201 protein-coding genes, 7 tRNA genes and 4 pseudogenes (2 of these 212 only partly in view) are annotated in these 230,686 nt (G+C 41.0%); 77 read left to right on the forward strand and 135 right to left on the reverse strand.

All coding sequences use genetic code 11. The features are described from left to right. The 10 genes from oadA to alaS all read right to left on the reverse strand — a co-directional run. Positions 1-667: the beginning of a sodium-extruding oxaloacetate decarboxylase subunit alpha gene (gene oadA, locus ACRWQL_RS04995; protein WP_434952648.1), read on the reverse strand. Its footprint begins 1,115 nt before the window's first position; 667 of the gene's 1,782 nt are visible here — the first part of the coding sequence; the start codon lies at positions 665-667; its stop codon lies beyond the left edge, outside the window. A 20-nt stretch (positions 668-687) separates the two neighbouring features. Further along, positions 688-921, reverse strand: coding sequence for an OadG family transporter subunit (locus ACRWQL_RS05000; RefSeq protein WP_226410644.1), 234 nt, complete (start codon positions 919-921; stop codon positions 688-690). A 661-nt stretch (positions 922-1,582) separates the two neighbouring features. After that, positions 1,583-1,659, reverse strand: a tRNA-Arg gene (locus tag ACRWQL_RS05005). Between the two features lie 74 nt (positions 1,660-1,733). Next, positions 1,734-1,825: transfer RNA gene (locus tag ACRWQL_RS05010), tRNA-Ser, on the reverse strand. An 8-nt stretch (positions 1,826-1,833) separates the two neighbouring features. Then, positions 1,834-1,910, reverse strand: a tRNA-Arg gene (locus tag ACRWQL_RS05015). A 32-nt stretch (positions 1,911-1,942) separates the two neighbouring features. Continuing rightward, positions 1,943-2,019: transfer RNA gene (locus tag ACRWQL_RS05020), tRNA-Arg, on the reverse strand. A gap of 23 nt (positions 2,020-2,042) precedes the next feature. Beyond that, positions 2,043-2,119 (reverse strand) — tRNA-Arg (locus ACRWQL_RS05025). A gap of 23 nt (positions 2,120-2,142) precedes the next feature. Further along, a tRNA-Ser gene (locus ACRWQL_RS05030) sits at positions 2,143-2,234 on the reverse strand. Positions 2,235-2,512: 278 nt separating this feature from the next. Beyond that, on the reverse strand, positions 2,513-2,707 hold the full coding sequence (gene csrA / locus ACRWQL_RS05035; RefSeq protein ID WP_434928607.1) for a carbon storage regulator CsrA: 195 nt from the start codon (positions 2,705-2,707) through the stop codon (positions 2,513-2,515). Positions 2,708-3,109: 402 nt separating this feature from the next. Beyond that, on the reverse strand, positions 3,110-5,734 hold the full coding sequence (gene alaS / locus ACRWQL_RS05040) for an alanine--tRNA ligase (RefSeq protein WP_434952649.1): 2,625 nt from the start codon (positions 5,732-5,734) through the stop codon (positions 3,110-3,112). Positions 5,735-6,067: 333 nt separating this feature from the next. Between alaS and ACRWQL_RS05045 the strand changes: the two genes are divergently transcribed. Continuing rightward, positions 6,068-6,463 carry a DUF2391 family protein gene (locus ACRWQL_RS05045; RefSeq protein WP_226410647.1) on the forward strand — a complete coding sequence of 132 codons (396 nt, stop codon included), beginning with the start codon at positions 6,068-6,070 and terminating at the stop codon, positions 6,461-6,463. Between the two features lie 310 nt (positions 6,464-6,773). On the opposite strand, the gene recA is transcribed toward ACRWQL_RS05045, so the two are convergent. Then, positions 6,774-7,835 (reverse strand): recombinase RecA, encoded by a 1,062-nt coding sequence (gene recA, locus ACRWQL_RS05050; protein ID WP_434928605.1) that lies wholly within the window; start codon positions 7,833-7,835, stop codon positions 6,774-6,776. A gap of 327 nt (positions 7,836-8,162) precedes the next feature. On the opposite strand from recA, the gene mutS reads away from it, so the two are divergent. After that, positions 8,163-10,745 carry a DNA mismatch repair protein MutS gene (mutS, locus tag ACRWQL_RS05055; protein WP_434952650.1) on the forward strand — a complete coding sequence of 861 codons (2,583 nt, stop codon included), beginning with the start codon at positions 8,163-8,165 and terminating at the stop codon, positions 10,743-10,745. Positions 10,746-10,808: 63 nt separating this feature from the next. On the opposite strand, the gene rpoS is transcribed toward mutS, so the two are convergent. From rpoS to rlmD, 13 genes are all read right to left on the reverse strand, one after another. After that, positions 10,809-11,777, reverse strand: coding sequence for an RNA polymerase sigma factor RpoS (gene rpoS / locus ACRWQL_RS05060; RefSeq protein ID WP_434928603.1), 969 nt, complete (start codon positions 11,775-11,777; stop codon positions 10,809-10,811). Between the two features lie 77 nt (positions 11,778-11,854). After that, the gene (locus ACRWQL_RS05065; protein ID WP_434952651.1) at positions 11,855-12,778 is read right to left on the reverse strand and encodes a peptidoglycan DD-metalloendopeptidase family protein; all 924 of its coding nucleotides are present in this window, start codon (positions 12,776-12,778) and stop codon (positions 11,855-11,857) included. A 39-nt stretch (positions 12,779-12,817) separates the two neighbouring features. Further along, a complete protein-coding gene (locus tag ACRWQL_RS05070) occupies positions 12,818-13,453 on the reverse strand; it encodes a protein-L-isoaspartate(D-aspartate) O-methyltransferase (protein ID WP_434928601.1) in 636 nt (211 codons plus the stop codon). Continuing rightward, complete coding sequence (gene surE / locus ACRWQL_RS05075) at positions 13,450-14,199, reverse strand: 5'/3'-nucleotidase SurE (protein ID WP_434953336.1); 750 nt, start codon at positions 14,197-14,199, stop codon at positions 13,450-13,452. The genes ACRWQL_RS05070 and surE overlap by 4 nt, the downstream gene beginning before the upstream one ends. 31 nt (positions 14,200-14,230) lie before the next feature. Beyond that, a complete protein-coding gene (gene truD / locus ACRWQL_RS05080; protein WP_434953337.1) occupies positions 14,231-15,298 on the reverse strand; it encodes a tRNA pseudouridine(13) synthase TruD in 1,068 nt (355 codons plus the stop codon). Positions 15,299-15,312: 14 nt separating this feature from the next. Continuing rightward, on the reverse strand, positions 15,313-15,792 hold the full coding sequence (gene ispF, locus ACRWQL_RS05085; RefSeq protein ID WP_434940306.1) for a 2-C-methyl-D-erythritol 2,4-cyclodiphosphate synthase: 480 nt from the start codon (positions 15,790-15,792) through the stop codon (positions 15,313-15,315). A 13-nt stretch (positions 15,793-15,805) separates the two neighbouring features. Beyond that, a complete protein-coding gene (gene ispD, locus ACRWQL_RS05090) occupies positions 15,806-16,507 on the reverse strand; it encodes a 2-C-methyl-D-erythritol 4-phosphate cytidylyltransferase (RefSeq protein WP_434952652.1) in 702 nt (233 codons plus the stop codon). 4 nt (positions 16,508-16,511) lie between these two features. Then, positions 16,512-16,814: a cell division protein FtsB gene (gene ftsB, locus ACRWQL_RS05095; RefSeq protein WP_434928598.1), complete on the reverse strand. Its 303-nt coding sequence runs from the start codon at positions 16,812-16,814 to the stop codon at positions 16,512-16,514. Between the two features lie 95 nt (positions 16,815-16,909). After that, the gene (gene eno, locus ACRWQL_RS05100) at positions 16,910-18,211 is read right to left on the reverse strand and encodes a phosphopyruvate hydratase (protein ID WP_226410656.1); all 1,302 of its coding nucleotides are present in this window, start codon (positions 18,209-18,211) and stop codon (positions 16,910-16,912) included. A 266-nt stretch (positions 18,212-18,477) separates the two neighbouring features. Beyond that, positions 18,478-20,115 carry a CTP synthase gene (locus ACRWQL_RS05105; protein WP_434952653.1) on the reverse strand — a complete coding sequence of 546 codons (1,638 nt, stop codon included), beginning with the start codon at positions 20,113-20,115 and terminating at the stop codon, positions 18,478-18,480. Positions 20,116-20,277: 162 nt separating this feature from the next. Beyond that, positions 20,278-21,102 carry a nucleoside triphosphate pyrophosphohydrolase gene (mazG, locus tag ACRWQL_RS05110; protein WP_434952654.1) on the reverse strand — a complete coding sequence of 275 codons (825 nt, stop codon included), beginning with the start codon at positions 21,100-21,102 and terminating at the stop codon, positions 20,278-20,280. Positions 21,103-21,277: 175 nt separating this feature from the next. Beyond that, complete coding sequence (gene relA, locus ACRWQL_RS05115; RefSeq protein ID WP_434952655.1) at positions 21,278-23,482, reverse strand: GTP diphosphokinase; 2,205 nt, start codon at positions 23,480-23,482, stop codon at positions 21,278-21,280. Between the two features lie 288 nt (positions 23,483-23,770). Beyond that, positions 23,771-25,153: a 23S rRNA (uracil(1939)-C(5))-methyltransferase RlmD gene (gene rlmD / locus ACRWQL_RS05120; protein ID WP_434928594.1), complete on the reverse strand. Its 1,383-nt coding sequence runs from the start codon at positions 25,151-25,153 to the stop codon at positions 23,771-23,773. 101 nt (positions 25,154-25,254) lie between these two features. On the opposite strand from rlmD, the gene barA reads away from it, so the two are divergent. The 5 genes from barA to ACRWQL_RS05145 all read left to right on the forward strand — a co-directional run bounded on the left by barA (position 25,255) and on the right by ACRWQL_RS05145 (position 32,940). Beyond that, positions 25,255-28,125 carry a two-component sensor histidine kinase BarA gene (barA, locus tag ACRWQL_RS05125; protein WP_434940302.1) on the forward strand — a complete coding sequence of 957 codons (2,871 nt, stop codon included), beginning with the start codon at positions 25,255-25,257 and terminating at the stop codon, positions 28,123-28,125. Then, positions 28,115-28,711 (forward strand): YjaG family protein, encoded by a 597-nt coding sequence (locus tag ACRWQL_RS05130; RefSeq protein ID WP_434940301.1) that lies wholly within the window; start codon positions 28,115-28,117, stop codon positions 28,709-28,711. The genes barA and ACRWQL_RS05130 overlap by 11 nt, the downstream gene beginning before the upstream one ends. A 206-nt stretch (positions 28,712-28,917) precedes the next feature. After that, positions 28,918-29,886 carry an AEC family transporter gene (locus tag ACRWQL_RS05135; RefSeq protein WP_434952656.1) on the forward strand — a complete coding sequence of 323 codons (969 nt, stop codon included), beginning with the start codon at positions 28,918-28,920 and terminating at the stop codon, positions 29,884-29,886. Positions 29,887-30,014: 128 nt separating this feature from the next. Further along, positions 30,015-31,673, forward strand: coding sequence for a DNA repair protein RecN (gene recN, locus ACRWQL_RS05140; RefSeq protein ID WP_434930257.1), 1,659 nt, complete (start codon positions 30,015-30,017; stop codon positions 31,671-31,673). A 97-nt stretch (positions 31,674-31,770) separates the two neighbouring features. Further along, complete coding sequence (locus ACRWQL_RS05145) at positions 31,771-32,940, forward strand: hypothetical protein (protein WP_434952657.1); 1,170 nt, start codon at positions 31,771-31,773, stop codon at positions 32,938-32,940. A gap of 7 nt (positions 32,941-32,947) precedes the next feature. Here ACRWQL_RS05145 and ACRWQL_RS05150 read toward each other — a convergent pair whose 3' ends face one another. From ACRWQL_RS05150 to glyA, 9 genes and pseudogenes are all read right to left on the reverse strand, one after another. Next, the gene (locus ACRWQL_RS05150) at positions 32,948-33,442 is read right to left on the reverse strand and encodes a phosphatidylglycerophosphatase A family protein (RefSeq protein ID WP_434940297.1); all 495 of its coding nucleotides are present in this window, start codon (positions 33,440-33,442) and stop codon (positions 32,948-32,950) included. Next, positions 33,442-34,397, reverse strand: a pseudogene (thiL, locus tag ACRWQL_RS05155) (thiamine-phosphate kinase). Before thiL ends, ACRWQL_RS05150 begins: the two are co-directional and overlap by 1 nt. Positions 34,398-34,483: 86 nt before the next feature. Then, positions 34,484-34,888, reverse strand: coding sequence for a transcription antitermination factor NusB (nusB, locus tag ACRWQL_RS05160; protein ID WP_226410668.1), 405 nt, complete (start codon positions 34,886-34,888; stop codon positions 34,484-34,486). Positions 34,889-34,899: 11 nt separating this feature from the next. Further along, complete coding sequence (ribH, locus tag ACRWQL_RS05165; RefSeq protein WP_226410669.1) at positions 34,900-35,379, reverse strand: 6,7-dimethyl-8-ribityllumazine synthase; 480 nt, start codon at positions 35,377-35,379, stop codon at positions 34,900-34,902. A gap of 122 nt (positions 35,380-35,501) precedes the next feature. Next, complete coding sequence (ribBA, locus tag ACRWQL_RS05170; protein WP_226410670.1) at positions 35,502-36,605, reverse strand: bifunctional 3,4-dihydroxy-2-butanone-4-phosphate synthase/GTP cyclohydrolase II; 1,104 nt, start codon at positions 36,603-36,605, stop codon at positions 35,502-35,504. A gap of 146 nt (positions 36,606-36,751) precedes the next feature. Continuing rightward, on the reverse strand, positions 36,752-37,408 hold the full coding sequence (locus ACRWQL_RS05175) for a riboflavin synthase (RefSeq protein ID WP_434952658.1): 657 nt from the start codon (positions 37,406-37,408) through the stop codon (positions 36,752-36,754). A 57-nt stretch (positions 37,409-37,465) separates the two neighbouring features. Then, positions 37,466-38,602, reverse strand: coding sequence for a bifunctional diaminohydroxyphosphoribosylaminopyrimidine deaminase/5-amino-6-(5-phosphoribosylamino)uracil reductase RibD (gene ribD, locus ACRWQL_RS05180; RefSeq protein WP_434952659.1), 1,137 nt, complete (start codon positions 38,600-38,602; stop codon positions 37,466-37,468). 28 nt (positions 38,603-38,630) lie between these two features. Beyond that, positions 38,631-39,080: a transcriptional regulator NrdR gene (nrdR, locus tag ACRWQL_RS05185; RefSeq protein ID WP_188840605.1), complete on the reverse strand. Its 450-nt coding sequence runs from the start codon at positions 39,078-39,080 to the stop codon at positions 38,631-38,633. Between the two features lie 127 nt (positions 39,081-39,207). Beyond that, positions 39,208-40,461 (reverse strand): serine hydroxymethyltransferase, encoded by a 1,254-nt coding sequence (glyA, locus tag ACRWQL_RS05190; protein ID WP_434952660.1) that lies wholly within the window; start codon positions 40,459-40,461, stop codon positions 39,208-39,210. Between the two features lie 432 nt (positions 40,462-40,893). Here glyA and ettA point away from each other — a divergent pair, with 432 nt between their 5' ends. The 3 genes from ettA (at position 40,894) to ACRWQL_RS05205 (ending at position 44,804) form a co-directional block, all read left to right on the forward strand. Beyond that, positions 40,894-42,561: an energy-dependent translational throttle protein EttA gene (ettA, locus tag ACRWQL_RS05195; RefSeq protein WP_434952661.1), complete on the forward strand. Its 1,668-nt coding sequence runs from the start codon at positions 40,894-40,896 to the stop codon at positions 42,559-42,561. Between the two features lie 249 nt (positions 42,562-42,810). Beyond that, entirely contained in the window at positions 42,811-44,025 is a 1,215-nt protein-coding gene (locus tag ACRWQL_RS05200) for a hypothetical protein (protein WP_434952662.1), read from the forward strand. Positions 44,026-44,330: 305 nt separating this feature from the next. Then, positions 44,331-44,804, forward strand: coding sequence for an NYN domain-containing protein (locus ACRWQL_RS05205; protein ID WP_226410678.1), 474 nt, complete (start codon positions 44,331-44,333; stop codon positions 44,802-44,804). 22 nt (positions 44,805-44,826) lie between these two features. Here ACRWQL_RS05205 and ACRWQL_RS05210 read toward each other — a convergent pair whose 3' ends face one another. Then, positions 44,827-45,252, reverse strand: coding sequence for an OsmC family protein (locus tag ACRWQL_RS05210; RefSeq protein ID WP_434930262.1), 426 nt, complete (start codon positions 45,250-45,252; stop codon positions 44,827-44,829). 230 nt (positions 45,253-45,482) lie between these two features. On the opposite strand from ACRWQL_RS05210, the gene ACRWQL_RS05215 reads away from it, so the two are divergent. Next, positions 45,483-45,923 (forward strand): thioesterase family protein, encoded by a 441-nt coding sequence (locus tag ACRWQL_RS05215; RefSeq protein WP_434928582.1) that lies wholly within the window; start codon positions 45,483-45,485, stop codon positions 45,921-45,923. Between the two features lie 108 nt (positions 45,924-46,031). Here the strand turns inward: ACRWQL_RS05215 and ACRWQL_RS05220 are convergent, their stop codons facing one another. Beyond that, entirely contained in the window at positions 46,032-47,534 is a 1,503-nt protein-coding gene (locus ACRWQL_RS05220; RefSeq protein ID WP_434952663.1) for a putative bifunctional diguanylate cyclase/phosphodiesterase, read from the reverse strand. 65 nt (positions 47,535-47,599) lie between these two features. Beyond that, positions 47,600-48,442: an HDOD domain-containing protein gene (locus ACRWQL_RS05225; RefSeq protein WP_434928580.1), complete on the reverse strand. Its 843-nt coding sequence runs from the start codon at positions 48,440-48,442 to the stop codon at positions 47,600-47,602. Between the two features lie 284 nt (positions 48,443-48,726). Here ACRWQL_RS05225 and yegQ point away from each other — a divergent pair, with 284 nt between their 5' ends. Further along, a complete protein-coding gene (yegQ, locus tag ACRWQL_RS05230) occupies positions 48,727-50,115 on the forward strand; it encodes a tRNA 5-hydroxyuridine modification protein YegQ (RefSeq protein ID WP_434928579.1) in 1,389 nt (462 codons plus the stop codon). A gap of 19 nt (positions 50,116-50,134) precedes the next feature. After that, entirely contained in the window at positions 50,135-50,392 is a 258-nt protein-coding gene (locus tag ACRWQL_RS05235) for a YfhL family 4Fe-4S dicluster ferredoxin (protein ID WP_434952664.1), read from the forward strand. Between the two features lie 82 nt (positions 50,393-50,474). Here ACRWQL_RS05235 and ACRWQL_RS05240 read toward each other — a convergent pair whose 3' ends face one another. From ACRWQL_RS05240 to ubiT, 3 genes are all read right to left on the reverse strand, one after another. Then, complete coding sequence (locus ACRWQL_RS05240; protein ID WP_434952665.1) at positions 50,475-51,410, reverse strand: PA2778 family cysteine peptidase; 936 nt, start codon at positions 51,408-51,410, stop codon at positions 50,475-50,477. 87 nt (positions 51,411-51,497) lie between these two features. Beyond that, a complete protein-coding gene (locus tag ACRWQL_RS05245) occupies positions 51,498-51,878 on the reverse strand; it encodes a PA2779 family protein (protein ID WP_434928577.1) in 381 nt (126 codons plus the stop codon). 428 nt (positions 51,879-52,306) lie between these two features. Continuing rightward, complete coding sequence (ubiT, locus tag ACRWQL_RS05250; protein ID WP_434952666.1) at positions 52,307-52,834, reverse strand: ubiquinone anaerobic biosynthesis accessory factor UbiT; 528 nt, start codon at positions 52,832-52,834, stop codon at positions 52,307-52,309. A gap of 149 nt (positions 52,835-52,983) precedes the next feature. On the opposite strand from ubiT, the gene ubiU reads away from it, so the two are divergent. Together ubiU and ACRWQL_RS05260 are read left to right on the forward strand one after the other, a co-directional pair. Then, positions 52,984-53,997, forward strand: a complete 1,014-nt coding sequence (gene ubiU / locus ACRWQL_RS05255; RefSeq protein ID WP_434952667.1) for a ubiquinone anaerobic biosynthesis protein UbiU — start codon at positions 52,984-52,986, stop codon at positions 53,995-53,997. 11 nt (positions 53,998-54,008) lie between these two features. After that, the gene (locus ACRWQL_RS05260; protein ID WP_434952668.1) at positions 54,009-54,896 is read left to right on the forward strand and encodes a U32 family peptidase; all 888 of its coding nucleotides are present in this window, start codon (positions 54,009-54,011) and stop codon (positions 54,894-54,896) included. Positions 54,897-54,909: 13 nt separating this feature from the next. Here the strand turns inward: ACRWQL_RS05260 and ACRWQL_RS05265 are convergent, their stop codons facing one another. Then, the gene (locus ACRWQL_RS05265; RefSeq protein ID WP_434952669.1) at positions 54,910-55,605 is read right to left on the reverse strand and encodes a hypothetical protein; all 696 of its coding nucleotides are present in this window, start codon (positions 55,603-55,605) and stop codon (positions 54,910-54,912) included. 480 nt (positions 55,606-56,085) lie between these two features. On the opposite strand from ACRWQL_RS05265, the gene ACRWQL_RS05270 reads away from it, so the two are divergent. Then, positions 56,086-57,447 (forward strand): YjiH family protein, encoded by a 1,362-nt coding sequence (locus tag ACRWQL_RS05270; protein WP_434952670.1) that lies wholly within the window; start codon positions 56,086-56,088, stop codon positions 57,445-57,447. A gap of 94 nt (positions 57,448-57,541) precedes the next feature. Here the strand turns inward: ACRWQL_RS05270 and ACRWQL_RS05275 are convergent, their stop codons facing one another. From ACRWQL_RS05275 to rpoE, 12 genes are all read right to left on the reverse strand, one after another. Beyond that, positions 57,542-58,066, reverse strand: coding sequence for a DUF962 domain-containing protein (locus ACRWQL_RS05275; RefSeq protein WP_434940283.1), 525 nt, complete (start codon positions 58,064-58,066; stop codon positions 57,542-57,544). A 130-nt stretch (positions 58,067-58,196) separates the two neighbouring features. After that, positions 58,197-58,577 (reverse strand): holo-ACP synthase, encoded by a 381-nt coding sequence (gene acpS, locus ACRWQL_RS05280; protein WP_434952671.1) that lies wholly within the window; start codon positions 58,575-58,577, stop codon positions 58,197-58,199. Then, positions 58,577-59,314, reverse strand: coding sequence for a pyridoxine 5'-phosphate synthase (gene pdxJ / locus ACRWQL_RS05285; protein ID WP_434952672.1), 738 nt, complete (start codon positions 59,312-59,314; stop codon positions 58,577-58,579). Before pdxJ ends, acpS begins: the two co-directional genes overlap by 1 nt. 98 nt (positions 59,315-59,412) lie before the next feature. After that, on the reverse strand, positions 59,413-60,120 hold the full coding sequence (recO, locus tag ACRWQL_RS05290) for a DNA repair protein RecO (protein WP_434953338.1): 708 nt from the start codon (positions 60,118-60,120) through the stop codon (positions 59,413-59,415). Between the two features lie 42 nt (positions 60,121-60,162). Beyond that, complete coding sequence (era, locus tag ACRWQL_RS05295) at positions 60,163-61,176, reverse strand: GTPase Era (RefSeq protein WP_434952673.1); 1,014 nt, start codon at positions 61,174-61,176, stop codon at positions 60,163-60,165. Then, the gene (gene rnc / locus ACRWQL_RS05300; RefSeq protein ID WP_434928568.1) at positions 61,173-61,853 is read right to left on the reverse strand and encodes a ribonuclease III; all 681 of its coding nucleotides are present in this window, start codon (positions 61,851-61,853) and stop codon (positions 61,173-61,175) included. Before rnc ends, era begins: the two co-directional genes overlap by 4 nt. Then, complete coding sequence (gene lepB / locus ACRWQL_RS05305; protein ID WP_434952674.1) at positions 61,853-62,767, reverse strand: signal peptidase I; 915 nt, start codon at positions 62,765-62,767, stop codon at positions 61,853-61,855. Before lepB ends, rnc begins: the two co-directional genes overlap by 1 nt. A gap of 175 nt (positions 62,768-62,942) precedes the next feature. Next, positions 62,943-64,733 (reverse strand): translation elongation factor 4, encoded by a 1,791-nt coding sequence (lepA, locus tag ACRWQL_RS05310; protein ID WP_434952675.1) that lies wholly within the window; start codon positions 64,731-64,733, stop codon positions 62,943-62,945. Positions 64,734-64,881: 148 nt separating this feature from the next. Next, entirely contained in the window at positions 64,882-65,346 is a 465-nt protein-coding gene (locus tag ACRWQL_RS05315; RefSeq protein WP_434953339.1) for a SoxR reducing system RseC family protein, read from the reverse strand. 100 nt (positions 65,347-65,446) lie between these two features. Then, positions 65,447-66,376, reverse strand: a complete 930-nt coding sequence (locus tag ACRWQL_RS05320) for a MucB/RseB C-terminal domain-containing protein (RefSeq protein WP_434952676.1) — start codon at positions 66,374-66,376, stop codon at positions 65,447-65,449. A gap of 63 nt (positions 66,377-66,439) precedes the next feature. Next, positions 66,440-67,033, reverse strand: coding sequence for a sigma-E factor negative regulatory protein (locus tag ACRWQL_RS05325; RefSeq protein ID WP_434952677.1), 594 nt, complete (start codon positions 67,031-67,033; stop codon positions 66,440-66,442). A 29-nt stretch (positions 67,034-67,062) separates the two neighbouring features. Next, the gene (gene rpoE / locus ACRWQL_RS05330) at positions 67,063-67,641 is read right to left on the reverse strand and encodes an RNA polymerase sigma factor RpoE (RefSeq protein WP_434952678.1); all 579 of its coding nucleotides are present in this window, start codon (positions 67,639-67,641) and stop codon (positions 67,063-67,065) included. Between the two features lie 241 nt (positions 67,642-67,882). Between rpoE and nadB the strand changes: the two genes are divergently transcribed. Then, on the forward strand, positions 67,883-69,490 hold the full coding sequence (nadB, locus tag ACRWQL_RS05335; protein ID WP_434952679.1) for an L-aspartate oxidase: 1,608 nt from the start codon (positions 67,883-67,885) through the stop codon (positions 69,488-69,490). Between the two features lie 66 nt (positions 69,491-69,556). On the opposite strand, the gene ACRWQL_RS05340 is transcribed toward nadB, so the two are convergent. The 5 genes from ACRWQL_RS05340 to nhaA all read right to left on the reverse strand — a co-directional run bounded on the left by ACRWQL_RS05340 (position 69,557) and on the right by nhaA (position 72,943). After that, positions 69,557-70,006 (reverse strand): protein YgfX, encoded by a 450-nt coding sequence (locus tag ACRWQL_RS05340; protein WP_434952680.1) that lies wholly within the window; start codon positions 70,004-70,006, stop codon positions 69,557-69,559. Continuing rightward, positions 69,987-70,235, reverse strand: a complete 249-nt coding sequence (locus tag ACRWQL_RS05345; protein WP_434928561.1) for a succinate dehydrogenase assembly factor 2 — start codon at positions 70,233-70,235, stop codon at positions 69,987-69,989. The genes ACRWQL_RS05340 and ACRWQL_RS05345 overlap by 20 nt, the downstream gene beginning before the upstream one ends. A gap of 40 nt (positions 70,236-70,275) precedes the next feature. Further along, the gene (gene nhaR, locus ACRWQL_RS05350) at positions 70,276-71,208 is read right to left on the reverse strand and encodes a transcriptional activator NhaR (protein WP_434928560.1); all 933 of its coding nucleotides are present in this window, start codon (positions 71,206-71,208) and stop codon (positions 70,276-70,278) included. Positions 71,209-71,381: 173 nt separating this feature from the next. Continuing rightward, complete coding sequence (locus ACRWQL_RS05355) at positions 71,382-71,771, reverse strand: hypothetical protein (RefSeq protein WP_434952681.1); 390 nt, start codon at positions 71,769-71,771, stop codon at positions 71,382-71,384. After that, entirely contained in the window at positions 71,771-72,943 is a 1,173-nt protein-coding gene (gene nhaA / locus ACRWQL_RS05360; protein WP_434952682.1) for a Na+/H+ antiporter NhaA, read from the reverse strand. Before nhaA ends, ACRWQL_RS05355 begins: the two co-directional genes overlap by 1 nt. A gap of 344 nt (positions 72,944-73,287) precedes the next feature. Between nhaA and ACRWQL_RS05365 the strand changes: the two genes are divergently transcribed. Next, complete coding sequence (locus tag ACRWQL_RS05365; protein ID WP_434952683.1) at positions 73,288-74,139, forward strand: thymidylate synthase; 852 nt, start codon at positions 73,288-73,290, stop codon at positions 74,137-74,139. Between the two features lie 380 nt (positions 74,140-74,519). Here ACRWQL_RS05365 and ACRWQL_RS05370 read toward each other — a convergent pair whose 3' ends face one another. The 7 genes from ACRWQL_RS05370 to rppH form a co-directional block, all read right to left on the reverse strand. Then, positions 74,520-74,870 (reverse strand): cupredoxin domain-containing protein, encoded by a 351-nt coding sequence (locus tag ACRWQL_RS05370; RefSeq protein ID WP_434952684.1) that lies wholly within the window; start codon positions 74,868-74,870, stop codon positions 74,520-74,522. A gap of 10 nt (positions 74,871-74,880) precedes the next feature. After that, positions 74,881-77,127, reverse strand: coding sequence for a heavy metal translocating P-type ATPase (locus ACRWQL_RS05375; protein WP_434952685.1), 2,247 nt, complete (start codon positions 77,125-77,127; stop codon positions 74,881-74,883). After that, positions 77,127-77,348, reverse strand: a complete 222-nt coding sequence (locus tag ACRWQL_RS05380) for a hypothetical protein (protein ID WP_434952686.1) — start codon at positions 77,346-77,348, stop codon at positions 77,127-77,129. Before ACRWQL_RS05380 ends, ACRWQL_RS05375 begins: the two co-directional genes overlap by 1 nt. After that, complete coding sequence (locus ACRWQL_RS05385) at positions 77,348-77,596, reverse strand: MerR family transcriptional regulator (protein ID WP_434952687.1); 249 nt, start codon at positions 77,594-77,596, stop codon at positions 77,348-77,350. Before ACRWQL_RS05385 ends, ACRWQL_RS05380 begins: the two co-directional genes overlap by 1 nt. Positions 77,597-78,152: 556 nt before the next feature. Then, on the reverse strand, positions 78,153-78,953 hold the full coding sequence (locus tag ACRWQL_RS05390; RefSeq protein WP_434952688.1) for a sulfite exporter TauE/SafE family protein: 801 nt from the start codon (positions 78,951-78,953) through the stop codon (positions 78,153-78,155). Positions 78,954-78,982: 29 nt separating this feature from the next. Then, a complete protein-coding gene (gene ptsP / locus ACRWQL_RS05395; RefSeq protein WP_434952689.1) occupies positions 78,983-81,217 on the reverse strand; it encodes a phosphoenolpyruvate--protein phosphotransferase in 2,235 nt (744 codons plus the stop codon). A 25-nt stretch (positions 81,218-81,242) separates the two neighbouring features. Continuing rightward, positions 81,243-81,767, reverse strand: coding sequence for an RNA pyrophosphohydrolase (gene rppH, locus ACRWQL_RS05400; protein ID WP_226410719.1), 525 nt, complete (start codon positions 81,765-81,767; stop codon positions 81,243-81,245). A gap of 823 nt (positions 81,768-82,590) precedes the next feature. Between rppH and mutH the strand changes: the two genes are divergently transcribed. Both mutH and ACRWQL_RS05410 read left to right on the forward strand, forming a co-directional pair. Then, the gene (gene mutH, locus ACRWQL_RS05405) at positions 82,591-83,259 is read left to right on the forward strand and encodes a DNA mismatch repair endonuclease MutH (protein ID WP_434952690.1); all 669 of its coding nucleotides are present in this window, start codon (positions 82,591-82,593) and stop codon (positions 83,257-83,259) included. A gap of 237 nt (positions 83,260-83,496) precedes the next feature. Beyond that, positions 83,497-84,516 (forward strand): adenylate/guanylate cyclase domain-containing protein, encoded by a 1,020-nt coding sequence (locus ACRWQL_RS05410; protein WP_434952691.1) that lies wholly within the window; start codon positions 83,497-83,499, stop codon positions 84,514-84,516. A gap of 106 nt (positions 84,517-84,622) precedes the next feature. On the opposite strand, the gene oxyR is transcribed toward ACRWQL_RS05410, so the two are convergent. Then, positions 84,623-85,543, reverse strand: coding sequence for a hydrogen peroxide-inducible genes transcriptional activator OxyR (gene oxyR, locus ACRWQL_RS05415; RefSeq protein ID WP_434928551.1), 921 nt, complete (start codon positions 85,541-85,543; stop codon positions 84,623-84,625). 165 nt (positions 85,544-85,708) lie between these two features. Then, entirely contained in the window at positions 85,709-86,074 is a 366-nt protein-coding gene (locus tag ACRWQL_RS05420) for an Hpt domain-containing protein (RefSeq protein WP_434928550.1), read from the reverse strand. A gap of 885 nt (positions 86,075-86,959) precedes the next feature. Between ACRWQL_RS05420 and gltB the strand changes: the two genes are divergently transcribed. The 8 genes from gltB (at position 86,960) to ACRWQL_RS05460 (ending at position 97,823) form a co-directional block, all read left to right on the forward strand. Next, entirely contained in the window at positions 86,960-91,408 is a 4,449-nt protein-coding gene (gene gltB / locus ACRWQL_RS05425) for a glutamate synthase large subunit (protein ID WP_434952692.1), read from the forward strand. 5 nt (positions 91,409-91,413) lie between these two features. Next, positions 91,414-92,820: an FAD-dependent oxidoreductase gene (locus tag ACRWQL_RS05430; protein ID WP_434952693.1), complete on the forward strand. Its 1,407-nt coding sequence runs from the start codon at positions 91,414-91,416 to the stop codon at positions 92,818-92,820. 215 nt (positions 92,821-93,035) lie between these two features. After that, positions 93,036-94,334 carry an amidohydrolase family protein gene (locus tag ACRWQL_RS05435; protein WP_434940268.1) on the forward strand — a complete coding sequence of 433 codons (1,299 nt, stop codon included), beginning with the start codon at positions 93,036-93,038 and terminating at the stop codon, positions 94,332-94,334. Between the two features lie 162 nt (positions 94,335-94,496). Next, positions 94,497-95,189: a 5'-methylthioadenosine/adenosylhomocysteine nucleosidase gene (locus ACRWQL_RS05440; RefSeq protein ID WP_226410728.1), complete on the forward strand. Its 693-nt coding sequence runs from the start codon at positions 94,497-94,499 to the stop codon at positions 95,187-95,189. Positions 95,190-95,240: 51 nt separating this feature from the next. Continuing rightward, positions 95,241-96,263 carry a cobalamin biosynthesis protein gene (locus ACRWQL_RS05445; protein ID WP_434952694.1) on the forward strand — a complete coding sequence of 341 codons (1,023 nt, stop codon included), beginning with the start codon at positions 95,241-95,243 and terminating at the stop codon, positions 96,261-96,263. 69 nt (positions 96,264-96,332) lie between these two features. Further along, entirely contained in the window at positions 96,333-96,722 is a 390-nt protein-coding gene (locus ACRWQL_RS05450; RefSeq protein ID WP_434928546.1) for a DUF2721 domain-containing protein, read from the forward strand. Continuing rightward, the gene (locus ACRWQL_RS05455; protein WP_226410731.1) at positions 96,719-97,345 is read left to right on the forward strand and encodes a trimeric intracellular cation channel family protein; all 627 of its coding nucleotides are present in this window, start codon (positions 96,719-96,721) and stop codon (positions 97,343-97,345) included. Before ACRWQL_RS05450 ends, ACRWQL_RS05455 begins: the two co-directional genes overlap by 4 nt. A gap of 67 nt (positions 97,346-97,412) precedes the next feature. Next, positions 97,413-97,823: a nuclear transport factor 2 family protein gene (locus tag ACRWQL_RS05460; protein ID WP_226416005.1), complete on the forward strand. Its 411-nt coding sequence runs from the start codon at positions 97,413-97,415 to the stop codon at positions 97,821-97,823. A 90-nt stretch (positions 97,824-97,913) separates the two neighbouring features. Here the strand turns inward: ACRWQL_RS05460 and tyrS are convergent, their stop codons facing one another. Then, the gene (tyrS, locus tag ACRWQL_RS05465) at positions 97,914-99,110 is read right to left on the reverse strand and encodes a tyrosine--tRNA ligase (RefSeq protein WP_226410732.1); all 1,197 of its coding nucleotides are present in this window, start codon (positions 99,108-99,110) and stop codon (positions 97,914-97,916) included. Positions 99,111-99,244: 134 nt separating this feature from the next. Here tyrS and ACRWQL_RS05470 point away from each other — a divergent pair, with 134 nt between their 5' ends. The 4 genes from ACRWQL_RS05470 (at position 99,245) to ACRWQL_RS05485 (ending at position 103,126) form a co-directional block, all read left to right on the forward strand. After that, positions 99,245-100,717, forward strand: a complete 1,473-nt coding sequence (locus ACRWQL_RS05470) for a peptidoglycan DD-metalloendopeptidase family protein (RefSeq protein ID WP_434928545.1) — start codon at positions 99,245-99,247, stop codon at positions 100,715-100,717. 102 nt (positions 100,718-100,819) lie between these two features. Then, on the forward strand, positions 100,820-101,932 hold the full coding sequence (locus ACRWQL_RS05475; RefSeq protein WP_434952695.1) for an anhydro-N-acetylmuramic acid kinase: 1,113 nt from the start codon (positions 100,820-100,822) through the stop codon (positions 101,930-101,932). Positions 101,933-102,204: 272 nt separating this feature from the next. Beyond that, positions 102,205-102,591, forward strand: coding sequence for a DUF2750 domain-containing protein (locus tag ACRWQL_RS05480; RefSeq protein WP_235086055.1), 387 nt, complete (start codon positions 102,205-102,207; stop codon positions 102,589-102,591). Positions 102,592-102,595: 4 nt separating this feature from the next. Next, positions 102,596-103,126 (forward strand): hypothetical protein, encoded by a 531-nt coding sequence (locus ACRWQL_RS05485; protein ID WP_434952696.1) that lies wholly within the window; start codon positions 102,596-102,598, stop codon positions 103,124-103,126. A gap of 105 nt (positions 103,127-103,231) precedes the next feature. Here ACRWQL_RS05485 and erpA read toward each other — a convergent pair whose 3' ends face one another. Beyond that, complete coding sequence (gene erpA, locus ACRWQL_RS05490) at positions 103,232-103,582, reverse strand: iron-sulfur cluster insertion protein ErpA (protein WP_226410737.1); 351 nt, start codon at positions 103,580-103,582, stop codon at positions 103,232-103,234. A 94-nt stretch (positions 103,583-103,676) separates the two neighbouring features. After that, positions 103,677-104,399, reverse strand: a complete 723-nt coding sequence (locus ACRWQL_RS05495) for a DUF6776 family protein (RefSeq protein WP_434928542.1) — start codon at positions 104,397-104,399, stop codon at positions 103,677-103,679. Positions 104,400-104,462: 63 nt separating this feature from the next. Between ACRWQL_RS05495 and ACRWQL_RS05500 the strand changes: the two genes are divergently transcribed. The 5 genes from ACRWQL_RS05500 to nhaD all read left to right on the forward strand — a co-directional run bounded on the left by ACRWQL_RS05500 (position 104,463) and on the right by nhaD (position 111,331). Beyond that, positions 104,463-106,187: a chloride channel protein gene (locus tag ACRWQL_RS05500; protein WP_434952697.1), complete on the forward strand. Its 1,725-nt coding sequence runs from the start codon at positions 104,463-104,465 to the stop codon at positions 106,185-106,187. A 9-nt stretch (positions 106,188-106,196) separates the two neighbouring features. Continuing rightward, complete coding sequence (locus tag ACRWQL_RS05505) at positions 106,197-107,306, forward strand: glucosaminidase domain-containing protein (RefSeq protein ID WP_434952698.1); 1,110 nt, start codon at positions 106,197-106,199, stop codon at positions 107,304-107,306. 121 nt (positions 107,307-107,427) lie between these two features. Further along, entirely contained in the window at positions 107,428-108,447 is a 1,020-nt protein-coding gene (locus tag ACRWQL_RS05510) for an aspartate carbamoyltransferase (protein ID WP_226410741.1), read from the forward strand. A 27-nt stretch (positions 108,448-108,474) separates the two neighbouring features. Beyond that, positions 108,475-109,761 carry a glutamate-1-semialdehyde 2,1-aminomutase gene (gene hemL, locus ACRWQL_RS05515; RefSeq protein ID WP_434952699.1) on the forward strand — a complete coding sequence of 429 codons (1,287 nt, stop codon included), beginning with the start codon at positions 108,475-108,477 and terminating at the stop codon, positions 109,759-109,761. Positions 109,762-110,083: 322 nt separating this feature from the next. Beyond that, positions 110,084-111,331: a sodium:proton antiporter NhaD gene (nhaD, locus tag ACRWQL_RS05520; RefSeq protein ID WP_434952700.1), complete on the forward strand. Its 1,248-nt coding sequence runs from the start codon at positions 110,084-110,086 to the stop codon at positions 111,329-111,331. A gap of 82 nt (positions 111,332-111,413) precedes the next feature. On the opposite strand, the gene ACRWQL_RS05525 is transcribed toward nhaD, so the two are convergent. Together ACRWQL_RS05525 and ACRWQL_RS05530 are read right to left on the reverse strand one after the other, a co-directional pair. Beyond that, entirely contained in the window at positions 111,414-112,508 is a 1,095-nt protein-coding gene (locus ACRWQL_RS05525; RefSeq protein ID WP_434952701.1) for a general secretion pathway protein GspB, read from the reverse strand. Next, complete coding sequence (locus ACRWQL_RS05530; RefSeq protein WP_434952702.1) at positions 112,508-114,178, reverse strand: AAA family ATPase; 1,671 nt, start codon at positions 114,176-114,178, stop codon at positions 112,508-112,510. The genes ACRWQL_RS05525 and ACRWQL_RS05530 overlap by 1 nt, the downstream gene beginning before the upstream one ends. A 128-nt stretch (positions 114,179-114,306) precedes the next feature. Here ACRWQL_RS05530 and ACRWQL_RS05535 point away from each other — a divergent pair, with 128 nt between their 5' ends. Next, a complete protein-coding gene (locus tag ACRWQL_RS05535; RefSeq protein WP_434952703.1) occupies positions 114,307-115,533 on the forward strand; it encodes a multifunctional CCA addition/repair protein in 1,227 nt (408 codons plus the stop codon). Between the two features lie 279 nt (positions 115,534-115,812). Continuing rightward, on the forward strand, positions 115,813-116,079 hold the full coding sequence (locus tag ACRWQL_RS05540; protein ID WP_124017059.1) for an Lpp/OprI family alanine-zipper lipoprotein: 267 nt from the start codon (positions 115,813-115,815) through the stop codon (positions 116,077-116,079). A gap of 480 nt (positions 116,080-116,559) precedes the next feature. On the opposite strand, the gene ACRWQL_RS05545 is transcribed toward ACRWQL_RS05540, so the two are convergent. The 4 genes and pseudogenes from ACRWQL_RS05545 to folB all read right to left on the reverse strand — a co-directional run bounded on the left by ACRWQL_RS05545 (position 116,560) and on the right by folB (position 119,334). Then, on the reverse strand, positions 116,560-117,402 hold the full coding sequence (locus tag ACRWQL_RS05545; protein ID WP_434952704.1) for a putative RNA methyltransferase: 843 nt from the start codon (positions 117,400-117,402) through the stop codon (positions 116,560-116,562). Between the two features lie 93 nt (positions 117,403-117,495). Next, positions 117,496-118,296 carry an undecaprenyl-diphosphate phosphatase gene (locus ACRWQL_RS05550; protein WP_434952705.1) on the reverse strand — a complete coding sequence of 267 codons (801 nt, stop codon included), beginning with the start codon at positions 118,294-118,296 and terminating at the stop codon, positions 117,496-117,498. Between the two features lie 121 nt (positions 118,297-118,417). Next, a complete protein-coding gene (folK, locus tag ACRWQL_RS05555) occupies positions 118,418-118,930 on the reverse strand; it encodes a 2-amino-4-hydroxy-6-hydroxymethyldihydropteridine diphosphokinase (protein WP_434928533.1) in 513 nt (170 codons plus the stop codon). Positions 118,931-118,981: 51 nt separating this feature from the next. Next, positions 118,982-119,334 (reverse strand): annotated as a pseudogene (folB, locus tag ACRWQL_RS05560) (dihydroneopterin aldolase). 241 nt (positions 119,335-119,575) lie between these two features. On the opposite strand from folB, the gene plsY reads away from it, so the two are divergent. After that, complete coding sequence (gene plsY, locus ACRWQL_RS05565; protein WP_226410751.1) at positions 119,576-120,187, forward strand: glycerol-3-phosphate 1-O-acyltransferase PlsY; 612 nt, start codon at positions 119,576-119,578, stop codon at positions 120,185-120,187. A 58-nt stretch (positions 120,188-120,245) separates the two neighbouring features. Here the strand turns inward: plsY and tsaD are convergent, their stop codons facing one another. Beyond that, entirely contained in the window at positions 120,246-121,259 is a 1,014-nt protein-coding gene (gene tsaD / locus ACRWQL_RS05570; RefSeq protein ID WP_434928532.1) for a tRNA (adenosine(37)-N6)-threonylcarbamoyltransferase complex transferase subunit TsaD, read from the reverse strand. 312 nt (positions 121,260-121,571) lie between these two features. On the opposite strand from tsaD, the gene rpsU reads away from it, so the two are divergent. The 7 genes from rpsU to ACRWQL_RS05605 all read left to right on the forward strand — a co-directional run bounded on the left by rpsU (position 121,572) and on the right by ACRWQL_RS05605 (position 129,972). Further along, positions 121,572-121,787, forward strand: coding sequence for a 30S ribosomal protein S21 (gene rpsU, locus ACRWQL_RS05575; RefSeq protein WP_006080725.1), 216 nt, complete (start codon positions 121,572-121,574; stop codon positions 121,785-121,787). Positions 121,788-121,794: 7 nt separating this feature from the next. Further along, positions 121,795-122,238: a GatB/YqeY domain-containing protein gene (locus ACRWQL_RS05580; RefSeq protein ID WP_226410753.1), complete on the forward strand. Its 444-nt coding sequence runs from the start codon at positions 121,795-121,797 to the stop codon at positions 122,236-122,238. 90 nt (positions 122,239-122,328) lie between these two features. After that, on the forward strand, positions 122,329-124,053 hold the full coding sequence (gene dnaG / locus ACRWQL_RS05585) for a DNA primase (protein ID WP_434952706.1): 1,725 nt from the start codon (positions 122,329-122,331) through the stop codon (positions 124,051-124,053). Between the two features lie 147 nt (positions 124,054-124,200). Further along, complete coding sequence (locus tag ACRWQL_RS05590) at positions 124,201-125,205, forward strand: RNA polymerase sigma factor region1.1 domain-containing protein (protein ID WP_434952707.1); 1,005 nt, start codon at positions 124,201-124,203, stop codon at positions 125,203-125,205. Beyond that, on the forward strand, positions 125,135-126,040 hold the full coding sequence (gene rpoD, locus ACRWQL_RS05595) for an RNA polymerase sigma factor RpoD (protein ID WP_434952708.1): 906 nt from the start codon (positions 125,135-125,137) through the stop codon (positions 126,038-126,040). The genes ACRWQL_RS05590 and rpoD overlap by 71 nt, the downstream gene beginning before the upstream one ends. Before the next feature lie 184 nt (positions 126,041-126,224). Further along, positions 126,225-126,301, forward strand: a tRNA-Ile gene (locus ACRWQL_RS05600). A gap of 779 nt (positions 126,302-127,080) precedes the next feature. Next, the gene (locus ACRWQL_RS05605; protein WP_434952709.1) at positions 127,081-129,972 is read left to right on the forward strand and encodes a bifunctional diguanylate cyclase/phosphodiesterase; all 2,892 of its coding nucleotides are present in this window, start codon (positions 127,081-127,083) and stop codon (positions 129,970-129,972) included. 68 nt (positions 129,973-130,040) lie between these two features. On the opposite strand, the gene ACRWQL_RS05610 is transcribed toward ACRWQL_RS05605, so the two are convergent. The 15 genes from ACRWQL_RS05610 to ACRWQL_RS05680 form a co-directional block, all read right to left on the reverse strand. Further along, a protein-coding gene (locus ACRWQL_RS05610; protein WP_434938222.1) for an IS3-like element ISShfr4 family transposase occupies positions 130,041-131,269 on the reverse strand; the annotation gives its coding sequence in 2 pieces (ribosomal slippage) (positions 130,041-130,918 and positions 130,918-131,269; 1,230 coding nt in all). A gap of 107 nt (positions 131,270-131,376) precedes the next feature. Continuing rightward, entirely contained in the window at positions 131,377-132,099 is a 723-nt protein-coding gene (locus tag ACRWQL_RS05615; RefSeq protein ID WP_434952710.1) for a DUF599 domain-containing protein, read from the reverse strand. 102 nt (positions 132,100-132,201) lie between these two features. Then, a complete protein-coding gene (locus tag ACRWQL_RS05620) occupies positions 132,202-132,864 on the reverse strand; it encodes an RluA family pseudouridine synthase (protein WP_434952711.1) in 663 nt (220 codons plus the stop codon). An 82-nt stretch (positions 132,865-132,946) separates the two neighbouring features. Next, positions 132,947-135,064, reverse strand: coding sequence for a methyl-accepting chemotaxis protein (locus ACRWQL_RS05625; RefSeq protein ID WP_434952712.1), 2,118 nt, complete (start codon positions 135,062-135,064; stop codon positions 132,947-132,949). Between the two features lie 186 nt (positions 135,065-135,250). Then, positions 135,251-136,528 carry a 4-aminobutyrate--2-oxoglutarate transaminase gene (gene gabT / locus ACRWQL_RS05630; protein WP_434952713.1) on the reverse strand — a complete coding sequence of 426 codons (1,278 nt, stop codon included), beginning with the start codon at positions 136,526-136,528 and terminating at the stop codon, positions 135,251-135,253. A gap of 11 nt (positions 136,529-136,539) precedes the next feature. After that, the gene (gene gabD / locus ACRWQL_RS05635) at positions 136,540-137,988 is read right to left on the reverse strand and encodes an NADP-dependent succinate-semialdehyde dehydrogenase (protein ID WP_434952714.1); all 1,449 of its coding nucleotides are present in this window, start codon (positions 137,986-137,988) and stop codon (positions 136,540-136,542) included. Positions 137,989-138,017: 29 nt separating this feature from the next. Beyond that, the gene (locus ACRWQL_RS05640) at positions 138,018-139,304 is read right to left on the reverse strand and encodes an NAD(P)/FAD-dependent oxidoreductase (protein ID WP_434928524.1); all 1,287 of its coding nucleotides are present in this window, start codon (positions 139,302-139,304) and stop codon (positions 138,018-138,020) included. A 417-nt stretch (positions 139,305-139,721) separates the two neighbouring features. Next, on the reverse strand, positions 139,722-140,540 hold the full coding sequence (locus ACRWQL_RS05645) for an ABC transporter permease subunit (RefSeq protein WP_434928523.1): 819 nt from the start codon (positions 140,538-140,540) through the stop codon (positions 139,722-139,724). After that, positions 140,537-141,433, reverse strand: a complete 897-nt coding sequence (locus ACRWQL_RS05650) for an ABC transporter permease subunit (RefSeq protein WP_404830062.1) — start codon at positions 141,431-141,433, stop codon at positions 140,537-140,539. Before ACRWQL_RS05650 ends, ACRWQL_RS05645 begins: the two co-directional genes overlap by 4 nt. Then, positions 141,433-142,569: a polyamine ABC transporter ATP-binding protein gene (gene potA, locus ACRWQL_RS05655; RefSeq protein WP_434928521.1), complete on the reverse strand. Its 1,137-nt coding sequence runs from the start codon at positions 142,567-142,569 to the stop codon at positions 141,433-141,435. Before potA ends, ACRWQL_RS05650 begins: the two co-directional genes overlap by 1 nt. Positions 142,570-142,705: 136 nt before the next feature. After that, a complete protein-coding gene (locus ACRWQL_RS05660) occupies positions 142,706-143,806 on the reverse strand; it encodes a polyamine ABC transporter substrate-binding protein (RefSeq protein ID WP_434928520.1) in 1,101 nt (366 codons plus the stop codon). A 291-nt stretch (positions 143,807-144,097) separates the two neighbouring features. Next, positions 144,098-145,468 carry an aspartate aminotransferase family protein gene (locus ACRWQL_RS05665; protein ID WP_434952715.1) on the reverse strand — a complete coding sequence of 457 codons (1,371 nt, stop codon included), beginning with the start codon at positions 145,466-145,468 and terminating at the stop codon, positions 144,098-144,100. Between the two features lie 187 nt (positions 145,469-145,655). Further along, positions 145,656-147,011, reverse strand: coding sequence for a glutamine synthetase family protein (locus ACRWQL_RS05670; protein ID WP_226410773.1), 1,356 nt, complete (start codon positions 147,009-147,011; stop codon positions 145,656-145,658). Positions 147,012-147,014: 3 nt separating this feature from the next. Next, a complete protein-coding gene (locus ACRWQL_RS05675; RefSeq protein WP_434940245.1) occupies positions 147,015-147,779 on the reverse strand; it encodes a gamma-glutamyl-gamma-aminobutyrate hydrolase family protein in 765 nt (254 codons plus the stop codon). Between the two features lie 460 nt (positions 147,780-148,239). After that, entirely contained in the window at positions 148,240-148,788 is a 549-nt protein-coding gene (locus ACRWQL_RS05680; RefSeq protein ID WP_434928516.1) for a cupin domain-containing protein, read from the reverse strand. A 209-nt stretch (positions 148,789-148,997) separates the two neighbouring features. On the opposite strand from ACRWQL_RS05680, the pseudogene ACRWQL_RS05685 reads away from it, so the two are divergent. Continuing rightward, positions 148,998-150,304: pseudogene (locus ACRWQL_RS05685) on the forward strand (NAD(P)/FAD-dependent oxidoreductase). A 57-nt stretch (positions 150,305-150,361) separates the two neighbouring features. On the opposite strand, the gene ACRWQL_RS05690 reads toward ACRWQL_RS05685, so the two are convergent. The 4 genes from ACRWQL_RS05690 to ACRWQL_RS05705 form a co-directional block, all read right to left on the reverse strand. After that, complete coding sequence (locus ACRWQL_RS05690; RefSeq protein ID WP_434952716.1) at positions 150,362-151,075, reverse strand: ZIP family metal transporter; 714 nt, start codon at positions 151,073-151,075, stop codon at positions 150,362-150,364. 56 nt (positions 151,076-151,131) lie between these two features. Next, a complete protein-coding gene (locus ACRWQL_RS05695) occupies positions 151,132-151,980 on the reverse strand; it encodes a sulfurtransferase (protein WP_434952717.1) in 849 nt (282 codons plus the stop codon). Then, the gene (locus ACRWQL_RS05700) at positions 151,973-152,422 is read right to left on the reverse strand and encodes a VanZ family protein (RefSeq protein WP_434928512.1); all 450 of its coding nucleotides are present in this window, start codon (positions 152,420-152,422) and stop codon (positions 151,973-151,975) included. The genes ACRWQL_RS05695 and ACRWQL_RS05700 overlap by 8 nt, the downstream gene beginning before the upstream one ends. Before the next feature lie 130 nt (positions 152,423-152,552). Then, positions 152,553-154,049, reverse strand: coding sequence for an aldehyde dehydrogenase (locus ACRWQL_RS05705; RefSeq protein ID WP_434940241.1), 1,497 nt, complete (start codon positions 154,047-154,049; stop codon positions 152,553-152,555). A gap of 292 nt (positions 154,050-154,341) precedes the next feature. Between ACRWQL_RS05705 and ACRWQL_RS05710 the strand changes: the two genes are divergently transcribed. From ACRWQL_RS05710 to ACRWQL_RS05725, 4 genes are all read left to right on the forward strand, one after another. After that, complete coding sequence (locus ACRWQL_RS05710; protein WP_434930310.1) at positions 154,342-155,691, forward strand: aspartate aminotransferase family protein; 1,350 nt, start codon at positions 154,342-154,344, stop codon at positions 155,689-155,691. 103 nt (positions 155,692-155,794) lie between these two features. After that, a complete protein-coding gene (locus ACRWQL_RS05715) occupies positions 155,795-157,291 on the forward strand; it encodes a CoA-acylating methylmalonate-semialdehyde dehydrogenase (protein ID WP_434952718.1) in 1,497 nt (498 codons plus the stop codon). A gap of 16 nt (positions 157,292-157,307) precedes the next feature. Then, positions 157,308-157,673 (forward strand): cupin domain-containing protein, encoded by a 366-nt coding sequence (locus tag ACRWQL_RS05720; RefSeq protein ID WP_434940239.1) that lies wholly within the window; start codon positions 157,308-157,310, stop codon positions 157,671-157,673. A 232-nt stretch (positions 157,674-157,905) separates the two neighbouring features. Further along, positions 157,906-158,628 (forward strand): TorF family putative porin, encoded by a 723-nt coding sequence (locus ACRWQL_RS05725; RefSeq protein ID WP_434952719.1) that lies wholly within the window; start codon positions 157,906-157,908, stop codon positions 158,626-158,628. 82 nt (positions 158,629-158,710) lie between these two features. Here the strand turns inward: ACRWQL_RS05725 and ACRWQL_RS05730 are convergent, their stop codons facing one another. The 7 genes from ACRWQL_RS05730 to ACRWQL_RS05760 form a co-directional block, all read right to left on the reverse strand. Continuing rightward, positions 158,711-160,009, reverse strand: coding sequence for a glutamate-5-semialdehyde dehydrogenase (locus ACRWQL_RS05730; protein WP_434952720.1), 1,299 nt, complete (start codon positions 160,007-160,009; stop codon positions 158,711-158,713). Continuing rightward, the gene (gene proB / locus ACRWQL_RS05735) at positions 159,999-161,129 is read right to left on the reverse strand and encodes a glutamate 5-kinase (protein WP_434952721.1); all 1,131 of its coding nucleotides are present in this window, start codon (positions 161,127-161,129) and stop codon (positions 159,999-160,001) included. The genes ACRWQL_RS05730 and proB overlap by 11 nt, the downstream gene beginning before the upstream one ends. A gap of 180 nt (positions 161,130-161,309) precedes the next feature. Next, complete coding sequence (locus tag ACRWQL_RS05740) at positions 161,310-162,599, reverse strand: NCS2 family permease (protein WP_434952722.1); 1,290 nt, start codon at positions 162,597-162,599, stop codon at positions 161,310-161,312. Between the two features lie 963 nt (positions 162,600-163,562). After that, a complete protein-coding gene (locus tag ACRWQL_RS05745; RefSeq protein WP_434952723.1) occupies positions 163,563-164,186 on the reverse strand; it encodes a hypothetical protein in 624 nt (207 codons plus the stop codon). After that, complete coding sequence (locus ACRWQL_RS05750) at positions 164,183-164,857, reverse strand: DUF6610 family protein (RefSeq protein ID WP_434952724.1); 675 nt, start codon at positions 164,855-164,857, stop codon at positions 164,183-164,185. The genes ACRWQL_RS05745 and ACRWQL_RS05750 overlap by 4 nt, the downstream gene beginning before the upstream one ends. An 866-nt stretch (positions 164,858-165,723) precedes the next feature. Beyond that, complete coding sequence (locus ACRWQL_RS05755) at positions 165,724-167,580, reverse strand: PIN-like domain-containing protein (RefSeq protein ID WP_434952725.1); 1,857 nt, start codon at positions 167,578-167,580, stop codon at positions 165,724-165,726. Positions 167,581-169,613: 2,033 nt separating this feature from the next. Continuing rightward, positions 169,614-171,143 (reverse strand): M17 family metallopeptidase, encoded by a 1,530-nt coding sequence (locus ACRWQL_RS05760; RefSeq protein ID WP_434952726.1) that lies wholly within the window; start codon positions 171,141-171,143, stop codon positions 169,614-169,616. 206 nt (positions 171,144-171,349) lie between these two features. On the opposite strand from ACRWQL_RS05760, the gene ACRWQL_RS05765 reads away from it, so the two are divergent. Then, on the forward strand, positions 171,350-172,810 hold the full coding sequence (locus ACRWQL_RS05765; RefSeq protein WP_434928498.1) for an aminoacyl-histidine dipeptidase: 1,461 nt from the start codon (positions 171,350-171,352) through the stop codon (positions 172,808-172,810). 58 nt (positions 172,811-172,868) lie between these two features. On the opposite strand, the gene dinB is transcribed toward ACRWQL_RS05765, so the two are convergent. Then, positions 172,869-173,942 carry a DNA polymerase IV gene (dinB, locus tag ACRWQL_RS05770; protein ID WP_434952727.1) on the reverse strand — a complete coding sequence of 358 codons (1,074 nt, stop codon included), beginning with the start codon at positions 173,940-173,942 and terminating at the stop codon, positions 172,869-172,871. Positions 173,943-174,132: 190 nt separating this feature from the next. Here dinB and ACRWQL_RS05775 point away from each other — a divergent pair, with 190 nt between their 5' ends. After that, positions 174,133-174,759: an FMN-binding negative transcriptional regulator gene (locus ACRWQL_RS05775; RefSeq protein WP_434952728.1), complete on the forward strand. Its 627-nt coding sequence runs from the start codon at positions 174,133-174,135 to the stop codon at positions 174,757-174,759. 56 nt (positions 174,760-174,815) lie between these two features. On the opposite strand, the gene ACRWQL_RS05780 is transcribed toward ACRWQL_RS05775, so the two are convergent. The 4 genes from ACRWQL_RS05780 to bfr (ACRWQL_RS05795) form a co-directional block, all read right to left on the reverse strand. Continuing rightward, complete coding sequence (locus ACRWQL_RS05780; protein WP_434952729.1) at positions 174,816-175,220, reverse strand: GFA family protein; 405 nt, start codon at positions 175,218-175,220, stop codon at positions 174,816-174,818. 131 nt (positions 175,221-175,351) lie between these two features. Then, complete coding sequence (locus ACRWQL_RS05785) at positions 175,352-175,663, reverse strand: Fis family transcriptional regulator (RefSeq protein WP_434930321.1); 312 nt, start codon at positions 175,661-175,663, stop codon at positions 175,352-175,354. A gap of 176 nt (positions 175,664-175,839) precedes the next feature. Continuing rightward, positions 175,840-176,307: a bacterioferritin gene (gene bfr / locus ACRWQL_RS05790; RefSeq protein ID WP_434952730.1), complete on the reverse strand. Its 468-nt coding sequence runs from the start codon at positions 176,305-176,307 to the stop codon at positions 175,840-175,842. Between the two features lie 12 nt (positions 176,308-176,319). Continuing rightward, positions 176,320-176,790 (reverse strand): bacterioferritin, encoded by a 471-nt coding sequence (gene bfr / locus ACRWQL_RS05795; RefSeq protein ID WP_434930323.1) that lies wholly within the window; start codon positions 176,788-176,790, stop codon positions 176,320-176,322. A 242-nt stretch (positions 176,791-177,032) separates the two neighbouring features. On the opposite strand from bfr (ACRWQL_RS05795), the gene ACRWQL_RS05800 reads away from it, so the two are divergent. After that, a protein-coding gene (locus tag ACRWQL_RS05800; protein ID WP_434938222.1) for an IS3-like element ISShfr4 family transposase occupies positions 177,033-178,261 on the forward strand; the annotation gives its coding sequence in 2 pieces (ribosomal slippage) (positions 177,033-177,384 and positions 177,384-178,261; 1,230 coding nt in all). 43 nt (positions 178,262-178,304) lie between these two features. Here ACRWQL_RS05800 and carB read toward each other — a convergent pair. From carB to dnaK, 8 genes are all read right to left on the reverse strand, one after another. Continuing rightward, positions 178,305-181,526 carry a carbamoyl-phosphate synthase large subunit gene (carB, locus tag ACRWQL_RS05805; protein WP_434930324.1) on the reverse strand — a complete coding sequence of 1,074 codons (3,222 nt, stop codon included), beginning with the start codon at positions 181,524-181,526 and terminating at the stop codon, positions 178,305-178,307. Positions 181,527-181,549: 23 nt separating this feature from the next. Beyond that, on the reverse strand, positions 181,550-182,707 hold the full coding sequence (gene carA / locus ACRWQL_RS05810) for a glutamine-hydrolyzing carbamoyl-phosphate synthase small subunit (RefSeq protein ID WP_434928950.1): 1,158 nt from the start codon (positions 182,705-182,707) through the stop codon (positions 181,550-181,552). 174 nt (positions 182,708-182,881) lie between these two features. After that, complete coding sequence (dapB, locus tag ACRWQL_RS05815) at positions 182,882-183,697, reverse strand: 4-hydroxy-tetrahydrodipicolinate reductase (RefSeq protein WP_434928491.1); 816 nt, start codon at positions 183,695-183,697, stop codon at positions 182,882-182,884. Between the two features lie 112 nt (positions 183,698-183,809). Next, a complete protein-coding gene (locus ACRWQL_RS05820; protein WP_226410806.1) occupies positions 183,810-184,427 on the reverse strand; it encodes an FKBP-type peptidyl-prolyl cis-trans isomerase in 618 nt (205 codons plus the stop codon). An 89-nt stretch (positions 184,428-184,516) separates the two neighbouring features. Next, the gene (locus ACRWQL_RS05825) at positions 184,517-185,323 is read right to left on the reverse strand and encodes a M48 family metallopeptidase (RefSeq protein WP_434952731.1); all 807 of its coding nucleotides are present in this window, start codon (positions 185,321-185,323) and stop codon (positions 184,517-184,519) included. A 185-nt stretch (positions 185,324-185,508) separates the two neighbouring features. After that, a complete protein-coding gene (locus tag ACRWQL_RS05830; RefSeq protein WP_434952732.1) occupies positions 185,509-186,768 on the reverse strand; it encodes a DEAD/DEAH box helicase in 1,260 nt (419 codons plus the stop codon). A gap of 179 nt (positions 186,769-186,947) precedes the next feature. Next, on the reverse strand, positions 186,948-188,078 hold the full coding sequence (gene dnaJ, locus ACRWQL_RS05835; RefSeq protein WP_434928489.1) for a molecular chaperone DnaJ: 1,131 nt from the start codon (positions 188,076-188,078) through the stop codon (positions 186,948-186,950). A 124-nt stretch (positions 188,079-188,202) separates the two neighbouring features. Next, complete coding sequence (dnaK, locus tag ACRWQL_RS05840) at positions 188,203-190,122, reverse strand: molecular chaperone DnaK (RefSeq protein ID WP_434928488.1); 1,920 nt, start codon at positions 190,120-190,122, stop codon at positions 188,203-188,205. 602 nt (positions 190,123-190,724) lie between these two features. Between dnaK and ACRWQL_RS05845 the strand changes: the two genes are divergently transcribed. After that, a complete protein-coding gene (locus ACRWQL_RS05845; protein ID WP_434952733.1) occupies positions 190,725-191,039 on the forward strand; it encodes a hypothetical protein in 315 nt (104 codons plus the stop codon). Positions 191,040-191,123: 84 nt separating this feature from the next. Here the strand turns inward: ACRWQL_RS05845 and ACRWQL_RS05850 are convergent, their stop codons facing one another. After that, positions 191,124-191,294, reverse strand: a complete 171-nt coding sequence (locus ACRWQL_RS05850) for a hypothetical protein (RefSeq protein WP_434928486.1) — start codon at positions 191,292-191,294, stop codon at positions 191,124-191,126. 259 nt (positions 191,295-191,553) lie between these two features. Between ACRWQL_RS05850 and ACRWQL_RS05855 the strand changes: the two genes are divergently transcribed. Further along, positions 191,554-191,898 (forward strand): DUF3634 family protein, encoded by a 345-nt coding sequence (locus ACRWQL_RS05855; protein WP_434952734.1) that lies wholly within the window; start codon positions 191,554-191,556, stop codon positions 191,896-191,898. 146 nt (positions 191,899-192,044) lie between these two features. Here ACRWQL_RS05855 and ACRWQL_RS05860 read toward each other — a convergent pair whose 3' ends face one another. From ACRWQL_RS05860 to ACRWQL_RS05905, 10 genes are all read right to left on the reverse strand, one after another. Beyond that, a complete protein-coding gene (locus tag ACRWQL_RS05860; protein WP_434928485.1) occupies positions 192,045-192,629 on the reverse strand; it encodes a DUF3833 domain-containing protein in 585 nt (194 codons plus the stop codon). Next, positions 192,626-193,276, reverse strand: coding sequence for a chalcone isomerase family protein (locus ACRWQL_RS05865; protein ID WP_434952735.1), 651 nt, complete (start codon positions 193,274-193,276; stop codon positions 192,626-192,628). The genes ACRWQL_RS05860 and ACRWQL_RS05865 overlap by 4 nt, the downstream gene beginning before the upstream one ends. Before the next feature lie 32 nt (positions 193,277-193,308). After that, on the reverse strand, positions 193,309-193,860 hold the full coding sequence (locus ACRWQL_RS05870) for a DUF2878 domain-containing protein (RefSeq protein WP_434952736.1): 552 nt from the start codon (positions 193,858-193,860) through the stop codon (positions 193,309-193,311). Between the two features lie 55 nt (positions 193,861-193,915). Continuing rightward, positions 193,916-195,154 (reverse strand): class I SAM-dependent methyltransferase, encoded by a 1,239-nt coding sequence (locus tag ACRWQL_RS05875; RefSeq protein WP_434930333.1) that lies wholly within the window; start codon positions 195,152-195,154, stop codon positions 193,916-193,918. Between the two features lie 102 nt (positions 195,155-195,256). Next, positions 195,257-196,075, reverse strand: coding sequence for a DUF1365 domain-containing protein (locus tag ACRWQL_RS05880; RefSeq protein WP_434930334.1), 819 nt, complete (start codon positions 196,073-196,075; stop codon positions 195,257-195,259). After that, complete coding sequence (locus ACRWQL_RS05885) at positions 196,072-197,340, reverse strand: NAD(P)/FAD-dependent oxidoreductase (RefSeq protein ID WP_434928480.1); 1,269 nt, start codon at positions 197,338-197,340, stop codon at positions 196,072-196,074. Before ACRWQL_RS05885 ends, ACRWQL_RS05880 begins: the two co-directional genes overlap by 4 nt. Positions 197,341-197,406: 66 nt before the next feature. Continuing rightward, complete coding sequence (locus tag ACRWQL_RS05890) at positions 197,407-198,174, reverse strand: SDR family NAD(P)-dependent oxidoreductase (protein WP_434928479.1); 768 nt, start codon at positions 198,172-198,174, stop codon at positions 197,407-197,409. A 4-nt stretch (positions 198,175-198,178) separates the two neighbouring features. Beyond that, positions 198,179-198,652 carry a nuclear transport factor 2 family protein gene (locus tag ACRWQL_RS05895; protein ID WP_226410821.1) on the reverse strand — a complete coding sequence of 158 codons (474 nt, stop codon included), beginning with the start codon at positions 198,650-198,652 and terminating at the stop codon, positions 198,179-198,181. 223 nt (positions 198,653-198,875) lie between these two features. Then, positions 198,876-200,270 (reverse strand): ammonia-forming cytochrome c nitrite reductase subunit c552, encoded by a 1,395-nt coding sequence (locus ACRWQL_RS05900; protein WP_434952737.1) that lies wholly within the window; start codon positions 200,268-200,270, stop codon positions 198,876-198,878. Positions 200,271-200,293: 23 nt separating this feature from the next. Next, entirely contained in the window at positions 200,294-201,505 is a 1,212-nt protein-coding gene (locus ACRWQL_RS05905; protein WP_434952738.1) for an NnrS family protein, read from the reverse strand. Positions 201,506-201,974: 469 nt separating this feature from the next. Between ACRWQL_RS05905 and ACRWQL_RS05910 the strand changes: the two genes are divergently transcribed. Continuing rightward, on the forward strand, positions 201,975-202,676 hold the full coding sequence (locus ACRWQL_RS05910; RefSeq protein ID WP_434952739.1) for a haloacid dehalogenase type II: 702 nt from the start codon (positions 201,975-201,977) through the stop codon (positions 202,674-202,676). Positions 202,677-202,975: 299 nt separating this feature from the next. Here the strand turns inward: ACRWQL_RS05910 and phrB are convergent, their stop codons facing one another. From phrB to ACRWQL_RS05925, 3 genes are all read right to left on the reverse strand, one after another. Then, positions 202,976-204,445, reverse strand: coding sequence for a deoxyribodipyrimidine photo-lyase (gene phrB / locus ACRWQL_RS05915; RefSeq protein ID WP_434952740.1), 1,470 nt, complete (start codon positions 204,443-204,445; stop codon positions 202,976-202,978). 42 nt (positions 204,446-204,487) lie between these two features. Continuing rightward, complete coding sequence (locus ACRWQL_RS05920) at positions 204,488-205,450, reverse strand: YbgA family protein (protein WP_434928474.1); 963 nt, start codon at positions 205,448-205,450, stop codon at positions 204,488-204,490. A 111-nt stretch (positions 205,451-205,561) separates the two neighbouring features. After that, positions 205,562-206,485 (reverse strand): DUF368 domain-containing protein, encoded by a 924-nt coding sequence (locus ACRWQL_RS05925; RefSeq protein ID WP_434952741.1) that lies wholly within the window; start codon positions 206,483-206,485, stop codon positions 205,562-205,564. Between the two features lie 138 nt (positions 206,486-206,623). Between ACRWQL_RS05925 and ACRWQL_RS05930 the strand changes: the two genes are divergently transcribed. From ACRWQL_RS05930 to ACRWQL_RS05955, 6 genes are all read left to right on the forward strand, one after another. Beyond that, positions 206,624-207,103, forward strand: a complete 480-nt coding sequence (locus tag ACRWQL_RS05930) for a hotdog fold domain-containing protein (protein ID WP_434928472.1) — start codon at positions 206,624-206,626, stop codon at positions 207,101-207,103. An 85-nt stretch (positions 207,104-207,188) separates the two neighbouring features. Then, on the forward strand, positions 207,189-208,409 hold the full coding sequence (locus tag ACRWQL_RS05935) for a DUF418 domain-containing protein (RefSeq protein WP_434952742.1): 1,221 nt from the start codon (positions 207,189-207,191) through the stop codon (positions 208,407-208,409). 57 nt (positions 208,410-208,466) lie between these two features. Next, complete coding sequence (locus tag ACRWQL_RS05940) at positions 208,467-209,123, forward strand: YceI family protein (protein ID WP_434952743.1); 657 nt, start codon at positions 208,467-208,469, stop codon at positions 209,121-209,123. Further along, positions 209,120-209,503 carry a DUF1294 domain-containing protein gene (locus tag ACRWQL_RS05945; RefSeq protein ID WP_434940200.1) on the forward strand — a complete coding sequence of 128 codons (384 nt, stop codon included), beginning with the start codon at positions 209,120-209,122 and terminating at the stop codon, positions 209,501-209,503. Before ACRWQL_RS05940 ends, ACRWQL_RS05945 begins: the two co-directional genes overlap by 4 nt. 110 nt (positions 209,504-209,613) lie before the next feature. Beyond that, positions 209,614-210,084 carry an FKBP-type peptidyl-prolyl cis-trans isomerase gene (locus tag ACRWQL_RS05950; RefSeq protein ID WP_434952744.1) on the forward strand — a complete coding sequence of 157 codons (471 nt, stop codon included), beginning with the start codon at positions 209,614-209,616 and terminating at the stop codon, positions 210,082-210,084. A 501-nt stretch (positions 210,085-210,585) separates the two neighbouring features. After that, positions 210,586-211,578, forward strand: coding sequence for a catalase family peroxidase (locus ACRWQL_RS05955; RefSeq protein WP_434952745.1), 993 nt, complete (start codon positions 210,586-210,588; stop codon positions 211,576-211,578). A gap of 118 nt (positions 211,579-211,696) precedes the next feature. On the opposite strand, the gene ACRWQL_RS05960 is transcribed toward ACRWQL_RS05955, so the two are convergent. Further along, on the reverse strand, positions 211,697-212,917 hold the full coding sequence (locus tag ACRWQL_RS05960) for a M24 family metallopeptidase (RefSeq protein WP_434952746.1): 1,221 nt from the start codon (positions 212,915-212,917) through the stop codon (positions 211,697-211,699). A gap of 201 nt (positions 212,918-213,118) precedes the next feature. On the opposite strand from ACRWQL_RS05960, the gene ACRWQL_RS05965 reads away from it, so the two are divergent. Beyond that, positions 213,119-214,912 carry an aminopeptidase P family protein gene (locus ACRWQL_RS05965; RefSeq protein ID WP_434952747.1) on the forward strand — a complete coding sequence of 598 codons (1,794 nt, stop codon included), beginning with the start codon at positions 213,119-213,121 and terminating at the stop codon, positions 214,910-214,912. Positions 214,913-215,187: 275 nt separating this feature from the next. Next, on the forward strand, positions 215,188-216,489 hold the full coding sequence (locus tag ACRWQL_RS05970; protein ID WP_226410836.1) for a DEAD/DEAH box helicase: 1,302 nt from the start codon (positions 215,188-215,190) through the stop codon (positions 216,487-216,489). Between the two features lie 120 nt (positions 216,490-216,609). On the opposite strand, the gene ACRWQL_RS05975 is transcribed toward ACRWQL_RS05970, so the two are convergent. Further along, positions 216,610-216,999 carry a nuclear transport factor 2 family protein gene (locus tag ACRWQL_RS05975; protein ID WP_434952748.1) on the reverse strand — a complete coding sequence of 130 codons (390 nt, stop codon included), beginning with the start codon at positions 216,997-216,999 and terminating at the stop codon, positions 216,610-216,612. 36 nt (positions 217,000-217,035) lie between these two features. Continuing rightward, a complete protein-coding gene (locus tag ACRWQL_RS05980; RefSeq protein WP_434952749.1) occupies positions 217,036-217,254 on the reverse strand; it encodes a DUF6500 family protein in 219 nt (72 codons plus the stop codon). 101 nt (positions 217,255-217,355) lie between these two features. Here ACRWQL_RS05980 and ACRWQL_RS05985 point away from each other — a divergent pair, with 101 nt between their 5' ends. From ACRWQL_RS05985 to ACRWQL_RS06005, 5 genes are all read left to right on the forward strand, one after another. Beyond that, positions 217,356-217,985 (forward strand): peroxiredoxin-like family protein, encoded by a 630-nt coding sequence (locus ACRWQL_RS05985; RefSeq protein WP_434952750.1) that lies wholly within the window; start codon positions 217,356-217,358, stop codon positions 217,983-217,985. A 142-nt stretch (positions 217,986-218,127) separates the two neighbouring features. Further along, positions 218,128-220,173 carry a sensor histidine kinase gene (locus tag ACRWQL_RS05990; protein ID WP_434952751.1) on the forward strand — a complete coding sequence of 682 codons (2,046 nt, stop codon included), beginning with the start codon at positions 218,128-218,130 and terminating at the stop codon, positions 220,171-220,173. Further along, positions 220,173-222,482, forward strand: a complete 2,310-nt coding sequence (locus ACRWQL_RS05995) for a bifunctional diguanylate cyclase/phosphodiesterase (RefSeq protein ID WP_434952752.1) — start codon at positions 220,173-220,175, stop codon at positions 222,480-222,482. Before ACRWQL_RS05990 ends, ACRWQL_RS05995 begins: the two co-directional genes overlap by 1 nt. Before the next feature lie 97 nt (positions 222,483-222,579). Then, positions 222,580-223,212: a DUF2913 family protein gene (locus ACRWQL_RS06000; protein WP_434952753.1), complete on the forward strand. Its 633-nt coding sequence runs from the start codon at positions 222,580-222,582 to the stop codon at positions 223,210-223,212. 143 nt (positions 223,213-223,355) lie between these two features. After that, positions 223,356-224,039, forward strand: a complete 684-nt coding sequence (locus ACRWQL_RS06005) for a substrate-binding periplasmic protein (protein ID WP_434953340.1) — start codon at positions 223,356-223,358, stop codon at positions 224,037-224,039. 16 nt (positions 224,040-224,055) lie between these two features. Here ACRWQL_RS06005 and ACRWQL_RS06010 read toward each other — a convergent pair whose 3' ends face one another. Beyond that, positions 224,056-224,628: a DsrE family protein gene (locus tag ACRWQL_RS06010; protein ID WP_434952754.1), complete on the reverse strand. Its 573-nt coding sequence runs from the start codon at positions 224,626-224,628 to the stop codon at positions 224,056-224,058. Between the two features lie 84 nt (positions 224,629-224,712). Between ACRWQL_RS06010 and ACRWQL_RS06015 the strand changes: the two genes are divergently transcribed. From ACRWQL_RS06015 to ACRWQL_RS06035, 5 genes and pseudogenes are all read left to right on the forward strand, one after another. After that, entirely contained in the window at positions 224,713-225,213 is a 501-nt protein-coding gene (locus ACRWQL_RS06015; RefSeq protein WP_434952755.1) for a GNAT family N-acetyltransferase, read from the forward strand. After that, positions 225,214-225,561: pseudogene (locus tag ACRWQL_RS06020) on the forward strand (DMT family protein). 17 nt (positions 225,562-225,578) lie between these two features. Next, entirely contained in the window at positions 225,579-225,830 is a 252-nt protein-coding gene (locus ACRWQL_RS06025) for a DUF2960 domain-containing protein (RefSeq protein WP_226410845.1), read from the forward strand. A gap of 14 nt (positions 225,831-225,844) precedes the next feature. Then, positions 225,845-226,354: an RDD family protein gene (locus tag ACRWQL_RS06030; protein ID WP_434928458.1), complete on the forward strand. Its 510-nt coding sequence runs from the start codon at positions 225,845-225,847 to the stop codon at positions 226,352-226,354. 132 nt (positions 226,355-226,486) lie between these two features. Then, on the forward strand, positions 226,487-227,182 hold the full coding sequence (locus ACRWQL_RS06035) for an aspartate/glutamate racemase family protein (RefSeq protein WP_434952756.1): 696 nt from the start codon (positions 226,487-226,489) through the stop codon (positions 227,180-227,182). A 114-nt stretch (positions 227,183-227,296) separates the two neighbouring features. Here the strand turns inward: ACRWQL_RS06035 and lptG are convergent, their stop codons facing one another. Both lptG and lptF read right to left on the reverse strand, forming a co-directional pair. Then, positions 227,297-228,355 (reverse strand): LPS export ABC transporter permease LptG, encoded by a 1,059-nt coding sequence (lptG, locus tag ACRWQL_RS06040; RefSeq protein ID WP_434952757.1) that lies wholly within the window; start codon positions 228,353-228,355, stop codon positions 227,297-227,299. Beyond that, complete coding sequence (lptF, locus tag ACRWQL_RS06045) at positions 228,352-229,467, reverse strand: LPS export ABC transporter permease LptF (protein ID WP_434952758.1); 1,116 nt, start codon at positions 229,465-229,467, stop codon at positions 228,352-228,354. Before lptF ends, lptG begins: the two co-directional genes overlap by 4 nt. A gap of 273 nt (positions 229,468-229,740) precedes the next feature. On the opposite strand from lptF, the gene pepA reads away from it, so the two are divergent. Beyond that, positions 229,741-230,686, forward strand: the 5' portion of a protein-coding gene (gene pepA, locus ACRWQL_RS06050; RefSeq protein ID WP_434952759.1) for a leucyl aminopeptidase. Its footprint extends 563 nt past the window's final position; only the first 946 of its 1,509 coding nucleotides appear in the window; the start codon lies at positions 229,741-229,743; its stop codon lies off the right edge, out of view.

Genomic DNA, 230,686 nt, shown 5'->3' on the forward strand with positions numbered 1-230,686 from the left:
CCGCCTCGATGGCCTTTTGGTATGTCGCTGTGCTAAGACCTGTTGTCGCATGACAATGCATCGATACCATTAAGTCAGTTTGCGACTTTAAGCGGCTAATTAAATCATAAGCTTGCATCGGCTTAAGTAAGCCAGCCATATCTTTAATACATAATGAATCCGCGCCCATGTCTTCTAAGCGCTTAGCCATATCAACCCAGGTATCAAGGGTATGTACTGGGCTAGTGGTGAATGAAATCGTCCCCTGCGCGTGGCCACCTACATTTTTAACCGCTTTAACTGCCGTTTCTAAGTTACGCACATCATTCATGGCATCAAAAATACGGAATACATCTACACCATTGGTGTGAGCACGCTCAACAAAACGGGTAACAACGTCATCAGCATAATGACGATACCCTAATAAATTTTGTCCACGTAACAACATTTGCTGTGGCGTGTTTGGCATGGCCTTTTTGAGTTCACGAATGCGATCCCACGGGTCTTCGCCTAAATAGCGAATACATGAATCGAAAGTAGCGCCACCCCATGATTCTAATGACCAATAACCCACTTTATCCAGCAAAGGAGCAATGGGTAACATGTCATCAATACGTAAGCGTGTTGCAAGTAGAGATTGGTGGGCGTCGCGCAGGACGACATCGGTGAGTAATAACGGCTTGCTCATAAAAGCTCCCAAAATAAATCTTACGCGCGATATTGATGAATCGCAGAAGTAATAGCGGCGACTAACTTAGGATTTAATCCTGTCGTTGATCCTGTGTTGATCTTTGGCTCTGGTGTTGGCTCAATAGGAACTGGACTGTATTTAGCCACTATTCCAATACCAACAATTAAAATACTCAAGAAAATGAACACTAAGCCCATTCCCATCACCATAATGCCAAGCGCATCAACTAATTGTTGGCTGATCGATGCCATAGTCCCTCACTGTAATAAATACGACAAATGTGTTCCATTGGGTAACATGCCAAGCTTTGACATGCGTATTAAGGCATGATGACTCGCGGCCTCGTTATTTAGCATTCTTTTATTCAAAACCATTTTCAGAATAAATATTCAATTAATACTTGACCAGCTAATCGAGCCAACTTTAACAGAAACTGAATTCATATCCATTTTAACGACTTCATATGTTACAAAATATACACAAATTATAACAAAATCACTATCCAACTGTAAAATGGTCTTACCATAAATAATTACCAAAAATAGAAACAAATAAGAATTTGATAATAAAAGCAGCCGTTAACTAAGGATTACACAATAAAGCTCACTTCCCCTCTGACACATAAGGGTGTTAAATTATTGTTAACCAAACTAAACAGGCAACCACCAACGATTTACCGCCACTTATTTCCTCCAATCTTGAACGTTGAATAAAAATTTACTAAACATAAAAATAAAGTCACTACTTTGTGATGGAGTTCATTATTTCTAGTGATCAAAGATGATAAGTAGATTGAAAGATCACCAGAATGTCTATCGAAGATGAATATGGATGATTAAACGCAGCTAAATGGAATGATTAGAAATCGAAGGCAAAAAAAAACCTGCTAATTAATAGCAGGTTTTTTTAATGTGGTGCGCGTGGGAGGAGTCGAACCTCCGACCGCCTGGTTCGTAGCCAGGTACTCTATCCAGCTGAGCTACACGCGCAAAATCTTACTTATTACTTAATGCCATCATTACATCATATTAAAGTGCAGTGCACTATAACATCAATGAATGAATGGCGGAGAAGGAGGGATTCGAACCCTCGATGGGAGTTAAAGCCCATACTCCCTTAGCAGGGGAGCGCCTTCGGCCACTCGGCCACCTCTCCGTCAAATATGGTGCGCGTGGGAGGAGTCGAACCTCCGACCGCCTGGTTCGTAGCCAGGTACTCTATCCAGCTGAGCTACACGCGCAAATTTGTTCTATACAGTCTTTCTACTTTGAATGGTGCGGATGGAAGGAGTCGAACCTTCGACCGCCTGGTTCGTAGCCAGGTACTCTATCCAGCTGAGCTACATCCGCATTCAAAATCACAACAATAGAAATGGTGCGGATGGAAGGAGTCGAACCTTCGACCGCCTGGTTCGTAGCCAGGTACTCTATCCAGCTGAGCTACATCCGCATCGATTTAACTATTGTAAGAAATGGCGGAGAAGGAGGGATTCGAACCCTCGATGGGAGTTAAAGCCCATACTCCCTTAGCAGGGGAGCGCCTTCGGCCACTCGGCCACCTCTCCGTTTTCTTGGCGCACATATTACTGTTTGCCGAAAATAAGTCAAACCCTTTTTCCAAACCGCTAACCATTTGAACTGTTTTTAAGCACATTGAGGGGTTTAACAGCAAATAAGACTCCAAATGCTCTACTTATTAAGTGAATAAATAATATTAGCTAAATAAAATACTTTCTCACCTATTACAATATTTGCAGTCAAGCTAAACAAAACTTTACCGCGTTTAAAAACAAAAAAGTCAGCAAATGCTGACTTAGTCGTTTCAATATCTAACAAAAACTGCTTAGAAGTTACCGCCATCAGATGAGTCTGACTTTTCAGATTGGATCCGTTGGTAAATCTCTTCACGGTGAACAGATACTTCTTTGGGTGCATTGACACCAATACGTACTTGGTTACCCTTGACACCTAATACTGTGACAGTGACTTCATCACCAATCATCAATGTTTCGCCTACACGACGAGTCAAAATTAGCATATTGGTTACTCCTTTAGTTCACACTGCATAACACGCTTTGTCCGTAATATGCGTTATTATAGGGTTTGCTCAGTAAAAGTCATAGTAACTTCAAATACAAAGTTTGACTATTAAGCACATATAATTCAAAAATTAACAAATGATCTAACACCAACATAAAAATGCATCGACATTAGATCATACAAAATGACAATTACGATAAATAGTTAACAAACCCGTTATGCACGACATATTAAACCATTTTCGAACCAACTTAAGTGTTAAGTTAACCGCGCTGTGATAGTGACCAGCAGCAAAACTGTGTTAACTATGCCAAAAGTGTCAATGACACTCAAGCCTTAAAGTGTAATAACCCTGCTTTAAGACTTGATTTAAGTATTATTTTTCGTTCACGGCGATTGTTTAGCCTAAGCGTTCAGTCAACCAAGGTAATACTAAAGCTAATGCGGCATCTAAGTTCTCAGGCTGAGTACCACCCGCTTGTGCCATGTCAGGGCGTCCACCGCCTTTACCGCCGACTTGCTGAGCAATCATGGCCACCAACTCACCGGCTTTAACTTGCTTGGTTAGATCATTACTGACACCGGCAATCAAATTAACTTTACCTTCTGTGGCAACACCTAATACGATAACGGCAGACTTTAACTTTTGCTTAAGCTCATCTTGCAAACCACGTAGTGATCCAGCATCAACACCTTCAAGCTTTTTCACTAGGACTTTAATACCATTTATCTCAATAGCATCACCCGCTAAATCAGCACTTGCTGCAGCAGCAAGTTTATCTTTCAGTTGCGATAAATCTTTTTCAAGCTGTTTCACTTTATCTAGCTGCGCTTTTAATTTAGTGATAACAGAAGCACTGTCTGACTTAAGTAACGCTGCGGCTTCTTCTAACTGGGCTTGTTGATCTGCCACATAGGCCATTGCTGCAGCGCCAGTAACAGCTTCAATACGACGCACACCTGCAGCAATACCGCTCTCGGAGGTTAATTTAAATAAGCCAATGTCACCCGTGCGACTAACGTGCGTACCGCCACATAACTCAATAGAGAAGTCACCCATGGTAACAACACGCACTTGTGCATCATACTTCTCGCCAAATAACGCCATTGCGCCTTTTTCTTTGGCTTCATCGATACCCATTTCTTGGGTATTTAATTGATGATTTAGACGAATTTGAGTATTAACTAACTCCTCAATCTCTTTAATTTCAGCCGGCTTGACACCTTCAAAATGTGAGAAGTCAAAACGTAGACGCTCAGGATTAACTAAGGAGCCTTTTTGAGTCACATGACTGCCTAATACTTGACGAAGTGCAGCATGAAGTAAGTGAGTCACTGAATGGTTAAGTTCAGTGCTTTGACGCAGTTTTTTATCCACTAATGCGGTTAACTTAGCGCCTACTTTTATACTGCCTTGAGTCAGTTTTCCCTGATGACCCGTTGCCTGGCCAAATTTCTGCGTATCAAGCACCTCAAAGCTAACGCCTTGTGCGTTTAGCAGACCTCGGTCACCGACTTGTCCGCCAGATTCTGCGTAGAAAGGTGTGTTATCGAGTACCAGCACAGCTTCCTGACCCGCTGTCACTTCAGTCACTTCGTTGCCATCAACATACAAAGCAACTACGGTCGCATCACCGGTTAAGCCTTGATAACCACAAAATGCGGTTTGCTTATCAATAATCAATTGCTTGTTGTAATCAGTACCAAAGTTACCAGCAGCTTGCGCACGGCTTCGTTGCTCAGCCATTGCCGCTTCAAAACCAACTTCATCGACAGTAATGTCACGCTCACGGCACACGTCTGCGGTCAAATCCACAGGGAAGCCGTAGGTATCGTAAAGTTTAAATGCGGTGTCACCATCAAGCACCTTGCCAGATAAGCTATTAAGCGCGTTATCAAGCAGCCCCAAACCACGCTCTAACGTGCGGGCAAATTGCTCTTCTTCAGCTTTTAAGGCTTTTTCAACAATCGCTTGCATTGCAGCTAGGCCTTTAGCTGCATCACCCATAACGTTGATTAAGGTAGGTACAAGCTTATAGAAAAACGCATCCGTAGCGCCAAGCTTATTACCATGACGTACTGCGCGGCGAATAATACGACGCAGTACATAACCACGGCCTTCATTAGAAGGTAAAACACCATCCGCAATCAGGAAAGAGCAAGAACGAATATGATCAGCTATTACGCGTAATGATTTATTTTCTAAATCAGTAACGTTAATTATTTCAGCTGTTTTAGCAATAAGTTGCTTAAAGATATCAATTTCATAATTTGAATGTACTCCCTGCATGATAGCTGCAATACGCTCAATTCCCATGCCGGTATCTACCGACGGCTTAGGCAAAGGTAACATCTCACCGTCTGCTTGACGGTTATATTGCATAAATACGATGTTCCAAATCTCGATAAAACGATCGCCATCTTCTTCAGGTGAACCAGGACGTCCTCCCCAAATATGATCGCCATGGTCATAGAAAATTTCAGAACATGGACCACAAGGACCGGTATCACCCATTTGCCAGAAATTATCTGACGCATAAGCCCCACCTTTGTTATCGCCGATGCGGATAATATTCTCAGCAGCTACGCCAATTTTGTTGTTCCACAGTTCAAACGCTTCATCATCGGTTTCATAAATGGTCACGCATAAACGATCTTTTGGTAGTTTCAATGTTTCAGTTAAAAAGGTCCACGCAAAACGGATCGCTTCTTCTTTGAAGTAATCACCAAAACTAAAATTACCTAGCATTTCAAAAAAAGTATGGTGACGTGCGGTATAACCCACGTTATCTAAATCATTATGCTTACCACCGGCTCGAACACAGCGCTGTGATGTCGTCGCACGAGTGTAGCTGCGTTTATCCATCCCCAAGAACACATCTTTAAATTGGTTCATGCCGGCATTGGTAAATAGCAGTGTTGGGTCGTTAGTTGGAACCAGCGAACTACTGTCTAAAACTTGATGTCCGTTATCTTCAAAGTACTTTAAAAAAGCACTTCTTAACTCTGCAGTGGTCTGAAACATGGATGCGTCCTGATATAGAGAATACAAAAGTGTCTAGCTTGCTATACAAGCCAGTAAATGAGGGCATTATATACTGAATTTACGCAAAAATGCGAGATGAGTAAGGCGATTATCATCTGAACAATATTCGATTAGCTTATCGCAAAATATGAGTGCTGTGGCATAAGATTAACAATCTTCTCAATTAGCTTTCAATCTGAATATAGGTGCGTAAACACTCGCTTTAAGGTAATTTGTAGTTAAACAGTCCTTCATATATTACAGCTAGTATTACATCTAGGCTTTAACTTAGGGTTTGTTATGCAAACCAGAATGTTTTAAAAAGGAAAAGTAATGAAGTTTAGCTTTAATGGCGAAGATGCCAGCCAAATTTTTGTCGGCGCATTTGCGCTTGCGGTCCCGATTTCGTTTTCAGAGGAAGCGTGGCGATTAGGTGAAACCCTCCCTTTTTTCAATTTATTAATGCTTTTTTTATTATCGGTTATTTTTCTAGGGCTATATACCTATCAAAGTGTCTTTCAAAATAATATTAGCTCAAGAAAATTAGTGTTTATTTTCCGTATTGTTATCGCTTATCTAATGACAGCATTAGTGGTTGCATTAGTGCTATTTTGTTTAGACAAATTACCCTTTTGGGTAGACCCATTAACATCGTTAAAACGGATAATAGTCATTACTATGCCGGCATCGATGGGCGCCATTGTGGTGGACAGTTTTGATAAAGAATAATGTTATATCGGATGAACTAGAGGCTATTTTATTTGGTTTGTTATTGTTCTGTGGCTAGCGTATCAATCTACTAAAAGAATAAAATTTCAATTGATTTAGTTAGTTATCTAGTTATCTAGTTACTAGTTATCTAGTTATCTAGTTATCTAGTTATCTAGTTATCTAGTTATCTAGTTAGTGGCGGGTAAGTCTAGTCAGTATAGCAAGGATAACAACAGAGTGTTTTTTAACTGAAGCATAAAAAAGTCGCGATACGTAAAATACGCACCGCGACTTAAATCGACACATTAATTGCTAGGATAAATCTTATTTAGAAAACTTCACCGGTTTCTAAATCAATATTTTCATCTGTAGATGATGCTGCTGCGGTACCTGTTCCAGAACCAAGCAACATTTCACGTAATGTCTTATCAATCTCTTGTGCAATCGCTGGATTTTCGGTTAAGAATTTACCGGCATTAGCACGGCCTTGACCAATTTTTTCGCCTTTATAACTGTACCAAGCACCCGCTTTATCAACAAGCTTATGTGCAACACCTAAGTCCACGAGTTCACCAGTACGGTTAATACCTTGACCGTAAAGGATTTGGAATTCAGCTTGCTTAAATGGTGCTGCAATTTTGTTTTTAACCACTTTAACACGGGTTTCGTTACCGACGACTTCATCACCATCTTTAATCGCGCCAGTGCGGCGAATATCTAAACGAACTGAAGCATAAAACTTAAGTGCATTACCACCGGTTGTCGTTTCAGGGCTACCAAACATTACCCCAATTTTCATACGAATTTGGTTAATAAAAATAAGCAAAGTATTTGATTGCTTAAGGTTACCTGCAAGTTTACGCATAGCTTGGCTCATCATACGTGCCGCTAAGCCCATATGCGAATCACCAATTTCACCTTCAATTTCAGCTTTTGGTGTTAACGCAGCAACAGAATCGACAACAATAACGTCTACCGCACCTGAGCGAGTTAAAGCATCACATATTTCTAATGCTTGTTCACCTGTATCTGGTTGTGAACATAATAAGTTATCAATATCTACGCCTAGTTTTTTAGCATAGATAGGATCAAGTGCATGCTCAGCATCAATAAAGGCACATGTTTTACCTTCACGTTGTGCTGCGGCAATAACTTCTAAGGTTAGTGTTGTTTTACCTGATGATTCTGGGCCGTAAATTTCAACAATACGTCCCATTGGTAGTCCACCTGCGCCCAACGCGATGTCCAATGAAAGTGAGCCGGTAGAAATAGTTTCTACATCCATGGTACGGTCTTCGCCCAACTTCATGATAGAGCCTTTACCGAATTGCTTTTCAATTTGGCTTAACACTGCGGCAAGTGCTTTCTCTTTATTTGGATCAACCTTCATTTTCAAACCCTTCCAGGCAATAACTTTGTTCACAATTAATGGTAAAATTGCTGTGTATAATTTAGTTTGTAAGTGTCGTTAATATCGTCACTCATCTCAATATGTTGTTCAGTATACTGTATAGTCATACAGTATCAAGCCCTGAGGTTACTTTTTTTTATTTATTAATAAAATCATAAATTTAGTAATTTCACGTCAATATAATGAATTTGTATTTCTCCAACAGGGGCAAATTTTGTTAAGATTAGCCGCTATAAAAATCCCATGCTAATTCCCCGAATGCTTAATGAATTACCACAGATGAACAAAAAGAGTATTACACAGCCCATGACTGAAATTGTTAGCTTAGATTTAGAAAAACATACTCCGATGATGCGTCAATATTTGACAATGAAAGCCGCTCATCCTGACATGCTGTTGTTCTATAGAATGGGGGATTTCTATGAGCTATTTTATGATGATGCTAAAAAAGCCTCTGAAATGCTTGGTATTTCATTAACTGCACGGGGTAAAAGCGGTGGTGACCCGATCCCAATGGCTGGCCTGCCTTACCATGCGGTAGAGGGCTATTTGGCTAAGTTAGTACAAATAGGTCAATCGGTCGCGATATGTGAGCAGATTGGCGATCCCGTGACTTCAAAGGGTCCAGTTGATCGCCAAGTTGTCCGTATCGTCACCCCGGGAACATTGACAGATGAAGCCTTATTACAAGAGCGTCAGGATAATTTATTAGCCGCGCTTTACGAGGGTAAAGTCGGTTACGGCTTTGCCACATTAGATATCTCTTCTGGCCGTTTTGTTATTTCAGAATTAGATTCAAGAGAAGCACTAGAAGCAGAGATCCAACGTACACGACCAGCGGAATTACTTTACAGTGAAGACTTCACTGACATGATACTCATCAATCACTTAAAAGGAATTCGCCGTAGACCTGAATGGGAGTTTGATTACGACACTTGTGTCAATTTATTATTAACTCAATTTGGCACGAAAGACTTGCATGGCTTTGGCATCAACGATGCTCGTTTAGCACTACAAGCGGCCGGCTGTTTGATGCAATATGTTAAAGACACTCAAAAAACAGCATTGCCACATATCAACTCTATTGTACGTTTTAATCAAGCTGACTCGATTATTTTAGATGCTGCCACCAGACGAAACCTAGAGCTAACCCAGAATCTTTCAGGCGGACGTGAAAACACGCTTTCATGGGTATTAGATAATACGGCAACCCCCATGGGGAGTCGCATGCTACAACGTTGGATCCACCAACCACTGCGCGATCGTAAACTGATAACCCAACGCCATAATGCGGTGCAAGAATTGATCGAACAGGATTTGTACCCTGTTTTACATGAACAACTGAAATCGCTTGGTGATATAGAACGAATAATGGCACGTTTGGCATTAAGAAGTGCCCGCCCACGTGACTTTGCTCGACTTAAACAAGCATTAGGCTTATTGCCAGAAATTAAACACACACTGCAAATCTGCCAACAGCCACAGATGACTAATTTGGCTACCCTATTAGGTGAGTTTCCAAATGAACATGATTTACTGACACGGGCAATTATTGATAACCCACCGGTATTAATCCGGGATGGCGGCGTAATCAAAGATGGTTATAACACTGAGTTAGACGAATGGCGTAGATTAAGTGAAGGAGCCACTGATTACCTGGCTGAAATGGAAGCACGCGAGAAACAGCAAACTGGTATAAATACTTTGAAGGTGGGTTATAACCGCGTTCATGGCTATTACATTGAAGTGAGTCGACTACAAGCAGATCGTGTTCCGATTCATTATCAACGCCGACAAACATTAAAAGGTACAGAGCGTTACATCACCCCCGAGCTTAAAGAACACGAAGAGAAAGTACTTTCAAGCCAAGGTAAAGCGCTAGCATTAGAAAAACGTCTTTGGGAAGAGCTGTTTGACCTACTGCTACCTAAACTTCATGAGCTACAACAATTTGCCAACGCGGCTGCCGAACTTGATGTAATCAGTAACTTTGCAGAACGAGCTGAAACCTTATCCTATCATTGCCCTACAATGACCAATGATATTGGAATTACTATTGAAGCAGGACGCCATCCTGTGGTCGAAAAGGTCAGTCAAAAACCCTTTATTGCCAACCCTGTAAATCTATCACCTGCGCGAAAAATGCTGATTGTGACCGGACCTAACATGGGCGGTAAATCAACCTATATGCGTCAAGTCGCGCTAATCACCTTGATGGCTCATATCGGTTGTTTTGTGCCAGCACAAAGTGCAAAAGTTGGTCATATAGATCGTATTTTCACCCGTATTGGTGCCTCTGATGACCTAGCATCAGGGCGGTCAACCTTTATGGTTGAAATGACCGAAACGGCTAATATTCTTCATAATGCCAGCAAGCAAAGTTTAGTATTAATGGATGAAATTGGTCGGGGGACATCGACTTATGATGGTTTATCTCTAGCCTGGTCAGCTGCTGAATATCTTGCCCAAAAAGTGGGGGCTCTGACCTTATTTGCAACTCATTATTTTGAGCTTACACAATTGCCAGAATTAATCGATGGCGTGGTTAATGTCCATTTGGATGCCATTGAACATCAAGATACGATCGCCTTTATGCATGCTGTACAAGATGGTGCAGCGAGTAAAAGTTACGGTCTGCAGGTTGCAGCTTTAGCAGGTATTCCTCAGCAGGTGATCAGTGCTGCTAAACATAAACTGCATCAATTAGAAAGTCGCGATGATAAAACGGATATTAATCTTAATACATCGGCACAAATGAGCTTAAGTATGCCACAAATTGATTACTCCCCTCTGGCTGAGAAGTTAGCATTTATTAATCCAGACGAGTTAACCCCCAAACAAGCGCTAGATTATTTATATCAATTAAAGCAATTAGCTAAGTCTATATAAAACTAAAACGCCATATGAAATGTCATATGGCGTTTTGAGATATTATCACTCTCTGCAAACAAATTAATCTTGAAAAAGCGCTTCAACTGACAGGCCTTGCTGACCTAATATATCTTTGAGACGTTTTAATGCTTCAACTTGAATTTGGCGCACTCTTTCCCGGGTTAAGCCAATTTCAGCACCGACATTTTCAAGCGTTGATGGCTCGTAGCCTAATAAACCAAATCGACGGGCAAGTACTTCACGCTGTTTGGTATTTAATTCGTTTAACCAACCCACTATAGAATTAGATAAATCTTCATCTTGAACGCGGTGATCAGGTCCTACTGAGTCATCATCGGCAATCACATCGAGTAAGGCACTATCATTGTCACCACCAATGGGCATATCTACTGAGGTGATACGCTCATTGAGCTTAAGCATTCTGCTTACATCACCGGTAGAGACATCTAATTTTTCAGCGATTTCTTCAGCGGTTGGCTCATGATCTAATTTTTGCGCAAGTTGTCTAGCGGTACGAAGGTAAACATTTAATTCTTTTACAACATGAATAGGTAAGCGAATAGTGCGCGTTTGATTCATGATGGCACGCTCGATGGTCTGACGGATCCACCAAGTCGCATAAGTTGAAAAACGGAAACCTCGTTCAGGATCAAATTTTTCAACCGCTCGGATCAGTCCTAGGTTACCTTCTTCAATCAGGTCAAGTAAGGCTAAACCGCGATTATTATATCTTCGGGCGATTTTAACGACGAGACGAAGATTACTTTCGATCATTCGGTTACGAGATTTTGCGCAACCCTTGAGGGCTTTACGTGAAAAGAAGACTTCTTCCTCTGCGGTAAGCAGTGGCGAAAAACCAATTTCACCTAAATATAATTGAGTGGCATCTAAATTTTTGTGTAAGTCATCTTGGACTTTTTCTTCAATGTCTAATTGTTGAACTAACGTATCAGTAGTTACAACGTCTTGTGGTTCTTTAGCTTGATCAACAGATTGTTCTGCTATGGCAGTACTTTTTTTCTGGCTCATAATTGCTCTCCCAAACCTTAATTGTGATGTTTAAAATCTACACTTGATCATCCTCCGTTATTAATGTGACTAAACAATTACTGCTTAGGTAGATATCGTAATGGGTTTACTGACTTACCATGATGGCGAATTTCAAAATGTAGCATCACTTGGTTTGCCCCGGTACTGCCCATTTTTGCAACTGTTTGGCCTGCGCTAACATATTGCTTTTCTTTAACCAGAATCCTGTCGGCGTGTGCATAGGCACTTAGATATTCATCGTTATGTTTGATAATCACTAAGTTTCCGTATCCACGTAACGCATCTCCTGCGTAAACGACTCTCCCATCTGCCGCAGCTTGTATAATATCGCCACGGTTTCCTGCAATCTTTATTCCTTGATTGCCTTGCTCGCTAGAAGAGAAATAACCTACTATTTTTCCTTTTACGGGCCAGTACCACTTCTGCACCTTACTGGGTAAATCTGCTATCAGTGAACTTTCAGTTTGGTTAATTTTATGTTGGGTAGTTGTTACAGAATACGCAGGCTTAGCTTTGTGATCAAGATCTTTTTTCACTGTTGTTACATTTACTATTTGGCTAGGCTCTATGCGGGTTTGCTGTCTATCTAAATTAGAATCTTTACTCAAATTCGGACCTGAGTAAGGTAATGTTGCAGCCTGAGATGTTACAACTGATGTATTATAGTTATTATTTTTTGCCGTACTATTTACTGACAAATTCGTTAATTCAATCTTCTGGCCTGGGTAAATAGTATAAGGCATCTTAAGATTGTTCAGTCTTGCGACTTCGGTGAAATTACGCCCAGCACCCCAAGAAATAGAGTAAAGAGTGTCACCTTTTTTAACTATATAGGCAGAATTGGCCAATGAACCGCGATCATATTTGGGGTTATAAGTATTAGATGAAATATTTTCAACTGGTGCAGGCTGACTCGCCTGAAAGCTACATCCAGATACAATTATCGATAATACGAAAAGTCGAAGCAAAAGCGAACACATCAAATACAATCCTTTAAGCTGAATAGCACGAAGATAAACTTATGCTAGATCGCCATTAACTAATGGCACAAATTTGACCGCTTCAATCACTTGAGATGTAAATTCATCCCCAAGGCGGGTTATTTTCAGCAATTGTTGGGTATCGTCACCAACAGGAATAATTAATACTCCTCCTTCTGCAAGTTGCTCTAATAACGCTTGCGGCACACTCGCGGCGGCGGCAGTCACCATAATGCCATTAAATGGACCGCGATTACTCCATCCTTTCCAACCATCACCATACTTAAAAGAAACGTTATGAAGATCTAACTTTTTTAATCTTTGCCTTGCTTGAATTTGCAAAGACTTAATACGTTCTATAGTGCAAAGCTCTGGCACTAACTGCGCTAACACCGCGGCTTGATAACCTGAGCCTGTGCCGATCTCTAACACTCGTTGTGGTTTGGTCTGCAATAATAGCTCGGTCATTCTTGCGACAATATAAGGCTGTGATATTGTTTGGCCTTGCCCGATAGGTAAAGCGGTATTCTCATAAGCTTTATGCGCAAGTGCGTTATCAAGAAATAATTCTCGTGGTGTATTGGCTACAGCATCAAGTATTGCTGGTGACTTAATCCCCGACTCAGCCAGTTTTTTAGCTAAATTTACTGCTCGCGCAGATGAAACTCCTGTCATATTTTCGTTACCCAGTCAGCTAACTTTGTTAATTGATTATAAGCCGTTAAATCAACAGTCAATGGCGTGATCGAAACGTATCCATCGGCAACAGCACCAAAATCGGTTCCCTCACCAGAATCTTGCTCAGCGCCGACTGGGCCAAGCCAATATATATCCTTGCCTGCAGGGTCTTGGGTTTTAACCATTCCTTCGGCTTTATGGCGGGCGCCAAGTCGGGTGACTTTAATGCCCTTAATTTGCTCAAGCGGTAAATCAGGTACATTTACATTTAAAATTTGATTCGATTCAATAGGATGCGTGAGTAAATTTTTAACTATTCTGGTAGCATAATCAGCAGCGCTTTGATAATGCTGCAAATTTTTACCTACTAATGAAATCGCAATTGCAGGTAGTCCTAAAAAACGGCCTTCCATCGCCGCTGCAACGGTGCCTGAATATAAAGTATCATCTCCCATATTCGCACCGGCATTAATGCCCGATACGACAATATCAGGTTCAACTTTGCATAATTGCCTAATGGCTAAATGGACACAATCAGTTGGTGTACCATTAACTGAAACATACCCATTAACTAACTCATTTATTCTTAATGGGTTAGTTAAGGTTAACGAGTTACTTGCACCGGAACAATTTCTGTCGGGAGCCACAGTTAACACCTTTGCGAACGCGTTAAGCGCATCACTTAATGCAATTATTCCAGGTGCATTAACACCATCGTCGTTACTGACAAGAATATTGATCATTTGAGTTGATTCATCCATTTAGTCATTAAGCTTACGAGATGGCTTGCGCTTGCTGATCTGCAACCATGTTTTTCCACTGTTCATCTTTGATATCTTGGTAGTCGACTAACTCACGTAATACCGATGTAGCGTAGCTTCCGGCAGGTAACATAAACTCAATAGTGCAAACATCACCATCAACCCGTAATTTCATTGCCTGCGGCTTTAATAATAACAAGCGCCGCTCTTGACTAAGCCCTGCATTTTCAAGCCCGTGCAAATCATCTTCAAACTCTGCTATCGCAGCCGCTTCCATGGTAGCAGCTTCAGTCAAAGCAAGTGGTTGCCCTCGTCCCCATAATGGGACTGAAAAACCAATATCCTCTTCCTCTAAACGTTTCAGTAGTAATTCATCCCACTGCTCGGCGACAAAATAACTCTTGCTGCCCGCTAACATGACGCAATCTCCAGCTAAAGGCTTGAGCAGATGATGCTGAAGACGGTAAGAGGCAACCTGATTAAATATGTATGATCGCACCGCAGATAAGTACATGCTTTTCTTCGATCTATCGTGCACTTTACGCGCACCCGACAGCATTTGCCTACCTTGCTCTAAATTTTTACCATTGTGACCAAAGCGTTGCTCACCAAAATAATTAGGCACTCCAAGGGCTGCAATTTGATTAAACCTTTGTTGCAGGGCGTCGATGTTAGTCACATTACGCAGCGTTAGGGTAAAACGATTACCCAGTAGGGCACCAATACGCAGTTTTTTACCGTGACGCGCACTGGATAAAATAGTCAGTTGATCACTGTTAAGCTGTTGCCAATCGGGTGTTTCTTTTCCAGGAATACGAATACCAAACCACTGTTCAGTTTGGGCATTTTTGTCTTTTTGACCCGCATAAGTCACTTCTTTTGGATGAACTTTAGCAAATTTCGCCAGCACTTCAGCCACATGCCCAGTATTGAGGCCATCTTTGCGAATATGCAGCATATGGTGCTCACCCTCACCAGTAGGTGAAAAAGGGAGAATCTCCTCTACGATGAAATCACTATTATGAGTACGTAAGTCAGCGGTACTGGTTGGTTTTCCATATAAATAATACAGATCAGTTATCATTTTTATTATTCCTATTTCTGTATCATTAATACAACAGATTCAACAGCTATGCCTTCTTTACGTCCAGTAAAACCTAACTTTTCTGTGGTAGTTGCTTTGACGTTAATATCGTCGATGGGTGTTTGTAAATCGAGTGCTAAACACTGTCGAATAGCTTCGACATGAGGCGCCATTTTCGGGGCCTGTGCAATCACAGTCACGTCCAAGTTACCGATTTTGTAACCCTTTTTCAACGCTAACTCATAACAATGACGAAGCAATACACGGCTATCGGCACCTGCATACTCGGCATCGGTATCGGGAAAGTGTTTGCCTATATCACCCAATGCCATCGCCCCTAAAATAGCATCACTGACAGCATGTAAAATTACATCGCCATCTGAATGTGCAATAAGACCTGTTTCATATGGCACAATCACACCACCAAGAATAAGTGGCTTATCTGCACCAAATTTATGCACATCAAAACCATGACCAATACGCATTTTCATTTTGTTATCCTGTCTATTCTGATATTGATTGCTGCTGCAGAAAAAGTTGAGCCAGCTGTAAATCATCGGGATGAGTAATTTTGATATTATCAAATCGTCCCGGTACTAAACCCGGCCAAATACCAGCCCATTCCATGGCACTGGCTTCATCTGTAATTGTGGCTTTAGCCTGCAATGCGTGCTTAAGGTTTTGTTTTAAGGTTAATACTGGAAACAACTGCGGTGTTAATGCATGCCATAATTGAACCCTGTCGACAGTGTGTTGAATAGTGCCATCAGCATTTGAGCGCTTCATCGTATCTCTTACCGGCGCGGCTAAAATTGCCCCTTGCGGGAACTCATCTATAGCATTAATTAGCTTATCAATATCTTTGTGAGTGATACACGGCCTTGCAGCATCGTGGACTAATGCCCATGCATCAACATCCGCTTCCTCAAGTGCGGCTAATACCGAATCAGCACGCTCTCCGCCGCCAAGCACTTGCACCAACTTAGGATCTAATGCTTGGGGTAAACTTGCGAAAAAAGTGTCTTGAGGATGTAAAGCGACAATCACTGTATCAATGGCTGGATGAGATAATAAGCGCGTTAAAGTGTGCGCCAAAATGGTTTGATCACCTAAGGTTAAATATTGCTTAGGAATATCTGCCCCCATGCGGCTGCCGATACCAGCAGCAGGTACAATTGCTACAATATGAGTAATAGGAGTTGTCATGAAATTATTGACCCAAACTATTTCGATCGCGTAATTCAGCAGCAACTACGCGATAAAAAGTTTCACCTTCTTTTACAAGGCCTAATTCGTTACGAGCGCGTTCTTCAATCGCTTCAGTGCCACTTTTAAGATCGATAATTTCCGCTTTAAGAATTTGATTTCGAGCAATCAACTTGGCGTTGCTATCTTGTTGTGCTTGAATTTGTGTTTGAAGCAGAAAATATTCAGATAAGTTATTCTCGCCCATCCATAATCTTAATTGGAGCAGCGCTAACAAAGCCGTTAGTGCGAATAAAAGTTTCTTCATGGTAGCTAAGCAAATTATCCGAAATGATGAATAAGCTTATGATACAACAAAAAAGGCCACCGAGTGGTGGCCTTTTTAATCAACAAAGCAAAATATTAACCTTGGCCTTTAACTTCTTTAAGACCGTTATAAGGTGCTTTTGAACCTAGCGCTTCTTCGATACGCAGTAATTGGTTATATTTGGCAACACGATCACTACGGCTTAGAGAACCTGTTTTGATTTGTCCAGCGGCGGTGCCCACAGCAAGATCGGCAATTGTTGAATCTTCTGTCTCGCCACTGCGGTGAGAGATAACAACAGTAAAACCAGCATCTTTAGCCATTTTGATTGCAGCTAACGTCTCAGTCAAAGAACCAATTTGGTTAAACTTGATCAAGATTGAGTTAGCAATACCATTGTCGATACCGCGCTTAAGGATCTTAGTATTGGTGACGAATAAATCGTCACCCACTAATTGGATTTTATCGCCCATTAATTTAGTTTGGTGAGCAAAGCCTTCCCAGTCAGACTCGTCTAAACCATCTTCAATAGATACGATTGGGTAACGTTCAGTAAGGCCTTGTAAGAAGAAGTTAAATTCTTCAGAAGTAAATTTCTTACCTTCACCTTTAAGATCGTAAATATTGGCTTCTTTGTCGTAAAACTCAGATGCCGCACAATCCATCGCTAAAGTGATATCTTTACCTAACTCATAACCTGCGTTGGCAACCGCTTCTTTGATTGCAACAAGGGCTGCTTCATTTGACTCAAGGTTTGGTGCAAAACCACCTTCATCACCTACCGCAGTTGAGTGACCAGCCGCTTTTAATACTTTAGCTAGGCTGTGGAATACTTCTGCGCCCATACGTAAACCTTCACGGAAGGTCGCAGCGCCAACGGGCTGGATCATAAACTCTTGGATATCAACACTATTATCAGCATGTTCGCCACCATTGATGATGTTCATCATAGGCAGTGGCATAGAATAAACACCTGGAGTACCGTTTAAATCAGCAATGTGAGCATATAAAGGAACACCTTTAGCTGCAGCGGCTGCTTTTGCGATTGCTAAAGAAACAGCTAAAATAGCGTTTGCGCCAAATTTTGCTTTATTTTCAGTACCATCTAAGTCAATCATAATTTGGTCAAGCTGTGCTTGAGCTAATGCATCTTTGCCTTTAAGTGCTTGTGCAATTGGACCATTAACAGCAGCAACTGCTTTTAATACACCTTTGCCTAAGTAACGAGATTTGTCACCGTCACGCAGTTCTAATGCTTCACGGCTACCCGTAGAGGCACCAGATGGCGCAGCGGCCATACCAATAAAACCGCCTTCTAAATGCACTTCGGCTTCAACAGTTGGGTTACCGCGTGAATCCATGATTTCGCGACCGATGACGTTAATAATGTTAGCCATAATTCCCTCGTAAATAATGTCAGTAATACTGAAAGTTTTAAATAAAATAAAAAATTAACACCAATAAAAACCCAGTTAAGCTTCAATTAACAACTTATTATTGGTATTAACTTTCAATTTGGTAATTTAAATCCGTGAACACTAGGATAAATCTAATTCGGTTCAGCGGCAACTATCAATTTAGTCACAAGTCGATCTAGCGCATATTGTGTGTAAATAAATAGTATAAAAAAAGCCGCTGATTTAATGTCAGCGGCTTATAGATATTAGTTTAAATCTTTTTTCTGATAAGCAAACGAAGCAGCAATAAAGCCTTCAAATAATGGATGCCCATCACGAGGTGTTGAGGTAAATTCAGGATGGAATTGACCAGCAACAAACCAAGGATGATCTGGTAATTCAATCATTTCAACTAACTTACGGTCAGAAGACAGTCCACTAAATACTAAACCTGCTGTCTCTAAACGCTCAACGTAATTGTTATTCACTTCATAACGATGACGATGACGTTCTACACAAGAAACACCTTTGTAGGCTTCGGCAGCTTTCGATCCTTCAAGTAAATGACAAAGTTGTGCACCTAAACGCATGGTGCCGCCTAAATCAGATTCTTCATGACGTTGCTCTACATCACCGTCTTCATTGATCCATTCGGTAATTAAACCAACAACAGGATAAGGTGTATTCTTGTTGAACTCAGTCGAATGTGCATCAGCAAGATTAGCCACATTGCGGGCAAATTCAATTAACGCAACTTGCATGCCTAAACAAATACCAAAATAAGGTAGATTATTTTCACGTGCATACTGCGCCGCTAAAATTTTACCTTCAATACCACGTTCACCAAATCCACCAGGAACAAGAATACCATCTAAGCCTTGTAGTACTTCAGTGCCTTTAGCTTCAACGGTTTGTGAATCAATATACTTAATATTGACGCAAACACGCGTTTTAAGACCGGCATGCTTAAGTGCTTCATTAACAGACTTATAAGCATCAGGTAATTCAGTGTACTTACCAACCATACCAATAGTTACTTCACCATTTGGATTAGCTTCTTGGTAAATAACGTTTTCCCACTCAGATAAATCAGCATCAGCACATTCAATATTGAAACGTTTTATCACAATATCATCTAAGCCTTGTGAACGTAACAGTGCTGGAATTTTGTAAATACTATCAACGTCTTTTAATGAAATAACCGCACGTTCTTCCACATTACAGAATAACGAAATTTTCGCTTTTTCGTTGGCAGGTACAGCACGATCGCCACGACAAATAAGTACGTCAGGGGCAATACCAATTGAGCGTAATTCTTTAACAGAATGCTGAGTTGGCTTAGTTTTAATTTCACCTGCAGCGCCTAAGAATGGCACTAAGGTTAAATGGATAAATAAGGTACGCTCACGTCCAAGTTCTGCACCTAATTGACGGATAGACTCAAGAAACGGTAATGATTCGATATCACCTACTGTGCCGCCAATTTCAACAATCGCAACATCATGACCTTCGCCACCAGCAATCACTTTTTCTTTAATCGCATTAGTAATATGAGGAATAACCTGAATGGTTGCCCCTAAATAATCACCACGGCGCTCTTTGCGAAGTACTTCTTCGTAAATACTGCCAGTGGTGAAGTTATTACGACGATTCATTTTTGTACGAATGAAGCGTTCATAATGACCTAAGTCTAAGTCAGTTTCCGCACCATCTTCAGTCACGAACACTTCACCGTGCTGAGTCGGGCTCATTGTACCCGGATCAACGTTGATGTATGGGTCCAGTTTCATAATGGTTACACTGAGGCCGCGGGCCTCTAAAATTGCCGCTAATGATGCTGCTGCAATGCCTTTACCTAGTGATGAAACAACGCCACCAGTAACGAAGATATACCTTGTAGTCATGCTGAACCTGAGAAAATGTGTTGGAAAAAATACGTGCTTGTAAGAAAGCACTAGGACGGGGAGACATTGTACCAAAGCAAGGACGATTCGACAAATCAAAACAGTGATCATTTAGACGATAAACACTCAGGCTGTTGATTAGCCTGAGTGAAAAATAAAGAATTAACGCTTTTCTTGCTGCTTTACTTGATTCCAGTACAAATCTAGTTGCTCAAGGCTATGGGCATCAAATTTTTTCCCGCTTTGTAGTACACAATCTTCAACTCCCCGAAAACGACGCTCAAATTTGCTATTGGCTTGTCTTAGCGCTTGTTCAGGATCAACATTTAAATGACGTGCTAAATTGACTACCGCAAATAATAAATCACCGACCTCATCCAGCACTCTGGGCTGATAGCGCTCAGGATCGGTATCAAGTAATTTAGCTTCAACTAACACTTCATCTATTTCTTCGTATATCTTTGCCACAACAGGGGGAAGTTCGGGCCAGTCAAAACCGACTTCAGCCACCCTTTGTTGAATTTTTGCTGCTCGTTTTAATGCAGGAAAAGCATGAGGAATATCATCTAATAACGACAATTGCTGTTTATCGGCGCGCTCTTGCGCTTTAATCGCTTCCCAGCTGTGTTTCACTTGAGTCGCTGTTTGCACTGCTGAGGTGTCTTTATTACTGAAAATATGTGGATGTCTGCGAACGAGTTTAGTGTAGATTCGGTCGATTACGGTCGCAAAGTCAAACCTACCTTGCTCGGTAGCAAGTTGGCAATAAAACACCACCTGAAACAATAAATCGCCCAACTCATCGGGTAATTCATCCCATGCGGTTCGCTCAATGGCATCTGCAACTTCATAGGCTTCTTCTAAGGTAAAAGGCACTATAGTGTGAAAGTCTTGCGCTAAGTCCCAAGGGCAACCCGTTTTAGGATCGCGCAGTTTTTTCATTATATTAAGTAAGGGTTGAATATCCACTTGAGGTGTTACATCCATTCTGGTTTCACTCACTTATAAAAATTTTCATCGACTCTATTAAGGCAATCACGTTTTTATCAAATAGAAAGTCTACTTACAACCAAAGCGATCTACGCTTGAAACAAACAACGGATTCAAAATCCGTTGTTTCTATCAGTCAATGTTAATACTCAGGAGATAGCAAAAGACTAGCTTATAAGCGTCTTGATTCTATCACACCCTCGACTTGAGACAGTTTAGACTGCACCCGCGACAAGTCATCAACATTATAAAGCTCTAACTCCAGCTCAACTGTTGCGGTTTGCGTTTTCACATCAGAGGTTGAACTCATCGCCATTACGTTAGATTTTTCAGCGGCGAGCACTGCTGTTAAATCCCGTAACAATCCACTGCGATCATGGGCAACCACTTTAACCCGGATACGATAACCGCCTGAGTAGTTCTCGCCCCAAACCACATCAACACTGCGCTCAGGGTGAACACGCATTAATTCTTTCACTTGTTCGCAATCACTGCGGTGAACAGAAATACCGCGGCCCATGGTGATATAACCAAAAATTTCATCGCCAGGAACAGGCTGGCAACAACGGGCGATATGGCTAAGTAAATTGCCGACCCCATTCACCTCAACTTGTCCTTTACCCACTTTTTTAGGGCGATGAATTGCTTTCTTTAAAATGTCCTCAACAATCTCTTCTTCAGAATTAGGCTCTTTACGCAGCCTAGTGTCAATATAGTTAACCACCTGGTTTAGGCGTAGATCGCCTCCACCAATTGCCGCTAGCATGTCATCCATGCCATTGAGATTAAAGCGTTCAACGGCAATGTTTGCATCTTTTAGTTTATACCCTGCACGATGCAACTCGGTTTCCAGCATTTCCTTACCTGCGGCAATATTTTTGTCACGGTCTTGCTGTTTAAACCAGTGCTGAATTTTCGAACGTGAACGTGAAGATTTGATATAACCTAAATTAAGGTTAAGCCAATCACGTTTAGGGTTAGCTATTTTAGAAGTAATAATTTCAATGCGTTCACCGGTTTCAACCTGGTAAGTAAAGGGTACAATTCTGCCATCTACTTTAGCACCAATGCATCGGTGGCCTACTTGAGAGTGAATATAATAGGCAAAATCTAAAACTGTTGAACCCAATGGAAGATCTACCACTTCACCACTTGGTGTAAACACATAAACGCGGTCTTCAAAGACTTGGCTTCGAACCTCATCAACTAAATTGCCGCTTTCAGCTACATCTTCCTGCCATTGCAGAATTTTACGCAGCCAATTAATTTTTTCTTCATAGCCAGTTTGTTTGGTATTGCCTGCACCTTCTTTATATTTCCAATGCGCCGCTACACCGAGCTCAGAGTCTTGGTGCATTGCTTCTGTACGAATTTGAATCTCAACCGTTTTACCCTCAGGCCCAACGACTACTGTGTGGATTGATTGGTAGCCATTAGGTTTTGGGTTGGCCACATAGTCATCAAATTCTCGCGGGATGTGGTGCCATAAATCATGCACTACGCCTAAGGCGCCATAGCAATCTTGCAATCGATCGGTGACAATACGAACCGCACGCACATCAAATAGCTCATCAAACTTAAGGTCTTTACCCTTCATTTTTCGCCAAATGCTGTAGATATGTTTGGGCCTGCCATAAACTTTGGCTCGAATGTGGTCATCATCTAGACGTTTTTGCAGTTGGGTAACAAAAATATCGATATAGACCTCACGGTCCATTCGTTTTCCGTCAAGTTGCTTAGCGATATCTTTATAGACCGTTGGGTGCAGATAGCGGAACGAAATATCTTCAAGCTCCCATTTTAGCTGGCCAATACCTAGACGGTTAGCCAATGGAGCGTAAATATCGGCAATTTCTCGGGCAAGTAATACGCGGGTTTCTTCATCTGCATTTTTTACCGCTCGCAGTAAACAGACGCGCTCGGCAAGTTTTATCACCACAGCGCGCACATCTTCGACCATAGCTAACAACATTTTACGAATGTTATCTATTTGAGGTTCAGCACTACGACCATTAGACACTTTTAATGCGCCAATGGCATTCATGGTCACAACACTGGCAACTAATTTAGCTAAAGGTGGGCCATAGGACTCAACAATTTGTTCTTCATTGATGCTGTTAGCGTCTAAAAGGACAAACAATAATGCTGCCTGAAGCGTTTCTAAGTCCATATTGAGTGGCGCTAGAATTTCAATCATTTCACGCGCGCGAGCAAGTAATTGTGTGTGTGCCAATTTATCTTTAATAGGCAGCGCTTCAATGTTCTTGAGCATGTCCAGGAGAGTTTGTGCGTCGTTAACATCTTCGATGTAGCGAGCAACCCAGTCTTCAAGATTGAAATCGTCTGTATTAAAATGCGCTTCGCGAACTGAAACCATGTTTTATCCTTACCCATTGGTGCTTATATTCGCAACAATGTTATGTACTTTTTTGCCAAACGGACTATAAAATGAACAAAGCGTAATGTGAAATTAGAAAAATATCAAACACCTCGCAAAATTCAACTCACCTTGGTAATAGTCCCAAATTTTATAAAGTCTATATTGAGCGTATCGCTGCTATTTATCAATTCAATAAAATGTAAATGACTATGTTTACTCATTATTTAGCGTTACTCAGCTTTATATCAATATAGATAACTGTCCTACTCCCTAGTAAAGTTGGCTTTACTCGACATTTAATTCAAATAGTGCCATAGCTTCAATATGATGAGTTTGCGGGAACATGTCGACCATCCCTAATTGTTGCAGTTGATACCCTTGTTCAATCAGCACTTTACTGTCACGGGCTAAACTTGCTGGATTACACGAAACATACACTACCTTTTTAGGGCGCATTTTTTTAAGCCATTGCAAGCTTTCAAACGCGCCAGCTCGAGCAGGGTCGAGTAATAGCTTGTCAATTTTACCCAACCACTTTTCATGGGTCAGATCTGCACTTAAATCTGCATGATGAAAAGAGAGATTATCTAGCTGATTCAATGCCGCATTATCTTTCGCTTGTTGTACCATTTCAGGCACACCCTCCACCCCAATCACTTTCGATGCGCTTAACGCCAAAGGAAGAGAAAAGTTACCCACACCGCAAAATAAATCTAATATGCGCTCATCTTTTTGTGGATCTAACCAAGTAATCGCTTGCTGTACCATGGCATGATTTATTTCACCATTAACTTGCACAAAATTGCCAGGGGTAAACTCACAGCGCAATGGCTGCTCTGTGTCTGCACTTCCAGCTAAAGGGTAGTAAGGCAAAGTCACTTGTGCGTTAGCCTCATCGACTTTGGGATGCAATTGAGTTAATTGGTTGTCATTATCTTGAGTCAATAAACAGATTTGATGCTTTGCAGCAAACTCAGTTAACCAACGAATATCGGATGCAGGTAACACCTTAGTGACGCGCAGCACCGCAAACAAGCCATTTTCAGCGATACTTAATTCTAAGTGACCTAGACTAGCTTTGGATTTTAATTGGTTTAAATTCACCGCAAACGGGGTGATCAAATCAGATAAGGGTTTAGCCAACACGTTACATTGGGTGATAGAAACAATGTTACTGGATGCTGATTGACGAAAACCTAGTTGCAAATGATTGGTTTTTTTGTCAAAAACAGCAGCCAAACGCGCTCTTCGTCGATAGTGCCACGCATCGCCTGTTATTGCGGGTGCTATAATGTCCGGCTCTAAGGTGTTATTACCCAATTTGGTCATTAGCTCAGTTAATGCCTGCTGTTTAAACTCACGCTGGGCATCTACATCTAAATGTTGTAAATCACAGCCACCACATTGCACATAATGGGGACAAAGAGGTTCGCGCCTTGCGGCACTCGCTTTATCAATTTTTATCAATTTAGCTTTAGCATAACTTTTCTTTTGCTCTGTCAGCTGCACTGTGACTTTTTCATTAGGAAGTGCTCCCGCAACAAACACGACTTTGCCCTGATATTGTGCCATTCCGGCACCCAAATGATCCAATTGGGTAATATCAAGGCTAAGCTTTGCTGATAATTGCTTAGATTTGTTCGGTTTAGCTTTAAAAAATTGTGCCATTTCGGCCTCTAAAAGTGAATAAAACACTAGTCAAGAGTGCGCGCTTTCTGGCAGTCTAGACTGAATATCAATAAATTATTGCAGGAACCTCGACCAAGACCATGAAAAGTACCGAAAATATGACTAAATATAGCCTTCGTTCGTGGGTACTGGTACTGGCATTGGCTCCTACCATTGTGGTGGGTATTCTACTTGGAAGTTACTTCACCATAAACCGCTTTTATGAACTTGAAGACACACTCATGGCAAAAGGCAGTAATATTATCGAGCCATTAGCCATAGCCAGTGAGTTTGGTATTGTCACCGAAGACAGAGAATCAACAAAGAAACTGCTTTCAGCAACACAAATGAAAAATGCCTCATTAATACTTTCCATCGCGATTTTCGATAGCCAAAATCAACTATTTGTTACCTCTCATTATCATAAAGACTTCGAGGTCATGCGCACCCAGCAGCCATTGTCTGAGTTAGATGCGACTGAGTTTAATACCTTGGAAGATATTTTAGTCATTCGTAGCCCTATTGTTTCCAATACGCATTTTAATCCACTGACTTTTATTAATAAGCAATCAAATAAAGATCCGCTTGACTCCCTTAATCAACAAAATACGGTTCATAGCCAAAGTATGGCAAAACCTATATACAACAGTAAGCAAGAACAAGTTATTGGCTATATCGCGATATTAATCAATAAAGAAAATGCTCTATTAGAGCAACACAGGGCCGCCATTGCCGCGTTTATTATTGTGTTAATCGGGGTTCAGTTTAACCTATTCTTTACCTTTCGCTTAGTTAAACACGTCAATCATCCCATTACCGAAATGGTCAGGGTTGTGGCAAAAATTCGCGAAGGAAAACTTGATACTCGCTTAGATGGTAATTTGATTGGTGAATTAGACTTACTTAAACGAGGCATTAATGCCATGGCGGGCTCCTTGTCTGAATATCATGACGAGATGCAACAAAATATTGATCAAGCAACTTCAGATTTACGGGAAACCTTAGAGCAAATTGAAATTCAAAACGTTGAACTAGATTTAGCTAAAAAACGTGCACTAGAAGCCAGTCGAATTAAATCTGAGTTTTTAGCCAATATGTCACACGAGCTACGCACCCCGCTCAATGGCGTAATAGGATTTTCAAGACAGTTAATTAAAACTCCGCTTCATTCGAGCCAACTCGATTACATTAAAACAATTGAGCGAAGCGCCAGTAATTTATTAGGGATCATTAATGACATCCTTGATTTCTCTAAACTTGAAGCGGGTAAAATGGTGTTTGAAAAAATGCCTTTTGCATTACGTGAAACCTTAGCTGACACCTTAAGTCTTATCGCCGGTAGCGCAAGGGAAAAAGGCTTAGAACTTATTATTGATATTGATTCTAATGTACCGGAAAGTGTTAGCGGCGATGCAATGCGAGTGAATCAAATTATTACCAACCTGGTCGGCAATGCAATCAAATTTACTGATCAAGGTAGTGTAATACTAAAAATTACCCTTGTTGGTAATAATGAAGATACTGTGACGCTGCGATGTGAAGTCATCGATACAGGTATTGGCATTAATGAAGGCCAGCAGGAATATCTATTCCAAGCTTTTGGCCAAGCAGATTCATCGATATCTCGCCGCTTTGGCGGAACAGGATTAGGTCTAGTGATAACCAAACGCCTCATTAACCAAATGGGCGGTCAAATCGGATTCACCTCAAGCCCAGATAAAGGCTCAAATTTCTGGTTTATTTTACCCCTTAGCACAAGCCAATTTGACATAGGTGAAGTATTACCAATGGATGTACTGCAGGGTAAATCTATCCTGTTATTTGAACCAAGAGAGCTGACACGTGACACCTTGAATAGGCGCCTAGAATCGTGGCATTTAAAACTGACCAGCGTGGGACAATTAGATCATCTCAATACAACCCTTGAACAAAAAAATATCCATTTTGATTATATCTTAACAAGCTGTCATGGTTTTGATAGTCCTGAGCACATTAGCTCACAATTACAGGTCATGAAAAATCATACTCAATGTCTGATTTTACTGCATGATTGCATAGACCAAGACATCATTAATCAGCATTTAAAACCCAACAGCGACTTACTCCTGAACGTTCCAATCAATGATATGGAATTAGCAAGGCATTTAATTTACCCGCCGACCCCTAAAGCATTACAACAGTTATTGCCTATCGCACCTGGCACTAATATCGAACGTTTGAATGTATCTGTGTTAGCTGTAGATGATAATATTGCCAACTTGAAGCTTATTGATACTTTATTACAAGAATTAGTTGTTAACGTCACCACAGCTAAAAATGGTCAAGAAGCCATTAAACTGGCGAGGAGTAAAAGCTTTGAATTAATCTTTATGGATATTCAGATGCCGGGAATGGATGGCATTACCGCAACCAAACGCATACGTCATGAATCAATGAACCGCCACACGCCAATAATTGCAGTCACAGCCCATGCGATTGCAGAAGAAAGAGAAAATATTTTAGCTGCGGGTATGGATGCCTTTTTGCCCAAACCCATAGATGAATCATCGTTAAGAAAAGTGATTAATCGTTGGGTAGCCAAACCTAAATTTACCCATTTTGAGCTTCATACCCTTAATTGGGAGTTGTGCTTAAGCCAAGCAAGCCAAAAACCAGACTTAGCACTTGAAATGCTTCAGATGCTGGTAGACTCAATTCCCAGCACAATCGCAACAATTGAGTTGGCACTGCAACAGCAGGATCAAGCACAGATGCTACAGGCAGTCCATAAACTGCATGGGGCAAGCTGCTATTGTGGCGTACCGACAACCCAGAAGCTTTGCCAAGAAATAGAATCTGCTTTAAAGCACAAAACCTCGACCAGTGAGCTAGAACCGGAAATACTTGAGTTACTTGATGAGCTAACTAAGGTAGAATCAGCGGCAACTCAAGTATTAGAACAGTTATCGATGGACATCACGCATGACTCATAAACCTGGATTTTTTCAACGTTTAAAAGCGTTATCTTTACCTCAAAAACAATTATTTGCTATCGCTTTATGCCAGCGTATGCTACCTAATTACCAGCTATTTTCTGAGGTATGCGAGTTCGGCCAACCAGCTGTCTTATCAACAGCTCTAGACTTACTATGGCAAAGCCAGTACGACAAGAAAAACAAATACAATGTAGATGTTCACTTACAAAAATTAGAAGAAAACACCCCTGACCCAAGCGATTTTGAAGCTTATGGTGTTTATCCGGCTATGGATGCTGTGGTAGCAATCTCAACCTTAATGAGTGCTATTGCGGATAAAATTGAAGATGACATAATCAATATCAGCAAACTTTCTTCCAGCACTGTGGCTAACTATATTGAAGCCCTTAGTGATGAGAACTTAATGGATGAAGCATTAGATGATTATGTTTTTGCCCATCCTGTGATGCTAGAAGAAAAAGGGCTACAAAATATGCTGTTAGATATTATTGAAGCAAATCCAGATATTCATCCAGACTTAGTTAAAGGCTTACGTAAAGATATTATCGAAGCTGGTGCATCTAATATTGGCATTAGTCTGTAGTACTAACCTACTATCACTAAAAAATATTCAAAAGCCTGATATTATTCAGGCTTTTATCGCACTATCTTCAGTAAATTTAAGCTCTTCAGTAACATTAAACCTAAAACTGAATAAATAAACACGTGTTTAACTTTAGCCTAATTGCATCCTCTTATTAAAACAAAGTAAAGTAGACTTACTATTATTTTGTTAAGGAATTGCGAGGGATGTCCAGTATTCTTACCCCGCTGATCGCTGTGTTTATTATTATGTTACTCGGCGGTATTGTTCAAAAATTAAGATTTCTACCAGCAGATACCAATCTAATCCTCAATCAATTTGTTTACTACATTGCCTTTCCAGCAATTTTATTGATTGTGCTCGCTGAAACGCGCATTGAAGATATTATTCAGTGGGGATTTATAGGTGGATTTAGCCTGGCGATGATCATCACCTACGCACTCGTGATAGTCGTATCCTTATGGCGCAAACCTAAGCAGCAAGCTATTGCAGCTATGCGCGCATTAAATGCCACCTTTGGCAATACAGCATTCATTGGTATTCCATTACTAAGCCTGTTATTTCCTGGTAACAAAATCGCATTAGTCGCGGCAGCCATCGCCAGCCTGCTGTCGGTATTTATGTTTGCCTTTGCACTAGTCTCTATCGAACTTGCCAGCCGCGACAAACAGTCCGCAGATCATGCTATCGTCATTATGGCTAATGCATTATATAAAAATCCGATAGTGCTAGGCAGCATGATAGGTATAAGCTTATCGGCATTGCATATCACCTTACCCGAAAGCCTATCATTGGTGCTGCACCAAATAGGTAGTACCTCTAGCCCTTGCGCACTATTTGCCATAGGAATGGTACTTGCTAAAGCGTTTCAGCATCAATCTTTGTCAAAGCTATTCAGCCTTAGCCTGATTGCAGAAATAAGTTTAATCAACTTACTCAAATTAATAATTCAACCTTTTATTGCCTTTGGATTACTGAAACTCTTTAGCGTAGAACATGAACTACTGACTATGGGAGTCCTGTTAGCCGCCTTGCCAACGGCAGCAAGCGTCTATTTATTGGCCGAACGATACCAAATAAATGCTAATAGCAGCGCACAAGGTATTCTATATGGCACATTAATGACCTTTGTTAGCTTACCTATAATAGAAACTCTATTAAAATCTTATGGTTAATTAACACACTCAGATAGTCTAACAAATAACCAAAGATAATTTTCTGGCTACTACTTTACTGTATAAAAAATCAGTATATACTGTTTATCAATACAGTGGTTTGATAGTTTCATTGATAGGAATTCATTATGCTTTGCCAACTCAGCATCAACAATTTTGCTATTGTACGTTTTTTAGAATTAGATTTTAAAGCCGGTATGACCACCATAACGGGTGAGACAGGTGCAGGTAAATCTATTGCTATTGATGCGCTTGGTTTATGTTTAGGTAACCGCAGTGATGCCAATACGGTGAGACCTGGAGCTAATAAAACCGAAGTCAGTGCCCGCTTCACATTGCATGATGTGCCGCAAGCTAAGCGCTGGTTAGAAGATAATGACCTAGATAATGAAGATGACTGCATTTTACGCCGCACCATTAACAGTGATGGTCGCTCACGAGCTTATATCAATGGCAACCCAGTACCTATTGCCCAACTTAAAAGCATAGGCCAATTACTCATTGGTATTCATGGTCAGCATGCTCACCACGCAATGCTAAAAAGTGAGCATCAACTTACCCTACTAGACAGCTACGCCAACCATAAGCTGTTAATTGACACTGTACATGCCAGCTATCAACGTAATAAGCAGATCGAAAATGAGCTTAAAATGCTCGAACATGCGCAACATGAGCGTATATCCCGCAAACAGTTACTCCAATATCAAGTTGAAGAACTAGATGAATTTAATTTAGCTGACGGTGAATTTGTTGAAATAGAACAAGAACATAAACGCCTTGCTAATGGTACTGAACTGATTGAAACCTGTCAGGCCAGTTTAGATCTACTGACCGAAGGTGAAGAATTCAACATAGAATCACTGCTAAATAAAGTGATCCATTTAGCAGATAATTTACAAAGCGTGGATGAAAAGTTAGCCCCTGTAGCCAGTATGCTTAATGAAGCATTAATTCAGATACAAGAAAGCACAGTTGAAATTGAAGACTATCTTAGCCGTTTAGAATTAGACCCTGAACACTTTACCTATTTAGAGAAGCGTTTAACCACTGCAATGCAACTTTCACGCAAGCATCATGTGAGTGCTGAAGACTTATCAGCTCATCATGCACAGCTAAAAGCTGAGCTGGTTGGGTTGTCTGATGATGAAACTAAATTAGATGAGATTAAACAGGCGTTAGCTTTCAGCCGTGAGGCCTATTTAACCCATGCCCAAAAGCTCAGTCAAAGCCGGGCTCGCTATGCTAAAGAGTTAGATAAATTAGTCACTCGTTCAATCCATGAATTAAACATGCCAAAAGGCCAATTTAATATTGCGGTAAACTTTAACCCTGAAATGAGTAACAGTTTGGGTTGTGACCAAGTGGAGTTTTTAGTTAGCACCAATCCAGGACAGCCATTACAACCGATTGCTAAAGTGGCCTCTGGGGGCGAGCTATCGCGCATAGGCTTAGGTATACAAGTTATTACCGCTAAAAAAGTCTCTACCCCAACATTAATATTTGACGAGGTAGATGTGGGTATTTCAGGACCTACTGCAGCAGTGGTTGGCCGAATGTTAAGAAGTTTAGGGGATTCAACACAAGTCTTTTGTGTTACCCATTTACCGCAAGTGGCTGGTAATGGTCATCAACATATGTTTGTCAACAAGTTCAACAAAGGTGGGCAAACTGAAACGACAATGCAAAATTTAGATAAAGAGCAGCGCATAAACGAATTAGCCCGTTTATTAGGTGGCGATATTATCACTGAAAACACCCTAGCGAATGCCAGAGAACTGTTGCAATAAAGAGTTAAATACCACTAATATGGGCTTTCCCTAAATTCACTATAATGATCAACGAAATAGGGCCTGAATTAAAAGTATAATAAAATCAAGGGTAAGAATGCTTAAGTCAATACTTAAAATAGCCGTCTATAGTATAGCTTCAATCATATTTTTGCTGGCTCTTATCTTTGCTGTTTTAGTTTATATTAATATTGAAGACCGCTACTTGTCGGTGAATACTCAACAATTGGAAAAGTGGGCTCAACTTGAAACGGTTAATGAAAGTCAGAACGCTTTTGTATTAGCGCAGCAGATAGTAGGTACACAGCAAGCCCCTTTAATCCTTCCTTTGTCAGATATGCAGCACTTATTGCTGCAACAATATCAACAAACCTGCCATAAAGAATTAATTGAAAATTGTCATAATTTTATAGCGGGTAACTTAGTAGATATTAAGTTTATGCTGACAAGTCATGTTGATTTAATTAATCAATATCAACAGATTATTACGTTGCCTTTGTGGCATGAAAGTCTAGATAACTCAGCAGATAGACCACAAATTAATTTCACTAACTTATCTAATATTCAGATGCTTGCTGAGCTAAATGCATTATTGAGTTCACGCACTGGCAGCCCTAGTTTTATTAATGACTTTATTGATGCTGATTATCGATTTTGGAACAATATTTTTCATTCATCAAGCGACCTTGCAACCTTCTCTTTAGCGGGCAGTAAAATGCAAAAAAACCTAGCCTGGGGAGTGAAAATACTTGCTGCAGAAGCACCTCTTAATGGCACTTACCCTGCAGCGTGGAAACTTAGCAGTAAACTGTCAGAGGAAAGTATTCAAAGAGTATTTGCAGCAGAATATCTATTTGTAAAAGCTGTGATGATTGAAATGCTGAGTAATACCTACCCTTTATCTGATATTAACTATTATCAACAATGGCTTATTAGCCTTTTTTTCAAGTTAAATGACAGCCTTAACATGAATGCCGAAAGGGTCATGAATCAATACCAACAAGTCATCAAAAATCAATTAAGTAAAGCTATGGTGAGAGATTCAATGGCTGAATTAAAAGCAAAGGATGAGCAGAACGAGCAGAGTTTTGCGTATTGTGACTATGACTCAACGATAGAAAAAATTTGGGCGATGAAATATAATCCAATAGGTAAAGTGATCAGCTGTTTAAACACGGATATGGTTAAATACTTTGAGCAATCGGAGAAAATAACACAATTACAAAAACAATCAATACAACTTAGAAAAGAGAGCAAAAAACGTTAAAGTTGTATTATCCGAAAAAATAAGCACATGCCTGCAAACACATAAATGCAAAAACACCTGCTAAAACATCATCAATCATAATGCCAAAGCCACCATGTACTTTGGCATCTAACCACCTGATTGGCCAGGGTTTGAGGATGTCAAAGAACCGGAAAAAACCAAAACCGACTAATAACCATATCCATCCTGCTGGAGCTGCAATTAACGTGATAAGTAAACCTGCCACTTCATCCCACACAATAGCTCCATGATCATGCACTTGCATATCACTTGCTGCCTTATCGCAAATATAAAAACCCACCAGCACGATTAATAGCGTCAAAGCTAAATATATTGGCAGACTTAAGTGACTCATTAATAGATATAAAGGTATGGCTGCAATAGTGCCGAAGGTGCCAGGGGCTTTAGCCGCTAAGCCGCTGCCAAAACCCAGAGCAAGGAAGTGAATAGGATTAGATAGACGTAAACGTTTCACCGCCGGGTCTTGAGAGAATAACTTCATTAAAAATGCTCGAAACCTTTAAACTCTGGCATGAAGGGCTGGCCGTCTAAAGTGAATTTGACTTTATCACCAGAACAAATCTGACCAACGTTAACAAACTTCACCCCCGAATGAATTAAGGCGGTATCTATTGCGCCACGCTGTGACTCGGGTACGGTGAATAATAGCTCATAATCTTCCCCCCAGTTAGAGCATAGGCTAGAGCTTGTTCAGCTGTCACGCTGTTTTTTAGTGAGCTAGACAATGGAATTGCATTAGCATTAATAGTCGCACCTACATTAGATGCTTTAAGAATATGGGACAGATCTGAGACTAAACCGTCAGATAAATCAATCGCACTAGATGCAAGACCACGTAACGCTTGTCCTGCTAGCACCCTTGGGGTGGGATAATAATGTCGGTTCAGTAAATATTCTTTATACTCTGGCTTAACCGCTTGCACTCCCCGCAGCATATCGAGTCCAAGGGCTGAATCCCCTAAAGTTCCGGTCACATATATCCAGTCACCGACTTTTGCACCGCTGCGCTTTAACGATTTACCTTTGGGAATTTGCCCATTAATGGTCAGATTTATACAGCGGGGTCCTCGAGTGGTATCGCCCCCCACTAAAGCAACACTATAGTAGTCTGCGATTTCAAATAATCCATTACTAAAATCAGCAAGCCATTGGGTATCGACCTCAGGTAAAGATAGCGCTAATGTCATCCAGGCAGGCTCAGCTCCCATGGCAGCTAAATCAGACAAATTCACTGCCAGTGATTTATAGCCAAGAGCATGTGCTGGCATATCAGCAAAAAAATGCACCCCTTCAACTAAGGTATCGCATGAAATAGCAACCACCTTACCTTCGGCGGGCTGTACCAAAGCACAATCATCGCCAATGCCTAAGATGACATCACGACGCTTTTGTCCACGGTTTTTAAAAAATTGTTCAATAAGTTGGAATTCTTTCACGCTAGCACTGGTCGGAAAACCCGCCCACCTTATTTTTAAGCATGTTAATACAAAAAAAACGGTATCCGAAGATACCGTTTCTAGGATTACTTATTTCTAACGATTTTATCTAACAAACCGTTGACGAACTTGTGACTATCATCAGCTCCAAAAGCTTTAGCAAGTTCGATACCTTCATTGATGGCAACCTTAAAAGGGACATCTTTTTTGAAGGTCAGCTCAAATGTTGCTAAACGTACTATGGCTTTTTCAACCGGTGATACTTCACTAAAATCACGGTCTAAGTGTGGTTTTAGTAATTCATCTATCTGAGCGACTTTAGCTGTAACGCCCGCTAAAAGCTCACGAAAATAAGCAACATCAACACCGTCTAAACTTTGTTCGGTTAAAAACTCATGTTCAACATCAGCAACATTGTTGTCTGTTAGCTGCCATGAATAAATAGCTTGAACGGCTAAACGGCGTGCCTTGCGGCGCTCTGAAGGCTTCATTAAATTTCCTACTATACCAACTGTTTTTCTAACTCTTGAAGCACGTTAACCATTTCAAGCAAGCTTAATGCAGCTTCGCCGCCTTTATTGCCCGCTTTTGTACCTGAGCGCTCAATGGCTTGCTCAATGGTATCAGTTGTTAACACACCAAAAGAAACGGGGATGTCGTACTCTAATGCTACTTGAGCAAGTCCCTTATTACATTCACCGGCAACCATATCAAAATGAGGTGTTCCACCGCGGATCACAGCACCAAGTGAGATAATGCCATCAAACTTTCCACTTGCAGCAACTCGACGAGCAGCTAGTGGTAATTCTACGGCGCCAGGTACGCGCACAACAGTAATGTTTTCATCTGGAACCTGGCCAAAACGTTTTAAAGTATCTAGTGCGCCACTTAGCAGACTTTCAACAACAAAGCTATTGAAACGCGATACTACGATCGCCACTTTTGCATTTTTCGCTTCGATATTACCTTGAACTATGTTCATTTTTATCTTACCTAATTTAGCTAAAGCACCCAGCCTGGGCGAAAGAGGCGGTATGATAACACAGCCGACCACTCTGAGCGCAATGCAATTATTGAAAATTTTAAATTGAATTTATTAACAATTTATTCCGAAATATATTCAGTTACTTCCAAGCCGAAACCCGACAAAGAATGATACTGCTTAGGCGAACTCAACAAGCGCATACTGGTGACACCAAGGCTTGATAAAATTTGTGACCCGACTCCAACACGACGTGACGTACCTTGCCACGGAGCCGGGGCCATTGCTTGACCATTATCCTCAGCTTCAAATGACTTCACTTTAGCAAGCATGCTGCTGGTGTGTTCTTGATTTCCAAGTAACACTAATACACCACCTTGCTCGGCGATTCGCGCCATCGCTTTTTCAAGCGGCCAGCTGCGTTTTTGATCGCGTTCTGAATGCAATAAATCATTGAAAGTATTTTGTAAATGGACACGTACGAGTGTGTTATCACCCACATTGCCTTTGATCAAAGCATAATGGAGTTGGTTATCGATAGTGTCTCTAAATGTCACCATGTCGAACTCGCCAAAACGAGTCGGTAATTTACATTTTGCTTCACGTACAACGGTGGTTTCTTTGTTATTACGATACTCAATTAAATCGGCAATTGTGCCAATTTTAATACCGTGCTTCTCACTAAATACTTCTAAATCAGGACAGCGAGCCATAGTGCCGTCTTCATTCAAAATTTCAACAATAACACCTGACGGCTCAAACCCGGCAAGACGGGCTAAATCACAACCCGCTTCAGTATGACCTGCGCGGATCAATACGCCACCATCCTGTGCCATCAAAGGAAATATATGCCCTGGTTGAACTAAATCTGATGCTTTGGCGTTTTTGGCCACAGCAGCTTTTACAGTTACCGCTCTGTCGTGGGCAGAAATCCCTGTGGTAACACCTTCAGCCGCTTCAATAGATACGGTAAAATTAGTTGAGAATTGAGCGTTATTGTTGGTCACCATTAAAGGCAAATTTAGCTGCTGACAGCGTGCTTTTGTCATTGTTTGACAAATTAGGCCACGGCCGAAAGTGGCCATGAAATTGATGGCTTCAGGCGTGACACAATCGGCTGCCATGATCAGATCGCCTTCATTTTCACGGTCTTCGTCATCCATTAAGATAACCATTTTACCGAGACGAATGTCTTCGATGATTTCTTCTATACTGTGTAAAGCCATGTAGGGACCTTTATTTGTTATTTAGGGTGATTATTTATGCTCAGCTCAATATATTCAAAGCAAAAACATGAGTCAAAATACTGTTCTATAAAGCGTAGAATAGGTTCTTATAAAGCTCAAAGCACTTTCTGATAAAATTCAACGGACTATTTCATATAGCCAGCATTGGCTAACATGGACAGAGTGACACCTGATTTAGGTTGCTGATCATCCTGCGGCTGCATTAATCGTTCAAGATATCGGGCAATTAAGTCCACTTCAATATTTACGTTAGCGCCTGCTTTTAATTCGGTTAAGGTCGTTTCGCTTGCCGTGTGCGGCACAATAGTAAGTCTAAATTGATGACCTTTAACCTCATTTACGGTCAAGCTCACACCATCTATGGTAATTGAACCTTTGTGGGCAATGTATTTAGCTAAATCAGCAGGAGCTGACAACCAAAACTCAATCGCTTGTCCGCGATACTGACGCCCATCAACTTTAGCGATACCGTCAACATGGCCGCTGACCATATGGCCACCTAAACGCGTTGTTGCTGTCACTGCCTTTTCTAAGTTAACTTTCTGGCCAACCTGGTAATGTGCAAATCCTGTTAAAGTAACCGTTTCAGCAGAAACATCGGCAACATAGCCATCAGCTAAACATTGTACTACGGTCAAACAGACGCCGTTTGTGGCAATGCTGTCGCCTAATTTTACATCGGATAAATCGAGTTTACCGCTAGCCACAGTTAACCGAATATCGTTACCTTTGCGCTCAATTTTGCGCAAGGTGCCTAGGGCTTCAATAATGCCTGTAAACATAGAGAGTCACTTTTCCTATTTCTGCCCAACAGAATTGAACATTAATGATGAGATATTTTAGCTTAAACCAAATACAAATCGTGTGTCTTGGCCGACATTTCGTTGATCTTTTAATACTATTTTAGGTATTTGATCCATTGATTGATAATCAGTTAAGGTCAGCATGTTGCGGCCTTCACTGCCTAATAACTTAGGCGCTTGGTATAAAACCAGTTCATCGACCAGATTATGCTCAATAAAACTGCCAGAAAGTGTCGCACCCGCCTCAACCATCACTGAGTTACAACTTTCGCCCAAATATTTCAACAAGATATTAAGACACACACGCCCTGCACTATTTGCTTTTACCTGCAGCAAACTAACATGGTTAGGAAAAAGTGCTTGTACAGCATCAGAGTAGCCACAGGTTGAAACTAATAGAATCGGTGTTTCAATACTGAAAAGCATAAAATCTGCGGTTAATCGGGCTTGGGAATCTAACACGACTCTTAATGGCTGCTGTAGAGATGTGGGTGAAAGCGAACTTTTCAAGCTGCCAAGTTCTTCATAACGCACATTTAAGCTAGGATCATCTGCAATAATAGTTTCAACGCCCGTGATTAACGCGCAATGGCGGGCACGCATTCGTTGCACATCTTGTCTTGCTGCGGGACCGGTAATCCATTTAGAAACACCATTAGACAAGGCAGTTTTGCCATCTAAACTGGCGGCAACTTTTACCGTAACCCAAGGCAAACCGGTTTTCATCCGCTTCATAAACCCTAGGTTTAACGTCAAAGCTTCAGCGGCTAATAAACCAACCTCAACTTGAATACCTGCATCTTGCAACATGGCAATACCGTTATCGGCTACTTGAGGGTTAGCGTCTTTCACTGCAATAACGACTCTAGCAACCTGGGCATTAATTAACCCTAAGGCGCAGGGCGGAGTACGTCCATAATGACTACAAGGCTCTAAAGTCACATAGGCTGTAGCGCCAACGGTAGAATGTCCTTGTTTAGCGGCATCAGCCAATGCATTGACCTCAGCATGTCCTTGACCCGCAACTTGATGATAACCTTCACCAATAATAATTGAGTCTTGGACAAGTACGCAGCCAACAGATGGATTGGGGCGCGTAGTATAAAGACCTTTTCGCGCCAGCTGGATCGCACGACCCATCATTTGGGTATCAAATACACTAAAGCTAGTCATAAAAAGTTACTCAAGTCCTAGGGGAAGTTTATTTTTGCAATTTAGCAATCGCTTCGCCAAATTGTGACACATCTTCAAAAGCACGATAAACAGAGGCAAATCGAATATAGGCGACTTTATCTAGGCTCATTAATTGATCCATCATTAAATTACCTATCATCTCAGAATCAATTTCACGCTCACCTGTCGCGCGTAATGTGGACTTAATTTTAGTAATTGCTTGTTCGATTTCATCCATAGATACTGGACGTTTTTCCACCGCACGTAACATACCACCGCGAAGTTTTTCTTCATCAAAAGGTTGGCGGCTGCCATCGCGTTTTATCACCCTAGGCATGACTAGCTCTGCACCTTCAAAGGTTGTAAAACGTTCATGGCATTCAGTGCATTCACGGCGACGGCGAACTTGGTGGCCATCTGCCACTAAACGTGAATCGATAACTTTAGTATCAGTCGCGCTACAAAATGGACAATGCATTGAACCTCCGAAAATAAAATGGCCACTAAAATTAGTGGCCATTAAAGTTTATCCTATTTACTCATCAAGGTTAAGCTAACCTTTAGGGATAGCATTAGTGATGAAAGGATATTCCGTGCAGCAGGAATTATCCGTAAACAGGGAACTTAGCGCATAAGGCCAACACTTGACCTTTTACGCTATCAATCACAGCTTGGTTTTGTGCGTCATCTAAAATGTCACAAATCCAACCCGTTAATTGCTTCGCTTCAGCTTCTTTAAAGCCACGGCGAGTAATAGCAGGGGTACCAATACGAACACCTGAAGTGACAAATGGTGAACGTGGATCATCAGGTACTGAGTTTTTATTAACCGTGATATTGGCACTACCTAACGCTGCATCAGCTTCTTTACCGGTTAAATCGCGACCGATTAAATCAACAAGCATTAAGTGGTTTTCAGTACCGCCAGACACAATTTTGTATCCGCGCGCTAAAAATACTTCAACCATTGCTTTAGCGTTTTTAACAACTTGTTGTTGGTAAACTTTGAACTCAGGCTCTAGTGCTTCTTTAAACGCAACCGCTTTACCTGCAATAACATGCATTAATGGGCCGCCTTGGCCACCAGGAAACACTGCAGAGTTTAATTTTTTGTATAAGTCTTCATCATTAGCTGCAGAAATAATGATACCGCCACGTGGGCCAGCTAATGTTTTATGCGTTGTAGAAGTAACAACATGTGCATGAGGTACTGGAGTTGGATAAACACCTGCAGCAATAAGGCCCGCAACGTGCGCCATATCCACAAAAAAGTATGCGCCAATTTTATCCGCTATTTCACGCATTCTGGCCCAGTCAACAATACCAGAATAAGCAGAGAAGCCACCAATCATCATCTTGGGTTTATGCTCTACCGCTAAACGTTCCATTTCGTCATAATCGATTTTGCCCGACTCATCAATACCATAAGGAATGATGTTATATAATTTACCGGAAAAGTTAACTGGTGAACCGTGGGTTAAATGACCGCCGTGAGCTAAATTCATACCAAGTACAGTGTCGCCAGGCTTCAACAACGCCATAAATACTGCACTGTTTGCTTGTGATCCTGAATGCGGTTGTACGTTGGCGTATGTTGCGCCAAATAACTCTTTAGCACGTTCAATGGCTAAGGTTTCAACAACATCAACATACTCACAACCACCGTAGTAACGCTTACCTGGATAGCCTTCAGCATACTTATTGGTTAACTGTGAACCTTGAGCTTCCATAACACGTGGACTGGTATAGTTTTCAGATGCTATTAACTCGATGTGCTCTTCTTGGCGACAAGTTTCATCTTCAATGGCTTTAAATAATTCTGGATCGTAATCCGCTATATTCATCGCTTTCTTAAGCATGGTAACTCCAACGGTAGGTTTTATATTAGTAGGGTTGCGCGGTATTCTACTCTGCAAATGCAAACAATCCCAGCCTTTACAGTATGAATTTAGTTACTAAACAACAATAGAAAATCTCATGCGAAATTAAAAATCACCTTAATTTACAATCGGTAACTTTTTCCACCTAGGCAATTTAAACATTTTTTTAAGCTGCAAAATGCGTAAAACAGTCACCAAAAACACTGTTCTATTTTTACGACTCTAAATGCTTATATTTAGCAGGTAAACATAACTGTAAGTTCAGCTTGCTGATTAGACTAAATTCTAGCAAATCCGAGTTAACGCGTCACAAGATATAAAAATCGACTTATAACAATCAAAATCAGATTTAAGTTCGATTAAGATTCCATTAGAATCATCCTATCCTGTGTTAATCAATGTTGGAAGCTCATGGCTCAATTTGTATATAGCATGCTAAGAGTGGGCAAAATTGTCCCACCTAAAAAGCAGATTTTAAAAGACATCTCTTTAAGTTTTTTCCCTGGCGCGAAAATCGGCGTATTAGGTTTAAACGGTTCAGGTAAATCAACACTGCTGCGCATTATGGCTGGTCTTGATACTGAAATTGAAGGTGAAGCTCGCCCTATGCCTGGCCTTAAAATTGGTTACTTGCCACAGGAACCCAGGCTTAATGAAGCGCAAACCGTGCGCGAAGCGATTGAAGAAGCGGTCGGCGAAGCTAAGAATGCCATTAAACGCCTCGATGAAGTCTATGCTCTTTACGCTGAGCCAGATGCAGACTTTGACGCCCTAGCCAAAGAGCAAGGCGAGCTTGAAGCCATCATACAGGCCCAAGATGCTCACAATTTAGATCATATCCTAGACAGAGCCGCCGATGCGCTGCGTCTTCCTGAGTGGGATGCCAAAATCGGCGTGCTGTCTGGGGGTGAACGTCGCCGCGTGGCTCTTTGTCGCCTATTACTTGAAAAGCCTGAAATGCTATTGCTCGACGAACCAACCAACCACTTGGACGCCGAATCTGTGGCTTGGCTTGAGCATTTCTTGCAGGAATATTCCGGCACTGTGGTGGCCATTACCCACGATAGATACTTCCTCGACAACGCAGCTGGCTGGATTTTAGAGCTTGATCGCGGCGAAGGTATTCCATGGGAAGGTAACTACTCATCTTGGCTTGAACAAAAAGATGATCGCCTAAAACAAGAATCAGCCACTGAAAGCGCCCGTCAAAAGACCATCGCCAAGGAATTGGAATGGGTACGCCAAGGCGCTAAAGGCCGTCAATCTAAAGGCAAGGCCCGTATGGCGCGCTTTGAAGAATTGAACACCAACGATTATCAGAAACGCAACGAGACCAATGAGCTCTTCATTCCGCCAGGGCCACGTTTAGGTGACAAGGTAATTGAAATCACTAACCTAACCAAATCTTATGGCGATCGGGTATTAATTGATGATTTAACCTTCACAGTACCAAAAGGCGCCATCGTCGGCATTATCGGTGCTAACGGCGCGGGTAAATCGACCTTATTTAGAATGATTTCAGGCGATGAGCAGCCAGACAGCGGCAGCATCTCAGTGGGCGAGTCAGTACAAATTGCCTCGGTAGAACAGTTCCGCGACTCAATGAACGACAAAAACACCGTTTGGCAGGAAATCTCTGGCGGCCAAGACATAATGCGCATCAACAACATGGAAATCCCAAGCCGTGCCTATGTGGGCAGGTTTAACTTCCGTGGCGGCGATCAGCAAAAAATCATCGGCACCTTATCCGGTGGTGAGCGTAACCGCGTCCACTTAGCCAAGCTATTACAAGCAGGCGGCAACGTGCTGTTACTCGATGAACCCACCAACGACTTGGACGTTGAAACCTTGCGCGCACTGGAAGAAGCCTTACTTGAGTTCCCAGGGTGCGCTATGGTGATATCGCACGATCGTTGGTTCCTCGACCGTATCGCCACCCATATCTTAGATTATCGCGACGAAGGCAAAGTGAACTTCTATGAAGGCAATTTCACCGAGTACACCACTTGGCTGAAAAGCACTTATGGTGCTGATATTGTTGAGCCGCATCGCTTAAAATACAAGCGAATGACAAAATAAAATAACGTTATTAACAAAAGGGGCTTCGGCCCCTGTTTTATTATTGTTTAATATTTGTGAGATAAAACACAACGCGTTACGTCAATTTTTTGTCATTTATACTCAATCCTTGCCATAATCTGTTTGTAAACCCCTAACAAGTTAAGTATTATCACTTATTAATGGATTATTTTGTGCGTTGCTGATTTTTGTTAACAATTTCATTTTGCAGCGATTGTATAAGCTAATAGTTATTCAACGGAGATATCAGTGAGATACGGTTCAATTAGCCTTGCGTTATTGTGCTTATTTGCGAGCAACTCTTTTGCTGCATTAGAAGTCATCAACCCAGAAGAAGAAAGACGTCTAACTCAAATTGAAGATCAATTCGATATTGATGCGCTATTAATTTCAGTTAATAACAAATTTACCCAACATAATAAGAAAGCCTTCGATATCGAAGAGTTAGTTGAAAAAATTGAAAGTGAAAAACTATCGTATGATATGTTAATTACTGATTTACCTAAAAAAATTATTGCTAAAGATAATTTACCTCAAGTCTATAAGCAGATTGAATCAACAGTAAATAAGATTGATGAGCTTGAAACTCGCTCAGTTCAAGAGTCAGCAGCGTTAGAAGCTGAGAACACTGAAATTTTGGCAGAATACAACGCGATTAATAGTAAGCGTACTGAACAAAGTAAACAGTTATTTAAGCTAAAAACCGATATCACTAATCGCTTGATTGGCGATTTATCAAAATCAAGCAGCAGCCTACCGGTTAATATTAACGGTTCGACTGAGTGTTCTAAGTACCAGTCTATTACTGAATGTTTGAAAGAGTCTAAAAGCTTTATTCTAACTAACACTCGTAATGAGTCACCATTTTTGAACGATAAAAGTGTGCTGTTGTCGTACGAAGTAGTCGATGCCAACATGAACATGAATGGCAACTTAAACTATAAAGTCGCGATGAAATTTAAACCATCATATAACAACAAAATTGACCAGTTGCTCAATGAACGATTAGGCTTAAGCTCAGCCATGATCACTCTGGTTAGTAATGTGCCTGCCGATTGGTTTGTTAATGGTGTAAAAATTGGTACTGGTAAAGAACTCTTCCATGAAATTCCATTAGGTAAGCATGGTATTTTGGCTTCATACCAATCAAAAGATAAATCAAGTGTTGAGAATATTGAAGGCAACGGCGTATTTAATTACACCTTTGACTCATCAGGTTCAACCCTAAGAAAAACTAATAACACTGAATCTCCTCGGGTTGCCGCTGAATCGCCTAAAGGTGAGATCAAGCAAAAACCAAAAGCTAAATACACTTTAATGGCAGATCAAACAAGCATTAAAGAAACCAAAGAACCAGAAGCGAAAAAGTCACTGTCTGATCGAGGTTATGAGTATTTTATGGGTGTCACCCCCTCAAATAAAAAGCAAAATTTTGAATTTACCAATGAACCGGTAGAAAAATAATTTACTCTATATTAGCTTAACGCTTAACCAAGCCATGCCACAGTGCATGGCTTTTTTATTACGCTATTTTATCCACGTATCAAAATATCCCTTACCTGGGCAATACACTGACGACTTGCTGCACCAATCGTGATTATGGCTTGTCTTGGTGGCAGTTAGTTACTGTTGTGGCCAAACAATTAGAAGAGACGATTGAAAAACGTCAGGCAAAGCTTACATAATGCTTAAGTTTAATAGTGCTTGGCTTAATATGGTAGCATGCACTATTAATGCTTTATTAAACTCATGTATCAAAAGGTTGATTAATGTATAAAATTGCTGTGTTTGTTGATGTTCAAAATGTTTATTACACCTGTAAACAAGCTTTTGATCGCAGCTTTAACTACCGTGAGTTATACAAACAATTAGCTGACAGGGGCGAGATTACCCATGCAATTGCTTATGCAATTGCGCCAAATGATGATGGTCAGGTCAAGTTTCAAGATGCGCTAAAATACATCGGCTTTACGGTTAAAACAAAACCCTACATACAACGCAGTGATGGCTCAGCCAAAGGTGATTGGGATGTAGGGATTACCATTGATATGCTTGAACTGTCCGCCGACGTTAATGAAGTTATTTTACTGTCAGGGGACGGTGATTTTGACTTACTGATTAAAGCGATTAACCGAAAATATGACTGTTTAACCCATGTGATCAGTGTGCCACGGTTAACGGCAAAGTCGCTCACAGATCAATGTCAGCAGCATACCCCAATAGATTTTACACTGCTGCGATAATCGGCAAGTTATTCAAAGCTCTTTATTTAGCACTATGGCTGACTAAAGTAGGGTTGAGTAAATTATCGTGTACCGGACAGCGATGACATACTTCATCAAGAAATGCCTGTTTTTGTTGTTCATCTAAATCTGCATCAATCGTCGCAATTAAATCAATCTGCTTAAAGCCAATTGGGTCATCCGTTGGCTGTCCTGATAATCCTGCAGTATTTACCACAGCTTTAACTTGCATATCAAACTGACGAATATGGACTTTTTTATCACGCGCAACCATTTTGGCAATGGCAGAAATACATCCCGCAAGTGAAAATAAAAACGTTTCTAATGGGTTTGCCCCTTCATTACCCGCTGTGGGTTGATCTATGATCAATGTGTGCTCACGAATTTGGGCAGTCACTTTCCAACCTTCACCCATAGTGGTGTTTACTTCAATAATTTTGTCCGCCATAGAGCACCATCCATTTCAACAATATTAAATTTACATTAGAAAAATCTTATGGATTTAATTATACCTTTGATTTTTGCATAATGGCAATGGTTACTAAAAATACCATTATTCTATGTTTAATATATTCACTGAAAAGTTGTTCAAAATCCTCTACACTGCCATCGTTTCATTTCGACTTACACGCTAATAATGCACCGTTTTATACAAACGATAAAACAGTTAGGAAAATTATGAACAAACCTGCTAATCACAACTCGCTCATTTGGAGTGATACCGCTCACTTTGCCGTACAAATTTATTATGAAGACACTGATTTTTCAGGCGTGGTTTATCATCCTAATTTTTTAAAGTACTTTGAACGTGCCCGTGAACACGTTATTGGGGCGAGTGTATTGCAACAACTTTGGAATGAACAAGGTTTGGGTTTTGCTGTATATAAAAGCGATATGATTTGTCATGACGGGGTCGAATTTGCGGATATTATTGATGTTAGAACTCAATTTTGCTTTGAAAGTAAATATCGCACTATATGGAAGCAAGAGATATGGCGCCCTAATGCCAATAAAGCAGCGGTGACCGCTAATATTGAAATGGTTTGTATGAATAAAAACCGACAACTCGCACCGATGACATCTGACTTAATTGCCTTGCTTAATAAGACTATGCCTTAATACTATTAAGGCCTGTTTAATCGGTAATAGTTTTATTAAGGTTATCAGGGTAATGAGTCATATTAACGCTATATAACTTTAGCGAGTGACAATAAGTACCATCACTAATTATAAATAAGCCTGAAATTGGGATAGCTTTGGGTAAGCAAAGGCAAACTCAGTGGCATCACAAGGCTTAGAAAAGTAATCTCCTTGAATACGGTCAACACCAAACTCAGTTAACGTTTGTAAAATACTGAGCGTTTCAACGCCTTCAACTGTTACTTCAAATCCCAGTTCCTTAGCCAGCGCGATGGTCATTTTTACAATACTTTGCGCTTGTTTTTCATCTTGAAAACCTTCCAAAAACGCCTTATCTATTTTGACTTCATTGACCGGTAAATGGCGTAAATAAGCCAGCGAAGAATGACCTGTTCCAAAATCATCAATAGCCACTTTCATGCCTATTGCCTGTAAAGCCTCTACCGTACTGATTACGTGCTCAACAGATTCCATCAAGGTGCTTTCGGTTATTTCAATCATCAAGCATTCAGCCGGAACTAAATAACGTTGCAGTGTGGAGGTAATATTATTAACCAAGTGCTCATTGTGTAAATCTGCACTGGATAAATTAATCGCCACTTTGACATTAATCCCCTGCTCTCGCCACTTAGCCTGCTGAGATACCACTTGCTCTAATACCCAATCGCTGATCATTCCGATCATACCGGTTTTCTCAGCTAAAGGAATAAACTCATTGGGTGAAACATCGCCCAAACCTTCATGATGCCAACGAATAAGAGCCTCAACTTCAACACACTTACCGGCCTTAATATCTAACTTCGGCTGATAAACCATAAACAGTTTATTTTGCCGTAAATTTTTGGGCAAACTATTTATAATCAATAACTCACGATACTGTTTCTTATCGTCATCTTTATCGTAGTAAGCGATATGATTACGGTGCAGCTTAGATTTTTTTAACGCTAAATCTAATCGACGCAGCATAATGCTCACATCGCCATGATGTTCCGCTACAGCTAGTACCCCTAACTGAACTGTAACACTGATCGGTTGTTTTTCTATTTCGAATGGCTGTTGCAACAGCAGCTTTATTTCAATTAAATATTCATCGCTTACGCTATTGGGGAAAAATAACAAAAATTCGTTGCCATTCATCCGAGCAATAAACTGAGCTTTTTCCGGTAGACCCTCAACACGATGAGCAAAGGCCTTCAACAAAGAGTCACCAAAAACAAAACCGAATAAGTCGTTTACAAAGCGAAACTGTTTAATATCAATTAGCACAATCATGCCTTGTTTTATCGGCATACGACTCAGCATTTTGCGCTTAAAACCGACTCGATTTGATAAACCGGTGAGCTTGTCGCGTTCAACGTTAAAAGGAATGGATTTCTGTAAATTGGTTAACACAGTAATAAGTGGAGTGAACGCTTTGGGAGCAAGGCCAAAATCAACGGGAGAAATCATTTGTAGCTGGCGTTCTAACGTGTATGTCAGATGGCGTAAATATCGTTTTATACGCCAACAATAAATGCCACCAACAGCCAGGATAATGGCGAGTAAGGTAGCAAACATGAGCACACTAAATAGATATACTGTCTGAGTCATTAAATTGTTTTATTCACGTTATACCAGCACAAATAATTATTATCATCCGCAATTGTTAGTATTAATTATTCATAACTTTCTTTAATTGAATGATATAGATCAGTAAACACATCACTGCCTAAATCCTCTGGCGTTACCGGTAATCCTCGATCAGCGAAAACACTGAGACGCTGCTCTAACTCTTCACCCGCACGCAACTCTCCGGTATAAAAAGCGGCTGAGCGAATAAAGTCTAAATAGGTGACGCGCTCTGGCAAATAATGTAAATCAGCCCATCGTTCAACCACTTCAGTCACTTCAGGGGCAAAGTCCCAACTTTTCAATACAGCTCGACCTATAGGTCCTTGCATTTTACGTACTAAGCCGCGTAGCTGATCGATACTGGCAAATAACTCTGGGTGTAGTTCTGCTTCAGACAATATCGGTAATGCACCAATATTATGTACCAATCCCGCTAAGGTAAGGGTTTCGCGGTCTAATTTTTTACTTGGATTACGCTTATTATAAATCTCTAACATTGCACAAGCCGCTGCTGTCACTTCAATAGATGTTTTCCATACTTCATCCATGACTTCCCAGACCATTTCATTAGTCGAGATAAATAGCTGCTCCATTGCAACAGAAGTCGTAATTGATTTGATTTGAATTAAGCCGATACGGTTTACCGCTGCAGTTATATTCTCGGCTTTGTTGCCTCTTGAATATAATGCGCTATTAGCCACTTTAATGATCCGGGCAGAAATAGCCGCATCTTGGCCAATAATATCACCCACTTGTTTCAAACTAGAGTCAGCACGGGAAACCACTTCTTGAACTCTCATGGCCACTTCAGGCAATGTTGGAAGTACTAATGAGTCGTCTTTTAGTTTTTTTAATAAGCTGACTAGTAGTTGATGTTCAGTAGACATATTGTCTCCATCAAAAAAAGAAAATCGTTAAGAATAGAATTGTATACCGAATACAGGCTAATGTGCGAGTTAAGCTAATCAAAATCATTACAATGTTAAAACTTTACTAACAAAATTATATTACCACCTCAGCACAAGTTTAATATACATCTATATCACTGTTGGTAAGCTTAAAAGGAGAGTTACCTCACATAACAGAGGGCTATGTTTGCTCCACGGTTATATCTTAAGTACGATCCTGCCCCCGCGATTGGTGCGTTTTTAAAGCTAGATTGAGAGTAATTATGTTTAAACCAGAGCTATTGTCTCCTGCCGGTACCCTTAAAAATATGCGTTATGCCTTTGCTTATGGTGCAGACGCTGTATACGCTGGCCAGCCTCGCTATAGTTTACGGGTTAGAAATAATGACTTTAAGATGGAAAACCTAGCCTGTGGTATTCAAGAGGCACATTCTTTAGGTAAAAAACTTTATGTTGTGAGTAACATTGCGCCCCACAATGCCAAATTAAAAACCTATCTAAAAGATATGGAACCTGTGGTTGCGATGAAGCCCGATGCGCTGATCATGTCTGACCCCGGACTAATCATGATGGTACGTGAAGCATTTCCTGAACAAGTGGTTCACCTTTCAGTACAAGCTAATGCGATTAACTGGGCATCGGTTAAATTTTGGCAACAACAAGGCATTAAACGAGTCATTTTATCCCGAGAATTGTCACTTGATGAAATAGAAGAAATTCGTCAACGTTGCCCTGATATTGAGCTTGAAGTGTTTGTTCACGGTGCATTATGTATGGCTTATTCTGGTCGCTGTTTATTATCTGGTTATATTAATAAGCGCGATCCGAATCAAGGTACTTGCACTAATAGTTGCCGCTGGAAGTATGATGCCCATGAAGCCAAGCAAGATGACAATGGTGACATCATAGCACTGCAATCAAGCCCTTCAATTTATAATCCAAGGGATGCACAAATTACAGTACCTACCTTAGGTGCAGGTGCACCTACCGATAAAATGTTCTTACTCGAAGAGCCCGGTCGTCCAGGTGAACTCATGCCTGCCTTTGAAGATGAACACGGCACCTATATTATGAATTCAAAAGACTTGCGTGCGATTCAGCATGTCGACCGATTGACTAAAATGGGCATTAACTCATTAAAAATTGAAGGTCGAACTAAGTCTTTCTATTATGTGGCTCGCACTGCACAGTTATACCGTCAGGCAATTGAAGATGCCGCTGCGGGTAAGGACTTTAACCGAACACTTATGCATAATTTAGAAGGCTTAGCTCATCGAGGCTATACTGAAGGCTTCCTTCGCCGCCATGTGCATGACGAATACCAAAATTATGAACATGGTTATTCTGTTAGTGACACTCAACAATTTGTGGGCGAGTTTACCGGTAAACGAAATGCCGATGGCCTGGCCGAAATTGATGTTAAAAATAAGTTCTCCGTTGGTGATAGTGTAGAAATTATGACACCACAGGGTAATATGAACCTAACCATTAACCATCTTGTTAACCGTAAGGGTGAACAAGTTGAAGCTGGGTTAGGTTCTGGGCACTTTGTATTCCTAAAACTACCACCAGAAGTCAGTACTGATAAAGCAATTTTAATGCGTAACTTGCCACAAGGTCAGGATACTCGTAATCCTCATCAACAAGGTTAAACTATTATAAGGTTAAACTATGGCTCTACTCATCGACGATAGCTGTATTAACTGCGACATGTGTGAACCTGAATGCCCAAATTCAGCTATTACTATGGGCGAAGAAGTCTATGAAATCGATCCTGAACTGTGCACCGAATGCGTAGGTCATTATGATAAACCGACTTGTATTTCTGTGTGTCCTATTGATTGTATCGCCATTGATCCAGACTATAAGGAGTCTCAAGATGAGCTCCTTATTAAATATGCCGAACTTACAGGGCCACACGCAAATTAATCGCTACAAAAGCCTATTTAAGTCAATAGACTAGACTTCAACTAAACGCCTAAATACTCAATAGCTGAAGGTAGAGATTGGCTTAATTACTGAAACAAACAGAATTATCAGGCATTTTTTCGATCTCTTTTTGGCTACTTTGAATATTGCTATCAGCCGGTTGCAGTCTAAGTGCTTTTTCAATCATTTCCATTGCTCGCGGTTTACAGCCTGACAAAGACAAACTATAGGCATAGTTATTTAAATAGGCAGCCTGTTGCTCAGAGTGTTGTTCAGCCAGTTGCTCAGTATAAATGAGTCCCTGCTTATACCAAAAATCAGCCTTGACGTTATCAATGGCTAAATAATAGTTTCCGAGTAAAAAGTAGCTTAGCCAGTAATCTGGCCATTGTCGGGTGGCATTTTCTAAAGCTTCAATCGCGTAAGTGCTTTTACCAATACTAAATAGATCTTGAGCTGCACTGGCATAAACGAACGGATCAAAATGTAAACTTGCGGTATCAGTTGGCACTGCCGCCAGCAACCAATACTGGCCTCGCTTCCAGGTTTGTTCAAATACTTTAAATTCGGCTATTCGGTCTTTATTGGTACCTGAATGCAAGACCACATGCTGCTTATCTAGGTCATAGCCTGTAACCACTGCGTAGTGCCACATGGGATACCATGCTGTGGATAAATTTTGTAATACAATAACTGGAATATTTTCACTCACCAAAGAAAGTAGTTGTGTCAGACTACCAGACTCAGCATAAGCAAGCAGCCCCTGTTGACGTGTTGCAGCAACCATTTCAATTTGTAAACTGCCCTCTAAATCTGGAATAAAAAGTGCTGGTGCAATTTGCTGTGGCGTTTTAGTCACTCCATAAAAATTAAATACTTCCGATAGCGTCGTGGGACCGCAAAAATAATCCTCTTGAGGATAAAAAGGCACGTCGGCTATTTGATATTTAAGAGGGATATTAGGGGGATTTGCTAACAATTGCGATGTTTGAGGTGTAACCGATGAACAGCCACTCATAAATAAACAAAAGCCAATCAACAGAATGGCTTTTTTGAATATGCTATATTTCAAAATACAAGTAGCACTGATATTTGAAGAATCGATTTAGTTTATTGGCCGAATGAAGGAAAATACGTCGGTAACACCCACCAAATCGAGTACCACTAATACCACTAATACAGTGACGACCACCCCAACGATGCCACCTGCTGCTGCAGGCATATCATTCATTTGGGTATTCAATTGATTTAATTCCTGGTCCGTCATACTGGCGATACGGATTTCTGCATCTTCAATACTAACACCAAGAGCCACCAGTTTATCTTGAACTTCAACGTTGTTAAGCATTTCAATAACTTGTTGCTTATTATAAATACTTTGTTGCTGGACTATAACCTGTTCTGAGGAAATAACACCTGCATAAGTACTAGTAATACACACTAAATAAGTTAATATTACTGAGGCAACGACTAGAATTTTTCTCATTATATTTCCTTTAGTTGAACGAATTTATATACCTAGTAAAGAGTAAAGTGAATACTAAGTAATAACAAGCTGTATCGAGCTTAGGCACAGAATTGTAGTGGCCAATCTAAAACGCACCAACACTTTAATATCAATATTTTATCTAACATTACAGCCTTACTGTGCAATATTTTACATTCAAGCACACTGATAATAGTCTACGATCTACATCCCTTGAGTAAAACCTTGATGTTTTGCGTCGGAAAATCAAAGTCCGTTAGCCCTTCTTTGGCTTATTTTTATACCGTGACTATTGCCTATCTAACACACCATTAATTTAAGTTCTTATCAGAAATAGCTATTACAGGCTTCAGTAAAATGCCTATACTTATTTAATAACACAGAAAAGCTGTGATCAAAACGAATTCAGATTCTGGGCCTGACTTAAATTAAGCAATTTTCACTATAGCAGCTTTGGCCTGCAACGTTTCTAAACTGAATAATAACTTGCCAATTGCTACGCCTATGGGTTTAGGTAAGGTATCGAGTTCTATAGACAAAAGCAGATTTTTAGCCTCTAAACCCAGCTCAGTATCCCCTTCAATCAATAGTTTACGTTGAAAAAAAAGGCTATCGGGATCTTCTTTACCTGAGGCAATTAACAGCAGTTCAGGCATATTTCCGCTGAAGGTCACATCTGTTTGGTTTAATTCTCTCACGACCACCTTAGGCTGGATTACTTGGCTTATGCTTATCGCAAAATCTAGACCAATATCAAGCACTTTTATACCAAGCCATTTACCTGCAATAAAATCCATCTCACCTGCTGAAAGTTGTTTTTCGAGGGCTAAATTGATCAATTTAGTTATCACCTCCCGCTTGAAGCTCTTGGGTAAAATAGCTAAAGAATGACGCGTCATTACAGGTGCTGAAGTTAGTATTTTTTTAGATAGGGATTGCTGTAGTCCATTTAACATGAAGCTCTCCTACAGGGAATGGGTAATAATTCAAACCAGTTTACCCAGATTTTATGCTTAGAAACCTGTTCCAAATCAAACCTTGTTAACTCAATCGCTTTTACACTCAACGCCCTATCGACAATAACAACAAAACTGCGAGAAAGATCATGGAACTTTTATGTCCTGCGGGTAACCTTGCCGCCTTAAAAGCGGCATTTAATGCTGGCGCAGATGCCGTTTACCTTGGATTAAAAGATGACACCAATGCTCGATCATTTGCTGGACTTAATTTTTCAGCGGAGCAAATAAAACAAGCGAGTCAATTGGCTAAACAACAAAATAGAAAACTTTTCCTGACGCTAAACACCTTTGCAAAACCTGGGCATGAAGGACGTTGGAAACAAGCCATCGATCTCGCCGCGGATTTAAATCTGGATGCGGTAATTTGCGCCGATATTTCATTACTCGAATATGCCCATCACCATTACCCTGGTCTACCCTTGCATTTATCTGTGCAAGCCAGCGCGACCAATGTTGCCGCGCTTTCTTTTTACAAAAAGCAATTCAACATTGAACGTGCAGTTTTACCTCGAGTACTGTCCATGAAGCAAGTTAGAGAGTTAGCTAAGGTCAGCCCGGTTGATTTAGAAGTATTTGCCTTTGGCAGCCTTTGTATTATGGCCGAAGGTCGCTGCCAGTTATCCAGCTATGTGACAGGCCAGTCGCCCAATACCGGCGGTTCTTGCTCACCAGCTAGTCATGTTCGCTGGCAAGATTCTGGCACCGACAAATTAACCCGCTTAAATGAGGTGCTGATTGACAAAGCCAGTCAAGATGAACAATTAGGGTATCCGGTGGTGTGCAAGGGGCGTTACCAAATAGATAGCGAAATGACAGCTGAATATATGCTGGAGTCACCGACTAGCTTAAATACCATCGGCCTTATTCCTGAGCTTGCCAAAGCAGGTATTAGCTCACTTAAAATTGAAGGGCGTCAACGTAGCCCAGCTTATGTCACCCAAGTCACTCAAGTGTGGCGCCAGGCAATTGATGCCTACTTTCAATCACCAGAACTCTTTAACGAAAAACTTAAAAATCAACATCAATGGCATTCAGCACTCGATAAAGTGTCAGAAGGCCAAGTCACCACTTTGGGTGCATATGAACGCCAATGGCAATAGGGACTAATGACATGAAACTTTCTCTCGGGCCCCTGACATATTGCTGGAATAAAACCAGCATATTTGAGTATTACCAAGCGATTGCTGACACCAACATAGATACCGTTTATTTAGGCGAGGTCATTTGCAGTCGCCGTCGTGAAATGAAATATAAAGATTACCTTGAATTGGCTCATATGCTGGCGGCTAAAGGAAAAAAAGTGATTTTAACCACCATGACCTTAATTGAGTCGCACTCAGAAATTAATGAGCTTAAACGCATTATAGATAATGGTGAGTTTGTTATTGAAGCCAATGACATGGCGGCTGTTAACCTTGCTTCAGAAGCGAATATACCTTTTATCTGCGGCCCATCATTGAACCTCTATAATCGAGGTTGTCTTGATATCATGCAAAAATTAGGCATGACAAGATTTGTGATGCCCTACGAGCTGTCCCGAAAATGGCTCGAGCAAGTATTAGCACAAAATACAACACCATTCGAAACTGAAGTTTTAGGTTATGGCTACATGCCATTAGCACACTCTGCCCGTTGCTTTACTGCCAAGCATCATCAAAAACCTAAACTCGATTGCCAGATTGTTTGTCTGCAATATCCCAAAGGGCTATTGACCCAAACCCAAGAGTCACAACCTCTACTGAGATTAAACGGTATCCAAACTCAATCGGCAGCAAAGGTTAATCTCATTAATCAGATCCCTTCAATGTCTAAAATCGGCGTCGATTATTGGCGATTATCACCAACTGGACTGGAGGACATAGGATTAATTAATCAAATAGCATCCAGCCAGCACAGTGAATTGATAGCGATAACACCATCACATTCAGCGATAGAGTGTAATGGATACTGGTTTGGTGAAGCGGGGATGCAAATAAATCAAAGTACTAATGCACTATAACCTTTAAAAGCCACTATGTTTTAACAGATTTATTTAACCAAGGCAGCAGTGATAACACCCAACAAACCAATGTAATATCACTGCACCATTGAATGAATGCCTGCCACCAAAGCTCGGGGGTGGGAGATAACGTTGCAGATGCTGCGATAATATCCACGAAAGTCGTCACCTGAGTTGGAGTCGAAATAACATTTGCATAGGGGAGAATAAACGCACTGAAATTAAGTAGTAAGCAAATAGAAGCAAGCAGAGATGCAATCTTAACTCGCTGCCAGCCCATATCAATCGCATAAAGGATAAAAGTCGCACTAGCGACAGTTGAAAATATCATTAAGTAGCTTAGGCCATGAATATGTAAATGATAAACATTTAATGGAAATAGGCCTGTGATTGCCAAAGCAAGAAAACTAGCAGCGAAACTCAACCAAAAAGGATATTTCAGCCAACCTTTGGTCACTTGCAAAGCAAACAAGCAGGCTAATGCGATACTCAGGCTACCAAAAAATATTCCCCCATTCAAAAGCAGTGCAAATTCAGAATGACCATAATGCCCCAGTTCACTCACACTGCTTTGCAGTAGCAAGAAACCTGCAAATCTATCGCGCGAGATCTCTAAGGTGCTGGCGATCACCAAGCCTAACAGTAGCCCAAAACATCCTAATAAATTAAAACGTACAGCCAACTGGACAATTTTGTGTTGATTTGTCATAACACCATTTACTGTTAAACGCATGCACATGCAGTTTAAATGACATTGAATTATAAAACTGAGTGCTAAACAGCAAAACTATTGTTTAATTATCGCGCTTTTAGATAAAAACTCTATAATTTAGTAGTATTTTTATTGGCATATTGGCGTTACAGATGTGTGAATATGTACCTACAGAGTCAATTTAAGACAACTCTGATACCTAAAACAGAATAAAAGTAAAAAAACACCAGACCTCATTAACAAGTGTAACCTTCTGATTACATTTATTTTAAGTACATAAAAGCTTTTTTAAGATACAATATAAATAATCAAAAATAAGTGCTAACTATTCGTTTAATTGAATCATTTTACTTAAACTTGAATAGACGGTAACCTTGCGGCAAAAATAACTATCATAAATACTTTTAGCCATACTCTTATTGGCAGGACTTGGTAATTTATTGACTGCCTCAAGTAGGTAGATTTAAGGTATTAGACGTGAACCAACAGAAACCAATACATAATCTCAAGACAATATTAACTTTTATCATACCGTCTCTGATCGGTTTGTTACTTTTTATTGCCCCTATTAGCACAGACAACGGCTTAACCATACCTATTGCTATCGTTTCTAAAGCGTTACAGTCCGCAATGGGAAATACGATTCAACTGATTGTCACTGGTATTGTAATTTTTATGGCCTTTATTTCTGTTCTGGCCAGATTAATCAAACCTAAGTTTGTCAGACAAAGTCATTTTTTACATGCCTTGCTTAATGTGTCACTGTTTTGGTTACTAATGCGAGTACTAGGTGCCGTATTTATTGGCTTAACGTGCTTTGAAGTTGGCCCTGAAGCTATTATTTCAGGTAATACTGGTAGTCTAGTGTATAACGACTTACTGCCTGTGCTTTTTTCAGTATTTGTATTTGCAGGTATGCTATTACCCCTACTACTGAATTTTGGATTGCTTGAATTTTTTGGCACTATGCTAACAAAAGTTATGCGGCCAATATTTAACTTACCCGGACGCAGTGCCGTTGATTGTATCGCCTCTTGGTTAGGTGACGGTAGTGTCGGGATTTTAATGACGTCTAAGCAGTATGAAACACGCTTTTATACGCAACGAGAAGCAGCGGTTATTGGTACCACGTTTTCTGCAGTATCAATTACATTTAGCTTAGTGGTAATTTCACAGGTTAAATTAGAGCACTTATTTGTACCATTTTACCTGACTGTCTGTTTAGCTGGCATAGTCGCTGCAATCATAGTGCCTAAGTTGCCCCCGCTTTCTTGGAAGAAAGATAACTATATCGATGACACTCCCCGCCACCCAGATGATGAGATGATCCCAAAAGGTCATGGAGTATTTTCTTGGGGTTACCATCAAGCATTAGAACGCGCATCACAAGTCACTAGTGTTAAACAAGTGATATTAGATGGGATTAAAAATGTCGTCGATATGATTTTTGGCATAATACCTGTGGTGATGGCCATTGGCACAATGGCGTTAATACTGGCAGAGTACACTCCCATATTTGATTATTTAGGCATGCCTTTCATCCCTTTATTGGAACTATTACAAATCCCCGATGCTGCCCTGGCCTCTAAAACGATTGTTGTCGGTTTTGCTGATATGTTTATTCCTTCAATTTTAGCCAGCTCAATTGAGTCGGACCTGACGCGTTTTGTGATTGCTGCTTTATCGGTGACCCAATTAATTTATATGAGCGAAGTCGGTGCTCTGCTTATTGGCAGTAAAATTCCAGTTAACTTTTTAGAACTGTTCGTCATCTTCATTTTACGTACAGTTGTGACCTTACCTATTATTGCGTTAATGGGACATATCATTCTGTCTTAAGTGATTACTCAGACTCAACTAATAAAAAAGCCGTCATCAGACGGCTTTTTTATTTTATAATCAGCTAACTTGAGGTTTATGTTTAGCGTTAAGCCTAAACAGCCCGCTTAGCGGCTTCAATTGCTCGACGTTTATCTCTGGCAATAGGTGTTATTTCTGCATCTAATTGTTTTTCCCAGCCAAACATAAAATACAGTTCAGCCATTAAAAAAAATGGCCCAATAAGTAACTGATTTAAATCATCCATAAAAGCAGGTTTAGCTTTTTCATATTTATGACCAATAAATTGAATCACCCAACCAATCACAAATATGGATATGGCTAATACAAAAGGATGGGCGGTATGTACTGCCATTTCAGAGGTAATTAACACAGGGACGATAAATAACGTTAGCCCTATAGCAAGCCTAACATGCAGCTTGAAGTAATAACCAAGCACAATCAACATCACTATCATTGCCGCACTGAATTCGAAGTCACCGTATTGAAAGCGTAATGTTCCAAACATTAAAAATGCTGACCAAATGATCATTGGCACTCCAAAAAAATGGGTTTTAATATTTTTCGGGTTCAAATGAACACTTTTATAGGTGGAAAGTTGTTCTACTGCTGATTTCATTTTGAGTCTCTATTTTGAGTTATTATCTTATTAATTTAACGTATGAAATCTAATTTGCAAAGCCATTAAAAAAGGCGCCAATGCGCCTTAATAATATGAAGGGTAAGATAAATCTAAAATGGATACCCAATCAACTCTCTAACACCACAGTTGCCACCGCATAATGTTGTTCATCAGCAATAGTAATAAAGCCATGACGCCCCTTTAATTGCTCAAGTCGTGCTTTTGCTCCCAGGGTAAAAGTGACGATGGGCGCACCATTGGCATCATTAGCAATGTGAATATGTTGAAATGACACCCCACGCCCAATGCCTGTTCCTAATGCTTTAGCGGCGGCTTCTTTTGCGGCAAAACGTTTTGCCAGAAATCGCTCTGGTATTTTTGATGCGGCATAAAGTGCAAATTCTGCATCTGTCAGCACACGCTTGGCCAATTTGTCACCAAGTCGATCACGTTGATCACGTATGCGCGCAATTTCAACAATATCAGTACCTATGCCGACAATCGCCATTACTCGCCTCTACGACCTTCAAGCATTAATTGCTTCATATCACGTACCGCTTTATCTAAACCATCAATGGCCGCACGCGCAATAACAGCATGGCCAATATTTAACTCATATAACTCTGGGATTGCAGCTATAGGTTTAACATTATGATAGTGCAAACCATGACCTGCATTAACGACTAAGCCTTTACTGTGCGCATAGGTAGCCATTTCTGCAATGCGTTTTAACTCTTGAGCTTGTGCTGCATCAGTATGTGCGTCTGCATAACAACCTGTGTGAATTTCAATATAAGGTGCACCAGATGCGACAGCTGCATCTATTTGAGCTTTATCGGCATCGATGAATAATGACACTTTAATGCCTTCTGCAGCTAAACGAGTCACCGCTGCAGTAATTTTATCTAACTGGCCAGCCACATCTAAACCGCCTTCAGTGGTTAACTCTTCACGCTTTTCTGGCACTAAACAAGCGTAAGCAGGCTTGACTTCACAGGCGATAGCAATCATCTCTTCCGTGACCGCAAATTCAAAGTTCATCCGTGTTTTAAGGGTCTTTGCTAATAAGTAAACATCACGGTCTTGAATGTGGCGACGGTCTTCACGTAAATGAATCGTTATACCATCGGCACCGGCATGCTCAGCAACTGCAGCAGCATGAACAGGATCAGGATAATGGGTGCCACGAGCCTGACGTAGGGTGGCGATATGATCGATATTAATACCTAAAAAAATGGCGCTCACGGTAGGTTCCTTATCATGATGATAATAAAATTATTGTCTGGCTATTGTACTGATAATGGTGAGTTAATTCGAGATTATTATCCGCATTATTGTACTCGCTAGGGCTTAACGAATAATTGACGACTCAACAATGGTTTATTGCCTAATAGTGGCGTGAGTAAAAAACGCATCAAACCTTTGGCACTATTGAGGTGCTCTGCTGATAACTGCTCATTTTGCAGCTCAATTAACATAGCACCCGGCACTACACTTCGACTGTGATTAAATGTACCTGCACTATGTTGTAGCACTGGAATAAAACCACAATCAGTTTCTAATCGATACGCACTAGTCGCTTCAATTGTATTACCGTCAACATCATATTGCAGCGAAGGTAATGCACCGAGCTCAAGCAATAGTGCTTTTTCAAAAAAACGTAAATGGCTGGAGCAAAATGACTCGGCTAGGGATATTAAACTGCGATGATAAGCTATAAATAAGGGTTCGGCCTGATGCTCAACGGTTAACAGACGCACCAATAATTCATTCAAATAAAAGCCTGAATATAGACTATTACCACTGAGCGGAATAGCAGGTGCGGCGGCTTCAATGTGAGTCACGGTTTTTAAAGAAAGATTTTTAGCTTCTGATTGGGCACTAAATTGAATAATAAGTGGCTGAAACGGTTGCAGTATTGATTTAATTGAACGTTTACCACTGCCAGTACGGGCAATGGCATCAACACGTCCGACACCGTCAATCAGTAAGTTAACAATAACACTGGACTCGCGATAAGCCCTGTGATGTAGCACATAGCCACGTTTCATCGTGGCCATGTTCGTATGTTTAGAGTGACAAAAACAAACGGTTTAATCGTCGCCATAACCTAAACTACGCAGTGCGCGTTCATCGTCAGCCCAGCCAGATTTAACTTTGACCCAAACTTCAAGAAACACTTTATTATCAAACAAGGTTTCCATGTCTAAACGTGCCTGGGTGGCAATGGTGCGAATTCGTTCACCTTTATTACCAATCACCATGCGTTTTTGACCATCACGTTCAACTAAAATAAGCGCATTAATCTGGTAAACACCGTTTTCCATCATCTTAAATTGCTCAATTTCGACGGTACAATCATATGGCAATTCATCACCTAAAAAGCGCATTAGCTTTTCACGTACAATTTCAGATGCCATGAAACGCTGTGATCGATCTGTCACATAATCTTCAGGGAAGTAAAATGGCGCTGTAGGTAATGAAACCTGTGCCAGTTCCAATATACGTTGAACATTGGTGCCTTTATTGGCAGAGATTGGCAATATATCATCAAAATCAAACTTCTTACCTAACTCTTCTAAATAAGGAAATAACGATTCCTTATCTTTAATGTTATCCACTTTATTGATAGCCAGAACAATTTTACGACCATCATTGTGATGCTTAATTTTTTGCAGCACCATTTCATCATCAGCAGTCCATATCATGGCATCAACAACGAATATAACCATGCATACATCCGCTAATGAACTTGCTGCGGCACGGTTCATTAAACGATTAATAGCACGCTTTTCTTCAATATGCAGACCTGGCGTATCGATAAAGACTATTTGTTTTGGGCCATCGCTGTGGATCCCCATAATACGATGACGGGTCGTTTGGGGTTTTTTAGACGTAATGCTGACCTTTTGGCCTAGCAATTTGTTCAACAGAGTCGACTTGCCCACATTAGGGCGACCAACAATGGCAACCATGCCGCAGTAAGTCACATCATATTGAGCAGTGGCTTGTGGTGCTGCAAGGTTCATCCTTGACAATAATTCATTTAAGCTTGGCTCTGGTGCAACCTCAGCTTGTTGACTTGGCAAGTCGGTTTTTTTGGTCATTTATTCAGTAACTCCAACACCTGAGCAGCCGCTAGCTGTTCAGCTTTTCTTCTTGAACTTGCCACGCCAGTAACGACATTAGCTAAGTCTGTAATACGACATTCAACCGTAAAGGTTTGATCGTGGGCTTCACCTTCTACTTTGACAACTTGGTAGTCAGGTAAAGGCTTTTTAAAACCTTGAAGATGTTCTTGTAAAATCGTTTTAGGATCTTTTTGATTGATACCTGGCTTAATATTGACTAAGCGCTGTTTATACCAGTTCAGTAATAAACTGCGGCATGCATCTATGTTTGCATCAAGATACACCGCACCAATAATGGCTTCAACGGCATCAGCCAGAATAGACTCTCGACGAAAACCGCCACTTTTAAGTTCCCCAGGCCCTAGAAACAAATAATCACCGAGCTTAAATTCTTGCGCAATAATGGTTAAAGTATCACCTTTTACCAGGGTGGCGCGCATGCGACTTAAATCGCCTTCAGTCGCTTTTGGAAACTGGTGATATAAGGCATCAGATATAATAATCGATAAAATCGAATCACCTAAAAACTCTAAGCGTTCATTATGCTTATTCGCTGCGCTGCGATGGGTTAACGCTTGAGTTAATAAGTTAATATCGTTAAATTCATAACCTATAGTACGGCACAATCTAGGCAGGTTTTTAATCGGTTCCATTACTTTATTCCGCCTGTGCGCTCAAAACGGACACCACTGGGTACCCATGTTGGTAACAATCCACTAGCGTCACGGTCAAATTCAAAACTGATCCAAATTGCCACGGCTTTACCGACTAGATTTTCTTCAGGGACAAAACCCCAAAAGCGACTGTCGGTACTGTTATCACGGTTATCACCCATAGCAAAATATTGCCCTTCTGGCACAATAAACTCACCTATTTGAGTACCTGACTGCTGATAAAAATGTTGTCTGAAATCAGGACGAGAAGGATTAACTAAAATGTCGTGTTCAAGCCCATCTGTCGTTTCTTTGTAACGGATTAATGGAACACCTTCATGGGTAAACTCGCCACGATTAACTTCCACATGTGCAATACTGACAGGATCAGGACAAACGTTATCGCTGCTACATTTGGGCTGAATAGTTAATTGCTTATTAGTGTAAGTCACTTTATCGCCAGGTAAGCCCACCACACGTTTAATATAGTCAATTTTTGGGTTTTCAGGATATTTGAACACAAATACATCACCACGCTCAGGCTCACCAGTTTCAATCAGCTTAGTGCGCCATACAGGGTCGCGTAATCCATAGCTGAACTTTTCAACTAAAATAAAATCCCCCACCAGCAATGTTGGCATCATAGAGCCCGATGGGATTTGAAAGGGTTCGTAGATAAATGAGCGCAGGATCATCACAAACGCAATAACAGGAAAAATTGAATGCGCTGTTTCAACCACCACAGGCTCACGAATAATTTTATCAATTGCTTCTTCACTAAGCTGTTGTGAACCAGACTGGGCTAAGGCGAGCTTTTCTTTGCGTTTAGGCGCAAAAAATAGCACATCAATCAGCCAAATCAGACCACTGATAAGGGTGACTAGCACGAGAATGGTAGAAAAATAAGCTGCCATTATTGGTAGAACTCCTAAAATAAGTCTTACACTTTGAACGTCATTATCAACACAAACAGTGTAAGCCATTATTAACGGCTAAATACTGAAATCATTTTGCAGATAAATTAGATTTATTATAACGATAACGCCGCTTAATGCGGCGTTATCTTTGAAGCTTTTGGGTTAATTATGATTAATCATTTAACTTCAATACTGCTAAAAATGCCTCTTGTGGCACCTCAACATTACCCACTTGCTTCATACGTTTTTTACCTTCTTTCTGCTTGTTTAGTAGCTTCTTCTTACGCGATACGTCACCACCGTAACACTTAGCGGTAACGTCTTTACGTAAGGCTTTAATGGTTGAACGCGCAACAATTTGGCTACCTATAGCGGCTTGAATGGCAATATCAAACATCTGTCTTGGAATAAGCTCTTTCATCTTTTCAACCAATGCAAGGCCACGATGACGAATGTTTGTGCGGTGAATAATCATCGCTAATGCATCAACACGATCGCCATTGATTAAAATATCAAGACGGACCATGTCAGCAGGGTCAAAACGAATAAAGTTATATTCAAGTGATGCATAACCACGGCTAGTAGACTTCAAGCGGTCAAAGAAATCCATTACCACTTCTGCCATTGGCAAATGATAAGTCACAGCAACTTGATTACCGTGATAGACCATATTGGTTTGCATACCGCGCTTATCAATACATAAGGTAATAACGTTACCTAAGTATTCTTTTGGCACTAAAATATTAGCTTCAACAATCGGTTCACGGATTTCGGTCACATTATTAAGTGGTGGCAGATCCGATGGATTATCTACATAGATAACTTCACCGCTGGTCATTTCAACTTCATACACTACGGTTGGCGCTGTGGTGATCAAGTCAAGATTGTATTCACGTTCTAAACGCTCTTGAACAATCTCCATGTGCAACAAACCAAGATAACCAATACGGAAACCAAACCCAAGTGCACCAGAGGTTTCTGGTTCAAAAAACAGTGATGCATCGTTTAACGATAGCTTATTTAATGCTTCACGGAAGTTTTCATATTCATCTGTCGAAATAGGGAAAACACCGGCATAAACCTGTGGTTTTACTTTCTTGAATCCAGGTAATGGCAATTCAGCGCCATGCTTAGCATGTGTTAGCGTATCCCCTACCGGTGCGCCATGAATCTCTTTAATACCAGAGATAACATAGCCTACTTCACCAGCTTTCAATTCTGCAGTATCTTTCTCTTTCGGCGTAAAAATACCCACGCGATCGGCGTTGTAATTTATGCCTGTAGACATAACCTTAAACTTATCGCCTTTCTTTAATACACCGTGTTTAATGCGTACTAATGACACAACACCTAAGTAAGCATCGAACCAAGAATCAATAATAAGAGCCTGTAAAGGTCCATCGATATTACCTTGCGGTGGTGGAATTTTGGCAATAATCTCTTCAAGTACATCTTGAATACCTACACCGGTTTTTGCTGAACAGCGCACAGCATCCATGGCATCAATACCAACGATATCTTCGATTTCTGCCGCCACTCTATCTGGCTCAGCTTGTGGTAAATCAATTTTGTTCAATACAGGTACAACGTCTAGATTCATCTCTAAGGCGGTGTAACAGTTTGCTAATGTTTGCGCTTCAACACCTTGGCCGGCATCAACCACTAATAGCGCACCTTCACAAGCGGCAAGCGATCGAGATACTTCGTATGAAAAGTCAACGTGACCAGGGGTATCAATAAAGTTTAACTGATAAGTATTACCGTCTTTGGCTGTATAGTCCAAGGTAACGCTTTGGGCTTTAATGGTAATGCCACGCTCACGTTCAATGTCCATTGAATCAAGAACCTGAGCAGCCATTTCGCGGTCACTTAAGCCGCCACAAACCTGGATAAGACGATCAGATAAGGTGGATTTGCCATGGTCGATATGGGCAATAATTGAAAAGTTTCTAATGTGTTTCATTATGAGGCAATGACTACTACTAAAAAAGGTGAAAAATATGGTGTCAAATTGTACCTGATTAGGGTAGTAATACCAATCAGATTAATCATTGATGTTTAAATGAAGGTAGAAATAGCGCTAATTGATATGACGCTGCAAGCATAAACCATCAAACTTGACGGAATAAACCCACTTGCTGGCCTAAATTACTGATAATCACAGGTTGAGCATCGGTTTCAATTCTATGGGCAAAATATTTACCGACTCGCCAACTTAATGCGCTACCAATTAATGCCATCAACATGGCACTGATATTGGTATCAAGTGCCAGACCTAGTCCTAATAGATGACCAAAAGTGGCAAAGGTAAATAGTCCCAACAAAGGGAGAAGATACACTAGTGCTGCCGCTTTAATAATTACACTTTCTGGTAAGCCAAGTTTGAGCATATCGCCTTGTTGATAGGACTTATCACTGGCAATAGCAAAACGTTGAGTTTTAACAGAAAAGGCTTTAGCTACCGCAGATGTGCCACAGTTTTCACTGCTACTACAATGATTACATGCGCTTTTTAATTCAACCTCAACCATAACCCAACCAGGTTGATATTCAACCACACGTGCGAGTTCCTCCATTAAGCCACTAGACTCTAGCTGGCCATTTTGAGGTGTTTTAGATTGAAACTTAGAAGCGTCTGACATAGTCATTAATATCTATTTAATAAGGTTTAATCGCTTATTTTAGCGCTAAACTTCTGGCAATGCGCTCTAAAGTTGCACTGGGCACTTTTCCGATTGCGACTACTTCAGCATTGCCCACTTTTTCAACCACCATAGATAACCCATTGCGGGTGACGAGTTCATCTGGCATTGGCCCTTCTGTCGCACGTGCAACATAAACTGAGATATTAGCCAAGCCATCAGAAAGTGAAATATATTCTACAGGCTCATGAATACCGATAAGGCGGTGATTATCACTTACCACCATATTGAAGCCTTCGGGTAACCAGGTAAACTGCCAATCCTGCGCATCTTTACGATCGCCTTGGTTAATCACTTCTGGCCATTCATGTTTACTGGCCTCGACGAGAATGCTTGGAGACTCAATAAATTCAACAAGCTCAATAACCATAGTCTGTTCAAGCAATTGTTTATCTAGATTTAATGTGTCATATCGCAACGGTAAATATGTTTCCATATCAACCCAAATCTGTGCGTCATAACGATGTTCATCCTTAGAAATAAATCGGATCATTTGTCCTGCTCGACCTGCTATGCGGCTTCGACCTCCCAAAACAAACTGATATCCCTGTTCTAACTTTGTGATATTACCAGAAAGTGCAGCAGGCCAGACTCCCTGTATAAGGTTAGAAGTAACGCTATAGGGCGGTTGGTCATGTTCTAAAAAGGTCACTTTGTTGCCGACTTTAACGGCATTTTTGGGCGGGCCATTTAGATACTCTACGTAAGAAATATGCTGTTCACCGACAAGACCTTGAACAAAAACTAAAGGACGTACGTGATCGGCTTGAACTTGAATGATAGAGGCTTTGAATTGTTTCTCGCTAAGAGCTTGACTCATATTAGTCAGCCATTCTTTAGCAGACAACTCTTCAGCATGGCTAAGGGGAGAAAGTATTAACAGTGCTAGCAGGATAATGCGCAAGCTAACTCCTAAAAGGTAAAACAGCAATGGCCAATTAAACCATTGCTGTAGGAAGAATAAAAGTTATTGGTTTACATCAGCAGTGTTAGCTTTTTGCGCTTCAACACTCGGATTTAAACGTTGTTGTAGCATGTGATCTTGAATGTAGGCGTTAACTCTTCGACGCTGCTCAAGCACTTGCTCATTACTGTAACCTTGTTGGTTAGCCACTGGACCGGTTTGCAAACTTACCGGTGACATGGTTCCCACTAAAGGACGAGTATTAAATACAGGTAGCGGTGATTCTGGATCTTGGTTATAAGATTGCACACCAACAATTGCCACAAGCGCTACACTGGCTGCTATTGCATACTGGCCAAACTGTTTGAATAACGAAACCACGTTTGAAGGTTTATTTGCCGTTACCACTGCACCTTGTTCAGACTGACTCGCCTTAGGCGCCATTATTGTAGGCTCTAGTGCGATAGCCGCTGCAATGCTTGCTGTAATATCTAAGTCAATGGCCGCAGGTAATTCACCGCGCATCGTATCACCAATCATGTGATAACGTTGCCATTCTTGATGAGATTCAACATCAGATGCTAGTTGGGCCAATGTTTTATCATCAACTTCACCGTCTACCGCTGCAGATACCCATTCTTGACTTGATTTAACCATTTGTCACCTATCTTAATAAATAGAGGTTGTTACTTTTCCAGTAGAGGCTGGAGCTGTTTATCGATTGCTTCACGGGCGCGAAATATTCGCGATCTTACTGTGCCGACCGGGCAATCCATGATATTAGCTATATCTTCGTAACTCATACCATCAAGTTCACGTAACGATATCGCCATCTTTAATTCTTCAGGCAATGTGTCGAGGGTATCAAAGATCACTTTACTCATTTGATCTTTCATTAATAACCGCTCTGGCGAAGCAAATTCTTTTAAAGCATCACTGCCTTCATAGTATTCAGCTTCTTCAATATCAACATCACTTCCAGGGGCTTTACGACCTTGTGATGTGAGATGATTTTTTGCCGTATTAACTGCAATTCGGTACAACCAAGTATAAAAAGCACTATCACCACGAAAATTTGCAAGTGCACGATAAGCTTTAATAAAAGCCTCTTGTGTTACATCCTGCACATCCGCTTGATTTCGAACATATCGTCCGATCAGGCTCATCACTTTGTTCTGGTATTTCATTACCAACAGGTTAAAAGCGTTTTTATCGCCTTGCTGTACACGCTCAACTAATTGTTGATCACTATATTGTCCACTCATCCGAGCCGACTACTCCTAAATCTGTATAACTGATATTCAGTCGCTCGAATCCTGTTCATATAAGTAGACAGAGCATTTTGATAAAAGTTCGATAAAATATAAAAAAAATTCATTTTGCTGGCTCTATGCCACATAAATACTAAATAAACGCGTCTAGCATGCACAAAATATCGGCTTAATGTACCCAAGTATGGTGTTTTGATTTACCATTACTGAACCATTTCTCGACCCATGATACCCGATGACACAAGCAGTTGAATACCAATCTGACATTTTGGTTATAGGTAGCGGTGCTGCAGGGCTTACTTTAGCATTGCATTTAGCAGAAAAATCGTCAGTTATTTTACTTTCTAAAGGTCCTTTAGCCGAAGGCTCAACCTTGTATGCACAAGGTGGAATTGCGTCGGTTTTTGATGAAGATGACACCATTGAATCTCACGTTAGCGATACCCTAATTGCTGGTGCCGGATTATGTGATGAAGCGGTGGTAAAATTTACCGCTGAAAATGCTAAAGCTTCAATGCAATGGTTAATAGATTGCGGCGTTGCTTTTGATAAAGAAGAAACGTTAGGCAATCAAAAAGATGCCCCCTATCATTTAACTCGTGAAGGTGGGCATAGCCATCGTCGTATCTTACATGCTGCAGATGCAACAGGCAAAGCAGTGCAAACCACATTACAAGAACGCGCCTTAAACCACCCTAACATTAGAGTATTAGAACGGTATAATGCGATCGATTTAATTACGTCTCGCAAGCTAAATCGTCCAGGAAACAGAGTGTTAGGCGCTTATGTGTGGAACCGAGATAGAGAACACGTCGAAACTATCACAGCCAAGTTTGTTGCACTTGCCACCGGTGGTAGTTCAAAAGTATATCAATACACTTCTAATCCTGATATTGCCAGTGGCGATGGTATTGCCATGGCCTGGCGTGCAGGTTGCCGTGTCGCCAATATGGAGTTTAATCAATTCCATCCAACGTGTTTATACCATGCTGAAGCTAAGAACTTTTTGCTCACAGAAGCACTGCGTGGTGAAGGCGCTTACTTAAGGCGTCCAGATGGTAGTCGTTTTATGCCTGAATTTGATGAACGAGCAGAATTGGCGCCAAGGGATATTGTTGCTCGCGCCATCGATTATGAAATGAAACGCTTGGGCTCAGATTGTGTCTATTTAGATATTAGCCATAAGCCAGCTGATTTTATTATCAAGCATTTTCCAACCATCTATCAACGTTGTTTAGAATTAGGTATCGATATTACCAAAACCGCAATTCCGGCTGTACCGGCGGCACATTATACTTGTGGTGGCGTAATGACAGACTTGCATGGACAAACAGATTTAAACGGCTTATATGCAGTCGGGGAAGTTGCATATACAGGACTTCATGGTGCTAATCGTCTTGCGAGTAACTCACTACTTGAATGCCTAGTGTTTGCCCGTGCAGCATCGCAAGATATTGAAAGCCAATTGCAAAAAATTAAAATGCCAGAAAATGTACCGGTGTGGGATGAAAGTAAAGTCAGTAACTCTGATGAAGAAGTCGTCATTGCACACAACTGGCATGAATTAAGGCTTTTTATGTGGGATTATGTCGGCATTGTCAGAACCGATAAACGCTTAGAGCGAGCAATGCGTCGTTGTATGATGTTACAACAAGAAATTCAAGAATATTATTCAAACTTTCGTGTTAGTAATAACTTACTGGAGCTACGTAACCTTGTGCAAGTTGCAGAGCTGATTATTCGTTGCGCTATGGAACGTAAAGAAAGTCGCGGGCTTCACTATAATCTTGATTACCCTGAGTTGCTTGATAATCCTCAACCGACTATTTTGCAGCCAAATTGATAGATTAAATGCTTAACTACTCGCTGTGGATGACTAAACCCGTATAGCAAGCCGTTAAACGGCTTGCTATACGTGGCTACTTTGATTGACAAGGCGACACAAGGTTCTGTATTGAGAGTCATCTAGCATGTCTGCCCAAACACAGCATATTTGACGCGACTCGTCTTCAAACTCTAGATAAAGTAAGCAAAATAACGGGCAAATAAACGCCGCTTTACCAAAAGTAAATGATTGACCATTTACTAAGCGCCCACCTAATTCCCCATCAATTATTATCTGACACTGCCATTTTCTTAATACCAATAGCTGCCAAGCAAAAACCACAGGCACAAGCAGTATCAATATATAGAAAAAGCTATTAAATAAAATTGAGTCCATTTGTGGCCAGGCAATAAAGCTTGTCATGACAACAGCAAAAATTATCCAGTAGCATAAGTACTGATTAAACGACGCACTCAACACAAACAAGCTTGTGTGAGTGCTATTTGAGGCTTGTTTACGGTGCTGGACGTCCACGAACTTTTACGACCATGGCTGCAAGCAAAGTATCTGGACATTGCTCATGCCCCATAAACCAGGCAAATAATTCTGGATCCTCGCACTCTAGCAGACGAATAAAAGTTTGCTTATCTTCATCGGACATATCTTGATATTGTGCCTCAACAAACGGCTGAAGCAATACATCAAGCTCTAACATTCCGCGGCGACAAGCCCAGCGGACTCTGGCAATATTCATTAATTCCAACGCAATACTCCTGCGAAAATTTAGGTTAACCTCATTGAGGTTAGTCCACTAATCCTATGCGATTATCAAAATCTTGTACTTGCTGATCCAATCCTAAAAATAAATCGGTAAAATCAGTTTCAAGCAAGCTTTTCACTGCCGGATGTTGGATCATCCGTTCAGCAAACATGACATGATATTCTTCTTTAATATCGGTGGTTTCGCCTAACAAAACCATTCCTTGCGAAAGTATATCATGACGATAAATAGACGGGGCGACAAAAATACCTCGTTTAAAATATCCAAATGCTTTCATCATAGCTGCATCATCAAACTCGCCTAAAATACTGACATTAAGGTTTTTTTCAGCAAACCAGCGATGCAACTGCTGCCCAAGTGATGTTCGGATCCCAGGAATTAGCAACTTTTCCTGCTCTAAACACGCAGGGAATTCAGCATCAATAGGATGCGCACAAAAAAAGCTTACCCCACATTCACCTAATTTTTTAGATAAAATATCAGTGTACTTCAATGCCCCACCAGCACAATCTGACAGTATCATATCTAGCTGATGTTCACGTAATCTAGCGATAAGGCTTTCATGAGTCGACTCATAACACGCAAGATGTATCGAACCATCATGTGGAATAACAGTTAATAGCACCCTGCTCACCAGCGCTTTGGACAAAGCATCAGCAATTCCGACTTCAAATAGTACAGAGGAGTCTTTTTGATAGTTAAGCAAATCAAGCATTTCATTACTTAAATTAAACATTTTATCGGCATAACGATAAACGACTTCACCGAGTTCAGTAGCCTCTAAATTGCGCCCAACTCGCTTAAACAGTGCGCCCTTCAACCTTCCCTCTAGTAAACGCATTTGGCCAGTGATAGTTTGAGGCGCTAAACACAATGCTTCAGCAGCTTTAACAACTGAACCTTTTCGTTTAACCATCCAAAAATAGTAAAGATGATTATAATTAAGATGTTGCATAGAGTCAGCCTTTTAAAAAATACATCTTTTTCAATGAAGGTATAAACACCTTCAACATTACAAACAGTTTAATTTCACTTAATGTGACAGTCACTGAGTCAGTTCCTGTGAAACAAAAATCGCCCACATAAGTGAGCGATTTTCTATATAGGAGCACAGTAAAAGTGAAGTCGTTATTGACTACGACAATCCATCAGTGAATTAATCACAGTTTCAAGATCATCACTGTTGCTAACGTTACCCATAGAAACTTGCTCAGTTAATGCATCAACAATATCTGAACTATCAGGAATATGGCTGACACAGTATTTTGCGTTTGCTTTTTGATAACGTTTGCCAGCACGGTATTTAAGTGCACGCGACTCATAACCCCCGTCAGCATTAACCTTCTTTGCAGGCACATTTTTACGGTACATCAAAGCACCATCTACCACACCTTCAAGATAACTGTTACAGCTTGGACTGTCAGAGTCGGTTAAACAGACATCAAATGAATTAGCAAAAGCTGGGGTGGTAAACACTCCAATAGTGACTGTAAAAGCGATAACGGATAGTAATTTCATTATTTTGCTCCTTTCTTAGGTAACACTTTGTCCAACCAGAAATAGCCGATTAATGCTGCAAGTAAAGATCCGGTTAAAATACCAAGTCTTGCAAAATCACCAAATGCTGCTGGAGAGTTTTCAAAGGCAAGTGAAGCAATAAAGACTGACATAGTAAAACCAACACCACACATTGCAGCAACAGGCGCTATTTGTCCCCAGCCTATCCCTGGTGGCAATTCAGCCCACTTTAGCTTCACGGCTAAATAACTAAACAATAGCACACCAATTGGCTTACCCAATACTAGACCTAAAATAATACCAATCGTTATTGGTTCAGCAAATGAGCCTAACGTCATATTAGCAAGCGATAACCCAGCATTTGCAAAAGCAAATACGGGCAGGATTAGGAATGTGCTCCAAGGATGTAAACCATGTTCTAAATGCTCAGAGGGTGAAGTACCATCTTTAGCCCTTAATGGAATACAGAATGCAATAATTACCCCGGCAAGCGTCGCATGTACTCCCGATTTTAGAACCGCTACCCATAATATAAAACCAAGCAATCCATAAGGCGCTAATGAGGTGACCCCTTTACGATTAAGCGCAATCATTAACACAATTGCGATAGCCGCAATGATCAAGCTCAACATCGACAAGTCTGTACTGTAAAATAATGCAATAATAACGATAACACCAAGGTCATCGATAATCGCCAAAGCCAATAGAAAAACTTTAAGTGAAACAGGTACTCGGCTACCCAATAGGGCCATAATACCTAAAGCGAAAGCAATGTCAGTTGCTGCTGGAATAGCCCAGCCGACTTGAGTAGCAGGATCTGAATAGTTAAACATCAGATAAAATAATGCCGGAAATACCATCCCCCCGATTGCACCAAAAGTGGGTAAAGACGCTTTAGCAACAGTTGATAACGCGCCTTCCAGTAATTCACGTTTAACTTCTAAGCCGATTAACAAAAAGAACAATGCCATCAAGCCATCATTAATCCATAATAATAATGGCTTATTAATATCCAGTGAACCGACACGAACCTGAACGCCTGTATTTAAGAAGCCTTCATAAAAACCCGACAGTGGTGAATTTGCTAAAATCATGGCCAAGGCAACGGAGATCATCAGAATAATCCCCCCTGCTGACTCTTGGCTCAAGAAGTTTTTAAGTGCTCTTTCCATATGTAACTCCTAAAAATCGATGCTTTGAGTCTATACTAAATGAATAACATAAATATAATCGAATGTTTCGAGCTAATACCTCGAAAAAACCGAGTTGGCTTAATAATACATCATAATTTTTATATTAAGCCGCATTAATGGGTCTTAAACACTACAATAGCCTGTTTATTCTTATTAACACCACTAGCTTTATGATTTACTTATTAATAAAGTTCAATCGCTTTATCTTGCCTGAATTACTGTGCATATTTCAACCGTTCCAATTAACTGCATTAAGTTATTTATGCTCAAACAACTCATAGGTATAATCTAAACCTATAGCACATTAAAAAATCAGGGATATCATGAGACAATATTTGGATCTTTGCCAACGTATCGTAGACGAAGGCACTTGGGTTAATAATGAAAGAACCAACAAACGCTGTTTAACCGTTATTAATGCCGACCTGAGTTATGATGTTGCCAATAATCAATTCCCGCTTGTTACCACTCGGAAAAGTTTTTGGAAGTCGGCCATAGCTGAAATTATCGGCTATATGCGCGGTTATCAAAATGCCGCTGACTTTCGTGCGTTGGGCACAAAAACCTGGGACGCTAATGCAAACTTAAATGAAGCATGGCTTAACAACCCTAATCGTAAAGGCGAAGATGACTTAGGGTTAATTTATGGCGCTTTAGGCAGAGCATTTCCAAAACCGAATGGCGGTCATGTTGATTTATTGCAAGGTATTGTCGATGATCTTTCAAAAGGTATAGATAATCGAGGCGAAATATTAACTTTCCTGCACCCTGGCGCATTTGATCTAGGCTGCTTACGCCCTTGTATGTACGAGCATCACTTTTCATTATTGGGTGACACTCTGTATTTAAACAGCACTCAGCGTAGCTGTGATGTGCCGCTTGGCTTAAACTTCAATATGGTTCAGGTCTATGTATTATTAGCATTAATGGCGCAAATAACCGGTAAAAAACCCGGTATGGCTTACCATAAAATTGTTAATGCTCATATTTATGAAGACCAATTAGCCCCCATGCGCGATATCCAACTGAAGCGTGAACCTTTAGCTGTGCCCAAATTGATTATTAACCCAGACATAAAAAGCCTCAAAGACATTGAAACCTGGGTAACCTTAGAGGATTTTAAGGTAGAAGGATATGAGCATCACGATGCTATTCAATACCCGTTTGCGGTGTAATTAAGTCGTAAATCAGTAGATTCAACTTAGGGCTGTGAATAAAGCTCCTCGTTACGATAACAGCTTTCAACTGAGAAAGTTGTCATTGTAATGGGGCTGGTAGCAGTTGAATGGAAAATTGACTGAGTGTATTTTTACTATGATGATTTTAAAGTGTATTAATCCTGAAAAGTCATCCCCAGAATAGCTACCGATTTCAATTATTAACTTTCAAGTAGATTGATGTGAAGTCTCACCAGTTTGTATTTTTCATCGCGTATATTGCTTAAGGCTTTGGCTTAATACGACATTTTCCTGATATATCACGACTATCCTCTTTTTCTTATATGGGCTTTGTCCACTCTCATGGTTTAACTCTGATTGTTTAACTCTCATAATACTTACTCAACAATCAACATGCCTTTATACATTTGCATCTGACAATGAAATGGATATTCGCCCTTTTCCAGTGCTGGTAATGCTATCGTCGTGGGTTTATCCAGCGCTAAATCCTGGCTAATCTCTAAGTCGGGTAGCAAGACGGTGGCTGAACATCCGGATTTATCTTGGCGTAAAAAGGTTATTTCTGTAGGTGTATTAGCCGCTATCTTAATTCGTGCTGGCTTATACACTCCGTCTTTAACCAGTATCGATGTGCTAGCGTCAACCTTAGTTTCATTTGATGGTTTATATAACCAAAACCACCAAATAATAAAACCGATTAATGCGATACACAGTAAATTGATTAACATCTTGAGCCTCCTAGTGTTCTTTAGCTTTAAACAAACGTAAGCGGTTAGCGTTACTCACGACTGTCAGTGATGAAAAGGCCATCGCCGCGCCGGCAATCACTGGGTTTAGCAAAATACCAAACACTGGATAAAGCACACCTGCCGCGAGGGGAATACCCGCGACGTTATAAATAAATGCGCCAAACAAGTTTTGTTTAATGTTGCGCAGCGTTGCTTTACTAATGGCTATCGCATCGGCTAAACCATGAAGCGAGCCGCGCATTAAGGTAATATCAGCGCTTTCTATCGCAACATCTGTGCCCGTTCCAATAGCAAAGCCGACATCAGCTAAGGCTAACGCTGGAGCGTCATTAATGCCATCACCGGTCATACCAACCACTTCATTTTGTTGCTGAAGTTCAGCGACTTTTTTGGCTTTATCTTCTGGCATTACTTCGGCGAAAAAGTCATCAATACCGACTTTTTTAGCCACAGCGGCCGCGGTCGCGCTATTATCTCCGGTTAACATAATCACTTTGATGCCACTGTCTTTGAGTCTCGCAATCGCTTCGATGGAATCAGACTTTATCGGATCTGATACAGCAATAATGGCCAACAACTGCCCTGCAAGTGCCAAATACATCGGTGTTTTAGCCTCTTCCGCTAATACCTGGGCTTTAGCTTCATGGAGACCAATATCAATGTGTTTGTCTTGCATTAATTTGAGATTACCAAACAATAATGTTTGTCCATCAACCTGCGCCTCTACACCTTTGCCAGAAATGGCAGTAAAGTGGTCAGTATTGATCGCATCAATACCTCTAGCACGCGCGCTTTCAACAATGGCTTGGGCTAATGGGTGTTCTGAGTGACTTTCAATCCCAGCAGATAAAGCAAGGACCTGCTCTTCACTGTCGGCATTAACCAAAATAATATCGGTAACTTGCGGTTTACCTTCGGTAATGGTGCCGGTTTTATCTAAAATCATGGCGGTGATTTTAGACGCAGTTTGCAATGCTTCACCGTTACGAATTAGCACACCCGACTCAGCCGCCTTACCCACACCGACCATGACCGACATTGGTGTGGCCAGTCCTAGCGCACAAGGGCAAGCGATAATTAATACTGTTGTTGCAGACACGATGGCAAATACGCTCGATGGTTCAGGACCAAAGTTAAACCACACCATGGCACTGACAATAGCGATGATCATAATGGCTGGCACAAAGTAAGCGGCTATGACATCAGCTAAACGACCGATCGGCGGCTTAGAGTTTTGCGCCCGTTTGACCATACTAATAATGCGCGCCAGTGCGGTATCTTTACCAACACGAGTAGCTTTAAATATGATTGATCCAGACTTATTCAAAGTACCGGTTACAACGTTGTCATCAACAGCTTTTTCAACCGGCATTGGCTCCCCGGTCAACATTGACTCATCAATGGTACTTTTACCTTCAATAACGACCCCATCGACTGGGATTTTTTCGCCAGGACGAACTCTTACGTGATCGTTAAGTAATACATGAGCAATATCGATGTCGACATCTTTTCCATCACGGATAACTCGAGCCGTTTTAGCTTGCAGGCCAATAAGACGCTTAATGGCTTCAGAGGTCTTACCGCGCGCTTTCACTTCTAGTGCTAAACCAAGATTAATTAACCCAATAATCATGGCGGTCGCTTCAAAGTAAACATGCCTTGCCATCTCAGGAAACCACTGCGGAAATGCCACAATTAACATCGAATATATCCAAGCCGTTCCTGTTCCTAAGGCGATGAGGGTATCCATATTGGCGTTATGGTTTAAAAAAGATTTCCAAGCACCAATATAAAAATGCCTACCTGATATCAGCATAATGGCAAGAGTAACTGCACCAACCAGTCCCCACACCACTTGCTCTGATAGGCTTGACACCGTCATTTCGCCAATAAAAAGTCCATAAATCATCAACGGAATACCGACTGATAAGGCGATAATGGTATGGCGTAATAGACTTTTATAATGCTGTAAATCAGCCTGCTCTTTTTCGTTCATGGCATCTTCTGCCGACTCAGCTTGGATTTGAGTGGCGTTATAACCGGCACTTTCTACCGCTTTTATAATCAACTCGGCAGCAACTTTACCCTTAACCAGTACCGTTCTGTCGGCAAAGTTCATCTCGGCCGAATCAACGCCTTGCACGCTGTTAATCGCTTTTTCAATTTTGCCCACACAACTCGCGCAGCCTGCTCCGAGGATATTGAGCTGCATAGTTGAGTGTGTTGTGTTCTCCATTACTTAATCTCCCTTAACATCAATTTGATATTGTCATGTTGAGCAACGCTTGATTTAGGGCTGTCAATTTGATTTGTACCTTCAATCAAGTTACAAACCATGTTTCCTGTCAACAAGTTATCTGCCATGGTTGACCATTGCTCAACGGCTTGTGAAAGCCTTGCTCTTAGTTTGACCATTTCATTAAATTGCTGCTGTGTTTCATCCAGCTTTTGTTTCACTAATGCCCGCACAAGATGACAGGCACTTTCACCGTGGTCGGTCTTAAAAAAATCACTTTAATTTCATCGACTGAAAAATCAAGCTTACGAGCGCTTAAGATAAATTGCATACGCGACTTATCCTCACCGTTATAAATTTTATAACCATTAACGGGCGATTTATTGGGATTAAGCAGTCCAATACGTGTGTAAAAGCGCACTGTGTCGGCGGTGATACTTAATTCATTAGCAAGTTGATTCACTTTCATATTGCCTCCCAAAGCTAGCATTAAACATTACACTAACTTGACTATAAACCTATGTGTTACACACAGGTCAAGCAAGGTTTGAATATTAAAATAATAGAGCGCATTTGAGCGTCCTATTATTAGAAGGTGGCTGCGGCATCATTTTAGTATGTTGTTTCATGATGATAGCCATTAACTCTTGATGATTAACTAACTTGACGGCTTCACCTTTAATAGTGGCGCTTCTAATGTTATAAACGGTGATTTTTTGAAAAAAGGTAGATGATTATGGGCCTGACATGACCATTGCAGTAGACATTGCTATTGAGGAAGATATCCTCAGTTGTGAAGATTTAAGCATTTTATTAGACAAAGCGAAGCTAGAGATAAAGAACTGCCCTACTAGTGATAATATTATCGCTATATTTAACAAAACCTCTTGCATACATTTCGTCCACTCAAATCAACATAACGACGGTAGCAAAGTCGTGTTAAACAAACGGCTAATTACATCGCAGTTAATTGAAAGTATAAAATTCCCTTTGATTAATATATGAATATCTGTGGACTAGTCTCATTAGCTAAAAATCAATTTCAAACCTACTACCAACAAAAGACCTGCAAAGGCCTTTTTTAGTATTGGCGTAGGTAAGGTGCTAGCTGCTTTGACGCCAACAGGGGCAAAAATCATTGAGCTAATGATAATACCGAATAATGCTGGTAGATAAATGTAACCTAAGGTACCAGAGGGCAAATCAGGCGCATCAAAACCTGCAATGACATATCCCGTCGTTCCAGCGATAGCAATTAAAAAACCGCTTGCCGAGGAGAAACCTACCGCTTGTTTCATTTGTAAACCGCAAACGGTTAAAAAGGGGACTAATAATACCCCGCCACCAATTCCCATCATACCTGCGACTAATGCGATTAAAATAGACACAATAAACAACACCCATGAAGGAGGTAGCTTACCTTCGCCTTTTGACTTAAAGGGAAATGCCATTTGAATGGCCATCAATATCACAAAAATCGCAAAAGCTTGCTGTAGCTGATCCGATGGGATCATTTCTGACACAAAACCCGCTGACAATGCCCCTAGAACAATACCAGGGAATATTGGTTTAAATAACGCCCAAGGAATGTTACCTCGTTTATGGTGTGCGGTTGCTGAAGATAAAGAGGTTAAAATAATGGTGCTCAATGACGTTGCAATAGCGACATGAGTTAATAAAGAAGAGTTAATGCCTACCCAAGGCAGAATATACAATAATGCGGGTACGATAATCAGCCCACCGCCAATACCTAATAATCCAGCCAAAAAACCTACAATTGCCCCTAATCCAAGACATATTGAAAAAACCAGTAACAAATTTTCCAAGGTATTCCCTTAACATTGATAAATATAAACTAGTGTAAAATATCTTCTAACTGATGTTGTTGAGTAAATTCAAACAGCACTTGTTTCACTTGGGCGGCATTAGAAACAGATAAACAAATTGTCAGTACTTGGTTTAATTGGGAGTGCGATACTCGTCGAAGAAGATAATTAATTCGCGCTAAACTCGCCTGGTTCATACTGAGCTTGGTGTATCCCATAGCCACTAATAAAAGCGCACCATAGGGTTCACCCGCAAGCTCACCACAAACACTAACATCTAAATCATGCAGTAGGCACTCATCCAATGCGCGCTTTAGCGCCCTTAAAATACTGGGATGATAGCTATCAAACAATGAGCTTACATTAGGATTATTACGATCTACAGCCAACAAGTATTGAGTTAAATCATTACTACCTACAGAGACAAAATCAACTCGCTTAGCCACATCATCTAATTGATACAGCAATGCAGGCACCTCAAGCATTACACCAATTTTTGGTCGTGTCAGCATACTATTCAATTCAATATTTAACTCATCATAAGCCTGATCAAGATATTCTATAGTTTGATCTATTTCATCTAGGTTACTGACCATAGGCAATAGAATTTGTAACTGTTTACCTTTACCACCCGCTTGTAACATCGCTCTTAATTGCATTAAAAACAACTCAGGATGATCAAGCGACAGCCTAATTCCTCGCCAACCTAAAAAGGGATTGTCTTCTTTAATGGGGAAATACGGTAAGGGTTTATCTCCACCAACATCAAGTGTACGCATTACAACAGGACGATCACCCGCTGCATTTAATACCCTTTGATAGACTTTAATCTGCTCTGCTTCGCTAGGGAATCGTTGATGCAACATAAAGGGAATTTCGGTGCGGTATAAGCCTATGCCATCGGCTCCATCAGCAATATCAGACTCAATCCCACTCAATAGACCCGCATTCAAATATAAATGAATACGTTTGCCATCAAGTGTCTTTGCAGGCAAAGACAGCTCGGCAGAGAAGCGTTTTTGTTTTTCAGCATCGACTCTTATAAGTGCTTGATATTCGGCCACCACTGCGGGTGATGGCGACACCAGTAACTGGCCTCGGTTGGCGTTTAGGACCAATAGCTTATTATCTATATTGGTCTCTAATACCTGCTCAACACCAACCAATGCAGGCACACCTAGAGCTCTTGCAAGGATTGCTGCGTGGGCATTAACACCACCCAGTTTAGTCACAATACCGGCTAACTTATGCCGTGGAAATTCTGCCAACATAGTCGCATCGACTTCTTTAGCAACCAGAATGACCGGTGTTTCAGGTTCAAACTCTAACCTATCGGGCTCAATTAACTGACGCAGCACCTTTTGACCGAGCTCGCGAATATCACTAGCTCGTTCTTTAAGGTAGGGATCATCCATTGCCAAGAATTGATCAATATATCGGATAGATACTCGACTTACTGCAGATTCAGCTCGCCAACCTGCGGCAACTTCTCGAATATATTCCCCCCCAAGACTACTGTCATCGAGCAACAGTTTAAAAGCGGAAAAAATAGAGGCCACATCTTCTGCTTTATCACGTTCAAATCGCTGTGAAATAGCACTTAACATATCTTTGCTGCGACTAATGGCTAATTTAACCCGAGTGGTTTCATGCTCTATGCTTTCACATGCTAAATCAGCTTGTTCTAGGGAAATAACCCCCCCGAGTACCAATCCCTTAGCGATTGCAATGCCACTTGATGCTGTGGTGCCATTAAAGACCACTTGGTCTTGCACATTAGTAATAGCCGCTTTATTTTTTAAACTGCGGATCACTACGGCTAATTGCGCCGCTAATGTCATTAAAAAGGCTTCTTCACCCTCGCTAAACTGGCGAGGATTGGGTTGCTGAACCACAATGACACCTACCACCATTTTTTGATAAATGATCGGTACAGCAAGAAAAGCGCGATACTCTTCTTCTTCAACCTCAGGGAATAATTTAAAGCGCGGGTGAATTCTTGCATCAGCTAAATTAACCGCTTCTTCGCGTTCAGCAGCTAATCCGACTAACCCTTCTGTTAATGGCATTCGAACATGGCCAACAGCAGATTGATGCAATCCTTCTGTAGCAGAAAGCACCAGCTGCTGGTGCTCAAGAAGATAAATAGAACAACACTGAGTGGCCATAGCATGCTTAGTTTGCACAACCAATAGCGATAATGCCGCTGTTAATGTGTTAGCAGCGGCAACGGCCTGTGTAATATCCCTAAGTGTATTTAACACTTTATTTATCCTTTAATGATGGCCCTTAATTTCGGTTGCGGCCTCTTCGCCTATTGTGATGAATCTCTCTGGTTTGCAAAGCTAGCGTGATTATTGCAAATTCCTTCATCACCTTCCGGTATACGTCTCGCTTAAAAGACACCACTTGCCTAACAGGATACCAATAACTCACCCAGCGCCAATCATCAAACTCAGGATGGCCTGAAGAATTCAAGTTAATGGTATTGTCATGACCTTTTAGTTGTAGCAAAAACCATTTCTGTTTTTGTCCGATACACACAGGTTTACTATCTTGTCGAATTAGCCGCTTCGGTAAACGATAACGTAACCAAGAGCGAGAAGTAGTCAAAATTTGAACATGTTCAGGTAATAAACCCACTTCTTCATATAATTCGCGATACATGGCTTGTTCGGCTGTTTCGCCTTCATCAAGCCCACCCTGTGGAAATTGCCAAGAATGCTGACCAAATCGTCGCGCCCACATAACTTGACCAGACTGATTACAGATAATGATGCCCACATTTGCGCGAAAGCCGTCGCTATCAATCACATGGACTCCAATTTCACAAAAATTTTCATTGATGTGATTGTTTCACAAAGCTTGCTTATCAGCAAACCCCTATTTGCAGCATCCTATGGGATAATTATAGCTTTTATGCATTCTTATCAACAACTAAATGTTCTCAACAGACTCGTTATCCACAAAATCTGTGGATATGTCTGTTTGAAACTTGCGTAAACTTAATAATTTGATTAAAAAACCACTTGTTACAAAGTGTTTTTAAATTTAACCAACAAACATTAAATACATTAAAAACAATAGATTGAACAACAAAAAAGACTATTTTACATTAACGAAATAAAAAGAGGTTACTTTTTAATCACCACCAAAGTTATACCAAGACACTAGAGCTATAACTAAAACTTATTCACAAATGACAACTGATTTTTTGAAATAAAATGCCTTTTTTGGCCATAAAAGTCATTGACTCACACTTTTACATCGGTTAAAGACAACAACTTTAGCATGTTATGCAACAAATCTGTGGATAACTATGTGGGAAAGACTAGGGATAAAAGCGTGTAACTTTTTTAAAGTCGAATTACTCCATAAATTAAAATGCGTTAAATTGCTTTATTTCATCAACTTAAATGACTTTCTGGCGGATAAATAACACCACCCAAAATAAACGACTATTATTTAACCAACCCGTTATTGTTCCATTAAAATCTACAATAACATCGCTATATTCATCAGAGTTATTTCATCAAACTGTTGAAGGGTATTTCTCAATTGTTCAACACAAACGGTTGCACTAGAGGCTAATATTGATAATCTACTGCCATAACTCAACATGATCAGCTTAAATGTTATGCCAAAACCATCACCACAAAGTCTGACAGAACTTATGCAAAGGGCCCAAGAAATGGCCGGTGTGTCTCTAGCTGACATAGCATTGGAAAATGGGATTAACGTGCCTCAAGACCTAAAACGGGATAAAGGTTGGGTAGGACAATTAATAGAAATGGAACTTGGTGCCTTAGCCGGTTCAAAACCTGAACCTGACTTCATCCATTTAGGAGTAGAGCTAAAAACAATTCCAATTGATCACAAAGGTAAACCACTGGAAACTACCTACGTTACCGTTGCCCCCTTGACTGACATTCATGGCCTCACTTGGGAACAAAGTGTGGTGTTTCACAAGCTTCAATCTGTCCTTTGGGTTCCCATCGAAGGAGAACGCCATATTCCGGTTGGGCAAAGGCGGGTTGGTACTCCGCTACTCTGGTCGCCATCAACATCAGAAATGGCCTTACTAAAGCAAGATTGGGAGGAAATCATGGAAAAAATTGCTCTGGGGCAAGTCGAAAAAATTACCGCTCGCCATGGTGAAGTGTTGCAATTACGACCTAAAGCTGCAAACAGTCAAACATTAACCGAAAGTATTGGTCCAGATGGGGCTATTCAATTATCCAATCCACGTGGATTTTATTTGAAAATATCCTTCACCCAACAAATTCTTGAGAATGCATTTTTGTAAAAATATATTAATAAACTTTAGCAAACACTAATAAACCTCCTATTAATCATTATTAAGCTAAAAAAAACATTTTCTGTCACTCTATTGATCTAGATCACAAATACGACTAACACAAGTAGGGGTTTTTCGTTAAACTGCCGCTCTATTTGATGCTCATCTCGGATCTGATTTTTACTCTTGAAAGCCAAAAAACAACTTAAAAAACTCATCTTTGCCATTTTAGCTTGGTGCTTTGCCATGGCTGCATTTGTGTTTTTCCGATATGCACAAACGCCTGAGCTGCCACAATGGGCTATTGGCAATGGTGATCTTGCGACTCTAGCTATCTTTATGGGCTGTGTTTTTGGATGCTTACATTGGATGTCAAATCTAATAGCCGACTTTAGTGCAATTAGTCGTTTACCTTATATTTTCTCGGTTATTTTTAAGGGCTTATTTCTATTATTAGGTGCGACCACTATTGCCTATGTGACCCAATACTTAAACATGTGGGCTATTGAAAATCATATGGTTACCTTAAGACAAATGCTGACCGCGCATGTTCTTTACAGCCCTTCTTTTCAAGCATTAGTGGTTTATTTAGTCGTTGTGAGGGTTGGGTTGGCCTTTATAGAACAAATGGCCTTACTGGTTGGTCCAAGGGTGTTATTGAATATTGGTCTTGGTAAATATCATAGGCCCCGCTATGAACAACGCCTATTTCTATTTCTTGATATGGCTTCGTCGACCTCACATGCTGAAGCACTGGGTGACTATCGATTCTCACGCTTGATCCAGGACAGTTTTAGTTTATTAGCTGATACTGTGATCAAAAATGATGCAGAAATCTATCGATATATGGGTGATGCAGTGCTGATTTACTGGCCACTTGAAGAAGGCATAAAAGAAGATCGTTGTTTAAATATTTACTTTGAGTTTTGCACTGAATTGCAATGGCAAAGAAAGTATTTTGAGCAACAATATGGTTTTGTGCCTAAATTCAAAGCTGCGGCCCATTGTGGTCAAGTTGTCGCTGCGGTTGTAGGCGTACACAAACAAGAGATTAGTTTCTTTAGTGATGTGTTAAACACACTGGCAAGACTGCAAGATCAATGTAACCCATTAGGACAAAGAATGCTGCTGTCAGGAGATGTTGCCCATCGCCTAGAGCAGCAGGACAGCCTCTATCAACTTAAAGATTTGGGTTTAGTCCCACTTAAAGGCAAACAACACCCTATTGAAGTCTATGCTGTCAGTACCAAACAAAAATCTATATGACTTGAAACTGTGCACAAAAAACTGTGTACAAAGTCATTGTTGAACTCTGAATAACTAAGGACGGCATAGCCAACTGGTGTTTATATCACTACGTTAAATAACAATATTAAGATTTACTCATCGCTTGGGGCATTAATTTTTGCTGCATGGCCAAACCTAAGGTTCTAAAGGTACTTATGCGGCTGGTTGTTTGACGCCATACTAGACCAATTTCACGATATGGGGCATCACCTGGTGGGTCAATCACCTTAAGTTCAGTATCGTTTAAAATCCCCGCATCAATAGCCATCTGAGGTAAAAAGGTTGTCCCCAGCTTACTGTCCACCATCTGCACTAACGTGTGTAGACTAGTCGCGGCAAAAGGATTGATTTTTGCACTATTACCTAACTGGCAAGCGGTAATAGCATGACCCGTAATACAGTGTTCAGCTTGCAGTAAAAAAATACTTTCATCAGGCATCAATTGGTAATCAATTGGCTGCACCACATCATATGAGAGCTCTCGGTGCATCACCATTTTAAATGGATCGATACCCACTTTCATACTATGAAACCCACTCGTATCCACAGGCAATGCTAGAATCAATAAATCCAATTCTCCCTTAGCTAGCGCGTCTAATAAACGTTCAGTGGTATCTTCTTTCAATAATAGTGACAGCTGTGGATAGTCCTTTTGACAGAGTTTAACGACTCTGCTCAACAAGAATGGCGCGATGGTAGGAATACAGCCCAAACGTATTTCCCCTGTCATCGGGGCGCCTTGGTTTTTAACCAATTCAACCAGGTCATCTACATCGGTCAGAATATTGCGAGCTCGCTCAACAACTTCTTCACCAATAGCGGTGAACATAAAAGATTTATGATCACGTTCAATCAATTGATAACCAAGCTGTTCTTCTAAATTCTGAATACCACTAGACAGTGTCGACTGGCTGACAAAACATATTTTAGCTGCACGATTAAAATTTTGCTCTTGATGTAAGTTAGTCAGGTAATAAAGATTTTTTAAACTCGGAAGACTTTTCATATAATCGATTATATCAAAGGATAGTAATTTGAATAATGAATTAACAACGGCAGAAAAACAAGGTTATCATGATGAACTAGGACACAAAGTTTAAAAAAATCGAAAAAAATACCCCTAAAATGAGGGGTATTTTTCAACAGCGTTCAACAAAAGACTAGAATGGGTTTAAGCTTTAGCTTGTAAAAATAACTTAAGTTGCTGTAAATCGCTTTCAGCATGATCAACTATTTCAGCTAACCAAGTTTTGTGTTCATCTGCCCACTTAGCTTCTTCGCCATGCTGTAGCAGCTGAGCAAACTGTTGAATACGCTTTAAACCAACAGAACCCGCTGCACCTTTAAACTTATGCGCTTCAGAACACAAGGCCTCTTTATCACCGTCATCGTTAGCTTTAATCAAACAACCAAGATACTCAGGCATCAATTGTTCGAACAACACAACACTTTTCAATAATGTACCAGCACCGATTGCACTGATGTATTGCTCAAGCGTGTTCAAATCCAAAATTGCATCTAACGGCGTTACGGACATTTAGGGCACCTCTAATTAATTTAAAATTCTAAGTCTAAGCCTATAAAATTAGCTTTATAATACCCCGTCCTTGCCCCTATGCAAGCTTTGCTAGATGTAAGCCTCTCAAACCTGCTAAGTGCAACATTTTGATAACAATTAAATAAACAACCTTATCCCATGCTTAAAAAAACATCTTAACAATTCGCACTATAATCTAGGTTTAAGATGATGAAAATTGAACAGCGTAATAGCAGCGAAACAAACTTAATATAGTCTGATAATAGCTTTCACGCCTTTTATTACTGAGTTATACGGTCCATTTTATCTCATTAACTAGCGGCATTAACTCGACCTTCAAATAACATAGAGCTAAGCATCTAATTAAGCTATTTTAGAAACAAAACAGCTCGAGGTATTAAAGTAAATCAAACAGTTGTTTTAGATTTGAATCAAAGAAAACCAACACAACCACTGATAAAATCGAGGTCATATCGCCTTTGGGTTAATGTTTTAAACAAAATCAGCATATTTTAAATTACTAAAAGTGAATATTTAGTCAAAAAACCAATTGGTGGCCATTGAGACTGTATTTGAAATAAAATTCACTATTTTTATTTCAAAAACAATTCAAGGCAGTTGTTACTAAAAAGTTATTAAATATAAACAGACATTCTAAAATTCTTTTTATTCATAAGGTTATACAGAAAATAACACAGTTTACGTTAACGTAAACCTGATGCAATATTACAGTTATTTAGTAATAAAATTTCACAACCATGCAATAATTGCGTTTGACCTTTGTACAAACTCAGTTTAATTTGAGAGGTTCGGGTGCATATCTATGGAATTTCTTCACATTTACCCCGAGTCGTATCTAGTTAGAGGTTTTAGGGGGTTTTTTGTATGAGCTTATATCATCCCAGTTTCGAGCGGGACAATTGCGGGTTTGGATTGATTGCGCAAATGGATGGCGACGCCAGCCATAGAATCGTGCGCACTGCAATTCATGGACTCGATCGCATGAAACATCGTGGTGGTATTGCAGCCGATGGACGTACAGGTGATGGCTGTGGTCTATTAATGCAAATGCCAACCGAATTTTTTGAAGCAATAGCAGCTGAAAATGACTGGCACTTAAGCCGTAAGTTTGCTGTGGGCATGTTTTTTCTAAGTCAAGATCAGCAAAAAGCTGACGAAGCTAAGTTTATTTTAGAAAAAGAATTACAACGAGAAACATTAAGTGTTGCCGGCTGGCGTAAAGTGCCTGTGAATCCAGATGTACTGGGCGAAATTGGTCGCAACAGTTTACCGCAAATTTACCAGGTACTAATAAATGCACCTGTAGGTTGGCGTGAAAAAGATTTAGAACGCCGCTTGTATATGGCGCGTCGTCGTCTTGAACAACAAATTACCAATGACGATGATTTTTATGTTGCCAGTTTATCGGGTCAAGTCATTGTCTACAAAGGCTTGATGATGCCTGCTGATTTACCGTCATTTTATAGCGATCTTGCCGACATCAGATTAAAAAGCGCGATTTGTTTATTTCACCAGCGCTTTTCAACTAACACCTCGCCTAAGTGGCCTTTAGCACAACCGTTTCGTTATTTAGCCCACAATGGTGAAATTAATACCATTACTGGTAACCGCCAATGGGCCCGTGCACGTGCTTATAAGTTTAATTCACCTTTGTTGCCTGATTTACAACAAGCGGCTCCCTTTGTGAATGAAACCGGTTCTGATTCATCCTCTTTAGATAACATGCTAGAAATGTTGTTATCTGGCGGAATGGATTTATACCGCGCAATGCGTTTGCTTATTCCACCAGCATGGCAGTCAAATCCAGAAATGGATGATGAATTAAAAGCATTTTATGACTTTAACTCTATGCACATGGAGCCATGGGATGGCCCTGCGGGTATCGTAATGACCAATGGTCGTTATGCGGCTTGTGCAGTTGACCGTAATGGCCTACGCCCTTCTCGTTACGTCATCACTAAAGACCGTATTCTTACCTTAGCCTCTGAAGTGGGCATTTGGGATTATGCTGCTGATGAAGTGATTGAAAAAGGCCGTGTAGGCCCAGGTGAATTGCTGGTGCTTGATACCTTAAATGGCCGTTTACATCAGTCATTTGAAATTGATAACGATTTAAAACGTCGCCACCCATACAAAGAATGGATGGCTAAAAACAGTCAAACTCTGATACCTGCTGAAAGCATCGACCCATCAAAACAAGGCTCAAGCCGTTTTGATGCCAAAACCTTATTGCAATATCAAAAGCAATTTGGTTTTACCCGTGAAGAACTTGAACAAGTGATATGGGTATTAGCCAGCAAAGGCGAAGAAGCTATCGGTTCAATGGGTGATGATACTCCCATGGCTGTGTTGTCGAAAAAATCACGATCATTGTATGATTATTTCCGTCAAAAGTTTGCCCAGGTCACTAACCCACCGATTGATCCATTGCGTGAAAAACACGTTATGTCGCTCGCCACTTGTGTCGGACGTGAACAAAATTTATTCAGCGAAACCACAGGTAATGCTTACCGTGTGATGTTTAACTCGCCCATTTTATTGTTTAGCGATTTTAATCAACTATTGGGATTAGACAGTACTAACTATCGTGCCAATACCGTTGATTTAAACTACGATGCCCATGAAACGCTCAAACAAGCTATTCATCGTATTACCGATGAAGCTGAGCGTTTTGCACGCAGTGGCACCACCTTGTTGATTTTATCTGATCGCGCTGTCGATAAAAACGCCCAGGTGATCCCTGCAGCAATGGCTGTTGGCGCAGTACAGACCCGTTTAGTCGACAAAAGTTTACGTTGTGACACCAACATTATTGTTGAAACGGCGTCAACACGTGATCCGCATCATTTTGCAGTATTAATTGGTTTTGGTGCCACGGCAATTTATCCATACCTAGCCTATGAATCCATTGCGGCGATGGCTAAAAAACACGCCATTGAAGATGTGACGTCCTTAATGCTTAACTTCCGTTATGGCATTGAAAAGGGCCTGCGTAAGATCATGTCAAAAATGGGCATCAGTACTGTGGGCTCTTATCGTTGTAGTCAACAATTTGAAGCCGTCGGTCTAGCCAGTGATGTGATTGAATTATGCTTTAAAGGCGTGATCAGTCGTATTGAAGGGGCAAGTTTTAGCCATATTGCTGACGATCAAAAAGTACTTCATACCGCGGCATATCGTGCGCATGTCCCCTTGCCACAAGGTGGTTTACTTAAGTATGTCGAGGGTGGCGAATACCACAGCTTCAACCCTGATGTGGTAAACAGCTTACAGGCATCTTTGAAAAATAAAGATTATCCTGCATACAAACAATTTGCCCGATTAGTAGATGAACGTCCTATTGCGACTCTACGTGATTTGATTGGCGTGAAAGGCTCACTAGCCGCAATTGAGTTAGACAAAGTAGAAGATGCAAGTCATTTATTTAGCCGCTTTGATAGCGCGGCTATGAGTATCGGTGCGCTAAGCCCTGAAGCTCATGAAGCGCTTGCTGTGGCAATGAACCGTTTAGGCGGTCGCTCTAACTCTGGTGAAGGTGGTGAAGATGCACGTCGCTTTAACACTGAACGTAACTCTGCCATTAAGCAAGTTGCCTCTGGTCGATTTGGTGTCACCGCGCATTACCTGGTTAACGCAGATGTATTGCAAATCAAGGTTGCTCAAGGGGCAAAACCGGGTGAAGGCGGTCAATTACCGGGCCATAAAGTCAGTGTTGAAATTGCCGGATTACGCCATGCTCGTCCTGGTGTCACGCTTATTTCCCCACCACCACACCATGATATCTACTCAATTGAAGATTTAGCCCAGCTGATTTTTGATTTAAAACAAATTAACCCTACCGCTTTGGTCTCAGTAAAGTTAGTTTCTGAGCCTGGTGTTGGCACCATTGCAACCGGTGTGGCTAAAGCCTATGCCGATATGATCACCATTTCAGGCTATGACGGCGGCACAGGCGCAAGCCCGATAACATCAGTGAAGTATGCCGGTTCTCCATGGGAATTAGGCCTAGCTGAGGTTCAACAGTCGTTAGTTGAAAATGGCCTACGCCATAAAATTCGTTTACAAGTTGATGGTGGCCTAAAAACCGGTACCGATGTCATTAAAGCTGCACTTTTAGGTGCTGAAAGTTTCGGTTTTGGTACCGTGCCTATGATCGCATTAGGCTGTAAATACTTGCGTATTTGTCATCTTAATAACTGTGCCACAGGCATAGCAACTCAGGACAAGAACTTACGTGATAACCATTATCATGGGTTACCTGAACGTGTTATGACTTACTTTGAATTTGTTGCCGAAGAAGTACGAGAGTGGATGGCCGCACTGGGTGTCAGTCAATTTGAAGACTTAGTGGGTCGTAGCGAATGGTTATATGCCCTTGAAGGCCAGACAGCTAAACAGCAAGGTCTAGATTTATCACCCATTCTGTATAAACCTGTCGTGCCAAGCACTTCATCACTCACGTGGAAAGAAATTAATCCGCCGCTAGATATTGGTCAACTTAACCAGACTCTGCTAGCTGATTGCAAAAAAGCCGTTGATGAAGGTGATAGCTATGCCTATCAATATGCCATTAATAACACCGACCGCTCTGTGGGTGCTGCACTGTCGGGTTACATTGCCAAGTTACATGGTGTAGCAGGCACTAAAGAGCCAATATCATTGGGCTTTACTGGCAGCGCAGGTCAAAGCTTTGGGGTATGGAATAGCCCAGGGTTAAACTTGAAACTGTGTGGCGATGCCAATGATTACGTTGGTAAAGGTATGTCGGGTGGCAAGATTGTTATTCACCCGCCGATAGGTAGTCCGTTCCAAAGTGAACGAAGTGCCATTATTGGCAACACCTGTTTATATGGTGCAACTGGCGGTAAATTATTTGCCGCAGGCCAAGCGGGCGAGCGATTTGCAGTACGTAACTCTGGCGCCATTGCGGTTATAGAAGGCTTAGGTGATAACGGCTGTGAATATATGACCGGCGGTATTGTTGTCGTATTGGGTAAAACCGGGGTGAACTTCGGCGCTGGTATGACTGGTGGCTTTGCTTATGTATTTGATCAATTCGGCCGCTTCAACCGCCGTGTCAATACTGAGTTAGTCGATACCTTGAAAGTTGAATCAACCATTCATCGCCAGCACTTAAGAGGCTTAATCGAAACTCATGTTGCCGAAACAGGCAGTGAGCATGCCCATTTGATTTTAAGTGATTTTGACAATTGGATAGACTGCTTTGTCATGGTTAAACCTAAAAATGTTGCCGTTGCTGATCTATTAAAAATCGAGCAAAAAAGCCCTGAATTAGCTGTTAAGGCGGGATAATAAACATGAGTAATGATTTTCAATTTATCGAAGTGGGTCGTATTGACCCAACCAAGCACGCGGCAGAAAAACGTGCGACTCAGTTTATTGAGATTTATCAGCCGTTCACCCAGCCAGAAGTCAGTGCTCAAGCCGATCGCTGCTTAGACTGTGGTAATCCATATTGTGAATGGAAATGCCCGCTGCATAACTACATCCCTAACTGGATTGAGCTAGCCAAACAAGGACGCATAATGGAAGCGGCAGATTTGGTGCATGAAACCAACACGCTACCTGAAGTTTGTGGCCGAGTGTGTCCACAGGACCGCTTATGTGAAGGTGCATGTACCTTAAATGATGACTTTGGTGCAGTCACTATAGGCAGCGTAGAAAAATACATTACCGATACCGCGATAGCCCAAGGCTGGCGTCCAGACTTATCCAATGTAACCCCGCGTAAAGAGCGCGTGGCAATTATTGGAGCCGGCCCTGCTGGTCTTGGTTGTGCTGACATTCTTGCCCGTAACGGTGTACAAGCGGTAGTTTATGACAAATACCCTCAAATTGGTGGTTTACTAACCTATGGTATTCCATCATTTAAGTTAGATAAAACAGTTATGGCCACCCGTCGCTCTGTAATGGAAGGTATGGGTATTCAATTTAAATTGAATACCACTATTGGCAAAGATATCAGTTTTCAAAGTTTATTAGACCAATACGATGCGGTCTTCTTAGGCATGGGAACTTACACGGCAATGCCAGCTAAGTTACCTAATGAAGATGCACAGGGTGTATTGCAAGCTTTGCCTTATCTGATTGGCAACACTCACAAAGTGATGGGCACAAATGACAACAGCACGCCTTATATTAGCCTAGAAGGCAAAAATGTGGTTGTACTAGGCGGTGGTGACACTGCCATGGATTGTGTTCGAACAGCGATTAGACAAGGCGCCAAAAGCGTCACCTGTGCTTATCGTCGTGATGAGGCCAACATGCCAGGGTCTGCACGTGAAGTTCAAAATGCCCGCGAAGAAGGCGTTAAATTCCTTTTTAATCGCCAACCGGTTGCTGTTACAGCTGATAATGGCGTGGTAGTGGGTATTGAATGCGTTGAAACCCAAATGGGTGACGCGGATGCCTCTGGACGTCGTCGTGCAGAAGTGATTGCCGGCAGCGAGCAAGTACTAGAAGCTGATGCGGTTATTGTGGCGTTTGGTTTCCAGGCCAGCCCTGCGGCTTGGTTTGATGATTTTGGAATCGAAACCAATGAATGGGGATTAGTTAAAGCGAAAAAATCTGATGCCAATCCATTCCAAACCACTAACCCAAAAGTGTTCGCTGGTGGCGACATGGTCAGAGGGTCCGACTTAGTGGTTACCGCTATTGCCGAAGGGCGTGATGCTGCATTAGGCATTTTAAACTTTATTGACTAAACAAAAGAGTTTACTTGTGAATTTGCACACCTTCTGGTGTGCTTTTTTTTGTCTATTGATAACTCATCTCCTTTTTTGGAAATCATAAAATCGACAAACCCTGTTACAAACTCACCTACCAACCAGCTACTTATTGATAACAACCCTTCTTAAACATAGCGTATGATAAATTCCAATCCTTTGAATCTCATATAACAATAAAGGAGCCATATCTAATGGCCTTACTAAAATCGACTTCACTTAAATCAACCATAAATAACGCCCTACTTCTCGCTTTAGGTTTATCTGTTTCAAGTGCTGTTTTAGCACAGGATACGCTTATTATTGCCGATGCCTATGTTGATGTAGCCAAAGGTAAAACTGTTAAAGATGTGGCGATTATTGTCACTGACAATCAAATCAGTAAAGTCACTAAACAAGCTGATATCACCAATCAGCAGGATTACACCGTCATTGATTTAAGCGGTAAAACCTTAGTGCCAGGGGTAATGGACATGCATGTGCATTTATCTGGTGATGCTGATGATAACTTTCTCGAAGCTCAAAATGATTCCGTGCCCCGTCAAACAGTAAAAGCAGTTAAAAATGCCCAAAAAACCTTGATGGCAGGCTTTACCACTGTGCGAGACTTAGGTGCTTCGGGTTACTCAGTCATTGCTACACGTGACGGTATTAACGCCGGCGATATTATCGGACCGCGCATTTGGGCGGTAGGTCACGCCATTAGCGTGACCGGAGGCCATTGCGACGACAACTTTTCTGCCCCAGAAAAACAGTCAAAAGCACAGGGCGTAGCCGATGGTCCATGGGCCGTGCGTGCAAAAGTGCGCGAAAACATCAAGTACGGCGCTAATGCAATTAAAATATGTGCCACTGGCGGCGTATTCTCAAAAGGGACACAAGTCGGTATTCAGCAATTAAGCGATGAAGAAATTAAAGCCGCTGTGGATGAAGCCCATATGCAAGGCATGGTCATTGCAGCACACGCCCATGGAACGAGTGGCATCAAAGCGTCGATCAAAGCGGGAATTGATAGTATTGAGCATTGCAGCTTTATGGATGCTGAAGCGATTAAGATGGCTATTGATGCTGGAACTTACTTATCCTGCGATATTTACAATACCGAGTATACCTTAGCATTTGGTGAGGCTAATGGTGTACCAGAAGCGAATATCAATAAAGAAAAGCAGGTTTCACAAGCGCAGCGTGACAGTTTCAGAAAAGCCGTCAAAGCCGGCGCTAAAATGGTATTTGGCTCTGATGCAGCCATTTATCCCCATGGTGATAATGGCAAACAGTTTTCGCGTATGGTGACGTTTGGTATGACGCCCATCCAAGCATTGCAAGCCGCGACCATCAATAGTGCCGCGTTATTAAAACAACAAAACTTGGGTCAAATTAAAGCAGGCTTTTTAGCCGATATTATTGCGGTTGATGGTGATCCCCTTGAAAACATCAGCCTGATGGAAAACGTCAGCTTTGTGATGAAAGACGGTATTGTTTATAAAAAATAGTTCGGGGATAGCTGGCTGTATCAACAACCAGACAAACTGTGGCTATAGCCGCAGTTTGTCGTTTTATCGTTTTATATTAGATTGAGTTTTTCACAAAGCACACTTCTGCATGGTATATTATTGGCCTAATAAATTTGCATAAAACTGTTTAAGGTCACCCCCATGAAAATCGGTATTATCGGCGCTATGGAGCCCGAAGTCGTTCATCTTGTCCAAGCTATTCATTCTCCTGTGCATACCACCATTGCCGGTATTGAGTTTATAAGTGGTAAAATTGCAGATAAAGACGTGGTTGTTACCCGCTCAGGCATTGGCAAAGTAGCCGCAAGTATTGCGACAACGTTACTGATTGAAAAATTTTCAGTCAGTCATGTAGTTAACACCGGCTCTGCGGGCGGATTTGTTGATGACTTAGCCATTGGTGATATTGTTATATCATCTGAAGTGCGTCACCACGATGTTGATGTCACCGCATTTGGTTATGAAATTGGCCAAATGGCACAGCAACCTGCGGCATTCATTCCAAATGCTGAATTAGTCAAAGCGGCACAACAAGCGGTTTCATCTCTCGGTGAAGTTAAGGCTATTGAAGGGTTAATTTGTACTGGCGACAGCTTTATTTGCGATCCAGAGCGCACTAAAATCATGCGTGCTAACTTCCCAACAATGGCAGCATGTGAAATGGAAGGCGCTGCTATTGCACAGGTTTGTCACCAATTTAACACCCCGTTTGTGATCATTCGCTCACTGTCTGACAATGCTAATAATGACTCACCTGTCGATTTTGACTCGTACATCATTAAAGCAGGCCATCATTCGGCTATGATGGTCATGGCACTGCTGCAACAATTGTAATGTCACAACAAGGTTAACCCTTAACGGTATGAGTTTGCGAAGGATACCAATATGAGCAATCTACTTTTGCAAAATGAGCTCATACAAGGCTGCTTAGTGCTTATAGCGGCCATTGCAGCGGCGCAACTTGCGCCACTGCCCAAACACTGGCAACCCTTATTATGGTTTAGGTTATTAGCGACTCAATTAGCGGCAAAGGTGAATCACCCAAACCGTTCGATATCGCAGCAAATGACGGCGGGAATATTAGCGACTTTATTGCTGGTCATTCCCATCACAACGATCGCAGCCTTTTTTCTTGAGCTTGCAGCCTATGGTTGGTTTTTTGATTTTCTGCTATTGTATGTTTGCATCAGCGATTACCAATTTACTCATCAAGCAAAGCGCATTCAAACAGCGCTTGAAAAAAATAACAATGCCTCCGCCAAAGTCATACTAGCGCCATGGGTCAGTCAAAGTACCCAACGGCTATCCAGCATGGGGTTATGTAAAACCACTATTGAAAAAACACTGAGTGCGCCTATTTATGGCAGTATTGCCAGTGTGATATTTTTTGCTATAGGTGGCTCAACTATGGTTATCGCTGCGCATCTACTTAAACAATTAGAGCTGTGCTGGCCCCCCTACCAACCTAAGTTTATTAACTTTTCTAGTTTTGTCGGCCAATTTAATCGGCTATTGTTTTTTATCCCAAGATTATTGTGGCAATTTTCATTAGCCATACAGTTTGGTCAGCTCGGCGCTAAAAGCATTGCTATTACCGACAAGGTCACTCAAGGGCTAAATAATGATTTCAGTGTGATACACCTAGGTGCTAATTTACTGAAAGTTGAGCTTGGCGGACCGCAACAATTTATAATACAGCCATCGGCTTCTAAAACACTCAGTTATACAAAAGGGGTTGCTGTTGAAAACGCTTTTGAAAAAGTGAATTTAACCAAAATTTTAGCAGGACCTTTACCTCAATATCAGCATATTCATATTGCGATCAAAGCGGCTCAAAATGGTAAGTTTTTCTTTTTAGCATTAGCTATTTTATTGCCTTTGTTATGGGCATTACTGCAAAATATGTAAATCGTTAGCCAAAAGCGGTATCATCCGCAGCTGCTTGTTTTATATATCCTCGTTTATAGGAAAGTGACCTTGTTCGATAATTTACATGTTTCATTAACGACTCCGGCCTTATTGTTTCCGGCAATTTCGTTACTTTTACTGGCGTATACCAATCGTTTTTTTGCACTAGCGGCGCTTATCCGTCAGCTAAGCGAACGAGGTAAACCTGTCAATGACGAACAAATCAAAAACCTCAAACAGCGTATTAATCTGATCCGTAAAATGCAAGAAGCGGGGGTCAGCAGTTTTGCTTTGTGCGTCTTATGCATGATTTTTTTGTATACCGGATTTAATCAAATCGGCTCAGTTATTTTCGGATTAAGCCTACTCTTGTTACTTTACTCGTTGATTTTATCAGTGATTGAAATTCGTATTTCGGTTGATGCACTTAACATTCACTTAAAAGAGTTAAGTAAATGATCCAGTGGATTTACTTTTTTGATCTCTGCGGGACAGCAGTATTTGCCCTATCTGGGGCCTTAGCTGCAGGCAAGCATCGTATGGATCCTTTCGGCGTAACGGTACTAGCCTCAGTAACCGCAATTGGCGGCGGCAGTATACGTGACGCATTATTGGGTTCTACACCGGTTTTTTGGATTACCGATCCCAATTACATCATAGTGATTTTAGCCACTGTTGTTGCTTGTTTGATTTTGGTCCGCAAACCCCATAAATTACCCAACATTACGCTACCTGTTGCTGATGCCCTAGGCTTAGCACTTTTTACCGTTATTGGTGCTCAAAAAGCTCTATTACTGGGTCATTCAGGCATGATTGCAGTAGTAATGGGATTAATAACTGGCGTTGGTGGTGGCATTATTCGTGATGTACTATGTCGACAAGTTCCCATGGTATTACGGACAGAAATTTATGCTACCGCCTCTATTATTGGCGGGATCTGTTATACCTTGAGCTTACTGTCAGGAATAGATAGTATGACCTCGATGTTTTTAGCCATGGCTAGCACGCTTATCATTAGATTAAGTGCAATCCGCTGGCATCTTTCCTTACCAGCATTCGATTTAAAAACAAAGAGACCTTGATGTGCGTTTAATTAGCCTACTATTTTGCTTGTTATTGAGTGTTCAAACTCATGCGAATATTGGTGATATGCCAGCAGAGCAACAGCTTGCAATTCAATATATTGAAGCCTATACCGACCACGACTTTAGAACGTTAAAACAGTTTTATACCCGTGAGAGCGTATTTTTTGATAAAACCGCTGGGGTAGAATATAAAGGCGAGCGCCAGATTATTGCTTTTCTAACCCGCGCCCATGAAGGTGTACTTGAATACCGACTTAATATCGAGCATATGTTTAACAATGGTGCCATTGTGGTCATCATCGGCAGCTATAGCTTACGTGGTCCAGGGGATCAGTATGGCAAACCAGATAAAATTATTGATATAGCGGTTCCGGGGGTTACTACCCTAAAGTTTGATATGAAAACCCAACGCTTAATAGAACATATGGATCTGATGGATTATCAAACAATGGCCGATCAACTGGAATCTCAATAAACAATTCGCCTTAACCTTAAATTCAGACAATAAAAAAGGCTCCAAAGAGCCTTTTTGTTGTCTACACTGTCGCATTTAATACAGTGGTGTTTAATTAAGCACGACTTTAGCAAACTTGCGTTTACCGACCTGAACTACGGCTTCAAAACCTGCGTTAAACACTTGACGACTATCTTCTACTTTCTCACCATCAAATTTCACCGCACCTTGTTTTATCATCCGCATACCATCAGAGGTTGAGCCAACTAGACCTGCATCTTTAAGTAAGTTAGCAATCGCTAACCCCTCGCCAGCAGCAAGTGTTACTGTTTCAATATCTTCAGGAATCGCACCTTTTTGGAAGCGATTAATAAACTCTTGGTGGGCAGCTTCTGCTGCTGCTTCATCATGAAAACGTGCAATGATTTCTTTGGCTAAGGTAATTTTAATATCACGCGGATTTGTGCCATTTTCCATATCAAGCTTGAAGCCTGCTATTTCTTCTAGCGGGCGGAAAGACAGTAATTCAAAATAACGCCACATCAAGTCATCTGAAATAGACATAATTTTGCCAAACATTTCGTTTGCAGGCTCACTGACGCCAATATAGTTGTGGGCTGATTTAGACATTTTCTTTACACCGTCTAAACCTTCAAGCAGAGGCATCATAATCACAGTTTGTGGTTTTTGACCTTCTGCTTTTTGTAATTCACGTCCCATAAGTAGGTTAAACTTTTGGTCGGTGCCACCTAGCTCAACATCGGCTTGCAATGCTACTGAATCGTAACCTTGCAATAGTGGGTACATAAATTCGTGGATCGCAATAGACTGTCCTGACGCATAACGTTTTTTAAAGTCATCACGTTCCATCATACGCGCTACCGTTTGCTGTGAAGCTAAACGGATCATTCCAGCAGCGCCTAATGGTTCTAACCAACTAGAATTGAACTCAATACGTGTTTTAGCCGGATCTAAAATCTTATAAACTTGCTCTTTATAGGTTTCAGCATTAGCAAGCACTTGCTCACGTGTTAGCGGCGGACGAGTGCTATTTTTGCCACTCGGGTCGCCAACCATGCCGGTAAAGTCACCAATTAAGAAAATGACTTCATGACCAAGCTCTTGGAAGGTACGCATTTTATTTAAAATGACAGTATGCCCTAGATGGATATCTGGCGCGGTTGGATCTGCGCCTAACTTAATCCTAAGTGGTCGTCCTTCTTTAAGTTTTTCAATGAGATCAGCCTCAAGTAAAATTTCATCCGTACCACGTTTGATCTCTGCCAACACTTGATCTAATTCAGCCATCTCTACTGCAACTCCTAGAGCGTAATCATTAACAAATAAAAATAAAGAGGACTATGTTACTTGTTAGCCACAGCAAATGAAAGAGTGTACACTTAGCCAATAACAACAAGAGTGAGAAATTGGTAACTGAGTCAATGGCAAAGCTGATTACATTATTTAAGTTGCTGCCTAAAGCACACCAAATAGCCTTAGCTACATTAGCTATATTTACTTCTATGATTTTGGTATTTCCATCAGAGGATGCACAAGCTTCTAAGCAGACATCATCAGATGAATTATCATTGCTAACAACCGACTCAGGTTCATCGGTGCCATTAGCTTTTAGAAACCCTAGCGCACCAAAAGTAGCAGATAAAAATAACCCACCATTATCAGCCCCAACAGCAGATGATGAAATTTTTGCTGCACATTTAAATACCCTGTCACCAGACTCAGAAGCAGACCAGGTGATTGACAATTTAGCTAGTGAGTTAGAAACCCAAAAGCAGGCAATTCAACAAGCCAATGAAGCGGCTGATCCTAATGCTCTGTATGCTGAATATTATGAAGTGGCAAAAGGCGATACATTAGGGGGGTTATTTAACCGTGCAGGCCTAACGGCTAAAGATGTTTACGACATCACTAGTTTACCTATCGCGAAAAAGAATTTACTTAAAATTATTCCAGGTGAAGAAATTGCTATCAGCAAGAATGCCCAGGGTGAATTAGCCGAGCTAAGTTACCGCATGGATAAAATATCGACCTTGGTAATTTCTAAAGCAAACGATAAATATCAAGAAGTGGTGAATAAGAAAAAATTAGAAACACGCCAATCATTTATTACTGCCAAAATTAAAAGCAATTTCTGGACAGCTGCTGCTGATGCAGGTTTGTCAGCAAATCATATTATGCAATTGGCTAACATCTTAGGCTGGGACATAGATTTTGCGTTAGATATTCGTAAAAACGACCATTTCTCACTTATTTTTGAACAAGAATATGCCGACGGCCAGTTTATTCGTACTGGCAACATTCTTGCGGTAGAGTTTGTAAACCAAGGCGAGCGCTATACCGCCATTCGCTATAAAGATGGCCAATATTACTCGGAAAACGGCAACAGTATGCGTAAACCATTTTTACGCTCACCCGTTGATTTTAAATACGTTAGCTCTAACTTTAACCCAAGACGACTGCATCCTGTAACAGGTCAAATAAAAGCCCACCGTGGTGTAGATTATGTTGCGGCTATTGGCACCCCAATTAAAGCTGCGGGGCGCGGTAAAGTGGTTGAGGCGGGTTATAATCAATTTAATGGTAACTATGTGTTCATTAAGCACAATGATACCTATACCACTAAGTATCTGCATTTAAATGCTCGTAAAGTTAAACGTGGCGATATGGTAAAACAAAGCCAAGTAATTGGAACTCTAGGACGCACAGGTCGCGTGACTGGCGCGCATTTACACTACGAGTTTATCGTCAACGGTGTACATAGAAACCCTAGAACAATTAATCTACCCAAGTCTGAACCCATTGAGCGCAGTGAAAGAGGCAAGTTTGCAAATGTAAGCAAGCTATTAATGGCTCAACTAAAATCACACCAAACACAAATGGTTGCCAGTAACTAACGCACTCAATAATCAGCTTTCAATTTATTAACCAATATAAGCGTTAACGACTAACCTTATATTGGTTAAGCATCACTTTTACCTCAATTAAGGAAATTTTTCATGTCTGAGCCAGAATATTATATTGGTCTTATGTCCGGTACGAGCATGGATGGTGTTGATGCAGTATTAGTTGATTTTAGTCACGGTTATCCGCAACTTGTTAGTGCTCATACTGAAGAAATTCCGGGACATTTACTCAGAGGTCTACAACGTCTTTGCCAACCCTCAACCGATGAAATCAACCGCTTAGGTCGGTTAGATCGCAGTATGGGTTTGTTATTCGCAAAAGCTGTTAATCAGCTACTAACCCATGCCAGTGTTAGTCCGAGCCAGGTTATCGCGATTGGCTCACATGGCCAAACGGTCAGACACATGCCTAATTTAGAAATGGGTTTTACCTTACAAATAGGTGACCCCAATACTATCGCCGTAGAGACGGGTATTGATGTTATTGCTGACTTTCGCCGCAAAGATATTGCATTAGGCGGTCAAGGCGCACCTCTGGTTCCGGCCTTTCATCAACAAATTTTTGCCAAACCTGATACCCGACGAGTCATTTTAAATATTGGCGGTATTGCCAATATCACCTACCTTCCGGGTGATTCTAATAAAGTTATCGGTTTTGACACTGGTCCTGGTAATAATCTGATTGATGCTTTTATCCAACAAGTCCAAGAACTCCCTTTTGATAAGGATGGTGAGTGGGCAGATTCAGGTAACTCAAACCCTGACCTATTAAAACAGCTTTTGTCTCATTCTTATTTTTCGTTAGCTTACCCTAAAAGTACTGGGCGCGAACTTTTCAACCAAGCTTGGCTTGAACAGCAGTTATCCGAATTTAGTCATTTAGACCAAGAAGACATTCAATCTACATTGCTTGATTTAACTTGCCAGAGCATAGCAAACGACGTTAATAAGCTGAGTGCCACAGGCGAGCTTTATGTTTGCGGCGGCGGCGCACTTAACAAAGCACTAATGCGTCGACTCGCCTTATTAGTACCTGGCTATAAGGTGGCTACCACAACAGACATAGGTATTGACCCTAAATGGGTTGAAGGATTTGCCTTTGCCTGGCTTGCCATGCGCTATCACCGTCAATTACCGGCTAATTTACCTGCAGTCACAGGTGCCAGTAGAGAAGCAGTGTTGGGCGGACGATACTCAGCAAAATAATGTGTCGTAATGTCTGTTTGATCTCACATGCTTAATTCAAAGTGGGTTATTTGAAATTGCATACCATCAATACTGTTTAAACAGACCAGATTTAGGCTAGTTTTACCCCATCACATTAATCATTTTGTGTTCAACGTTCAATTCATAAAAGTCCGCATAACTGCGGACTTTTCTTTTTCAAATAATCCTGTCAGTGGTATCATGCGCCAATATTTAGTTTTTAATCGGCATACGCATAACTGTATTGCTGATTGCTGCCATATGAGAATCGCATGAGTATTAAACAAAAAAGTGTTGCCGAATTACTACAACTAACGCCTGAAGGCCGTTATGACTATATGATTGAGCAAGTCAAAAGTCACAAAATGATTTGGTCTTTGCAAGATAGTGATGGTTGCGTCATGCTAACCACTGAAGATGAAGACTGTATTCCGATGTGGCCATCAGAAGAAACGGCTGCACTGTGGGCAGTTGATGACTGGAAAGATTGCGAGCCATTAGCCATTCCCCTTGATGAATTTCAAGAGCGCTGGGTTAGCGGCATGGAAGATGATGATTTATTTATTGCAGTATTCCCAGTACAAGAAGATCTAGGTGTCGTTGTGCCACCTTTTGAAGTAGATCAACGCTTAACCTCTAAAGACACCACAAAGCATTAACCTTATGAATAATCCAATGGATGCTAAAGCCAAATTAATCAACGAGACAGCTGATGATATATCTTCGAAGGTTGATATAGAACAAGCCAAGGTTGATGAAAAGAGCAAACCTGATGTCATAAAACCTAAGTTGCCAAAGCGTTTAACGGCATTAATGTTGGTTTACACTTTGGCATCCATTAGCGGTTTAATGGCTGCGGGTTCTGTTTCAGAGTTAAGTGCCATGCTATGCCTGTTAACATTACTAATGGTTGTGGCGGTATTTGGTCGTCAAAAAGCAGCCCTGTATATGTTAAGAGGTTACAGCGTTTTGCAATTAGCATTTTACAGTTTTTTACCCGTACTCATGTATGACCCTGATAATTTAGTAGCCGGGCCAACAACAATGGACTTTGGGTTATTTCAAGCGGTAGTATCTGACTGGGTCATTTTTAGTGCGTTGATTATAATAGGTATAACACAGGTTTGGATTAGCTTTAATGCTAAGGTTAAGGCGTGGTTTAAACCACGGCAGAATATGAATATCATGAGTTAGTTCCAATAAGTAAATCCTAAGCACAAAAAAAGCCGTCTGATGACGGCTTTTTGTTTTCGTGCTAAGTATCAATCAATAAGATTGGCTTATACCGAGAAGATTGGCTTATACCGAGAAGCTTGCGCCACAACCACAGGTTGTTGTGGCATTTGGATTCTTAACAAAGAAGCGTGAACCTTCTAAACCTGATGTGTAATCCACTTCACCACCCATAAGATACTGCAAGCTCATTGGATCAACCACTAGCTGTACGCCTTGCTTTTCAATAGTGAAGTCACCTTCGTTTACTTTCTCATCAAAAGTAAATCCATACTGAAAACCTGAACAACCACCGCCGGTAACATAAACTCGCAGTTTTAATTCAGGGTTCTGTTCTTCTTCTAACAGCCCTTTTACCTTGCTCGCCGCCGCATCGGTAAATTGTATCGGCATTGCTGCATCAGTTTGTTCAGTCATTATTACCTCTTACTTCAATTTTCTGCTGCGAATTATCTAATACCTGACTGTTTTGTTCAAGTATTACCCGCGCTTCTTTTTTACAGCCTGTAACTTAAGTACCTGTTGAAACGATATCTTCAATATTATATACCTGCTCAACCACCCCGCCTTTAATACCACGGGCGGGCTTAACCTTCACTTTTATTCTAACACGCTGCAGGGTAAAGCCGTCCGGCAAAGTAACATCGACATCCATTATATGGAAATATTTAAAGTCGATATTATATTTTTTACCTGTCAATTTAGTTAAATTCAACTCAGATACTTGATTGTTTTGCACACCAATAAAATCAGCATCAATTGCCGCGGTTAAATTAGCTTGGCGTTTTTGTTGTTGAGTTAGAATAACTTTAAGCTGCTGTTGCTCTGGTAAGATACCGCGGTTAAGCTCTACCCCATGAATTAAAACACCTTCAACCTCAGCATCTGGCACCATTAAGCTACGATAAAACGACAGCTCTTTTTCAAGACTTTTTTGATGAATTAATTGATCGCTAAACATTTTCTGCAAGTTTTTATTGGCTTCTTGTTCTATAGTTAGCGCAAGGTTACGACTGGCGAGCGCTTTGGCTTGCAGATCAAGTTCGAGTATAAGCTTACGTTTACCACTTTCACTATTAGGTGCAGCTTCAGGTGCAAATGACAACCATATTTGATGACATAGTGCACCAGTGATAAATGCAATGAGCACTAATGTAATTAAATAAGTGCTTGAAGCGCGCTTTTTACGCTCAATTACTTTTAACTTATCCAATAAACGATGATAATTTAGCATTAGGTAACAAGCCCTTAATAAAATACAATGTCCAAGTTAACACAGGGAAGCAAGAGCATCACAGTGCAACTTAAACTCAACAAAGCTGCCATTATTCACGCCAAGAGGGCAACACGCAAATATCTGAATAATGAATTTCGCGATAAATTATCACAGGCGAAGATCAGTGTTCAATTATGTGCATTAGCATTACTGTTTGCGATTATTGCATCCAGTGTGATTATTCTATTCCGTTTACTGCTAGTTTGGGCAGATATTTACAGTCATACCGACGCCACCCACTTAAATAATATCCTTGTAGACTGGCGTACCTACCTGCCTTTAATTGGCGCCTTGCTCATTTGGTTATTATCGCTATTGGGCTCTAAGCGCTATCGCCGTATGGGCATAGCTTATGTGTTACATAGATTCAAAATGCATTACGGTAAAGTGCCACTTCAATCTGCTGCTGGACAATTTTTTCAAGCATTAATTGCACTCGTCACTAACTTCTCAGTCGGTCGTGAAGGCCCTGCGATTCATTTAGGTGCTGTGAGTGCCAGTGTAATGGCCGAGAAATTTAAATTACCTGACAACAGTGTCCGTATTATGTGTGCAAGTGGTATTGCAGCAGGAATAGCCGCCACCTTCAACGCCCCATTAGCCGCAGTGCTTTTCGTATTTGAAGTGATTGTCAGAGAATATAAAATACATTACTTTTTCCCGATTATGTTGTCAGCCATTTGCGGTGCGGTATCAAGCCAAATTGTATTTGGTAATGTGCACGAATATGACCTGATTAACGTTATTCGTATTCCACTAGACCATTACCCTATTTTATTACTGGGCGGTTTGGGCCTAGGTTGCACCGCCGCACTGTTCAACCACACTTTATTAAAAGTCACTGCCACGGGCCAACATTGGCCATTAATATATCGGTTACTCATTGCGGGAACGGTTACTACCATCATTGGCATATTATTGCCCCAAGCACTCGGTTCAGGCGATTTAGCGATACACGAAGCCATTAGCGAATCACCTAGCTTATGGTTTTTAATCGCCTTATTGTTAGGCAAAATGTTAGCGACAATTGCCGCCATTGGTTTAGGCGTACCTGGAGGATTAATTGGCCCCTTATATGGTATAGGGGCTTTGGTTGGCGCTATTTTAGCCTTAATCAGCAGTGCTCTATTTCCATCTATTGCGCCCTATGTAGGTCTTTATACCGTAATAGGCATGACGGCTATGATGGGAGTATGTTTAAGTGCGCCACTTGCTGCATTAGTTGCTTTACTTGAGTTAACCAATGATGCCTCCATTATTTTACCGGCAATGTTTGTCACAATCCCCGCTTTTTTAGTTGCTTATCAAGGATTCAATACTAGCTCTATTTTTATTAAACAACTTGAAATAATGGGATTAGATTATAAAGTCGCGCCGATGAATCAGGGGCTGCAGATAAAAGGTGTGCGGGTATTGATGAATAGGCGTTTCGTTGTAGTCAATGACGATAACGAATTATTACTTGAAGTATTAAAACGCGCCGAAGGTCGACCTGTGTTAGTCCGTAATGCAGAAGGCCAAATTGAAATGTTACGCTTAGAAATTCAGTCATTTGAGGATGCAACCACCCTATCCCGCCACCCAATGGTTGGCTTACCTGACTCAGCTACACTGAATGAAGCTTATGAAGCATTAGCGGCTAAACGCACTGGAGAAGTGTATATTTACCGTAACAGCCCTAATAATGTCATTGGCGTGATCAGCTGGGCAAACTTACTCCAAGAAATACGCTCTGGACAAGAATAGGTAAAATATATGAAGATAATAAGCAAAAGAGTATTGGCGTTTGTGTGCTTATTGGCCCTATTTATAGCAATTTATGTTGCCATAATATCAGCAAAAAATACCACTTCAAAAAACGATACACACGAGTCAGCTAAGCATATAGCAACCGTGGCAATAGAAATCGAAGCTAGCAATAATGATCAAACTTCCTCATTGGATATTCAGGTTGCACCTTTAACCGAGTTTACTGATAACTTACCCGATCAACTGCAAAATAGTTTTGCGTTAATCTCAGATAATCGCCCCACAAAAAAACCTAAAAAAGTGCTGGTATATTCTCTAGACAACATCAAAAATTTATTTGATTCGATTAACTATAACTCAAAAAGTTGGCAGCAAGGTAATCGCGAAGTTCCTCGTTTGACCTTCGAAACCGTCACTGAAAAATGGCAGCAAAACGCCCATAACATTCCGGTTGATGAAAAGAAAATGATTTTCTTCCGCCTAATGGCACCCCTCATTTTACTCAGTAATGAAAAAATGTTGCTAGAACGGCGATATATTGAAATTAGCGCTAACGATGACGACACAGTATTGAAGTTAGCTCAAAAATATAAAGTCATCGACTCAACCGCATTAGAGAGCAAGACAACTCTAACCGATGAACAAAAAGCGACTCTACTTAATAGAGTTGATATTGTGCCGCCTTCGTTAGTCTTAGCACAGGCAGCGGAAGAAAGTGGCTGGGCAACCTCACGTTTTACCGTTGAAGGTAACGCTTTTTTTGGCCAATGGGACTTTAGCGGTAACGGTATGATGCCTAAACAGCAACGCACAGAATTAGGTAATTACGGTATCGCGCGTTTTGATTCGCCACTTGAATCCGTTATAGGTTATTTAATCAATATCAACACCCATGATGCCTATCAAGAACTGCGTAATTTACGCGCTAAATTTCGGCAAAACAATCAACCCATTACCGGTCTTGAACTTGCTGGTACATTAGATAAGTATTCTGAACGTGGTCATGCTTATATTGACGGTCTGCGCAACATGATTAGCTACAACCAATTAGAACAAGTAGATGAGGCCTATTTATCTGACGATGATCCCATTCATTTGATGACAGGTAATCCGTAAGCTAGTTTATCTGTACAAAATAGTCTGCTACAATTTCGTCTCAGCCCCCCTACATAACTTGGGTAGATTAACTGCTTCCAAAAGTCAGTGATTTACCCCCTAAACATTGGAAATTAGGCTGATGACTCAGTTCGAAGGTTCGCATATCCTTTCCGTAAACCAGTTAAATCTGGATTCAATTGCCACTATTTTTGATGTTGCTAATAAAATGACCCCCTATGCTTTGCGTGAAAAACGCACCAAAGTATTAGAAGGCGCGATTCTGGGTAACTTATTTTTTGAACCCAGCACTCGAACCCGTGTCAGCTTTGGTTGTGCATTTAACTTACTAGGCGGACATGTACGTGAAACAACAGGAATGGCGTCTTCCTCACTATCTAAAGGTGAATCCTTGTATGACACTGCTCGCGTGTTATCGACCTATTCTGATGTGATCGCCATGCGCCACCCAGATGCCTACTCAGTAAAAGAGTTTGCTGAAGGCAGTCGAGTACCGGTAATTAACGGGGGTGACGGACCAAATGAGCACCCGACACAGGCATTACTGGATTTATTTACCATTAAAAAAGAACTCAGCCATTCAGGCATGGGCATTGATGGTATGCATATAGCTATGGTCGGTGATTTAAAATACGGCCGTACAGTGCACTCGTTATCACGTTTGCTTTGCATGTATAAGAACATTCAGTTCACATTAATTTCACCCACTGAATTAGCAATGCCTGATTATGTGATCACTGACATTGAAAATGCTGGCCATAAGATCAAAATAACCGAACAACTTGAAGGTAATTTACATCAGGCGGATATTCTTTATTTAACCCGAATTCAAGAAGAGCGCTTCCCTTCGCAGGAAGAAGCCAACAAGTATCGGGGTAAATTCCGTTTAAATCACAATATTTACACCCAACATTGCAAGTCAAACACAGTGATCATGCATCCTTTGCCACGCGACTCTCGTGAACAGGCAAATGAACTCGACAATGATTTAAATAGTCATCCTAGTTTGGCTATTTTTCGTCAAGCCGATAATGGCCTGTTGATCCGCATGGCATTGTTTGCACTAACCTTGGGTGTTGAAAATCAACTCGAAAAATATGAGTGTCCAGTTAACTGGTATTCACGTAAAGCTGATCGTTAATCAGCGGCAATAAATTAAGGATTAAAGATGACCCGTTCCGAAACACTATTTGAACAGGCTAAAAAAACCATTCCAGGCGGCGTAAATTCGCCAGTTCGCGCATTTAACGGCGTTGGTGGTTCACCATTATTTATCGAAAAAGCCGACGGTGCTTATATCTATGATGCCGATGGTAAAAAATATATCGATTATGTCGGGTCATGGGGACCGATGATTTTAGGCCATAATCATCCTAAAATTCGCCAAGCGGTACTCGATGCTGTTGAAAATGGTTTATCTTTTGGTGCACCAACAGAGCTTGAAGTTAAAATGGCTGAAAAAGTCATTTCAATGGTGCCATCAATAGAACAAGTTCGTATGGTCAGTTCTGGTACTGAAGCCACCATGAGTGCAATTCGTTTAGCCCGTGGTTTTACTAACCGTGACAACATTTTAAAATTTGAAGGCTGTTACCACGGTCATGCTGACTGCTTATTAGTAAAAGCTGGTTCTGGTGCATTAACGTTAGGACAACCAAGTTCTCCTGGTATTCCAGAAGATTTTGCTAAACACACCTTAACTGCAACCTATAACGACCTTGATTCTGTGCGCGCTATATTTGAACAGAATCCTGAAAGTATCGCTTGTATCATCCTTGAGCCTGTTGCCGGCAACATGAACTGTATTCCACCAGTGGAAGGATTTTTACAAGGTTTACGTACAATTTGTGATGAATTTGGTGCGTTACTTATTATTGATGAAGTCATGACAGGTTTCCGCGTCTCTATGAGCGGTGCACAGGGTCATTACGGCGTAACGCCAGACTTAACCACACTAGGTAAAGTCATTGGCGGCGGCATGCCTGTAGGCGCATTTGGTGGCCGTAAAGATATCATGCAGTTCATTGCTCCAACCGGCCCTGTCTATCAAGCTGGTACCTTGTCTGGTAACCCTATTGCAATGTCAGCAGGTTTAGCCCAAATGGATGCATTATGTGAGCCCGGTTTATACCAAGCGCTTGCAGATAAAACTAAACGCGTGGCAGAGGGCTTCAAAGCTGCTGCAGACAAGCATGGTATTCCATTAAATATTACTTATGTGGGCGGCATGTTTGGTTTCTTCTTCACTGAAGATAAAACGCCAATGACCTCATTTGCCCAAGTGACAAAATGCAACATGGAGCACTTCCGTCATTTTTATCATGCGATGTTAGATGAAGGTATTTATTTGGCGCCAAGTGCTTATGAAGCAGGCTTCATGTCAATGGCCCATGGTGATGCTGAAATTAAATATACTCTAGCAGCCGTTGACCGTATTTTTGCGGCAATGAAATAAATCGGCCTTATCGTTTAAGTCTATTTTAGCTTAGACAAACTGTTGATAACAAAAATAGGATAAATAACTCAGTTGTTTATCCTATTTTTATTTGTATTAACAAATTCCTACTTATCTTCTCTGTAATCATTTTTTATCCACTACTTTGGTCGATTATTAACAAAATAACTGTGATCTCAGTTGCGAAATCCGCTGTTGTGTGATTTGATCGCCCCGCCATACGGGAAGCTTAATTTAACCTTAAAATGGGGTTGAGTTAGGTTAGCAAAAATTCACGGTAATGATGTTGATTACCTACAACACAAAAGTTGGAATTGCAGTCATGCTACACACATTTCTTATCTCACTTGCGGTACTTGCATTGTTAAGTATCGTGCTTGAAGAAGTTACCCATATCAATAAAGCCAAGACAACCTTGTTTTTAGGCTGTATTTCCTGGATAACCTTATTTATTGCAGCTCAGACCCCTGAGAAAACAGCTATTATCTCAACAGAATTAAATGAAAACATATTAGAAATTGCCACCTTATGGCTCTTTTTAATGTCAACAATGACTTTTGTGGCCTATCTGAATGCCAAAGGCATGATCCAAATGGTAGTGCAAAAAATATTCCCGCAGCAGGTTTCTGTTCGAGTACTAATGGTACAAGTGGGTTTTTTCTCACTCATACTCTCAACATTTTGTGACAACGTCACCGCGACCTTAGTGTCATTAGGCTTATTAACCACCTTTAACTTAGACAGCCAAATGCGTCGTCGTATGGCGGTGTTAATTATTTTTGCGGTTAACTCAGGTGGTGTGGCACTTATTACGGGCGATGTAACTACCTTGATGATTTTCCTCGCTGGTAAAGTGCATATTTCAGAGCTGCTAGTGCTGTTAATTCCTGCTTCTGTAAGCGTATTGCTCTTGGCGGTATTATTCTCTTTAAAAGCAGAAGGCTCTGTTAGCACCACACCCGTCACACAAACATACCAAACCATTGACATTATCATAGGGTTAATCTTTTTAACCACAATCGTGCTTACTATGGTGTTAAACGTGTTATTTGGCATTCCGCCGGTACTGACTTTCTTAGCTGGTTTATCTGTGATGTTTTTAGTGGGCCGCAGCAGCAAATCTAAAGATGAAGAAGTACAGATTTTAGAATACATTCGTCAAGTCGAATTTGATACTCTGTTATTCTTCCTTGGTATTTTATTACTGGTCGGTATGCTTAAAGAAATTGGTACATTACAATTATTGACTGAAGTCTATTCAATGTATGACCCCAATATTTCTAACTTCTTTGCCGGTGTAGGTTCTGCAATATTAGATAACGTACCGTTAACGGCTGCTTTACTAAAAGCGGATCCTATTTTAACAACCTCACAGTGGCTAGGGTTAACCTACTCAGTTGGTGTGGGCGGATCGTTATTAGTGATAGGTTCGGCGTCGGGTATCATTGCGATGAGTAAAGTAAAAGAACTGACTTTTGTCAGCTACTTGAAATACGTCCCAGCATTATTCCTTTGCTATTGTATCGGATATTCCCTGACATTATTTTTAGCTAATCATCTGCATGGCTAATATTAGGTGCAGTCAGTTTTAATTAACTTACTTCTCAATAAAAAAGGCGCTCTAAGCGCCTTTTTTATTGTGACATAACGACTTATATCGCCGGCACTTTAAACTCATTTCCGTTAATGTCTAAGATAATATCCCTTGGACGAATTTCAATAATTGTTAATTTTCCTTGGATCATGTCACCCTGTTGTAACTCTTTTCCATCAACATTTAACCAACGATTATTAGGGTCGCTTGAATACACATGAGCAACAATATTAAATTCAGGCACGCTAAGCTGAACACTGGCTGGCAGATCACCGTATTTCGGAATACCTTGTGGCTTGGTGTGAGGAATTGGGTCTAATTTGGCTTCAGTAACATCTTTGTTTGCTGATTGCTCATACTCAACATCTTTCAATGCCGCCGCAAAAGCATTTGCTAGATTACTGTCACGATTAGCATCACGGCTGGCATCGCGACTACTCTCAGATTGACGCACCGATTTAAAATCCACTTCATTGGCAGCCATATTAACTTGTAACTTCAACGCTTCTAATTCTTTTAATCCGCGCTGATTAGCATTAGCCCCTAAAATAATTGGCTCAATCTCTTCAATATCATTGTTTTGAATCACATTAGACTGCTGATAAGCCTGCTGTAATTGTTGATCGTACTGCTGACTAAGTTGTTGTAATTGAGTTAACGACAACTGCTTATCATCCATATTAGTCCCTTGCTGGGAGCTATCATTAAATGAGTTAGTTGATGCTTGATACATCAAGCTAGGTTGCGAGTCTTCAATTGCTACAGCTGCCAATAGAGGCTTAGCCATAGGTAATGCGACCTTACCCGCTAAACTAAACTCTTCACTAACATTGGCCTCGGGCATCACTTCCAAAGCTTGTGACACAACAACTTGCGGAGCGGATTTTTGTTGCGCAGTAGCAGGCCGAATAGCGGCTTGTTGAGTGTTCTCGCTAACTATTTGAGGCCGCTTATGAGATGCATCCAACAAAGTATCTAACGCCCACGCGCCTACAATTGCCGATGACACAGCGACTCCAAGAAGAGTTAACTTCATAATCATTGGTCGCTTGGGTTTAACCGATGGCAAAACCGGACGCGGTGTCATTATCGCGTCATGCACACCCGTAGATTGTTGTTTTTGCTTACTTACAGCATCTAATAGTATTGACATTATCGGCGCTCCGCCGCGGTCAATCTTGGTCCAGTTTGGCTTAAATATAAGTTAAGTTGGACTAATGTTTGACTACCGGCTATGCCATCGGACTTTAAACCATGCAAACGTTGAAACGACATTAAGTGCTGCTCAAGCTGACTATCAAACTGATTGATTAAACGTGCAGGGCGCTGTTCAATCATCGCCAAGCTATTTTCTAACCACTGCACTTGCGCTATGGGTGAGCTTTGACCTATTTCTCTTGGCATCGCTTGCTCCGACTGCCACAGTATTTCAAACGTGCCACTAAAGTGGCGATCAAACCAATCCTTACCAACCCAAAACTGTTGCTCGCCCAATTGCAGTAAAATTTGCTCATATTGGCGCTCAACAATCACGCCATAAAAAGGCGTGATTTTTGAATCTTGCAAATAAACGACCGCAGGATAATTAAGACGCATAATGCTATTCCAATTACCTTGTTGCTGGTAACACGTTAATCCTTGTTGCAGCGCAGCCTGACACGGCGATAATTCACTGATAGGCTGCATACCCCATAAACCAAATAATGCCGCAAACGCCACATCAATATTTTGGCTTTGCATCATAGCTTGCTGCATCACCCGTTGTTCTGCATTCAATGCACCGGTATTGGCTGACACAACTGGAGGCGATACTTGTGCAGTCTCTGAAGTCGGTAATTCAGCCAATGCCTGCTGAGCTTGGTTTTGAAGTGCGGGCGTATTAACCGCTGAGGTTGTCACCTCTGAGGCAACACTTATATCTTGACTACTTTTATTAAATAGATAAAAAGCCCCCGCAAAAGACACTAATGCAGCTGCTGCAATTACACCATACCAAAGCTTATTATGACTTTCTTCTATATCACCTAAAACTTCCTTAGCGGCTTGATCAACCATTTTATGATCAATTGGCACTTTTGATTGGCCGTAACCCGCCATTAATGCCCTTTCACACAACAGGTTAGTTAAGCGTGGAATACCACCACTATAGTGATGTAATCTTCGGATAGATTTAGCGGTAAACAAAGGCTCATGTCGTCCAGCCACTTGTAAACGATGCTGAATATAAAGAGCTAACTCAGCCCCATCTAAGGGCAAAAGATGGTAGCGAGCGGTGATCCGCTGTGCCAGTTGGCGTAAGTCTTGGCGTTTCAGTAATTGTTGTAATTCAGGCTGGCCAATCAAAATAACCTGTAATAATTTTTTGGTATCGGTTTCAAGGTTAGTCAGTAATCTGAGCTGCTCTAATACCTCAGAACGTAAATGCTGTGCTTCATCAATAATCAATACTGTATTGCGGCCATTTTTATGATTATTCAATAAATACTGACTTAATAAATCAGTCAGTTTTTTTATACTCGGATTATCAGCATAGGTAATTCCCAGTTCATCACATAAAGTCGCTAATAACTCTTGCTCAGTTAACGAAGGATTAAGAATAAAAGCGGTATCGGTATTATCAGGTATTTGTTGTAATAAACACCTTGATACCGTGGTTTTTCCGGTACCTACCTCACCTGTTAACAATACAAAACCACCGGTTTCGCCTAAGCCGTAAGTTAAGTGAACCAAAGCCTCACGATGACGATCACTTAAGAACATGTAATGCGGATTAGGAGCAATGGAAAATGGATTATCATTTAATCCATAAAAAGCTTTATACATACTACTTAGCACCCTTAACAAAAACTGACGGCTCAAGTTAATGCTTGCGAGGGAGCTTGTCAAAAGTTAGCCGCAAAAATCTAACTCTGGTAAGCTTTAACCCATCAATTAGTTAAAAGTGATGTCAAATGAAGATCTTTTTAGTCGGTGGCGCTGTGCGCGATAAATTACTTGGCCTTGCCATCAAAGATAAGGACTTTGTGGTGGTTGGCAGTCATATTGACGAAATGCGGGCACAAGGTTATCAACAAGTCGGTAAAGACTTCCCGGTTTTTTTGCACCCTAAAACCCAACAAGAATATGCCCTTGCCAGAACAGAACGCAAAACGGGTACTGGTTATCAAGGTTTTAGCTGCGATACTTCTAACGATGTGACATTAGAACAGGATTTGCTTCGTAGAGATTTAACCATTAATGCCATTGCAGAAGATACGTCAGGCCAATTATTTGACCCTTATGGCGGAGTGAATGACATTAAGCATAGATTACTGCGTCATGTGTCGGATGCGTTTATTGAGGACCCGCTAAGAGTATTGCGAGTAGCACGTTTTGCAGCACGCTTTCATCACCTTGGTTTTACTATTGCCCCAGAAACCAAAACCTTAATGCAGCACATTTCAGACTCAGGCGAACTAGCACATTTAACGCCTGAGCGCGTGTGGCAAGAAATAGATAAAGTACTTAGTGGCGATAACCCAGAAATATTTTTCAAAACATTACGCGACTGCGGCGCCCTAAAAGTTATTTTACCTGAAATTGATATTTTGTTTGGCATCCCACAACCAGAGAAGTGGCACCCTGAAATTGATACCGGTATTCACACTTTAATGGTACTGGAGCAAGCTAGCTTGCTGACAACCGACAAAGCGGTTCGATTTGCGGCATTAACCCATGATGTAGGTAAAGCTGTTAGCCCAAAAGAAACCTTGCCCAAACATCATGGCCATGGTCAAAAAGGTGTGCCTATTATCAAACGACTATGTCAACGTTTGCGCGTGCCAAATGAGCATTGTGATTTAGCCATGCTAGTCAGCGACCAGCATCAAAATATTCACAATGCAGCAGAATTACGCGCCGAAACCATTATCAAAGTATTCGATAAAGCCGACTTCTGGCGTAAACCACACAGATTAAAGCAGCTTTTGCTTTGCTGTTACGCTGATATGCGCGGCAGGACTGGTTTTGAACATGCAGATTATCCCCAACAGCACTATCTAGCCGCATGCTTTAAAGTGGCCAGTAATATTGATGTACAACAGATTATATCTGCAGGATTTACCGGCGCCGAAATTAAACAACAGTTACAACTTAAGCGGATTGAGGTAATCAGTGAGTTTAAGCAAGCTCAAACCTGAAGAATCGACATATAATGCTTATAAAAAACAATAACAAAAATAGGATAAAGCTGTTTTTATTACAGCATTTTTAGGATATTTCACTATTGACATCGATAATGTACACGAAAATACCTAATAAACACCTAAATACTTGCATTTTTCATTTATTTAGCTACTTTAGAGGAACATTTTTCTTTTTGCCTCTAGCATAAAATAAAATGTGTGACATAATTACGCCGCTGCAAAGGCATAGGCTTTTGCGCCCAAACTACAACCTATATTTTAAAGGATTTACCCATGAACAAGAAAGTACTGATGATTGCTGGTGTTGCTATGACTGCTTTACTAGGTGGCTGTGCTAACACTACTGCTTTAGAAGAAAGCGTTGCAAACTTAGGTAACAAAGTTGATCAACTATCTGCAGAAGTTGGTTCTTTAAAGTCTGAGCAAAGCAAATTATCTGCTGATGTTAAAGGCGCTAAAGCTGCATCTATGGACGCTCAAGCTGAAGCTAAACGTGCTAATGACCGTTTAGACAACATGGCTTCTTCTTACAAAAAGTAAGAATTGCTATACAGAATTAGCTTATATACATAGGTTGATTATTAGGGCTTGAATGTAGTTCAACTGTTATCCAGTATGAACCAACTTCAAGCCTTAATTGTTTCTGCTGTTTAGAAGGACATAGATTTTAGAAGGACTTAGATTTTAGAAGGACTTAGATTTTAGAAGGACTTAGATTTTAGAAGAATTTAGACTTTAGAAGATTTAGATTTTAGAACGCTTAGGCTTTAGAAAACTTAGATATTATAAGGTATAGATTTAGGCGAAATTGTCAGCTCATACTAAACAAGACCCTATCAGCGATAGTAGTTTTACCTATTTAACTCTCTCCCTATTTTCTCTTACGTCATTTGTAACACAATATCCATTAACACCAAGCCTCACTTAACAGCGAACTAGCAGAACAGTGTTCACTTTTTATCAAGAGCAAACACTTAGAAAAAGTCCCGTTACAGCCAGCCCGTAAACATGATTAGCACCCTAGATCTTTTTTAGCACTATTACTTCAAACTCACATTTTAAACCACTGATTGGTGATGACTTAATTTGGTGGCGAATTTCATCATTAGCTCGCCAAGCAAACAATGAACTATCTAATAAATTAACTGCTTGTTCACCTGTAACATCAATTTCAAAAGAGACTTGTTGCAGTGACTCAATGAGCAAACGTTTAGGGATATTAAGTTGTGATGGCTTCTCGACTAAATCTGGATAAACATGTTGTTTAATTTGCCATAAATGCTGGTTACTGGGCTGTACTAACACTATACGACCCGCATCTTTTAATACCCGAAGGCATTCTTGCCCTTTGATAGGTGCATCAAATAAGGTCACCACGTCCATACTTTGATTGGTAAATGGCAGCACCTTGGTAGAGCAGAAAATCAAGCTTGCTGGCGTGTGACCTTTTGACGCTGCAAATAACGCATTCTCGGCGTCTGACACGCCCCAAACTGACATAGGTTTGGTTATCCCATGTGTCATTAAATATTGATGTATTTGCGTTAAATAAAACCCATCACCGCATTGATAATCAAGCCAATTGATTTCATTTTCAACCGTTGCTGTTAACGCCAACATTTGTTGTTGCAACGCATCCACTAAAGGCTGAAATACCCCACTTTGTAATAAAAATTGGCGCGCGCGCATTTGTTGACGAGAAATAGAAGATTGCGGTGTTTTCGCCTTCACTTTAACTAAAGGGTAGTAGCCCTGCTCAAGGCGATCGAAATGATGTTTAGCTTCGCAATAAAAGCCTTTAGAAGCTTCATGTTGATGCAATGGTTGAGAACAGGTCGGGCAAACTAAAGGTAGGGTCATCATATTTTAAATAAACTTTTAATGGGGAAGATAAAAACTAGCAATAAAAAACGGGTAAATTTACCCGTTTAGTTCATTATTCACTAACATAATCAGCTAAAGGTACAATAGACCAAGCAGTATGCTACCTAATATTAGTCGGTAAATCACAAAAGGGGTCATACCGATTTGACTAATATACTTTAAAAAGTAGTGAATACAGACATAAGCTGCAGCAAATGATACCACCAGGCCTAAAATTAGTGCTTGATAGTCAATTGGTAGCGGGCTTTGGGCAAGATCTTTAATGACTAAAATAGCTGCGCCGCAGCTAACCGGTATCGACATTAAAAATGAAAAACGCGCCGCGGCTTCACGGGTCAGCCCTAGCATTAGCGCCGCTGTCATCGTCGCACCAGAGCGAGATGTACCAGGTATTAATGCCATCGCTTGCGCAATACCAATTAATAACGCTTTTTTCCAACCCATTTGAAATTCATTCAATTGTGCCTTTGACATGCGATCTGCAACCCATAATAACAGCCCAAAAAAGATGGTCGTTATTGCAATAACGAGCGTATTGCGTAAGTGTGTTTCAATAAAATCTTTTGCTAAAAAACCCACTATGACCGCAGGAATTGTGGCTAACACAATCCACCAGGATAATTTACTTTCCTGGGTTTGAGTCTTTGTCACCAAACTCTTGGTCCACGCCTGTGTAAGCGACACAATTTCAAGACGAAAGTAAATAATTACAGCAAAGAGTGAACCGGTGTTAACCGCCACATCAAAAGAGAGACCTTGATCTTCCCATCCAAATAATTGGGCAGGAAGAATTAAATGTCCCGAACTTGATATAGGTAAAAACTCAGTTAACCCTTGAATTAAAGCTAAAAATATAACTTGTAGCGATTCCATACTTGTCCTTGTTTAGATTACATTTTTGTATTTTACTAATATTTACATACGCTTAAAAACTTTACATATACTTAAATTACGGCAGTAATTGAACAGCCATCATGTGCACATAGACTCAGGCTTAAGCAATTTTATGGTGTAACTGGGCTGGGAAAACAAAATTAACAGGCCATAACTGTTGTTGCTGTTTGTCATACTGCTGCCAAAGCGTTTCATACGAAAGACCCACTGTAGGATGTAAAACATTAGGTGCTAACTCCGCCAATGGCCAAAGTACAAAAGCATTAAATAAAATTTCACCACGGGGTAACTCAACGGGCTGAACAGTCACTTTGTCGTCATAGAGTAACAAATCAATGTCTAAACTACGCGGGCTAAACTTTTTCTCACTGCGAATACGACCATTGGTTTGCTCAATCATCTTAAACACAGCCACAACTTCTGCAATAGACATATCAGTGTCTGCACTGGCGACCATATTTAAAAAGTTAGTCCCTTTAAAACCCACAGACTCACTTTCATACACTCGTGATAAAGATAGTTGGCCAAAATGCTGTTGTAAATCTAACAGACCAGCTTTAAGGTGTTGTTCAGGTTCAATATTTGTTCCTAAACTGATATAAATCTTCGCCATTAAGTTTATTCGTCCACGCTATGTTAAAAAGTGACTCGTCATGAGCTAAAATTAAATGCTGCCACGCTCAATGACAACACCAACAGAATCGGCATGTTGCACTGCGCCAGGCTTCATAACCACAACCTTGACCCAAGGTACGTTAAATTCACTCAGTAAACACTGGGCAATCATCTCCGCAACGGTTTCAATTAACTCAATAGGTTTTTCAATGATCAGCGCAGTTAAACGATTTGAAACGGTTTCATAACACAAGGCGTGTTGATAATTGTCACTGGCCGCAGCTAAACGATTGTCCCAAGCCATATCTAAGTCAATCAATAGGGTTTGATGGATCTTTTTTCCCATTCATAAATCCCTATCACAGTATCAATTTTTAACTGCCTAATAAGCACTTTATCCATCTGAAGCTCCATAAAATAGCCTTAAGAGACCTTGTTCAAAATTAATTCCAGATAAACAGTGATATTCTCACCATCTGGTCTTTTGCCAGCACGCTTAAAGCAGTAGGATAAGCAAATACAAAAACAAAGGTAACGAATTTAATTCATACCACGGACCGTTTTTGATTTTTGCAAAATTATTTGCAACAGCGCATTAAAAAATTATGCGCGATAATACCCTAAGACGAGTAAGGAAACCAATTTGAACACCATAGCTTTGACCATTTTGATGATAATAATCGCTTATTTAGCGGGTTCTATCTCGAGTGCGATACTGGTTTGTAAAATGAGAGGTTTACCTGATCCGAGAGAGCAAGGTTCTGGCAACCCTGGCGCTACAAATGTGTTACGCATTGGTGGGGCAAGTTCTGCAATATTAGTGTTATTTTTCGATATGCTTAAAGGCGCTATCCCATCTTATTTAAGTTACCTAATGGGATTAGATGCAGCCTCTCTAGGCTTTATTGCCGTAGCAGCATGCTTAGGTCATATCTACCCTATCTTTTTTCAATTTAAAGGCGGTAAAGGTGTTGCTACAGCCTTTGGTGCAATGGCCCCCATTGGTCATGATCTTGCTCTGTGTTTAGTCGCGACATGGATAGTATTGGTTATTATTACCCGTTATTCATCTGTATCGGCCATGGCAGCAGCTTTACTGGCACCGGTTTACACTTGGCTATTAGACGAGCGTTTTGTACTTCCTGTGGCAATGTTATCAACACTGATATTAATTCGACATAAAGATAATATTGAGCGTTTACGTATTGGTGAAGAAAGTAAGCTCACCCGTAAAAGAAGCAATAAAAAAGCTTAACGGTTTAAAACACGCTAAGCTTTTCTGATAACATAAACAATACAAGATTACCCGTAGATTACACCGCAGGTAAGGTATCAAGCGGCCAACGAGGTACACCTTTAACCGCTAAATCTTCAATTTGGCCCGCTTTTAAGCGCTGCATTCCGGCGTAGGCAATCATGGCACCATTATCAGTACAAAACTCGCCACGAGGGTAATATACCTTTCCGCCCATATCCTGCATCATTTTCGCTAATGACTCCCTTAGGCGCGTATTAGCGCTCACACCGCCAGCAATGACTAATCGTTGATAACCGGTCAGTTTTAATGCACGTTTACATTTAATAGCCAGCGTATCAACCACAGCCTCTTCAAATGCTCTAGCGATATTGGCATGTGTTTGTTCATCACTTGGCTCAGCAGCAATGGTATTAGCCGCAAAAGTTTTTAGGCCAGAAAAACTGAAATCAAGCCCGGGGCGATCGGTCATTGGACGTGGGAAACGATAACCCACATCGAGCCCTTTAGCGGCTAATTTAGCTAAACGCGGCCCACCTGGATAATCCAAACCTAATAACTTTGCCGTTTTATCAAATGCTTCACCAGCTGCATCATCAACAGACTCACCCAACACTTGGTATTGGCCAATTCCTTCAACCTGCACCAGCATTGAATGTCCCCCCGACACCAGCAAAGCCACAAACGGAAACTCGGGAGCATCATCCTCTAGCATAGGAGCAAGTAAATGCCCTTCCATATGATGAACACCAACCGCGGGTTTATCCCAGGCATAAGCCAGCGAACGCCCAACACAAGCACCCACTAACAAAGCACCAATTAGGCCAGGTCCTTTAGTAAAAGCAACCCCATCAATATCATTAACAGACGAGTTAGCTTCAGCTAAAGCTTGCTTAATTAACGGAACGATTTTACGCACATGGTCACGAGACGCCAATTCGGGGACAACGCCACCATAGTCTGCATGAAGCTTTACTTGGCTATACAATACGTGAGAAAGTAACCCTTGCTGATCATCATAAATCGCGATGCCAGTCTCATCACATGATGTTTCAATACCAATAATGCGCATAATGTCTCGTTTTCAATAAAGTAAGGCGGCCAATTCTAGCGCTTGAAGCGATTTTTCTCCAGATAAAATCTGTATCGTCTTTAGTGGTATACGCGCCGATCATTTTTGATCGCCGATCTAATGACAAAAACAACTAGTTATTGTCATTAGGCCCGATGATGTGCAGACAATCAGAACAAGGGGTTTACAAAGACCCTTGCCTCGGTGTAAAATTCCGCACCATTTTAATTAGCCTTTGGCTATTTAAAAGTTTAAGTTAAAAAACTAAAACATTTAATATCCAACTCAACTACACCTAAGGGGTGATGGCGTATGCCAATTATTAAAGTACGTGAAAACGAACCATTCGACGTAGCTCTACGTCGTTTCAAGCGCTCTTGTGAAAAAGCTGGTATCTTAGCGGATGTGCGTGCTCGTGAATTCTACGAGAAGCCAACTACTGCTCGTAAGCGTGCAAAAGCTGCTGCAGTTAAACGTCTAGCTAAAAAGCTTTCTCGCGAAAACGCACGTCGCGTACGTTTATATTAATCTCATTATGAGCCTAATCGATCAGCTAAAAGAGCAGATGAAAGATGCTATGCGTGCCAAAGAAAAGGTGCGCTTAGGTACTATTCGTATGGCACTCGCTGCCATCAAACAAGTTGAAGTGGATACCCGCGAAACCTTGAATGATGAACAGGTGATAGCTATCTTAACCAAAATGGTCAAGCAACGTCGTGATTCAATGTCTCAATATGAAGCAGCGAATCGCCCAGAGCTTGCACAAGTAGAAGCGGATGAAATTCAAGTAATTGAAACTTTCTTACCCACACCATTAACTGAAACGGAAATTGCGGCGATTATCGACGCAACTATCGTAAAAGTAGGTGCTACTAACATGGCGGATATGGGCAAAGTAATGGGAGCATTAAAATCTGAAGTTCAGGGCCGTGCTGATATGAGTGCCATAGGTGCTTTAATCCGTACAAAATTGAAGTAATCAGGGGTTAATGTTGAATAAGCCGTGCACCTGCACGGCTTGTTTGTTTACATCAATTGATAAAGTGACTTCGAGAAAATATAGCAATCAATGGCGATCCCCCGTGATTTTATCAATGAACTTATTGCTCGAACAGATATTGTCGATCTGATCGATCGAAAAGTACCATTGAAAAAAGCTGGTAAAAACCATTCAGCTTGTTGTCCTTTTCATAGTGAGAAATCACCGTCTTTTACTGTCAGCAGAGATAAACAGTTTTACCATTGTTTTGGTTGCGGTGCCCATGGCAATGCAATTGATTTTATAATGGAATATGACCGCTTAGAATTTGTTGATGCTATTGAAGAACTAGCGGGTCAACTCGGATTAGATGTTCCACAGGAAAATGGCAATGCAAAACGCCAGGATCATGGACTCAGTCGAGATTTATATCAGTTAATGGAAGAAGCAAGCTTGTTCTACCAAAGCCAACTGAGACAGCATCAAGACAAACAAAAAGTATTAGACTACCTTGATTTTAGAGGGCTTTCTGAAGATGTTATTAAACACTTCGGCATTGGCTTTGCCCCTGACGGCTGGGACGGATTATTAAGCCGCTACCGTCAAAATCAAACATCACTGGATAAACTACTTACTGCTGGCATGTTAATAGAAAATGACAGCGGTAAACGATATGACCGTTTTCGCGACAGGTTAATGTTCCCCATTCGCGATAGACGTGGCCGAGTTATCGGCTTTGGTGGAAGAGTTTTAGGTGAAGGTACCCCTAAATACTTGAATTCTCCAGAAACGCCCATATTTCATAAGGGTAATGAACTTTACGGTTTATACGAATTAAAGCAACGACACCGCGATCCACAGCAAATATTAATTGTTGAAGGTTACATGGACGTAGTGGCACTAGCACAATTTGAAGTTGATTATGCCGTCGCCTCACTCGGCACCTCAACCACAGCTGAACAATTTCAGCTTTTGGTCCGTAGTGCTAAAGAAGTCATCTGTTGTTATGACGGTGATAAAGCTGGTAAAGCTGCAGCATGGCGAGCATTAGAAACTGCTCTACCAATACTAAAGCCTGGTAACCAAGTACGGTTTATGTTTTTACCTGAAGGCGAAGATCCTGATTCGTTAATCAGAAAAATTGGTAGAGATAATTTCGAAGCTAAATATGAACAAAGTAGTACATTAGAAGAATTTCTATTTAATAATTTATCTATAATGCATGGAAATGATGAAGGTGCATTAATTAATGATGCGATTTCCTACATTGAAAAAGTACAAGATAGTGTTTTACAGAATATATTATTAAAAAACTTAGCTTATAAAATGAAAAAAAACAATATTTTAGAGTTAAGAAGAGATTTAAAAATTAATGTAGTTAAGGATAATATTAATGTAAAAGGGTTACAAGGTCGCGGTACACCTCTGAGGTTAGCCATCGCTTTGTTAATACAAAAACCCAGTTTAGGTTTTGGACTAGCACCACAGCCTGCATTAAACAAAATTCAAATGGCTGGCATTGAATTGCTTAACCATTTGCTTGAAATAACTCGAACTCAGCAATTTAATAGCGCACAACTACTTGAAATACATAGAGAGCATCAGCATAAGAGCACTCTGATTAAGTTGGCCCAATGGGATCATCAAGTGGCGGATGAAAATGTGCTGACCGAGTTTAAACAAACCCTGATATGGTTGACTAACCAATATATAGAACAACGCTATCAGGAACTTAGTCTAAAACAAACTTTAACAAAAGCTGAGAAAGTACAGCTAAGTAAGCTGATTTCAATAATGAAAGGTGTTGAGAAGTAACCCTAAAGTAAACAAACTTTAGCGGTTAAAACCACACCATGGACTAGCTAAGATGAGTCCACGCAGCTATAATTGACGATTTGCGCGACACTAAGCTAGGCTAAGTGTCCCGTCGTTATTTCAGTTCCCCAAACTTGGATGATATCTATGGATCACACTCCGCAGTCGCAACTTAAACTGTTGCTCGCTAAAGGTAAAGAGCAAGGTTATTTAACCTATGCAGAAGTGAACGACCACTTACCTGCAGACATGGTCGATTCCGATCAGATTGAAGATATTATCCAGATGATAAATGACATGGGTATTCGAGTGTTTGAAGAAGCACCGGACGCCGATGACATGATGATGTCGGAAGACAACACAGACGAAGATGCAGCGGAAGAAGCCGCGGCCGCTTTAGCCACAGTTGAAAGTGAATTAGGCCGTACAACCGACCCTGTGCGCATGTACATGCGCGAAATGGGTACAGTTGAGCTTTTAACTCGCGAAGGCGAAATTGTAATTGCAAAGCGTATTGAAGAAGGTATTAATACCGTTCAATGCTCTGTAAGTGAATACCCACAAGCTATTGCAATGATCTTAGAGCAATTCGACCAGTATGAAGCTGACGAAATTCGCTTGTCTGATATTATCTCTGGATTTGTAAACCCTGACGATGACGATGTCGCCCCTACCGCCACTAACATTGGTTCTGAAGTCCCTGATAGTGATGATGACGATGATGACGATGATGACGATAGCGACGACGATGAAGATGAAGAAGAAGGTCCAAAAGGCCCGGACCCTGAAGAAGCAAAAGAAAAATTCACTCAATTACGCGAAGCTTATGAAAAAAGCCTAGCCATTATTGCTGAAAAAGGGCGTGATCACCCTGAAGCCATTGGTTCACTCTTTGTCATCGGTGAGCTATTTAAAGAATTCCGCCTAGTACCTAAGCAGTTTGATCGCTTAGTAAAAAGCATGCGCACCATGATGGATCGCGTACGTATTCAAGAACGTCTAATTCTTAAACTTGTTGTTGAACAAGCTAAGATGCCGAAAAAGAACTTTGTTAAGGCCTTCACAGGTAAAGAAACCAATCTTGATTGGTTTATCAAAAGAAGTCGGCAGCAGCAAGCCATACGCAGAAGGTTTACGTATGGTAGAAGATGATGTTAATCGTTGTGTTCATAAACTTGACGTCATTGAAAAAGAAACAGACTTAACTATTGCTGGTATTAAAGATATCAACCGTCGTATGTCAATCGGTGAAGCGAAAGCCCGCCGAGCGAAAAAAGAAATGGTTGAGGCTAACTTACGTCTGGTTATCTCTATTGCTAAAAAGTATACCAACCGTGGTTTACAATTCTTGGACTTGATCCAGGAAGGTAATATCGGCTTGATGAAAGCGGTTGATAAATTTGAATATCGTCGTGGTTATAAGTTCTCAACTTATGCAACCTGGTGGATCCGTCAGGCGATTACTCGTTCAATTGCTGACCAAGCGCGTACTATTCGTATTCCAGTACACATGATTGAAACGATCAACAAGCTAAACCGTATTTCACGTCAAATGCTTCAAGAAATGGGCCGCGAGCCGTCTCCTGAAGAATTAGCTGAACGTATGATGATGCCTGAAGATAAGATCCGTAAGGTACTGAAAATCGCTAAAGAGCCAATCTCAATGGAAACCCCAATCGGTGACGATGAAGATTCGCATTTAGGTGATTTTATCGAGGATACTACCCTCGAATTACCTTTAGACTCTGCGACTAGCGAAAGTCTGAAAAACGCAACCCACGAAGTGTTAGCTGGCTTAACAGCCCGTGAAGCAAAAGTACTGCGTATGCGTTTTGGTATCGACATGAATACCGACCACACGTTAGAAGAAGTGGGCAAGCAGTTTGATGTAACGCGTGAGCGTATTCGTCAAATTGAAGCGAAAGCGTTACGTAAATTACGCCACCCTTCTCGCTCAGAAATCTTAAAGTCATTCCTAGACGAGTAATTGTCAGAAATAATTTAGAAAAAACCTGCTTCGGCAGGTTTTTTTATCTGTCAAATCAGTCATATTGATTAACAGATAACCAATTAGAACAAGATATTATAATTCAATGCAGATCACGGGTGACAAGCAAGAATAAACTTCGTATAATTCCCCCCGCTTTCGATAGTGACGACTATCTTAAGTCGGCCCCTTAGCTCAGTTGGTTAGAGCATACGACTCATAATCGTCAGGTCCCCAGTTCGAGTCTGGGAGGGGCCACCAATTCAGATAAGACCCATGAAGAAATTCATGGGTCTTTTTCGTTTAAGGGCCGGTCCATATCCGGTAATACTACTAGCTGATTAATCTCAGCGAAGTATTAGCAAGAATTAACCCACAAAATTGCCATATGAATTATAGTCAGGACATTACTACTCATGCCCATCTATAAAATCATATAAAAACAACTAGTTAATTATCAAGCATGAGCTAGAGTGAGTCAGTCTGACATACTCAAAATAATGTTAGCCTGGTATCTATAATTTTCAGCTAAAGGCCTTATCAGAGATAATCAGAATGTAATATGATGTCCTTGTCGTCGAAACTAGCCTAGATTAAAAGACACACAGAAACGTGACAAAAACAGCAAAATAATTATTCCTATCTGATCGAGCTCTTGATGATAATTTGATCGACACTCACTTAGATCTTGCAACCGATACCAAGCATCAAAGGCAACTCAAAGTTGCTTTAATACCTGTTAAATCCAATGTCTCAATATGTCCACCTCATTAGATGAAACAATAACCAGGTCAATAGATCCCTCCTTAAGTCTCAATATAGTGTTCAGCAATAATCGATCAAATTTGACCATTTAGCCTGAGATCCGGCTTGTTGCTTTTCTATTGTGAGGGTCTATCGAGCGAAAAGGTTATTGCAAAATTAAAAAAACAAAAAACCACCTTATTGGATCTTAATTAGCGATTAAGAGTATGATTTAACGATAAATAAATACTATTATTTAATTGTTAATTGTTAGAACTAGATCCTATACTGGTTGAATGATGAAAATACATACGAATTATCAACGACCAATAAAGTCTGCCTTGTGGGTAGTGCTTTGCTTTGCCCTTATTCTGGTAATCAATTGGTTATTGGCCCCTATTCCATTTTTGGCAACTATTGCCAATTACATACCACTACACACTTTTTTAGAATTATTGTCTATCATCGTCTCTGCAATGATTTTTGGTATTTTTTGGGCCAATATACCTAACAATAAAAACAGTCGAAATCATCTTATTCTGGCTTGCTCCTTCCTCGGTGTAGCGATTCTGGATTTATTACATGTACTCTCATTTCCTGGAATGCCAGACCTCATTACCCCAAGTAGTCCAGAGAAAACGATAAACTTTTGGTTAATGGCCCGCTACCTATCGGCCTTGAGTTTAATTGTAGTTTCCATGTTTTCCTGGCGTACCCTTGCCACACGACTTATGCACTGGATAATATTGACTATAGTTTTGCTATTGGTCAGCATACTCATCACCATTGGCCTATTTTATCCTTCATTGCTCCCAAATACCTTTGTTGAAGGCCAAGGGTTAACCTCATTTAAAATTATCAGCGAATATTTTTCAGCCGCTGTTTACTTACTTGTTTCAATTAAACTTTTTCATTCAATGCGTAAGCAACAGTCCTATGATGTAGTGAATTTATTTATAGCCGTCTGCTTAATGTCAATGAGCCAAATTTACTTTACGCTATATTCCGACATGAATGACAGCAATGCTTTGTTAGGGCATATCTATAAAGTTCTTGCCTATGGCATGGTTTATAAAAGCTTCTTCATCAGTAACATAGTAAAGCCTTACGAAGAGCTTTCTAAATCGCGTAATTTACTCAGTACCATAATTGAAGCCATTCCAATGAGTATCTGTTGGAAAGACTCTCAATCACGTTATTTAGGCTGTAATACGCAATTTGCGATAAATGCCGGAGTGAACAGCCCTGATGAAATAATAGATAAATTTGACAGTGAACTGGCCTGGGGCGAACAAGCTGTCAAATACCAATTAAATGATCAACAGGTCATAAGCTCTGGCGTGCCACAATTGAGCTACGAAGAAAGTTATATCAGTCCTACCGGTGAGCTTTTTTGGATAAACAAGTCTAAAGCACCCATTCACGATAAAAATAATGCTGTTATCGGCATGGTAGGTATCTATGAAGATATTACAGCTAGGCGCATCTCACAGGAAAAGCTTCAACTAGCAGCCAGCGTGTTTACATACGCCAAAGAGTCAATCTCCATCACAGATACTGATGGACTTATTCTTGACGTCAATAAGGCTTTTACACGGATGACTGGCTATAGCCGTGAAGAAGCAATAGGTCAAAACCCTCGCATTCTCCACTCTGGTCGACAATCTGCCAGTTTTTATGCTGATATGTGGAAAGCAATATTAAATGAAGGTTACTGGTCAGGTGAACTTTGTAACAAACGTAAAAATGGTGACATCTATATTGAAAGTAAAACAATTAGCGCCGTGCGTGATAAAGACAATAATACCACCCATTATGTTGCCTTAGGTAACGACATTACCCCAATGAAAAAATATCAAGACCAATTGGAACACATTGCCCACTATGACTTACTGACGGACTTGCCCAACCGGGTATTACTGGCAGATCGCTTAGGTCAAGCCATGCTGCATTGTAAGCGTGATGGGAAGTCACTTGCGGTAGTATTTCTTGATTTAGATGGTTTTAAAGCCGTCAATGATGCCTATGGGCATGATGTGGGTGATGAGTTACTCATTGCACTATCTTTACGCATGAAAGATGCATTACGCGAAAGTGATAGCTTAGCCCGCATTGGAGGGGATGAATTTGTTGCTGTATTAACAGATTTAGCGATAGTTGAAGATTGCAAGCCAGTATTAGATCGACTGTTATTAGCGGCTTCTGAGCCTGCCACGATTGGTGATGTTATTTTCAATGTCTCAGCCAGTATCGGCGTCACCCTGTACCCACAAGATAATACTGATGCTGATTTACTAATGCGTCATGCTGATCATGCCATGTACGCGGCTAAAGAGTCAGGGCGTAATCGTTACCATTTCTTTGATACAGCCCAAGACGATGCGATTAAATTGCAAAAAATAAACCTTGATGCTATTCGTTACGCCTTAGATAATCATCAATTTGTACTTTATTATCAGCCTAAAGTGAATATGAAAACTGGTACTGTGATTGGCGTTGAGGCACTTATTCGCTGGCGTCACCCTGAACGAGGATTATTAAGCCCAATTGAGTTCTTACCCGCGATAGAAAATAATCCTATAAGTATCGAAATAGGCGAATGGGTTATAAATAGTGCATTAACACAAATAGGCCAATGGCAAAAAATGAACCTTAATCTCACTGTTAGCACCAGTGTAAACATTGCTGCGGTTCAATTACAGCAAAAAGACTTCACCCAGAGACTCGCTGCGCTATTAGCTGGCCACCCAGATGTTGAACCTCATTATTTAGAGCTAGAAGTGCTAGAAACGAGCGCCCTAGATGATGTTAATCATGTATCCTCAACCATGCAAGCATGTATAGCACTAGGGGTAAACTTTGCCCTAGATGATTTTGGAACAGGCTATTCATCCCTCACTTATCTTAGACGATTACCCGCTAAGTTAATTAAAATAGACCAAAGCTTTATACGGGACATGTTACATGATGCGGATGATTTGGCTATTGTGGAAGGGGTGATAACCTTAGCTAAATCGTTCAAACGTGAAGTCATTGCAGAAGGAGTTGAGTCGATAGAACATGGCACAGCCCTGTTGAAGCTAGGTTGTGATTTAGCCCAAGGTTATGGTATTGCACGGCCTATGCCTGCTGAAGATATTCCTGCATGGATAAATGAATGGAAACCTGATAATGCTTGGAAGATTTAATCTTAAACTCAATTTAATACCTGTTTAATTACCATCTGTCTAGTCCTAAAATAGGTTGACGGTTTTTATTAAGCCAGTTGGAACTCCCGACTGGCTTTTTCATGCACCTCGTTTGGGGTTTTCATTCCTAAACTAAGGTGCGGTCTTAACTCGTTATAAGTCCTAATCGATTCTTTGATGAGTATTGCCAGCTCCTTCATCGTTCGACAGCGATAAAGTAAAAACTCTTGCTTCAAAATACCATTCACTCGCTCAGCTAACGCATTCTGATAACAATCATACCCATCTGTCATCGATGGCCTTATCGCATTCGCAGCCAATTTATGTTGATATTCTGCTGAGCAGTACTGTATCCCTCTATCTGAATGATGAATGACATCATTGGTTGTCTGACGATTCTTTATCGTCATCTCCAATGCTTTAACAACATCACTGGCTTTCATTTCATCACTTAATTCATAACCCATTATTTTTCTTGAATATGCATCTGTGACTAATGATAAATAGTGAGTTCCTTCGTCTGATTTTACGTAGGTTATGTCACTGACAAACACCTCTTCAACTCCCTTCACCACTCTGTCTTTGAGTAAGTTTGGGTGTTTTCTCAACCAATGATGGCTATGGGTTGTCTTGGTGTAATTCTTCCTAGGCTTTACTAACATATTGTGTTGTTTCAAATACCGAAATAGGCCGTCTCTACCTAGCTTTATGCCTTGTTCAAGTAACTGTGGCTTGATGAGTTGATAAAGCTTACGCGTACCCACTCTGGGCATGAACTGACGCCAATACATAACCATCGTCATCACCGGTTTTAATATCTCAGCTCTTGCTGCTAAGCGCTGCTTCCATTGATAAACAGCTTGTCTTGATAGGTTAAACTGCCGACTCGCTGTCGCTAGCTTTACAGTGCCTTTTTCTTTGGCAAGCCAGAGCGTTCGGCTAAGTACTTTTTTTCTAAATCAATTCCGTACTCATTTTTAAGTAAGTCGACCATATCGCCATAAATCATATTTTTCATTTCGAGATTGGAGACTTGTTTCTCTAATCGTTTGATTTTCTGGGCGGGTGTTTCTGTAGATTTGGACATAGGTGAATGCTCAATCGGCTGGGACCAATCTAATCTACCATGTTTTCGTAACCATGTTAGGACGGTACTTCTTCCTTGAATGCCATAGTGGTCTTGAGCTTGCTTATACGTTAGCTCGCCTTTTTCTACTTGACTAACAACCGCTAATTTAAAGCCTAATGTGTAATCTCGTTGAGTACGTTTTATATTGATTGATACTGAAGGTTTCATAGATAAGTCTCCAATGTGTCAACTTATCTCAGGACGGGACAATCAATAGAATATAAAAAGCCCATTTGAAATGGGCTTTTGTGTGTTAAAAGGGTTATCACTTAGCTTTATTCATTCATTCTATATGCAGGGTCTTTTTCTAAATGTGCTTGAGCAAGGGTAATAGCTTGAACCGCGCGGGAATTAAACTCACGTTGATAAAGGGTATACACCACAAATAAATTAGCGAAAATAAATGCTGATGGATGTAGGAACCAACACAAAGCCGCCATCGCAAAATAGTAAGACCGTAGGCCATAATTATACGAGTGGGCAGCTTGATCTTGTACTACTGCCATTTGCCTTGCATAACCGAGCATATTTTTATCAGTACCTGTTTTATCCAATGGTGCTGCGCCAATCATTACATTAACGAAACCATACTGACGCATAGACCAAGTAAACTGAAAAAATGCTAACACGAAAATACCCGCAAGTAAGGCCAACTTAACTTGCACCAACGCATGATTAGGAGATACAGAAAAAGGAATAGAGCCAATTACCATTTCAAGCTTTTCAACTTGTGAAAATAGCGTTAATACACCGGCTAAAATAAGCAATGTCGTCGAGGCAAAAAAAGCGATATTACGTTCAAGGTTAGCCAACAACGACGCCTCCCCGACTCTAATCTCTTTTGCAATGACTTGCGTCATCCAATGAATACGCTGTTGATGCATCACTCTAGCGATGCAATTAGCGGTTTTAGCTTTATGTTTTGAAAAGCGGGTATAGCCAATCCAGCTAACTAAAAAAGTGAATAACGCTAAATAATCCAGTGGTGAACCAATCATATACTTTCCCTATCTAGCTAAGAATCCAACACTTTTAATTTGAGAGTTTATTATGCATCAGTTTTATTTCTGCTTGAATAACTATTTAAAGACAAACAAGAATTAAAAAGGGCTAATACATTGAGTATTCATTCGCTCGCCACTGACAGGATGGATGAAAGAAAGCGAGGTAGCATGTAACATTAGCCTACTAGCCAAAGATTGTGATTGACCAATAGGGTAGAGATCGCAGCCAATAATTGGATGCCCTATTTGCTGACTGTGTATGCGCAGTTGATGGGTTCGACCTGTTATTGGTGTAAAAGTCACTTTTGTCACTTGCAGACCACCAGTTATGTGCTCAGAGTCAATAACTTGATAGTGACTATGGGCCGCTTTACCCGTCGCACTGCAAATTTTCATTAATGGAAAATCATCTTTGGCGATCGGTAGTTTAATTTCCCCTTGATGACTTGGCATCTCACCCAATAATATCGCTGTATAGGTTTTCTCGACTAAACCGTTTTGAAATTGCTGAGTTAACAGTCCATTTATCTGCTTATTTAATGCCACCAGCATGACACCTGAGGTACCAAAATCCAAACGATGCACCAAAGTACAACCTGGATAGTCTTTCACTAAACGATAGTGAACCGAGTCGATATTAAGCGGATTTTTACCTGATAAACTTAATAGGCCAGAGGGTTTATTAATGATCAATAAGTGCTCATCTTGAAACAATATATCAATATGACCAAGGCAAGGTGGAGCGATAAATTCTATCATTAGATAACCATAAAAAAATAACAACGCAGCATAAACAAAAGGTGGCCATTGGGCCACCTTTTAACTGCAATAGCCTAGAATATTAGGTTCTTAACTTACCTAACTCACTATGCTGCTTTTGAACTAACTCAGCAAGCGAATGACTGCTTTGCTGCGCCTCATCTGCTAGCTGTGATAATTCTGCAGCTGAATCAGATATACCTGTAATATTGCGGCTCACTTCTTCTGTGACCATACTTTGCTCTTCTGCTGCAGTGGCAATATGAGTCACCTGTGAAGACACCTCATTAATTTGAACCACTATGGCATTAAGCGATGATAATGCCATTTCAGTTTGCTCAACGGCTAACTGAGCGCCTTTAGCCCCCTTATCGATAATTTTTGAAGCGTTGACCACTTCTGATTGAAGTGCATCAATCAATTTAGTGATTTGATTAGTTGAGTTTTGAGTTTTAGATGCTAATGCTCTGACCTCATCGGCTACAACGGCAAAACCTCGCCCTTGCTCACCCGCCCTTGCTGCCTCAATAGCCGCATTTAACGCCAGTAAATTGGTTTGATCTGCAATAGAGCTAATCACCTCTAAAATCCCGCTAATGTTGCCACTGCTTTGAGAAACTAACTCTACGGCCTTTTGTGCTTGAGCAGATTCTATAGACATGTCATTTACATAACCCATGGCTTGAGTTAAACGCTTCTCGCCTTCTTTGACATTTTTGGTCATCGATTCTGTTTCATGCGCAGTTTGTTCAGAGGCTTTGGCCACTTCTAATGCTGCGGCACTCATCTGGTTTACTGCCGTTACAACACTGTCAATTTCCGCATATTGGCGATTTACACTCTCACGGGTTAACTGAGCAATCTTGGCTGATTTTTGACTTTCTGATTGCGAACGATCGGCCAAACCTTTAAGACCAATAATCAAATCCCTCAATTTGGTAATAAATAAGTTAAAACCTTTGGCTAGTGCAATCAGCTCAGCATGGGAATCTACATGAATAGATTGAGTTAAATCTCCTTCTGCACTGCCTAAATTCTCTACCCTTTGCTGGATCATATTCAGTGGTGAAATAATGCTGCGGATAACAATACTAATCACACCGATTGCGACTACTGACACAATTACGCCTAAAACTAACAATAAACTGCCTAATGAAGTCGCCATGTCATCCATAGCAGTATCCATTTTAGTGATAGCAGCAAAGGCTTGTTCTTTTGGCACTTCAATAACCAATGACCAGGTCGCATTGGCGAGTGGAATTAAAATGGGGAATGCCACTGCTATGATGTCATCATCACTATAAATTTTATTATTTTTATGCAGCTCGATTAATTCAGACGCTTTTTGAGGAGAGACTGATTCAGCAAAAGGCCGAGCCATTTTATTATAATGACTTGCTGCAACCACAAGTCCTCGTTCACTTAATAAGGTTACTTTTGCCGTACCCTGATAAAGGCTTTGAGATAATTTATCAATAAGCTTTTGAAATATAGGCAGATTAACATCAACTCCGACCATGCCTTTAAATTGATTATTCACTACAACAGGAACGGTAAGTGAAGTCATTAACGCATTATTGCCTGGAGATATCTCATACAGGTAAGGTTCCATCAAACAAGGCTTTTTAGAATCTTTAACACACAGGTACCATTCAGCTTCCCTGATCCCAAACTCATTTAATGTCGCGACATACTTTTCTGCAGCATCTTCAACTTGTTGATGCTCAACAGTACCATCATCATTGCGAGTGTAATAAATTTCTAAGCCACCATTACCAGGAACGCTATGACTAAAGCCATTTAAATATTCACTATCACGCCCATCATAACCATTGGATTCAAATTGAGCATACATTGATGATATTTGGGAATTTTTGCGTAAATTAGCTATCAGCAAGTCTGCCAACTTTGAACGGGCAAGGGGATCTTGAACAGACGTATACTCAACCATACCAGAAAAAGAATAAGGGATACGGTAAGCCTCATTTATAAATCCAGCAATTTGTTGGCCATATTCAGCCGCGCTAGCGGATAGCTTTTGATTTATTTCTTGTTGTAACGTGGTATCCATCTCTTGCGCTAAAATTTTATTTTTGTCGCTTAACCCCCACCATAAGCTTAGTGATAATGTCAGCACGATAAGCAAAAACAACCCTGATGTAATCCAAAGTAATTTCGTTTTGACAGGCAATGCCTTCATATTGTTACTCCACTTTCTTATTATGTCTTTATAGGTATGCCAAAAATTTCACATACGACTTTAAGTGTAGTCAAGATTCTAATAATAGGATGGAAAAACGATAAAAAAAGCGATAAAAAATGAAAAAAAACCCTATTTCTCAATAGGGCTCACTTTGCACTTAACGTATTGGGACGTTAATTATATTTAGCCATTAAAAACAACATTAAAGACTTCATCCATAATCGCTAAACCCGCATCAACTTGTGCATCAGGCGCTGTTAAAGGCACTAATACTCGCAGTACGTTTCCGTAGGTGCCGCAAGATAGTAAAATTAATCCTCGGTTACGGGCTTCGGCTAACACTTTGGGACAATATTGTGGTGCGGGCTGACCATTTTCCATCAACTCAATGGCAATCATTGCACCTAAGCCACGCACTTCAGCAATTTGGCTATACTTACTTTGCATGGTGGTTATTGAGGCTTTAATGTGTTTGCCTAAAGTGTTGGCTCGCTCAAGTAGCTTTTCTTGCTCAAACACTTCAATCACCGCCAAAGCTGCTGCACAAGCAAGTGGACTGCCACCATAAGTACCGCCTAAGCCACCGGCAGTAATAGCGTCCATCACTTCAGCGCGGCCAGTGATACCTGAAAGCGGGAAGCCACCCGCTATCGATTTAGCAAAAGTGGTAATGTCAGCGGCTACGCCCATTTGTTCCATGGCAAAAAAGGTTCCGGTACGCCCAGCACCAGTTTGCACTTCATCAGCAATAAGCATTATGCCGTGGGTATCGCACAATTCACGTAAACGTTTCATAAAGCTTGGCGTGGCGGCATAAAAGCCCCCCTCACCTTGTACAGGCTCTAAAATAATGGCGGCAATGTCACTCGGCTCAGCATCATTTTTAAAAATACGCTCAATTGAAGCCATTGCGGCATCTTCAGACACACCATGTAACTCACACGGAAACTCAGCCCTAAAAACATTAGCAGACATCAGTCCCATGCCTTTGCTGTAAGGGGCTACTTTACCGGTCAATGCCAATGCCGCGATAGTACGGCCATGATAACCTGAGGTAAAAGCAATAACGCCTGCACGCTTTGTGTAAGCGCGGGCAACTTTAACCGCGTTTTCGACCGCTTCAGAGCCGCTAGTAAACAACGCTGTTTTTTTAGCAAAGTCACCTGGCACTAACTGATTTAATTTCTCACACACTTCTACGTAGCTTTCATACGCTAGCACCATAAAACAAGTATGGGAAAAATCATCTAACTGCGCTTGAACCGCCGCTTTTACTTTTGGGTGTAAGTGGCCAGTGTTAAGCACCGCAATACCGCCTGCAAAATCGATATATTCACGACCTTCAACATCCCAAACGGTAGCATTTTCAGCTCGCTCTATGAAAAGCGGATGAATTTGACTTACGCCTTGCGCAACAGCTGCCTGGCGACGAGCCATTAATTGTTCATTTGTTTTATTCATTGCCTATACCCTTACACAGACATACAGATATATTTCATTTCGAGGTATTCCTCGATGCCAAATTTTGACCCTTCACGGCCTAAACCTGAAGATTTTATTCCGCCAAATGGCGCAACTTCTGTCGAAATAAGTCCAGTATTAACACCAACCATGCCGTACTCTAGTGCTTCTGCCACTTTATAAACCAATGAAATATCACGGCCATAAAAATAGGCTGCTAAACCAAACTCAGTATCGTTGGCCTGATTAATTACATCGTCTACACTATCAAACTTGAAGATTGGCGCTAAAGGACCAAAGGTTTCTTCGCGGGCAACTAACATGGTTTTATTGACATCACGCACTATGGTGGGCTCAAAAAAGAAACCGCCTAATGCGTGGGGGTTGCCACCGGTAACCACACTGGCACCTTTTGCTAACGCATCATCTAAATGACTTTGCACTTTTGCTACAGCATTGGCATTTATCAGTGGTCCAATGGTGACACCTTGTTCAGTGCCATGTCCCACTTTCAATTTTGCGACAGCATCGGCAAATTTTTGGATGAAAGTGTCATACACTCCCGCTTGCACATAGATACGGTTAGCACACACACAGGTTTGGCCAGCATTGCGATATTTAGCAATCATTGCACCTTCGACTGCGGCATCTATGTCGGCATCATCAAACACAATAAATGGCGCATTACCGCCTAATTCTAATGATAACTTTTTAAGCGTCGGCGCACATTGCGCCATAAGCTTGATGCCAACCCCAGTTGAACCTGTAAATGATAATTTTCGCACAATAGGGCTTTCACACAGGGTATTACCAATTTCAATAGCTTTGCCTGTAACCACACTAAATACCCCAGCAGGAATACCGGCCCGGCGGCTTAGTTCAGCTAATGCTAATGCCGTAAAGGGAGTTTGCTCCGCAGGTTTAACCACCATAGTACAACCAGCAGCTAATGCCGGTGCTGCCTTTCGGGTAATCATAGCAGCGGGGAAATTCCAAGGCGTAATTGCCGCAGTAACACCCACAGGTTGCTTGATAACTGTCAGTCTTTTATCAGCTTGATGGCCAGGAATAGTATCACCATAAATGCGCTTAGCTTCTTCAGCAAACCATTCAATAAATGACGCTGCATAAGTAACTTCGCCTTTTGCTTCAGCTAACGGCTTGCCCTGCTCGGTGGTCATCAGCAACGCAAGATCATCTGCGTTTTCAATTATTAACTCAAACCAACGACGCAATTTGCTGCTGCGCTCTTTAGCCGTTAGTGCACGCCAGGCAGGTAATGCTTTATTTGCCGCATCGATGGCAGCCGATGTCTCGGCCGCGCCCATTACAGGTACATGGCCGATAATGTCGTGATTGGCAGGGTTTGCTATCGCAATGGTATCACCAGAGTTTGCACTAACCCATTGGCCATCGATATAGCATTGCTGTTGTAATAAGCTTGGGTCATTCAATACCATGATGATCTCCTTAATCTAAATACCAAAACTTATACGCCAAACTTATCGCGCATAGTGTAATACCAGGCTCCAATAGCACTAAAAGGCACTCTTAAGGCGTGTCCACCAGGGAATGGATAATGGGGTAATGCCGCAAATGCATCAAAGCGAGTTGCTTGGCCATTTAGCATTTCTGCGATCAATTTTCCCGCAAGATGTGTGTATGTCACACCATGGCCGCTACAGCCTTGAGAATAATAAATATTGTGGCCAATACGGCCAACTTGTGGCAAACGCGACAAGGTCATTAAGAAATTACCTGTCCAAGCATAATCAATTTTAATCCCTTTAAGTTGTGGGAATGTTTTCAGCAATTTAGGTTCTATAAGCGCTTTGATATTGGCGGGATCACGCGCGCCATATACCACGCCACCACCGAATATTAGACGTTTATCTCCGGTTAAACGGTAGTAGTCGAGTAAATAGTTACAATCTTCGACACAATAATCCTGCGGTAAAATACTGGCAGCCATCTCATCTGATAATGGCGCTGTAGTCACTACTTGAGTACCACATGGCATAGACTTAGCGTGTAATTCAGGCAGCAACTTACCTAAATAGGCATTACCAGCAACAACGACGAACTTACATTTAACTTGACCTTGCGCTGTATGCACAACCGGTGAGGCGCCATCGTCAATATTAATAACAGCAGAGTCTTCAAAAATTAATCCACCTAAAGATTCAACCGCACGGGCTTCACCTAATGCTAGATTCAAAGGGTGAATATGGCCGCCACTTTTATCTAATAAGCCGCCAACGTATAGGTCCGAATCAACCACTTTACGAATAGCATCGTGATCTAAAATTTCAAGTTGTTGATTATGTCCATGGGCTTCCCACAAGTCTTTTTGTGACCGTAAATGGCCCATTTGTTTTTTATTCATGGCGGCAAAAACGCCACCATTCTTTAAATCACAATCAATATTATATTTGGCAATGCGTTCACGAATGATACGCCCGCCTTCAAATGCCATTTCACCAAAAAGCTTACCTTGCTCTTTGCCAACCACTTTTTCAATACTGTCTATGTCACGGCTAAAAGAGTTAACAATTTGACCGCCGTTTCGGCCAGATGCACCCCAGCCAATTCTGGCGGCCTCAAGGATAACTACCCTCATGCCACTTTCTAAAAGATGGAGCCCCGCTGATAAGCCTGTATAACCTGCGCCAACAATACAAACATCTGTTTCAATAACAGATTCTAAACGAGGGCGTTCAACTTTATCGTTGGCCGATGCGGCGTAATATGAACTAGTATGAGGTGTAGCAGACATAGCACTTCCTTTATATGTACATTGCAAAATATAACTGTCTCATCCTACACCTAGGTCATCATAAAAACTAGCCGAAAAGGTATAATTATTTACAGTTTGTTGAAAATATTAAACACTCTAAAACCATAATCCTGCACTATTATTAGCATGACTAATAGGTACGAATACAGCTTATTTTGAAGAGTTTGGGTTATCTAAATTTGGGTTATTTACATTTTGGTATCTCAGTCATGGTGGTCTAGTTAAACCGACAAGTGATCCACAAAAAAGCCCATCAAAGATCAATTACTCGAGAGCCAATTAAAGACGTTTAATCCAGATTAAGACTCGAGTGATGACTTATTATAGATAATAAAAAAGCGCGTTGATGAATCGAAATATCATCATGACGCGCTTCTATTATTTCAAGTTAATACCCTATGACTCCATCGCTTTTTGCGCTTTCTTTTCTGCCCGTCGAGTAAAGTACCAGGACAGGAATGCAACAAGAGACACCGCAAAAATAATGATGGTCGCTAACGCATTAATCTTAGGCGACACCCCTAAGCGCACTGATGAAAACACCACCATAGGCAAGGTTGTAGAACCCGGACCAGAAGCAAAGCTGGCTATCACTAAGTCATCTAATGACAAACTAAATGATAATAACCAACCAGCAATTAACGCTGGCGATATCATAGGAACCGTAATCAAGAAGAAGGTTTTTAGTGGCGTAGCCCCTAAATCCATCGCGGCTTCTTCAATTGATCTGTCTAGCTCGCGCAATCTTGACGACACCACAACGGCTACGTAAGCGGCACAAAATGTTGAGTGTGCAATCCACACTGTTAGCATTCCGCGTTCAGTTGGCCAACCAAAAGTATCAGCCATTTGCACAAACAGTAACAGTAAAGATAAACCGGTAATTACTTCAGGCATAACCAATGGTGCGGTGATCATGTTAGATAAGGTTAATTTAGCCCATGAGCGACGAAAACGTGTCATGACAAACGCTGCCATAGTGCCAATAATGACCGCCATAGTTGCACTGTAAAATGCGATACGTAAACTCACCCACACGGCACTTAAAATCTGCTCATCTTGAAACAGTTCACCGTACCATTTTGGTGAAAACCCACTCCAGACCGTGACCAGTTTTGATTCATTAAAAGAATAAATAACCAAAATAAGCATCGGGGCATACAGAAAAAGTAAGCCGAACCACAACATGATTTTAGAGAAACTTAAGTTTTTCATGCATCGTTCTCCATATCACGTGACTGATAGCGATGGAACAAGGTAATTGGCACAATTAACAGTGCTAACATGACAATAGCCAATGATGAAGCCACAGGCCAATCACGGTTATTAAAGAACTCTTGCCACAATACTTTACCAATCATCAATGAATCAGGGCCACCTAGTAGCTCAGGAATAACAAACTCACCAACAGCTGGAATAAACACTAGCATTGAGCCTGCTACCACTCCCCCCATTGATAAAGGCAGCGTAATTTTCCAGAAGGTATTGAGACTACTAGAACCTAAGTCAGATGCGGCTTCAATTAAGCTCATATCCAGTTTCACTAAAGTGGCATATAAGGGCAAAATCATAAATGGCAGGTAGCCATAAATAATACCAATATACACGGCAAAGTTAGTATTGAGCATTTGAATAGGCTCAGAAATCACCCCAAGCCAGATTAAGAAGTTATTCACTAAGCCAGTGTTACTTAAAATACCCATCCAGGCATAAATACGGATCAAAAATGATGTCCATGATGGCAGCATCACTAACAGTAATAACACAGGTTGAAATCGGGTTGGCGCTCTAGCAATGGCATAAGCCATAGGGAAGCCTAATAACAAACAACCTAAGGTGGCAATGAGTGCCATTTTAAGTGAGGTTAAATAGGCAACATAGTACATTGAATCCTGTAGCAATAGTAAATAGTTACCAAAATTCAAAAAGATGGATAATGTCTCATCAATAAAGCTAAAGGTTGCCTCGTAGGGAGGAATAGCAATCGCAGCAGTTGAAAAACTCAGCTTCAACACAATGGCGAAAGGCAGTGCAAAGAACATCAATAACCATAGGTAAGGTATACCCATGGTCAAATGTCGGCCTTTTAGGCGTTTAAATGGATTCATCATGATTGCAATACAACCCCGCTGGTGTCTTCCCAACTGATAAAGACTTCTTCTTCCCATGTTGGGTGATCCGATCGGCGTTCACGGTTAATCATTGAGCACTGAACAATTTGCTTGTTTCTTAGCTTAATATAAAATACTGAAACGCCACCTAAATAGGCAATATCATGTACTACGCCTCTGGCCCAGTTATACTCACCTTCAGGCTGTTCACGGGTAATGATGGTTTTTTCAGGGCGCACAGCAAGCATCACAGTCTTATTATCTAAACTGGTAGAAATACCGTGTCCAATATAAAAAGGTTGTTTTAAAGTGTGTGATTTAATAATGGCGTGATCGGCTTCATCGGCAATAATATCGCCTTTAAATAAATTTACTGTGCCAATAAACTCAGCAACCATACGGCTATTAGGCGCCTCATAAATGTCTGTTGGGCTGCCAGTTTGTGCAATCCAACCTTCATTCATAATAGAAATACGCCCTGCCATCGTCATGGCCTCTTCTTGATCGTGAGTTACCATGACACAGGTCACGCCTACGGCTTCAAGAATATCGACCACTTCTAACTGCATTTGAGTACGCAGTTTTTTATCTAATGCGCCCATAGGCTCATCAAGTAGTAATAGTTTAGGTCTTTTAGCTAATGAACGAGCCAAGGCGACACGTTGACGCTGACCACCCGACAATTGATGTGGTTTACGCTTAGCATATGTTTCCATGTGCACCAACTTGAGCATTTCCTCAACGCGTTGAGCAATATCAGCTTTGGGCATTTTGTCTTGTTTTAAGCCAAAGGCAATATTTTGTTCTACCGTCATATGTGGAAATAATGCATAGGATTGGAACATCATATTGATAGGGCGTTCATAGGGAGGCATGTCGGTAATATCGACACCGTCCAGAAAAATACGACCTTCAGTCGGCTTTTCAAACCCGGCCAATATACGTAATAGAGTTGATTTTCCTGAGCCTGAGCCACCTAATAATGCGAAAATTTCACCTTGATTAATGGTCAGTGACACATTGTCGACTGCGCGGACATCATCAAATAGTTTACTAATTCGATCAATTTTAAGGAGTACTTTATCTTGCGTCTTTGTGGTTGGTTTATTAGTGACGCCCGAGGTGTTTTCCATGATACTGCTCCGCCTAGTTGGAGTATGTGTTCTGTAACATTGATTATTATTTGGGGTTACAAAGAACATTAAAATCTGATTGATGAAAGGGCTAAGTATTTAGGGCAAGTTACCTTGCCCTAATATGTGGATCTGACTACTGACCAGATTTCACTTTAGTCCAAGCACGTGTCACAACTCGTTGAATTTTCATTGGGCGAATATCACCAATGTACAGCTTGTCGATTACGCTTTGTGGTGGATAAATTGCTGGATCATTTTTGATTGCATCATCAACTAGCGCCTGTGCAGGAGTATTAGGGTTAGCATAAGCAACATAGTTACTGATAGGTGCTATTACCTCAGGACGCAATAAATAGTTAATTAACTTATGGGCGTTATCAACGTTTGTGGCATCTTGTGGAATCGCTAACATATCAAACCAAAGGTTTGCACCTTCTTTAGGAATTGAATAACCAATTTTGTTACCGTTACCCGCTTCATCTGCTCGAGCTGCGGCCTGGAATACATCGCCAGAGAAACCATATGCGACACAAATATCGCCATTAGCGAGATCTGAAATATAACGCGATGAATGGAAGTAGGTGATATACGGACGAACTTTGGCAAGAACTTCAGCGGCTTTTTCATAATCAGCGGCATTTTTACTGTTCGGATCTAAACCAAGATAAATGAGTGCTTGCGGCAGCATGTCGTCAGCAGAATCTAGCATTGAAAAACCACATGATGCGATTTTTTCTGCGTATTTAGGATTAAAAATAAGCTCTAATGAATCAAATGGCGCATCTTCACCTAACACAGCTTTAACTTTATCGATGTTATAGCCAATACCATTAGTGCCCCATAAGTAAGGTACGGCATGTTCATTAGCAGGATCGGCTTTCTCAAGCTGCTTCATTAAGTCCGGTTTTAAGTTGGCATAGTTAGTCAACTTAGTACGATCGAGCTTTTGAAAGGCACCCGCTTTGATTTGCTTAGCCAAAAAGTGATTTGATGGAACCACTATGTCATAACCACTGCGACCAGAAAGCAATTTAGCTTCTAGCACTTCGTTACTGTCGAACACGTCATAAATAACGCGAATGCCAGTCTCTTTTTCAAAGTTTGCTAAGGTATCTTCTGCGATATAGTCAGACCAATTGTACATCTTGACAACTTCTTCAGCATGCAGCGAAGTGCTGGCAAATACCGACGCTGAAATAAGCGCTATGGTAGACAGTTTGTTAAGTAGCTTCATATGTTCTCCCTTACTTGGATAATGGTCAGGACTGTGCTGACAGTTATTCGCTTTTAAAGCGTTATTATCATTCCCTTATAAAAAGGAAATTATCCAATGCTACATCATATTTCTGCATCGGTAACATCACAGCAAAATGCAAATGCTATAATTTTTTTGGATTCTATCAAAAACCTTTTTAATTACTAGATAGTAACAATCTAATTGCTTAAAAAACCACTAATTACTCATAAACATGCAACAAGCTTTATTAAGCGTGCAAAAGTATTTTTAAAGTCAATATCATTGCTATCAATATGCTTTACTGGCTAAACATTTAGTATAGGTGTCATTTAGGGCCATTAAAGCCTTATCAACCAACTCATCGATCTCTGCCTTGGTAATAACCAGTGGCGGAGAAATAATCATAGTATCGCCCACTGACCGCATCACCAAACCATGCTCGATACAAAAATCTCGACACCAAGTTCCCACACCAATCTTGGCTGAAAAACGCTGGCGTTTCGCTTTATCTTGCACTAGCTCAATCGCAGCAACCAAACCTAAGCCTCTTACCTCACCCACTAATGGATGCTCAGCTAATTGTTGTAAGCGTTGTTGAAAATACGGTGCCGTTTCTGTAGCCACTTTTTCAACTAATTTTTCTCGTTTGATAATATTGATATTTTCTAATGCAGCAGCCGCAGCAACCGGATGACCTGAGTAGGTAAAACCATGGGTAAATTCACCACATTGCTGTTTAATCACATCCGCGACACGGTCTGCAATTATTACGCCACCCATAGGTACGTAGCCAGATGTCATGCCTTTTGCTATCGAAATAAAATCAGGTTGTAGGTCAAAGTATTCAGCGGCAAACCAATGCCCCGTTCTGCCAAAACCACTAATCACTTCATCCAAAATAAGTAACACGTCATATTTAGCTAAAATACGTTTAATTTCAGGCCAGTATGTGGATGGAGGAATAATTACGCCACCAGCACCTTGAAAAGGTTCGGCAATAAATGCCGCAACATTATCTTCACCTAGTTCTAATATTTTAGTTTCTAGTGCTTGGGCAGCTTGTAGACCAAATGCTTCGGGCGTTAAGTCACCCCCTTCGGCATACCAATAGGGTTGTGCGATATGCACTACTTTGGGGATAGGTAAATCCCCTTGTTCGTGCATGCCAGACATGCCGCCTAAACTTGCACCCGCTACTGTAGAACCATGGTAAGCATTGTGTCTGCTGATAATGGTTTTTTTATTGGGTTGACCTTTTAAATCCCAATAGCGTCGCACCATGCGTAAGTTTGTGTCGTTTGATTCAGATCCCGAACCGGTAAAGAACACACTATTCATGTGTTTAGGGGCAAGTTCGGCAATGGTTTTTGCTAACTCAATAGCGGGTGGGTGAGTACATTGAAAAAAACTGTTGTAGAAAGGAAGTTTTTGCATCTGCTGACAAGCGGCATCGACAATTGATTGTCGGCCATAACCCACATTTACACACCAAAGCCCCGCCATTGCGTCTAATAATTTATGACCTTGGACATCCCATATATAGACACCTTCGGCGCGCTCAATCACACGAGTGCCTTTCTCGCCAAGGGCTTTAGAGTCTGTAAATGGATGAATAAAATGTGCTTTATCTGCTTGCTGTAAAGAGGCTAAATTTGTCATACATGTTCCTTTAAGCTGGCAAAAATGACAACTTACCAGTCCTGACTGCAGTTATGTAATCATCTGAAAATATTATTAACTCTTCGACTGACGTAATGAGCCACTCAGCTTTTAAAAGCTGGAATGGCTAGCTAACTTATCAAACTGAATAGCGAAGTGATTCACTCCGCTATTCAACTGTTATTAACTAAACCGTTAATAACAGGAACTCACGCTCCCAAGAGCTCACTACGCGGCGGAAGTTTTCAAGTTCAGCTTGCTTAACCGCCACAAAACCTGTGGTGAAAGACTGACCTAAATATTCAATACACGCTTCACTTTCTTGCATTGCAATCAAGGCTTCTTCTAGGGTCAGCGGTAAACAGTATTCGTTACTGGTGCGACTTTCATTTGAACGACCTGTCACAGGATTTGAAGGACGTAAGCCTTTTTCCATACCAATGAAACCAGCCAATAAACTCGCTGCAATGGTTAAGTAACAGTTTGCATCAGCACCTGGAATACGGTTTTCAATACGACGGTTCTCTGGTGATGATTCTGGAATACGTAGACCACATGTGCGGTTCTCTACGCCCCACTCTAGGTTCACAGGTGCAGAAGTACCCGGAAGGAAACGACGGAAAGAGTTAACACTTGGTGCCATTAATGGTAATAATTCAGGAATATAGGTTTGTAAGCCGGCAATATAATTTAAAAACAACTGGCTTTGAGTACCATCTTCTTTAGTAAAAATGTTTTTACCGGTTTTTTTATCAATCACACTTTGGTGGATGTGCATCGCACTGCCTGGCTCATCAGTAACCGGCATAGCCATAAAAGTAGCACACACATTATGCTTTAATGCCGCTTCTTTAAGTGTACGTTTAAATATAAATACTTGATCGGCTAACGATAATGGATTGCCATGGCTGAAGTTAATCTCCATCTGCGCAGGACCATCTTCATGGATTAGGGTATCAATATCTAAACCTTGAAGCTCACACCAATCGTACATATCTTCAAACAGTGGATCGAATTCATTTGCGGCGTCGATTGAAAATGATTGACGACCAGCTTCAGGACGGCCAGAGCGACCAATAGGAGGCTTAAGCGGTAAGTCATGGTCATCACTACGTTGAGTTAAATAAAACTCCATTTCTGGTGCAATAACGGGTTCCCAACCTTTATCTTCATAAAGTTTAAGTACTTTTTTAAGCACATTACGTGGTGATAATTCAATTGGATTACCCATACGATCATAACAATCGTGAATAACTTGTGCGGTAGCTTCTACAGTCCAAGGTAGCATGAATACTGCATTCTCATCCGGCACGCACACAAAATCGATATCGGCTTTATCAAGTAATGAATAGAAAATACCGTCATCGATAAAATCACCCGTCACCGTTTGCAGCAATACGCTTTCAGGTAAACGCATGCCTTTCTCATCAATAAACTTATCTACTGGGGCAATTTTGCCTCGAGCGATACCTGTCATGTCACTGATCACACATTCAACTTCGGTAATTTTTCTATCTTTTAGGAACGTAATTAACTTATCCATTGGTTATTTCTCTCGTTTAGCTGCATGCAAACGGCACGCTTTGCCGAATGCATCAAAAATTGATGAATAAAACTGATTATCTTGCACTTTCCATTCTGGGTGCCATTGCACACCTAACGCAAAAGCCTTAGCACCTTTCACAGAAAATGCTTCAACTAACCCGTCTGGCGAATGCGCCTCTGGTATTAATCCCGAGCCTAATCTGTCGACGCCTTGAGTATGCACTGAATTCACTTCAGCCTGTTCACTGCCCCACGCTTGATGGAGTAAACCACCAGGCACTATATCAATAGCATGTGACAAGCCATACTGCACATCTACTGGAGCCGTTTTATCTTCTCTGTGTTCAATAAATTGGCCAACTTCATGCAGTTTTTGGTGCAAGCTGCCACCATAAACCACATTCATCTCTTGAAAACCACGACAAATTCCGAATACAGGCACACCCGCATCTATGGCTGCTTTGATTAGGGGTAATGTAGTCGCATCGCGCTTAGGATCATGGTGAGTGCCTTCTGCACTAGCAGGGCCTTGAAAATGATGTGGCTCCACATTAGATGGTGAACCGGTAAATAAAATACCATCCAGGCGAGAAAGTAATTCTGCGGTGGGTACGGCTAAACCCAAAGAGGGGATAACTAAAGGAAAGCCTTTCGCACCGTTAACGACACTGAGTAGGTATTTTTCACCCACAATATTAAATGGGTGTAATCCTATTTGTTGATTACATGCCACTACCCCAATCATTGGGACTTTTGACAAAGACATATCACACCTACACTGTTGAACTGCAAATATGCAGCATTTCTTTCAAACACTTGGAAAGTATTGATCATTAAACACTCAAAACTGTGATATTTCCACAATATATAATCTATTTAATTAACTAATAATTTGTGTTCGTTTTTTCACACACTACACTTAATTTTAACACTAGGCAATAGCAATAATACAACTGGATAAATTTTTATAGTTCCAGCATCACCTAATCAAGCAAGCGCAGTAAAAATAGGAATAAACAGTTGTAAACCAGAATAAAAATATCTTGGTACAATCAATTTCAATATGGAATTGGAGGCTTTTTAAAAACAAAGTTTCATATAGAGAACAATATTATGCTTAATATTATTTACATTGTAGGATTAGATTGCAGCGTATTTATAGCCCAAAAACAGACTTAAGAGGTTTGCAAAGTAATGCGCACTACTTTGCAATCAGTCAGAAAATACTAAAAATCACCCGGCGTGGTTGCACTAACCAAGCGGCATGGCTCTTCGAAGGGATTCGCGAACTTATGTGGCAGTTCACTATTAAAGTAATAGCTATCGCCTTTATGCAGCACAAAGGTCTCATCGGCAACGGTAAGTTCAATTTTACCTTCTAGAATATAAGCCCCTTCTTCACCACGATGTTGTAGCATCTCATCGCCTGTACTTGTTTTGGGTGGATAAGTTTCATACATCAGTGACATTGCACGATTTGGAAAGTCTCTACCAATAAGCTTATAAACTAAATCACCGGTACCAATATCGAGTAACTCTTCAGAGCGATAAACGACTTTTTGCTCACCGACAGTGCCCTCCTCAATAGAAAAGAACTCAACCAATGACATAGGGATCCCAGCGAGAACCTTCTTTAAGGAGCTAATAGAAGGACTAACACTGTTTTTTTCAATCATTGAAATAGTACTATTGGTCACGCCTGCACGCTTAGCTAACTCGCGCTGGGAAAGACCGCGCATTTTCCGAACAGCTTTTAAGCTTGCCCCTATATCCAATTTCTGACTCCTGAAAATAATAGCCGTTTCGAATGACACTAGATGACATCGAATATGTCACAGCAATTTATCATTGTATTTACTAACGTGAAAGGAATTGTATTCTAGCTTAATTCAGTGTTAAATAAAATGCACAATCTGTCGATTAAAAATTACCGATAGATAGACCCTACGACTCATTAATCATTAGCCTTTAAATTGGAGACGCTATGTCACAGCCCTCACCGATCCATAGCGATAAATACCCAGATTCTTTTTACTTCCACAGTGCGAAAGAACTATTCGATTATCCACAACTAACAGAATCTATCACTGTCGATGTTTGTATTGTTGGTGGGGGGTTTACGGGTATTAATACTGCAATAGAGCTTGCTCAAAAAGGCTTTAGCGTGGCGGTTTTAGAAGCGAAACGCATCGGTTGGGGAGCGTCAGGGCGCAACGGTGGAGAGTTAATTCGCGGTATTGGCCATGATGCCAGCCAGTTTAACAATGTCATCGGCACTGAGGGCGTCAACGCCATCACGCAAATGGGCTTTGAAGCAGTTGAAATTGTTAAGCAACGCGTACAACAGCACAACATCCAATGTGACTTACAAATGGGTTATTGTGACTTAGCCGTAAAACCTCGGCACATGCATGAGTTAGAGCAAGAGTTTACCGACTTAAAACAAGCGGGCTATCAACATGATATTCAATTACTTGATAAAGCACACATCAGTGACGTTATCCAATCAGATTTCTATCAAGGTGCGTTAGTCGACATGGGCAGTGGCCACTTACACCCGCTGAACTTAGTGCTGGGTGAAGCAAGAGTTGCCCGTGAGTTAGGGGTAAAGATTTTTGAGTACAGCCCAGCAGAACATATATACAAAGGCGATAAACCAGTGGTTAAAACCGCTAAAGGTGAAGTTAATTGTCAATTTTTAGTGCTGGCCGGTAATGCGTACATTGGTCATAAACTGAATGATTATGTCGGCGGAAAGGTACTTCCCGCAGGCAGTTACTTACTGGCAACAGAGCCATTAACTGCAGCACAATGCCAAGCTATTATTCCAAAGAATATGGCATTTGCAGATATGCGCGTAGCCTTAGACTACTTTCATTTATCCGCTGATAATCGGTTATTGTTTGGCGGTTTATGCACTTACTCAGGAAAAGATCCCAGCAATATTGAAGCAGCACTGCGGCCCAATTTAGAACATGTATTCCCGCAACTTAAAGGGGTTAAAATTGATTACCAATGGGGGGGATGATAGGTATTGGTGCTAACAGAATGCCGCAAATAGGGCGTTTGCCTGATGCTAAAAATATTTTCTATGCCCAAGCTTATTCAGGACATGGCGTCAATGCTACTCATATGGCAGCAAAACTCATCGCCGAAGCTATCACGGAGCAAGCCGAACGGTTTGATATTTTTGATAAGATAAAACACATGACATTTCCAGGCGGGCCATATTTTCGCTCGCCTATGTTAGCGGCTGGTATGCTATATCATCGCTTTAAAGATATTTTCTAATATGAATTAGGGCTGTTGATTTATCCTAATCAACAGCTTATAACCTAGCATAGACGGCTATTGCGTCATGATATAACCGACCATACCCAGCCCAAAACCAAGTACTGCTCCGCAGGGTGGAAACCAATGTTGCTCTAACTTTACTTGGGGAGCAATATCTTGAAATACTGAATAAAGAATACCGCCTGAGGCAAATATCATTATTACTCCAATAACCTCAGGTTGGTCCGCTAACCAAACATAACCAATAATGCCTGCAATAGGCCCAAACAAAGCAATTAGTGCAAAAATACCTATCAATAACCTAGGCTTAAAACGATTATGTTGGTTTAACTCTCGATAAGCATTAAACCCTTCTGGTAAATTTTGTAATCCAATTAATGCTGCTAATAAAAAGGCCGTTTTACTGCCGGTAGCCAATGCAGCGCCTAAAGCAATAGATTCAGGAATAAAATCCGCCAGCATGGCACTTAATTGACTGGCTGGGGTATTGATTTTAACCAGTAAAATATCTAACGACATGAACGCTAAAGCGCCTAGCCCAAAAAACAGAACTGCCAATGGGAGTGATAATACCTCAACACTTTCAGGCACTAACACCAAACCGACTGCAGATAACAGCGCACCGCCACCAAAGGCCATCACGCCATGGCGAAACTCCTGTTGCAACCAATCAGACTTGATGTGCTCCATCTGAGCGATAACCGCACCAAGTGGCATAGCCAACCCTGCTAGTAAAGTAACACCCACCACGATCAATACATCAGACATAGCCTTCACTTCTTTATGACATTATTTTTACGATCTTTATATAAAATGCTTATGTATTACGCTACGGGTAAATGATCACTTGCCCCCCATTCAGCCCACGAGCCGTCATACAATATCGACTGTTGATGACCTGCCACCGTAGATGCAAGTATCAAAATACAAGCCGTAATACCTGAACCGCAGCTAAAAATACGCTGCTGGGCGTGATTTTCATCAAGCTGATTAAAAATCATTTGCAGCTCTGTCGAAGGCTTTAATTTTATTCCATCAAGCACCTGCGCAAAAGGCAGATTGACCGAACAAGGTATATGGCCACTTCTTACACCCGCCCTAGGCTCTGGCGCAGTGCCATTGAAACGAGACGCTGCCCTCGCATCAAACACCAGCGAGCCACTTTGAGCCACGGGGTACTCACTAACAATAGCCAGCAAGCTAGCAGAGTCACATACCAATTCAGTGTGTTGCTGAGCTTTTACGTTACCGACTAAGTTGGCGGTTAAGAACTGATTGGCTGTAGGCAGGTTTTCAGCCATCCATTGTGGTAAGCCACCATCAAGCACAAATACCTTATCAAACCCCATCACCTTAAAAGTCCACCAGGCCCGCGGTGAAGAATAAATGCCTTGGTTATCATAAATCACCACGGTACTGTCCTGATTAATGCCTAACTTACGTGCTGCGTGGGTGAATTGTTCAGCGGTTGGCATAGCATGGGACATCTGTGAGTCGTGATTAAAGAAGTCTTGCTCTAGCCCCATATTAATCGCGTTAGGTATGCACGTTAACCTGTCATAGATTAACGGCTCTTTACCTAATACCACCGCCATACTAGCATCAAGCAAAATAACGTTTTTATCATCTAAATGCTCAACCAGCCAAGCTGTTGAAACAGTTGAATTACTCATTATTTTCTCCTTGATACAAAGATTGCACATATTTATGCGTTAACCAGGTAAAGTAGCTAAATACCATTATGCCTACGCCATCAGCCGCTAAATCGGCTATGTCTAATGTCCGACGGGGAATAAAACCCTGACTTATTTCCTCCACCAGCACGAATAATGCGACTAAGCAGCTGCCAAGATAAAGCGATAACGAACCTAATCGAATGGTCTTAAATTGTAAGGTGAGATTGGCTAGATAGGTTAATACCCCAAATAGTAAACAATGACCAACTTTATCGCCATAGGGAATATGTTTGACGATGTCGAAGAAAATACTGCTGCCACCAGTGTTAGCTAAGTATATGACCCAAATAATGAATCCTAAAAATGTAGCCATGGTTATAGTAGCTAAAAGATAAAAACGTTGTTTAAGCATTAGCGTCACTTCCTGTGTGTTGTTCAATGCCATCCTAATATACTTTTAAGATATTCTTACGATACTTTTTGATGAATTTCACTTAATAAAAAAGCCCTATGACTGATTATCATAGGGCTTTGTCGCAACTAAGTTTGCTCAGGACTTATCACGTTGATTATAAAACAATCCAAGTTGCTTTGATTTCAGTATATTTATCAAATGCGTGTAATGACTTATCGCGGCCATTACCCGACTGTTTATAACCGCCAAATGGCGCGGTCATATCACCACCATCATAATGGTTAATCCACACCATACCGCTACGTAATGCTTTGGCGGTTTTATGCGCTTTAGAAAGATTCGATGTCCATACACCCGCGGCTAAACCATAAATGGTGTCATTGGCAATTTCAATCGCTTGTTCCATGCCGTCAAACTCAATCACTGACAGCACAGGCCCAAAAATCTCTTCACTGGCAATCGTCATTTTATTATTTACACCAGAAAAAATAGTCGGCTGCACATACACGCCGCCCGTTTCTGCCATAACCTGCTTACCACCTTGCACTAAGGTGGCACCTTCATCTTCACCCGCTTTAATGTAATCCAACACATTGTTCATTTGCTGTTCATCAACCATGGCGCCAGTAACGGTTTCAGGATCTAACGGATGACCAGGCTGCCAAGATTTTAACTCTTCGGCGATCAATTTTATCAGTTCATCTTTAATACCTGACTCAACCAATAAACGCGATCCCGCGGTACATACTTCACCTTGGTTAAAGGCAATGGCCGATGCAGCAGCTTGTGCTGCGGCTTTTAAATCCGGCGCATCATTAAATACTATGTTAGGACTTTTGCCACCCGCCTCTAACCAAACGCGTTTCATGTTTGATTGCCCTGCGTAAATCATCAGTTGTTTAGCAATTTTAGTTGAACCTGTGAACACCAAAGTATCAACATCCATATGTAAAGCTAATGCTGTACCAACAGTGTGTCCTAAGCCTGGCAACACGTTTAACACGCCTTTAGGAATACCTGCATCTAACGCTAGTTGTGCCATTCTTATTGCTGTTAACGGAGATTTTTCTGAGGGCTTTAATATGACGCTGTTGCCCGTTGCTAACGCAGGGCCTAGTTTCCAGCACGCCATAATCATTGGGAAATTCCAAGGCACAATCGCCGCTACGACACCAACAGGTTCACGGGTAATCATGCCTATTTCATTATGTGCTGTGGGGGCAATTTCATCATAAATTTTGTCGATGGCTTCACCACACCAGCGGATCGCACGGGCAGCTCCCGCAACATCAACCGATTTAGCAAACTGAATTGGCTTACCCATATCTAAGGTTTCTAACAGCGCTAACTCATCAGCATTTTGCTCTAATAAGTCGGCAAAACGGATCATAATGGCTTTACGTTTTACTGGCGCTAATTGTGACCATGTACCCGCTTCAAAAACAGCTTTGCCATTAGCAACCGCTTTATTGGCGTCAATATAATCACAACTAGCCACTTTAGCTAACAATCGACCATCAATTGGGCTAATACAATCAAATGTTTCATCTGAATGCGCTGCTTGGTACTCACCATTAATCATGGCTTTGCCATTAATAGTGATACTTTTTGCGAGTTGTTCCCATTCGCTACGATTTGTTGGAGAGCTCATTGTTACCTCGTCATCCTATATATGCATGTTTAGCTAAATTACATAAAAAAGTTGCCAAACAACCTAACTTTAATTACACGCTGTAATCGATGCTTCAAATTATGCTTAACCGCAAAAGATTTCAATATATTTTACAAAAATGTCCAATTTACTTTAATTTTTTACTAAAAACGCTTCCGTGTTCGTTATATTTGATATACCGTAGCAAATATTGACCACCTGTAGATTTATTGATCATATACAAAGGCCTCCTAATGAGTCATATGGAGTGCTCAAGCACAAGGATTTAGTAATGCAACAAACGTCGCCTCAATCAATGAATGCTCAAACATCAACACCAGAAATGGCCAACTACTGGATGCCTTTTACTGCCAATAAGCAGTTTAAAGCCAATCCAAGAATATTGACTCATGCTGAAGGAATGTATTACACCGACGATCATGGTCAAGCCATACTCGATGGTACTGCGGGGTTATGGTGTTGCAACGCCGGTCACGGGCGCAAAAAAATATCCGAAGCGGTCAGCAAACAAATAACTCAAATGGATTACGCCCCCTCATTTCAGGTAAGTCATCCTTTGGCATTTGAACTGGCGAACAAAATTGCAGAGTTAAGTCCTGTTGGGCTAGATAAAGTCTTTTTTACTAATTCAGGTTCTGAGTCAGTAGATACCGCTTTAAAAATGGCTTTGTGTTATCACCGCGCAAATGGCCAGCCTTCACGCACTCGCTTTATCGGCCGAGAACTCGGCTATCACGGTGTCGGTTTTGGCGGTATTTCTGTTGGTGGTATTGGTAATAATCGTAAGACCTTTAGTGGTCAGTTATTGCAAGGTGTAGATCACCTGCCCCATACCTTAGACATCCACAATAATGCGTTTTCTCGAGGTCTGCCTAAACATGGTATCGAAAAAGCGGAAGTTTTAGAGCAACTTGTCACTTTACACGGTGCAGAAAATATTGCCGCAGTGATTGTTGAGCCGATGTCTGGATCGGCTGGGGTTATTTTACCGCCAGAGGGTTATTTAAAACGTCTACGAGAAATTACTCAAAAGCACGGAATTCTATTAATTTTTGATGAAGTAATCACCGGATTTGGCCGACTAGGGGCTGCTTTTGCCAGTCAATTTTGGCAGGTCACACCCGACATCATTACTACTGCTAAAGCTATTAATAACGGCGCGATTCCAATGGGTGCTGTCATTGTCAGTAACACCCTTCATGACACTTGCATGCAAGGTCCTGATAATATGATCGAATTTTTCCATGGTTATACCTATTCAGGCCATCCTGTTGCGGCGGCATCCGCTTTAGCAACACTAGATATTTACCAACAAGAAAATCTTTTTCAGCGCGCTAAAGACTTAAGCCAGTATTTTGAAGATGCGGTACACAGCTTAAAAGGCCTGCCTAATATTATCGACATACGCAATATTGGGCTCGTCGCTGGGATCCAGTTTTCCCCCAGTGAGAAAGGCATAGGGAAGCGCGGTTATGAAATTTTTGATCGCTGTTTTAGACAAGGCACGTTAATCAGGGCGACGGGCGATATCTTAGCCTTATCACCTCCGTTAATTGTCGAAAAATCTCAAATTGATGACATGGTAAACAGCCTGACTGATGCGATACATGCGGTTGGTTAGTTAAATTTAACACTAGCAATCCATGCTCTATCAAAAAAATGCTAATTCAGTAACTTATTTAAATTCAATATTCACTTTAATCTATTAATGTAAAAGGTTTTTTATGCTCACTCTATCTCATTATGTCAATGGCAAGCACACACAAGCAAGCAAACGCCAACAGCCGATTTTTGAACCTGCTAATGGTGAATTACGTGGCCATGTATCATTAGCGTGTGAGCAAGAAGTCAGCGATGCCATTCAAATAGCAAAACAGGCGTATCAAACCTGGTCACAGGTTACCCCGCTCAATCGCGCCCGGGTATTGTTCAAGTTCAAAGCGTTAATGGAGCAAAACATTGACGAGCTGGCCGAGTTAATTACCCGTGAACATGGCAAAGTGCTAGATGATGCTAAAGGCGAGTTAGTCCGCGGATTAGAAGTCGTCGAATTTGCCTGTGGTATTCCGCATTTACTCAAAGGCGAACATACCCAACAAGTGGGTGGCGGCGTTGATGCTTGGACAGTTAACCAGTCTTTAGGTGTGGTTGCCGGTATTGCGCCGTTTAACTTTCCCGTGATGGTACCAATGTGGATGTTCCCTATTGCCATTGCTTGCGGTAATACTTTCATCATGAAACCATCTGAGAAAGATCCAAGTTCTGTGCTGCGTATGGCTGAATTACTTACCGAAGCAGGCTTACCTGATGGGGTATTTAACGTAGTAAATGGCGATAAAGAAGCCGTTGATACCCTACTGACTCATCCAGATGTTCAAGCGATAAGTTTTGTCGGCTCTACTCCAATCGCCGAATATATTTACAGCACAGCATCAGCGCACGGTAAACGCGTACAGGCCCTTGGCGGCGCTAAAAACCATATGCTATTAATGCCAGATGCTGATTTAGACCAGGCGGTTAAAGCCCTTATGGGGGCTGCTTATGGCAGTGCGGGGGAACGCTGCATGGCCATTTCAGTCGTGTTAGCGGTTGGCAATAGCGGCGATAAATTAGTTGAAGCCCTGCTCCCTCAAATTGAAAAGCTAAAAATTGGTAACGGTTTAACGCCTGAAATGGATATGGGGCCATTAATTTCAGCTCAGCACCTACAAAAAGTACGCGACTATGTTGAACAAGGCGTTGCTGAAGGGGCAACACTGATTGCCGATGGCAGAAGTTTATCGTTAAAAGATCAGCAACAGGGTTACTTTTTAGGTGCGTGCTTGTTCGATAACGTCACCCCAGAGATGACCATATATCAACAAGAAATTTTTGGCCCTGTTTTAGCGATTGTTCGCGTAAAAGATTATGCGCAGGCGCTTAATCTGATTAACAAACACGAGTTTGGTAATGGCACCGCCATCTTTACTCAAAACGGTGAAGTTGCAAGACACTTCTGCCACCATGTTGAAGTCGGCATGGTTGGGGTTAACGTGCCTATTCCTGTGCCAATGGCATTTCATAGTTTTGGTGGCTGGAAGCGTTCACTGTTTGGCCCTCTGCATATGCATGGACCTGATGGAGTTCGTTTTTACACTAAACGTAAAGCCATTACCGCAAGATGGCCAAAAGCCGCTGTGGTTAGTGAAGGTTCGGCCTTTATTATGCCAACGATGAACTAAGAATTGGTGAGTTTAAATGACTAAATTGATTAACGATATACAAAGCTTTGCGACCTCTTCGGCAGGAATAGATAAATATCATCTTGCTGATGAAAAAAGACTGCAAGGCAACCCATTACAGAGCGTGCAAAACCATTATGCCAGTCCTTGTTCGCAATTCAATGTTGGCATATGGCAAAGTGAAGCTGGATGTTGGAATGTGCAATATACCGAACATGAATACTGTGACATTCTTGAAGGCACTAGCGTAATTACTGATGCTAATGGCGCCAAATTGACTGTTACTGTCGGCGATAAGTTTGTTATTCCAGCAGGTTTCATTGGGACTTGGGAGGTGATTGGACATTGTAAAAAAGTGTATGTCATCTTTGAAGCACAATAAGCACCGATTCAGGGTTAGCATAGCTAACCCTGTAAAATATATCTTGCAAAAAATGTTAAAATGATTCAAAAATAATACCCGACTACGGTCATAAAAATACCAGACTAAGATGATGATTTACCTGTAACACCTGCCACGGAGTATAAAACCAAAACATGTGTTTTTGGTAAAGTTGGCACCACCAGTTTTGCCCTACAAAACTGAGTATATAACTATAAATGGAGAAGATATCGTGTCTAAAACATTCACAAAAACAAGACTAGCGCTATTGGCCGGCCTTACCCTTTCTGCTTCCGTGCTTTCAGGTTCTGTAATGGCTGAATTTTCAGGTGAAGTGTCACTTACAAATGACTATCGCTTTCGCGGCGTATCTCAAACTGCTGGCGATCCAGCACTGCAAGCAGGCGTAGATTGGAGTGCTGAAAACGGCTTTTTTGTAGGCGCATGGGCAAGTAACGTCGACTTTGATGAAGAAGGTTATAATGGCCCTGATATCGAGTTAGATATCTATGCCGGTTACTACGGTGAAATTGATGACAATACTAGCTGGGACGTCACGCTTTACCGTTACAACTATCCAGGTGATAGTGAACTCGACTATTTAGAAGCCACTGTAGGTGTAGATTTTAGCGGTTTTAGAGCAGCTTATTGGTATACCAATGATTACGGTGGCAGTGATTTAGACTTACATTACATGGAGCTAAACTACGGCTGGGAATTCACTGAAAACTGGAGCTTAGATGTTCATTACGGTTATAACTTTGGTGATGCTTTAGATGATGGCGAAGGTTTTGATAGCTACTCTGATTACTCTGTCGGCGTATCGACTGAAGTAGCAGGGTTTGGACTGTCACTGGCTTATCTAATGACAGATCTAGACGGCGATTATGCTGTTGATGACGGTATATTCAAAACTAAAGACACCTTCCTTGCGTCTGTAAGCTACGCATTCTAGAACAGAACAACTGCTTTATAAAAAAGCTTACTCAATTGAGTAAGCTTTTTTTCATCTATACTTTATACCGGACTGAAGTGAGTTATTTACGGCTGGTATAATCGCCCCACGCTAGCCACTTATACGTAGTTAACGCATCTAAGGCCATAGGCCCACGGGCATGCAGTTTTTGGGTACTGACCGCTACTTCGGCGCCTAAACCGAATTGTGAACCATCGGTAAAACGAGTGCTAGCATTAACATACACAGCGGCTGAATCAACTTGATTCATAAAGTAACTGGCAGCATGAATATCGTCGGTTAAAATGGCTTCAGAATGGCCACTTGAATATTGACGAATATGGCTAATGGCCCCATCAATATTATCAACCACTTTAATGCCCAAGGTTAAAGATAACCACTCAGTTGAAAACGACTCATCATCAGCAAAGCTGACATCAAAACCTAACCCCTCTAAATAGCCTTGAGCTTGATCGCAAGCGTAAAACCTCACCCCAAGACTGTGTAAATGGGCTGCTATTTTAGGCACAAAATCACTGGCAATCGCTTGGTCAACTAATAAGGTATCAAGGGCGTTACACACGGTTGGCCGTTGCACTTTCGCGTTAGCGATAACATCTATAACACGACTTAAATCAGCACTTTTATCTACCAATAAATGACAAATACCAATACCACCAAGAATAACTGGAATACTTGACTGCTCAGCGCATAAACGCTGTAAAGTATGACCACCGCGAGGAATGATCATATCGACATATTTATCTAGGCGCAGTAGGCCGCTAACAATGGCTCGCTCTGGCGAATCAATTAGCTGAACCGCGCCTTCAGGCAAGTTCAAGCTAGTTAATGCACCGCGGATAACTTCACTCAATACTTTATTTGATTCAATGGTTTCTTTACCACCACGTAAAATAACCGCATTACCGGTTTTTAAAGCAAGCACAGCAATATCGACAGTCACATTAGGACGGGCTTCATAAATGACTCCCACCACACCTAAAGGTACACTGCGCTGAGTCAGTCGCAATCCATTATCAAGCAACTGACTTGCAGCTTCTTTTCCTATTGGGTCGGCTAACGCAATCACATTATCAATATCGCCAATAATGCCCGCTAAGCGACCTTCATCAAGCATTAAGCGATCGATCATTGCATCAGTTAAACCATTAGCTTTAGCGGCGATAACATCTTTAGCATTGGCGGCTAAAATAACCTCTGCATGCTCTGCTAAGCTTTGGCTAATGGTTTGTAAAAGGTGATTTTTTTGTTTAGCCGATAAAGTGGCCAGGATAAAACTGGCGGCTTTAGCTTGCTGACCTAAATTAACCAGATACTCATTAACTTGATCTTGTTTTACTGACGCTTGATTAGCTGACATGTACTGTTTCCTTGTTTTCTAATACCACCATATCATTGCGATGAACCGCGGCATCACCATAGTCATAACCTAAAATAGCTTCGATCTCGTTTGAATGCTTACCGCAAATTTTACGTAAATCGGCGGCGCAATATCGACTGATCCCTTTACCCAGTACTTTTGCCTGAGCATTGACAATTAACACGGTTGCGCCACGCTCAAAATCACCTTCAATACGAGCAATGCCTTTAGACAATAAGCTGCGGCCACTTTCAATAACAGCAGTAGCAGCGCCCTGATCAATATACAGTTTCCCCTGGCTAGCCGGGCCGGCCAAAATCCATTGTTTACGGCTTTCAAGTGGCGTATCTATGGCACTAAAATGTGTCCCTACAGACTCTCGCAATGCCACTTTATTGATCACATCAGGATGATGGCCAGAAGCGATGACCACCTCAATTCCCGCACGTCTGGCAATATCAGCAGCTTCAAGTTTTGTTGCCATACCGCCTGTGCCTAAACCGGAAACCGAACCGCCCGCTAACAAACGTAAACTGTCGTCTATATTCACCACTTGTTTTATTAATTGTGCGTTAGGGTTAGTACGTGGGTCGGCATCAAACAGGCCTTTTTGATCGGTCAGCAAAATCAATAAATCAGCATCGCAAAGTAATGCGGCGCGCGCCGATAAATTGTCATTGTCGCCGACCTTAATCTCATTGGTTGCTACCGCATCATTTTCATTAATGATCGGAATAATATTGTTATCAAGTAACGCATTTAAGGTATCGCGGGCATTCAAATAGCGTTCGCGGTCTTGCAGATCGGCCCGTGTCAGCAGCAATTGCCCCACGTGTAAACCGTACAAACTAAACAGTTGTGACCAGGCGAGAATTAACTGGCTTTGCCCTACCGCGGCAAGCAGCTGTTTATGCGCCATGGTATCGGGCAAAATGGGGTATTGCAGATGTTCACGTCCCGCAGCAATAGCGCCTGAAGTACATAACACCACTTCAACTCCTGATTTCATTAAATAAGCCATTTGTCTGGCCAACTCAACCATATGTGCTTTATCTAATTTTTTGCTGCCAGAAGTCAGTACACTGGTGCCTAACTTCACTACCACGCGGCGATAACCCATTTAAGCTTCTCTCAAATTTGATTGATAAATAGTACGAGCTATTTTTATACCCAATTCATTACAAAATTCCTAGATAAAGCTGAATTTGAATCGGCTTAAATGAATTTAATTCGAGATAAGCAATAAAAAAGGGCTATGCATTGCATAACCCTTAATTAACATCACTCTACTTACACAACACTAACCGTAAATAAACTTCACCAGAAATAAAATGGCTATAAATATCACACCGGCATTTAAGTCTTTAAATCGACCTGTTAATAGCTTTATCACTAAATAAGAGATAAACCCAAAACCGATAGCATTCGCAATAGAGAACGTCAGCGGCATTAATAAACAGGTTACTACTACCGGAGCTGCTTCAGTTAAGTCATCCCAATCAACATTAACAAGACCAGACATCATCAAAATAGCGACATAAAATAGCGCACCCGATGTAGCATAGGCTGGCACCATACCCGCTAATGGCGAAATAAATAATGCCGCTAAAAATAAAATGCCGACTACAACAGCGGTTAAGCCTGTACGACCACCTGCACTCACACCCGCAGTACTTTCAATATAACTGGTGGTAGTAGAGGTACCCAACATAGCACCGGTAATGGTGGCAACACTGTCCGCCGTTAAGGCGCGTTTTACTCGTGGTAAACGGCCTTTGTCATCTAAAAAACCACCCCGTTGAGCCACAGCAACCAAGGTTCCTGAGGTATCGAATAAATCGACAAACAAGAAGGCAAAAATCACTGAAATCATGCTAATTTCTAATACACTGGAAATATCCATTTTCATGAATGTCGGCATAATAGAAGGAGGTAATGCCACTAAGCCATTGTATTGCACATCACCAAATAGCAACCCTAATACAGTGACTATCATAATGCTGAGAATAACCGCCGCTTTCCAGCCGCGGTGCACCATAGCAATGATCAGAAAGAACCCAAGTGATGCCATCACAGCCGGAAACGACGTGATATCGCCCATAGTCACTAACGTTGCTGGGCTTGCCACCACAATACCGGCACTTTTTAAGCCGATTAACGCTAAAAATAACCCAATACCTGCGGCAATACCAAACCGTAACGACATTGGAATACTGTTAACAATCCACTCACGAATTTTGACCAGAGACAACACCAAGAAACAGACGCCAGACATAAACACAGCACCTAAGGCGGTTTCCCAGCTGTAACCCATCTCACCGACCACGGTGTAAGTGAAGAACGCATTTAGCCCCATCCCCGGTGCTAGCGCGATAGGATAATTGGCTAACAACCCCATGATTAAACAACCAATTGCAGCAGCTAAACAGGTTGCGACGAATACAGCACCATGATCCATTCCTGCATCTGCAAGCATCATTGGGTTAACAAAAATGATGTAAGCCATGGTTAAAAAGGTCGTTAAACCCGCAACCACTTCTTGCTTTAACGAGGTATTGTTTTGTTTTAGTTTAAATAGTTTTTCTAGCATAGAACTCGTTACCTTGGGTGTAGGGTTAATTAATGTTTTTATTATTTTGAGCCGATCCGATAACTGACCCCGAATGCTCAAAGGAGGGAGATTATATCCTGTAGCATGTCATAAAATCTTACTTTAGATACAAAAACACCTGATAAAGCCTGAAAACAGACTTTTCATATCAGATTAATCACAGTGGTTAATTGCTGACTGCAGAGCAGGAGTTAACTGGTTTTTGAACAAAAGCGGGTTGGAATATTTGTTTTTATAAAAGTGTAACCAGATCCAATTAAATCCTCATAGGTTTGAGATTAACTACAAGTGCAGATGATCCAGCGAGACGCCGCAAGCACCTCCATGTGGGCTTAACCAAAACATCCGTGTTTTGGATACTCGCTGGCTCATCTGCACCCGAATTATTGTCTCTTCGATTTAACTTCATTGATGGCTGTGGGGAAGATCTATATAAAAAAGGGGTTAACTCACTTTTGGACAAAAGCAGGGTTGGAAGATTTGTTTTTCTAAAAGTTTGCCCTGACCAAACTAAATTTTAAAACTCAATTAAATTTTCATTGGAGTCAAAGGTTGACTACAAGTGCAAATGATCCAGCGAGACGCCGCAAGCACATCCATGTGGGCTTAACCAAAACATCCTTGTTTTGGATACTCGCTGGCTCATCTGCACCCGCATTTATATCTCTTCGATTTAGCTTCATTTGTGATTGTAGTAAAAGCTAAATCAGAACAAGAGTTAACTCGTTTTTGGACAAAAGCGTGTCAGTAACTTTGCTAATTTAGCCACCCATGAATAACTTTTTGTATCCCAAAATGGTGAGCTGTACCATTGAGTGAGGTGCCGAGCGTGAAAGATATTGGACATAAACGTTATCCGACTAAAGATTCATGACAGTGAATAACCACTACATCTGAACCGAGTTGAAAAGGCTTTCACTCAAAGGAAGCACTGACCGAAAGTTATGGCTGCTTATTATGACCGTGACCGACACCGTAAACGGTTGCTCCCGTGTCAACATCAATGCCAGGGGAATTAGTCATAAACTCTTGGTACTTGTCATTGAGTTTTTTTGCCAGATTCCATACATAGATTATTGCAAGCAGCACCAGTATGTATGGAATCACTCTTATGGGTTCAAAATTAGTCATAGGCTGGTCCATTCCGGGGACAACACGCTCTATAAAGTGATACCCCATTACAATTAAAGCTAGCCCTACGCCCAAGTAAAATTGGATCTTAAGGTGTTCAATCATGACATTGTCTGGCCTGTGCTTACCGAAGTAATAATGAATTTCTTTAAGGTCATCTTTTTGCAAAAACTGCCTTTCGATATTGGCAATTATCACTAGATTTCGATTGTACCAGTAAGCCGCATCAAGAAGGTGGCACATTAACCAGAAACAAAGTAGGAGAACGATACTTGCTGCGATATCTAGTGACACAACGTTCTTCTCTACTAGTGCGAAAATAGCAAAAGCACCGATTAGCACTCCAACACACTGCCAAACAACCATAATATGTCTATTGATGTCATTAAACATCTGGTCGTACATTTTTAACAACAGATCTTCTCGTTTATTCATACAGCCTCCTTAAACCAGTTTCTAACGTGTTCATGAACCACGTAGTCTTCCCAGATTTTGTTTATGTTTAAGATTGAATCTCGTATACATCGCCCATAGCCACCTTCTGGATGAGCTCTAAATCTGGTTCCATCAAAATAGTCTCCAAATCGCGCATCGTACGTAAACCGATTGCAGTCCATTGAGTAGACTTTTAGTTTGTCAGCAAGAGCTCTTTGAACATCCGGTCTGCCTCCAAGCAGGTGCACTGGTCTATCAAAACTTTCTATAGAAACTTGAGTGCCGCCATATCGCGTAGGAACGCTGTATGCAAGTATGAAGTTAGGTGGAATAAGCTCACTTAAACGTTCATTGAGGTTTGGGTCTTTGGGGACGATAGCGACTTGCTCAGAGTGGAGAAGAAGTTGTTCAGCTTCTTTTAGTATCGAATCTAAACTGAAAATACACTCAACGTCGCGAGCCATTGTAATTTTTGGTTTATGTGTTGCTACAACATCTAGGTGTTTTGAAAAATCATAATTCTTCCAATCAATATCGACAAACCCAATACCCTCAAAGTCAAAAGTCTTCACATCTCTCATATTGGTGTATCGTGCCGCGGGGTGCCACCCCTCATTTGTCGCCATTCCTACAGCTTTTTTACTGTGGGCTATGAACTTCAATATTTCCATACTGCTCTCACGTTTAAGTCCGTTCGTTTTGTGAATTAGTGGGGTCAGAGTAAACTTTAAAAAGGGAGCTTATGGGCACATGCTATTGAATGGCTTTTTCTTCCCTAAATGGCGCGCTCGATGACTATGTTCGAGGTAACCCTACTTTGTCCTTAAGTTTTTATACTTTAATCTACTTTATAGCTTTAATTCAATGTTTTAATACAAGTTGTTTAGGGTAGGTTAAGTCAGTCTGTGACTTCAATCTAATCAACTGCCTGCCGCAGGTTCTTATGCTGATAAAATTTTCACGTCTTCGTTTTAACTTCATTTGTAACAATTCCATAAGAAAAACCTGGGTGTTCGGTTTGAATTGAGGTCATCGAAAAAAGGCCGTGAGCTTGGCATGGATGCCATGCTAGCTTTCGTTGGGCCAGGGACGGCTCATCGGAAGCGTTAGGGCTTTTCGACAATGGCCGAAGCCGGTTACAGATGAAGTTTAAAGCTGGATCGATCCCCATCGAAAATTATGCGTTTTTCAGCATTTTTCGTCTGGGGCGCAGAGGGTTTCAAAAGGGGCGCAAGCGTTTTGCCCCTTTGGTCTAGTGTGAGCGAAGCACCACGACGTTGATTTTTTAAAATGGCAAACAGAAAATGGGGCATCAATAATTTGCGCCCCTAGGCACACTTTTGGACATTTCCGAGTTAAATATTGTCATCGAAAGCGTTTACGTAAAATAAATGTAATTTGGTTAAACTTGCTGAAGCAATAACCGATTAACTACAAAACTAATTTTACTTTTCTTAAACAGCTCCATTCCGAAGTAAACAACTCAAGAAAGCCATGATGAATACCAATAGTGTTCACCATAGCTTTAAGTTATCTATTAGTTCATGGCTTGCTGGGCGTCAAACATCTTACCATCAGTTATCTGTAGGTGTTTATCGCCAACTTTTTCATTGGTTTTCAATATTAAAGCCCATTCTGGAATAGCGAGACTGAATGATACTTCGGTTTTGATACTTGATGCATTGTAGTTTTGTGTAACCCCAAAAGAATCATCATGATCAACAATTAGTTCTTTACCCTTGAACACTACTGAATCAAGTACAAAACTAGATTCGTCACCTTGGTTCATACTTACTTTGATAGTAATTTCATTCTTTGGTTCACCTTCGTCACCTGGCATGTAGAACAATTGCCCCCGATAATTTTGTAAATAGTGCCTGATGAAACTCTTAGCCTGCTCAAAGTCATCTTTCATTAATAAGCTTAAGGCACTACTAGCATAGTCAAATTTCACCCTTTCACGATATTCAGCTTTTGAATCAAAGTAAATTTCAAATACCATTCCTGAAAGAATATGATTAGCGATGTCATTTGGGAAAATGGTTAGTTTTCTACGCAAGGAAGCCATATATTCACTTGCTTTTTGGGAGTTTCCACAAGCAGCTTGATAAATGTTTCTACCTAATACAAAACATGAGGATGCATCAAGACTTTCCCCGTCCAGTGAACCTATTTTTGCAACTGCTGGATTTTGCGTGTACCAGTTATAACTTTTGAGATCACCTATAATCTCGTTAATTTCTGACGGTGCATCTACTTGATATAGGCTATCCTGCAATGCTTCTTGAGCATATGCAAAGATTAGGGGAGCTTCCTCATCGGGCTCAACGACATCCTCGGCAGGCTCAACGACATCCTCGGCAGGCTCAACGACATCCTCGGCAGGCTCAATGACTTCCTCGACAGGATCAATGACTTCCTCGACAGGTGTTAAAGTTTCTTGGATATTTATTTGGATAGCACCTGCTAGATTAGTAAAACGTTTTGGTTCAATTTTAGATAGACTCTCTATAAGTAAAGCAAGGCTACAAACAGTGAAATTCGGATGGCCTAAACTATTAGAGAATTCAGCAACCAACCGTGGGTCAGCAATTTTAATTACTGGATTTTTGTTAGATACAAACTTTCTAGTTCCACCGTTAGTATTTGCCCTATACTTAGGTGCATAAACCCAATCTGATTTCTCATCATTAGAAAGAAACAGTACATGGTCAAAGTTTGCTTTGAACTCTTTCGATTTACCCAGAACTTCATACCATATGATTAGATCACCGAAACGGTTTTCTCCCTTCCCCCCATCTTTAAAGCCTGGTGGTAAACGATGTTCAAACCTCGTATCACCTTCCTTATTTGCTTTCGAACACAGTTCTGTAAGGTCGGAGTTAAGAACGACTGTTGAAAAATGTTTTATGATCTCATTGTGGACATCACCAACTTTAAACTGCGTTTTAAAAGCTCGTGTATAAGTATCCAACGATTTGATAGTGTTTCGAAACCCATCTAAAAATTGTTCCCGATCCCCTGTAAACTGAGAGCTGGCTAAAATATCATCATCCACAAATAAAGAAGCAATTTCATATAGTGCTTCATACATTTTCTTCGCTTTATCTGGTGATGCGTTGTTGTTATTATTTGTGTAATCGTCAAGTTTATTGGTTGTTACGCGATTTGAATACTCGCTCGCAGCCCAACCTGGTAGAAAAATCCGATTATCATTGATAACTGAATCAGACCAAGTATAGAACTCGTTGCGTGCATTTGCGTGAAGTTTGTATAAATAGGCGAGAATGTTTGTGTCAAAAAAGATTAGTGTTTTCTTATTACTAACTATTTCTGCTATTTTTTTGTGGTGCTCTTCGATAGTAGTATCGAACTCGTAGTGGCCTAAGTGCATTAATTGTTCAATCCATATATGACAATATTTAACCATCATAACTTAGGATGTCAATCAACTAAACAAATAAAGTTGCCTTTTACATAAAGTAAACTGTTGTTTCGAATGTGATATATTCCTAATCCACTAGACAATACACAGATTAGAAAAAGTCAGTTAAATACACATCCGTAAAGTATGATGGAAAAGTGCGCTAGCTTGTAATGGGGCATAAATACGTTAAAGATGCCCATCGTCTAATTCATTTATCTCTGCCCAGTCATGGAAGACCATATCTTCAATCTAATCCATTGCCTGCCGCAGGCTTATGTGCAGATAATCCAGCGAGACGCCGCAAGCACATCCATGTGGGCTTAACCAAAACGTCCTGTTTTGGATACTCGCTGGCTCATCTGCACCCGAAATTTTCGCATCTTCGATTTAACTTCATTTGTAACAATTCCATAAGATAAGCTGGGATGTCCGTTTTGAATTGAGGTCATCGAGAAAAGGCCGTGAGCTTGGCATGGATGCCACGCTAGCTTTCGTTGGGCCAGGGACGGCTCATCGGAAGCGTTAGGACTTTTCGACAATGGCCGAAGCCGGATACAGATGAAGTTTAAAGCTGGATCGATCCCCATCGAAAATTATGCGCTTTTCAGCATTTTTCGTCAGGGGCGGCAGGGTGATCCAAGAGGGTATTGCTGTTGATACCCTCTTGGTCTGGTGTGGGTGAAGCGCCACGACGTTGGTGGCCGCAGGCCATATTTCCAAACAAACTTTGGGGCAAAAGTGAGTTAGTGTTTTGAAATAATCTTATGCCACTCACTCTTTAAAACTTGCCGATTAAGCAAATACTCGAAAGGTTCATTATGGTGATTTGCGAGCCGACCATCCGACCCATGGATGGGTCGGTTGAGCTACAAGGACTTTTTTATTTCGAAAGAATACTGCGTGTCGGTGAGTTAATATCATGCTGAACCTACATAGATAAACTTCACGATACATGCTTTGCTATAACCAAAGCGCCTTATTCATAGTGGCCGCAGGTCATACACCTAATCTATCACTGGGGCAAAAAAAGTTAGTGTTTTTGAAATAATCTTATGTCACTCACTCTTTAAGACTTGCCGACTAAGCAAATACTCAGAAGGTTCATTATGGTGATTTGCGAGCCGACCATCCGACCCATTGATAGGTCGGTTGAGCTACAAGGACTTTTTATTTCGAAAAAATGATGCGTGTCGGTGAGTGAATACCATGCTGAACCTATAAAGATAAACTACATGACACATTCTCTATTAATGGCAAAGCCCTATGTTCATAGTGGCCACCAGTCATATGCATACTTTAACTTTGGTGCATAAACAAGTTAGCGTTCAAGATTTTCCTCAACAGATGCATTAAAGCAGACTTATGATGAAATCTGTTGTGAATGACATAAACGACAGACAAAAAAAAGCCTACTCATTGAGTAGGCTGACATGGTTCAAGTATCCCGTTGGGGAACGGAAAACTAGTATCACTTGGGGATGTGATAAGGGAATCAATCAAGCTGATCAATTACCCGAGTCAAAACGTCAAAACGACGAAAAAAAGGTGGTGAATAGTCAAACGGAAATAAGTTGAACTATTTTAAAACTTCATGGCGAAAAAACCGCCGCGCAAAGCCTCTGGATTAATCCAAGTGTTTTGCCAAAATATCTTGCCATTGCCTAAATAAGACATAATAAATTCTCCAAATTAAAGTTGTATAAACCTAGTAGTGGTTCTGATCCGTGGAACTAACCTTTCTCAATCCATTGAGACAACTTTCTTTCACTCGATTCCTTGGAGATAACATCCATCCTGGATTTACTAGCATTGACGGTGTCTTGCTTGCCGACGAAGAGAATTATACAAAACTGTAATTTAATTACAAGCTTTATTTGATATAAATCACAAAAAACCTTTATTCGGTAATAACATTACCAAATAAAGGTTTTAACAAATGCAAAACAAATCATTAACAACAATTTAAGTCATTATTAAATAACAATAAAAATACTATAAACCTACCTAACAGCAAACTGTAATAAAGCAACCAAAGGTTGTGCTGTTGGCTTGCCGTATAAGGGATCACCTTCAGTCGCGCTGCCGGCAATATCAATATGGGTATAGCTTAACGGTTGGCTGCTTTTTAAATGGTGGCTATCAAGTCCTGAGGCTTTTAATAAAAATGCTGCAGGGTATTGATGTCCTCGCGCAGTCAATGATGACGGGCCATTGTTGGACGATATAACATCTGCCGCACCATTTTTATCTGCAACCTTATCAAAATCTTCAGGGCGTAAGTATGACACTTCAAAAGGTTCAGCCCATTGCTGACCAATGTGTTGCAATGTTGCTGCCACGCCTTGCTGCTTAGCCACCGCATTTTCAACTAAGGCAGTATAACTACCATAGGCGCGTACCACATGACCGGTTAAGGTCGCTACCGAATATAATGACGGCGCAACCGCTTGTGATGCTTGAATGCGTAAATGCGACAGCAAATCAGCTAATACTAAGCGCCCTTCAGCATCGGTATTACCAATACGGACTCGAACACCTGCATGGCTAGTAATAATCTCATCAGTAACAAACGCTTCACTGCCGATACTGTTACGCACTAAACCCAGCTCGGCGATAACCTTAACGCCCTTAGGCTTTAATATTGATAAGGTTTTCATTAAACCCGCAACGGCTGCTGCGCCGCCTTTATCACGGCTCATGCCCGCCATGCCGCCGGCAATTTTAATGTCAGCTCCGCCAGTGTCATATACCACACCTTTACCGGCAAATAGCAATGTTCGCTTAATTTCGCCTTCACCGGTGTAAGCCACTTTAACCACCCGTGGATGATGGCGCGCAACATCAAATGAGCTGCGCCCCACAGCGCTTAACAAGGGGTAATCTTTTATTAAGGTCGCTTTATCTTCTACGACGACAACATCAAGGCCGCTGTCTTTAAAAGACGCCACACAGTAATCAGCAAAGTGAATCGCACTCATGCGCTCAGGCTCAGTACCGCATAAATCACGCGCTAATACTCTGCCCGCTTCTAATGCATTTAACAGTTCACTTTTAGGTGAGCTGGCCATTAAACCAATAGCGGTTAGCGCTGGCGTAAGTGAGTTTGCTTCACGGGTTTCGAGTGGTTGCCACAATGCTTGACCGCAAGCCAGTGCAGCCACTTCAGTGGCAAAACTAAAACGAGGGTCTTGAGACGATGCCACAATTAATAAAGGTTTAGTGGCGCCTGCATCTTTGGCAATACTGATCCCCTCTTTTGCGGCCTTAGCAAAAATGCGCACATCGGCATAGTCATCATCACCCGTTACCGGGGCAATAATCAGTCTGCCACCAGCTAACCCAGGGGCAAAAAGTAACGTTGCTTGCTTACCTACGCGGTGATCAATTTGCTTAGCATGTTCAGCCAATAAGCTAATCTCTTGCTGAGCAAGCTGAGTTAAATCAGCAGTGACGACGATGACGGCATCAAAACCTTCGCCTTCAAAAATGGCTTGATCGTTATTTACATCTACTATTGGCACTTGAAACATGATTTTTCCTTATGCTTTATTGTCGATTATTCTTGGTGTGTGAACGGTCTGATTGATTTTTAGTGTTAGCGTTAACGGTCATTCTAGAGTGAATTTTTATTTACACAATAACCTGTCTACTGCAAAGAAAAACCACGCAGTCACAATGGCAATTGAACAGCCTATGTTAGAATAATGGCATATTTTATCTTGATTGAGGACGTTTCGTGACTGCATTAAATCAATTATATCCACAACCTCTTTGGCAATGGTTCGAACAAATTTGTGCTATTCCCCACCCTTCTAAGCATGAACAAGCGCTATCAAGCCACATTCAACAATGGGCAAAAGGCAAAGGCCTTAGCGTGGTTGAGGACAAAGTAGGCAACCTCATTATTCGTAAACCTGCTACTCCCGGTATGGAAGATCGCAAAATTGTTGTCTTACAAGCTCATATCGATATGGTGCCACAAAAAAATGCCGACAAAGTGCATGACTTTGAAAAAGATCCTATCGAAGCCTATGTTGATGGTGAATGGGTTAAAGCAAAAGGTACAACATTAGGTTCAGATAATGGCATTGGCATGGCTTCGGCTTTAGCCGTGCTAGGCAGCGATGACATTAAACATGGTCCACTAGAAGTCTTATTGACCATTGATGAAGAAGCCGGCATGACCGGCGCGTTTGGGTTAGAAGCCGGTTATTTAGACGCTGAGATTTTGATCAACACCGACTCTGAACAAGAAGGTGAGATTTACATGGGTTGTGCTGGCGGTGTTGACGCCCAGATATCTGTGCCACTTTCATGGCAAGCACCTGAGCTGAGCAATCAATCGTTTAAGCTGACCTTATCAGGTATTAAAGGCGGCCACTCTGGGGTAAATATTCATCTTGGTCGTGGTAATGCCAATAAACTACTGGCTCGTTTTTTGTTTAAATACAGTGATGAATTAGCCCTAGAACTCGTTGATTTTACCGGTGGTTCATTACGTAATGCGATTCCGCGTGAAGCGAATATCAGCTTTATGTTACCTGCTGAAAATGTTGATGGGTTAAAAACGGCTATTAGCGCATTTCAGGCTGTGGTACGTGAAGAGTTAGCGATTGCCGACCCAAGCATGTTGTTAACCTTAGAAGCCATTGATGCACCAAGCAAAGTGATGGGCGAAGATGCGCAAAACAGCTTAATTGACTTACTACATGCCTGCCCTAATGGGGTAATACGTATGAGTGATGAAGTAGCTGGTGTAACTGAAACCTCATTAAATGTGGGTGTCATTAGCACTGAACAAGAAAGCGTTGAAATTTTATGTTTAATTCGCTCGCTTATCGACTCAGGCCGTGATGAAGTGCAAGGCATGTTAAATGCACTGACCAATCTTGCGGGTGCCAGTATTGAGTTTAGCGGCGCTTACCCTGGTTGGAAGCCGGATAACAGCTCACCGGTTATGGCCATTGTACGTGATACCTACAATGACATTTACAAAAAAGACCCAACGATTATGGTTATCCATGCAGGTCTTGAGTGCGGCTTATTTAAAGAGCCCTACCCAACTATGGACATGGTCTCGATTGGCCCCACTATTCGTTACCCGCATAGCCCGGATGAAATGGTTAACATTGAAACCGTAGGCCAATACTGGCAGTTATTATTAGCCGTATTAGAACGCATTCCAGCTAAAGCTTAATGTAAGGCTAGGCTTAATGCGATGTAAGGCAAGGCTTTAAGCCATTTAGCATAGAAACTTAAAACTGCAAATCGAGTTGGGCAACCGACTCAGTTTGCAGTTTTTTTTCACCTAATTCCGCCAACCCAACACTGACCCCAACTAACCTAATACCACGTTCATTACTTCTGGTCAGTGCTTGTTGTAACAATTCATAAAACAGCTTTACCGATATTTCATCGCTGCGTTGCTCGATGGTGGTTTGTTTAAAATCATTGAATTTGATTTTCACCACTTGCTTGTTGATTAATCGATCTTTTGCGCTGCGGCTCACCCGACTATCAAGCTCTTGAATAAGTTGCGGTAATACTTGATGGCATTGGGCTAAAGTAAAAATATCCTGGGCTAATGTCGTTTCAACGCCCACAGATTTACGCACTCGGTTATTGCTGATAGGCCTTGGATCGATGCCATTTGATCGTTCAGTTAACACTGCGCCAAACTTGCCAAAAATTTCCAGTAACTTTGCCTTAGGATACCGCTGCACATCGGCACAGGTTTCTAACCCTAATACCGACAATTTTTGCGCTGTGACTTTGCCCACTCCCGGAATTTTCTTTAACGGTAGCGTGCGCACAAATTCAGGAATTTCATCGGGGGTAATCACATATTGACCATTGGGTTTATTTAAATCTGAGGCAATTTTGGCTAAAAACTTAATTGGCGCAACACCCGCTGATGCTGTTAATCCGGTTTCTAACTCGATATCTCGGCGAATGGCCTGGGCAATTAAGGTCGCGCTGCCGTGGTATTGCTGACAATCACTGACATCGAGGAAAGCCTCATCTAATGACAGTGGTTCAATCACATCACTGTAGCGGTTAAATATCTGTCTTATTTGTTGTGAAACATCTTTATACACCTGCATCCGCCCAGGCACCAAGACTAAATGAGGGCACAGCTTTAACGCTTGATAGCTCGACATAGCTGAGCGCACACCGAACTTACGTGCCGCGTAGTTACAGGTACTGATAACACCACGGCGATCACTACGTCCACCTACAGCAATGGCTTTATCGCGTAATTCAGGAAAATCACGCATCTCAACAGCGGCAAAATAACAGTCCATGTCGATATGAATAATTTTGCGCATTGCTGATGCCATTAAGATTAAAAAGGTAACCTATAATACTGTATGTAAAAACAGTATTCAATGTATCCGCCAGATAAATAAAGCACAGCATTTAGATGAAATGGAATAGGAAATAAGTTGTGTGTTCCGACTAAGTATCTATTATGATAAATCAATTGGTTATAGGTTATTTACAAGGATAAGTTAACACATGCATGTACCCGAAAAATGGCAAATGGACAGCTTAAGTGCCGTACATCAGTTTATTGCACAACATGGTTTTGCGTCTGTCATATCACCAAACTTAGAAGCCTCGCATATTCCGCTGATATTAAAAGCAGACGAGGGTGAGCATGGGGTACTTTATGGCCATTTAGCACGTAGCAATCCACATTGGCAGGATATTATAGACAGTTCAGTATTGTGTATTTTTAATGGCCCTCATGCCTATATTTCACCGACTTGGTATCATGCCTCCCCTGCTGTACCCACCTGGAATTACAGCGTGGTACACGCTAAAGGCGCTGTTGAGCTCACCGACGATAAAACCACAATGGCGATATTAGAAACCACAATACAAAAATATGAGCCCAGCTTATTAACGCCCACCGCAGAAAACAGTGAAGGTTTTATCCCTAAACAATTTCAAGATAAGTTAGCTAAAGGGATTGTCGGGTTTAAAATTGTGATTACTGAACTACAAGGTAAACAAAAGCTTGGCCAGCATAGAAGCTCGCTCGATCAACTCGGAGTGGTTGCAGGCTTGTCAAAGTCTACCGGCATAGATGAGCAACAGCTGTTGAAGTACATGGTCGATAACAATATTGCGCTAGGTTAACAGTAAGCACTTTTCCTAGGGGCTTTAACCTAAACCGTATGATTTAGATACTTAACTTAACGACCAGGCTCAAAGGCATCGTATCTGGGTAACTGAGCATCTAAATCTTCCCAGTTTGCTTTGGATGAAACAAAGTTGTGCGAAATAGGTCTTTCAATGATGTCCGTATCAAGTATACCGAGTCTAATTCTATAACGCTGTGGGTCTTGCTCGTTTGAACTGTACACAGGTGAACCACAATAACTACAGAAATGTCGATTTCTACCGGGCTTGAATGAAAATATACTTAAGCTATTTTTGCCCGATACAATCTCAAAATCAGCCGCATTAATAAAGCCATTTGTGGCGAATGCAGTACCACTGTTTTTTCGACATAAAGAGCAGTGACAATGAATAATATCACTTATTTCGCCCTTTATGATTATGCTAACCTCACCACACAAACACTTTCCCTGATACATAATCGCCATCACCTTGTGCTATAAAAATTGCTCGTAAAACTAAAAGCTGTCGCCACTAAAGCCGGTAGCCACGCCAAATAGCATGCTTAATGGTATATTTAACCTAATCTAACGTTTGTGAAGACTCATTACTAATGCAGTTTTTTATTATGGTTATCTTCACTGTCATATGACACTTGGCGAATATCAATGGTCACCTTAATGCTTAACAGCTTTTTTTGGATAAGTTTACTGAGAGCATCATTTTCAGGTGATGCCATAAAACGGTTGAGGTTATAAGGCGTATCGAAGACACATATAACCTGTAAGCTTTTAGGAAAGTCGCTGTAATTAACAATATGGGTCAACCATTCGAAACCGCTATATTCATTTAGGGCGATTTCACACACCTGGGTTAACACTTGTCGAATTTGATTGTCTATTTTTTTATCGGTTTTACGCATATATCACAGTGACCCAAAATTCAAATAACAGCTGGAAGGTGGAATAAGTTAGCCAGTGTAGCAAAGTTCACTGCTACGATTTAACATAAAAAAGCCCAACCCCTTTCGGGACTGGGCTTTAAAATCAACAAACGCCTCAATTAACAATGTTAATTAACGCATTCTTAGTCGATTAATTACATCTTAGTTTGCAGGTAATTCTGTAAACCAACACGCTCAATTAAGCGTAATTGTTTTTCTAACCAATACATGTGATCAGATTCAGTATCATCCAATAAGACTTCTAAAATCTCACGGGTTTGATAATCGCCTTTCTCTTCACATAATTTGATCACTTTACGTAAATCATCCGCCACTTTATATTCATACTGTAGGTCGTTATTTAGCATTTCTTGCACATCTTTACCGATGTTTAATGCTTCGCGGCTAGCTACATCTGGCGTGCCTTCCAAAAATAAAATGCGTTGCACTAGTTTAGCTGCATGGGCTTTCTCGTCATCAGATTCATGTAATATACGGGTATATAATTCGTCAAATCCCCAATCTTCATACATATGAGCATGCACAAAATACTGGTCCATTGCTGATAACTCACCGGTTAACAAGCTGTTTAATGCGTCAATAACTTCTAAATTGCCTTTCATAATATTGTCCTGTTAATCTTTAATTTGAGATTGAAGATAGTTTTGAATACCGATTTGTACTATCTGTTCTTGCTGAGATTCAATCCAATCTAAATGCTCTTCTTCATCTTCCAGCAGGTCTTCAAGTAAATCACGGGTAACGTAATCTTGTTCTGTTTCACACAATTTGATCACATCACGTAATGCAGCAATTTGCTCGGTTACCGCTTCTTTATCACAGCCCAACATTTCTTCGGCATCTTCGCCAATACGCAGTTTGTCTAATTGCTGTAAATTCGGTAATCCCTCAAGAAACAATACCCGCTCAATAAGCTTGTCTGCGTGTTTCATGTCTTGAATTGATTTCTTGTATTCTTTTTCGTTGAGCTTCTCTAAACCCCAATGTTTGAACATACGCGCATGTAAAAAGTATTGGTTAATAGCGGTCAATTCGAAGGTTAATACACGATTTAACTGACTAATGACTTTTGGATGACCTTTCATAATGATGTCCTTGATAGCTTAACTTGATCTGGATCAATTTAGGCTAGGATAGTACACCTAGTATGATATTGCAAATTATCCTTTAAATTCATACACATAGTATTGATAACCATTATCATTATAACTAAGGTTTGTAAACCAGATACAAATCACAGCCATAAAAAAAGCCTTCAAAATGAAGGCTCTTTACAATGTAGGCTATGTCCCGTCCTGAGATAAGTTGACACATTGGAGACTTATCTATGAAACCTTCAGTATCAATCAATATAAAACGTACTCAACGAGATTACACATTAGGCTTTAAATTAGCGGTTGTTAGTCAAGTAGAAAAAGGCGAGCTAACGTATAAGCAAGCTCAAGACCACTATGGCATTCAAGGAAGAAGTACCGTCCTAACATGGTTACGAAAACATGGTAGATTAGATTGGTCCCAGCCGATTGAGCATTCACCTATGTCCAAATCTACAGAAACACCCGCCCAGAAAATCAAACGATTAGAGAAACAAGTCTCCAATCTCGAAATGAAAAATATGATTTATGGCGATATGGTCGACTTACTTAAAAATGAGTACGGAATTGATTTAGAAAAAAAGTACTTAGCCGAACGCTCTGGCTTGCCAAAGAAAAAGGCACTGTAAAGCTAGCGACAGCGAGTCGGCAGTTTAACCTATCAAGACAAGCTGTTTATCAATGGAAGCAGCGCTTAGCAGCAAGAGCTGAGATATTAAAACCGGTGATGACGATGGTTATGTATTGGCGTCAGTTCATGCCCAGAGTGGGTACGCGTAAGCTTTATCAACTCATCAAGCCACAGTTACTTGAACAAGGCATAAAGCTAGGTAGAGACGGCCTATTTCGGTATTTGAAACAACACAATATGTTAGTAAAGCCTAGGAAGAATTACACCAAGACAACCCATAGCCATCATTGGTTGAGAAAACACCCAAACTTACTCAAAGACAGAGTGGTGAAGGGAGTTGAAGAGGTGTTTGTCAGTGACATAACCTACGTAAAATCAGACGAAGGAACTCACTATTTATCATTAGTCACAGATGCATATTCAAGAAAAATAATGGGTTATGAATTAAGTGATGAAATGAAAGCCAGTGATGTCGTTAAAGCATTGGAGATGACGATAAAGAATCGTCAGACAACCAATGATGTCATTCATCATTCAGATAGAGGGATACAGTACTGCTCAGCAGAATATCAACATAAATTGGCTGCGAATGCGATAAGGCCATCGATGACAGATGGGTATGATTGTTATCAGAATGCGTTAGCTGAGCGAGTGAATGGTATTTTGAAGCAAGAGTTTTTACTTTACCGCTGTCGAACGATGAAGGAGCTGGCAATACTCATCAAAGAATCGATTAGGACTTATAACGAGTTAAGACCGCACCTTAGTTTAGGAATGAAAACCCCAAACGAAGTGCATGAAAAAGCCAGTCGGGAGTTCCAACTGGCTTAATAAAAACCGTCAACCTATTTTAGGACTAGACACTAGCTAAATTTTAGCCAGTAATGCGCTTATGTAACTCTTGAATCGAGTTCACATTAGTGCGGTCATCTGCAGCATGTGCAAGACATGTAGCAAATGCAGCATTCAATGTTGTGGTGTAATTCACTTTATAACGCAGTGCACCGCGACGAATTTGACGTGAGTCTTCAATTGCCTGGCGACCTTCGGTCGTGTTGATGATGTAGGTATACTCATCATTCTTAATACGGTCAAGAATGTGCGGACGACCTTCATGCACCTTGTTGACTAAACGAGGGTTAATGCCAGCTTCACCCAATACCACTGCAGTGCCGTGTGTTGCGTCAATCTCATAACCTAGCTCAATTAACTTAGCTGCTAACGCTGCTACACGCTTTTTATCACTGTTACGTACTGATAATAAAGCACGTCCAGATTTAGGTACTTCAGATGTCGCACCTAATTGCGCTTTAGCATATGCTTCTGCGAAGGTTTCACCCACACCCATCACTTCACCTGTGGAACGCATTTCAGGCCCTAATAAAGGGTCAACGCCAGGGAATTTATTGAAGGGGAGTACCACTTCTTTCACAGAGAAGAATGGTGGAATAACTTCTTTAGTAAAGTTTTGTGACTTTAAGCTTTGACCAGCCATCACACGCGCTGCAATCTTAGCTAATGGCACACCGGTTGCTTTTGACACAAAAGGTACGGTACGCGCTGCACGTGGGTTAACTTCAATCATGTAGATTTCGTTATCTTTCACGGCAAACTGCACGTTCATTAAGCCTATTACACCTAATTCAAATGCAAGCTTTGATACCTGCTCACGCATTTGTGCTTGAATTTCTGCACTTAAGCTATATGGCGGTAATGAACAACCAGAGTCACCAGAGTGAACGCCAGCCTGTTCAATATGCTCCATAATCGCGCCAACAACCACGGTTTCGCCATCACATACCGCATCAATATCCACTTCAATCGCATCATCTAAGAAGTGATCAAGTAGTACCGGTGATGCGTTAGACACTTTAACTGCTTCATTGAAGTAGCGTAGTAAATCTTGCTTGTCGTAAACGATTTCCATCGCACGACCGCCCAATACATAAGATGGACGGACAACCAGCGGATAACCAATAATTTCCGCTTCAATCACAGCACTTTCAACAGTCGTGACTGTCGCGTTTTGTGGCTGCTTCATGTTTAAACGTTGAATTGCTTGTTGAAAACGCTCGCGGTCTTCAGCACGGTCAATCGCATCTGGGCTAGTACCAATGATCGGCACCCCAGCGGCTTCTAATTCACGGGCTAATTTAAGCGGCGTTTGACCACCGTACTGTACGATGACGCCTTTTGGCTTCTCGATACGGACGATTTCTAACACGTCTTCTAAGGTAACAGGTTCAAAGTATAAGCGATCAGATGTATCGTAATCGGTTGATACGGTTTCAGGGTTACAGTTAACCATAATGGTTTCATAACCGTCTTCACGTAATGCTAATGCTGCGTGTACACAACAGTAGTCAAACTCAATACCTTGACCAATGCGGTTTGGACCGCCACCCAAAATCATGATTTTGTCACGATTTGATGGGTTGGCTTCACATTCCTCTTCATACGTTGAGTACATGTAAGCAGTGTCGGTTGAGAATTCAGCGGCACAAGTATCTACACGCTTGTATACCGGATGAATGTCATGGCGATGACGTAATTTACGAATTTCGCCTTCACTCACACCAAGTACATCCGCTAAACGTAAATCAGAGAAACCTTTACGCTTTAATTGGCGTAAGTAGTTTTGCTCTAAACCTGACATACCAAGTTCAGCCACTTTGGCTTCTTGGGCAATCAAATCTTCGATTTGAGCGAGGAACCAGTGATCAACGTTAGTCAGAGTGAAGATATCATTACGGCTTAAACCGGCACGGAATGCATCGGCTATATACCAAATACGATCACAACCAGGCTCTTTTAATTCATGACGTATACGTTGCATCGCTTCTGATGATTGTAAATCTACAATCGGGTCAAAACCGTTACGACCCACTTCAAGACCACGTAATGCTTTTTGCAAAGACTCTTGGAAAGTGCGGCCAATAGCCATTACTTCACCAACAGATTTCATTTGAGTAGTTAGGCGGTCATTTGCACCGGCAAACTTTTCAAAATTAAAGCGTGGAATTTTGGTCACAACATAGTCGATAGCAGGTTCAAACGATGCTGGTGTTTTACCACCAGTAATATCGTTGCTTAGCTCATCAAGCGTAAAACCAACGGCTAATTTAGCCGCGATTTTAGCGATCGGGAAACCGGTTGCTTTAGAGGCTAATGCAGATGAACGGGATACTCGAGGGTTCATCTCAATAATGACCATACGGCCAGTGTTAGGACAAATACCAAATTGTACGTTTGACCCACCGGTTTCAACACCAATTTCACGCAATACCGCTATCGAAGCGTTACGCATTAATTGATATTCTTTGTCGGTTAGCGTTTGTGCCGGTGCTACGGTAATTGAATCACCAGTATGAACACCCATCGCATCGAAGTTTTCGATAGTACAGACGATAATACAGTTATCGTTGCGGTCACGAACCACTTCCATTTCATATTCTTTCCAACCGATTAATGATTCATCAATCAATAATTCGTTAGTTGGCGACAAGTCCAAGCCTTGAGAACAAATCTCTTCAAACTCTTCTTTATTGTAGGCAATACCACCGCCGCTGCCACCCATGGTGAAAGACGGACGAATGATACAGGGGAAGCCCACCATATCTAATACGCCATACGCTTCATCCATATTATGGGCAATACCTGCACGCGGGCAGTCTAAACCAATGGATTTCATCGCTTTGTCAAAACGGCTACGGTCTTCAGCTTTATCAATTGCGTCTGCTGTTGCGCCAATCATTTCAACGTTAAATTCTTTTAGTACGCCTTTAGCTTCAAGCTGAAGTGCGCAGTTCAGAGCCGTTTGTCCACCCATAGTCGGTAGAATGGCATCTGGACGCTCTTTAGCAATAATATTGCGTACTACTTCCCAATGAATTGGCTCGATATAAGTTGCATCGGCCATATCTGGGTCGGTCATAATGGTTGCTGGGTTAGAGTTAACCAGAATAACGCGGTAGCCTTCTTCACGAAGAGCTTTACAGGCTTGAGCACCTGAATAATCGAACTCACACGCCTGACCAATTACAATTGGTCCGGCACCTAGGATAAGAATACTTTTTATATCGGTACGTTTTGGCATTGCTTTTCTCTTCTCCTAGATAACTATTTAGCGTGCTGACGATATTGCTCAATAAGTTCGATGAAATGATCGAACAAAGGCGCGGCATCGGTTGGGCCAGGGCTTGCTTCAGGGTGACCCTGGAAGCTAAACGCAGGCTTGTCGGTTAAATGGATACCTTGTAAAGAACCATCAAATAATGACTTATGGGTCACTTTGATATTGGCCGGCAAAGTGGTTTCATCCGCAGCAAAACCATGGTTTTGACTGGTGATCATCACGTTACCTTTTTCGATATTGCTCACAGGGTGGTTTGCACCGTGGTGACCAAATTTCATCTTTAAGGTTTTCGCGCCTGAGGCTAATGCTAATAATTGATGGCCTAAACAAATACCAAATATAGGAATTTCTGTTTTTAAGATTTGTTGAATAGCGTCAATTGCATAGTCACATGGTTCTGGATCGCCTGGACCATTTGATAGAAACACTCCATCAGGATTCATGGCTAAGACATCGGCAGCGGAGGTTTGCGCTGGCACCACGGTGACATCACAACCACGGTCAACTAGCATGCGTAAAATGTTACGTTTTACACCGTAATCATAGGCAACAACTTTATATTTCAATTCTTTCTCTGGGGTATCAGAAGGTAAACCACCCTCTAATTTCCAGCTACCGTTTCGCCATTGATAGGCTTTATCAGTAGTGACTTCTTTGGCTAAATCCATGCCTTTTAAGCCAGGAAATGCTTTTGCTTGTGCAAGCGCTTTTGCTTCGTCCAGGTCACCCACCATAATACAACCGGCTTGGGCACCTTTTTCACGCAGGATACGGGTTAATTTTCGGGTATCGATATCCGCAATACCAACAACATTGTTAGCTTTTAGGTAATCACCTAAAGATTGTTGATTACGGAAGTTACTAGCCATTAACGGTAAATCGCGAATGATAAGACCACAAGCATGAACCGCACTTGATTCTGTGTCTTCATCATTAGTACCGGTATTACCGATATGCGGATACGTTAAAGTGACTATTTGGCGTGAATATGATGGATCCGTTAATATTTCTTGGTATCCGGTCATTGAAGTGTTAAAAACTACTTCACCAACTGTAATACCTGTAGCACCAATTGCAGTGCCAGAAAATACGGTTCCGTCTTCGAGTACGAGTAAGGCAGACTGTGTCAACGCGACCTCCAGAAAAGAGCCAAGCTATTGAAATTATTTTGTTTTATTTTGCACTAAGATACCAATTTCCGCTGTTTTACGAAATTTTGACAAATTTCGCCGATTTTACAGGAGTTCTGTAATTTCGTCCACATATGAAAAAAGGTTTTTCAAAAAAAACCACCATATCGAATGGTGGTTTTTAATTTAATCATTTAGTCCAAGGACCTGCTGCATATCATACAGACCCGGATTTTGATCATATAGCCAGTAAGCCGCACGCATTGCGCCATTGGCGAATGTCATTCGGCTTGATGCTTTATGAGTTATTTCTAAACGCTCACCAATATCAGCAAACATTGCGGTATGTTCACCGACTAGATCACCTGCACGAATCGTTGAGAAACCAATGGTGTCACGCGAACGTTCACCAGTAATACCTTCGCGGCCATAAACGGCACACTTCTCAAGATCGCGTCCAAGGGTATTGGCGATCACTTCACCCATTTTAAGTGCAGTGCCAGATGGCGCATCTTTCTTAAAACGGTGATGACCTTCAATGATCTCAATATCGGTATAATCACCCATCACTTCTGCAGCAAGCTCTAACAACTTCCACATCAAGTTAACGCCAACTGACATATTAGGCGCAAATACCACTGGGGTTTGCTCTGCATATGCACCAATAAGCTCTTTTTGAGCATGGTTGAATCCAGTTGTACCTAATACAATGGCTTTGCGATTACGAGCACACCAGTCAAGGTGAACAATTGAGGCTTCAGGTGAGGTAAAATCGATTAGCACATCAAAGTTATCAGCCACACTGTCAAGTGAATCAGTAATGGCAACATCCATTGAACCTACGCCAGCCAGTTCACCGGCATCAACACCAATTAAGGTCGAGCCTGAACGTTCTATTGCCGCGCCAAGACGGATAACTTCTTGATGTTTAGCTGACTCAATTAATGTGCGACCCATACGGCCACTGGCACCCACAACGGCGACTCTTACTTTTGCAGTCATATGTTCTCCCAGTGAAAGCTTAATCAACATCTCACATTTGATATTGAGGCTTAATACAAAAATTTGGCTATATACAAAAACGCCTAAGTCATCTTAGGCGTTTTTATGATTATTAGAGAATGTCTAACAATTCAACTTCAAACACTAATGCAGTGTATGGAGGAATAGATGCACCTGCACCACGCTCGCCATAAGCTAAGTGATGTGGCACAAATAGCTTAAGCTTAGTGCCTACAGGCATAAGTTGTAATGCTTCAGTCCAGCCAGCGATAACGCCTGATACTGGGAACTCAGCAGGTTGACCACGAGTCACTGAACTGTCGAATACTTCACCATTGATGAAAGTACCGTGGTAGTGAGTGCGAACTGTTGAGTCAAACGTTGGCTTTTCGCCTTCGCCTTGGACTAGTACTTCATATTGAAGACCAGATTCAGTTACCGTTACGCCATCACGTTTAGCATTATCAGCTAAAAATGCATCAGCTTCTGCAGTTGCATTTTCTGCAGCAGCTTCTTGTGCAGCTTGTAAACGACGGCTAATTTCAGTAAAAGCAGTTTGCAAGTCTTCCATAGACACTTGGCTTTCTTTTCCTGAAAACGCATCAGCTAAACCAGCTTGAACAGCAGGGATATCAATTCCTTCAAAAGGATTGGCAGCGAGTTGCTCACCCATTTGACGACCTACACCATAACTTGCATGCTGCTCCATTGTGCTGAACACATCTGACATAATTTCTTTCTCTCATTGATCAAATAAAAATTTGCACGGAGTCTATCACATTTAATTCGTCCATGCTGTGAAAAAGCCTCACAATTGGGCTATTTTGAGCCATTGATTTTACACTCAGCCAAAGACTGTTTTCTAGCTTGAGTATAAAGCGGCATCACTTGAGTTTGTGCCGTTTGTAAGTCTTCAATACGCGTGCTGTGTGAAGGATGCGTTGACAATAGCTCTGGCCCTTGCGCGCCTCCGGCTTTGGCCATGTTTTGCCACAAGGTGATACTTTGTGCTGGGTTGAAGCCTGCTTTAGCCATTAGCTCAAGGCCAACGATATCAGCCTCTGATTCTTGGCTACGGCCAAAGGGTAATATAATGCCTACTTTAGCGCCTAAGCCAAGCCCTGCCATATATAAATCTTTATTGGCAATACCCGATGCACCGATTGCTGCATCAGCAGCCTGCATTCCTAAACCGGTAAGCTGAGCACGGGACACTTGCTCATTACCATGTTGCGCTAATACATGTGCCACTTCGTGCCCCATCACTGTTGCTAGCTGATCTTGATTAGCAGCAACATTTAATAAACCGGTGTACACACCAATATGGCCACCCGGCAATGCAAACGCATTCACTTGATCAGAGTCAAACAATACCACTTCCCATTGCTGGCTTTGATCCGGTAGTACTGCGGTAATGCGTTTAGCGATACAATTCACGTAAGCGGTTTTGTTTTTATCTTTACTTATTTTTTGGTCTTGCTTCATGGTTTCAAAAGACTGTGCCCCCATTTGCTGCATTTGAGCATCTGAAAACAGCAAGGTTTGGCTTCTGCCTGTGGGTGATTTTGTACTAATACATCCAACCAATAAAGTTGAAATCGCCGCTGCAAGTATGAGTTGCTTCATATTTTCATCCTTTAAATTAAGCTTTAAATTAAACTAATAATAGCTAAGGTCTGTTTTCGCTCTGGTGATGTTAAACCAGCATTGCATAAACGACCATGACGTTAAATAATTGTCCTTGCAGCCCATTGCGACTTGCAAATAACCGCGTGGCATGTGGCTGAGTTTTGGGCCTCAAAAAATATCGCTTATAGTGCTGATTTTCTTTTAGAAAAATCGCCAGCCCCTCGTTTACTTGCGGTGCGCCGATTAGCTTTTTTATCTCGAGGAGCACGCTTGCTGGTCGAATTTGTGACTAGGTCTGTCACCGGAAAGTCTGCCAACGTAGCCAATGGTAAAACTTGACCCGTTAATTGCCGAATAGCCTCTAAACTGACTAATTCTAAGTGACTCACCAAAGACAAGGCCACACCACTTAGCCCAGCCCTTGCGGTGCGGCCAATACGATGAACATACACCTCAGCTTGGTTTGGTAAATCAAAATTGATTACTACGGGCAAAGCATTGATATGAATACCACGCGCCATTACATCTGTAGCCACTAACACACTCAGTTGCTGAGTTTTAAAATCGTTCAATGTTTGGCTGCGTAACGCTTGATCTTTATCACCGTGCAGTGCTGCTGCGTTAATACCCGCTTTAAGTAATTTTCGACACAAAGCATCGGCATCATCCTTAGCATTAACAAATACCAAAACCTGCGACCAATGGTGCAACTTAATCTGTTCGATCAGTATTTTTGCTTTACTGCCTTTATTGACGTGATAAATCGTTTGGCTAATATCTTCTACCGCGCTATTTAAGGCATTAGCCTCTAAGCGTATTGTTGATGATGACAACACAGTCTTCACCAACTCATCTAACGATGCAGGCATAGTTGCCGAAAACATTAGCGTTTGCCTTTTAGGCATAAGTGCCAGTAGCGCATTAATATCGGCAATAAAGCCCATATCTAATAATCTGTCGGCTTCATCAAACACGACACATTGTAGCTGTTCAAATTGAATAACACCTTGCTGTGCTAGCGCTAATAATCGCCCCGGTGTAGCAACAATCAATTCTGCAGGGGATGTTAGTCGCTCAACTTGTTGGGTTATATCTTCACCACCACATAAGGCATCCACTCGTAAGTCGACGGCTTGCGCTAATGGGGTTAAATTTTGACAAACTTGCGCCGCTAACTCTCTAGTCGGTGCAATAATTACGGCTAATATATTGGGTGTTTGCTGACCTAACTTTGATGTGCCACTTTGTAATGCCGCAATACGATGCAATATGGGTAAACCAAAAGCATAGGTTTTACCACTGCCCGTTTGCGCCAATGCCAGTACATCTTTACCGCTCAAAATAGCGGGAATAGCCTGTTTTTGTATTGCACTAGGTTCAATCACCAAGGAAGGTAATGATTTAACGAGTTTAGGATTGAGCGTAAATAATGAAAAACCCATGCGGTATCGCCTAATTTTCTGTGGCTAAAGTTAACATTCGTCGTAATGATAACGCGCTAACAACAAACTCAATACGCATATTGAGTTTCAATAAAAAAAGGCTGTTTACCCAAAGTAAACAGCCTTTAACTTAGAACCCTATTTATCTAACCTACCTTAATAGGGCTCCATAATAACGATTAGCTGTTCAAGTCTTGGAAGAACTTTTTCACACCATCAAAGAAACCTTCAGCTTTAGGGCTATGTTTTTTTGACTCGCCTGTTAAGGTTGCCTCAAACTCACGCAATAACTCTTTTTGCTTATCGTTTAAGTTAACCGGTGTTTCCATCACCACTTTACACAGTAAATCACCTACTGCATGGCTACGTACCGACTTAACCCCTTTACCGCGTAAACGGAACATGCGGCCAGTTTGGGTTTCGGTAGGAATTTTAAGGCTGACTTTACCGTCAAGTGTTGGCACTTCAATCTCACCGCCTAAGGCAGCTTTGCTGAATGAAATAGGCACTTCACAGTAGAGGTTATTTGCATCTCGAGTGAAAATATTGTGTTCACGTACACTGACCTGAACATATAAATCACCCGGAGGAGCACCAAACTCGCCCGCTTCACCCTCACCGGTTAAGCGAATTCTGTCACCCGTATCAACACCTGCAGGGATCTTAACCGACAATGTTTTGCTCTTTTCAACACGGCCTTCACCATGACACTTGCTACAAGGGTCTTTGATGATTTTACCGCGACCTTGACACGTTGGACAGGCCTGTTGAACGGCAAAGAAGCCTTGGCGCATTTGCACCTGGCCTTGACCATGACAAGTGCCACATGTGGTTGCCTTAGTACCAGCTTTTGCTCCGCTGCCATCACATAAGTCACAAGCGGCTAATGTTGGAATGCGCAGTTCTTTGGTTAAACCACGTACCGCTTCTTCAAGTGATAATTCTAAGTTGTAACGTAAGTCACTACCGCGCGCCGCTTGGCGCTGACCGCCACCACGACGACCTCCGCCAAAGATATCGCCAAATACATCACCGAAAATATCGCCAAAGTCACCTTGTCCACCATGACCGCCGCCGCGATTAGGGTCAACACCAGCATGACCAAATTGATCATAAGCGGCTTTTTTGTCGCTATCGGTTAAAATTTCGTAGGCTTCTTTAACTTCTTTAAAGCTTGCTTCTGCCGCTTTATCGCCTGGATTGCGATCAGGGTGAAATTTCATCGCTAAACGCTTGTAGGCTTTTTTAATTTCACGTTCACTGACATCACGACTGACACCAAGAACCTCGTAAAAATCACGCTTTGACATAGTGTTTTGCTTCTCGAAGGTTTGCTTAAAATTGATTAAGTATGATTGTGCAAACGGGCGTTAGAGGTAAGCCTCAACGCCCGCTTTATATTAACTAGTTGCTTTTGCTATCAAAAGTAACTAATTATTTTTTGTCGTCTTTCACTTCTTCAAACTCAGCGTCAACAACATCATCAGCAGGGTCTTGTTTGCCAGCGTCAGTTGCTTGGTCTGCTCCGCCTTGCGCTTGCGCCTTAGCTTGTGCAATTTCCATTAACTTAGCTGAAGCTTCGATAAGCGCTTGAGTTGATTTATCAATGGCTTCTTTATCGTTGCTTTTCACTGCTGCATCAACATCAGCAATTGCTGCTTCGATTTTCTCTTTATCTTCCGCTGGTAAATCATCACCCGCTTCAGTCACTTGTTTCTTAGTTGAATGCACTAAACCATCAGCTTGGTTACGTGCTTGCACTAATTCTTCAAACTTGGCATCTTCATCAGCGTGAGCTTCTGCATCACGAACCATTTGCTCAACTTCTTCATCGGTTAGACCAGAGTTAGCTTTAATGGTGATGTTTTGTGCTTTACCGGTTTTCTTGTCAGTAGCAGATACTTTTAAGATACCGTCAGCATCAATATCAAACGCTACTTCAATTTGTGGTTGACCACGTGGTGCAGCGCCAATACCGTCTAGGTTAAATTGACCTAAAGACTTGTTGTAGCTAGCTTGCTTACGCTCACCTTGAAGTACGTGAATCGTCACTGCACTTTGGTTGTCATCAGCGGTTGAGAACGTTTGGCTAGCTTTAGTCGGGATAGTGGTGTTCTTCTCGATAAGCTTAGTCATTACGCTACCCATGGTTTCAATACCAAATGATAACGGGGTTACGTCAAGTAGTAGTACGTCTTTCACTTCACCAGAAAGAACACCTGCTTGAATTGCAGCGCCTACAGCAACAGCTTCATCTGGGTTAACGTCTTTACGTGGCTCTTTGCCGAAGAAGTTTGTAACCGCTTCTTGCACTTTAGGCATACGAGTTTGACCACCCACTAAGATAACTTCGTTGATGTCTGATATTGATAAATCAGCATCAGCTAAAGCAACTTTTAGTGGCTCTAAAGTACGTTGAATTAAGTCTTCAACTAATGACTCTAACTTAGCACGAGTGATTTTAACCACTAAATGCTTAGGACCTGTTGCATCAGCTGTGATGTAAGGTAAGTTAACTTCTGTTGTATTAGTGCTAGATAATTCGATTTTCGCTTTTTCAGCAGCTTCTTTAAGACGTTGCATTGCTAATGGATCTTTACGAAGATCTAAGCCCTGATCTTTCTTAAACTCATCCGCAAGGTAATTAATTAAACGGTTATCAAAGTCTTCACCACCTAAGTGAGTGTCACCATTGGTAGCAAGTACTTCGAAAGTTTGATCGCCATCGTTGCTGTCGATTTCAATGATAGAGATATCAAAAGTACCACCACCTAAATCGTATACTGCAACAACGTTGTCGCCTTGCTTCTTATCAATACCGTAAGCTAATGCAGCCGCTGTTGGCTCGTTGATAATACGTTTAACATCAAGACCCGCTATACGGCCAGCATCTTTAGTCGCTTGACGTTGTGAATCGTTAAAGTAAGCAGGAACAGTAATAACCGCTTCAGTCACTTCTTCACCTAAAAAGTCTTCTGCGGTCTTTTTCATCTTTTTCAAGATTTCTGCAGAAACCTGTGGTGGAGCCATTTTTTTACCACGTTGCTCAACCCATGCATCGCCATTATCTGCTGCGATAATCTTGAAAGGCATGATGTCAACATCGCGTTGAACTTCGTCATCTTTAAAACGACGGCCGATTAAACGCTTAATAGCAAAGAAAGTATTAGCAGGGTTAGTCACTGCTTGGCGTTTTGCAGGCGAGCCTACAATTGTTTCATCATCGGTATAAGCAACGATAGAAGGTGTTGTACGATCGCCTTCTGCGTTTTCAAGTACGCGTGCTTTGCCGCCATCAAGGACTGCCACACATGAATTTGTTGTGCCTAAGTCGATACCAATAATTTTGCCCATGAGGTCCTCCGAAAATTGACGTTATTCGTCAGTAAATTTGTTGTCTGGTATGGATATGGGGGTTAGCCAAACGGTTTTCAAGTATCTATTAACTTAATAGCCTTGACTTATATATCGCCCAAATCTTTCTTAACACTTTATATAGGGGCGCAAATTTCATTTACAAGGGGAAGTGAAAAAATTTATGCCGCTTTGCTAATATTAATGACAACAATATCCACTAATACTCAATAAAACACACAATGCTCGAATAGATATACCAACTGTAATGAAATAGAAAACAGTAAAAATCAGAGAAACAATCTAAACAATAAACAAAAACGCTTACTGCTGTGCTTTTCAGTAAACCTTTAGAATGAAATATTAGGATTTGGCTGTGACGGCGCATCTTTCAACTGCATTTGTTTGTTTCTCACTTTCCACCCCACAACTTGGCGTTTCCAGTCGTTATATTCTAGACAAACCTTGTAGTTGAAAAAATGACCAAATATTACTATAACTATATATCAGTAAGGCTAACTTAGCGTTAGCGACTTAATAACTTAATAACTTGATGGGTTGTGTACTGATGTAAATGGACTTTAATACAAGGAGCGATGGCAATGGGACTGCCTAGATGGAATTTATCAAATAAAGCGGAGCGTCGTTTTCGCATAATAGTATTGACTTCAGTTGCACTACTATTGCTCTATGAAAAAATTAATGGCTCAAGCTCAACTCAATATGCTGCCATGTATTTGTGTGTGTTTTCTTTAGTGGGGACTTTTTTGACAAATGCGATTCAGCAACGTTACTTCACTTATGTTACCGAATACGCCCAAGTAATTCGTATCGTCGCACTACTGATGATGCTGTGCTTTTTAGGTATTTGGCTATATATCACTTACCAGGAGCTCAGTCAGGCAAGTATTTCATGATTACCTCTTGAGGTGGTTGACCATTAAAATCAATAAAAAAGTCGATGTAAGCATCGACTTAATGCAATACCCACACAGTACAACTCATAACACAGGGGTTTTATTTTGTTGTAACTGTTGTTGAATACTTTTCCAGCCACTCGCTACTGACTCGAGGTTTTCACGACGTTCAGGGAACCGATTAGCAAGATTACCCATTATAGTAATTTGCAATTCACATAACTCGTTCCAACGCTTAGCATTTGATATCGACATGACATTATCCTTAATAAAATAACAATCCATTTAACTAGTTTGAATTCAATTTACATCTGCCACTAATAAGTTGCATTACAGAGTGTAGACTAAAAATACATCAACCGTAACCAAACTGTAACATGAGTTTTTTTCAACCATACGACTCACCCCATGGAATAATTTTGCTACGACTCACGTTTTGATAAAAAAAGATTGCACCGAAACAAATCGGGCGTATCTTTAATATATAAATAACAAAGATTAAAGGACGCACGATATGGTAGAAACGTTATTAAAGATTTTATTTATTGGCGTGTTTTTTTTCATTGCCTACAAGCTGATGTTCTCAGGCAAGAAAGGGTTAACACTATTTGAAATGCACTTTAAGCAAGGTCGATTAAATCGACATAAAGGTAAAATCCCAGAAAAATTTGAGCGAGAATGTCGCTCCTTTGCCAAAGAGCATAAGCTGACCTGTACAATAAGAGCAGAAAGAGATAATCAAGTAAGGCTGCATGTCTCTGCCAACATAGGTGATGATCTCACCCAGCAAATTCGCAATGTCTTTCCCTTTGAATACTATGACCGCAAACAGGTTGATAACAGTAAGTTAAAAGGCTAAGCAGATGACACAACCTAGAATAGTGAATAAGCAAACATTGTTGTCTAAATGATTAAAATTCACTATTTTAGGAAAGTGATACTGAGTTTAGAAAAGTGACACTCAGTGTCAGTGTTGTAACAGAACCATAGCTTGAATAATCCCAATTACTGCTTTTGAATCACTAATGTGACTGTGCCGACTGTAATACCAAATTTAATGATATCGCTTTTGTTAATAATGGTATTTTTATCCACTAAGAACATCCAATCATCAAATTCAACTTGATATTCACTACCATCCACCATGAGCTTCATATCATAGCGCCATCTAAGTGCGCTGCCATTAGCCTCGCCTGTAGCCACACCTAAAATATCATCTGCACGGCCTTCGAACTGACCATTACCTAAATCGGTTAAATACCAAATCCGTGTTTGCTTTTCACCGTCATCATAAATAAACCATTCTTTAAGTTCGCCTTGCTTGCCTTGTGGACTATCTTGCCAGCTGCCTTCCATTGTCACGGTGAACTTTCGTGTCACTTTACCGGAAAAATCTTGCACTATGCCTGAAGCGGTTAATTCACCGTCAAAAAAATCAACCAAATTTAACTCAGGTGTTGTACCTGCATAATCTTCAATTGAAGCGGACGAACAAGAAAACAAACTAAAACAAACAGTAATAACGGTTAAGGCTTTAACAGATGATTGAGCTTTACCCCAAAACGTATTCAAAAATGAAAGGTTAATCATTGAGTTGCTCCAATTAATTGTTGACGTAATTCAGGCTCAGTTGTGGTTTCAGACAACCAAATACCAATAAAAGCGGCACTAAACTCAGCATCCTCTAGCTGATAGAAAGACTTATCATTAAACAGAAACTCGGCTTGTTTATCATTGTGGATAATAAAGCTAAGGGTGTCGTTCTTTTTAACATCAGGCCAGGAAAGGGTTAAATGCTTTTTTATACGGTTAATCTCAGACGCTGTTAACCCATTAGCTTGCCACTGCTCAGTAGTTGCCTCAATGAGTTCTGCTGCACTTATATCGCGGTGATATTGAATGGCTAATTTAATTGGAAATTGCTGGGGCTGATAAGTGCCATCAACTGAGTATAGTTTGGCTAAGTAAACATCAAACCACAAAACATCTAAATCAGCCTCGCCAACTTGGACAAGAGGCGGCAAAATAAACTGTTTGTCAGCAGATTTTGATTTAAGCAGTTGAGTGGTTTGAATTAAATCTGATGCCGCCGTGTGACTTAAACTAGCCTGACTAATGTTAGCGTCGCCTAATGCCTTAACTGCCAAATCTGTAACATTATTGACATCTTCAGCATGAACCATATTCGCTGCGCTCAGTATCAATACAAAATTTGCAAGCTTACTTATACTTGACATATTTACCTACCCTGTACGCGTACATAGCACAGTTATCGTGATAACCGCGCCGCTATATGAAGTGATACGGGAAATAGTACTGACCAGATCACCGCAAGAATAATAGCTGAAGGAGTCATCCCCAAAGGCAATATTACGGCATCAAACTTTGCACCAGCAAGGTAACTTAAACAGCCAGAGACACCACCAATAATAACTTGAACAGGCAGGTTGAATTTATGTGCAAAACCTAAGCTTACATTTAATGTCAGTGAAAAATATCCCCAAAGCAGTAATAACCACCATGGCGTTGATGCAAAAACAAATACACCAAAATAAGTTAACCCAACATCGACAGCTGCGCCAAGTGCTGTAATAACTAGTAGGATAAGTACATCGGCGCGTTTTTGATCTGATAATAGAAAATGTAATCCAATCAGCATTAATGATACTAAGATGAACTGGTTTTGATATAAGACTCCCAGCCACCATATCGCTTGAAAGCTAACTGCGTTCAGCAGTATTTTTTTTAAAGCGGTTGTTTTATTAGCTACAACGGGGTCAGCTAAACTGAGCCGTGAAGAGGATGAAACAGATTTTTTCATGACACCCTCATTTATATAATACGTAATCTGAACAAGTTAGCTAACAACAAAAATGTTAGCTTTTTCGATAGCCAGGTCTTACCGCGGTTAAATGTACTGTACTGGTGGCGCGCTCTAAGAAACCACCTTCACAGTAGCTTAAGTAAAACTTCCACATTCTAATAAAATCATCACCGTATCCAAGTTTGGTAATGGTACTTTTGGCCATATCAAAATTATCATGCCAATGTTTTAGGGTACGCGCATAATCAAGGCCGATGTCATCTAATGACCAAATAACCATGTCGGTTTTATTGGCTATATGACGTGACATTTCACTGATCGAGGGTAAACAGCCACCAGGGAAAATATAACGCTGGATAAAATCAACACTTTTGCGATAGCTATTGTAGCGCTGATCGGCAATGGTAATGGCTTGAATTAATAAACGCCCTTCAGGTTTAAGCATATGCTGTAGCTTTTCAAAAAAGCCCGGTAAATACTCATGCCCCACAGCCTCAATCATTTCAATTGACACCACGCGATCATACACCCCGGTGAGTTCACGATAGTCCTGTTTTAACAAGGTGACCTTGTCTAATAAGCCTTCACTTTTTACCCGAGATAAAGCGTAATCATATTGTGCATCTGAAATCGTTGTTGTGGTCACTAACACGCCATAATGCTTAGCTGCGTAAATTGCCAGTGCGCCCCATCCAGTGCCTACCTCTAATAAGGTTTGCCCAGGTTTTAAATCTAAACGCTGACATATGGTATCTAGCTTGTGCAATTGCGCCTCAGCTAGACTGGCATCATTTGCTGGATAAATTGCGCTGGAATACATCATTTCTGGGTCTAAAAACTGCTGATACATATCATTACCCAAATCATAATGGGCTAAGATATTGCGTTTTGAACCGGCTTGAGAATTTCGATTAAATATATGCTTAACGCGGTTTAGGCCATTACTTAACCAAGAGAAGTAACGTTCAATATTATCAAGCAAGGCTAAATTTCTGGCAAAAATTTGCACTACTTTCGTTAAATCAGGGCTAGACCAATGACCTTGAATATAAGCTTCACCTGCACCAATTGAGCCACCAAATACTACCTGACGATAAAAACCTGGGTGTAACACTTGCATGGTAGCGTGAATGTCGCTTTCTGGATGACCAAATACATGCGATTGTGACGCATCAACAATCGTTAATTGCCCTTCAGCTAGATGAGCCAGTGCTCGTAATAAAATCTTTTTAGCCAAACTGTCTGATAAACTCGCTTGAGCAATACTTGTACCGGTTGCGGCATTATCCATGCTGGCACTCCATTCTAATTAAAAAATTAGCTTCAAATTTATAATATTAAGGGCTAATACGTACTGAGTACACATTTGGTTTACTTGAACTGCTGATTGTTTTTATGTGGGCACTTGTTTGGTTTGCTTGCCCACAAAAGGAATCCGTTTAATAAATAGTTTTAAAGCTTGCCAATAAATACCCAAGACAATTTTAGCTGTCATGGCTGGGTACCCCAACATAAAGCGCTTAATATTTGGCGCAGTAAATGACATTCTTTTTAAGGCTATTGTGGCATCAAATAGCTTTTCATTAGCACTATTACGATTCTCAATGGTCACTTTAAGGCGTTTCTGCGGCGGTAAAATACGCCATAAATAGTGCATATCTAAGGTCATAAAAGGTGACACATGGAAAACTTTATCAGTGTGAGTGGTGTTCACTAAATCAATTAGATAGCAATGACGCTCATTCCACGGGGTGTTGCTGACTTCAGCCAGCATATATAGTGGAGTCTCATCTTGATAACAAAAGAAAAAATTAACTGGACTGAAGTAAAAGCCAAAATGACGAATTTGGCCACAAAACACCACTCGGTTACAGCTTTGTTGAGCACCTAGCTTTTGTATTGTGACCAATGTACGCTGCTTTAATGCCCCTATTGCACTGAGCTTGTCAATGTTTAAACCTGAGATAAAGTCCTCACCAAATTGTTGACCAAGGCTTTTAAGATAATCATCGGCTTTAAAGGTGAGTAATGCATTTTTTTCAGCAAACAACTTACTGGTGTTTACCAATGTAGGTAACTCGTCTAAATCTAATGCCATCATAGCTATGTTATAACCAAAGCTATGGCGTTTAGGCACATGGCGTCTATGGCTGATATTGCCATAGTAAATGCCACTGTTTAACGCCATATCGTCAGTTATCATTGCGGTCATAAACTGATCTCAAATTGATTGCACACATCAACTGCGCTTCTCACGCCATCCTCATGGAAACCGTTATACCAATAGGCACCCGCAAAGTAAGTATGTCGTTTACCTGATATAAGCTCACGCTTTGATTGCGCTTGCATACTGGCTTCATTGAAAACTGGGTGAGCGTAATTAAATTTACGCAATATTTTACTTTCATCAATCAAGCCAGTTTGATTCAAGGTCACACAAAAAGTCGGTGCTCCCTTGGGCAAGCATTGTAAAATATTCATATTGTAGGTAACACTGGCGGGTCTGTCGCCCATAGGCACTTTATCATCACCGTCTAAACGATAGTTCCAACTTGCCCAAGCCGCTTTACGTTTGGGTAGCAAAGTAATATCAGTATGTAGCACCACTTCATTATTTTGGTATTCCATGGCAGACAACACTTCATGCTCATCTTTGCTTGCATCACTGAGCATAGCTAATGCCTGGTCGCTGTGACACGCCAATATAACGTCATCAAATTGCAGCCATTCGCCATTCAATACTTGAACTTTTACGCCTTCATCATTTCGACAAACAGCCGTTACTGGGCTATTTAACAGAATATTATTCTTAAAAGGTTCAATAAGCTTAGGAATATAGCTACGCGAACCACCTTTCAATACCGACCATTGCGGACGATCACTGATATTAAGCAAGCCATGGTGCTGGAAGAAACGAATAAAAAATCGTAACGCAAAGGCGCGCATATCATTAATACTGGCAGACCAAATGGCTGCACCCATTGGTAGAATATAATGTTCACAGAAAAATGGGCTAAAATTATGTTTATCGAGATATTCACCTAAACTCATTACAGGATAGGTATCTGACTCATAAATGGCTTTGCAATCGTTATTAAAACGTACTATTTCAGCTAGAAAACGATAAAAATCAGCTTTGAAAATGTTACGTCTTTGGGCAAACATACTCCATAGGGTATGACCATTGTATTCAAGCCCAGTGAAAGCATTGTGTACACTAAAGCTCATCTGTGTCGGTAATGACTCAACCCCAAGCTTTGCCATTAACTTTTCAAATCTTGGGTAGGTGCGATCATTAAAAACAATAAAACCAGTGTCAATAGCGTAGCTCTTTTTGTCTACCTCGACATCAACCGTAGCTGTGTGTCCGCCAATATAATCATTGGCTTCAAAAACAGTTACTTTGTGCTTACTGCTGAGTAAATGTGCACAGGTTAAACCCGATATGCCGGTTCCTATCACCGCAATTTTTTTCATTCTTATTCCTATATGTACAAACTTGACGCTTTACTGTTAATTTGGGTATGTATTCAAAAGTGATTTTTATTTAACGGCTTTATCTGCAAGTAACTTGATAAGTGCTTTCTCAGGAAGCAAAGATAAACACTTGAGTATAAAGGTAAACCGCTTAGGAAAATGGATTTCGAACTTGCGCTGTGCCATCCCCTTAAAAATCCGTTCTGCTGCTTGCTCGCTACTGATTTGCATCGGCATAGCAAAATCATTTTTGGCGGTAAGCGGTGTGTCAACAAAACCAGGACAAATTACACTTACTCCAATATCAACACTGGGTTTAGCGGCCAAATCTAACCTTAAACTGCGGCCTAAATAACTTATTGCGGCTTTAGAAGCACCGTATGCCTCAGCCCTTGGGAAAGGTAAATAAGTTGCACTGGAGCTCATTAATCCTAATTGGCCGCCTTTTGTGAGCTGAGGTAAAAATGCGCTAATGCAATGTCCAACCGCAATCAGATTGGTAGTTATGACTCGACTAAAAAGCATTGCATCAAACTCAATAACATCGTCAATATACTCACAGGTTCCAGCATTTAAGATAACTTGGGTAAGCTGAAGCTGCTTATCTGCTAGGTACTGTTTCAGCGCAATACCAGCCTGATTAACTTGTTCAGGTTGTGTTATATCAAATGTTAAAAAATGACCCACATTTAAGCCCGCTAATACGGTTTCATTTCTACCACATGCGATGACATGGAAACCTTTAGCTGCGTAAAACTTAGCACTTGCTAAACCAATGCCCGATGTTGCTCCAGTTATCAGAACCGCTGATGATGAGGATTGATGATGGCTCATATTATTACCCCATTCTATTGTTTAATATGCGAATAACACCGCCAAGCATTGGCACATGCTGATAGAGCATCTGACCAGCATCAAAGTAATCTCTATGATAAAAAATAGTGTCGTTAAATTTTAATAGACTCATACCATCCACTTTAATGGTTTGCCCTTTATTCAGTTTAGGGTGAGCATAGCTCATAGTCCAAAACAAAGATGCTTGCTGCTGGCAATCACTGACTATTATATGGGTTATGTCGAAATGTATATGGCTTACATTTTCGTATAAATTGGCAAAGTACTTGGTGAGTTGCTTTAATCCATTAACTTGATGCAAAGGGTCTTGAAATTGTATTTCGGCTGCATAAATTTCAGATAAGCGTTGCAAATTATTTTTATTCAACACCTGATAAAGCTCAATAAAGTGCTTAATAATCGCAGGTGACTGAGTAGCCGACACTGGCAATTCAGTCACTGTGGACGCTTCTGACATATAACACTCCGTTTGTATAACTAACATACTTACCATAAAGCCTACTGAATAAAAGCACAATGACTTTAGTGACAATCAGTTAGCGGGGATTTACTGTAAAAAAAGTTGCAGTAAAAAGATGATTTAGATAGTGAATGTTACGTTTGGGAGTGGATAATAGATCAGTAAAAAAGCACTTAAGTCTCCTTAAGCGCTTTTATAGTCAAACTCAGTATATATAGAATTAGCGAAGTAACTGCTTATATCCATGAAGAGCGACCGGTTGCCAATGTTTATCCACTTGTTGTTTGATAAAACTATCTTTGGCTTTTTGCGCCTCATCTTTATTAAATCCGATAGCGGCATGGGCTTTTTCTTTGGTGCTAATATCAGGGTAATCTACTTTATTAATGCCAAATTTTTGTAACACTACTGCTAATAATGTGCGGGATAAAGTGACTTGTACAATCGCCTTATCAAGCAATGCATTCCCCTCTTCAGGGTTGTGAGCATACAAACCATGGGATGCCATGGCAAAGTCCCAGCGCCACTGGCCATGACGAATATTCATTATAGGATCATTCATTAGATCCCACGTAGCTCCGGCATCCCACGCAGCTTTTGCCTCAAAATGGGCTTTCACTAGCAAGCCTTCAACTTCACGTGCCTTGACATTAATCAGTTGTTTATTTTTTAACAGGGTTTGTGTGATGGCTTTCTGGCTACTGTGACAAGTTTTACAGGTACGATCAAAATTATTCAGGGCATTACCTACTTTATGATCGGTAAAAACATTGCCTTTATCATCGATTGTCGGTGGCATATGGCAGGTTATACATGTCACCCCTGCTTCAGCATGTTTACTTCGGCTCCAATGTTCAAACTCAGGATGGCGTGCTTTGAGCATAGGCGTTTTTGAAATGGGGTGGATCCATTCATAGAAGCGACGTGTGTCATAATATTTTTCAATGTCATCGGCGGTGCTACCGAAAATCCACGGAATATTAACCTTATTACTACGCTCAGGCTGAAAGTAGTAAGTGACATGACATTGGCCACACACCTGAGCACCTTTCATACTGGTATTTTGCTTATCAAAAGGCAGTTTAATTTTAGCCATCGCATCCTGCGCATGTGGCCTTGGCAGTGCCAGCTTAGCGCTGCCATCCTCATGACAGTCACTGCAATAAACGACTGACTTTATCTCAGTACCTAAATCAGTAAAATTAGCGCCAGAAAAACCTTCAATACCCATCTCTTTCATTAATCTAGGGGCGTCGGGTGTTTTACAAGTCCAGCAACTGGCTGAAAGCCCTTTCTGGCCTTCTTCTACTGACACACCAGTGCGTAATATATGCGCCACATCCGCTACCGCAAACTGATGCCCTCGGGGACTATTATACTCTTTAGCAAAAGATGACCCCGCCCAAAGAATAATATTGGCCGGATAAGCAGCCAACATATCTTGTTTTTCTGTTTGCTCAGATGTGGCTAACCAAGTTTGATATTGACTAGGAAATCGAGTTTTATTCTGCTCGTCAACACTGATATCAGCCAAGGCTGTTAAGCTAAATAAAACCGTTATTAAAGTAGTTATCGCGATTTTGGTACCTTTTTTATTAACAATCTTAACTGACATAATTCACTCTTTCATTTGTGAGATTAACCTGGACGTCCGTCTAATCTAGGCTTGGTAAGAATCGGGGCATAATGCCAAACAAACATCCCAAAACTAATAAACCAACATGCTCCCGCCAACCATAACCAAGTCGAACTATATTGAGGGAGCCACAATGGCATTACCGCACGAAAAATTGCTGCTAGAGGAATGCCAATAAAGGCAAGCACCATATTTGGACCTTGATAAATATTGCGACTAGTGTGCCCTAGTGACACTCGAGATATCATCGACAAACATAATGATGCAATACCGCCAACCGCAAATAGATGCAATAAAGTGCGATACGCAAACTCATTATTAATTTGCCATGCCATAGCCAACAAAGTTGCCGGCAATGCCCAATATGAAACATGTAAAGACCACAACATAGGCTCTTTAAATGTTTTATGCCCTTTCCAGCGAGACACTCTTACCAATTGCAATATGCCTGCACTGAGTAAAATGCCCTGTTCAATTTCACGGGGGAATAAATGGAGCACAGATTGAACGAATAACAATCCCATCACGAGTAATAACGTTATCTCAAGTGCTTGAATGGGATCTGGCTTTGAATGTTGTAATTTCATTGCGGTAAAAAAAGGAATAACTCGACCGCCAACAATAGTTATTACCATCGCAAGCCACCAAATCATTGCCTGCCAAAGTTGGGTCGATAGAGAAAAGTTACGCTCGTATAAAGCATAATAGGTAACCAGATTAACCACTAATGCTACAACCAACATAATAGGGAAGCCGATATTACGCCATTGTTTAGCAGTATAAATACAACGCCATAAAGTTGCTGCGCTGATCCCTAAAAACAAGCTGTCAAACAATGCTGGCAGCCAAAGCGGAATATTGAATGGCAATAACAAGAGTAATCTTGCTGCCAACCAACAACCAAATGTGAGTGCCAGCACACCTCCTTTCATCGTAGGTTGGTTGGTCCAGGCTTGTGCTGCGGTTAATAAAAAACCACACACAATTGCCATAGCAAAGCCAAATAACATCTCATGTGGATGCCACCATAAAGGCACAACATTGGCCCAAAACTCACCATTAAATAAGCTGTACTGCGGTGTAAACCAACCCATCAGCCAGATTGGAATATATAAGGCAGCGACCACAGCACCACCTAAAAAAAATGGCCTAAAACCTAAACGCCAAATTGCAGGAGTGTTATCAGTGTCTGCTGGGTCATCAATATTTAACATTTATTGTCGCCTTAAGGTGTGTGCAAAACATAACATGTATAAAATATAAATCTTTAAGTGAATTTTATGCTCATTAACGTGTTTGTTCAATAACAATAGCGACTCATTACCATAAAGCCTTTAAAAGTGTGATCTGGTTGGTGATCTGAATAGATAAGCCTGTTATTTAGATAAGTGATTTAACCACTCATTCAATACGGTAAAATTAGCGATGAATAACAAATGAATAATTAGATAGATTGCTATGACGACTGTGTACCCGATAACGCAGATAATGTTAATATGAACTTTATTTAGTTCACGCGCTCAATCAATTCTAGTGCATAGCCGTCCAGAAATGCTCACTGAACCAGTGTGAGTACACCACGCTTCAACAACAGTTTAATTAACGTTGTGAAAATATACTTAAAAATAAAGACCACTCACATAGAAGTTGTGGGTGACAAACATTGAACCAGGGATATTCAAAATGACAAAAACACTCGCATTTGATGTCTATGGGACTTTGATCGACACTCATGGTGTAGTGGCTTTATTGATCAAAATGTTCAAACAAAAAACATTAGAGCGCGAAACTGAGTCGGTAATTAAACAAGCTTATGCATTTAGCCAAACATGGCGAGATAAGCAACTTGAGTATTCTTTTAGACGCGGTTTAATGCAGCAATATAAAGAGTTCTCGATTTGCACTCGAGATGCACTGGAATACACTTGCCAGTTTCATACGATCCCGCTCACTAACAGTCAAAAATGCCAACTGTTAGAAAGCTATCTGACTTTGCCAGCTTTTGATGACGTCGCGCCAGCTTTACAAACCCTAAAAGAAAAAGGCATTAGCCTGTTTGCGTTCTCTAATGGTGAATACTCTGCGGTCGAGTCGCTATTGAAAAACGCAAATATTTTAGCGTATTTTGAAGGTATTGTGAGCTGTGAAGCAATTATGACCTTTAAGCCTAATCCTGCGGTGTATGAATATTTCATTCAAACCACAAACTCAATGCAGAATGAAGTTTGGCTTATATCCAGTAACTCTTTTGATATTCTTGGCGCGGCGGCATCAGGCTTTAAAACCGCTTGGGTGAAACGTTCACCACAAATGATATTTGATCCCTGGGGAGTATCGCCCACCCAAACGGTTACTGATTTAGCCCAGTTAGATACCATAATTTAGCTTCAGTAAAATGTTTTCTTTAGTATCAGACGAATCATCACGCATACGCTGCCATCACAAGAAAAATTGCATCGCTAATCTCCTAATAATCTTTGGGATATTTAAGCTTAAGTATGACTTTAATCGGACTGAACTGAGCCTTTAGAGGTGACAAGCTTATTTTTAGATAAAAAAATCGGCATAGCCTAAACTATGCCGACGTTTAATTTAAGGTAAGCGTGATGCCATACATTTGCATTTATCTGCGCTTCAATTATCCCCGAGCTCAACTACCCTCGTATCAACTACCCTCGTATCAACTATCCTCGCTTTAGTGCTGCTAACACTTCAATTGCCCGTTTTCTGGCAGAGCTATGTTCAACAATTGGCATAGGATAAACCTTATCTTGCTTTGCGCGATCAGAAAACAAATCTGCCATCAAATTGGCCTGCTGTGCTTTAAGGTGTGGCTCGTGTATGTGTTTCAAACTCCAACCAGCAATTTCGGGCACAAACTGTTTTATAAAGCTAGCATCGGGGTCAAATTTACTGCTTTGGGTCATAGGATTAAACACCCTAAAATAGGGTTGTGCATCACAACCTGTGCCAGCAGACCATTGCCAACCACCATTGTTAGCGGCCAAATCACCGTCTATTAATTGCTGTCTGAAATACTGCTCACCCCAGCGCCAATCAATTAATAAATGCTTAGTTAGAAAGCTGGCAACGACCATGCGTAATCGATTATGCATCCAACCAGTTTGATTTAACTGACGCATTGCGGCATCAACAATGGGATAACCTGTTTGTCCTTTGCACCAAGCATCAAACTCGGTCTTATCGTTACGCCATTGTATGTGTTTACCTAAATCGTTGAAGTTTTGGCCGCGAGATAATTTAGGAAATGCCACCAGCAAATGGCGATAAAACTCACGCCAAATAAGTTCGTTAAGCCAGGTTTTTGCAGGGCTTGCATCATTTATCAGTGCATCAGGATAATGAAACAAAATCGCCGTAATACATTGCCGAGCGCTAATCACGCCAATGGCTAAATAAGGCGATAAACGACTGGTTCCCTCTATGGCAGGAAAGTCGCGCTGTTGTTGGTAATCACCGATATCTTGCGCAATAAACTGCTGCAACAACTCTCTTGCACTATCTTCTCCTGCGGCCCACTGCTGACTACTAACAGGATTGGGATAATGCGATTGAATATTGAACTTGATGGCATCTGATGTGCCAATAGGCGCATTAAAAGTTGCTGCTGGCAGAGGTTTAATTAACTTACCCGCGGCTATTTTTTTCCACGCTTTTGAAAATGGGGTAAAAACCTTATACATGGTGCCAGACAGAGTCGTTACGGTTCCGGCTGTAAGCAAACAATCCTGCTCAATTAATGCTAAAGGAATACCCGCTGCGATTAATTTTATATCGCGCTGACGTTCATTATATTCAGGTTCATTAGCAGCAAATATTTTACCAATTTGATGCTCGGCACAATATTGTTGTAACCATGGCAATATATCGTCAAAACAGCTCAAATGAACAACATCTAAAGCAATACCAATACTGGCTAAACTTTGCCTAAGCAAGTTAACATGTCGTTCAATAAAGTCTATTTGAATAGCTGCGACATCATGTTCAGCCCACTGGGCAGGTGTGACAAAGTACACAGCCTTAACATGTGAATTTTGCTGTAGGGCAAACTCACACGCTTGACTCAGTGCAGGATGATCATGAATACGTAAATCTTGTCTAAACCACACAAGACTGTTTACTGCTAATGGCATTGGCTACCTTACTTGTTTGTCATCTCGTTAAAAGTGAATGTCTTAATAGGCATAACGTAGCTTTAACGTTTCAGGATGCGGATTTAGATAGATTTGCTCCGCAATATAAGGCACTTCAAACTCTTTCAAATAGTGATTAATTAACGTAATAGGTACCAGTAAAGGCAATAAACCCTCACGATATTTCATTATAGATTCAGTTAACTCTTCTTTTTGGCGCGCATTTAAATGCTTTTTAAAATAACCCTGAATATGTTGCAAGGTGCTGGTGTGATTTTTACGGGTAGCTTTGACCTTTAAAGCGGTCATAAAACCAGTAAAATAGGTATCAGCGGTTTGTTCTAAATCTTTAATATCGGCTAAGACAGGGCCTAACTCACGGTACCATTTAGGGCTGTGAGCCATAAGCAGGTATTTGTAACGGGAATGAAACTGAATTAACTTATGCTTTGTTAAGCCCGAGGCTAACATTTTACGCCAATCATCATAGGCATATACGCGGGTAAAGAAGTTTTCGCGAATGATCATGTCATTTAAACGGCCTTCTTCTTCAACAGGCAGCAATGGGTATTTATCCATTAATGCTTTAGCAAACACCCCTACGCCACTTTTAGTGCTGTTATTGGTGCCAATTTTATACTCTAAAACACGCTCCATACCGCAAGTCGGTGACTTAGCACATAAGACATATCCACCTAAGTAACCTAACTCAGCCACTTTATTTTGACTAAACTCAGTTAATTTAGCAGTGACATCAAGGCTACCGTCTGCACTTTGAATATACAGAAGATCGCCATCAAGTACTTGGCGAATACTTTTTCTTGGTGCACCCATACCAATCGCCATTTCAGGGCAAATGCTGGTGTATTCAAAAAAGGGTTCAATTTCTTTTGCGCAGTAATAAGAATTTTTATGGCCACCGTCGAATCGAACTTCATTACCGAGCAAACAACTGCTGATACCAATTTGAATTTTTTCTGGCATAAATGTCTCTGATTTATCCATGAGAACGCACTCCTGTGGCGGTTAAAATAAAAGTAGTGCTCTTAACATTGGCTGCTAATACGAGTCTTTGTTAAAAGTAGTTCATTTTAGCATACTTAGCATTTGACATATTTAGCGCTTAGTATGTTTGGCGCCAAAAAACTCTAGCGACCATACTAATCCAATGCCAAATAAAGCAGCTGCAATCGCTAGGCCTAACTGATGAGCTTCGCCTGTTATAGCTTGGAAATCAAATGGAGTGAGGTTTTGCTCAAGTAAAGGTACTTGTTGTCCGCTAGAATTTTCTCGCCAAGTAACCACCTCTTTCCAGGGCCAAATTTTACCTAATGTACCTAACATGAGTCCGATAAGAAACATCAAAGTGGCATCATGAAACTTGCGCAGTAAAGCAGAAAGCACATGACTGAAGCTTAACAGACCTAGCACACATCCCATGGCAAAACAGGCTAAATAAGCAATATCAAACCCTTTTACTGCTGCTAATACCGCAGGATAGATGCCGATAAGAAGCAAAATAAAGCTGCCCGATATACCCGGTAAAATCATTGCACAAATCGCAATAGCGCCAGCAAAAAAGAAGTTGATATAGCTAGCTTCTATCGCAACAGGATTTAATACCGTAATCCCCCAGGCAAACAACACACCAAGCGCAAATAACGCTATCCGCTGAAGATTAAACTGACTAACTTGTTTAAGCATATGAAAAACAGAAAACAATATCAGCCCAAAAAAGAATGACCAAACCGGAATAGGATGAGCCACAATTAACCATGAGATTAACTTTGCAAAGGCAAAAATACTGGTCAAAATACCACCAAACACACACACCAAAAATGGGCCATTGATATGTAAAAAGGCTGCTTTAAGCCCCTGTTGGCGTACAATTCCAAATAATGTAGGGTTAATTTTCCTTATACCATCAAGCAAAGGGTCTAAAATACCTGTGATAAAGGCTATGGTTCCGCCTGAAACACCAGGTACGACATCAGCAGCGCCCATTGCCATGCCTTTTAAATACGTTATAAATAACTTCAAAATTAATCCTAATCCATGATCTAAACTGAATAATATTGCTAGCGATTATACCCACTTGCAATGAGGCAAACTACTAGCAGAGTATGAACATTAATGCTAATCTCATCGGACCAGACAAATAATCACACGAAATGGATTATGAATAACAACAAACCTAACAAAGTCATGGCATTATATCAAAAGGTAACCAGCTACCCTTTTGGTCACGCTCTATTTTCTAAAATGGTGTCCCGTATGGCACCGTATTTCGGTACCATCCATCCGCACATTACATCGTTAAAAGAACATAGATGTGAGTGTTTGATCAAAAAACGTAAAAGTGTCCAAAACCATATTGGTACGGTTCACGTTATCGCGATTTGTAACGGTATGGAAATGGCAATGGGCACTATGGCTGAAGCCTCTATCCCTAAACACTTACGCTGGATCCCTAAAGGTATGTCGGTAGAGTATACCGCCAAAGCTGGCACTGACATTTTATGTGTGGCAGAAGTTCAACCAGAGCAATGGCAAGTTGGCGATATGTTAGTCGATGTAAAAGCTTACGACACTAATGGTGTGGTGGTTGTTCAAGGCCATATTAAATTATGGATTTCAGAAAAGCCGCAGAAAGTATAAGCTAAGTTCACCAATGGACTAAATCTTTAGAATGATAAAACCATTACACTTTAATAATGGTTTTATCATCAATTATGGATGATACATGCTTATAAACCGTAAAATCGACCAAGCTTTAGCACCTTCAAATGATAATGGCATTTCCCGACACCAAACTCTTCTAACACATGGGCGGATCGCCAATTTAGATGCCATAAGGGGTTTTGCCTTACTAGGTATTTTGTTTCTCAACATCTATTTTATGGCGAATAACTTTTACGGTTATGCCCCACATCTACCAGAAATAGCATCCGATTTAACGATAGAGATTGTCAGTAACTTTTTATTAGAAGGCCGCTTTATCAGCTTGTTTTCGATGTTGTTTGGCGCAGGTCTGTGGTTGCAATATCAAAAAACGACTAGCCTTGATAATAAAAGTGATAGCGAAAGTGAAAGTGAAAGTGAGCACGGTAAAAATCGCATAACACGCCGACTTTACTTATTAATCGGACTCGGGGTTATTCACGGGGTATTTTTATTTTCCGGTGACATTTTACTAAGCTATGGTTTATGTGGCTTAGTGGTCTGTCGATACTTCACCCTTGGGCCAAAACAATTATTAGCCAAGTCGGCGAAATTCATGTTGATTGCCATGGCGGTCATCGCACTTATTTCTATTACCCTTGAAGATGAACAATTCTATCGAGGTTCAGACTATTTTATTGAACAACTCGCGCTATGGACAGGAACCTATGCGGACCAAGTCGTGATGCAAGCTTACATGATCGGTTATATGTTACTGATTATTCCCATTTCGATTCTATGGTACGGCGCAAGTTTAATGCTAATAGGGATGACCTTAATGAAGCAAGGTTATTTTGAGCGCGGATTCAGTCATAAGCAACTTGGGCTATTTGCCTGTATAAGCATCGCTTTTGCTAGCATTGACAGTCTACTAAGCCTGTCCGACTCTGCTGTGCTAAAAGAGGTTTCTGGTATATTCATGATGCTTGGCGCCATTCCAACGGCACTGATTTACTGGCATATCATTGTAAAAGTTTGTCAAAACAATCCGTTAAAATTAACCCTATTACAAAATATTGGCCGACTGTCGTTAAGTTTTTATATTCTACAATCTCTTTTAGGCGTATTGCTATTACGACATTGGATGCCACAATGGCAAATGGAGTTTGATCGTATCGACTACATGCTTCTAGCAATAGTATTAGGTCTATTACAACTATTTTTAGCCGCTGTGTATTTACGTTTTTTCTCCCAGGGGCCGCTAGAGTATTTAATGACGAAGTTAACTCAGCGCAGTCAATAATGTCGCTTCAACACATCGCATAATGCCCCCAGATAAGCAAAAGACTTAGGAGTAATTTTGAAGCATTTAACCCATTATTATCAGTATATTCGCATGATATTGATTAGCGTAAGCCTAATAGGTCTTTCAGGATGTATTAGCTGGGTCACCCCAGCGGTAACACCTCAGTTAACTGAGTTACAAGCGGGTGAATACACTTTAGACCCCAATCATGCTGCGCTACTGTTTAAAATTCAGCACTTAGGCCTGTCTACCTATGTGGGACGTTTTAATCAATTTGATGCCCGACTGAGTTTTGATCCTAACAACATGCCAGCTGCACAATTAGAAGCCACTGTGCAAATTGATTCATTAGATATTAATAATCAGAAACTTGAAAAAACACTGCAAAATAGCAGTTGGTTTGATAGTGAACAGTTTCCACAAGCTTATTTTAAAAGCCAAAAAGTCACCCCTATTGATGTAATAAATACCGATCCTAACATCAACAATCAGTTTGAGTTCCATGGCCTGTTAACCCTACACGGTGTGACTAAACCGGTCACATTTAACGCTACTTTTCATGGTGGTGCCGATAACTGGATGACAGGAAAATACACCCTAGGTTTTAGTGCGATAGGCACAATTAAGCGCTCCGACTTTGGTATGAGCAGTTACATCCCCATTGTGGGCGATGAAATTCAATTAGAAATTTATGCGGAGTTTTTAAAATGATGATATTTGCCGTTATCATGCTAGGAATATGGATAGCGTTATTGGCTGTGGGATATAGTTTTTATGCCCTATCGCCATGGGTTATTGGCGCGTTTATGGGCTTAAATCTACTGAGTTTTATTATCACCTGGTACGACAAACGTATTGCCACACATAATCAACAGCAATCCTCTTCATTAAATCAACGCAGTCGAATAAGTGAAAAAACCTTATACATTTATGCCCTACTCGGTGGCTGGCCTGCGGCAATAATAGCCCAACAGCACTTTCGTCATAAAACTCAAAAGAATGCTTTCAAATATCGATTTTGGTTGTCGATTATTGCCAATATTTTGCTCACTATCGGCATCAGTTACTTGTACTTGCTATACATTATTTAATGTCATTGGGTTTATTTAACTTGGCGCAAAAAGCCTTCATTGTGACCTCAATATAAACTAGGTTACACTATAACAATACTTTCCATTATTGATAATAAAGAGAATTTTTCATGCGCATGATCATTGCCGTAGCCGTAATCGCTTTAGTTATTTTTTACTTTTTCAACCAAATGAATAATCAAAAAGCCGCTAAAGAAAACATTGCTAAAGGCAGTACCTTTTTAGCTGAAAATGCCAAGCGTGAGGGCGTAATACAAACTTTATCAGGCTTACAGTATGAAGTGATCACTAAAAGTGACAACACCGAACACCCAACCGCCAAAAGCAATGTAATCGTGCATTACCATGGCACCTTGATTGATGGTACGGTTTTCGACAGCTCAGTTGAGCGCGGACAAACAATTGCCTTCCCACTGAATCAGGTCATTAAAGGTTGGACCGAAGGCGTTCAGCTAATGACAATTGGTGATAAATTCCGTTTTTATATTCCAAGTCAATTGGCTTATGGCAATCGCACTAGCGGCAAAATTGTTGGCGGGTCAGTGTTGATTTTTGATGTTGAGTTATTTGAAATAAATTAATTTAGTTCACTTTGTTACTTTACCTAAACGCCTCATTTTTTGAGGCGTTTTTGTTCTGGTAAACTCAACCCAAATAATTAAGCTGTTTCACCTCACTATGGCACTGCATTTGAGCATTAACATTGTAAATAACCTCAGCTCGGGATAATAAATGTATATCAAACAGATCTTTGCCCCGCTAACTGCGTTGAATTCATTTGCAATAGCTCGCTATTGACGCATAAATTCGCCTTGTTAACAGCGCAAAGCTCAAGTTTGAGGATAAACAGTTGAATTTTGGCTATTTCAATACCGTTTATTCATCTCTTACCCCGAGCTGAGGTTAAATACAGCTATAGTGGTTATCTAAAATAATATTTCACCCAAAAGGTGAAAGAAATCACTCCTTTATCCTGTCTTTAGTATTTATCTGCACCTTAGGTTCACAAAACTCGCTTTTTCCGCTTAGGTTTAAAGCACTTATTTATTGTCATGAGCAACACAAACTTATCGAGGTCCTCAATGTTACTGAATAAAATACCCCTACTGATTAAAGCCAGCTTAATTATTTCTCTTCCGTTAATTACCTCACCAGCAACAGCCTCAGAAAAAACCATTGCTGAACTGGTAGATGCTGTAAATGGTACGCCTGATACGGTAAGTCGTGATGCGGGTAAAAAAGTGAAGTTACGTAACCATGCAAAGGGATTTTGTACCTCAGGAGTGTTTAAGCCTAACCCAGCAATCAATGACACTTTAACTATTCCATTTTTAAATCAAGCTGAAATAGACATCATTGCACGCTTCTCCTTAGGTGGCACTAACGCCCATGCTACAGATAAAACTGCGGGGCGCTTTATGTCACTTAAAATTGATGGTGATAAAGAAAGCTTAAACTTTGTCACCTCTAATGCTGAAGTGTTTTTCGCCAGTAATCTAGATGATTTTTTTACCTTCCAAACCAAAGTCAAACAGGGACCAGAAGGTAAGCAATGGCTGATTGATAATAAACCTCACGCTAAAGCTTTTTTTGATTATGTAAAGCAACTTACCCCAACCGCAAGCTATGCTAATAATCGCTATTTTGGGGTTAATAGTTTTCTATTTACATCAAAAGATGGCCAATCAATTCCAGGTCGTTGGATTTTCGAACCAGTTGAAGGGGTAATTGGCGCATCAACAACACAGCTGGCTAAGCTAAGTGATGATTTTTTACAGGACGAGTTAACAAATCGCGTTGAAAATAAACCGGCAAAATGGGACTTATTTATTCAACTTGCAGAAGCAGAAGATAAAATTAATGACCCAACCATTGTATGGCCACAATCACGTCAACGACTGCTGGTCGGCCAAGTGATTATCAATGGCAGTAATGACAGTGCTAACGCTACCCAGGATTGTGCTAAAGGGATTTTTAACCCGCTATTACTGCCAAAAGGTATTGCGCCTTCGAACGATCCTATTTTAAACGCCCGCACACCGGCTTATATTGAGTCTTTTATCAGACGTAATTAATCCGTTAACTCAATAGCGCTTGCGTATACCTACATACAAGCTATACGCAAGCGCTGCTAAGGTTATTCGATGATGCTTACAAAGCTAATGAACTCAAAAAACATGTTTAAGATAATCTTTACCCAAGATAAAAAGGATCATCTATTGATTTGGCTGGCAGGGTAAACCACTTTGCCCCTGCTGTTGTCATATAAAAATGGTCTTCATGACGCACGCCAAACTCACCCGGCACACATAGCATAGGCTCGTTACTAAAACACATACCTTCAGCTAATGGTGTGCGATCGCTTTTAACTAAATATGGCCATTCATGAATATCTAAACCAATCCCATGACCAGTGCGATGCGGTAGACCTGGAACGGCATAACCCGGTCCAAAACCTGCTTGCTCTAATATTTGTCTCGCCGCAGTATCCACATCACCACAGGGTAAATCAATTTTAGCGATATTAAACGCCGCTAACTGCGCTTGTTGTTCCAATTGCCATAATTCACGTTGACGCGTGCTTGGCTCACCATACACATAAGTGCGGGTGATATCTGAGTTATAACCTTCTAATTGGCAACCGGTATCAATCAGCACAGTATCATTTTTGTCTAGCGATTTAGGCGACTTAACCCCGTGCGGGTAAGCGGTATCTTCACCAAATAACACAATACAAAAATATGACCCGCGCTTGGCTCCCACTTTACGATGCGCGCTATCAATAAAGGCGCTCACTTCGTCTGTGGTAATACCTTCATATAACATACTCGCGGCGGCTTTGTGCACTTCAATCGTCATGTTCATGGCTTGTTGAATAAGCGCTAACTCGGCCGGAGACTTAATCATACGACAACCCGCAGTAACTGATTTGGCATCAACTAAAGTTAACTGTGGTGCGGCTTTCGCAATACCATTACTGATAAAATAGGAAGTCGACTCATCAATAGCGAGTTTGGCATGACTGGCCTCTATTCCCATTGCTACTAGAATGCCAACGAGCAACACATATGGACTTTCATCTTCGTGCCAAGTATTCACAGTCCCCTCAACCAGCATATAGCCTTTGATGGTATCAAGTTCAAACGCAGGAGCAATATACTGCACCTCACCTTTAGCGGGTAAAATAGCGCCCACCATGCGTTCACTGGCAAACCAGCGCATACCGGTAAAGTAATAAAGGTTGGTACCAGCATTAAGATAAACCGCATCGATGCCTTGTTGTTGCATCAATTGCTGCGCCTTGGTGATACGCGCTTCAAATTCGGCTAAGGCTATTGGCTCAACATCCTGAGTCATATTTTTTAAGCCTTCAAGTGCTTGCTGTGGACTAACGCCACCGATACCGATTGTCATGTAAAACTCCAAAATTAGTGGGTTATGCTTTATTAATGCAGCAAAAGAATAGCCGATAATGCGCGTTGAAATTGTATACAATATAAAGTTACAATTGATTAGGTCAAGTTAAAGTACAGTTCACTTGCAACTTATCATCCGAGCTTGAGATAATCATGCCACGTTCCTCACTCGCCAACCCTTTTTTGGAGTCGCCTTTTTATGTCTCAATCATCTGTTATTGCAGAGCGTGTTAGCGCCATTCGTCAGCAGCTTATTATCGAAAATATTGATGCTTTTATTATTCCTCGCGCAGATGAATATTTAGGTGAATACGTTCCAGCCAGAAATGAGCGACTACATTGGGCGACAGGCTTTACCGGATCTGCGGGCATGGCCATAGTGCTAAAAGACACCGCAGCCATTTTTACTGATGGCCGTTATACAGTGCAAGTGCCTCAGCAAGTGGATGGCACACTGTTTCAGTATTTAAGTTTAACTGACGATCCACAAATTGACTGGTTAATCGACACGCTTGGTGCAGGCAGCAAAGTCGGCATCGATAGCCGTTTGCATACCTTAGCCTGGTACCAAAATGCTAAGTCTGAATTTAATAAAGCCGATATTGAATTAATCGATGTTCAGCAAAATCCGATTGATGTGCATTGGCATAATCGCCCTCAGCTGCCAACATCACCTTTTACCTTGTTCAGCCATGAAGGTGCTGGTCGCAATAGCTTAGACAAACGCCAACAAATAGGCGCGTTAGTGAAAAAACAAGGTGCGGATGTCGCATTAATCGCCGCACTAGATTCATTTTGTTGGTTGCTGAATATTCGAGGCAACGACGTGCCACGCTTGCCGGTTATTTTAGGCTGCGCGCTGTTAGCGACCAATGGTGACATGACCTTGTTTACTGACTTAGCTAAAGTGCCTTCTGGTTTTGCAGAGCATGTGGGCACAGGTGTCACCGTAAAAGATGAAGCTGAGTTAGCCACTGCATTAGCGGCGCTAACAGGCGTTAAGTTATTAGCAGACCCGAATTCAGCCAATGCATTCTCGCAGCTTCAAGCCCAAGCTGCTGGCGCCAAATTGATTGCGGGTCTTGATCCTGTTGCCCTGCCTAAAGCACAAAAAAATGCCGCTGAACTTGCAGGTATAAAAGCCTGTCATATTCGTGATGGTGTGGCCGTATCACGTTTTCTCGCATGGTTAGACCGCCAAGTTGAGCAAGGTATTATGCATGATGAAGCGGCTCTTGCTGAGCAATTAGAAAGCTATCGATTACAAGACCCACAATATCGCGAGCCTAGTTTCGATACCATTTCGGCAACGGGTGCTAACGCGGCTATGTGCCACTACAACCACAATAATGGCACGCCAAGCACCATGACTATGGACAGCATTTACTTAGTTGATTCAGGCGCGCAATACCTAGACGGCACCACAGATGTCACCCGCACAATAGCCATTGGTAAAGTGACCGATGAACAACGAAAAATGGTCACTTTAGTATTAAAAGGTCATATCGCCTTAGACACGGCACGTTTTCCTAAAGGCACTTCAGGTGTGCAACTCGATGCATTTGCACGCCAGTATTTATGGCAACATGGTTTTGATTATGATCACGGTACAGGTCATGGTGTGGGTCACTTTCTAAGTGTTCATGAGGGCCCACAACGCATTGGCAAAAACGTCAACGGCGTGGCGTTATTACCGGGAATGGTGTTATCCAATGAACCGGGCTATTACCGTACAAATGGCTTTGGTATTCGTATAGAAAACTTAGTGGTAGTGCAACACTGTGAAGCACTAAAAGGCAGTGAGCGTGAAATGTATGAATTTGATGCCATCACGCTTATTCCTATGGATGCACGTTTGATTGATAAATCACTACTCTCAACAAGTGAAATTAATTGGTTTAATCAATATCACGCCAAAGTACGTAAAACACTGACACCTCTTATGCAAGGTGATGATTTAATTTGGTTAAATAAAGTTACCGAGGCTATTTAAGCGCTTATTGTTATTATCGATAAACGGCGATCATCAACAGATCGCCGTTTTTATTGGATAAAGTGTAAGAACTATACAAACTCTGTCGAAAAGTTTGTTATAATCCGCGCCCGTCAAAACACGTACGTTTGATACGCCAACATGCTTAACATTATTGATAATATCAGGCATTAATAGTGCGTAACTTATCCAAAAACCGTACGTTGTAATATACAAATATTGTAAAACCCCGCCGAATAAACTGTCGGCTTGATGCTTAATTAGGAACTGAAACCATGAAATTTGAATCTTTTAGCTTCGCACCTGAAATTTTACGCGCGATCGCTGAATGCGGTTATCAGACAATGACACCTGTTCAGCGCCAAGCCATTCCCGCTATTCGCCGTGGTTCAGACGTCTTAGCCAGTGCCCAAACGGGTACAGGTAAAACAGCTGCATTCGCCTTACCTATTTTGCAAAAAATGATGGAAAAGCCTAGAGCTGCGATAGCCTCTAATACTCGCGTGCTGATATTAACCCCAACACGCGAATTAGCAGCACAGGTTGCCGACAATGTTGCCGCTTACGGTAAACACATGAACATCAATGTATTAACCATTTATGGTGGCGTAAAGATGGAAAGCCAAGCTGCAAAACTGAAGCGCGGCACCGATGTTATCGTCGCCACGCCAGGTCGATTACTCGAGCACATTTTGTCGTGTAACTTAAGCTTGTCTCACGTGGATTTTTTAGTGTTAGATGAAGCTGACCGTATGCTTGATATGGGCTTTAGTGCTGATATTGAAAAAATCTTGCAAGCGGTAAATAAGAATCGCCAGAATTTACTGTTTTCTGCAACCTTTTCTAACGCAGTAAAAAAACTAGCAAATGACATGCTAAACAAGCCTGTCATTATTTCTGCTAACGATCAAAATAGTACTGCGGATACCATTAGCCAAGTGGTTTATCCGGTTGAACAGCGCCGTAAACGCGAATTATTGTCTGAATTAATTGGCACGAAAAACTGGCATAAAGTATTAGTATTTAGCGCGACGCGCGCAGATACCGAGCAATTAGTGAAAGAGTTAAACCTTGATGGTATTCCGACCGCTGTGGTTCATGGAGAGAAATCTCAAGGTACACGTCGTCGTGCTTTACGTGAGTTTATGGAAGGTAAAATACGTGTATTAGTGTCGACAGAAGTCGCCGCGCGTGGTTTAGACATTCCTGACTTACAGTACGTGGTCAATTATGACCTGCCTTTCTTGCCTGAAGATTATGTGCATCGTATTGGTCGTACTGGTCGTGCGGGTAAGTCCGGGGTAGCTATCTCGTTTGTTAGCCGCGAAGAAGAGCGTACCCTAAATGATATTGAAAAGTTAATTGGTCAAAAAATTCGCCGTATTACAGTACCTGGCTATGAAGTTAGCAATCGTGAACTGCTACTTAAACAAATTCAAAAGCGTCGCAGTTTTGGTAAAAGTAAACAACGTGATGATGGTGCAAGCGCGCAAATGATTGCCGAAAAAAGCATGCAAGGCCGCCGTGTATCCGTTGGTCAATCTAAAGATGCTGTAAAGTATAAAAAGATTAAGTAACCATTCAACCATTGGGTGAGCCATCACCTAATATCACAAAGCGTAGGTAATTAACCTGCGCTTTTTTGTGACCGCAATAAATGAATTAATAAAGGCATTCATAATTAACAAGTTAAATCATTAGCCCATAAATGTCACACGTCTAATCAGTCCGGCTTCAACTTCATAAGCCGCAATCACTTTCACACTTCTATCAATGCAATTGACATCTTCACTAGCCGACTCTGCCAACTCGTGATCAACTAAATACTGTCCTTGGACAATGCGTTTTATAGAGGTGGCACAAAGGTATTTTAAACTGGCAAATTTAGCACCGTATTGTTCAATTAACTTTGCTTTACCTTGGTATTGTCGTCCGCCCGACAAAGTAAATATTTCGATATCATCATGATAGGTTGCAGCAAATGCGACAATATCTCTGGCGTTATACGCTTGCAGTTGCTGGTCAACTACCGCAATAGTGATCAATTCTTGTTCGGTAACACTCTGACCTGTAAATGATTGTTGCATAGCTACCTCTGATAAAAAGTTTTTAACACAGCTAAATTATTCACCCGCCTGAACCATAGCCAAAATCTTTACCGCCTTTTCAAAGTGATCAAGTTGATGGGTTTGGATCCACCAGGTCGCCGCTTCCATTAATAATTCAGGATTATCATTTTTATTGGCAAAGAATGCATAAAACGATAACCCGACATTAGTGCCTTTTTGGTCAATTTTTTTAAGGCAAACAGCCATAATCGTTTCTCTTAATGTGTGCCGCATTAACTACTCCTAATATTTATTTTACATCTACTGAAATAAACTAGCAGATGCTCAGGTCTACTTGGTCAACTGAATGCTATTTTACCTACTTAGGAACCTTTATGATCAATAAACTCGTGCTCGCTGCAACACTAGCCGTTGCAAGCTTAACCGCTATAGCAAAACCAATCGCGTTAGATGAAAACAGCATTAGCCCACTGCTTAATGGTCATGAAATACCTGATGTCACATTAACAACTGTTGAAGGTAAAGCCATTAATTTAAAAGAACTGGTTAGTCAAAAAAATACCATGTTCTTTTTCTACCGCGGCGGATGGTGTCCATTTTGTAATGTACAAATGGGGCAGCTACAGGCTATTGAGCCTAAGTTAATTGAAATGGGTATTCAGTTAGTAGGAATATCACCCGACTCGCCTGAAAAACTGCAAGCTTCAATGACAAAAAACAAACTTAACTATTTATTACTGTCAGATGAAAAAATGGCAGCTGCACAGGCGTTTGGCTTAGCGTTTTACACCAGCGATAAAGTCACCAACTTGTATCAAGCAAAACTGGGCGTATCGAACACACTTCATAAAACTCCTGCGGGTGAAGCGCGTTTAGTGTTACCAGTACCTGCCATCTATCTGAGCGATAAAACAGGTTTGATTCAATTTATGTATGCAAACCCTAATTATAAAGTCCGCCCAGCGCCTGAACTCATTTTAATGGCAGCCAGTTTAGTTGAATAAGCTTATTATTTAGCACCCACTTCCACGCTCCACTTTGGGTATAACAGCAATGCTGCTTATACCCTTTTTTTGATTGTTTTTTTATTCGCATTTAATTATCTTTTGCTACACTTAAGTCATTAAATATACAAGAAATGTGATTATGGCTCGCAAATCTATTTTAACTCGACTGAATAAAGTATTTGCCTCAATAACAATACTGGTCATTCTTATTGCCAGTATTTTTGCTTACACCAGTCAAAAAATGCATATCACCAGTGACGCTATTTTGGACGCTGACTTGCCGTTAGAATTAGCTGTTGAGTCAATGAATACTACGCTAAAAGCAATGCAGACCAATGCCGCACTCTATTTGTTAGGGTATGAAGATCAAAAAATACAGTATCAGCAAAACTTTAACGCACTACAAAACATTCAACAGCAAATTACTGAAAAAAATTTACTTAGCTCCACAGAACAAATCGCTACATTTAATCGCATATACCACCTTAGCAATACGTTAAACCAGCAATATTTAACGCTGATATTTAATGCCTACCGACCCGCGGATGAAAATAACGCAAAGAGTATCGCGACTAATTTATTGATTAATACTGCGACCCCACTTGAAAAGATTATCCGCATGCGGGCCAATGATGAAATCAAAGGTTCTCAAGAAAACTCTGATGAAGATGAGTTACGCTATGATGACATTCCCGCTATTCAATATTATTTGCAAATGGCAGATGAAGCGGGTGATATGCAGAGCGCATTTGCAAGATATCTATTAAATGATCAATATGCTAAACAAGAGTTTGATGATAAAGCAGCTAATTTTTTACAATGGCTGCAATTATTGGAGCCATTAGAACAAGATGAAGATGAATTAAAAGACATTATTTACATCAAACAGTTATTCCAACAGCTAGTCAATGACGGGCATCGTTTATTCCAACTCTATAATCCTCAGGTTTTAGCTTCTGCCACAGATGCTTTTCATAATATGAAAAGTACCCAAATCGTAGAAATTGAACAGCAAATGGCTGTATTAATAAAAACGACTTCAAACCAGGTTATTCGCCAGTTAGAAGACTTAAAAAATACTAATATGAATAGTATTATTTTATTGGCTATTTTCGCTGCCATAACCATCATACTGCTCATTTCATTAAGCTTTTATACAAAAAAAACTATCTACTTGCCGATTGCCGATTTAGCTCAATCTGTTGATGCATTACGTCTTGGTGAGCGGAATATTCAATTTAAACATAATGATGATGAACTGGGAGATGTGTTTACCAATGTGGCCAAATTTCAACATGATTTACGCCAGCTTGATGCACTACAACAGAATAAAACGGCTTATAAGCGACAGTTAGAACTTGAAAGAGACAAACTTCAGCAAGCTATTGAACACTTGACGCAAGCGCAAAAAAAACTGATTAATAGTGAAAAAATGGCTTCGCTTGGTGCACTTGTCGCCGGGATAGCCCATGAGATAAATACTCCAATAGGTATAGCCGTCACCATCAGTTCTACCTTTGATTCACGTGTAAGGGAATTTGTTAATCAAGCAAAAACTGGGCTACTTAACCTGTCTGATTTAGAGGTCTTTGAGCAGGAAAGCCTAGAAGGCCTAAGTATTATGCAACGAGCATTGGATAGGGCTGCAGAATTAATTCATAGCTTTAAGCAGGTGGCCATAGATCAATCAAGTGAAAAACGGCGTGAATTTTTACTCGATGAAATGCTAGATGAAGTGTTTAATACTTTAAAGCATCAAATAAAACGTTCGCCGTACAATATCCGTATTGATTGCCCGCCAGATATACTGTTGGATAGTTTTCCAGGACCTTTTGGGCAAGTTATCACTAACTTATTTAATAATGCTATTTTGCATGGATTTAATGGTGCCGATACCGGTGAGATTAACGTTAAAGTGACCCATGAAAAAAACAATAAGGTAAAAATTAAATTTAGTGATAACGGTGTCGGTATTCCAATCGCTAACATTGATAAAATATTTGATCCCTTCTTCACCACAAAATTAGGCCAGGGAGGGTCAGGACTTGGAATGAACATTGTTTATAACATCGTTAATACTATTTTAGGCGGTGATATTAGTGTGCATAGTCGAAATGGAACCACGTTTACAATTACGATACCTATTGTTGCGCCGAAGGAATTACCACACAAGGAGAGTGAGTGATGTCTGATTTTTTCTTGAAAATCATCAATGATAAATCTTTAAAAACCAGTGATTCGCCCTCCAATGGCATGGAAAAAACCAACACCTCAGCTGCAAATGTTGAGCCTTGGATTATTGGTATTATTGATGATGAACCATCAATGCATGAAGTCACTAAATTAGCGTTATCTCGGGTAGAAATACTCGGTCGCCCGCTGACTTTTGTCAGCGCTTTTAGTGCTGATGAAGGTTACGAACTTATCAGAAACCATCCTAACATGGCGCTAGTATTACTCGATGTAGTGATGGAAACCGAAGACGCAGGTTTAAAATTAGTAAAGCGCATTCGGCAAGAACTTAAAAATAAGTTTTTACAAATCATTCTTCGCACTGGGCAGCCGGGGTTTGCCCCCGAAGAAAAAGTCATTATTGACTATGAAATAAACGCTTATAAGACTAAAAGTGAACTCACTAGAGCAAAGCTATTTACTGTATTAGCGGCAGGTATTCGCAGTTATCGACAAATCACCGCATTAGAAAAAAGTCGACAAGGTTTGCGTGCGGTTATTGATGCCTCTTCAAATTTACTGCAAGAACGTTCTGTTTTCGATTTTTCTAGCGGAGTGTTGAATCAAATTGGTGCACTGTTCGACATTGAGGCCGAAAGTATTTTTTGCGTCTCTCAGCGACCACAAAATGGTCCATCAGCCATTATCAGTAGTCAAAGCGATGATTATATTGTGGTTGCAGCCAGCCATAAATATCAACCTTTGTTTGGTAAAGGGCTAACTAAGCTTGATAAAACAGACCGTGCTATTCAATCGGTTTATCAGGTACTTGAACAAAAATCCCATTTATTTAACGATGAATTCAGTTGCCTCTATTTATCAACGCCTTCACTTTGGGAAGGTGTGATTGTGGCAGAAAAAGCTGAAAAACTAAAAGATGTCGACCAAGAATTACTGCAAGTTTTTTGCATGAATGTCGCAGTAGGATTAGAAAATGCCAAATTTTTTAACTATTTAAATAAAGCCGCATACTTAGATGAAGTGACTGGATTATATAGTCGTGCAGGGTTTATTGATCACGCAAAAGCTTTTCATCAGCTGCATGGGGACAATATTTGTCTATATTTACTGGATGTAGACTACTTCCATAATATTATAGAAAGTTTAGGATATGAGTTTGGTAACAAAATCCTAAAACGTATTTCTAGCCATTTAATATCTTCTTACGGTGAGGACGTGCTAATTGCTCGGTTACATTCTGACGTGTTTGCATTGTTATTACCCAATGGCATAATTAAACCACAAGACATAGCACTAAGAAGCTCCTTTCCGTTTAACATTGATGAGCACTCTATTAGGCTAGGTATGACGGTTGGCGCAGCACAGCTCAGCAAAGAGTTGATGCTTGAGGGGCTGTACCAAACGATTAATAATAATGGCAAGCGTACATTTGATGCGGCGTTATTATTACGTCATGCCGAAATAGCGCTTAAAGTAGCCAAAGAAAATCGTCGCGGTTCCGGTCAGCTATTTGATCAACATTATGAAGTAGATTCACATAAAAGAATGAATCTGCTTAACGATCTTCGTCAGGCTATTACTCAGCAGGAACTGTTCTTAGTGCTGCAACCTAAAGTGCATACTACCAACGAAAATATTATTGGTTATGAGGCACTATTACGCTGGAATCATCCACTGAAAGGTCCCATTCCACCGAATGCATTTATTCCGGCAGTGGAAAAGTCAGGCTTATATTATGATGTAGACTTATATGTTGCTAAAGCGGCCTGCCAGTTGCTTAATGATTACCCACAAATAACTCACCCTATTTCGATTAACCTATCAGCAAACTCGCTGAAGCATGAAACCTTTGTTGATGAATTGTATGCGATTTTTGAACAAGCCAATATAAGCTTAAGTCGAGTTGAATTAGAAATCACTGAAAATGCTTTAATCCATTCCGATTCCGCGATTAAAGAATTAGATAAACTGGCAGAGTATGGGTTTACTATTTGTTTAGATGATTTTGGAGCTGGATATTCGTCATTAGGTTATTTACTCCGCCTGCCACTGCATACGATTAAAATTGATCGTGCTTTTGTGTCGCATTTAGTCGGTAACATTAATGCACAAATAGTCTTAGAAGGCATTATTCATATGGGGATTAAACTGGGTAAAGATATGGTCGTAGAAGGTATTGAAACAGAACAACAGCTGGCATTGGTAAAAAAAATGGGCGCTGACGTAATTCAAGGCTTCTATTTTTTCAAACCTTTAACCATTGAACAAATTCTCAATTTATCAGACCAATATCAGATATAAAAATGTCAGAATAGCTTAAGTCAAAGTACACTATACATTAACGACAAGATCACTCTGTATTAACGATATAGCATTTACACTGGAACATTGAAACAGCATGACTGAAACCTATAACTCAGCAGTACTTAATTTGGCTGTCACTGGCATACATGATTTAACCGAATCGAATAAACAACACAAGGGTGTTCGCACTCCGGCACAAGAAAGCCACTTTTTATGCAGTTGGATGGTCGATTCTCTCAAAACAAAACGCTTTTCAAAACTGGTTGCTGAAGATTTAACTCAATGGATCCGTCTTGGTAGAAGCCAAGGTGCTGGCGCCCAGCTAAAGCAACTACTCGAACGCATCGTTCTACAATATCAAGATGCTAAAACCGCTAAACTGGGTGAGGCATTAGATGGATTGCTAGCCGATTTTAGCCAAAAAAGCTGGTTAGTCGTAACCGACACGCCATTATCAAGCAAATTAAAATTAGACGGCGATGGCCAATCAAGCGTGGTGATTTGTGCTGAACAGATGAAAAATCATCGCAAAGACGCAGAGTTATTAAAACCAATAGCATTGTATGTCAGGGGCGATGAAAATGTGCTTGCAGAAATAGCATTACAGCATGGCTTATTAATAAGCCAGGCAAATAAAAAAACCACTTTAATTAAACACCACAAAACCTATCTAATCATCCCACAAAACCAACATCTTAGCTTGTGTTTGCTTGCAAGGTTAAAGTAGTCACATTTTGTAATAAAAAAGGTTGAATAATTGCTTCAAGCTGATATATCTATTAACGGGTTGTTTTCAAAAAAGGATAATTCTTGAAGCCTTTACTTTGTACCTTGTCATTAACATTTTGTTTAATAATTTCCAGTCCTGCTATGGCTAACACAGTGTTAAAATACAATGTTAATGGCTCTAGCAGCTGGGTACCTTATTACGTACCTAATCAGCCAGAACATCCAGGGATTCTTGGTGAACTAGTACCTCAGCTTTTAATTCAGGCTAAAATAGACAGTGAAAAACAAAATTATCCGCCAAAGCGCACAAACCAAGCATTAGATAGCGGCCTACTCGATTTTGATCTAGTCAGCCCTAGCTGGTTCCCAAATGAAGATATGGGAGACAAATTTGTTACCTCTGATCCTATTATTAACATTCAAGAAAATATCATTAGCCTGAAAGAAAATGCAGTCGCATGGCAAAATATCGACAGCATTAAAGGTCAAGTCATTGGTACAGTGAGAGGTTATTTGTACCACGATGATGCCTTCTTTACGCGGTTCGACTTTACTTCTGAGCGAGAGCTGATCAAAGCACTACACAAAAAACGCATTAACGCGGCTATATCAGGTGATTTGCCTGCTTTATATTGGAGTAAGCAACTTAATCTTCCCATCACACTAGCAACAGTTCATTCAGATGGTGTATTAGTCATGCGTCTTAGAAAAGAGCATAAAGATTTATTGCCAAGGATCAATACAGCTATCGCCATTTTAAAAGACAATGGCACAATTAAAACGATCACCGACAAATACACCCTCAAAGCGATATTAAGTGAATAAACTTAGCCAAATAACACTAAAAAGGGTTCAGGCTATATCCTTGCTGCGCTAATACGGCATGTGCCGTTAACGCAGATAATGCCATCTCAACATTTGGCAATAAATCATCCTGACCAATACCATAATATGCCGCGGTTTGGCCGCATACATAAAATTTCACTTGGTATTTACTCAGTTCAGCAATTAATGGCTTATTCGCGTTAGGGGTATTTTTATGGGTTTGCTGATACATCGCATTGTTGGTCATATCCATCGCGGCTTTACCATGTACAACTAAAGCTAACTCTATATCCTCAGTTTTAACGCCAACGGCCACATGCATATTGATAAATCGAGCCAAAGTATCAATCTGTCTATTCACCTCACCAGCGTTTGCTGGTGAACCGAGGTCAAATGCGACTTTAAATTTCATATTTTGTGGGATAACTAATTGACTATCAACCTCTGCAATTTTACCAAACTCTTTAATTACAGAGCCGGGTTTAAAAGCGGCTAATCCTGATGTGGCATAGCTGTTTTGGCTAAATGGCAGTAGCATTAAAAGCACAAGGCTGCTAAATATTTTCACTCGGTTAGATGTGTGGTACATAAAATCTCCTGCGGTTGTAAAAGTTGCTCATCCGTTGTTATCACAGATATACTCATTGCTGATTTATTGGTTGAAAGCGTGATCATGAAGATAAGACAAATTACCCCCAAAGATTGGCCTGCCATTATGACTATTCAAGCCAACTGTTACCATGACGTAAATCCTGAGCCATTGGAAGTCATGCAAAGTAAATGGCATTTATCACCACTGAGTTGCTTGGTATTAGAGCATAATGATCACATTGTAGCTTATATACTTTGCCACCCTTGGCCAAAGGGCGATGCCCCTAAGTTAAATACCATATTAGCAGCAACACATGACACTCAATCCTTATACATACATGACATGGCAGTATCACCCTCTGCACAGGGGTTAGGTGTAGCCAAACAGCTCGTTAACCACACCATACACGCGTCTGCTGAACAAGGCTTTTCTGGCATTGGTTTAGTGGCTATTCAAGGGGCGAGTGAGTTTTGGCAGCGCTATGGCTTTAAACCTTTTAATGATGTTAGCCCTGCATTATTAACGTCACTAGCCAGTTATAGCGACGATGCTTGTTATATGTTCCTTCAGGGCAATAACTAAATGAACCCAACGTTAACAACAATAGGCCTTTTGTGTCTGAGTAATATTTTTATGACGTTTGCTTGGTATGGTCATCTGAAAACCATGAATAGTAAACCTTGAATAATTGCTGCCCTAGTCAGTTGGGGAATTGCCTTATTCGAATATTTATTACAAGTTCCAGCAAATCGTATTGGTTATACCGTAATGAACGTGGGACAATTAAAGATTCTGCAAGAAGTAATTACTTTAAGCTTATTTGTTCCCTTTGCGGTGTTCTATCTCAAAGAACCACTCAAGCTAGATTATCTTTGGGCAGGTTTATGCATTCTCGGTGCAGTATATTTTATTTTTAGAAGCGACATATGATCGCGTGAGGATTGTGAATGGCACGCCAAGTGATTTATACCTTTAAAGGCAAAACCAAAACTATTGCGTTTAGTTATGACAAACACCATGACCTTTATGAAGCTGCGGCAGAAGCCGAAGGGATCGATTTAACCCGTTTTCTGGCAATGGAACAACAAGTGGCTTTGACCTCTAAAAAAGGTGCTAAAGCGGAAAAAGAATTTCGTCAAACTGAATTTGCACGCTTTGGTTTTACTAGCATTAAATTTGTTCGTGAAGAAGAAGTATAAGAAGGCTAATTGATATGTTAAATGCAGAACACGCCAATTTTCCCCGTGCAAGTTTTGTACGACGTTTAGGGGCAATGATTTATGACGCCTTGCTTGCAGTCGCGGTATATATGATTGCTGGCGCCATAGGCTTTGGGGTTTTCTACGGTTTGTATACCACTGGAATAATTTCATTAGGTGGCTATGAACATATATCAGATACACTGAATAACACCCCTGTTTATCAAGGGATTTACCAGCTATGGTTGGCCTTATGCGTGGGTGGCTTTTATGCACTATTTTGGAGTAAAGGCGGCCAAACTCTTGGCATGAGAGCCTGGCGTTTGAAAGTGCAACACCCTAACGGCCAGAACCTGAGTTTTATTACTGCTTGCGCCCGGGTTGTTTGGTCAATATTAGGACTAGGCAACCTATTTATTTTATTGAATAGCGACAAATTAGCCTTGCAAGATAAAATGACTCGCTCTGAAATAGTCATATTATCTGTTGAAGCAAATCAAATGCGCAACTGGCATGGAGCTTAACGCTATCCTGATATAGTGCTAATTCTATCTGTATTATTAAATACGCGCTTCGGCGCGTTTTTAGTTTTATACCTACTGTAATTGTCATTGTACTAGGCTTAATACTGATACTTGACCATAAGGACATATCAAATGAAAACAATAGGGTTAATTGGCGGCATGAGCTGGGAAAGCACTCAAAGCTATTATCAAGTGATTAATCAGTCGATTAAGCAGAGTTTAGGCGGATTACATTCAGCAAAAGTGATTCTTTTTAGTGTTGATTTTGCTGAAATTGCCGCCCTACAAGCCCAAGGTGACTGGCAAAGTGCTGGAGAAATCCTTGCTGACGCAGCACATAAATTATCACTTATTGGTGCCGATGCCATTGTAGTATGCACCAATACCATGCACAAAGTAGCCCCACAAATTGAGGCTGGTATTAATATCCCTCTGCTTCATATTAGTGATGCTACTGGGCAGAAATTAGTTAACGATCAGATAACTAAAGTGGGCTTATTGGGCACTCAATTCACTATGGAACAAGCTTTCTATAAAACACGGTTAACCGACCACTTCCCCATTGAGCTTATCATCCCGAATCAACAAGACAGAGAAATGATTCATCGCATTATTTATCAAGAATTGTGTTTAGGGAAAGTATTGCCTGAGTCTAGAAAGGCATACCTGCATATTATCGATAAACTGGCACAGCAAGGGGCGCAAGCAATTATTCTAGGCTGCACAGAAATAGGCTTACTGGTTAAACAAACAGATACATCTATACCGCTTTACGATACCGCCCTGATCCATGCAGAAGCTGCGGTTGAATTTATGCTGAGAAAATAAAGCGACATAGATGAATTGAATCACTATATTATTCGATTGTAATCAGCTAATCAAAAAACTAAAAAGGCCACATTAAGTGGCCTTTTTAGTTTGTTATCATAAGCTGAAGGTAATTTACTTCCTGATATAGTAAAAGGCCAAACTGGTAAATAAAATACTTGGAGTAACAGCACCGACCACAGCAGGAAGATCATACACCATACTCATAGGACCAAATATCTGATTACTGATGTAAAAACTAAATCCCGCCACCACACCGAGTAATACCCTTGCTCCCATGGTCACTGTACGCAAAGGACCAAATACAAATGACAAGGCAACCAGCATCATCACTGCAACGGTTATCGGCTGCATTATCTTGCGCCACAACGCCAATTCATATCGGCTAGGGTCTTGTTGATTCACTTCCAAATACTCTAAATATCCCAGCAGCCCTTGAATAGACAATGCTTCGGGTTTAACCGATACCACTCCAAGTTTGTCAGGGGTTAAGGTTGAACGCCATTGCTCTGTTGGCGTTTCAACCAACTCAATGCGGTCATCAGATAAATGAGTGGTTGTCACTTCAGTTAGCTGCCATTCCTCTTGCTTAAAATCAGCATGTTTAGCCTGGGTTAATTGTACTAATTTTGACTGTTCATCAAACTTATATAAGGTAATATTATTAAGCTTATTAATATCTTGTACTTCACCGATATTGACAAATAAATCACCGTCTTTAGCCCAAATACCTCGATCTGACTTAATTAAACTACCGCCGGATATTTTCGTCGCCTGTAGCTCTTTAGCAGATTGCTCTGCCACTGGCGCGCCCCACTCGCCTAAAGCCATTACCATTATCATCAAAGGAATAGCCGTTTTCATCGCTGACATAGTGATTTGTAAACGCGACATGCCTGATGCTTGCATAACAACAAGTTCAGAATTAGACGCTAGCATTCCCATACCAATGAGTGCGCCAAGCAATACCGCCATAGGGAAAAACATTTCAATATCGCGCGGCACTAAATACAGCACATAAACACCGGCATCCATCATGCTATAACTACCACGGCCCACAAGTCTAAGCTGATCAACCCATTTAATAATGCCTGACAGCCCTGTTAACACTAACAAACACAGTGCCGAGGTAGTTAAAATTATCCGTGAAATATATAAATCAATTATGTTCATGCGCTCACCTGCTTATTACGTTTAAACAGGCTTAAAAATCTGACACTTGCCGGCCTTTCTTTGCTGAGTAACAATATACCCATTACAAGGGCGCAACCATGTATCCACCACATGCCTAAATACAATGGAATAACTTCATCTTGTAGCGCTTTACGTCCAGCCACAATTAACCCAAAATAACCTAAATACAGTAAAATAGCGGGGAACATTTTAGCGAACTTGCCCTGACGAACATTGACTCTTGCCAAAGGCACTGCGATTAATGTCAGCAGCGGAATAGATAGCGGAATAGCCAAACGCCACTGGAGCTCAGCAACGGCTTCTGGGCCAGGAGTGTCGAGTAATTCATTAATAGGCATAGCAGAAAGCTTACGGCTGCGCTCATCCACCTCTTGCTCTTTTATTTCCATTTTATAGCCGCCAAACTCAATGATTTGATAATTCATTGCATTGGGGCTGCCCTGATAGCGTAAACCACTTTCAAGCTTTAACTGCTGGCTACCAAACTCATCTTCAATCACTTTACCTTGCTGTGCCACAACAATATTGGTTAGCCCCTGCTCATCGCCAACTTCAGGTAACTGAGCGACGAAAACTTTACCTAACTGATTATCTTTACTGATCGTTTCCACAAACAACACCGCACGGCCATTAGGACTGGTTTGAAAACGTCCTTGAGTTAATGCTGCTAGCCCGGCCTCAGATTGAGCTTGTTCAAGCACTTGGTTTTGCCTTTCTTCCGCCCACGGGGACACATAAATAGCCAAATAAGCAGTAAATATCATATTAACTATGGCTAAAATCATTGTGACTCTGGTGACATATAACTCACTTACACCCACACCGTGTAACACCACCATTTCATTTTCAGCATACATTCGCCCATGGGCAAGCAATATTCCCAAAAAGAAACTTAACGGCAAAATTAACACGGTTAATTGAGGCAGATTTAGCCCTAAGAGGGTTAATACCAAAGAAGCTGGGAACTCGCCATCAGAGGCATCCCCTAAAACACGAACAAATTGTTGACTAATAAAAATAGTTAACAGTACGGTAAGCACGGCTAACTGTGCCTTTAAAACTTCACCAATTAAGTATCTAAATACAATCACAAATAGGATCCAAGAGCTAAACGTATCTTTTTACTGGAATCAGAAGCACTTTCATGTAAACTGTTTACTTTTAGCAGTTTTGATAGTTTTCTGACCAGCTCGTAAGGTGCAACACAGCTAGCATTCAGCCAAATTAAGTCGCATTTTCATAACGCTTATTTTGTCTATATACCAGTAGCTTATCACCTTTAATTTGATCTGTGGCCTTTAAGCCTTAATATGAACATTATCTTATAAATATAAAAATTTGTCTTTAAGAATCTAGGAGTGCTCATGGAGTTTAGCGTAAAGAGCGGTAGCCCCGAAAAACAACGTTCAGCATGTATTGTTGTGGGTGTATACGAACCTCGCCGTCTATCTGGCATAGCAGAGCAGTTAGATAAAATTAGTGAAGGTTACATCAGTAATCTTCTTCGTCGTGGCGACCTAGAAGGTAAGCCAGGGCAAATGTTATTACTTCACCATGTCCCGAACGTGTTGAGTGAGCGTGTATTATTAGTGGGTTGTGGCAAAGAGCGCGAATTAGATGAGCGTCAATACAAACAAATTATCACAAAAACCATTAATACCTTAAACGAAACGGGCTCAATGGAAGCGGTATGCTTTTTAACTGAGCTACACGTTAAAGGCCGCGATACCTACTGGAAAGTACGCCAAGCAGTAGAAACCACACAAGCCAGTTTATATAGCTTCGATGCGCTTAAAACCCGTAAAGGTGAGACTCGCCGCCCACTGCGTAAGATGGTCTTTAATGTGCCGACTCGCAAAGAACTTACTATAGGCGAGCGCGCTGTAGAACATGGTATGGCGGTGTCTGCAGGTATGCATTTGTGTCGTGATGTGGCAAATATGCCGCCAAACATCTGTAATCCAGCTTATCTAGCATCGCAAGCCCGTCAAATGGCTGAAACCTATGAAACATTAAAAGTGTCAACTGTTGGCGAAGAACAAATGGCCAAGTTAGGGATGAATTCATACTTAGCGGTAGGCCGTGCCAGCGCCAACGAATCTATAATGACCATTATGGAATATCACGGCGCGGTAGATAGCACTCAAAAACCGATTGTACTCGTCGGCAAAGGCTTAACCTTTGACTCAGGTGGTATTTCATTAAAGCCTGGTGAAGCCATGGACGAAATGAAGTACGACATGGGCGGCGCAGCAGGTGTTATTGGTGCAATGAAAGCATTGTGTGAAATGAAGTTACCCATCAATGTGA

Source organism: Shewanella sp. HL-SH4, from assembly GCF_051164845.1.
Lineage (GTDB): Bacteria > Pseudomonadota > Gammaproteobacteria > Enterobacterales > Shewanellaceae > Shewanella > Shewanella glacialimarina.

Excerpts from the sequence above, each read along its gene's own strand:
- surE (WP_434953336.1), bottom strand. The coding sequence starts at position 14,199 with ATGATCAATATTCTTGTCAGTAACGACGATGGTGTTAATGCACCTGGA.
- nhaD (WP_434952700.1), top strand. The coding sequence starts at position 110,084 with ATGCTACACACATTTCTTATCTCACTTGCGGTACTTGCATTGTTAAGT.
- ubiT (WP_434952666.1), bottom strand. The coding sequence starts at position 52,834 with ATGTTAAATGGACTACAGCAATCCCTATCTAAAAAAATACTAACTTCA.
- ACRWQL_RS05150 (WP_434940297.1), bottom strand. The coding sequence starts at position 33,442 with ATGAAGTTATTCTCTCAAGACCCGGCGGTGAAACGTTTACGTCTATCT.
- ACRWQL_RS05860 (WP_434928485.1), bottom strand. The coding sequence starts at position 192,629 with ATGATTAACCTTTCATTTTTGAATACGTTTTGGGGTAAAGCTCAATCA.
- potA (WP_434928521.1), bottom strand. The coding sequence starts at position 142,569 with ATGGAAAACACCTCGGGCGTCACTAATAAACCAACCACAAAGACGCAA.
- lepA (WP_434952675.1), bottom strand. The coding sequence starts at position 64,733 with ATGAAACACATTAGAAACTTTTCAATTATTGCCCATATCGACCATGGC.
- ACRWQL_RS06005 (WP_434953340.1), top strand. The coding sequence starts at position 223,356 with ATGGCTAACACAGTGTTAAAATACAATGTTAATGGCTCTAGCAGCTGG.
- ACRWQL_RS05470 (WP_434928545.1), top strand. The coding sequence starts at position 99,245 with ATGGCAAAGCTGATTACATTATTTAAGTTGCTGCCTAAAGCACACCAA.
- ribD (WP_434952659.1), bottom strand. The coding sequence starts at position 38,602 with ATGACTAGCTTTAGTGTATTTGATACCCAAATGATGGGTCGTGCGATC.
- eno (WP_226410656.1), bottom strand. The coding sequence starts at position 18,211 with ATGGCTAACATTATTAACGTCATCGGTCGCGAAATCATGGATTCACGC.
- ACRWQL_RS05645 (WP_434928523.1), bottom strand. The coding sequence starts at position 140,540 with ATGAAAAACTTAAGTTTCTCTAAAATCATGTTGTGGTTCGGCTTACTT.
- dinB (WP_434952727.1), bottom strand. The coding sequence starts at position 173,942 with ATGCGCAAAATTATTCATATCGACATGGACTGTTATTTTGCCGCTGTT.
- ACRWQL_RS05615 (WP_434952710.1), bottom strand. The coding sequence starts at position 132,099 with ATGATTGGTTCACCACTGGATTATTTAGCGTTATTCACTTTTTTAGTT.
- nusB (WP_226410668.1), bottom strand. The coding sequence starts at position 34,888 with ATGAAGCCTTCAGAGCGCCGCAAGGCACGCCGTTTAGCCGTTCAAGCT.
- mazG (WP_434952654.1), bottom strand. The coding sequence starts at position 21,102 with ATGGATGTAACACCTCAAGTGGATATTCAACCCTTACTTAATATAATG.
- dnaJ (WP_434928489.1), bottom strand. The coding sequence starts at position 188,078 with ATGTCAAAGCGTGATTTTTACGAGGTTCTTGGTGTCAGTCGTGATGTC.
- gltB (WP_434952692.1), top strand. The coding sequence starts at position 86,960 with ATGAGCTTATATCATCCCAGTTTCGAGCGGGACAATTGCGGGTTTGGA.
- recO (WP_434953338.1), bottom strand. The coding sequence starts at position 60,120 with ATGAAACGTGGCTATGTGCTACATCACAGGGCTTATCGCGAGTCCAGT.
- ACRWQL_RS05540 (WP_124017059.1), top strand. The coding sequence starts at position 115,813 with ATGAACAAGAAAGTACTGATGATTGCTGGTGTTGCTATGACTGCTTTA.
- ACRWQL_RS05480 (WP_235086055.1), top strand. The coding sequence starts at position 102,205 with ATGAGTATTAAACAAAAAAGTGTTGCCGAATTACTACAACTAACGCCT.
- ACRWQL_RS05045 (WP_226410647.1), top strand. The coding sequence starts at position 6,068 with ATGAAGTTTAGCTTTAATGGCGAAGATGCCAGCCAAATTTTTGTCGGC.
- rnc (WP_434928568.1), bottom strand. The coding sequence starts at position 61,853 with ATGGAACCGATTAAAAACCTGCCTAGATTGTGCCGTACTATAGGTTAT.
- ispD (WP_434952652.1), bottom strand. The coding sequence starts at position 16,507 with ATGACAACTCCTATTACTCATATTGTAGCAATTGTACCTGCTGCTGGT.
- rpoS (WP_434928603.1), bottom strand. The coding sequence starts at position 11,777 with ATGAGCCAGAAAAAAAGTACTGCCATAGCAGAACAATCTGTTGATCAA.
- yegQ (WP_434928579.1), top strand. The coding sequence starts at position 48,727 with ATGTTTAAACCAGAGCTATTGTCTCCTGCCGGTACCCTTAAAAATATG.
- mutS (WP_434952650.1), top strand. The coding sequence starts at position 8,163 with ATGACTGAAATTGTTAGCTTAGATTTAGAAAAACATACTCCGATGATG.
- dapB (WP_434928491.1), bottom strand. The coding sequence starts at position 183,697 with ATGACTGCAAAAGTAAGAGTCGCCGTTGTGGGTGCCAGTGGCCGTATG.
- ACRWQL_RS05935 (WP_434952742.1), top strand. The coding sequence starts at position 207,189 with ATGCTTATAAACCGTAAAATCGACCAAGCTTTAGCACCTTCAAATGAT.
- ACRWQL_RS05930 (WP_434928472.1), top strand. The coding sequence starts at position 206,624 with ATGAATAACAACAAACCTAACAAAGTCATGGCATTATATCAAAAGGTA.
- ACRWQL_RS05510 (WP_226410741.1), top strand. The coding sequence starts at position 107,428 with ATGACTCAGTTCGAAGGTTCGCATATCCTTTCCGTAAACCAGTTAAAT.
- ACRWQL_RS05885 (WP_434928480.1), bottom strand. The coding sequence starts at position 197,340 with ATGAAAAAAATTGCGGTGATAGGAACCGGCATATCGGGTTTAACCTGT.
- ACRWQL_RS05945 (WP_434940200.1), top strand. The coding sequence starts at position 209,120 with ATGATGATATTTGCCGTTATCATGCTAGGAATATGGATAGCGTTATTG.
- ACRWQL_RS05175 (WP_434952658.1), bottom strand. The coding sequence starts at position 37,408 with ATGTTTACAGGCATTATTGAAGCCCTAGGCACCTTGCGCAAAATTGAG.
- ACRWQL_RS05545 (WP_434952704.1), bottom strand. The coding sequence starts at position 117,402 with ATGATGACCCTACCTTTAGTTTGCCCGACCTGTTCTCAACCATTGCAT.
- ACRWQL_RS05210 (WP_434930262.1), bottom strand. The coding sequence starts at position 45,252 with ATGGCGGACAAAATTATTGAAGTAAACACCACTATGGGTGAAGGTTGG.
- ACRWQL_RS05715 (WP_434952718.1), top strand. The coding sequence starts at position 155,795 with ATGCTCACTCTATCTCATTATGTCAATGGCAAGCACACACAAGCAAGC.
- gabT (WP_434952713.1), bottom strand. The coding sequence starts at position 136,528 with ATGAATAAAACAAATGAACAATTAATGGCTCGTCGCCAGGCAGCTGTT.
- tsaD (WP_434928532.1), bottom strand. The coding sequence starts at position 121,259 with ATGCGCATTATTGGTATTGAAACATCATGTGATGAGACTGGCATCGCG.
- barA (WP_434940302.1), top strand. The coding sequence starts at position 25,255 with ATGAAAAGTACCGAAAATATGACTAAATATAGCCTTCGTTCGTGGGTA.
- recN (WP_434930257.1), top strand. The coding sequence starts at position 30,015 with ATGCTTTGCCAACTCAGCATCAACAATTTTGCTATTGTACGTTTTTTA.
- ACRWQL_RS05145 (WP_434952657.1), top strand. The coding sequence starts at position 31,771 with ATGCTTAAGTCAATACTTAAAATAGCCGTCTATAGTATAGCTTCAATC.
- ACRWQL_RS05830 (WP_434952732.1), bottom strand. The coding sequence starts at position 186,768 with ATGGGTTTTTCATTATTTACGCTCAATCCTAAACTCGTTAAATCATTA.
- dnaG (WP_434952706.1), top strand. The coding sequence starts at position 122,329 with ATGGCGATCCCCCGTGATTTTATCAATGAACTTATTGCTCGAACAGAT.
- ACRWQL_RS05990 (WP_434952751.1), top strand. The coding sequence starts at position 218,128 with ATGGCTCGCAAATCTATTTTAACTCGACTGAATAAAGTATTTGCCTCA.
- alaS (WP_434952649.1), bottom strand. The coding sequence starts at position 5,734 with ATGTTTCAGACCACTGCAGAGTTAAGAAGTGCTTTTTTAAAGTACTTT.
- ACRWQL_RS05530 (WP_434952702.1), bottom strand. The coding sequence starts at position 114,178 with ATGTATAAAGCTTTTTATGGATTAAATGATAATCCATTTTCCATTGCT.
- ACRWQL_RS05955 (WP_434952745.1), top strand. The coding sequence starts at position 210,586 with ATGTTACTGAATAAAATACCCCTACTGATTAAAGCCAGCTTAATTATT.
- ACRWQL_RS05825 (WP_434952731.1), bottom strand. The coding sequence starts at position 185,323 with ATGAAGCAACTCATACTTGCAGCGGCGATTTCAACTTTATTGGTTGGA.
- ACRWQL_RS05535 (WP_434952703.1), top strand. The coding sequence starts at position 114,307 with ATGAAGATCTTTTTAGTCGGTGGCGCTGTGCGCGATAAATTACTTGGC.
- ACRWQL_RS05750 (WP_434952724.1), bottom strand. The coding sequence starts at position 164,857 with ATGGAAATATTGAAGTTCATAGCCCACAGTAAAAAAGCTGTAGGAATG.
- ribH (WP_226410669.1), bottom strand. The coding sequence starts at position 35,379 with ATGAACATAGTTCAAGGTAATATCGAAGCGAAAAATGCAAAAGTGGCG.
- ftsB (WP_434928598.1), bottom strand. The coding sequence starts at position 16,814 with ATGAAGAAACTTTTATTCGCACTAACGGCTTTGTTAGCGCTGCTCCAA.
- ACRWQL_RS05740 (WP_434952722.1), bottom strand. The coding sequence starts at position 162,599 with ATGCTAGAAAAACTATTTAAACTAAAACAAAACAATACCTCGTTAAAG.
- ACRWQL_RS05440 (WP_226410728.1), top strand. The coding sequence starts at position 94,497 with ATGAAAATCGGTATTATCGGCGCTATGGAGCCCGAAGTCGTTCATCTT.
- ACRWQL_RS05865 (WP_434952735.1), bottom strand. The coding sequence starts at position 193,276 with ATGTCAAGTATAAGTAAGCTTGCAAATTTTGTATTGATACTGAGCGCA.
- ACRWQL_RS05985 (WP_434952750.1), top strand. The coding sequence starts at position 217,356 with ATGATCAATAAACTCGTGCTCGCTGCAACACTAGCCGTTGCAAGCTTA.
- lepB (WP_434952674.1), bottom strand. The coding sequence starts at position 62,767 with ATGGCAGCTTATTTTTCTACCATTCTCGTGCTAGTCACCCTTATCAGT.
- nhaA (WP_434952682.1), bottom strand. The coding sequence starts at position 72,943 with ATGGAAAGAGCACTTAAAAACTTCTTGAGCCAAGAGTCAGCAGGGGGG.
- carB (WP_434930324.1), bottom strand. The coding sequence starts at position 181,526 with ATGCCAAAACGTACCGATATAAAAAGTATTCTTATCCTAGGTGCCGGA.
- ACRWQL_RS05590 (WP_434952707.1), top strand. The coding sequence starts at position 124,201 with ATGGATCACACTCCGCAGTCGCAACTTAAACTGTTGCTCGCTAAAGGT.
- csrA (WP_434928607.1), bottom strand. The coding sequence starts at position 2,707 with ATGCTAATTTTGACTCGTCGTGTAGGCGAAACATTGATGATTGGTGAT.
- ACRWQL_RS05975 (WP_434952748.1), bottom strand. The coding sequence starts at position 216,999 with ATGCAACAATCATTTACAGGTCAGAGTGTTACCGAACAAGAATTGATC.
- mutH (WP_434952690.1), top strand. The coding sequence starts at position 82,591 with ATGCCAAAACCATCACCACAAAGTCTGACAGAACTTATGCAAAGGGCC.
- ACRWQL_RS05355 (WP_434952681.1), bottom strand. The coding sequence starts at position 71,771 with ATGAAATTACTATCCGTTATCGCTTTTACAGTCACTATTGGAGTGTTT.
- ettA (WP_434952661.1), top strand. The coding sequence starts at position 40,894 with ATGGCTCAATTTGTATATAGCATGCTAAGAGTGGGCAAAATTGTCCCA.
- ACRWQL_RS05710 (WP_434930310.1), top strand. The coding sequence starts at position 154,342 with ATGCAACAAACGTCGCCTCAATCAATGAATGCTCAAACATCAACACCA.
- ACRWQL_RS05245 (WP_434928577.1), bottom strand. The coding sequence starts at position 51,878 with ATGAGAAAAATTCTAGTCGTTGCCTCAGTAATATTAACTTATTTAGTG.
- ACRWQL_RS05920 (WP_434928474.1), bottom strand. The coding sequence starts at position 205,450 with ATGGATAAATCAGAGACATTTATGCCAGAAAAAATTCAAATTGGTATC.
- folK (WP_434928533.1), bottom strand. The coding sequence starts at position 118,930 with ATGGCGAAGATTTATATCAGTTTAGGAACAAATATTGAACCTGAACAA.
- ACRWQL_RS05850 (WP_434928486.1), bottom strand. The coding sequence starts at position 191,294 with ATGTCGATATCAAATGCTAAGCGTTGGAACGAGTTATGTGAATTGCAA.
- ACRWQL_RS05675 (WP_434940245.1), bottom strand. The coding sequence starts at position 147,779 with ATGTCTTTGTCAAAAGTCCCAATGATTGGGGTAGTGGCATGTAATCAA.
- oxyR (WP_434928551.1), bottom strand. The coding sequence starts at position 85,543 with ATGAAAAGTCTTCCGAGTTTAAAAAATCTTTATTACCTGACTAACTTA.
- rlmD (WP_434928594.1), bottom strand. The coding sequence starts at position 25,153 with ATGGCACAATTTTTTAAAGCTAAACCGAACAAATCTAAGCAATTATCA.
- ACRWQL_RS05215 (WP_434928582.1), top strand. The coding sequence starts at position 45,483 with ATGAACAAACCTGCTAATCACAACTCGCTCATTTGGAGTGATACCGCT.
- hemL (WP_434952699.1), top strand. The coding sequence starts at position 108,475 with ATGACCCGTTCCGAAACACTATTTGAACAGGCTAAAAAAACCATTCCA.
- ACRWQL_RS05905 (WP_434952738.1), bottom strand. The coding sequence starts at position 201,505 with ATGTTAAATATTGATGACCCAGCAGACACTGATAACACTCCTGCAATT.
- nrdR (WP_188840605.1), bottom strand. The coding sequence starts at position 39,080 with ATGCATTGTCCATTTTGTAGCGCGACTGATACTAAAGTTATCGATTCA.
- ACRWQL_RS05625 (WP_434952712.1), bottom strand. The coding sequence starts at position 135,064 with ATGAAGGCATTGCCTGTCAAAACGAAATTACTTTGGATTACATCAGGG.
- ACRWQL_RS05960 (WP_434952746.1), bottom strand. The coding sequence starts at position 212,917 with ATGACAATCGGTATCGGTGGCGTTAGTCCACAGCAAGCACTTGAAGGC.
- ACRWQL_RS05745 (WP_434952723.1), bottom strand. The coding sequence starts at position 164,186 with ATGAATAAACGAGAAGATCTGTTGTTAAAAATGTACGACCAGATGTTT.
- ACRWQL_RS05420 (WP_434928550.1), bottom strand. The coding sequence starts at position 86,074 with ATGTCCGTAACGCCGTTAGATGCAATTTTGGATTTGAACACGCTTGAG.
- ACRWQL_RS05760 (WP_434952726.1), bottom strand. The coding sequence starts at position 171,143 with ATGTTTCAAGTGCCAATAGTAGATGTAAATAACGATCAAGCCATTTTT.
- ACRWQL_RS05365 (WP_434952683.1), top strand. The coding sequence starts at position 73,288 with ATGAGACAATATTTGGATCTTTGCCAACGTATCGTAGACGAAGGCACT.
- ACRWQL_RS05950 (WP_434952744.1), top strand. The coding sequence starts at position 209,614 with ATGCGCATGATCATTGCCGTAGCCGTAATCGCTTTAGTTATTTTTTAC.
- ACRWQL_RS05605 (WP_434952709.1), top strand. The coding sequence starts at position 127,081 with ATGATGAAAATACATACGAATTATCAACGACCAATAAAGTCTGCCTTG.
- ACRWQL_RS05705 (WP_434940241.1), bottom strand. The coding sequence starts at position 154,049 with ATGAGCTCTCCAACAAATCGTAGCGAATGGGAACAACTCGCAAAAAGT.
- ACRWQL_RS05105 (WP_434952653.1), bottom strand. The coding sequence starts at position 20,115 with ATGACTACAAGGTATATCTTCGTTACTGGTGGCGTTGTTTCATCACTA.
- relA (WP_434952655.1), bottom strand. The coding sequence starts at position 23,482 with ATGGTTTCAGTTCGCGAAGCGCATTTTAATACAGACGATTTCAATCTT.
- ACRWQL_RS05375 (WP_434952685.1), bottom strand. The coding sequence starts at position 77,127 with ATGGAGAACACAACACACTCAACTATGCAGCTCAATATCCTCGGAGCA.
- ACRWQL_RS05070 (WP_434928601.1), bottom strand. The coding sequence starts at position 13,453 with ATGACAGGAGTTTCATCTGCGCGAGCAGTAAATTTAGCTAAAAAACTG.
- ACRWQL_RS05690 (WP_434952716.1), bottom strand. The coding sequence starts at position 151,075 with ATGTCTGATGTATTGATCGTGGTGGGTGTTACTTTACTAGCAGGGTTG.
- ACRWQL_RS05460 (WP_226416005.1), top strand. The coding sequence starts at position 97,413 with ATGCCAGCAGAGCAACAGCTTGCAATTCAATATATTGAAGCCTATACC.
- ACRWQL_RS05855 (WP_434952734.1), top strand. The coding sequence starts at position 191,554 with ATGGTAGAAACGTTATTAAAGATTTTATTTATTGGCGTGTTTTTTTTC.
- proB (WP_434952721.1), bottom strand. The coding sequence starts at position 161,129 with ATGGGTTATCGCCGCGTGGTAGTGAAGTTAGGCACCAGTGTACTGACT.
- ACRWQL_RS05130 (WP_434940301.1), top strand. The coding sequence starts at position 28,115 with ATGACTCATAAACCTGGATTTTTTCAACGTTTAAAAGCGTTATCTTTA.
- ACRWQL_RS05370 (WP_434952684.1), bottom strand. The coding sequence starts at position 74,870 with ATGTTAATCAATTTACTGTGTATCGCATTAATCGGTTTTATTATTTGG.
- ACRWQL_RS05260 (WP_434952668.1), top strand. The coding sequence starts at position 54,009 with ATGAAACTTTCTCTCGGGCCCCTGACATATTGCTGGAATAAAACCAGC.
- ACRWQL_RS05485 (WP_434952696.1), top strand. The coding sequence starts at position 102,596 with ATGAATAATCCAATGGATGCTAAAGCCAAATTAATCAACGAGACAGCT.
- ACRWQL_RS05775 (WP_434952728.1), top strand. The coding sequence starts at position 174,133 with ATGCATGTACCCGAAAAATGGCAAATGGACAGCTTAAGTGCCGTACAT.
- ACRWQL_RS05495 (WP_434928542.1), bottom strand. The coding sequence starts at position 104,399 with ATGCTAAATTATCATCGTTTATTGGATAAGTTAAAAGTAATTGAGCGT.
- ACRWQL_RS05665 (WP_434952715.1), bottom strand. The coding sequence starts at position 145,468 with ATGACAAATTTAGCCTCTTTACAGCAAGCAGATAAAGCACATTTTATT.
- ACRWQL_RS05550 (WP_434952705.1), bottom strand. The coding sequence starts at position 118,296 with ATGGAATCGCTACAAGTTATATTTTTAGCTTTAATTCAAGGGTTAACT.
- ACRWQL_RS05220 (WP_434952663.1), bottom strand. The coding sequence starts at position 47,534 with ATGACTCAGACAGTATATCTATTTAGTGTGCTCATGTTTGCTACCTTA.
- ACRWQL_RS05445 (WP_434952694.1), top strand. The coding sequence starts at position 95,241 with ATGAGCAATCTACTTTTGCAAAATGAGCTCATACAAGGCTGCTTAGTG.
- ACRWQL_RS05225 (WP_434928580.1), bottom strand. The coding sequence starts at position 48,442 with ATGTCTACTGAACATCAACTACTAGTCAGCTTATTAAAAAAACTAAAA.
- bfr (WP_434952730.1), bottom strand. The coding sequence starts at position 176,307 with ATGAAAGGCAATTTAGAAGTTATTGACGCATTAAACAGCTTGTTAACC.
- acpS (WP_434952671.1), bottom strand. The coding sequence starts at position 58,577 with ATGGCGATTGTCGGCATAGGTACTGATATTGTTGAAATTGCGCGCATA.
- lptG (WP_434952757.1), bottom strand. The coding sequence starts at position 228,355 with ATGAACATAATTGATTTATATATTTCACGGATAATTTTAACTACCTCG.
- tyrS (WP_226410732.1), bottom strand. The coding sequence starts at position 99,110 with ATGGCTGAATTAGATCAAGTGTTGGCAGAGATCAAACGTGGTACGGAT.
- ACRWQL_RS06015 (WP_434952755.1), top strand. The coding sequence starts at position 224,713 with ATGAAGATAAGACAAATTACCCCCAAAGATTGGCCTGCCATTATGACT.
- glyA (WP_434952660.1), bottom strand. The coding sequence starts at position 40,461 with ATGCTTAAGAAAGCGATGAATATAGCGGATTACGATCCAGAATTATTT.
- ACRWQL_RS05890 (WP_434928479.1), bottom strand. The coding sequence starts at position 198,174 with ATGAGCCATCATCAATCCTCATCATCAGCGGTTCTGATAACTGGAGCA.
- ACRWQL_RS05315 (WP_434953339.1), bottom strand. The coding sequence starts at position 65,346 with ATGGAGGAACTCGCACGTGTGGTTGAATATCAACCTGGTTGGGTTATG.
- ribBA (WP_226410670.1), bottom strand. The coding sequence starts at position 36,605 with ATGGCTTTACACAGTATAGAAGAAATCATCGAAGACATTCGTCTCGGT.
- ACRWQL_RS05995 (WP_434952752.1), top strand. The coding sequence starts at position 220,173 with ATGTCTGATTTTTTCTTGAAAATCATCAATGATAAATCTTTAAAAACC.
- ACRWQL_RS05135 (WP_434952656.1), top strand. The coding sequence starts at position 28,918 with ATGTCCAGTATTCTTACCCCGCTGATCGCTGTGTTTATTATTATGTTA.
- ACRWQL_RS05620 (WP_434952711.1), bottom strand. The coding sequence starts at position 132,864 with ATGATAGAATTTATCGCTCCACCTTGCCTTGGTCATATTGATATATTG.
- gabD (WP_434952714.1), bottom strand. The coding sequence starts at position 137,988 with ATGGTATTGAATGACCCAAGCTTATTACAACAGCAATGCTATATCGAT.
- ACRWQL_RS05870 (WP_434952736.1), bottom strand. The coding sequence starts at position 193,860 with ATGAAAAAATCTGTTTCATCCTCTTCACGGCTCAGTTTAGCTGACCCC.
- ACRWQL_RS05455 (WP_226410731.1), top strand. The coding sequence starts at position 96,719 with ATGATCCAGTGGATTTACTTTTTTGATCTCTGCGGGACAGCAGTATTT.
- ACRWQL_RS05785 (WP_434930321.1), bottom strand. The coding sequence starts at position 175,663 with ATGCGTAAAACCGATAAAAAAATAGACAATCAAATTCGACAAGTGTTA.
- ACRWQL_RS05720 (WP_434940239.1), top strand. The coding sequence starts at position 157,308 with ATGACTAAATTGATTAACGATATACAAAGCTTTGCGACCTCTTCGGCA.
- ACRWQL_RS06010 (WP_434952754.1), bottom strand. The coding sequence starts at position 224,628 with ATGTACCACACATCTAACCGAGTGAAAATATTTAGCAGCCTTGTGCTT.
- erpA (WP_226410737.1), bottom strand. The coding sequence starts at position 103,582 with ATGACTGAACAAACTGATGCAGCAATGCCGATACAATTTACCGATGCG.
- ACRWQL_RS05265 (WP_434952669.1), bottom strand. The coding sequence starts at position 55,605 with ATGACAAATCAACACAAAATTGTCCAGTTGGCTGTACGTTTTAATTTA.
- ACRWQL_RS06030 (WP_434928458.1), top strand. The coding sequence starts at position 225,845 with ATGTTAAATGCAGAACACGCCAATTTTCCCCGTGCAAGTTTTGTACGA.
- nadB (WP_434952679.1), top strand. The coding sequence starts at position 67,883 with ATGACACAAGCAGTTGAATACCAATCTGACATTTTGGTTATAGGTAGC.
- ACRWQL_RS05580 (WP_226410753.1), top strand. The coding sequence starts at position 121,795 with ATGAGCCTAATCGATCAGCTAAAAGAGCAGATGAAAGATGCTATGCGT.
- ispF (WP_434940306.1), bottom strand. The coding sequence starts at position 15,792 with ATGAAAATGCGTATTGGTCATGGTTTTGATGTGCATAAATTTGGTGCA.
- ACRWQL_RS05650 (WP_404830062.1), bottom strand. The coding sequence starts at position 141,433 with ATGAATCCATTTAAACGCCTAAAAGGCCGACATTTGACCATGGGTATA.
- rpoE (WP_434952678.1), bottom strand. The coding sequence starts at position 67,641 with ATGAGTGGACAATATAGTGATCAACAATTAGTTGAGCGTGTACAGCAA.
- phrB (WP_434952740.1), bottom strand. The coding sequence starts at position 204,445 with ATGCCATTAGCAGTAAACAGTCTTGTGTGGTTTAGACAAGATTTACGT.
- ACRWQL_RS05670 (WP_226410773.1), bottom strand. The coding sequence starts at position 147,011 with ATGGATAAGTTAATTACGTTCCTAAAAGATAGAAAAATTACCGAAGTT.
- nhaR (WP_434928560.1), bottom strand. The coding sequence starts at position 71,208 with ATGCAACATCTTAATTATAATCATCTTTACTATTTTTGGATGGTTAAA.
- ACRWQL_RS05065 (WP_434952651.1), bottom strand. The coding sequence starts at position 12,778 with ATGTGTTCGCTTTTGCTTCGACTTTTCGTATTATCGATAATTGTATCT.
- ACRWQL_RS05845 (WP_434952733.1), top strand. The coding sequence starts at position 190,725 with ATGGGACTGCCTAGATGGAATTTATCAAATAAAGCGGAGCGTCGTTTT.
- ACRWQL_RS05235 (WP_434952664.1), top strand. The coding sequence starts at position 50,135 with ATGGCTCTACTCATCGACGATAGCTGTATTAACTGCGACATGTGTGAA.
- dnaK (WP_434928488.1), bottom strand. The coding sequence starts at position 190,122 with ATGGGCAAAATTATTGGTATCGACTTAGGCACAACAAATTCATGTGTG.
- rpsU (WP_006080725.1), top strand. The coding sequence starts at position 121,572 with ATGCCAATTATTAAAGTACGTGAAAACGAACCATTCGACGTAGCTCTA.
- era (WP_434952673.1), bottom strand. The coding sequence starts at position 61,176 with ATGACCAAAAAAACCGACTTGCCAAGTCAACAAGCTGAGGTTGCACCA.
- ACRWQL_RS05275 (WP_434940283.1), bottom strand. The coding sequence starts at position 58,066 with ATGAAATCAGCAGTAGAACAACTTTCCACCTATAAAAGTGTTCATTTG.
- ACRWQL_RS05385 (WP_434952687.1), bottom strand. The coding sequence starts at position 77,596 with ATGAAAGTGAATCAACTTGCTAATGAATTAAGTATCACCGCCGACACA.
- ACRWQL_RS05695 (WP_434952717.1), bottom strand. The coding sequence starts at position 151,980 with ATGAGTAATTCAACTGTTTCAACAGCTTGGCTGGTTGAGCATTTAGAT.
- ACRWQL_RS05980 (WP_434952749.1), bottom strand. The coding sequence starts at position 217,254 with ATGCGGCACACATTAAGAGAAACGATTATGGCTGTTTGCCTTAAAAAA.
- ACRWQL_RS05325 (WP_434952677.1), bottom strand. The coding sequence starts at position 67,033 with ATGGTTAAATCAAGTCAAGAATGGGTATCTGCAGCGGTAGACGGTGAA.
- ACRWQL_RS05780 (WP_434952729.1), bottom strand. The coding sequence starts at position 175,220 with ATGTATCAGGGAAAGTGTTTGTGTGGTGAGGTTAGCATAATCATAAAG.
- ACRWQL_RS05205 (WP_226410678.1), top strand. The coding sequence starts at position 44,331 with ATGTATAAAATTGCTGTGTTTGTTGATGTTCAAAATGTTTATTACACC.
- ACRWQL_RS05505 (WP_434952698.1), top strand. The coding sequence starts at position 106,197 with ATGAAGATAATAAGCAAAAGAGTATTGGCGTTTGTGTGCTTATTGGCC.
- ACRWQL_RS05910 (WP_434952739.1), top strand. The coding sequence starts at position 201,975 with ATGACAAAAACACTCGCATTTGATGTCTATGGGACTTTGATCGACACT.
- ACRWQL_RS05660 (WP_434928520.1), bottom strand. The coding sequence starts at position 143,806 with ATGAAGCTACTTAACAAACTGTCTACCATAGCGCTTATTTCAGCGTCG.
- ACRWQL_RS05875 (WP_434930333.1), bottom strand. The coding sequence starts at position 195,154 with ATGGATAATGCCGCAACCGGTACAAGTATTGCTCAAGCGAGTTTATCA.
- ACRWQL_RS05880 (WP_434930334.1), bottom strand. The coding sequence starts at position 196,075 with ATGACCGCAATGATAACTGACGATATGGCGTTAAACAGTGGCATTTAC.
- ACRWQL_RS05435 (WP_434940268.1), top strand. The coding sequence starts at position 93,036 with ATGGCCTTACTAAAATCGACTTCACTTAAATCAACCATAAATAACGCC.
- ACRWQL_RS05820 (WP_226410806.1), bottom strand. The coding sequence starts at position 184,427 with ATGTCAGATGTGTTCAGCACAATGGAGCAGCATGCAAGTTATGGTGTA.
- ACRWQL_RS06035 (WP_434952756.1), top strand. The coding sequence starts at position 226,487 with ATGAAAACAATAGGGTTAATTGGCGGCATGAGCTGGGAAAGCACTCAA.
- ACRWQL_RS05430 (WP_434952693.1), top strand. The coding sequence starts at position 91,414 with ATGAGTAATGATTTTCAATTTATCGAAGTGGGTCGTATTGACCCAACC.
- ACRWQL_RS06025 (WP_226410845.1), top strand. The coding sequence starts at position 225,579 with ATGGCACGCCAAGTGATTTATACCTTTAAAGGCAAAACCAAAACTATT.
- bfr (WP_434930323.1), bottom strand. The coding sequence starts at position 176,790 with ATGAAAGGTCATCCAAAAGTCATTAGTCAGTTAAATCGTGTATTAACC.
- ACRWQL_RS05410 (WP_434952691.1), top strand. The coding sequence starts at position 83,497 with ATGGCTGCATTTGTGTTTTTCCGATATGCACAAACGCCTGAGCTGCCA.
- ACRWQL_RS05730 (WP_434952720.1), bottom strand. The coding sequence starts at position 160,009 with ATGTCAGCTAATCAAGCGTCAGTAAAACAAGATCAAGTTAATGAGTAT.
- ubiU (WP_434952667.1), top strand. The coding sequence starts at position 52,984 with ATGGAACTTTTATGTCCTGCGGGTAACCTTGCCGCCTTAAAAGCGGCA.
- ACRWQL_RS06000 (WP_434952753.1), top strand. The coding sequence starts at position 222,580 with ATGACTGAAACCTATAACTCAGCAGTACTTAATTTGGCTGTCACTGGC.
- ACRWQL_RS05525 (WP_434952701.1), bottom strand. The coding sequence starts at position 112,508 with ATGTCAATACTATTAGATGCTGTAAGTAAGCAAAAACAACAATCTACG.
- ACRWQL_RS05240 (WP_434952665.1), bottom strand. The coding sequence starts at position 51,410 with ATGAGTGGCTGTTCATCGGTTACACCTCAAACATCGCAATTGTTAGCA.
- ACRWQL_RS05965 (WP_434952747.1), top strand. The coding sequence starts at position 213,119 with ATGTCTCAATCATCTGTTATTGCAGAGCGTGTTAGCGCCATTCGTCAG.
- ACRWQL_RS05900 (WP_434952737.1), bottom strand. The coding sequence starts at position 200,270 with ATGTCAGTTAAGATTGTTAATAAAAAAGGTACCAAAATCGCGATAACT.
- ACRWQL_RS05000 (WP_226410644.1), bottom strand. The coding sequence starts at position 921 with ATGGCATCGATCAGCCAACAATTAGTTGATGCGCTTGGCATTATGGTG.
- ACRWQL_RS05475 (WP_434952695.1), top strand. The coding sequence starts at position 100,820 with ATGTCTGAGCCAGAATATTATATTGGTCTTATGTCCGGTACGAGCATG.
- recA (WP_434928605.1), bottom strand. The coding sequence starts at position 7,835 with ATGAAGGTTGATCCAAATAAAGAGAAAGCACTTGCCGCAGTGTTAAGC.
- ACRWQL_RS05640 (WP_434928524.1), bottom strand. The coding sequence starts at position 139,304 with ATGTCTGCTACACCTCATACTAGTTCATATTACGCCGCATCGGCCAAC.
- ACRWQL_RS05970 (WP_226410836.1), top strand. The coding sequence starts at position 215,188 with ATGAAATTTGAATCTTTTAGCTTCGCACCTGAAATTTTACGCGCGATC.
- ACRWQL_RS05755 (WP_434952725.1), bottom strand. The coding sequence starts at position 167,580 with ATGCACTTAGGCCACTACGAGTTCGATACTACTATCGAAGAGCACCAC.
- ACRWQL_RS05895 (WP_226410821.1), bottom strand. The coding sequence starts at position 198,652 with ATGTCAGAAGCGTCCACAGTGACTGAATTGCCAGTGTCGGCTACTCAG.